This is a genomic window from Pseudomonas abieticivorans, assembly GCF_023509015.1.
GTDB classification, from domain to species: Bacteria; Pseudomonadota; Gammaproteobacteria; order Pseudomonadales; family Pseudomonadaceae; genus Aquipseudomonas; species Aquipseudomonas abieticivorans.
Genome location: NZ_CP094975.1, coordinates 573366 through 804051, shown reverse-complemented (window position 1 = coordinate 804051; position 230686 = coordinate 573366). Strand labels below are relative to the sequence as shown.

General features: G+C 62.9%; 157 protein-coding genes, 6 tRNA genes, 3 rRNA genes, 1 other RNA gene, 6 pseudogenes and 1 riboswitch (2 of these 174 only partly in view). Of the genes and pseudogenes, 101 read left to right on the top strand and 72 right to left on the bottom strand.

What is annotated here, in order from left to right:
- On the bottom strand, positions 1-207 hold the beginning of the coding sequence (gene xdhA / locus L9B60_RS03480) for a xanthine dehydrogenase small subunit (RefSeq protein ID WP_249676276.1). Its footprint begins 1254 nt before the window's first position; the window shows 207 of its 1461 coding nt (coding positions 1-207); its start codon is at positions 205-207; its stop codon lies off the left edge, out of view.
- 306 nt (positions 208-513) lie between these two features.
- Here xdhA and L9B60_RS03475 point away from each other — a divergent pair, with 306 nt between their 5' ends.
- The 9 genes from L9B60_RS03475 (at position 514) to L9B60_RS03435 (ending at position 14052) form a co-directional block, all read left to right on the top strand.
- Positions 514-1173, top strand: coding sequence for a GntR family transcriptional regulator (locus L9B60_RS03475; RefSeq protein WP_249676273.1), 660 nt, complete (start codon positions 514-516; stop codon positions 1171-1173).
- A gap of 1 nt (position 1174) precedes the next feature.
- Positions 1175-4663, top strand: a complete 3489-nt coding sequence (gene smc / locus L9B60_RS03470; protein WP_249676271.1) for a chromosome segregation protein SMC — start codon at positions 1175-1177, stop codon at positions 4661-4663.
- Between the two features lie 203 nt (positions 4664-4866).
- Positions 4867-5727, top strand: a complete 861-nt coding sequence (zipA, locus tag L9B60_RS03465; protein ID WP_249676269.1) for a cell division protein ZipA — start codon at positions 4867-4869, stop codon at positions 5725-5727.
- A 153-nt stretch (positions 5728-5880) separates the two neighbouring features.
- Complete coding sequence (gene ligA, locus L9B60_RS03460; protein ID WP_249676267.1) at positions 5881-8235, top strand: NAD-dependent DNA ligase LigA; 2355 nt, start codon at positions 5881-5883, stop codon at positions 8233-8235.
- 92 nt (positions 8236-8327) lie between these two features.
- On the top strand, positions 8328-10391 hold the full coding sequence (gene treS, locus L9B60_RS03455) for a maltose alpha-D-glucosyltransferase (protein WP_249676265.1): 2064 nt from the start codon (positions 8328-8330) through the stop codon (positions 10389-10391).
- A 44-nt stretch (positions 10392-10435) separates the two neighbouring features.
- Positions 10436-11599, top strand: a complete 1164-nt coding sequence (locus L9B60_RS03450; RefSeq protein ID WP_249676263.1) for a zinc-binding metallopeptidase family protein — start codon at positions 10436-10438, stop codon at positions 11597-11599.
- 445 nt (positions 11600-12044) lie between these two features.
- An RNA gene (gene ffs / locus L9B60_RS03445) (signal recognition particle sRNA small type) lies at positions 12045-12141 on the top strand.
- Positions 12142-12321: 180 nt separating this feature from the next.
- Entirely contained in the window at positions 12322-12738 is a 417-nt protein-coding gene (locus tag L9B60_RS03440; RefSeq protein ID WP_249676261.1) for a hypothetical protein, read from the top strand.
- A 138-nt stretch (positions 12739-12876) separates the two neighbouring features.
- Positions 12877-14052 carry a hypothetical protein gene (locus L9B60_RS03435; protein ID WP_249676259.1) on the top strand — a complete coding sequence of 392 codons (1176 nt, stop codon included), beginning with the start codon at positions 12877-12879 and terminating at the stop codon, positions 14050-14052.
- Between the two features lie 519 nt (positions 14053-14571).
- On the opposite strand, the gene kdoO is transcribed toward L9B60_RS03435, so the two are convergent.
- The gene (gene kdoO, locus L9B60_RS03430) at positions 14572-15447 is read right to left on the bottom strand and encodes a Kdo hydroxylase KdoO (RefSeq protein ID WP_249676258.1); all 876 of its coding nucleotides are present in this window, start codon (positions 15445-15447) and stop codon (positions 14572-14574) included.
- 87 nt (positions 15448-15534) lie between these two features.
- Positions 15535-16290, bottom strand: coding sequence for a substrate-binding periplasmic protein (locus tag L9B60_RS03425; RefSeq protein WP_249676256.1), 756 nt, complete (start codon positions 16288-16290; stop codon positions 15535-15537).
- Between the two features lie 131 nt (positions 16291-16421).
- Here L9B60_RS03425 and dnaX point away from each other — a divergent pair, with 131 nt between their 5' ends.
- From dnaX to recR, 4 genes are all read left to right on the top strand, one after another.
- Positions 16422-18506, top strand: a complete 2085-nt coding sequence (gene dnaX, locus L9B60_RS03420; RefSeq protein WP_249676253.1) for a DNA polymerase III subunit gamma/tau — start codon at positions 16422-16424, stop codon at positions 18504-18506.
- A gap of 73 nt (positions 18507-18579) precedes the next feature.
- On the top strand, positions 18580-18906 hold the full coding sequence (locus L9B60_RS03415; RefSeq protein ID WP_249676251.1) for a YbaB/EbfC family nucleoid-associated protein: 327 nt from the start codon (positions 18580-18582) through the stop codon (positions 18904-18906).
- 191 nt (positions 18907-19097) lie between these two features.
- On the top strand, positions 19098-20132 hold the full coding sequence (curA, locus tag L9B60_RS03410) for an NADPH-dependent curcumin/dihydrocurcumin reductase (protein WP_249676249.1): 1035 nt from the start codon (positions 19098-19100) through the stop codon (positions 20130-20132).
- A 62-nt stretch (positions 20133-20194) separates the two neighbouring features.
- A complete protein-coding gene (gene recR, locus L9B60_RS03405) occupies positions 20195-20797 on the top strand; it encodes a recombination mediator RecR (RefSeq protein ID WP_249676247.1) in 603 nt (200 codons plus the stop codon).
- Positions 20798-20872: 75 nt separating this feature from the next.
- Here the strand turns inward: recR and acnB are convergent, their stop codons facing one another.
- Positions 20873-23482, bottom strand: coding sequence for a bifunctional aconitate hydratase 2/2-methylisocitrate dehydratase (acnB, locus tag L9B60_RS03400; protein WP_249679649.1), 2610 nt, complete (start codon positions 23480-23482; stop codon positions 20873-20875).
- Between the two features lie 398 nt (positions 23483-23880).
- Between acnB and L9B60_RS03395 the strand changes: the two genes are divergently transcribed.
- Positions 23881-24390: a DUF1289 domain-containing protein gene (locus L9B60_RS03395; protein WP_249676245.1), complete on the top strand. Its 510-nt coding sequence runs from the start codon at positions 23881-23883 to the stop codon at positions 24388-24390.
- Positions 24391-24466: 76 nt separating this feature from the next.
- On the opposite strand, the pseudogene uspL reads toward L9B60_RS03395, so the two are convergent.
- Positions 24467-25325 (bottom strand): annotated as a pseudogene (gene uspL / locus L9B60_RS03390) (universal stress protein UspL).
- A 106-nt stretch (positions 25326-25431) separates the two neighbouring features.
- Between uspL and L9B60_RS03385 the strand changes: the two are divergent.
- From L9B60_RS03385 to L9B60_RS03365, 5 genes are all read left to right on the top strand, one after another.
- On the top strand, positions 25432-26034 hold the full coding sequence (locus L9B60_RS03385; protein ID WP_249676243.1) for a MiaE family protein: 603 nt from the start codon (positions 25432-25434) through the stop codon (positions 26032-26034).
- A gap of 147 nt (positions 26035-26181) precedes the next feature.
- Positions 26182-26664, top strand: a complete 483-nt coding sequence (locus L9B60_RS03380; RefSeq protein WP_249676241.1) for a MarR family winged helix-turn-helix transcriptional regulator — start codon at positions 26182-26184, stop codon at positions 26662-26664.
- Positions 26654-28129: an efflux transporter outer membrane subunit gene (locus L9B60_RS03375; RefSeq protein ID WP_249676239.1), complete on the top strand. Its 1476-nt coding sequence runs from the start codon at positions 26654-26656 to the stop codon at positions 28127-28129. Before L9B60_RS03380 ends, L9B60_RS03375 begins: the two co-directional genes overlap by 11 nt.
- Before the next feature lie 15 nt (positions 28130-28144).
- Entirely contained in the window at positions 28145-29356 is a 1212-nt protein-coding gene (locus L9B60_RS03370) for an HlyD family secretion protein (protein WP_249676236.1), read from the top strand.
- 67 nt (positions 29357-29423) lie between these two features.
- Entirely contained in the window at positions 29424-30950 is a 1527-nt protein-coding gene (locus L9B60_RS03365; RefSeq protein ID WP_249676233.1) for a DHA2 family efflux MFS transporter permease subunit, read from the top strand.
- Between the two features lie 63 nt (positions 30951-31013).
- Here L9B60_RS03365 and lpxH read toward each other — a convergent pair whose 3' ends face one another.
- Both lpxH and L9B60_RS03355 read right to left on the bottom strand, forming a co-directional pair.
- Entirely contained in the window at positions 31014-31757 is a 744-nt protein-coding gene (lpxH, locus tag L9B60_RS03360; protein WP_249676229.1) for a UDP-2,3-diacylglucosamine diphosphatase, read from the bottom strand.
- Entirely contained in the window at positions 31754-32257 is a 504-nt protein-coding gene (locus tag L9B60_RS03355; RefSeq protein WP_249676226.1) for a peptidylprolyl isomerase, read from the bottom strand. Before L9B60_RS03355 ends, lpxH begins: the two co-directional genes overlap by 4 nt.
- Before the next feature lie 211 nt (positions 32258-32468).
- Between L9B60_RS03355 and L9B60_RS03350 the strand changes: the two genes are divergently transcribed.
- Positions 32469-34181: a glutamine--tRNA ligase/YqeY domain fusion protein gene (locus L9B60_RS03350; protein ID WP_249676224.1), complete on the top strand. Its 1713-nt coding sequence runs from the start codon at positions 32469-32471 to the stop codon at positions 34179-34181.
- Between the two features lie 9 nt (positions 34182-34190).
- Entirely contained in the window at positions 34191-35573 is a 1383-nt protein-coding gene (gene cysS, locus L9B60_RS03345) for a cysteine--tRNA ligase (RefSeq protein WP_249676221.1), read from the top strand.
- 11 nt (positions 35574-35584) lie between these two features.
- Here cysS and L9B60_RS03340 read toward each other — a convergent pair.
- Together L9B60_RS03340 and folD are read right to left on the bottom strand one after the other, a co-directional pair.
- Positions 35585-36030: pseudogene (locus L9B60_RS03340) on the bottom strand (sigma 54-interacting transcriptional regulator); the annotation flags it as partial.
- Between the two features lie 790 nt (positions 36031-36820).
- On the bottom strand, positions 36821-37675 hold the full coding sequence (gene folD / locus L9B60_RS03335; protein WP_249676218.1) for a bifunctional methylenetetrahydrofolate dehydrogenase/methenyltetrahydrofolate cyclohydrolase FolD: 855 nt from the start codon (positions 37673-37675) through the stop codon (positions 36821-36823).
- A gap of 278 nt (positions 37676-37953) precedes the next feature.
- On the opposite strand from folD, the gene L9B60_RS03330 reads away from it, so the two are divergent.
- From L9B60_RS03330 to L9B60_RS03315, 4 genes are all read left to right on the top strand, one after another.
- Positions 37954-38030 (top strand) — tRNA-Arg (locus L9B60_RS03330).
- 43 nt (positions 38031-38073) lie between these two features.
- A tRNA-His gene (locus tag L9B60_RS03325) sits at positions 38074-38149 on the top strand.
- 56 nt (positions 38150-38205) lie between these two features.
- Positions 38206-38290, top strand: a tRNA-Leu gene (locus L9B60_RS03320).
- A gap of 80 nt (positions 38291-38370) precedes the next feature.
- Positions 38371-38446: transfer RNA gene (locus tag L9B60_RS03315), tRNA-His, on the top strand.
- A gap of 191 nt (positions 38447-38637) precedes the next feature.
- Here L9B60_RS03315 and L9B60_RS03310 read toward each other — a convergent pair.
- Positions 38638-38985, bottom strand: a complete 348-nt coding sequence (locus L9B60_RS03310; RefSeq protein ID WP_249676217.1) for a DUF6388 family protein — start codon at positions 38983-38985, stop codon at positions 38638-38640.
- A gap of 48 nt (positions 38986-39033) precedes the next feature.
- Positions 39034-39933: a lipid A hydroxylase LpxO gene (gene lpxO / locus L9B60_RS03305; protein ID WP_249676214.1), complete on the bottom strand. Its 900-nt coding sequence runs from the start codon at positions 39931-39933 to the stop codon at positions 39034-39036.
- 568 nt (positions 39934-40501) lie between these two features.
- Between lpxO and tig the strand changes: the two genes are divergently transcribed.
- From tig to L9B60_RS03275, 6 genes are all read left to right on the top strand, one after another.
- Positions 40502-41812: a trigger factor gene (tig, locus tag L9B60_RS03300; RefSeq protein ID WP_249676211.1), complete on the top strand. Its 1311-nt coding sequence runs from the start codon at positions 40502-40504 to the stop codon at positions 41810-41812.
- 92 nt (positions 41813-41904) lie between these two features.
- Positions 41905-42540, top strand: coding sequence for an ATP-dependent Clp endopeptidase proteolytic subunit ClpP (gene clpP, locus L9B60_RS03295; protein WP_249676207.1), 636 nt, complete (start codon positions 41905-41907; stop codon positions 42538-42540).
- Between the two features lie 111 nt (positions 42541-42651).
- A complete protein-coding gene (clpX, locus tag L9B60_RS03290; protein ID WP_249676204.1) occupies positions 42652-43935 on the top strand; it encodes an ATP-dependent Clp protease ATP-binding subunit ClpX in 1284 nt (427 codons plus the stop codon).
- A 149-nt stretch (positions 43936-44084) separates the two neighbouring features.
- Positions 44085-46481 (top strand): endopeptidase La, encoded by a 2397-nt coding sequence (gene lon, locus L9B60_RS03285; protein ID WP_249676201.1) that lies wholly within the window; start codon positions 44085-44087, stop codon positions 46479-46481.
- Between the two features lie 145 nt (positions 46482-46626).
- Complete coding sequence (locus L9B60_RS03280) at positions 46627-46899, top strand: HU family DNA-binding protein (RefSeq protein WP_166359462.1); 273 nt, start codon at positions 46627-46629, stop codon at positions 46897-46899.
- A 211-nt stretch (positions 46900-47110) separates the two neighbouring features.
- A complete protein-coding gene (locus tag L9B60_RS03275; RefSeq protein ID WP_249676198.1) occupies positions 47111-48985 on the top strand; it encodes a SurA N-terminal domain-containing protein in 1875 nt (624 codons plus the stop codon).
- Between the two features lie 149 nt (positions 48986-49134).
- Here the strand turns inward: L9B60_RS03275 and fabI are convergent, their stop codons facing one another.
- From fabI to gloB, 8 genes are all read right to left on the bottom strand, one after another.
- Complete coding sequence (fabI, locus tag L9B60_RS03270; RefSeq protein ID WP_249676197.1) at positions 49135-49929, bottom strand: enoyl-ACP reductase FabI; 795 nt, start codon at positions 49927-49929, stop codon at positions 49135-49137.
- 18 nt (positions 49930-49947) lie between these two features.
- On the bottom strand, positions 49948-51558 hold the full coding sequence (locus L9B60_RS03265; RefSeq protein WP_249676195.1) for an ABC transporter ATP-binding protein: 1611 nt from the start codon (positions 51556-51558) through the stop codon (positions 49948-49950).
- Between the two features lies 1 nt (position 51559).
- On the bottom strand, positions 51560-52579 hold the full coding sequence (locus L9B60_RS03260) for an ABC transporter permease (RefSeq protein ID WP_249676191.1): 1020 nt from the start codon (positions 52577-52579) through the stop codon (positions 51560-51562).
- Between the two features lies 1 nt (position 52580).
- A complete protein-coding gene (locus tag L9B60_RS03255) occupies positions 52581-53654 on the bottom strand; it encodes a microcin C ABC transporter permease YejB (protein WP_249676189.1) in 1074 nt (357 codons plus the stop codon).
- Position 53655: 1 nt separating this feature from the next.
- Positions 53656-55506, bottom strand: coding sequence for an extracellular solute-binding protein (locus tag L9B60_RS03250; protein WP_249676186.1), 1851 nt, complete (start codon positions 55504-55506; stop codon positions 53656-53658).
- Positions 55503-57329: an extracellular solute-binding protein gene (locus L9B60_RS03245; RefSeq protein WP_249676184.1), complete on the bottom strand. Its 1827-nt coding sequence runs from the start codon at positions 57327-57329 to the stop codon at positions 55503-55505. The genes L9B60_RS03250 and L9B60_RS03245 overlap by 4 nt, the downstream gene beginning before the upstream one ends.
- A gap of 207 nt (positions 57330-57536) precedes the next feature.
- On the bottom strand, positions 57537-58976 hold the full coding sequence (locus tag L9B60_RS03240; protein WP_249676181.1) for a lytic transglycosylase domain-containing protein: 1440 nt from the start codon (positions 58974-58976) through the stop codon (positions 57537-57539).
- Positions 58977-59075: 99 nt separating this feature from the next.
- Positions 59076-59855, bottom strand: a complete 780-nt coding sequence (gene gloB / locus L9B60_RS03235) for a hydroxyacylglutathione hydrolase (protein ID WP_249676179.1) — start codon at positions 59853-59855, stop codon at positions 59076-59078.
- A gap of 82 nt (positions 59856-59937) precedes the next feature.
- Between gloB and L9B60_RS03230 the strand changes: the two genes are divergently transcribed.
- Both L9B60_RS03230 and rnhA read left to right on the top strand, forming a co-directional pair.
- Complete coding sequence (locus tag L9B60_RS03230) at positions 59938-60696, top strand: class I SAM-dependent methyltransferase (RefSeq protein WP_249676176.1); 759 nt, start codon at positions 59938-59940, stop codon at positions 60694-60696.
- Between the two features lie 16 nt (positions 60697-60712).
- Positions 60713-61162, top strand: coding sequence for a ribonuclease HI (gene rnhA / locus L9B60_RS03225; protein ID WP_249676174.1), 450 nt, complete (start codon positions 60713-60715; stop codon positions 61160-61162).
- 123 nt (positions 61163-61285) lie between these two features.
- On the opposite strand, the gene L9B60_RS03220 is transcribed toward rnhA, so the two are convergent.
- Positions 61286-62437 carry a MalY/PatB family protein gene (locus L9B60_RS03220; RefSeq protein ID WP_249676171.1) on the bottom strand — a complete coding sequence of 384 codons (1152 nt, stop codon included), beginning with the start codon at positions 62435-62437 and terminating at the stop codon, positions 61286-61288.
- A gap of 121 nt (positions 62438-62558) precedes the next feature.
- Here L9B60_RS03220 and dnaQ point away from each other — a divergent pair, with 121 nt between their 5' ends.
- The 3 genes from dnaQ (at position 62559) to L9B60_RS03205 (ending at position 66286) form a co-directional block, all read left to right on the top strand.
- The gene (dnaQ, locus tag L9B60_RS03215; protein ID WP_249676169.1) at positions 62559-63317 is read left to right on the top strand and encodes a DNA polymerase III subunit epsilon; all 759 of its coding nucleotides are present in this window, start codon (positions 62559-62561) and stop codon (positions 63315-63317) included.
- Positions 63318-63455: 138 nt separating this feature from the next.
- Positions 63456-65699: an Orn/Lys/Arg family decarboxylase gene (locus L9B60_RS03210; RefSeq protein WP_249676168.1), complete on the top strand. Its 2244-nt coding sequence runs from the start codon at positions 63456-63458 to the stop codon at positions 65697-65699.
- Between the two features lie 38 nt (positions 65700-65737).
- Positions 65738-66286 (top strand): GNAT family N-acetyltransferase, encoded by a 549-nt coding sequence (locus L9B60_RS03205; RefSeq protein ID WP_249676165.1) that lies wholly within the window; start codon positions 65738-65740, stop codon positions 66284-66286.
- Here the strand turns inward: L9B60_RS03205 and L9B60_RS03200 are convergent.
- The 3 genes from L9B60_RS03200 to ftrA form a co-directional block, all read right to left on the bottom strand.
- A complete protein-coding gene (locus L9B60_RS03200; protein WP_249676161.1) occupies positions 66283-67176 on the bottom strand; it encodes a LysR substrate-binding domain-containing protein in 894 nt (297 codons plus the stop codon). The genes L9B60_RS03205 and L9B60_RS03200 overlap by 4 nt on opposite strands.
- Positions 67177-67281: 105 nt before the next feature.
- Positions 67282-67905 carry a glutathione S-transferase family protein gene (locus L9B60_RS03195; protein WP_249676159.1) on the bottom strand — a complete coding sequence of 208 codons (624 nt, stop codon included), beginning with the start codon at positions 67903-67905 and terminating at the stop codon, positions 67282-67284.
- 15 nt (positions 67906-67920) lie between these two features.
- Positions 67921-68874, bottom strand: coding sequence for a transcriptional regulator FtrA (gene ftrA, locus L9B60_RS03190; protein ID WP_249676157.1), 954 nt, complete (start codon positions 68872-68874; stop codon positions 67921-67923).
- A 92-nt stretch (positions 68875-68966) separates the two neighbouring features.
- On the opposite strand from ftrA, the gene L9B60_RS03185 reads away from it, so the two are divergent.
- Positions 68967-69587: a DJ-1/PfpI family protein gene (locus L9B60_RS03185; RefSeq protein WP_249676155.1), complete on the top strand. Its 621-nt coding sequence runs from the start codon at positions 68967-68969 to the stop codon at positions 69585-69587.
- A 125-nt stretch (positions 69588-69712) separates the two neighbouring features.
- Complete coding sequence (locus L9B60_RS03180) at positions 69713-70243, top strand: EF-hand domain-containing protein (protein ID WP_249676153.1); 531 nt, start codon at positions 69713-69715, stop codon at positions 70241-70243.
- Between the two features lie 86 nt (positions 70244-70329).
- Here L9B60_RS03180 and L9B60_RS03175 read toward each other — a convergent pair whose 3' ends face one another.
- Positions 70330-71265 (bottom strand): class I SAM-dependent methyltransferase, encoded by a 936-nt coding sequence (locus tag L9B60_RS03175; RefSeq protein ID WP_249676152.1) that lies wholly within the window; start codon positions 71263-71265, stop codon positions 70330-70332.
- A 96-nt stretch (positions 71266-71361) separates the two neighbouring features.
- Between L9B60_RS03175 and L9B60_RS03170 the strand changes: the two genes are divergently transcribed.
- Complete coding sequence (locus L9B60_RS03170) at positions 71362-71886, top strand: DUF3833 domain-containing protein (protein ID WP_249676150.1); 525 nt, start codon at positions 71362-71364, stop codon at positions 71884-71886.
- Here L9B60_RS03170 and L9B60_RS03165 read toward each other — a convergent pair.
- Positions 71883-72272 (bottom strand): VOC family protein, encoded by a 390-nt coding sequence (locus L9B60_RS03165; RefSeq protein WP_249676147.1) that lies wholly within the window; start codon positions 72270-72272, stop codon positions 71883-71885. The two genes, L9B60_RS03170 and L9B60_RS03165, sit on opposite strands and share 4 nt — an antisense overlap.
- A 150-nt stretch (positions 72273-72422) precedes the next feature.
- On the opposite strand from L9B60_RS03165, the gene L9B60_RS03160 reads away from it, so the two are divergent.
- Positions 72423-73739, top strand: a complete 1317-nt coding sequence (locus L9B60_RS03160; RefSeq protein WP_249676146.1) for an ATP-binding protein — start codon at positions 72423-72425, stop codon at positions 73737-73739.
- On the opposite strand, the gene L9B60_RS03155 is transcribed toward L9B60_RS03160, so the two are convergent.
- The gene (locus L9B60_RS03155; protein ID WP_249676144.1) at positions 73693-74379 is read right to left on the bottom strand and encodes a class I SAM-dependent methyltransferase; all 687 of its coding nucleotides are present in this window, start codon (positions 74377-74379) and stop codon (positions 73693-73695) included. The genes L9B60_RS03160 and L9B60_RS03155 overlap by 47 nt on opposite strands.
- A gap of 78 nt (positions 74380-74457) precedes the next feature.
- On the opposite strand from L9B60_RS03155, the gene L9B60_RS03150 reads away from it, so the two are divergent.
- The 3 genes from L9B60_RS03150 to L9B60_RS03140 all read left to right on the top strand — a co-directional run bounded on the left by L9B60_RS03150 (position 74458) and on the right by L9B60_RS03140 (position 76962).
- A complete protein-coding gene (locus L9B60_RS03150; protein WP_249676142.1) occupies positions 74458-74922 on the top strand; it encodes an Lrp/AsnC family transcriptional regulator in 465 nt (154 codons plus the stop codon).
- Positions 74923-75130: 208 nt separating this feature from the next.
- Positions 75131-75745: a YitT family protein gene (locus L9B60_RS03145; protein ID WP_249676140.1), complete on the top strand. Its 615-nt coding sequence runs from the start codon at positions 75131-75133 to the stop codon at positions 75743-75745.
- Between the two features lie 23 nt (positions 75746-75768).
- Positions 75769-76962, top strand: coding sequence for an amino acid aminotransferase (locus tag L9B60_RS03140; RefSeq protein WP_249676138.1), 1194 nt, complete (start codon positions 75769-75771; stop codon positions 76960-76962).
- A 6-nt stretch (positions 76963-76968) separates the two neighbouring features.
- Here L9B60_RS03140 and L9B60_RS03135 read toward each other — a convergent pair whose 3' ends face one another.
- From L9B60_RS03135 to L9B60_RS03125, 3 genes are read right to left on the bottom strand one after another with little or no spacing between them, the layout of a single operon-like run.
- On the bottom strand, positions 76969-78414 hold the full coding sequence (locus tag L9B60_RS03135; protein ID WP_249676136.1) for an MFS transporter: 1446 nt from the start codon (positions 78412-78414) through the stop codon (positions 76969-76971).
- A 54-nt stretch (positions 78415-78468) separates the two neighbouring features.
- On the bottom strand, positions 78469-79284 hold the full coding sequence (gene aroE / locus L9B60_RS03130) for a shikimate dehydrogenase (RefSeq protein ID WP_249676133.1): 816 nt from the start codon (positions 79282-79284) through the stop codon (positions 78469-78471).
- A 34-nt stretch (positions 79285-79318) separates the two neighbouring features.
- Positions 79319-80092, bottom strand: a complete 774-nt coding sequence (locus tag L9B60_RS03125) for an SDR family oxidoreductase (protein ID WP_249676132.1) — start codon at positions 80090-80092, stop codon at positions 79319-79321.
- A 124-nt stretch (positions 80093-80216) separates the two neighbouring features.
- Here L9B60_RS03125 and L9B60_RS03120 point away from each other — a divergent pair, with 124 nt between their 5' ends.
- The 6 genes from L9B60_RS03120 (at position 80217) to rrf (ending at position 86806) form a co-directional block, all read left to right on the top strand.
- The gene (locus L9B60_RS03120; RefSeq protein ID WP_249676130.1) at positions 80217-81101 is read left to right on the top strand and encodes a LysR family transcriptional regulator; all 885 of its coding nucleotides are present in this window, start codon (positions 80217-80219) and stop codon (positions 81099-81101) included.
- A gap of 516 nt (positions 81102-81617) precedes the next feature.
- Positions 81618-83154, top strand: a 16S ribosomal RNA gene (locus L9B60_RS03115).
- Positions 83155-83277: 123 nt separating this feature from the next.
- A tRNA-Ile gene (locus L9B60_RS03110) sits at positions 83278-83354 on the top strand.
- 9 nt (positions 83355-83363) lie between these two features.
- A tRNA-Ala gene (locus L9B60_RS03105) sits at positions 83364-83439 on the top strand.
- 220 nt (positions 83440-83659) lie between these two features.
- Positions 83660-86552, top strand: a 23S ribosomal RNA gene (locus L9B60_RS03100).
- 138 nt (positions 86553-86690) lie between these two features.
- Positions 86691-86806 (top strand): 5S ribosomal RNA (gene rrf, locus L9B60_RS03095).
- The 16S, 23S and 5S rRNA genes sit together here with 2 tRNA genes alongside, the layout of an rRNA operon.
- A gap of 142 nt (positions 86807-86948) precedes the next feature.
- Here rrf and L9B60_RS03090 read toward each other — a convergent pair.
- On the bottom strand, positions 86949-88310 hold the full coding sequence (locus tag L9B60_RS03090) for a sensor domain-containing diguanylate cyclase (RefSeq protein WP_249676128.1): 1362 nt from the start codon (positions 88308-88310) through the stop codon (positions 86949-86951).
- 88 nt (positions 88311-88398) lie between these two features.
- A complete protein-coding gene (locus L9B60_RS03085) occupies positions 88399-89328 on the bottom strand; it encodes an AEC family transporter (RefSeq protein ID WP_249676126.1) in 930 nt (309 codons plus the stop codon).
- Between the two features lie 152 nt (positions 89329-89480).
- Here L9B60_RS03085 and L9B60_RS03080 point away from each other — a divergent pair, with 152 nt between their 5' ends.
- The 4 genes and pseudogenes from L9B60_RS03080 to L9B60_RS03065 all read left to right on the top strand — a co-directional run.
- A complete protein-coding gene (locus tag L9B60_RS03080) occupies positions 89481-89987 on the top strand; it encodes a sigma-70 family RNA polymerase sigma factor (protein WP_249676124.1) in 507 nt (168 codons plus the stop codon).
- The gene (locus L9B60_RS03075) at positions 89984-90961 is read left to right on the top strand and encodes a FecR family protein (protein ID WP_249676122.1); all 978 of its coding nucleotides are present in this window, start codon (positions 89984-89986) and stop codon (positions 90959-90961) included. Before L9B60_RS03080 ends, L9B60_RS03075 begins: the two co-directional genes overlap by 4 nt.
- Positions 90962-91101: 140 nt before the next feature.
- On the top strand, positions 91102-93534 hold the full coding sequence (locus L9B60_RS03070) for a TonB-dependent siderophore receptor (protein ID WP_249676121.1): 2433 nt from the start codon (positions 91102-91104) through the stop codon (positions 93532-93534).
- A 62-nt stretch (positions 93535-93596) separates the two neighbouring features.
- Positions 93597-93734: pseudogene (locus tag L9B60_RS03065) on the top strand (NAD-dependent dehydratase); the annotation flags it as partial.
- A gap of 210 nt (positions 93735-93944) precedes the next feature.
- Here L9B60_RS03065 and cobF read toward each other — a convergent pair.
- From cobF to L9B60_RS03045, 4 genes are read right to left on the bottom strand one after another with little or no spacing between them, the layout of a single operon-like run.
- Positions 93945-94712 carry a precorrin-6A synthase (deacetylating) gene (gene cobF / locus L9B60_RS03060; RefSeq protein WP_249676119.1) on the bottom strand — a complete coding sequence of 256 codons (768 nt, stop codon included), beginning with the start codon at positions 94710-94712 and terminating at the stop codon, positions 93945-93947.
- A gap of 17 nt (positions 94713-94729) precedes the next feature.
- Positions 94730-95491, bottom strand: coding sequence for an ABC transporter ATP-binding protein (locus L9B60_RS03055; RefSeq protein ID WP_249676117.1), 762 nt, complete (start codon positions 95489-95491; stop codon positions 94730-94732).
- Positions 95488-96528, bottom strand: a complete 1041-nt coding sequence (locus L9B60_RS03050) for a FecCD family ABC transporter permease (RefSeq protein WP_249676114.1) — start codon at positions 96526-96528, stop codon at positions 95488-95490. Before L9B60_RS03050 ends, L9B60_RS03055 begins: the two co-directional genes overlap by 4 nt.
- Positions 96525-97556, bottom strand: coding sequence for an ABC transporter substrate-binding protein (locus L9B60_RS03045; RefSeq protein ID WP_249676113.1), 1032 nt, complete (start codon positions 97554-97556; stop codon positions 96525-96527). Before L9B60_RS03045 ends, L9B60_RS03050 begins: the two co-directional genes overlap by 4 nt.
- A 42-nt stretch (positions 97557-97598) precedes the next feature.
- Positions 97599-97685, bottom strand: a riboswitch (adenosylcobalamin (AdoCbl) riboswitch).
- Between the two features lie 159 nt (positions 97686-97844).
- Between L9B60_RS03045 and hemB the strand changes: the two genes are divergently transcribed.
- The 3 genes from hemB to L9B60_RS03030 all read left to right on the top strand — a co-directional run bounded on the left by hemB (position 97845) and on the right by L9B60_RS03030 (position 101188).
- Positions 97845-98819, top strand: coding sequence for a porphobilinogen synthase (gene hemB / locus L9B60_RS03040; RefSeq protein ID WP_249676111.1), 975 nt, complete (start codon positions 97845-97847; stop codon positions 98817-98819).
- 821 nt (positions 98820-99640) lie between these two features.
- On the top strand, positions 99641-100189 hold the full coding sequence (locus tag L9B60_RS03035) for a cysteine hydrolase family protein (protein WP_249676108.1): 549 nt from the start codon (positions 99641-99643) through the stop codon (positions 100187-100189).
- A gap of 33 nt (positions 100190-100222) precedes the next feature.
- Positions 100223-101188: a GlxA family transcriptional regulator gene (locus L9B60_RS03030; RefSeq protein WP_249676106.1), complete on the top strand. Its 966-nt coding sequence runs from the start codon at positions 100223-100225 to the stop codon at positions 101186-101188.
- Positions 101189-101205: 17 nt separating this feature from the next.
- Here L9B60_RS03030 and L9B60_RS03025 read toward each other — a convergent pair whose 3' ends face one another.
- Positions 101206-102066 carry a GNAT family N-acetyltransferase gene (locus L9B60_RS03025; protein WP_249676104.1) on the bottom strand — a complete coding sequence of 287 codons (861 nt, stop codon included), beginning with the start codon at positions 102064-102066 and terminating at the stop codon, positions 101206-101208.
- 235 nt (positions 102067-102301) lie between these two features.
- Here L9B60_RS03025 and L9B60_RS03020 point away from each other — a divergent pair, with 235 nt between their 5' ends.
- The 11 genes from L9B60_RS03020 (at position 102302) to argE (ending at position 115491) form a co-directional block, all read left to right on the top strand.
- Positions 102302-103774, top strand: coding sequence for an aldehyde dehydrogenase family protein (locus L9B60_RS03020; protein WP_249676100.1), 1473 nt, complete (start codon positions 102302-102304; stop codon positions 103772-103774).
- Positions 103775-104125: 351 nt separating this feature from the next.
- Complete coding sequence (locus tag L9B60_RS03015) at positions 104126-104797, top strand: haloacid dehalogenase type II (protein WP_249676099.1); 672 nt, start codon at positions 104126-104128, stop codon at positions 104795-104797.
- 47 nt (positions 104798-104844) lie between these two features.
- The gene (locus tag L9B60_RS03010; protein ID WP_249676096.1) at positions 104845-106119 is read left to right on the top strand and encodes an NAD(P)/FAD-dependent oxidoreductase; all 1275 of its coding nucleotides are present in this window, start codon (positions 104845-104847) and stop codon (positions 106117-106119) included.
- Between the two features lie 65 nt (positions 106120-106184).
- Positions 106185-107828 (top strand): ABC transporter substrate-binding protein, encoded by a 1644-nt coding sequence (locus L9B60_RS03005; protein ID WP_249676094.1) that lies wholly within the window; start codon positions 106185-106187, stop codon positions 107826-107828.
- Positions 107829-107858: 30 nt separating this feature from the next.
- Positions 107859-108815 carry an ABC transporter permease gene (locus L9B60_RS03000; protein WP_249676092.1) on the top strand — a complete coding sequence of 319 codons (957 nt, stop codon included), beginning with the start codon at positions 107859-107861 and terminating at the stop codon, positions 108813-108815.
- Positions 108812-109684, top strand: coding sequence for an ABC transporter permease (locus tag L9B60_RS02995; RefSeq protein WP_249676091.1), 873 nt, complete (start codon positions 108812-108814; stop codon positions 109682-109684). The genes L9B60_RS03000 and L9B60_RS02995 overlap by 4 nt, the downstream gene beginning before the upstream one ends.
- Positions 109685-111526, top strand: a complete 1842-nt coding sequence (locus L9B60_RS02990; RefSeq protein WP_249676090.1) for an ABC transporter ATP-binding protein — start codon at positions 109685-109687, stop codon at positions 111524-111526. It begins immediately after the preceding gene.
- Positions 111523-111831, top strand: a complete 309-nt coding sequence (locus tag L9B60_RS02985) for a (2Fe-2S)-binding protein (RefSeq protein WP_249676088.1) — start codon at positions 111523-111525, stop codon at positions 111829-111831. The genes L9B60_RS02990 and L9B60_RS02985 overlap by 4 nt, the downstream gene beginning before the upstream one ends.
- Positions 111813-113189: an FAD/NAD(P)-dependent oxidoreductase gene (locus L9B60_RS02980; protein WP_249676083.1), complete on the top strand. Its 1377-nt coding sequence runs from the start codon at positions 111813-111815 to the stop codon at positions 113187-113189. Before L9B60_RS02985 ends, L9B60_RS02980 begins: the two co-directional genes overlap by 19 nt.
- Positions 113186-114340, top strand: a complete 1155-nt coding sequence (locus L9B60_RS02975) for an NAD(P)/FAD-dependent oxidoreductase (protein ID WP_249676080.1) — start codon at positions 113186-113188, stop codon at positions 114338-114340. Before L9B60_RS02980 ends, L9B60_RS02975 begins: the two co-directional genes overlap by 4 nt.
- The gene (gene argE, locus L9B60_RS02970) at positions 114337-115491 is read left to right on the top strand and encodes an acetylornithine deacetylase (protein ID WP_249676077.1); all 1155 of its coding nucleotides are present in this window, start codon (positions 114337-114339) and stop codon (positions 115489-115491) included. Before L9B60_RS02975 ends, argE begins: the two co-directional genes overlap by 4 nt.
- Before the next feature lie 77 nt (positions 115492-115568).
- Here argE and L9B60_RS02965 read toward each other — a convergent pair whose 3' ends face one another.
- The 3 genes from L9B60_RS02965 to L9B60_RS02955 all read right to left on the bottom strand — a co-directional run bounded on the left by L9B60_RS02965 (position 115569) and on the right by L9B60_RS02955 (position 120299).
- On the bottom strand, positions 115569-115826 hold the full coding sequence (locus tag L9B60_RS02965; protein WP_249676075.1) for a DUF6124 family protein: 258 nt from the start codon (positions 115824-115826) through the stop codon (positions 115569-115571).
- Positions 115827-116448: 622 nt separating this feature from the next.
- Entirely contained in the window at positions 116449-119751 is a 3303-nt protein-coding gene (locus L9B60_RS02960) for a hypothetical protein (RefSeq protein WP_249676073.1), read from the bottom strand.
- Between the two features lie 296 nt (positions 119752-120047).
- Positions 120048-120299, bottom strand: coding sequence for a DUF6124 family protein (locus L9B60_RS02955; RefSeq protein ID WP_249676071.1), 252 nt, complete (start codon positions 120297-120299; stop codon positions 120048-120050).
- 270 nt (positions 120300-120569) lie between these two features.
- Here L9B60_RS02955 and L9B60_RS02950 point away from each other — a divergent pair, with 270 nt between their 5' ends.
- A complete protein-coding gene (locus L9B60_RS02950; RefSeq protein WP_249676068.1) occupies positions 120570-122027 on the top strand; it encodes an NAD-dependent succinate-semialdehyde dehydrogenase in 1458 nt (485 codons plus the stop codon).
- A gap of 23 nt (positions 122028-122050) precedes the next feature.
- Positions 122051-123139, top strand: coding sequence for a tartrate dehydrogenase (locus L9B60_RS02945; RefSeq protein WP_249676065.1), 1089 nt, complete (start codon positions 122051-122053; stop codon positions 123137-123139).
- Here the strand turns inward: L9B60_RS02945 and L9B60_RS02940 are convergent.
- The gene (locus tag L9B60_RS02940; protein WP_249676062.1) at positions 123133-124059 is read right to left on the bottom strand and encodes a 2-hydroxyacid dehydrogenase; all 927 of its coding nucleotides are present in this window, start codon (positions 124057-124059) and stop codon (positions 123133-123135) included. The genes L9B60_RS02945 and L9B60_RS02940 overlap by 7 nt on opposite strands.
- A 220-nt stretch (positions 124060-124279) precedes the next feature.
- Here L9B60_RS02940 and gabT point away from each other — a divergent pair, with 220 nt between their 5' ends.
- The 6 genes from gabT to L9B60_RS02910 all read left to right on the top strand — a co-directional run bounded on the left by gabT (position 124280) and on the right by L9B60_RS02910 (position 130580).
- Entirely contained in the window at positions 124280-125575 is a 1296-nt protein-coding gene (gene gabT, locus L9B60_RS02935; protein WP_249676059.1) for a 4-aminobutyrate--2-oxoglutarate transaminase, read from the top strand.
- Between the two features lie 68 nt (positions 125576-125643).
- Entirely contained in the window at positions 125644-126288 is a 645-nt protein-coding gene (locus L9B60_RS02930; RefSeq protein ID WP_249676056.1) for an HAD family hydrolase, read from the top strand.
- A gap of 46 nt (positions 126289-126334) precedes the next feature.
- On the top strand, positions 126335-126823 hold the full coding sequence (locus L9B60_RS02925; protein WP_249676052.1) for an Lrp/AsnC family transcriptional regulator: 489 nt from the start codon (positions 126335-126337) through the stop codon (positions 126821-126823).
- A gap of 429 nt (positions 126824-127252) precedes the next feature.
- A complete protein-coding gene (locus tag L9B60_RS02920) occupies positions 127253-127888 on the top strand; it encodes a DUF4198 domain-containing protein (RefSeq protein WP_249676049.1) in 636 nt (211 codons plus the stop codon).
- A 97-nt stretch (positions 127889-127985) separates the two neighbouring features.
- A complete protein-coding gene (locus tag L9B60_RS02915; RefSeq protein ID WP_249676046.1) occupies positions 127986-129188 on the top strand; it encodes an acetyltransferase domain-containing protein in 1203 nt (400 codons plus the stop codon).
- A gap of 108 nt (positions 129189-129296) precedes the next feature.
- Complete coding sequence (locus L9B60_RS02910; protein ID WP_249679648.1) at positions 129297-130580, top strand: OprD family porin; 1284 nt, start codon at positions 129297-129299, stop codon at positions 130578-130580.
- Positions 130581-130656: 76 nt separating this feature from the next.
- On the opposite strand, the pseudogene L9B60_RS30630 reads toward L9B60_RS02910, so the two are convergent.
- From L9B60_RS30630 to glsB, 3 genes and pseudogenes are all read right to left on the bottom strand, one after another.
- A pseudogene (locus L9B60_RS30630) lies at positions 130657-131091 on the bottom strand (methyl-accepting chemotaxis protein); the annotation flags it as partial.
- Between the two features lie 120 nt (positions 131092-131211).
- Positions 131212-131883: pseudogene (locus L9B60_RS30625) on the bottom strand (PAS domain-containing protein); the annotation flags it as partial.
- Positions 131884-132063: 180 nt separating this feature from the next.
- A complete protein-coding gene (gene glsB, locus L9B60_RS02900; RefSeq protein ID WP_249676040.1) occupies positions 132064-132972 on the bottom strand; it encodes a glutaminase B in 909 nt (302 codons plus the stop codon).
- A gap of 132 nt (positions 132973-133104) precedes the next feature.
- On the opposite strand from glsB, the gene L9B60_RS02895 reads away from it, so the two are divergent.
- Positions 133105-133680 (top strand): hypothetical protein, encoded by a 576-nt coding sequence (locus tag L9B60_RS02895; protein WP_249676037.1) that lies wholly within the window; start codon positions 133105-133107, stop codon positions 133678-133680.
- A gap of 90 nt (positions 133681-133770) precedes the next feature.
- On the opposite strand, the gene L9B60_RS02890 is transcribed toward L9B60_RS02895, so the two are convergent.
- From L9B60_RS02890 to msrB, 5 genes are all read right to left on the bottom strand, one after another.
- Positions 133771-134085, bottom strand: a complete 315-nt coding sequence (locus L9B60_RS02890) for an RcnB family protein (RefSeq protein ID WP_249676034.1) — start codon at positions 134083-134085, stop codon at positions 133771-133773.
- 150 nt (positions 134086-134235) lie between these two features.
- Complete coding sequence (locus L9B60_RS02885) at positions 134236-135357, bottom strand: D-alanyl-D-alanine carboxypeptidase family protein (protein ID WP_249679647.1); 1122 nt, start codon at positions 135355-135357, stop codon at positions 134236-134238.
- Between the two features lie 158 nt (positions 135358-135515).
- On the bottom strand, positions 135516-136922 hold the full coding sequence (locus L9B60_RS02880) for a sensor histidine kinase (protein WP_249676032.1): 1407 nt from the start codon (positions 136920-136922) through the stop codon (positions 135516-135518).
- Positions 136906-137583 carry a response regulator transcription factor gene (locus L9B60_RS02875; RefSeq protein WP_249676029.1) on the bottom strand — a complete coding sequence of 226 codons (678 nt, stop codon included), beginning with the start codon at positions 137581-137583 and terminating at the stop codon, positions 136906-136908. The genes L9B60_RS02880 and L9B60_RS02875 overlap by 17 nt, the downstream gene beginning before the upstream one ends.
- A gap of 125 nt (positions 137584-137708) precedes the next feature.
- On the bottom strand, positions 137709-138212 hold the full coding sequence (gene msrB / locus L9B60_RS02870) for a peptide-methionine (R)-S-oxide reductase MsrB (protein WP_249676026.1): 504 nt from the start codon (positions 138210-138212) through the stop codon (positions 137709-137711).
- 675 nt (positions 138213-138887) lie between these two features.
- Here msrB and L9B60_RS02865 point away from each other — a divergent pair.
- The 4 genes from L9B60_RS02865 to L9B60_RS02850 all read left to right on the top strand — a co-directional run bounded on the left by L9B60_RS02865 (position 138888) and on the right by L9B60_RS02850 (position 154349).
- Positions 138888-151745, top strand: a complete 12858-nt coding sequence (locus L9B60_RS02865) for a non-ribosomal peptide synthase/polyketide synthase (RefSeq protein ID WP_249676024.1) — start codon at positions 138888-138890, stop codon at positions 151743-151745.
- Positions 151746-151791: 46 nt separating this feature from the next.
- Positions 151792-153189, top strand: coding sequence for an aspartate aminotransferase family protein (locus tag L9B60_RS02860; RefSeq protein ID WP_249676021.1), 1398 nt, complete (start codon positions 151792-151794; stop codon positions 153187-153189).
- 178 nt (positions 153190-153367) lie between these two features.
- Positions 153368-153598: an MbtH family protein gene (locus L9B60_RS02855; RefSeq protein ID WP_249676019.1), complete on the top strand. Its 231-nt coding sequence runs from the start codon at positions 153368-153370 to the stop codon at positions 153596-153598.
- Positions 153599-153608: 10 nt separating this feature from the next.
- Positions 153609-154349 carry a thioesterase II family protein gene (locus L9B60_RS02850; protein WP_249676017.1) on the top strand — a complete coding sequence of 247 codons (741 nt, stop codon included), beginning with the start codon at positions 153609-153611 and terminating at the stop codon, positions 154347-154349.
- A 33-nt stretch (positions 154350-154382) separates the two neighbouring features.
- Here L9B60_RS02850 and L9B60_RS02845 read toward each other — a convergent pair whose 3' ends face one another.
- Positions 154383-155315 (bottom strand): siderophore-interacting protein, encoded by a 933-nt coding sequence (locus L9B60_RS02845; RefSeq protein ID WP_249676014.1) that lies wholly within the window; start codon positions 155313-155315, stop codon positions 154383-154385.
- A 180-nt stretch (positions 155316-155495) separates the two neighbouring features.
- On the opposite strand from L9B60_RS02845, the gene L9B60_RS02840 reads away from it, so the two are divergent.
- The 5 genes from L9B60_RS02840 (at position 155496) to L9B60_RS02820 (ending at position 186569) form a co-directional block, all read left to right on the top strand.
- Positions 155496-167627: a non-ribosomal peptide synthetase gene (locus tag L9B60_RS02840; protein WP_249676013.1), complete on the top strand. Its 12132-nt coding sequence runs from the start codon at positions 155496-155498 to the stop codon at positions 167625-167627.
- The gene (locus L9B60_RS02835; protein ID WP_249676012.1) at positions 167624-170818 is read left to right on the top strand and encodes a non-ribosomal peptide synthetase; all 3195 of its coding nucleotides are present in this window, start codon (positions 167624-167626) and stop codon (positions 170816-170818) included. Before L9B60_RS02840 ends, L9B60_RS02835 begins: the two co-directional genes overlap by 4 nt.
- Before the next feature lie 172 nt (positions 170819-170990).
- Positions 170991-173486 carry a TonB-dependent siderophore receptor gene (locus L9B60_RS02830; protein ID WP_249676011.1) on the top strand — a complete coding sequence of 832 codons (2496 nt, stop codon included), beginning with the start codon at positions 170991-170993 and terminating at the stop codon, positions 173484-173486.
- Positions 173487-173693: 207 nt separating this feature from the next.
- Positions 173694-185546 (top strand): non-ribosomal peptide synthetase, encoded by an 11853-nt coding sequence (locus L9B60_RS02825; protein ID WP_249676008.1) that lies wholly within the window; start codon positions 173694-173696, stop codon positions 185544-185546.
- 63 nt (positions 185547-185609) lie between these two features.
- On the top strand, positions 185610-186569 hold the full coding sequence (locus L9B60_RS02820; protein ID WP_249676006.1) for an alpha/beta hydrolase: 960 nt from the start codon (positions 185610-185612) through the stop codon (positions 186567-186569).
- Positions 186570-186608: 39 nt separating this feature from the next.
- On the opposite strand, the gene L9B60_RS02815 is transcribed toward L9B60_RS02820, so the two are convergent.
- The 6 genes from L9B60_RS02815 to L9B60_RS02790 are packed head-to-tail and all read right to left on the bottom strand — an operon-like array spanning position 186609 to position 194099.
- On the bottom strand, positions 186609-188261 hold the full coding sequence (locus tag L9B60_RS02815) for a cyclic peptide export ABC transporter (RefSeq protein ID WP_249676004.1): 1653 nt from the start codon (positions 188259-188261) through the stop codon (positions 186609-186611).
- Between the two features lie 21 nt (positions 188262-188282).
- Positions 188283-189605: a lysine N(6)-hydroxylase/L-ornithine N(5)-oxygenase family protein gene (locus L9B60_RS02810; protein ID WP_249676001.1), complete on the bottom strand. Its 1323-nt coding sequence runs from the start codon at positions 189603-189605 to the stop codon at positions 188283-188285.
- On the bottom strand, positions 189602-190669 hold the full coding sequence (locus tag L9B60_RS02805; RefSeq protein WP_249675999.1) for a GNAT family N-acetyltransferase: 1068 nt from the start codon (positions 190667-190669) through the stop codon (positions 189602-189604). Before L9B60_RS02805 ends, L9B60_RS02810 begins: the two co-directional genes overlap by 4 nt.
- 58 nt (positions 190670-190727) lie before the next feature.
- Positions 190728-191834, bottom strand: a complete 1107-nt coding sequence (gene ptaA / locus L9B60_RS02800) for a pyoverdine biosynthesis transaminase PtaA (protein WP_249675997.1) — start codon at positions 191832-191834, stop codon at positions 190728-190730.
- Between the two features lie 19 nt (positions 191835-191853).
- A complete protein-coding gene (pvdO, locus tag L9B60_RS02795; RefSeq protein ID WP_249675995.1) occupies positions 191854-192732 on the bottom strand; it encodes a dihydropyoverdine dehydrogenase in 879 nt (292 codons plus the stop codon).
- A complete protein-coding gene (locus tag L9B60_RS02790; protein WP_249675993.1) occupies positions 192729-194099 on the bottom strand; it encodes a dipeptidase in 1371 nt (456 codons plus the stop codon). The genes pvdO and L9B60_RS02790 overlap by 4 nt, the downstream gene beginning before the upstream one ends.
- A gap of 147 nt (positions 194100-194246) precedes the next feature.
- Between L9B60_RS02790 and pvdP the strand changes: the two genes are divergently transcribed.
- Entirely contained in the window at positions 194247-195854 is a 1608-nt protein-coding gene (gene pvdP / locus L9B60_RS02785) for a pyoverdine maturation tyrosinase PvdP (RefSeq protein ID WP_249675992.1), read from the top strand.
- 43 nt (positions 195855-195897) lie between these two features.
- Here the strand turns inward: pvdP and L9B60_RS02780 are convergent, their stop codons facing one another.
- From L9B60_RS02780 to L9B60_RS02760, 5 genes are all read right to left on the bottom strand, one after another.
- Positions 195898-196452, bottom strand: a complete 555-nt coding sequence (locus L9B60_RS02780; protein ID WP_249675989.1) for a PA2404 family protein — start codon at positions 196450-196452, stop codon at positions 195898-195900.
- The gene (locus L9B60_RS02775) at positions 196449-197630 is read right to left on the bottom strand and encodes a PepSY-associated TM helix domain-containing protein (RefSeq protein ID WP_249675987.1); all 1182 of its coding nucleotides are present in this window, start codon (positions 197628-197630) and stop codon (positions 196449-196451) included. The genes L9B60_RS02780 and L9B60_RS02775 overlap by 4 nt, the downstream gene beginning before the upstream one ends.
- 99 nt (positions 197631-197729) lie before the next feature.
- Positions 197730-199142: an efflux transporter outer membrane subunit gene (locus L9B60_RS02770; RefSeq protein WP_249675982.1), complete on the bottom strand. Its 1413-nt coding sequence runs from the start codon at positions 199140-199142 to the stop codon at positions 197730-197732.
- A gap of 2 nt (positions 199143-199144) precedes the next feature.
- On the bottom strand, positions 199145-201112 hold the full coding sequence (locus L9B60_RS02765) for a MacB family efflux pump subunit (RefSeq protein WP_249675980.1): 1968 nt from the start codon (positions 201110-201112) through the stop codon (positions 199145-199147).
- On the bottom strand, positions 201113-202300 hold the full coding sequence (locus L9B60_RS02760) for an efflux RND transporter periplasmic adaptor subunit (protein WP_249675978.1): 1188 nt from the start codon (positions 202298-202300) through the stop codon (positions 201113-201115).
- A gap of 233 nt (positions 202301-202533) precedes the next feature.
- Between L9B60_RS02760 and L9B60_RS02755 the strand changes: the two genes are divergently transcribed.
- Positions 202534-203034 (top strand): sigma-70 family RNA polymerase sigma factor, encoded by a 501-nt coding sequence (locus L9B60_RS02755; RefSeq protein WP_249675975.1) that lies wholly within the window; start codon positions 202534-202536, stop codon positions 203032-203034.
- Positions 203035-203045: 11 nt separating this feature from the next.
- Here the strand turns inward: L9B60_RS02755 and L9B60_RS02750 are convergent, their stop codons facing one another.
- On the bottom strand, positions 203046-204038 hold the full coding sequence (locus L9B60_RS02750; RefSeq protein ID WP_249675973.1) for a FecR family protein: 993 nt from the start codon (positions 204036-204038) through the stop codon (positions 203046-203048).
- 189 nt (positions 204039-204227) lie between these two features.
- Positions 204228-204773, bottom strand: a complete 546-nt coding sequence (locus L9B60_RS02745) for an RNA polymerase factor sigma-70 (protein WP_249675972.1) — start codon at positions 204771-204773, stop codon at positions 204228-204230.
- 353 nt (positions 204774-205126) lie between these two features.
- Between L9B60_RS02745 and pvdQ the strand changes: the two genes are divergently transcribed.
- Positions 205127-207364, top strand: a complete 2238-nt coding sequence (gene pvdQ / locus L9B60_RS02740; protein ID WP_249675970.1) for a bifunctional acylase PvdQ — start codon at positions 205127-205129, stop codon at positions 207362-207364.
- Positions 207365-207409: 45 nt separating this feature from the next.
- On the opposite strand, the gene azu is transcribed toward pvdQ, so the two are convergent.
- The 4 genes from azu to L9B60_RS02720 all read right to left on the bottom strand — a co-directional run bounded on the left by azu (position 207410) and on the right by L9B60_RS02720 (position 211065).
- Positions 207410-207856, bottom strand: coding sequence for an azurin (gene azu, locus L9B60_RS02735; RefSeq protein ID WP_249675968.1), 447 nt, complete (start codon positions 207854-207856; stop codon positions 207410-207412).
- A gap of 206 nt (positions 207857-208062) precedes the next feature.
- Positions 208063-208941 (bottom strand): SMP-30/gluconolactonase/LRE family protein, encoded by an 879-nt coding sequence (locus L9B60_RS02730; RefSeq protein ID WP_249675967.1) that lies wholly within the window; start codon positions 208939-208941, stop codon positions 208063-208065.
- Positions 208942-208956: 15 nt separating this feature from the next.
- Positions 208957-209781 carry an NAD-dependent epimerase/dehydratase family protein gene (locus L9B60_RS02725; protein WP_249675964.1) on the bottom strand — a complete coding sequence of 275 codons (825 nt, stop codon included), beginning with the start codon at positions 209779-209781 and terminating at the stop codon, positions 208957-208959.
- A 21-nt stretch (positions 209782-209802) separates the two neighbouring features.
- Entirely contained in the window at positions 209803-211065 is a 1263-nt protein-coding gene (locus tag L9B60_RS02720; RefSeq protein ID WP_249675963.1) for an OprD family porin, read from the bottom strand.
- 100 nt (positions 211066-211165) lie between these two features.
- Here L9B60_RS02720 and L9B60_RS02715 point away from each other — a divergent pair, with 100 nt between their 5' ends.
- The gene (locus L9B60_RS02715) at positions 211166-212530 is read left to right on the top strand and encodes a flavin monoamine oxidase family protein (RefSeq protein WP_283780556.1); all 1365 of its coding nucleotides are present in this window, start codon (positions 211166-211168) and stop codon (positions 212528-212530) included.
- On the opposite strand, the gene L9B60_RS02710 is transcribed toward L9B60_RS02715, so the two are convergent.
- From L9B60_RS02710 to L9B60_RS02690, 5 genes and pseudogenes are all read right to left on the bottom strand, one after another.
- On the bottom strand, positions 212518-213927 hold the full coding sequence (locus tag L9B60_RS02710; RefSeq protein ID WP_249675957.1) for a DUF2252 domain-containing protein: 1410 nt from the start codon (positions 213925-213927) through the stop codon (positions 212518-212520). The genes L9B60_RS02715 and L9B60_RS02710 overlap by 13 nt on opposite strands.
- Before the next feature lie 85 nt (positions 213928-214012).
- Positions 214013-215382 (bottom strand): annotated as a pseudogene (locus tag L9B60_RS02705) (outer membrane beta-barrel protein).
- An 80-nt stretch (positions 215383-215462) separates the two neighbouring features.
- Positions 215463-217082 carry a bifunctional 3-(3-hydroxy-phenyl)propionate/3-hydroxycinnamic acid hydroxylase MhpA gene (mhpA, locus tag L9B60_RS02700; protein WP_249675954.1) on the bottom strand — a complete coding sequence of 540 codons (1620 nt, stop codon included), beginning with the start codon at positions 217080-217082 and terminating at the stop codon, positions 215463-215465.
- A gap of 99 nt (positions 217083-217181) precedes the next feature.
- Positions 217182-218108 (bottom strand): VOC family protein, encoded by a 927-nt coding sequence (locus tag L9B60_RS02695; protein WP_249675951.1) that lies wholly within the window; start codon positions 218106-218108, stop codon positions 217182-217184.
- 66 nt (positions 218109-218174) lie between these two features.
- On the bottom strand, positions 218175-219008 hold the full coding sequence (locus L9B60_RS02690; RefSeq protein ID WP_249675948.1) for a fumarylacetoacetate hydrolase family protein: 834 nt from the start codon (positions 219006-219008) through the stop codon (positions 218175-218177).
- 168 nt (positions 219009-219176) lie between these two features.
- Between L9B60_RS02690 and L9B60_RS02685 the strand changes: the two genes are divergently transcribed.
- Both L9B60_RS02685 and L9B60_RS02680 read left to right on the top strand, forming a co-directional pair.
- Positions 219177-219893 carry a GntR family transcriptional regulator gene (locus tag L9B60_RS02685; RefSeq protein ID WP_249675945.1) on the top strand — a complete coding sequence of 239 codons (717 nt, stop codon included), beginning with the start codon at positions 219177-219179 and terminating at the stop codon, positions 219891-219893.
- A gap of 9 nt (positions 219894-219902) precedes the next feature.
- Entirely contained in the window at positions 219903-220544 is a 642-nt protein-coding gene (locus L9B60_RS02680) for a TetR/AcrR family transcriptional regulator (protein ID WP_249675942.1), read from the top strand.
- A 24-nt stretch (positions 220545-220568) separates the two neighbouring features.
- Here L9B60_RS02680 and L9B60_RS02675 read toward each other — a convergent pair whose 3' ends face one another.
- Entirely contained in the window at positions 220569-223319 is a 2751-nt protein-coding gene (locus tag L9B60_RS02675) for a beta-glucosidase (RefSeq protein ID WP_249675940.1), read from the bottom strand.
- Positions 223320-223790: 471 nt separating this feature from the next.
- Here L9B60_RS02675 and L9B60_RS02670 point away from each other — a divergent pair, with 471 nt between their 5' ends.
- From L9B60_RS02670 to gspM, 10 genes are all read left to right on the top strand, one after another.
- Complete coding sequence (locus L9B60_RS02670) at positions 223791-224012, top strand: hypothetical protein (protein WP_249675938.1); 222 nt, start codon at positions 223791-223793, stop codon at positions 224010-224012.
- Between the two features lie 72 nt (positions 224013-224084).
- Entirely contained in the window at positions 224085-225803 is a 1719-nt protein-coding gene (gene gspE, locus L9B60_RS02665; protein ID WP_438866056.1) for a type II secretion system ATPase GspE, read from the top strand.
- A gap of 2 nt (positions 225804-225805) precedes the next feature.
- Complete coding sequence (gene gspF / locus L9B60_RS02660) at positions 225806-227008, top strand: type II secretion system inner membrane protein GspF (RefSeq protein ID WP_249675935.1); 1203 nt, start codon at positions 225806-225808, stop codon at positions 227006-227008.
- An 11-nt stretch (positions 227009-227019) separates the two neighbouring features.
- On the top strand, positions 227020-227439 hold the full coding sequence (gene gspG / locus L9B60_RS02655) for a type II secretion system major pseudopilin GspG (RefSeq protein WP_249675933.1): 420 nt from the start codon (positions 227020-227022) through the stop codon (positions 227437-227439).
- Positions 227440-227446: 7 nt separating this feature from the next.
- Positions 227447-227875, top strand: a complete 429-nt coding sequence (locus L9B60_RS02650; protein WP_249675931.1) for a type II secretion system protein — start codon at positions 227447-227449, stop codon at positions 227873-227875.
- Positions 227872-228231, top strand: coding sequence for a prepilin-type N-terminal cleavage/methylation domain-containing protein (locus L9B60_RS02645; protein ID WP_349631961.1), 360 nt, complete (start codon positions 227872-227874; stop codon positions 228229-228231). The genes L9B60_RS02650 and L9B60_RS02645 overlap by 4 nt, the downstream gene beginning before the upstream one ends.
- Positions 228228-228806 (top strand): prepilin-type N-terminal cleavage/methylation domain-containing protein, encoded by a 579-nt coding sequence (locus L9B60_RS02640; protein ID WP_249675929.1) that lies wholly within the window; start codon positions 228228-228230, stop codon positions 228804-228806. Before L9B60_RS02645 ends, L9B60_RS02640 begins: the two co-directional genes overlap by 4 nt.
- Entirely contained in the window at positions 228803-229525 is a 723-nt protein-coding gene (locus L9B60_RS02635) for a type II secretion system protein GspK (RefSeq protein WP_249675927.1), read from the top strand. Before L9B60_RS02640 ends, L9B60_RS02635 begins: the two co-directional genes overlap by 4 nt.
- Positions 229522-230544: a PilN domain-containing protein gene (locus L9B60_RS02630; RefSeq protein ID WP_249675924.1), complete on the top strand. Its 1023-nt coding sequence runs from the start codon at positions 229522-229524 to the stop codon at positions 230542-230544. The genes L9B60_RS02635 and L9B60_RS02630 overlap by 4 nt, the downstream gene beginning before the upstream one ends.
- Positions 230531-230686, top strand: partial view of a type II secretion system protein GspM gene (gene gspM / locus L9B60_RS02625; protein ID WP_249675921.1) — the start only. It continues 447 nt past the right edge of the window; only the first 156 of its 603 coding nucleotides appear in the window; the start codon lies at positions 230531-230533; the stop codon falls past the right edge of the window. Before L9B60_RS02630 ends, gspM begins: the two co-directional genes overlap by 14 nt.

The window sequence follows — 230686 nt, the reverse complement described above, 5'->3', positions numbered from 1 at the left end:
CAGGCTGCGGTAGCGCAGGCTGTCGTGACCGTTTGCATCGGTCTGCAATTCGCCCACCACCACGGTGCAGGCGCCGCAGTCGCCGCTGGCGCAGCCTTCCTTGGTGCCGGGCTTGCCCAGGTGCTCGCGCAGGTACTGCAGCACGGTCAGGTTCGGGTCCAGGGCATGCTCACTGCGCAATTCCCGATTGAGTAGAAACTGGATCACGGAAGGCCTCGCTGACATTTATTATTGTTAACCGACAGTGCTCTGAATTTAGACAGGTCTGACTTTTCGGTCAACCGATTTCTGACTTTAAAGTCAGGAAAAAGAACGTGCGTTATTCTGGTGCGCGTGACGCCCTTTGTAGGAGCGGATTTATCCGCTAAAGGGCCGCCACGGGCCTCCAGAAATGCAACCTGCGGATTTATTTGCTTATTTCATGCCAAAACGCCATGTGCCCCTCTGCGCGGCGCGGGGGCAATTGCGCTACACTGCGCCGCTTGCATAGCCCCAAGATTTCGAAGGACAACCATGACGTTCAAGGCGCCGGACAGCCTCTCCGAGCAAATTGCCCATTACCTCGCCGACCGCATCATCCGCGGCGAGCTCAAACCCGGTGAGCGCATTCAGGAACTGAAGGTCACCCAGTCCCTGAACGTCAGCCGAGGTTCGGTGCGCGAGGCCTTGCTGATCCTTGAACGTCGGCACCTGATCGTCATCCTGCCGCGCCGTGGTGCCCAGGTGACCGTGCTCGACGAGCACAACGTGCAAAGCCTGTGCACCCTGATGAGCGAGATGTACATATTGCTGGGCAACGCCGTGGCCGAACGCTGGAAGGTCCAGGCAGACCTGGCCCCGTTCCTGGTCATCCAGCAACGCCTCAAGGTCAGCCTGCAGCGCCAGGACATCAACGCCTTCGTCGACGACAGCTTCAACGTGATGCGCGCCGCGTTCCCGTTCGCCCATAACCCGTACCTGCAGGAAACCGTGGAAAACCTGCAGCCGGCCATGAGCCGCAACTACTACCTGGCGCTGGAGCTGCGCAAGGCGTCGATGGACGAATACCTGGCGCACTTCGACGAGCTGCTGGCGGCGGTGGTTGCGCGCGACCTGGCGCAAGTGCGCCTGGTACTGACTGCGTACTGCCAGCGCAGCTGCGAGCTGGTCGTCGCGGCCCTGAAGGCGCGCTGACGTGCGGCTCAAGTGCATTAAGCTGGCGGGGTTCAAGTCCTTCGTCGACCCCACCACGGTGAACTTCCCCAGCAACATGGCGGCAGTGGTGGGGCCCAATGGCTGCGGCAAGTCCAACATCATCGACGCCGTGCGCTGGGTGATGGGCGAAAGCTCGGCCAAGAACCTGCGCGGCGAGTCGATGACCGACGTCATCTTCAACGGCTCCACCAGCCGCAAGCCGGTGAGCCAGGCGAGCATCGAACTGGTGTTCGACAACGCCGACAGCACGCTGGTGGGCGAGTACGCCGCCTACGCTGAAATTTCCATCCGCCGCAAGGTGACCCGCGACAGCCAGAACACTTATTACCTGAACGGCACCAAGTGCCGTCGGCGCGACATCACCGATATCTTCCTGGGCACCGGCCTGGGCCCGCGCAGCTACTCGATCATCGAGCAGGGCATGATCAGCAAGTTGATCGAGGCCAAACCCGAGGATTTGCGCAATTTCATCGAAGAGGCGGCAGGCATCTCCAAGTACAAGGAGCGCCGCCGCGAGACCGAGACGCGCATCCGCCGCACCCACGAGAACCTGGAGCGCCTGACCGACTTGCGCGAGGAGCTGGAGCGCCAGCTCGAACGCCTGCACCGCCAAGCCCAGGCTGCCGAGAAATACCAGGAATACAAAGGCGAGGAGCGCCAGCTCAAGGCGCAATTGTCTGCCCTGCGCTGGCAGGCCCTGAATGAGCAGGTGGCCCAGCGCGAAGCGGTCATCGGCAACCAGGAAGTCAGTTTCGAAGCCCTGGTGGCCGACCAGCGCAACGCCGATGCCAGCATCGAGCGCCTGCGTGACGGCCACCATGACCTGTCCGAGCGGTTCAACCTGGTGCAGGGGCGCTTCTATTCGGTGGGTGGCGACATCGCCCGCAACGAGCAAAGCATCCAGCACGGCCAGCAGCGTTTGCGCCAGTTGCAGGAAGACCTGGCCGAAGCCGAGCGCTCGCGCCTGGAAACCGAATCGCACCTGGGGCTGGACCGCACCTTGCTGGCCACCCTGGGCGAAGAGCTGCAAATGCTGGCGCCCGAGCAGGAAATGACCAGCGCCGCCGCCGAAGAAGCCGCCGCCGCCCTGGAAGAATCCGAAAGCACCATGCACGGCTGGCAAGAGCAGTGGGACACCTTTAACCAGCGCTCCGCCGAGCCGCGGCGCCAGGCCGAAGTGCAGCAGTCGCGCATCCAGCAGCTGGAAACCAGCCTGGAGCGCCTGGCCGAGCGCCAACGCCGCCAGGCCGAAGAACTCGCCCTGCTGGCCGCCGACCCGGAAGACGCGGCGATTCTGGAATTGAGCGAGCAACTGGCCGGCAGCGACCTGCTGATCGAAGAGTTGCAGCTTGGCGAAGAACAACTGATCGAAGGCCTGGAGCAGGTGCGCCAGCACCTGCAACAGGCCACCACCGGCCAGCAACAGGCCCAGGGCGAACTGCAGCGGCTCAACGGTCGGCTGGCGTCCCTGGAGGCCTTGCAGCAAGCCGCGCTGGACCCCGGCACCGGCACTGCCCAATGGCTGCGTGACCAGCAGCTGGAACAACGCCCGCGCCTGGCCGAAGGCTTGCGCGTGGAAGCGGGCTGGGAACTGGCGGTAGAAACCGTGCTGGGCGCCGACCTGCAAGCGGTGCTGGTGGACGATTTCAATGGCCTTGACCTGCAAGGCTTCGAGCAAGGCGAACTGCGCCTGCTCAACCCCTCGGCAGACGGCACGCGCATCGCCGGCAGCCTGCTGGACAAGGTCGACAGCCCGGTGGACATGTCGCCGTGGCTGGGGCAGGTCAAGCCAGTGGAAACCCTGGACGCCGCCCTGGCCGGCCGCCACCTGCTGGCCGCCGGCGAAAGCCTGATCAGCCGGGACGGCTACTGGGTGGGCCGGCACTTTTTGCGTGTGAGCCGCGCCAGCGATGCGCAGAGCGGCGTGCTGGCCCGCGCCCTGGAACTGGAAAACCTCAACCTTGAGCGTGATGAGCGCGAAGCCGCGCTGGCCACCCTTGAGGAGCAACTGCAGCACCTGCGCGAGCAGCAACAGCAGCAAGAAGAGCACCGCGAACAGCTGCGCCGCCAGTTGCAGGAAGAGGCCCGCCAGCAGGGCGAGCTCAAGGCCCAGCTGTCGGCGGGCAAGGCCAAGGTCGAGCAACTGACCCTGCGCCGCCGGCGCCTGGACGAAGAGCTGGCCGAACTGGGTGAGCAGCGCGCGCTGGAGCACGAAGAGCTCGGCGAATCGCGCCTGCAACTGCAGGACGCCCTGGACGCCATGGCCATCGACAACGAGCAGCGCGAGCTGCTCATGGCCCAGCGCGACAGCTTGCGCGAGCGCCTGGACCAAGTGCGCCAGGACGCCCGCCAGCATAAAGACCACGCCCACCAACTGGCCGTGCGCCTGGGCTCCTTGCGCGCCCAGCACGATTCCACCCGCCAGGCGCTGGAGCGCCTGGAAATGCAGGCCGAGCGCCTGAGCGAGAAGCGCGAGCAGTTGTCGCTCAACCTTGAAGAGGGCGAGGCGCCGCTGGAAGAGCTGCGCCTCAAGCTTGAAGAGTTGCTGGAACGGCGCATGGCCGTGGACGAGGAAATGCGGCTGGCCAAGGCGGCGCTGGAAGACGCCGACAGCGAGTTGCGCGAGGCGGAAAAGCGCCGCACCCAGGCCGAGCAGCAATCGATGCTGATTCGTGGCCAGTTGGAGCAGCACCGCATGGAGTGGCAAGCCCTGAGCGTGCGCCGCACCGCCTTGCAGGAGCAATTGCACGAAGACGGCTACGACTTGCACGGCGTGCTTGCCACCCTCGATGCCCTGGCCAACGAGAAAGAAGCCGAGGAAGAATTGGAACGCATCAACGCGCGCATTCAGCGCCTGGGTGCGATCAACCTGGCCGCCATCGACGAATATCAGCAGCAGTCCGAGCGCAAGCGTTACCTGGACGCGCAAAATGATGACCTGGTGGAGGCCCTGGACACGCTGGAAAACGTCATCCGCAAGATCGACAAAGAAACGCGAAACCGTTTCAAAGACACCTTTGATCAGATAAATGCCGGAATCCAGGCACTTTTTCCAAAAGTTTTCGGTGGCGGCAGCGCCTACTTGGAACTGACGGGCGAAGATTTACTCGATACAGGGGTAACGATCATGGCGCGACCGCCTGGCAAGAAGAACAGCACCATTCATTTGCTCTCCGGTGGAGAGAAAGCCCTGACCGCCTTGGCCTTGGTTTTTTCCATCTTTCAACTGAATCCGGCGCCGTTCTGCATGCTCGACGAAGTTGACGCGCCACTGGATGACGCTAACGTTGGACGCTACGCACGGCTGGTGAAGGAAATGTCCCAAACGGTTCAATTTATCTACATCACCCACAACAAGATCGCCATGGAAATGGCCGATCAGCTGATGGGGGTGACCATGCACGAGCCTGGTTGTTCACGCCTGGTAGCGGTAGACGTGGAGGAGGCGATGGCAATGGTTGATGCCTGAGGGGGGGTAACTTGCCCAGGCAAAGACAGAATTGACGCAGGCCATTGCGACAGACGGTGTAAAGTTATCTTTGGTCGTGCTAGCTTAATGTCATATTACGTATGCGTGGGTAAAACGCCTGTCAGAACATAGAGTTGGCGCCACGTTTTAAAGGGGTTTAAACCCTTTATTTTTCAGCATTTTTTATAGAGGCACAGGATTAAATGGAAATCGGTCTGCGCGAGTGGCTGATCGTCATCGGCATCATTGTCATTGCCGGTATTCTTTTCGATGGCTGGCGCCGCATGCGCGGCGGCAAGGGAAAATTGAAATTCAGGCTCGACCGCAGCCTGTCCAACCTGCCGGATGAAGAGCCAGGCGCCGAAGTGCTTGGCCCATCGCGGGTGCTGGACGACCACGTGGAGCCCAAGCTTGACGAACACGACTTGCCGTCGATGAGCGCGCCTGCCCGCGAGCCCAAGCGCGGCAAGAAAGACAAGCACGCGGAGCCGAGCAAGGGCGACATGAACCTCAAGCTCGACCTGGACGAGCCGAGCCTGTTCACGGGCCGCGATGACGATTTTGCCGACGACGCCAAGGCACCGTCCTTCAATTCGGCCGGCACCGCAGCGCCCGCCGAAGAGTTGCCACCGGTGGAAGAAGTGTTGGTGATTAGCGTGATCTCGCGCCACGAAGGCGGCTTCAAGGGCCCGGCACTGTTGCAGAACATTTTGGAAAGCGGCCTGCGTTTTGGCGAGATGGACATCTTCCACCGTCACGAAAGCATGGCTGGCAACGGCGAAGTACTGTTCTCCATGGCCAACGCCGTGAAGCCTGGCATTTTCGACCTGGACGACATTGACCACTTCAGCACCCGTGCGGTCAGCTTCTTCCTCGGCCTGCCGGGCCCGCGCCACCCCAAACAGGCGTTCGACATCATGGTGGCGGCGGCGCGCAAGCTGTCCCAGGAGCTCGATGGCGAGCTCAAGGATGACCAGCGCAGCGTACTGACCGCGCAAACCATTGAGCATTACCGCCAGCGTATCGTTGAATTCGAGCGCCGGGCACTGACCCAGAAGCGCTGATCGGCGTCGGCCGGTTCGCCGATCAATCCGCTCCTACTATCGCGAATACCTGTAGGGGCGGATTTATCCGCGAAAAGCTCCCCGCCGACCCACCGGATAAACACAGAAGAGCAGCCCAGGCTGCTCTTTTGCATTGAATAGAGAACACCCGCCATGAATGCCGCCCAACGGATCCTCGAACTTCGCGCCGAACTGGATCTGCACAACTACCGCTATCACGTACTCGACGAGCCGAGCATCCCGGATGCCGAATACGACCGCCTGTTCCGCGAGCTCAAGGCCCTGGAAGCCGAGCACCCGGAGCTGGTGACACCTGACTCGCCCACCCAGCGCGTCGGCAACGTCGCCTTGGGTGCCTTCAGCCAGGTGCGCCATGAAGTGCCAATGCTCAGCCTGGGCAACGCCTTCGAGGAGGCGGACATGCACGAGTTCGATCGCCGCGTCACCGAAGGTCTGGACCTGCCGGTGGGCGATCTGTTCGGCGGCGGCGCCGAGGTGCACTACAGCTGCGAGCCTAAGCTCGACGGCCTGGCCGTGAGTTTGCTGTACCAGGACGGCCAACTGGTGCGCGGCGCTACCCGTGGCGACGGCACCACCGGCGAAGACATCAGCGTCAACGTGCGCACCATCCGCAACATCCCGCTCAAGCTGCACGGCAGCGGCTGGCCTGCCACCCTGGAAGTGCGCGGCGAAGTGTTCATGTCCAAGGCCGGTTTCGAGAAGCTCAACGCCACGCAGATGGAGCAGGGCGCCAAGACCTTCGCCAACCCGCGCAACGCCGCCGCCGGCAGCCTGCGCCAGCTGGACTCGAAAATCACCGCCAGCCGCCCGCTGGAATTTTGCTGCTATGGCCTGGGCCAGGTCTCGGAAAACATCGCCGACACCCACATCGGCAACCTGGAAAAGCTCAAGACCTGGGGCATGCCCATCAGCCGCGAGTTGAAACTGGCGAAGAACATCGGCGAGTGCCTGGATTACTACCACGACATCGGTGCGCGGCGTAATGACCTGCCGTACGAGATCGACGGCGTGGTATTCAAGGTCAACAGCCTGGCTTCCCAGCGTGAGCTGGGCTTTCGCGCGCGTGAGCCGCGCTGGGCCATCGCCCACAAATTCCCGGCCATGGAAGAAATGACCGAGCTGTTGGACGTCGAGTTCCAGGTGGGCCGTACCGGCGCGGTAACGCCCGTGGCGCGCTTGAAGCCGGTCAAGGTGGCGGGCGTGACCGTGGCCAATGCCACCTTGCACAACATGGACGAAGTGGCGCGCCTGGGCCTGATGATCGGCGACTCGGTGATCATCCGCCGCGCCGGTGACGTGATCCCCCAGGTGATGCAAGTGGTGCTCGAACGCCGCCCGGAAAACGCCCGCCCCGTGCACATTCCCGAAAGCTGCCCAGTGTGCGGCTCCCACGTGGAGCGCACCCAGTTGGTCAAGCGCAGCAAGGGCAAGGAAACCGTCAGCGAAGGCGCGGTGTACCGCTGTGTCGGCCGCCTGGCCTGCGGTGCACAGCTCAAGCAGGCGATCATCCACTTCGTTTCACGCCGCGCCATGGACATCGAAGGCCTGGGCGAGAAAAGCGTCGAGCAACTGGTGGACGAAGGCCTGGTGGCATCGCCGGCCGACCTGTACACCTTGAAGTTCGACGACATCGTCGACCTGGAAGGCTTTGCCAAGCTGTCCACCGAAAACCTGCTGCAGGCCATTGCCGACAGCAAGCGCCCCAGCCTGGCACGCTTCATCTATGCTCTGGGCATCCCGGACGTGGGCGAAGAGACGGCCAAGGTGCTGGCGCGCTCCCTGGGCTCGCTTGCACGCATCATGGTGGCCTTGCCCCAGGTGCTCACCTACCTGCCGGATGTCGGCCTGGAAGTGGCGTTCGAGATCCACAGCTTTTTCGAGGATGCGCACAACCGCACCGTGATCCAGCAACTGCTGGAGCGCGGCCTGGACCTGCAAGACCAGGGCGACGTGCACCCCGAATACGCCGCCAGCACCACCCTGGCCGGCATGATCGCCAAGCTGGACATCAGCTCCGTGGGGCCCACGGGCGCCGAGAAGCTGGTGAGCAAGCTCGACAGCCTGGACAAAATTATCGCCGCCGATGGCATCGACCTGCGCCAGGCATTGACTACCAAGCAGGCGGAGGCGGTGCGCGAATACTTCAAGGTGCCCGAGAACGCCGCGCGGGCCAAGGCCGTCGAGCAGCAGCTGAAAGACTTCGGCATGCACTGGGCCTGCGAAAAGAAGCGGGTGGAAGGCTTGCCACTGGCGGGCCAGACATGGGTGCTGACCGGCTCCCTGGAGCGCATGAGCCGCGACATCGCCAAGGACAAGCTCGAAGGGCTGGGGGCGAAAGTGGCCGGTTCCGTGTCGGCCAAGACCTACTGCGTGGTGGCGGGGCCGGGTGCAGGCTCCAAGTTGACCAAGGCCAACGAGCTGGGTTTGAAAGTGCTGGACGAGGACGCGTTCATCGATTTCCTGGCAGGCCACGGCATCCACGCCTGACGCCGCTCCAGGGGCTGTCATGATGTCGATGCAACGAACCCCGTGCCGTGTACTCATAAGGACATGCGAAAAACCACGGGGGATCTTGGCACATGACAACACCGGACAAGGACTACATCCAGTGGCTGGTCGACCAGTCGATGCTCAACGCCGCCAAGCAGCGCGCCAAAACCTACTCCGGCCAGGCGCGGCTCTGGCAGCGGCCCTTCGCCGAAGCTCGCCCTCGGGACGCCACGGCCATTGCCTCGGTGTGGTTCACGGCCTATCCCGCCTCGATCATCACCCGCGAAGGCGGCTCGGTGCTCGAAGCCCTGGGCGATGAAAAGCTCTGGCACGCACTGTCCGAAGTCGGCATCCAGGGCATCCACAACGGCCCGCTGAAACTCTCCGGTGGCCTGCAAGGGCGCAAACGCACGCCCAGCGTGGACGGCAACTTCGACCGCATGAGCTTCGACATCGACCCCTCCTTGGGCAGCGAAGCAGAAATGCTCATGCTCAGCCGGGTCGCCGCGGCGCACAACGCCGTGGTCATCGACGACACCATTCCGTCCCACACGGGCAAGGGCGCGGACTTTCGCTTGGCCGAGATGGCCTACGAGGACTATCCCGGCCTGTATCACATGGTCGAGATCAAGGAAGAAGACTGGCCCCTGTTGCCCGAGGTGCCCAAGGGCCGCGATGCAGTCAACCTGCTGCCTGACACGGTCGACCTGCTCAAGGCCAAGCACTACATCGTGGGTCAACTACAGCGGGTGATCTTCTTCGAGCCCGGCGTCAAGGAAACCGACTGGAGCGTCACCCCAGTGGTGGTCGGCGTCGACGGCAAGGCGCGGCGCTGGGTGTACCTGCACTACTTCAAGGAAGGCCAACCGTCGCTCAATTGGTTGGACCCAACCTTTGCCGCGCAACAGATGATCATCGGCGATGCCCTGCACGCGATCGATATCATGGGCGCGCGCATCCTGCGCCTGGACGCCAACGGTTTTCTGGGCGTGGAGCGCCGTGCCGAAGGCAATGCCTGGTCCGAGAGCCACCCGCTGTCGGTCAACGGCAACCAATTGCTCGGCGGGGCGATCCGCAAGGCCGGGGGCTTCAGTTTCCAGGAGCTCAACCTGACCATCGACGACATCGCCGCCATGTCCAAGGGCGGCGCCGACCTGTCCTACGACTTCATTACCCGCCCGGCCTACCAGCACGCGCTGTTGACCGGTAACACCGAATTCCTGCGGCTGATGCTGCGCCAGGTGCACGCCTTTGGCATCGACCCGGCCTCTCTGATCCATGCCCTGCAAAACCATGACGAGCTGACCCTGGAACTGGTGCACTTCTGGACGTTGCACGCCCACGATAATTACCTGTACATGGGCCAGACCTTCCCCGGCAACATCCTGCGCGAGCACATCCGCGAAGAGATGTACGAGCGCCTGGCCGGCGAGCACGCGCCCTACAACCTGAAGTTCGTGACCAACGGCGTGTCGTGCACCACGGCCAGCATCATCACCGCCGCCTTGGGTATTCGCGACCTGGACGCCATCACCGAGGCCGACGTGCGGCAGATCCAGCACATCCATATTCTGCTGGTGATGTACAACGCCATGCAGCCCGGGGTGTTCGCGCTGTCTGGCTGGGATTTGGTCGGCGCCTTGCCGCTGCCCGCCGAGCAGGTGGCGCACCTGATGCAGGACGGCGACACGCGCTGGATTCATCGCGGCGCCTATGACTTGGTCGACCTGGACCCGACGTGCGAGTTGTCCGCAGGCGGCATGCCGCGGCCGAAGACGCTGTATGGCAGCCTGAGCGAGCAATTGCTGAACCCCGACTCGTTTGCCTCGCAACTGAAGAAGATCCTCGCGGTGCGCCGTGCCTACGATATCGCGGCCAGCCGGCAGATCCTGATTGCGGACGTGCAACACCCAGGCTTGCTGGTGCTGGTGCACGAATTGCCCGCCGGCAAGGGGACGCAAATCACGGCCTTGAACTTCAGTAACACCGCGCTGGTAGAAACCCTGCATCTGCCAGACATCGCGCCGGGGCCAGTGGTGGACATCATCAACGAACGGGTCGAGGGCGACCTGAGCGAGAATGGCGAGTTCACCATCAGCCTGGACCCATATGAGGGCCTGGCGTTGCGGGTCGTCAGCAGCACACCGTTGTAAGCACGCGCAGCCCTTTCAAAACGCAAGGCCACAGGAAGATCGCCATGTTTGAATTTTTCCAGCAGTTGAGCACCCGCATTGCTGCGCCGTTTGTTGGCAACGAAGCGCGCCACAGCAAGGTGTGGCAGTGCCAGTGCGGCCAGTCGGTGTTCTTTCGCAACAGCCAGTGCCTGGCCTGCTCGGCGGCGTTGGGCTACTGGCCGCAGGGCAGCCAGCTGTCGTCACTGCAGGCCGGGCCGCAACAAGGCACCTGGCAACTGGACGCCAACCCCGAGGCGGGGCTGTTTCGCCGCTGCGCCAACCTCGACACGCCGGCGGCCTGCAACTGGCTGCTGGCAGCGGATACGCCTGGCGATTTTTGCGTGTCGTGCAGCCTGAACCGCACCATTCCCGACCTGTCGGTGCCGGAAAACCCCGAGCGTTGGCGCAAGGTCGAGATCGCCAAGCGCCGCCTGGTCGCGCAGTTGCTCAACCTTGGCCTGCCGGTGGTGGCCAAAGTGGAAGACCAGGCCGAGGGGCTGGCCTTCGATTTCATCGGCATCGACCTTGAAGGCAACCTGCCCATGACCGGCCACGCCAATGGCCTGATCACCCTGGACATCAAGGAGGCAGACGATGCGCATCGCGAGCGCATCCGCGTGCAGATGCGCGAACCTTATCGCACGCTGCTGGGCCATTTTCGCCACGAAGTCGGGCATTACTACTGGGATCGCCTGGTGGCCGACAGCCACTGGCTGGGCGAATGCCGCGCGCTGTTCGGCGACGAAAGCCAAAGCTACGCCGACGCCCTGGAGCGCCACTACCAACAGGGCGCCCCGCTGGACTGGCAGCAAACCCACGTCAGCGCCTACGCCACCATGCACCCTTGGGAAGACTGGGCCGAAACCTGGGCCCACTACCTGCACATGATGGACGCCGTGGACACGGCCCTGGGCTTTGGCATGAGCGCCCGGCAAATGGACCTGGACTACCAGCCGTTCCCCCTCACTACCTTGTACGACCCCGAACACGAAAGCGGCCCGGCGTTCCTGGCCTTCGTCAACGCCTGGATCGAACTGGCCGGCATGCTCAATGAGCTGTCACGCAGCATGGGCCAGCCAGACTTTTACCCGTTTGTGCTGCCCCAGGCGGTGATTGCCAAGTTGCACTTTATTCACTTGGTGATTCAGGAGGCGGGGGGCAGGGCGGATGAGGTGTTGCAGGTTTGAGAGGGGGGGCGGACGGACGGGCGATAGGCTTGGCTTGGGATTCAAGTGATGCATATACCGGCCGCCCGCGCGGCCTATTCGCAAGCAAGCTTGCTCCCACATTTTTTGCAACGTACCTATGTCTGTGGGAGCGGCGTTGAGCGCTTTTAAAGGCACAGAAAATTTACTTGCTGTACAGGCAGGCAACGCCTCTCCATCAGAATGCGGCACGTTGCAGCCAATGTGGGAGCAAGCTTGCTTGCGATAGGCCGCTGCGGCCGGTCTCAGCAACCATTGAATCCCAAGCCAAGCCCATCTACGCCACACCCAAATCCCAAGCCAACCCACCCACTCCCAACCCCTTGAACCCCCTCAAATTTTTTTCCTGCAACCAAAGGTTGTATCTTCGCGCCAGACCGGTACAATGGCCCCGCTCGCTGCCAGGCGAGTGTTGTTATGGTGACCCCATCGGTCCCCCCGCAACGATTACCCGTTAACCTGGTCAGAGCCGGAAGGCAGCAGCCACAGCGGGAACATTGTGTGCCGGGGTGTGGCTGGTGGGGTTGCCTCCATTACTGCAGTATTCCTCGTATTGGCTATCTCCACTCTTCACCTCAAGGTGATTCAGAGTGATTTCGTCGTGTCTGGCATTCCCAGACCTTCGATTATCCATTCGCTCGGTTTATCATGCCTCGTTTAGCGGGCCCTCGGCCCAGCGCCCTTCACGAATTACGGAAACCCCCATGGCCTCCGCCAACAAACAGCAAAAACGCGCTACCCGCGCCAAGGCCAAGGCCAAGCAGAACCGTACCCAGCGCAACAGCGCTCCGGTGGAGCTGGACCCGAACGACAGCCGCATCGACTTCGAATCGGTGGACCTTACCGAGCTGTTCAAAAAAATGAGCGATGCCGAAAAAATCAGCCAGAAAGCCCTGTGCGCAGCCTTCCTGGAAGACCCGCTGATGGAGGTGGTGTTCGAGCAGGAGGGCGAGGAGGGCACCATGGATTTCATCCTCGCGGCGTTGATCGAGTACCGTCAGTGGTCCACCGAGGCTGATGAAGCCACGGCGCTGGCGTGGATTGAGTCGCCAGCGTTCCAGGCCGATTACGTGGCGGCCTCCGAAGAGATCGCGGCCCGGGCGCAACAGCAGGCGGACTGAACCGCAGTACCGGCCAGCCGCGTATCTGCGGCTGGCCGTCATGTCAGACGATTCACTCGGCCGTATCAGAAACAGCCTCTATATCCCCCTTCTTTCGTTCTTTACATTCCTACGTCATCACCCTTGGGACGAATTGGAATGATCGAACTGCCAGGCCTTACTCTCGAATTTCTCGACGCGGACCCCGCCACCCAAGCCCTGTGCCTGCGCTACTGGCGTGCTGATGAAGAGGGCCGTTTCGTGGAGAAGATGGTTTCGATCTGCAGTGATGCCGGCCTGACGCAGGCGCAGCTTCGCCAGGTAGTGCGCCAGCATGCTCGCGTGTGGTCCAGAGGGCTCGACTGTTCGCGATGTGTGGCGCCGGTGCAATTCGCTTCCCGGACGGATTTCGTTGCCGGGCATGCGGCGCGCGCCTTTGTGTGTGATACCTGCATGGTGACGGCGCGCAAAGACGCCGACGGGACCAAGCAACGACTGCTGCAGGAGGGCTATGAGCGCGCCATGGCGGCCGCAGATTCGGTAGAGGAGTTGAGCGCGCGTCATTGCCTGTTGCTGCTGGCCTTGTTCAAGTTTGCAGGCTTCGAGCAGCTGACCGCCATACGGGCCTATGCCGGTGCGGGGCGGGAGTTGTTGTCGCCCTCGCGTACCTTCGACCTGGCCTTGATCGATGAACTGTGGAAGGCCGGTGTGATTGCAGTCGGTCCGCAATCACCACTGGAGGCCATCACGCTGCAGCGCGATGGCGGGGCCACGTTCGATTTCGAGCGTGTGCACTGGGCGCCGACGGTGCGCTACGACGCGCCGTTTGCCGGGGTGTACGAGCAGTTGGATGCGCGGGTAAGCGGCGCCACCTTTGCCGAGGGGCACATGGCGGATATCGCCGAGTGTTGCCAGGAGTTGGCGTGCGTGGAATGCCTGGCGTTTCTGGAGGCGGTGCTGGGCGAATACGCCATGGGCTATTCACCGGGCGACAAGACCCGTGCGGTATTGGCCAAAGCGCTGGAGCATTACTCGGTGGCCCAGGTGTGCAATTTTCTCTGGCGTTCGGCCAAGGATGCAGCCGCCTACCAGGTGCGCAGCGGGGTATCGAAAAGCCACGCGGCGCGCACGGTGGTGGGCAGCGTTGAACGCTACATGGAAAAAGCCCAGGCCAACGGCTGGGAGGTGGCGCGCTACCGGCGCAATTACCGGCTGCCGCAATCGATCCTCAGCCGGGTGATTTACAACGGTTTGCTGGCAACTGATGATGGCGGGTTCAGCGAGCTTAACAGCGTGCTGCTGGAGCGCTATCGGACGGCCGGCGCAGGCCTGTAGGGTCGGCGGTCCGGCGCACCGGTTCATCCGCGAAGGCCTCGCCGCAGCTTGTCTGATACAACGCGGCGATCTTTTCGCGGATAAATCCGCTCCTACAGATTAATTGCGTTCCCCTGTAGGAGCGGATTAATCCGCGAAGGCCTCGCCGCAGCTTGTCTGATACAACGCGGCGATCTTTTCGCGGATAAATCCGCTCCTACAGATTAATTGCGTTCCCCTGTAGGAGCGGATTAATCCGCGAAGGCCTCACCGAAGTATGCCTGACACAACGCGGCGATCTTTTCGCGGATAAATCCGCTCCTACAGAGTAATTGCGTTCCCCTGTAGGAGCGGATTAATCCGCGAAGGCCTCGCCGCAGCTTGTCTGATACAACGCGGCGATCTTTTCGCGGATAAATCCGCTCCTACAGATTAATTGCGTTCCCCTGTAGGAGCGGATTAATCCGCGAAGGCCTCGCCGCAGCTTGTCTGATACAACGCGGCGATCTTTTCGCGGATCAACCGGGGCGCCAGCGGGCGTCAAACCAACGCCTGCCCCATCATCCGCTCCAGCACCCGCAGTGGCGCGCGTTCGGCGTGTTGCATGCAGTTCACTGGCAGCAGGAACGTCTGCTCCAAGGCAAACTGCCCGCTGATGGCCGCGTGTGATACCTGATCGGTAAACACCATCCAGGTGGAGCCTGCCGGCAATTCCCACAGCTGCTGGCCGACGCGGGCCTGGTAGGCCAGGTCGCCCTTCATGTGGTCGTGCAGGTGCATCATGTAGTGGTCGTAGCTGCTGCGCGGGCTTTTGGTGATGCCCAGGGCGTTGAGCACCCGGCGGCTGCCCCACACCGGCTTTGGCAGTTTGCCCAGGTACTGTCGCGCCACCTGTTCGAAAGGTTCGCCCAAGCGCCATTTACGCGGCTGGCCGGCTGGGTTGACGTTGCTGAACACCCGCAGGATGCGCTTGCCCTGGGTGGGTGAGGAGGGAAAGTTATCCACATGCAGGCGCGTGTCGTCCTTGCGCCAGGAGGTCTGGCGGCCGGCGATTTCCACCGGGCGGAAGCTGGTGCGCGCTTGCTGTACGCCTTGGGCATACGGCGCAAGTACGTGCCCAACGAGATTTCTCGCCGAGTTGGCGAAGCGCATCATCATCGCCTGCAGTTGGGCGATCTCTGCCTCGCTGGCCTTGCAGCCCTTGAGGGCGCCGGTGGCAGGGGTCAGGCTGATGTTCTTGCTGGCCCCCACGATCTGCGACTCGCACAATTGGCGTTCGCTGTCGCTGAGGGCAAATGGCAAGTTGGGAAACAGCACGACCTGCCCGGCTTCCAGTGCATCCATCACGCTGGCCTGTTGTGCAAGGCTGGCGGGTACGTTCCATGTATCGAGTGAACAACTGATGATCTCAGGCATGGTGCCTGTCTCCGGTGTAACAAATTATTTCATATGATAGTTCGCGGCTGTATCAAGCGTGAATTAAATATTACCGTTATCAAAATTTTAAGGCGGCGGTGGTTCGGTCGCAGACGTGTAATGGGCGATGATCTGGTCGATCTCCCCGCTCATCTTCATCCGCAGCAGGGTGCGTAAAATGCGTTGCACCGGCACCTTGGGGTCGTTGCGCACGTAACAGCCCAGGCGCTGCTCTTCCAGGAAGGCCACGCTGTGCAACTGTTGGCCAGGCGGTTGCTGCTGGTTGAACCAGTTCAGCGAAAACTGGCTGCTGATGGCGTACCGGTAACGACCGGCGCGAAGCTTTTCCAGTACCTGGTATTGGCTGCGGGCATCGTCGCGCAGCAGTTGGCCCTTGTCGAACTGCCCCTGCAACGTGGGGTAGCTGTAGCCCAACACGGCGCCGATGTTCTGCGGGGCCAGCGTAGCGGGGTCGACCGGGGTGGTGTTATCGGCCCTGGCCACCAGGTAGTCGCGCTGGGTGATCAACGGCAGGCTCCAGATGTAATCGCCCGAAAGCCCCGGCAGCCAGGACTGCGCCGCATAGCAGCGCACATCCACGTCACCGCGCTCCATGGCGGCCTGCAAGCGCAGGCGGGCGATGACGTGGAATTCGACGGGCGAGCCGACCTGGCGCGCCAGGCTCTGGATCATGTCATAGAGAATGCCCTGGGTGGGCTGGTTGTCCTCGATGTGCACCAGCGGCATGGTCCAACTGTCGGCGATGGAAAACCGCAGAGGTGCTTCGGCGCCCAGGCCAAGGCCGGGTAACAGGGCTACAGCAGCGCTCAACACTAGGCGCATCGGGCTCTCCGTGCCGGCAAAAGTTTTACAAGGTGCAAGCTTAGCCATAATAGACGCGGGCATCGGATGCAATTTTGCCCCTGCTCCGCTACGATTAGCGGTCTTCCGCTATCTAGTTGCGACGGTTTTCGATGAGTTATCAGGTTCTTGCACGTAAATGGCGCCCCCGCTCGTTCCGCGAAATGGTTGGCCAGACCCATGTGCTCAAGGCTCTGATCAATGCCCTGGACAATCAGCGCCTGCACCATGCCTACCTTTTTACCGGTACCCGGGGGGTGGGCAAGACTACTATCGCGCGCATCATCGCCAAGTGCGTGAACTGCGAAACCGGCATTACCTCCACGCCGTGCGGCGAGTGTTCGGTGTGCCGCGAGATCGACGAGGGCCGTTTTGTCGACCTGATCGAGATCGACGCCGCAAGCCGCACCAAGGTCGAGGACACCCGCGAGCTGCTCGACAACGTGCAGTACGCGCCAAGCCGTGGCCGCTTCAAGGTCTACCTGATCGACGAAGTGCACATGCTCTCGAGCCACTCGTTCAACGCCTTGCTCAAGACCCTGGAAGAGCCACCACCCTACGTCAAGTTCATCCTGGCGACCACTGATCCGCAAAAATTGCCGGCGACCATCCTGTCGCGTTGCTTGCAGTTTTCGCTGAAGAACATGACCCCCGAGCGGGTGGTCGAACACTTGAGCCATGTGCTGGGTGTGGAAAACGTACCGTTCGAAGACGATGCCCTGTGGCTGTTGGGCCGCGCCGCCGATGGCTCGATGCGTGACGCCATGAGCCTGACCGACCAGGCCATCGCCTTTGGCGAGGGCAAGGTGCTGGCGGCCGATGTGCGGGCGATGCTCGGCACCCTGGACCACGGCCAAGTGTATGGCGTGTTGCAGGCGTTGCTGGAAGGCGACGCCCGCGGCTTGCTCGAAGCCGTGCGGCACCTGGCCGAACAAGGCCCGGACTGGAGCGGCGTGCTGGCCGAGATGCTCAACGTATTACACCGCGTGGCAGTGGCCCAGGCCTTGCCGGAAGCGGTGGACAACGGCCAAGGCGACCGTGATCGCGTGCTGGCGGTAGCCCAGGCGCTGCCGGCCGAAGACGTGCAGTTTTATTACCAGATGGGCCTGATCGGCCGTCGCGACCTGCCCTTGGCACCCGACCCGCGTAGCGGATTCGAGATGGTGCTGTTGCGCATGCTGGCGTTCCGCCCTGCGGACACCGGCGAGGCGCCGAGGCAAACTCTAAAGCCCTCGGGGATCAGCCAGGCCACAGCTGACTCCGCCCACACCGTGGCTGGCCCTGCCCAGGCAGTGCCGGTAATCGCCGCACCTGCACCTGCGCCGGTTGTGGCACCTGCACCCGTGATGGCTGAACCTGCCCCGGCTGCCGTTCCCGCGCCTGCGCCAGTGGCCGAGGTGGTCGACTTGCCGTGGAACGAACCTACGCCTGCGCCGGCCATCGAGCTCGTCGTGCCTGAGCAGGCGCCTGAGCCTGAGCCTGAGCCCGACGCCCAGCCCATGCCGGTGGAAGAGCCGGTGCTGGAAACCGTGGCCGAGCAGCCGGCGCTCACGCCGATGCCGACCCCGGTGCCAGATAGCGTGGTGCTGGATGCGCCGCAGCCTGAAGAGGCCGCGCCGAGCGAGTACAGCCCGGCGGGCATGGATCGTGATGACGAGCCGCCGTTGGACGAGGACTATTACGAACCGGATTTGGACACCGGCGCCTACAGCTACCTGGACGAACTGGCCAGCGAAAGCGTGCCCGAGCCGGTGGCGCAGCCTGAGCCCGAACCCGCTTCGCAGCCGGCCACCGGTCTTGCCCTGCAGTGGCTGGAGTTGTTCCCCAAGCTGCCGATCTCCGGCATGACGGGCAGCATCGCCGCCAACTGCAGCCTGATCGCGGTGGATGGCGACCATTGGCTGTTGCACCTGGACCCAGGTCACAGCGCACTGTTCAATGCCACCCAGCAACGCCGGCTGAACGATGCGCTTAACCAATACCACGGGCGTAACCTGAGCCTGACCATCGAGCTGATCCGCCCAGAGCAGGAAACCCCTGCCCAGGCCGCAGGGCGCCGGCGCGTGCAACGCCAGAGCGAGGCCGAGGCGTCGATTCATGCCGATCCGTTCATCCAGCAAATGATGCAACAATTTGGCGCAATCATTCGCGACGATACAATTGAACCTGTCGACGCTTTGGTCAGCCAAAGCACGTAACCTGATAACTGAAGCAACGGGGGCCACCGGGCCCGCGTCGCTACCCGTCCAATCAACCGTTGAGGTGATCCCCATGATGAAAGGTGGCATGGCCGGCCTGATGAAGCAGGCGCAGCAGATGCAAGAGAAAATGGCCAAGGCCCAGGAAGAACTGGCCAATGCCGAAGTCACCGGCCAATCCGGCGGTGGCTTGGTCACGCTGGTGATGACCGGCCGTCACGACGTCAAGCGCGTGACCCTGGACGAAAGCCTGATGCAGGAAGACAAAGACGTGCTGGAAGACCTGATCGCCGCCGCGGTCAACGACGCCGTGCGCAAGATCGAAGCCAACAGCCAGGAAAAAATGGGCAGCATGACCGCCGGCATGCAACTGCCGCCGGGCATGAAGATGCCGTTCTAAGCTGAACGTGCACGATTGAGAAATGCCAGGCCTTGTGCCTGGCATTTTTTTTGGTTGCTCAACCATCAGCCTCATTCTTGTGGAGGCGGCGGTCCGGCGCCCCGGTTCATCCGCGAACCCACGGTCCCACCTGAACGCCCCAGCCCAACTGCTGTCAGCTCTACATAACCCACTGCCCAGGAGCCCCGAGCATGTCCCAGGATCTGACCCTCAACCAGCGCATCGTGCTGGTATCGCGCCCCACTGGCGCGCCCAGCCCTGAAAACTTTCGCCTGGAGCGCGTCGCGCTGCCAGACTTGGAAGAAGGGCAGGTATTGCTGCGCACCCTGTACCTGTCCCTGGACCCCTACATGCGCGGGCGCATGAGTGACGCGCCGTCTTACGCTGCGCCCGTGGAAATCGATGCCGTCATGACCGGCGGCGCCGTCAGCGTCGTCCAGCAAAGCCGCCATCCCAAGTTCCAACAGGGCGACCTGGTAGTGGGCTCCACGGGCTGGCAAAGCCATAGCATCAGCGATGGCGCAGGCCTGATGCCGCTGCCGGCCGGCATTCCCAGCCCGTCGCTGGCGTTGGGTGTGCTGGGCATGCCGGGTATGACCGCCTACATGGGCCTGACCCACATCGGTCAGCCCAAGGCCGGTGAAACCCTGGTGGTGGCCGCAGCCTCCGGTGCCGTGGGCTCGGTAGTGGGGCAGGTGGCCAAGTTGCAGGGCTTGCGCGTGGTAGGCGTGGCCGGTGGCGCCGACAAGTGCCGCTATGTGGTCGACGAGCTGGGTTTCGATGCCTGCATCGACCACAAGGCAGACGACTTTGCCCAGCAGTTGGCCCAGGCCTGCCCCCAAGGTATCGATGTGTATTTCGAGAACGTCGGAGGCAAGGTGTTCGACGCCGTATTGCCCTTGCTCAACCCCAAGGCGAGGATCCCGGTGTGCGGGTTGATCGCCCAGTACAATGCCACGGCGTTGCCCGAAGGCCCCGACCGCTTTTCGCTGCTGCCGCGCACCTTGCTTACCAAGCGCATCCGCATGCAGGGCTTTATCGTGTTCGACGACTACGGCGACCGCCATGCCGAGTTCTTCGCGGCCATGGTGCCGTGGGTGCGTGACGGCAAGATCAAGTTCCGCGAGGACGTGGTCGAGGGCTTGGAAAATGCTCCTGAAGCCTTTATCGGCCTGCTGGAGGGTCGCAACTTCGGCAAGCTGGTGGTCAAGGTCGCCGACGCGTGAATTGACGTCAAACCGGGGCGCGGGTATAAACCGCGTCTCGTTGTCATGTCAGGCTTTTTACCATGAGCTTCAGCCCTCTGATTCGCCAACTGATTGATAGCCTGCGCATCTTGCCTGGCGTCGGTCAGAAAACCGCCCAGCGCATGGCCCTGCAATTGCTGGAGCGTGACCGCAGCGGCGGTTCGCGCCTGGCCTTGGCCCTGAGCCAGGCCATGGACGGCGTGGGCCATTGCCGCCTGTGCCGCACCCTGACCGAAGAAGAACTATGCCCGCAATGCGCCGACCATCGCCGCGACGACACCCTGCTGTGCGTGGTGGAGGGGCCGATGGACGTGTATGCGGTCGAGCAAACCGGCTACCGTGGTCGCTACTTCGTGCTCAAGGGGCACCTGTCGCCACTCGATGGGCTAGGCCCCGAGGCGATCGGCATCCCGCAGTTGATGACGCGTATCGACGAGCAGGGCAGTTTTACCGAAGTGATCCTGGCCACCAACCCTACCGTGGAAGGCGAAGCCACCGCCCACTACATCGCCCAATTGCTGCAGGCCAAGGGCCTGGTGGCCTCGCGCATCGCCCATGGCGTGCCGTTGGGTGGCGAGCTTGAATTGGTGGACGGCGGCACCTTGGCCCATTCGTTTGCCGGGCGTAGGCCGATCACTTTGTAGCGGTCGACCGCAGGTTTTGCGTAGGCAATAAAAAACCCCGTCACCAGGACGGGGTTTTTTTATTGCCGGTCAGCTTTAAGCCTGAACCACCGGAATGTTCGCGTTGGCAGCAGCCTCGCGGAATTCGGCGATCTGGTCGAAGCTCAGGTAGCGGTAAACGTCGGCCGCCATGCTGTCGATGCTGGCAGCGTATTCCATGTACTCTTCCACGGTTGGCAGCTTGCCCAGGATCGAGGCAACGGCGGCCAATTCGGCGGAGGCCAGGAACACGTTGGCGCCATCGCCCAAGCGGTTCGGGAAGTTACGGGTCGAAGTCGACACGACCGTCGAGTTCGGCTCTACCCGTGCCTGGTTACCCATGCACAGCGAGCAGCCCGGCATTTCCATGCGCGCGCCAGCCTTGCCGTAGATGCCGTAGTAGCCTTCCTCGGTCAGTTGGTGGGCGTCCATCTTGGTCGGCGGCGACAGCCACAAACGGGTTGGCAGCTGGCCTTTGACCTTGTCCAGCAGTTTACCGGCAGCGCGGAAGTGACCGATGTTGGTCATGCACGAACCGATGAACACTTCGTCGATCTTCTGGCCTTGAACGCTGGACAGCAGGCGAGCGTCGTCCGGGTCGTTAGGGGCGCAGAGCACTGGCTCCTTGATGTCGGCCAGGTCGATCTCGATCACTTCGGCGTATTCGGCGTCGGCGTCGGCGCTGAGCAGGTCCGGCTTGGCCAGCCACGCTTCCATGGCCTGTGCACGACGTTCCATGGTACGCGCATCGCCGTAGCCTTCGCTGATCATCCAGCGCAGCAGGGTGATGTTCGACGTCAGGTACTCGGCGATGGCTTTTTCCGGCAGCTTGATGGTGCAACCAGCAGCGGAACGCTCGGCGGAGGCGTCGGACAGTTCGAACGCTTGCTCGACGGTCAGGTCGTCCAGGCCTTCGATTTCCAGGATACGACCCGAGAAGGCGTTGATCTTGCCTTTCTTCTCGACGGTCAGCAGGCCGTTCTTGATGCCGTAGTAAGGGATGGCGTGTACCAGGTCACGCAGGGTGATGCCTGGGTTGAGCTTGCCCTTGAAGCGCACCAGTACCGACTCCGGCATGTCCAGTGGCATCACGCCAGTGGCAGCGGCGAAGGCCACCAGGCCGGAACCGGCCGGGAAGGAGATGCCGATCGGGAAGCGGGTGTGCGAGTCACCACCGGTGCCGACAGTGTCCGGCAGCAGCATGCGGTTCAGCCAGCTGTGGATGATGCCGTCGCCTGGGCGCAGCGACACGCCACCACGGGTGCGGATGAAATCCGGCAGGGTGTGGTGGGTGGTCACGTCGATCGGCTTCGGATAGGCCGCGGTGTGGCAGAACGACTGCATCACCAGGTCAGCGGAGAAGCCCAGGCATGCCAGGTCTTTCAGTTCGTCGCGGGTCATGGGGCCGGTGGTGTCTTGCGAACCCACGGTGGTCATTTTTGGTTCGCAGTAGGTGCCAGGGCGCACGCCCTTGTCTACTGGCAGGCCGCAGGCCTTGCCGACCATCTTCTGTGCCAGGGTGTAGCCCTTGCCAGTGTCGACCGGCGCTTCCGGCAGCTTGAACAGGTCGGTTGGGCCCAGGCCCAGCTCGGCGCGCGCTTTTTCGGTCAGGCCACGGCCAACGATCAGCGGGATACGGCCACCAGCGCGGACTTCGTCCAACAACACCGGGGTTTTCATTTCAAAGGTGGTGATGACTTCGTCGGTACCGTGCTTGCAGACTTTGCCAGCGTGCGGGTACAGGTCGATCACGTCGCCCATGTTGATGTTCGACACATCGAATTCGATCGGCAGGGCGCCGGCGTCTTCCATGGTGTTGTAGAAGATCGGGGCGATCTTGGTACCGAAGCAGAAACCACCGGCGCGCTTGTTCGGCACGTAGGGGATGTCGGTACCGAAGAACCACAGTACCGAGTTGGTCGCCGACTTACGCGACGAACCGGTACCCACCACGTCGCCAACGTAGGCGACCGGGAAGCCATCGCCGTACATCTGGGCGATTTGCTTCATTGGGCCGATCTGGCCTTGCACGTCAGGCACGATGCCGTCGCGAGCCATTTTCAGCATGGCCAGGGCGTGCAGCGGGATGTCCGGACGCGACCAGGCGTCTGGGGCCGGGGACAGGTCGTCGGTGTTGGTTTCGCCGGTGACCTTGAACACACGCAGGCTGATCTTGTCGGCCAGGGTAGGGCGCTTCTTGAACCACTCGCCATCGGCCCAGGACTGCAATACGCCTTGGGCGTGCTGGTTGCCGTTCTTGGCTTTTTCGGCGACGTCGTGGAAGGCGTCGAACATCAGCAGGGTGTGCTTGAGTTGCTCGGCGGCAACCGCGGCAAGCTCCGCGCTGTCCAGCAGCTCGATCATGGTGGCGATGTTGTAGCCGCCCTGCATGGTGCCCAGCAGCTCGACGGCACGCTTCTTGTCGATCAGGGGGGAAGTGGCTTCGCCTTTGGCGATGGCCGACAGGAAACCGGCTTTCACGTAGGCCGCTTCGTCCACGCCTGGTGGTATGCGGTTGGTGATCAGGTCGACAAGGACGGCTTCTTCGCCAGCGGGGGGATTCTTCAACAGCTCGACCAAGCCAGCTGTTTGTTCGGCGTTAAGCGGCTGGGGCACGATACCCAGGGCGGCACGCTCTTCGATGTGTTTGCGGTAGGCTTCAAGCACAGTTATTACCCTCATCAGTGGTCCCTGTCCGGGACGCTCATCCAGTAAACTCCCGCTCCCATGCGCTGCGCGGCTTTTTGAGCCGTCTAGCCAGGGTTTCGGAAATTCCTTACAGAAGCTGCTTTCAAAGTTTTACGCCTCCAGAACGGGGAGCTGATGAGGGCTGGCGCCAGGTATTTTTGCCTGAAAATACCTGCGCCAACGCCGTTCTTTCGGATAACTGTGCTCGTGACGCTTTGAAAACAGCTTCTAACGGACATTGGTGCCTAAAAAGGCAGCGTGATTCTACGGTAAAAAAACAAGAAAGGTAAGTTAAGCCCTACTCATTCTGGGGTGACCCTCGTTAGACAAAGGGCTAACATGGCCCCTTGTTTGCCCTTGCAGTGCGTTGAGTAGCCATGTCCAACCAGTCGATCAAAACCCCTTGCGTTGGCCTGTGCTCCACGGTTTACGGGGATCTTGTGTGCCGCGGTTGCAAGCGCTTCCACCACGAGGTGATCAATTGGAACGGCTACGACGAAGACGCAAAAACTGCCGTTTGGTTGCGCCTTGAACAGTTGCTGGTTCAGGTGATGGTGGCCAAGCTTGAAATCTTCGACCCTGGCAAACTGCGCCAGCAGCTGGAACAACGCAAGATTCGCTTCGTGCCGCACCAGTCCGAGTATTGCTGGGCCTATCAGCTGATCGCCCGCGGCGCCCGGGTGATCAACAACCTGGAGGCCTACGGCATGGTACTCCTGCCGGAGTTCAGGGATTGGGAATTGCCCGAATTGCGCGATGCCATTGATCGGGAATTCTTCATCTTGTCAGAGGCGCATTACGAGCGGTATATCGCGCCTTCGTTCCTCAAGACCGCCTTGGACCTTCCCGTAGGCGCGGAGTCGTCCGCCAAGGACACGCCGCGCTAGGCGGGCGATATTACGTCGACCATTTCGCGGATAAATCCGCTCCTGCAGGGTTATCAGGCAAACCGCGGCGTGGTGGCTAACGGGCAAGCTCCGTCAAATGCGCGACGATCTCGTCCGTCTTGAGCACCAGCACATCCCCCTCCAACTTATCCAGCACCACCTCCGCCGTGTTGCCGATCAGTGCTCCGGAAACCCCGGTGCGCGCCACCGTGCCGATCACCGTCACTCACGGCGTTGAGCTTTTGCGCCGTGAACGGGATCAGCACATCCGCCGGCCCCTCGGCAATGTGCAGCCGGTCGTCGCTGATGTCGTACTCGGTCTGGAACGCCAGGCACTGCTCGCGGTAGCGCGCCTCGATGGTTTCCTTGAGCTGGAACACCGGGTCTTTGGCCGACAGCATGGGCGAGGGGTGCGCGGCAATCACGTGCAGTTGGCCCTTGGCCAGGTTGGCGATTTGATAGCCATGATCGACGATGGTCGCGTGCAGGTGGCGGTGTTCGCCGTCACTATTGCCCACGTCCACCGCCGCCAGCACCACGCCGTGGGTCCAGGGGCGCTCGCTTTTCACCATCAGCACCGCGCAGGGGCATTGGCGCAACAGCTTCCAGTCATCGGGGGTCAGCAAGAGCCTTTTCAGGGCGCTGTCGGCAACGTGCTGCTTGATCACCAGCTCGCAGCCTTCGGCCTGCTGCACACCGATAATGGTTTCATGCAGGCTTTCGTGCCAGGCCTGCTCGGCCGACGCGCTGAAGCCGTCGTCATGCAGTTGGCTTTTCAGCAAGCTGAGCAGGGCGCTGTGGTCTTGCTGCTGGTCGCACAGCAGCAGGTGCAAGTGCGCTTGGGTGACGCCGGCGATCAGCTTGGCGCGGGTCAGGGCCTGGCTGTGCGCATGGCCTGGGTCCAGTACCACGAGTATGCTGCGGATGGCTTGCATGGTGTGGCGCTCCTTGGTCGGTTTCACTCAGATCAAGCATAGCGGCTGGCAGTGCGCCGTGACGTCAGTATAATCGCCCGTTTTTGCCCCCCTTCAGGAGTTGAGCATGTTGTCCGAAATCCATGAGTTCCTCGGTTGCAGGACGCCGCAGACGTGGGTGCAAGCGGCGCTTGCCGACCAGGAAACCATGCTCATCGACCACAAGAACTGCGAGTTCAAGGCCGCCAGCACCGCCCTCAGCCTGATCGCCAAGTACTGCACCCACGTTGACCTGATCAACATGATGTCGCGCCTGGCCCGCGAAGAACTGGTGCACCACGAGCAAGTCATGCGCTTGATGAAGCGCCGCAAGATCGAACTGCGCCCGCTGTCGGCCGGGCGCTACGCGTCGGGCCTGCGCAAGGTGGTACGGACCCACGAGCCGGTCAAGCTGGTCGACACGCTGGTGGTCGGTGCCTTCATCGAAGCCCGTAGCTGCGAGCGTTTCGAGGCGCTGGTGCCGCACCTGGACGAAGAGCTGGGCAAGTTCTACACCGGCTTGCTGATGAGCGAGGCGCGGCACTATCAGGGCTACCTGAAGCTGGCCTACCAGTACGGTGATGCAGCCGACATCGCCAAGGTGATCGAAAAGGTGCGCGCCGCCGAAGCCGAGTTGATCGACAGCCCGGACAGCGAGTTCCGCTTCCATAGCGGTGTACCTTCCTTCTAAACACCCCGACTTGAAAAAAATCTGACGGCTGCCCTAAACCTTGGCGGCCTTTTGTCGTCCTAATAATGAGCTACCTAACTATTCGTTTGACATTCGCTGCCTAAGCAGTAACATTATGTTACCTCACTGCCTAGGCAGCTATCTCGAATGAAGCACTTCACCCCGGAAAACTTTCAAAGCTGCACCATCGGCATCCTGCTGGGGCGCGCGAGTTCCCTCAAGGACCGCATCCTGGACACCCATCTGGTGCCGTTCGCGGTGACGTCGGCGCAGTTCAAGGTGTTGATCATCATCCAGCAGTTTGGCGTGGATACGCCTGCCGAGCTGTGCCGCCACTTGTCGCTGGACAGCGGTTCGATGACCAGGATGCTTGATCGCCTTGAGCAAAAAGAGCTGATCGTACGCCGGCGCAGCGAAGGGGATCGGCGGCAGGTGCGGCTGGAATTGACCGAAGATGGCCAGCGCTTGGCCGATCAGTTGCCGCATATCGGCGCCGAGGCGATGAATGAGTTGGTCGGTGTGCTGGACAGCACCGAGTTGGCGGATCTGGAACGAATTTTAACCAAAGTGTTGCTGGCCGCCGGGGACTCCCTGACGCGCCTGCGGGTAGGTGAAAAGAATGAGCAGTAAGTCTTGGCGTAATCGCTTCAGCCTGGTGTTTCTGGCCATGTCCATGGCCGGCTGTGCCAGCTACCACGGCCTGCACACCGATGGCGCTGCCCTGGAGGCCAAGAGCCTGGCGGCCGGCGAGTCGCTCAGTGGCGTGAAATTGTCCCCGGCCGCCTGGCCCAAAGCCGATTGGTGGACCAGCCTGGGCGACCCGCAACTCAACGGCCTGATCCAGGAAGCCCTGCGCGACAGCCCGGACATGCAGATCGCCGCCGCGCGGTCGCACCAGGCAACCGCCGCCGCCTATGCCGCCGACGCCGAGCGCATGCCTACCCTGGATGCCCAGGGCAGCGTCAGCCGTTCGCGCCTGGCCCGTGACCAGGACCCGCTGGGCCAAGGCGACGCCTACGCCACCGTGCGCACCCTGGATGTGGCCTTCAATTACAACTTCGACCTGTGGGGCGGCCAGCGTGCCAACTGGGAGGCCGCGTTGGGCCAGGCCCGTGCCGCCGAGATCGACCGCCAGGCCGCTGCGCTCACCCTGGCCGCCGATGTCGCCCGCGCCTACAGCAATCTGGGCCAGGCGCACATCGAACTGGACCTGGCCAAGGACGACCTCAAGCGCACGCACCAGATGCTCGACCTGGGCCAGCGTCGCCTGAAAGCCGGCATCGACAGCGACTACCAATACCAGCAGACCGAAAGCCTGGCCGACAGCTCGGAAGAGCAGGCCATCAATGCCGAGAAACAAGTCAACAGCGCGAAAATCGCCTTGGCCGTGTTGCTGGGCAAGGGCCCGGACCGTGGCCAGGAAATCGCCCGCCCCAACGTGCTGCAACCCAGCGCCGTGGCCCTGCCGTCCAGCCTGCCCGCCGAATTGCTGGGCCGTCGCCCAGACCTGATTGCCGCACGTTGGCGGGTGGAGGCGGCGAGCAAGGACATCGTCGCCAGCAAGACGCGCTTTTATCCCAACCTGAACTTGAGCGCCTCCGCCGGTGCCGAATCCTTGCTGGGTGATGCGATGTTCGGCTCTGCCAGCCGCTTCTTCAGCGTGGCGCCGACCATTTCCTTGCCGATTTTCGACGGTGGCCGCCTGCGCGCCAACCTCGACGCCCGCGACGCCGACTATGACCTGGCCGTGGCGCAGTACAACAAAAGCCTGGTCAAGGCATTGGGCGACGTGGCTGACACCGTCGACCAGTTGCACGCCATTGGCCGGCAAATCGTCGCCAAGAAACGCGCCGCCGATGTCGCCCAGCAATCCTACGACACCGTGGCGCAGCGGTTTGGCTCAGGCATCGGCAACTACGTCGATGTGCTGACGGTTGAACAGCAATTGCTGCAGGCACAGCGCCAGGTCGCCAGCCTGAATGCCGAACAGATCGACTTGTCGATCCAATTGATGCAGGCGCTGGGTGGCGGTTATCAGGGCGAAAGCGTCGCCCTGGCAGCACCGGCCCCCGCACACGCAACACAGACTGAATAATTCAAGGTAACTGCCATGGCCACTGCCACCCAAAACACTGCTCCAGACCAAGCCCAGGGCTCGGGCGACAACGGCAACCCGCGCAAGCGCAAAGTCATGCTGTTCCTGCTGCTGATCCTCGTCATTCTCGGCGGTGTCGGCGTGTGGGGCTGGTACGAAATGTACGGCCGTTGGAACGAAAGCACCGATGACGCCTACGTGAATGGCAACGTGGTGGAAATCACCCCGCTGATCACCGGCACCGTCACCAGCATTGGCGCCGACGACGGCGACCTGGTGCACGAAGGCCAGGTGCTGCTGGAGTTCGACCCGGCTGATGCCCAGGTCAACCTGCAAAGCGCCGAGGCCAACCTGGCCAAGGCCGTGCGCCAGGTGCGCGGGCTGTACAGCAACGCCGACGCCGCCAAGGCCCAGGTGGCCGCGCGCCAATCCGACGTGCAAAAGGCCCAGGACAACTTCAACCGTCGTCGCAACCTGGCGGCCGGTGGGGCAATTTCCCAGGAAGAGCTGTCCCACGCCCGTGACGACCTGAGCTCGGCGCAAAGCGCCCTGAACAACGCCCAGCAGCAGCTCAAGAGCAGCAGTGCGTTGGTCGATGACACCCAGGTTTCCTCGCACCCCGACGTAATGGCCGCCGCTGCCAACCTGCGCCAGGCTTACCTGGCCAATGCCCGCACCACGCTGATCGCGCCGGTGACCGGCTACGTGGCCAAGCGCACCGTGCAATTGGGCCAGCGTATCCAGCCGGGCACCGCGACCATGGCGGTGATCCCGCTGGATCAGGTATGGATCGACGCCAACTTCAAGGAGACCCAACTGCGTCACGTGCGCATCGGCCAGCCGGTGGACATCACCGTCGACCTGTACGGTGGCGACGTGAAGTACAGCGGCACCATCGACAGCCTGGGTGCCGGTACCGGCAGCGCCTTCGCCCTGCTGCCGGCACAGAACGCCACTGGCAACTGGATCAAGATCGTGCAGCGGGTGCCAGTGCGCATCCATGTGAATGCCGACGAGTTGGCCAAGCACCCGCTGCGCATCGGCCTGTCGACCGTGGTGGACGTGGACCTGCATGACCAGAGCGGCCCGGTGCTGGCGCAACAGCCGCCGCAAAAAGCCTCGTTCAGCACGCAGATCTACGACCGTCAGTTGGGTGAGGCCGATCAGATGATCGCCCGCCTGATCCACGACAACAGCGCAGGCGTAGGCAAGACTGCCCAGCGCTGATTCGCCAATCCACTGACCCTGGCCACGGCCGGCCGGGGTCGGGGCTACGTTTTACAAGGGATTCGCGATGTCCGAAGCATCCTTCAAGCCGCCCAGCCTGCTGCTGACCACCATCGGCCTGTCGCTGGCAACCTTCATGCAAGTGCTCGACACCACTATTGCCAACGTGGCGCTGCCGACGATTTCCGGCAACCTGGGGGTCAGTTCCGAGCAAGGCACCTGGGTGATCACCTCGTTCGCCGTCAGCAACGCCATTGCCTTGCCGCTGACCGGCTGGCTGAGCCGGCGTTTCGGTGAGGTGAAGCTGTTTTTGTGGGCCACCATCCTGTTCGTGCTGGCGTCCTTCCTGTGCGGCATATCGACCTCGATGCCAGAGCTGGTGGGCTTTCGCGTGTTGCAAGGCATGGTGGCCGGCCCGCTGTACCCCATGACCCAAACCTTGTTGATTGCGGTGTACCCCCCGGCGAAACGGGGGATGGCATTGGCGTTGCTGGCGATGGTCACGGTGGTGGCGCCCATTGCCGGGCCCATTCTGGGTGGCTGGATCACCGACAGTTACAGTTGGCCGTGGATCTTTTTCATCAACGTGCCGATTGGTATCTTCGCCTGCCTGGTGGTGCGCTCGCAGATGGCTGAGCGCCCCGTGGTCACCAGCCGACAGCCCATGGACTACATCGGCCTGATCACGCTAATCATCGGCGTAGGGGCCCTGCAGATCGTGCTCGACAAGGGCAATGACCTGGATTGGTTCGAGTCCAATTTCATCGTCATTGGCTCGGTAATCTCGGCCGTTGCGCTGGCGGCGTTCATCATTTGGGAAATGACCGACGAGCACCCGGTGGTTAACCTGCGGCTGTTTGCCTACCGTAACTTTCGGATCGGCACCATTGTGCTGGTGTTGGGCTATGCCGGCTTTTTCGGCATCAACCTGATCCTGCCTCAGTGGCTGCAGACACAGTTGGGCTACACCGCCACTTGGGCGGGGCTGGCCACGGCACCGCTGGGCATCCTGCCGGTGTTGATGTCGCCGTTCGTGGGCCGGTACGCAAACAAGTTCGACCTGCGCATCCTGGCAGGGCTGGCGTTCCTGGCCATTGGCGCGAGTTGCTTCATGCGTGCCGGGTTTACCACCCAGGTGGACTTTTCCCACATCGCGCTGGTGCAATTGTTCATGGGGGTTGGCGTGGCGCTGTTCTTCATGCCGACATTGAGCATTTTGCTGTCGGACCTGCCGCCCTCGCAAATCGCCGACGGCTCGGGCCTGGCGACCTTCTTGCGCACCTTGGGCGGCAGCTTCGCGGCATCGCTCACCACCTGGATCTGGATCCGCAAGGCCAACGAGCACCATGCCTACCTGACGGAAAGCATCACCACGTACGACCCTGCTTCGCGGCACATGATCGAGCAGTTGGGTGGGGCCGGTGGGGCGACCTACAGCCAGTTGGAGCAGATGGTCAACTCCCAGGCCTACATGCTATCGACCATCGACTACTTCAGCCTGATGGGCTTCATGTTCTTGTCGTTGGTGGTGATCGTGTGGTTTGCCAAGCCACCGTTCGCAGCCAAGGCGGGGCCTGCGGCGTCGGGGCATTGAGTTGAGCGTGTGAGGCTGTATTGGCCGCAGCCATGGGCTGCGGCCAATACAGGCAGGCTGGCATCAAGGTGCTGGCAGCCCCGGCGGCACGAAATCGAATGCGCCCAGGGCAAACCCTTGCTCGTCCACCTGCAACGCCCACCCTTGCTTGTCCCAATCACCCAGCACGATCCTTCGCGCCGCGCTGTCACCCACTTGCAGCTTGTGAATGGCCGGGCGATGGGTGTGGCCGTGCACCAAGGTGGTCACGCCATGCTGCTGCATGATGCGCGGCACCTCCTCGGGGGTCACGTCGACGATGTCGTTGGCTTTCATGCGGGTTTGCGCGCGGCTTTCGCTGCGCAATTTGCGTGCGAGCTTTTGCCGGGTACCCAAGGGCAGGTGGCGCAGTATCCACAGGCTGAGCGGGTTGCGCAGGTACTTGCGCAGCTTCATGTAGGCTTCGTCGCGGGTGCACAGGCTGTCGCCGTGCATCAGTAGCACCGGTTCGCCATTGAGTTCGACCACGCTTGGGTCAGGCAGCAAGGTCGCGCCTGCAGCTTTGCAGAATGCCCGGCCAATCAGGAAGTCCCGATTACCGTGCATCAGAAAAATCTGGGTGCCGGTGTCGCTCAATTCGCGCAACGCCTGGCAGATGGAGTGCTGGTAGGGCGTCATGGCGTCGTCGCCAATCCACGCTTCAAAGAAGTCGCCCAGTATGTAAAGAGCGCTCGCCGAGCGCGCGCGCCCGGCGAGTAACTCCAGAAACGCCCGGGTAATGTCCGGGCGTTCTTCCTGCAGGTGCAGATCGGAGATCAGCAGTATCACTCAATGATCTCGGCTTTCTCGATGATCACGTCGTCGGCTGGCACGTCTTGGTGGCCGGCCTTGGAGGTGGTGGAAACGCCCTTGATCTTGTCGACCACGTCGTTGCCTTCGATCACTTCAGCAAACACCGCGTAGCCCCAGCCCTGGGTGGTCTTGGCGGTGTGGTTGAGGAAGGTGTTGTCGGCAACGTTGATGAAAAACTGCGCCGAAGCTGAATGCGGCTCCATGGTGCGGGCCATGGCCACGGTGTACTTGGTGTTGGAGAGGCCGTTGTCAGCTTCGTTCTGGATGCTTGGGCGCTTGTCTTTCTTTTCTTTCATGCCTGGCTCGAAACCGCCGCCCTGGACCATGAAGTTGCTGATCACACGGTGGAACACGGTGTTCTCGTAGTGGCCGGCGTTGACGTATTCGATGAAGTTAGCCACGGTTTTCGGGGCTTTTTCAGCGTTCAGTTGCAGGACGATGTCGCCGAAGTTGGTAGTCAGTTTTACTTTGGACATTTTAGAGTCGCTCTTTTTTAGAGAATTCGGTGGGTCGATATAACCCTGACGCGCAGTTTACAGGTGACGATACGCATTTCACGGCTGTTTTTTTGTCAGCGGCCAGCAAAACCCGGCAGACTGGCCTGTCAGCGCCTTGAGCGCATGGGCTATGATAAGCGCTTTGATTTAGTCGGCCTACCCTGGCCATTGGTACGTTTTCAAGGATCTTATGAGCAAGCCCACTGCCGACACCGCTCCGAACGCCGCCGCCAACAGCAAAGGCGCTCCCGTTGTTCCGACCAACTTCCTGCGGCCGATCCTGCAGGCCGACCTGGATTCGGGCAAGCACAGCAGCATCGTCACCCGGTTTCCACCAGAGCCCAACGGCTACCTGCACATCGGTCACGCCAAGTCGATCTGCGTGAACTTTGGCCTGGCCAAGGAACTGGGCGGTGTCTGCCATCTGCGCTTCGATGACACCAACCCGGCCAAGGAAGACCAGGAATACATCGATGCGATCGAAAGCGACGTCAAGTGGCTGGGCTTCGAGTGGGCCGGCGAGGTGCGCTACGCCTCGCAATATTTCGACCAGTTGCACGCCTGGGCCGTGGACCTGATCAAGGCCGGCAAGGCCTACGTGTGCGACCTGACCCCGGAACAGGCCCGTGAATACCGCGGCAACCTCACCGAGCCTGGCAAGAACAGCCCGTTTCGCGAGCGCTCGGTAGACGAGAGCCTGGACCTGTTCGCCCGCATGAAGGCCGGCGAGTTCAAGGACGGCGAGCGCGTGCTGCGCGCCAAGATCGACATGGCTTCGCCGAACATGAACCTGCGCGACCCGATCCTGTACCGCATCCGCCACGCCCATCACCACCAGACCGGCGACACCTGGTGCATCTACCCCAACTATGACTTCACCCACGGCCAGTCGGACGCGATCGAAGGCATCACCCACTCCATCTGCACCCTGGAGTTCGAAGGCCATCGCCCGCTGTACGAGTGGTTCCTGGACAACCTGCCGGTGCCGAGCAAGCCGCGCCAGTACGAGTTCAGCCGCCTGAACCTGAGCTACACCGTGACCAGCAAGCGCAAGCTCAAGCAACTGGTGGACGAGAAGCACGTGCACGGCTGGGACGACCCGCGCATGTCCACCCTGCAGGGCTTCCGCCGCCGCGGCTACACCGCCGCGTCCATCCGCAACTTCTGCGAGATGATCGGCACCAACCGTTCCGACGGCGTGGTCGACATGGCCATGCTGGAGTTCAGCATCCGTGATGATCTGGACCGCAACGCCCCGCGCGCCATGTGCGTGCTGCGCCCGTTGAAGGTCACCATCACCAACTACCCGGAAAATCAGGTCGAAAACCTGGAACTGCCACGCCACCCCAAGGAAGACATGGGCGTGCGTGCGCTGCCGTTCGCCCGCGAGATCTACATCGACCGCGACGACTTCATGGAAGAGCCGCCAAAAGGCTACAAGCGCCTGGAGCCGGCCGGTGAAGTGCGCCTGCGCGGCAGCTACGTGATCCGCGCCGACGAGGCCATCAAGGACGCCGATGGCAACATCGTCGAACTGCTGTGCTCGTATGACCCCGACACCCTGGGCAAGAACCCCGAGGGCCGCAAGGTCAAGGGCGTGATCCACTGGGTGCCGGCCGCCGCCAGCGTGGAATGCGAAGTGCGCTTGTATGACCGCCTGTTCCGCTCCGCCAGCCCGGAAAAAGCCGAAGAAGGCGCGACCTTCCTGGACAACATCAACCCCGATTCCCTGCAAGTACTCACAGGTTGTCGCGCCGAGCCGTCGTTGGGCCAGGCGCAACCGGAAGACCGTTTCCAGTTCGAACGTGAAGGCTACTTCTGTGCCGACATCAAGGACTCCAAACCCGGTCACCCGGTATTCAACCGTACCGTGACCCTGCGTGATTCGTGGGGCCAGAGCTAAGGAATCGTCGTGCTGAATATTTACAACACGCTCACCAAGAGCAAAGAGGTCTTCAAACCGCTGGATGGCAACAAGGTCAAGATGTACGTGTGCGGCATGACCGTGTACGACTTCTGCCACCTGGGCCACGGGCGCAGCATGGTCGCCTTCGACCTGGTGACTCGCTGGCTGCGCTATAGCGGCTATGACCTGACCTATGTGCGCAACATCACCGACATCGACGACAAGATCATCAACCGCGCGCGGGAAAACGGCGAAAGCTTCGACGCCTTGACCGCCCGCATGATCGAGGCGATGCACGAGGATGAGGCACGCCTGAACATCCTCAAGCCAGACCAGGAGCCGCGTGCCACTGATCATATCCCGGGCATGCTGGCCATGATCCAGACCTTGATCGACAAGGGCTACGCCTACGCGCCGGGCAATGGCGACGTGTATTACCGTGTCGGCAAGTTCGTCGGCTACGGCAAGCTGTCGCGCAAGAAGATCGAAGACCTGCGCATTGGCGCGCGTATCGAGGTGGACGAATCCAAGCAAGACCCCCTGGACTTCGTGCTGTGGAAAGGCGTGAAGCCGGGCGAGCCGAGCTGGCAGTCGCCGTGGGGCGCCGGCCGGCCAGGCTGGCACATCGAGTGCTCGGTGATGTCCACCTGCTGCCTGGGCGAGACCTTCGACATCCATGGCGGCGGCAACGACCTGGAGTTCCCGCACCACGAGAACGAGATCGCCCAGAGCGAGGCGGCCACCGGCAAGCCTTACGCCAACGCCTGGATGCACTGCGGCATGATCCGCATCAATGGCGAGAAGATGTCCAAGTCCTTGAACAACTTCTTCACCATTCGCGACGTGCTGGCCAAGTATCACCCGGAGGTGGTGCGCTACCTGCTGGTGGCCAGCCACTATCGCAGCTCCATCAACTACTCCGAAGACAGCCTGCGCGAGTCCAAGGGTGCCCTGGAGCGCTTCTACCATGCGCTCAGGGGCCTGCCTGCGGTGGCGCCGGCCGGTGGCGAAGACTATGTGCAGCGGTTTACCGCAGCCATGAACGACGACATCGGCACGCCAGAAGCTTGCGCCGTGCTGTTTGACCTGGTGCGCGAGATCAATCGCCTGCGTGAAAGCGATCCTGCGGCTGCCGCTGGTTTGGCTGCTCGTTTGCGCGAGTTGGCGGGCCTTTTGGGGGTGCTGCAACTGGATGCCGACGACTTCCTGCGTGCCGGTGCCGATGGTCGTATCGACGCGGCGCAGGTCGAGGCTTTGATCGAGGCGCGTCTGGCTGCGCGCACCCACAAGGACTGGGCCGAGTCGGATCGCATTCGCGACCAGTTGACGGCGATGGGCGTGGTGTTGGAAGACAGCAAGGGCACCACCACCTGGCGTTTGGCTGACTGATCAGCCAGCGATTACAGGCCGCCTTCGCGCAAGCGCTTGTACACGGTATTGCGGCTCACCCCGAGCCGCTTTGCCAATTGCGAGATATTGCCGTCGGTGGCTTGCAACAACTCGCCCATGTCCACGGCCAGGCCCTCCAGGAACTCCTGCGGCAAATCGCCGACCTCCAATTGGTCGCCATCACACAGCGCCAGGGCCACCTGGATCACGCTGTGCATCTGCCGCACGTTGCCCGGCCAAGGGTGGCGCAGCAGCAGGTCTTGCACCGCAGGGCTGAGCGGTTGCCCGCGCCCAATGGATGGATGCAGCGCTCTTGCAATACCCGCAGCAGGCGGGCCTGGGTAGGCAGCGGCATGTCGCCGATCTCGTCCAGAAACAGGATGCCCTTGTCGGCTTTGCGGATCAGCCCAGGGCTGCCTTTGTGATGGGTGCCAGTGAATGCGCCCTTTTCGTAGCCAAGGGCCCGGCGGCAGTGTTTGCCACGCAGAAATACGTGGACAGGCTCAAAGCCTACGCGCCACTGGAAGCGGCAGGCATGACCTTCTCTGAATCGGGCCCGGTGTCCTCACAAGGCAGTGAGACGGTCAGCTACAACGAGTTGCTCAAGTCTTGGGCGGATGCGCGAAACACCCGAGCCTTTGTAGGCGCGGATTTATCCGCGAAAAGCCCAACGCGTTGAATCAGGCATACCGCGGTGCGGCTTTCGCGGATGAATCCGCTCCTACAGAAACACCCGAGCCCTTGTAGGAGCGGATTTATCCGCGAAAAGCCCAACGCGTTGAATCAGGCATACCGCGGTGCGGCTTTCGCGGATGAATCCGTTCCTACAGAAACACCCGAGCCCTTGTAGGCGCGGATTTATCCGCGAAAGGCCCAACGCGTTGAATCAGGCATACCGCGGTGCGGCTTTCGCGGATGAATCCGCTCCTACAGAAACACCCGATCCCTTGTATCCGCGAAAAGCCCAGCGCGTTGAATCAGGCATACCGCAGTGCGGCTTTCGCGGATGAATCCGCTCCTACAGAAACACCCGAGTCCTTGTAGGAGCGGATTTATCCGCGAAAAGCCCAACGCGTTGAATCAGGCATACCGCGGTGCGGCTTTCGCGGATGAATCCGCTCCTACAGAAACACCCGAGCCTTTGTAGGAGCGGATTTATCCGCGAAAAGCCCAACGCGTTGAATCAGGCATACCGCGGTGCGGCTTTCGCGGATAAATCCGCTCCTACGGGTACCCGGGCGCCGCGCCTAGGCGTGCAGGCTTTCGGCTGCGTACAAGGTGTTTTCCAGCAGGCACGCACGGGTCATCGGGCCCACGCCGCCTGGCACCGGGGTGATCCAGCCGGCGCGGGGCAGGGCGGTTTCGTAGATCACATCGCCCACCAGCTTGCCGTCGGCCTGGCGGTTGATGCCCACGTCAATGACGATGGCGCCTTCCTTGATCCACTCACCCTTGACCAAACCAGGCTTGCCCGCGGCAACCACTACCAGGTCGGCGCGGCCGACGTGGCCAGCCAGGTCCTTGGTAAAGCGGTGGGTGACGGTCACGGTGCAGCCAGCCAGTAGCAGCTCCATGGCCATCGGCCGACCGACGATATTGGAAGCACCCACGACCACCGCGTTCATGCCGTACAAATCCTGGCCGGTGCTTTCCAGCAGGGTCATGATGCCCTTCGGGGTGCACGGGCGCAGCAGCGGGATGCGCTGGGCCAGGCGGCCGACGTTGTAGGGGTGGAAACCGTCCACGTCCTTGTCCGGGCGGATGCGTTCCAGCAATTTGGAGGCGTCCAGATGCTCGGGCAAAGGCAGTTGCAGCAGGATGCCGTCGATGTTCGCATCGTCGTTCAGGCGATCGATCAGGTCGGTAAGGGCTTGCTGGGTGGTGTCGGCGGGCAGATCGTAGGCCTGGGACAGAAAGCCCACTTCTTCACAGTCTTTGCGCTTGTGCGAGACATAGACCTGGGAGGCAGGATCGCTGCCCACCAGGATCACCGCCAGGCCAGGAGTACGCAGGCCTTGCTGGTGGCGCTCGGCGACACGTTGGGCGATCTGCTGGCGCAGGTTGGCGGCGATCGCCTTGCCGTCGATAAGTTGTGCAGTCATGACGCGTGATTAACCATCGAGAAGGAAGAAAATGTGCGCGCATTCTCGCATGCCCCAGCCCGAGGGCAAAGGCGCTTGGTCCGGCAATTGTGCTAACCCCTTAAATAAAATGAGTTTTTTGGAGAAAGGTGTTGACGACTTTACCGGCCGTCTATAACATTCGTCGCACTTGTCGGGCAGAGCCTAGCACTGGTTAAGAAAGTCAGGCAGAGTTAGAGATTAACTCGGCGTGACCCAAGCTTGAAATTTGTAATCGTCACCGAATGCAGATTATATAAGCGCCCGTAGCTCAGCTGGATAGAGCATCCGCCTTCTAAGCGGATGGTCGCAGGTTCGAGTCCTGCCGGGTGCGCCATTTCAGGCAGCTGCGGCACAAGTAAAGCAACAAGCGCAATATGGTGGGCGTAGCTCAGTTGGTAGAGCACAGGATTGTGACTCCTGTTGTCGTGGGTTCGATCCCCATCGTCCACCCCATATTTCGACCGAGGCGCCTGATGAACAATCTGGCGCCTTTGTTTTAAAAGCTGCACGCGGATGTGGTGGAATTGGTAGACACACTGGATTTAGGTTCCAGCGCCGAAAGGTGTGAGAGTTCGAGTCTCTCCGTCCGCACCAGGTAATACGTTCAAGCCTCGGGCTTGAGCAGGAAAAGAGGCCGCCCAGCGCGGCTTTTTTTATCGCAACATCGCACTATGGTGGGCGTAGCTCAGTTGGTAGAGCACAGGATTGTGACTCCTGTTGTCGTGGGTTCGATCCCCATCGTCCACCCCATATTTGCAGCATCGAAAAAAGCCGCCTCGTGCGGCTTTTTTTGTGCCTGTGGTTCAAGGGTGTGGTGAGCGTATTGTGGGTGGGCCCAGGCGCTGCCCTTGCTACCGCTAAGCGTCTATCATCGCCGCAAATCTGGCCTGCGATAGCCCCGTCGCTTCTCTGTTGCAAAGAGCGAATGGGCGGGCATGGCTTCAGTCCTCAATGCCATAGAGATCGCAATACTCCCCCCAACTCAGCCCTGCCATCTGCGCCACTTCCTTGTGCACCTCAAGCCGCTGGGCCTGGAAATCGGCGGGCGTGGCGCTGGTCAATTGCAGGGTCAACTCCCAGGCGAAAAACCCCCGCGCTTCGGCCTCCTGCTCAAAGGCTTCGTGCAGGCGTTCGTCGCGGTATTGTTTGGCGGTCATGCCGGCGGCCTGGGCAGCCAGGGGGTTCAGATGGTCGAGTGTTTCGCGCAGTTCAGGGCGTTCACTGAGAAAGAGGTCCAGCGCCTGTTGGTGGCGTGGGTCTGGCTCGGAAGTTTCCAGGTGCTTGGGCATTAAAGTGCAGTTCCTCGGGCATTGGCAGTCAATGCCCTCAGGGTAGCGCTAAATCCAGATGAAAATCACCACCACCAAGGCCACCAGTGCCCATTGCTCCAGGTAGTAGCGCGTGCGGTGGGTCTTTTTCAGGGTCTTGCCGCGCAGGCGAATCTTGTACAGCTTGCCGAAGGCCTTGTTCAGCCCGCCGGTGGCGTCTTCCTCGGAATTGGGCGCTGCCGCGGCGGCCATCACCTTGCTGCTGAACCATTGGTTGAAGCGGCTGGCCCAGCGGTACTTGAGTGGGCGTTCGATGTCGCAGAACAGGATGATACGGTTCTGATCGGTGGTGTTTTCGGCATAGTGGATATAGGTCTCGTCGAACATCACCGCTTCGCCGTCGCGCCAATGGTAGGGCTCGCCGTCCACGTTGAGGTAGCAGCCGGGATCGTTGGGGGTGTCCAGGCCCAGGTGGTAGCGGTACGAGCCGGCATAGGGGTCGCGGTGGCGCACCAGCCTGGAGCCTGGCGGCAGCTCGGCGAACATCGCCGCTTTCACCGAACCGATCTGCGCCAGCAACTCAGTGGTGCGTGGGCACAGCTTCGTGGCCGAGGGGTGATGGTCGCCGTACCACTTGAGGTAGAAGCGCTTCCAGCCACTTTTGAAGAACGAATTGAAGCCCACGTCGTTGTAGTCATCCGAGCGCTTGATCGCGCCTTGACGTAGCAGGGCCCGGGCTTCTTCGCGAATCTCCTGCCAATGCGCCTGCAGGGGCGCAAGTTCTGGGAATGCCTCGGTGCGCAGGTAGGGCTGGTTGGGCAGGCGGGAGGACAGGTAGAGGAAAGTGTTGACGGGTGCCAGGAAGGTGGAGTGATCGCTCAGTTGGCGAGTCAACTTGTGGCGTACGCGGCCGCGCCGGTGGATGAACGCGACACAGCAAATGAAGGCGGCGACGATAATGGCTTTCATAGTGATCGGTAAAAATGGCAGTGATAAAAGTATTTCAGATTGATGCGTGAAGGGGCCAGCCCTGGCGATGCCGTAAAACGGCCAAAAAAAATGACCAGCCCCGCGATGGGAAAAAGCGGGGTGATGGTCAATAAGGGTGTCTGGGACGTCACTGTCCCGACACAAGGGATAGTAGCAAACTGGAATGTTCGCTAGCTAGCTAAGCAAGTGAAAGGTTGTATTACTGTTTGCGTAACAATGACTTGCGTCACTCACGCGAAAAAATAGCCTGGCGGCGGGGATTTTCTTTCCTTATATACAGCCTTGGCCTTCAATAGCCGGGTTTCAAGACCTTTGACGCCAACGCCCGGACCTCCGTCGGTCAGTTGGAAGTATTTCCACATGTGCCGAATTCCGTGGCCTGCAGCCCGAAATCAGGGCTTTTCGCCGGGCTTTTGCCGCGCAATTGCCGTCACTTGCACCTGGCTGGCTTGCACAGGGTGACTTCTTGTGTTCGACCCACTAGAATGCTTGCCCTTGATCTGGGGTCGGAAATGGCCGGCTAACGTCTGTGCAACGAGGAAAATCCATGCAAGTTTCTGTTGAAAACACTTCCGCTCTCGAGCGCCGCATGACCATCGGCGTGCCTGCCGAGCGCATCGAAACCGAAGTCAACAAGCGTCTGCAACAGACTGCCCGTCGCGCTAAGGTTCCAGGCTTCCGTCCTGGTAAAGTGCCTATGAGCGTGATCCGTCAGCGTTACGAAGATTCCGCTCGTCAGGAAGCCCTGGGCGACCTGATCCAGGCGACTTTCTACGAAGCCGTTGTCGAGCAGAAGCTGAACCCGGCCGGTGCGCCGGCCGTCGAGCCTAAAACGTTCGAAAAAGGCAAGGACCTGGAATACGTCGCTACTTTCGAAGTGTTCCCGGAGTTTGCCGTCGCAGGTTTCGAAGACATCGCCGTTGAGCGCCTGAGCGCTGAAGTGGCTGATGCTGACCTGGACAACATGCTGGAAATCCTGCGCAAGCAGAACATTCGTTTCGAGGCCGTTGAGCGTGCTGCTGAAAACGAAGACCAACTGAACATCGATTTCGTCGGCAAGATCGACGGCGAAGTGTTTGCCGGTGGTTCGGCCCAGGGCACCCAACTGGTGCTGGGTTCCGGCCGCATGATCCCGGGCTTCGAAGACGGGCTGGTCGGCGCAAAAGCCGGTGAAGAGCGCGTGCTGAGCCTGACTTTCCCGGCTGATTACCAGAACCTGGACCTGGCCGGCAAGGTTGCCGAGTTCACCGTGACCGTCAACAGCGTATCGGCGCCTGCGCTGCCAGAACTGAACGAAACCTTCTTCGCTCAGTTCGGCATCAAGGAAACCGGTCTGGAAGGCTTCCGCACCGAAGTTCGCAAGAACATGGACCGCGAACTGCGCCAGGCGATCAAATCCAAGATCAAGAACCAGGTCATGGACGGTCTGCTGGCCACCAACCCGATTGAAGTGCCTAAAGCCCTTCTGTCCAACGAAGTGGATCGCCTGCGCGTTCAAGCGGTTCAGCAGTTTGGTGGCAACATCAAGCCTGACCAACTGCCGGCCGAGCTGTTCGAAGAGCAAGCCAAGCGCCGCGTCGTGCTGGGCCTGATCGTTGCCGAAGTGGTCAAGTCCAACGACCTGAAGCCAGACGAAGCCCGCGTTCGCGAGCTGATCCAGGAAATGGCCTCGGCCTACCAGGAACCTGAGCAGGTTGTGGCTTGGTACTACAAAAACGACCAGCAGCTGAACGAAGTCCGTTCGGTTGTGCTGGAAGAGCAAGTTGTGGATACTGTTCTGCAGAAGGCTAAGGTGACCGATAAAGCGGTCTCTTACGAAGAAGCAGTCAAGCCGGCTGAAGCAGCACAAGCCGACTGATCGCTCCACTCGTTTGAAAATACACCCATAAGCCAGCCTCGCGCTGGCTTATGCGTATTCAAGACATGACTATTTGGGAGTAACTGCAGAGCATGTTCCGTAATTCGTATATTCAGCAGAACTCTGAAATCCAGGCCGCTGGCGGCTTGGTCCCGATGGTTGTCGAGCAATCTGCTCGTGGCGAGCGCGCCTATGACATCTACTCGCGCCTTCTCAAGGAACGAGTGATCTTTCTGGTAGGTCCGGTAGAGGACTACATGGCCAACCTGATCTGTGCGCAGTTGCTGTTCCTTGAAGCGGAAAACCCGGACAAGGACATCCATCTCTACATCAACTCCCCGGGCGGTTCGGTAACGGCTGGCATGTCGATCTACGACACCATGCAGTTCATCAAGCCGAACGTATCGACCACCTGTATCGGCCAGGCGTGCAGCATGGGTGCTTTCCTGCTGACCGCGGGTGCTGAGGGCAAGCGTTACTGCCTGCCGAACTCACGCGTGATGATTCACCAGCCATTGGGCGGTTTCCAGGGCCAGGCGTCGGACATCGAAATCCATGCCAAGGAAATCCTCTTCATTCGTGAGCGTCTCAACACGCTGATGGCCAAGCATAGCGGGCACACCCTGGAAGAGATCGAGCGCGACACCAACCGCGATAACTTCATGAGCGCAGAAGCCGCGCGTGAATACGGGTTGATCGACGCAGTGATCGAAAAGCGCCCCGCATAATATAAGCAGCTCAAAATAGGCTTGGTCGGCAGTTCCGACCACGGTGGGCTTGAAAAAGCCCTCAATAGCCTTCATCTTGTGTTGCAAGCCTATCGGATTTGGATCGAACGAATGACTGACACCCGCAACGGCGAGGACAACGGCAAATTGCTCTATTGCTCCTTCTGTGGCAAAAGCCAGCATGAAGTGCGCAAATTGATTGCCGGCCCCTCGGTCTTTATCTGCGACGAATGCGTCGACCTGTGCAACGACATCATCCGTGAGGAGGTGCAGGAAGCTCAGGCCGAGAGCAGCGCGCATAAATTGCCTTCGCCTAAAGAAATCAGCGGCATCCTGGACCAGTACGTCATCGGTCAGGAGCGCGCGAAAAAGGTTTTGGCCGTAGCGGTGTACAACCACTACAAGCGCCTGAACCAACGTGACAAGAAGAACGACGACGTCGAACTCGGCAAGAGCAACATCCTGCTGATCGGCCCGACGGGCTCGGGCAAGACGCTGCTCGCGGAAACGCTGGCACGCCTGCTCAATGTTCCCTTCACCATCGCTGACGCCACCACGCTGACAGAAGCGGGTTATGTCGGTGAAGATGTCGAGAACATCATTCAGAAATTGCTGCAAAAGTGCGATTACGACGTGGAAAAGGCCCAGATGGGCATTGTCTACATCGACGAAATCGACAAGATCTCGCGCAAATCCGACAACCCGTCCATCACCCGTGACGTTTCGGGCGAGGGCGTGCAGCAGGCACTGTTGAAGTTGATCGAGGGCACCGTGGCCTCGGTACCGCCGCAAGGTGGTCGCAAGCATCCTCAGCAGGAGTTCCTGCAGGTAGACACCCGTAACATCCTGTTTATCTGTGGTGGTGCGTTCTCGGGGCTTGAAAAGGTCATCCAGAACCGTTCCACGCGCGGCGGCATCGGCTTCAACGCCGAAGTTCGCAGCAAGGAAGAAGGCAAGAAGGTCGGTGAATCCCTGCGTGAAGTCGAACCGGACGACCTGGTCAAGTTTGGCCTGATCCCCGAGTTCGTCGGCCGTCTGCCAGTACTGGCTACGCTGGACGAGCTCGACGAGGCTGCGCTGATGCAGATCCTCACCGAGCCCAAGAACGCCTTGACCAAGCAATACGCCAAGCTGTTCGAAATGGAAGGCGTGGACCTGGAGTTCCGCAGCGATGCACTCAAGTCGGTCGCCAAGCGCGCCCTTGAGCGCAAGACCGGTGCCCGTGGCCTGCGTTCCATCCTCGAAGGTGTACTGCTCGACACCATGTATGAAATTCCGTCGCAAACGGATGTCAGCAAGGTGGTCATCGATGAGAGCGTCATCGAAGGCACGTCCAAGCCGCTGTTGATCTACGAAAACAGCGAGCCGCCTGCCAAGGCTGCGCCAGACGCATAAGTCGCTTTGCGGCTTGATTGAATGAAGGGGCCTTCGGGCCCCTTTGCTTTTCATGTCGCAGAGCTTGTTTTTTTGTGGGGCTGCCCCCACATTGAACGCAAGCTCAATTCCATCTGTTCACGGCCCGGTGCCGTTGTAGAGGCGAAATCATGAAGACAACCATCGAATTGCCTCTCTTGCCATTGCGTGATGTCGTTGTGTATCCGCACATGGTTATCCCGCTGTTCGTGGGGCGCGAGAAGTCTATCGAAGCCCTCGAGGCCGCGATGACGGGCGAAAAGCAGATTCTGCTGCTGGCCCAGAAGAACCCTGCCGACGATGATCCAGGCGAAGACGCCCTGTATCGCGTGGGTACCGTTGCAACCGTATTGCAATTGCTCAAGTTGCCCGATGGCACCGTCAAGGTGCTGGTCGAAGGTGAACAGCGCGGTACGGTCGAGCGCTTCATCGAAGTCGACGGCCATTGCCGTGCCGAAGTGCAACTGATCGACGAAGTCGACGCGCCGGACCGTGAGTCCGAAGTGTTTGTGCGCAGCCTGCTGGCACAGTTCGAGCAATACGTGCAGTTGGGCAAGAAAGTACCCGCCGAAGTCCTGTCCTCACTCAACAGCATCGATGAGCCTGGCCGTCTGGTAGACACCATGGCCGCGCACATGGCGCTGAAGATCGAGCAGAAACAGGAAATTCTCGAAATCATCGACCTGTCCGCACGGGTCGAGCACGTGTTGGCCCTGCTGGACGCCGAGATCGACCTGCTGCAGGTCGAGAAGCGCATTCGCGGCCGCGTGAAAAAACAAATGGAGCGCAGCCAGCGCGAGTACTACCTGAATGAGCAGATGAAGGCCATTCAGAAAGAGCTCGGCGACAGCGACGAAGGCCATAACGAAGTCGAAGAGCTGAAAAAGCGCATCGACGCCGCTGGCCTGCCCAAGGACGCGTTGGCCAAGGCCACTGCCGAGCTGAACAAGCTCAAGCAGATGTCGCCGATGTCGGCGGAAGCGACCGTGGTGCGTTCCTACATCGATTGGCTGGTGCAAGTGCCGTGGAAGGCCCAGAGCAAGGTGCGCCTGGACCTGGCCCGTGCCGAAGACATCCTGGACGCCGACCACTACGGCCTGGAAGAGGTCAAGGAGCGCATCCTTGAGTACCTCGCCGTGCAAAAGCGCGTGAAAAAGATTCGCGGCCCCGTGCTGTGCCTGGTGGGCCCGCCGGGTGTGGGTAAAACCTCCCTGGCCGAGTCCATCGCCCACGCCACCAACCGCAAGTTCGTGCGCATGGCCTTGGGCGGCGTGCGTGACGAGGCTGAAATTCGTGGCCACCGCCGGACTTACATCGGTTCGATGCCGGGAAGATTGATTCAAAAGATGACAAAGGTGGGTGTTCGCAACCCGCTGTTCCTGCTCGATGAAATCGACAAGATGGGCAGCGACATGCGTGGCGACCCGGCTTCGGCGTTGCTGGAGGTGCTCGACCCCGAGCAGAACCACAACTTCAACGATCACTACCTGGAAGTCGACTACGACCTGTCCGATGTGATGTTCCTCTGCACCTCCAACTCCATGAACATTCCGCCGGCATTGCTGGACCGGATGGAGGTGATCCGCCTGCCGGGTTACACCGAGGACGAGAAGATCAACATCGCGACCAAGTACCTGTCGCCCAAGCAGATCGCGGCCAATGGCCTGAAAAAAGGCGAGTTGGCCGTTGAAGTCTCGGCCATTCGCGACATTATCCGCTATTACACCCGCGAAGCCGGTGTGCGGGGCCTGGAGCGCCAGATCGCCAAGGTGTGCCGCAAGGTGGTCAAGGAGCATGCCCGCGACAAGCATTTCTCGGTGACCGTGAATTCCGACTCCCTGGAGCACTTCCTGGGCGTGCGTAAGTTCCGCTACGGCCTGGCCGAGCAGCAGGACCAGATCGGCCAGGTTACGGGCCTTGCCTGGACCCAGGTGGGTGGCGAACTGCTGACCATCGAAGCGGCCGTGGTACCGGGCAAGGGCCAGTTGATCAAGACTGGCTCCCTGGGCGATGTGATGGTCGAATCCATCACCGCTGCGCTGACTGTTGTGCGCAGCCGCGCCAAGAGCCTGGGCATCCCGCTGGACTTCCACGAGAAGCGCGACACGCATATCCATATGCCCGAGGGCGCCACGCCCAAGGACGGTCCGAGCGCTGGCGTGGGCATGTGCACCGCGCTGGTGTCGGCCTTGACGCAGATCCCGGTACGGGCGGATGTCGCCATGACCGGCGAGATCACCCTGCGTGGTCAGGTGCTGGCGATTGGCGGCCTGAAGGAGAAATTACTGGCGGCCCACCGCGGTGGAATCAAGACAGTGATCATTCCGGAAGAGAACGTGCGTGATTTGAAGGAGATTCCTGACAATATTAAGCAGGATCTTCAGATTAAACCGGTTAAATGGATTGACGAAGTCCTGCAAATTGCGCTGCAATACGCCCCGGAGCCCTTGCCCGATGTGGCTCCCGAGATTGTTGCCAAGGACGAAAAACGCGACACCGATTCGAAGGAAAGAATCAGCACGCATTAGTAAGATTTGGCCGGGGGGCTTGTCTTGACAGTTTTTTAGAGCCCTTGTTATAAAGCGGCACTTATTGTGTCACTTGCCTCCCGGCGCTGGATTCGTTTCACACATACTTAGAAACAAACTCAAAATAGATATAAGGGGACTTAGAGTGAACAAGTCGGAACTGATTGATGCTATCGCTGCATCTGCTGATATCCCGAAGGCCGTTGCTGGTCGCGCGCTGGACGCAGTTATCGAATCCGTCACTGGCGCTCTGAAGGCCGGCGACTCCGTTGTACTGGTTGGTTTTGGTACGTTCTCTGTGACCGATCGCCCAGCTCGCGTTGGCCGTAACCCACAGACTGGCAAGACGCTGGAAATCGCAGCGGCCAAAAAACCTGGCTTCAAAGCCGGTAAAGCACTGAAAGAAGCTGTAAACTAAGTTTCTTTCGGGCCTTTGCCCGCCCAGACCGGGGTCGTTCCCGGGCTGGCAGCGGAGCGGCAGTTCAGTCGGCCACACAAGGTCGATCGGTACGCCAGGGTTCGCTCCGCCAGTTACGAGAAAGGCGCATCCCCGGATGCGCCTTTCTTCTATCCGGATTTTACCCACTCTCCGCGGTTGCTTAATCAGTACAACCGTTTCTGGGGGAAGCATGCTGCAGAATATCAGGGACAATTCACAGGGCTGGATTGCCAAGACCATCATCGGTGTCATCGTGGCCTTGATGGCACTGACCGGCTTCGATGCCATTTTCAGAGCCACCAGCCATTCGCAGGATGCTGCGAAGGTCAATGGTGACGAGATTACCCAGACCGAACTGGGCCAGGCCGTTGAAATGCAACGTCGCCAGCTGATGCAACAGCTGGGCAAGGATTTCGATCCGGCGATGCTCGACGAGAAAATGCTGCGCGAGTCGGCGCTCAAGGGCTTGATCGACCGCAAGCTGCTGTTGCAAGGGGCAGGGGACGCCAAGTTCTCCTTCTCTGAGGCGGCACTCGACCAACTGATTCTGGTAACCCCGGAATTCCAGGTAGACGGCAAGTTCAGTGCCGATCGCTTTGACGCGGTCATTCGCCAGATGGGCTACAGCCGCCTGCAGTTCCGCCAGATGCTGGCCCAGGAAATGCTGATCGGCCAACTGCGCGCCGGCGTGGCGGGCAGCAGCTTCGTCACCGACGCCCAGGTGCAGGCGTTCGCCCGCCTGGAAAAACAGACCCGTGACTTCGCCGCGCTGACCTACAAGGCCGACCCGTCGGCTGCCAAGGTGACCGATGACGAAATCAAGGCGCACTACGACGAGCACGCCAAGGAATTCCTGACCCCCGACCAGGTGGTGATCGATTACCTGGAGCTCAAGAAGTCGTCGTTCTTCGACAAGGTCACCGTCAAGGACGAAGACCTGCAGGCGGCGTACCAGAAAGAAATCGCCAACCTGGCCGAACAGCGCCGTGCCTCGCACATCCTCATCGAAGTCAACGCCAAGATGACCGACGCGCAGGCCAAGGCCAAGATCGACGAGGTGCAGGCACGCCTGGCCAAGGGTGAAGACTTCGCCAAGCTGGCTAAAGAGTTCTCGCAGGATCCAGGCTCGGCCAACAACGGCGGCGACCTGGGTTATGCCGGCACCGGCGTCTACGACCCAGCATTCGAAAAGGCCCTGTTTGCCCTGAACAAGGACCAGGTTTCGGCCCCGGTGCGTAGCCAGTTCGGCTGGCACCTGATCAAGCTGACCGGTATCGAGGCGCCGCAGGTGCCGACGTTCGCCAGCCTGAAAGACAAGCTGATCCGCGAAGCCAAGACTGCTCAGGTCGAGCAGATGTACGTGGATGCGGCCAAGAAGCTGGAAGACTCGGCTTTCGAATCCTCGGACCTGGCCCAACCGGCCCAGGACCTGGGTTTGAAAGTGCAGACCTCCAAGCCGTTCGGCCGTGATGGCGCTGCCGATGGCATCCTCGCCAACCGTGCGGTGGTGCAGGCAGCGTTCAGCACTGAAGTGATGGATGAAGGCGCCAACAGTTCGGCCATCGAGCTGGACCCGGAAACCACCGTGGTGGTGCGCGTCAAGCAGCACAACAAGCCTGAGCAGTTGCCACTGGAAGCCGTTGCCGCGCCGATCAAGGCGCAGCTGGCCAAGGAGCACGCAGCTGCAGCCGCCAAGGCCCGTGGCGAAGCCCTGATCGCCGGCCTGCGCGACGGCAAGGTGCCGTTGGCTGCAACCCAGGACGGTCAAGCCTGGAAGGTCTCTGAAGCGGTCGCACGCGGCCAGGACGGTATCGACCCGGTGGTGCTGCAAGCGCTGTTCCGCATGCCCAAGCCGCAAGGCAAGGACAAGCCGAACTACGCCAGCGTCAGCCTGGCCGATGGCAGCTTCGTGGTACTGCGCCTGAACGGCGTAAACGAAGCGGCTGCGGCCACCGACGAAGAGAAAGTGCAATATCGCCGCTTCCTCGCGTCGCGCTCTGGCCAGGAAGACTTTGCCGCCTACCGCAAGCTGCTGGAAAGCAAGGCCGACATCAAGCGCTACTAAGCCTTGATCACGCCTGTAGGAGCGGATTTATCCGCGAAAGGCCGCCGCGCTGTCACTGATGTACTGCGGCGTGTTATTCGCGGATAAATCCGCACCTACAGGCAAAAAAAACGCCGCTCAATGAGCGGCGTTTTTTTATGCCATCGAAATTACTCTTCGATGTTGCCCATGGCCGTGGTGTTGAAGCCACCGTCCACGTACATGATCTCGCCGCTGATGCCCGATGCCAGGTCCGAGCACAGGAACGCGCCGGCGTTGCCGACTTCGTCGATGGTCACGTTGCGACGCAGTGGGGTCTGGGCTTCGTTGGCTGCCAGCATCTTGCGGAAGTTCTTGATGCCCGATGCTGCCAGGGTGCGGATCGGGCCTGCCGATACGCAGTTGACACGGGTGCCGTCCGGGCCCAGGGAGCCGGCCAGGTAGCGAACGCCGGCTTCCAGGGAAGCCTTGGCCATGCCCATCACGTTGTAGTTGGGCATGGTGCGTTCGGCGCCCAGGTACGACAGGGTCAGCAGGCTGCCATTGCGGCCTTTCATCATTTCGCGGCCAGCCTTGGCCAGGGCCACGAAGCTGTAGGCACTGATGTCGTGGGCGATGCGGAAACCGTCACGGGTGGTGGCTTCGGTGAAGTCGCCGTCCAGTTGATCGCCCGGGGCGAAGCCCACGGAGTGCACGATGCAGTCCAGGCCGTCCCACTTTTTGCTCAGTTGTTCGAAGACCTTGGCGATTTCTTCATCGCTGGCCACGTCGCAAGGGAAGCACAGGTCCGCATTGGAGCCCCAGCCTGCCGCGAACTCTTCGACACGACCCTTGAGCTTGTCGTTCTGATAAGTGAAGGCAAGTTCAGCACCCTCGCGATGCATGGCGGCAGCGATGCCGGATGCGATGGACAGTTTGCTGGCGACACCGACGATCAGTACGCGCTTACCGGCGAGAAAACCCATGTGTTGTTCCTCTTCAGGTTAATCGACAACTGTTGGAGCCAGGAAAGCGGCTTCCAGCAGCTGTTGTGTATAGGGGTGTTGCGGTGCGGCGAAGACCGTCGACGCCGCACCTTGTTCAACCACCTGGCCTTGCTTGATCACCATCAATTGGTGGCTCAAGGCTTTGACTACCGCCAGGTCATGGCTGATAAACAAATAAGTCAGGTTGTACTTGCGTTGCAGGGAGCGTAATAGCTCCACCACCTGGCGTTGCACCGTCCGGTCGAGCGCCGAAGTGGGCTCGTCCAAAAGGATCAACGCAGGCTTGAGCACCAGGGCCCGGGCAATGGCGATACGCTGCCGTTGCCCGCCAGAGAACTCGTGAGGGTAGCGGTGCCGGCTGTCCGGATCCAGGCCTACCTCCTTGAGCGCATCGATGATGGCCTGTTGCTGTTCTTCTTGCGTGCCGATCTGGTGAATCCGCAAGCCCTCGCCGACGATCTGGCTCACGCTCATGCGCGGGCTCAGGCTGCCGAAGGGGTCCTGGAAGACCACCTGCATTTGCCGACGCAACGGGCGTACCTGTTGCCGCGTCAGGCAGTCTAGCGGTTTTCCCTGCAAGCGTATGGCGCCGCGGCTACCAATCAGCCGCAGGATGGCCAGGCCCAAGGTGGACTTTCCCGATCCACTCTCGCCAACAATGCCCAGGGTTTGGCCCTGGGGCAGGCTGAAGTTGATCCCGTCCACCGCTTTCACATGATCGACCGTGCGTCGCAGCAAGCCCTTTTTGATCGGGAACCAGACTTTCAGGTCTTCGACCTCCAGCATTGGCGGGCCGACAATGGTGTCGGCGGGCCGGCCGCTGGGCTCGGCTGCAAGCAGCTCCCGGGTGTAAGGGTGTTGCGGCGCGCGAAACAATTCTGCACACGTTGCCTGTTCGACGATGCAACCGCGCTGCATGACACATACGCGATGCGCAATTCTTCGCACCAGGTTCAAATCGTGGCTGATCAACAGTAATGACATGCCCAGGCGGGCCTGCAGGTCCTTGAGCAATTCGAGGATTTTAAGCTGCACGGTGACGTCCAGCGCCGTGGTCGGCTCGTCGGCGATCAGCAGTTCCGGCTCGTTGGCCAGGGCCATGGCGATCATCACGCGTTGGCGCTGCCCGCCCGAAAGCTCGTGGGGCAGGGCCTTGAGGCGCTTGCGTGGCTCGGGGATGCCGACCAGTGCCAGCAACTCCAGGGTGCGGTCGGTGGCCGCCTTGCCGGTCAGCCCCTTGTGCAGGGCCAGCACCTCGTTGATCTGCTTTTCGATGTTATGCAGCGGGTTGAGCGAGGTCATCGGCTCCTGGAAAATCATCGCGATGCGGTTGCCACGGATCTGCTGCAGCTTTTTTTCGGGCAGGTGCAGCATGTCCTGGCCGGCATAGCGGATGCTGCCGCTGGGGTGTTCGGCCAGCGGGTAGGGCAGCAGGCGCAGGATGGAGTGCGCGGTAACGGATTTGCCCGAACCACTTTCGCCCACCAGGGCCAGGGTTTCGCCGCGGCGGATGTCGAAACTCACACCCTCCACCACGCGCTGGCGTTGCGTGCCATTGACGAACTCGACGGCCAGGTCGCGAATCTCGATCAGGTTGTCCTGGTTCATCTTATTTCCTCGGGTCGAACGCATCGCGAGCGGACTCGCCGATAAACACCAGCAAACTCAGCATCAATGCCAGCACGGCGAAAGCGCTGATGCCAAGCCAAGGCGCCTGCAGGTTGGATTTGCCCTGGGATACCAGCTCACCCAGCGACGGCGAGCCGGCGGGCAGGCCGAAGCCCAGGAAGTCCAGCGCGGTGAGGGTACCGATCGCGCCCGTGAGGATGAAGGGCATGAAGGTCATGGTCGAGACCATGGCGTTGGGCAGGATGTGGCGGAACATGATCGCGCCGTCTTCCATGCCCAGGGCACGGGCGGCGCGCACGTATTCCAGGTTGCGCCCACGCAGGAACTCGGCGCGCACCACGTCCACCAGGCTCATCCAGGAGAACAACAGCATAATGCCCAGCAGCCACCAGAAGTTGGGTTGCACGAAGCTGGCCAGGATGATCAGCAGGTACAGCACCGGCAACCCCGACCACACCTCCAGGAAGCGTTGGCCTACCAGGTCGACCCAGCCGCCATAGAAGCCCTGCAAGGCGCCGGCGATCACCCCGATGATCGAGCTGAGCACGGTCAGGGTCAGCGCGAACAGCACGGAAATCCGGAAGCCGTAGATCACCCTCGCCAGCACGTCGCGGCCCTGGTCATCGGTGCCCAGCCAGTTCTGCGCCGAAGGCGGCGCGGGGGCGGGTACTTTCAGGTCGTAGTTGATGCTCTGGTAGCTGAACGGGATGGGCGCCCAGATCGTCAGGCCATCCTTCTCGGCCAGCAGTTTCTGGATATAGGGGCTCTTGTAATTGGCCTCTAGCGGGAACTCGCCACCGAAGGTGGTTTCCGCGTAGCGCTTGAGCGCCGGGAAGTACCATTCACCGTCGTAGCGCACCGCCAGCGGCTTGTCGTTGGCGATCAGCTCGGCACCCAGGCTCAGCCCGAACAGCACCAGGAACAGCCACAGCGACCACCAGCCGCGCTTGTTGGCCTTGAAGCGGGCAAAGCGACGGCGGTTGATGGGGGATAGGGTCATCTCAATGCTCCCTGCTTTCAAAGTCGATCCGTGGGTCGACCAGGCTGTAGGTCAAGTCGCTGATGAGTTTCACCAGCAGGCCCAGCAAGGTGAAGATGAACAGCGTGCCGAACACCACCGGGTAGTCGCGGTTGATTGCCGCCTCGAAACTCATCAGGCCCAGGCCGTCGAGGGAAAAAATCACCTCGACCAGCAAGGAACCGGTGAAGAAGATACCGATGAAGGCAGACGGGAAGCCGGCGATCACCAGCAGCATCGCGTTACGGAACACATGGCCGTACAGCACCTTGTGGTTGCTCAAGCCCTTGGCCTTGGCGGTGACCACGTACTGCTTGCCAATCTCGTCCAGAAAGCTGTTTTTGGTGAGGAAGGTCATGGTGGCGAAGTTGCCGATCACCAAGGCGGTGACGGGCAACGCCAGGTGCCAGAAGTAGTCCAGCAACTTGCCGCCGAAGGTCAACTCCTCGAAGTTGCTGGAGGTGAGCCCGCGCAGCGGGAACCAGTTCAGGTAGCTGCCGCCGGCGAATACCACGATCAGCAAAATGGCGAACAGGAACGCCGGGATGGCATAGCCGACGATGATCGCCGAACTGGTCCACACATCGAAATGGCTGCCGTGGCGCGTGGCCTTGGCGATGCCCAGCGGGATCGATACCAGGTACATGATCAGGGTGCTCCACAGCCCGAGCGAGATCGACACCGGCATTTTTTCCAGGATAAGGTCCGTGACCTTGGCATCGCGGAAAAAACTGTCGCCGAAGTCGAAGTGGGCGTAGTTCTTGATCATGATCCACAGGCGCTCGGGTGCCGACTTGTCGAAGCCGTACATCTTCTCGATTTCCTGCACCAGGGCCGGGTCCAGGCCCTGTGCGCCACGGTAGCTGGAGCCGGCCACCGACACCTCGGCACCGCCACCGGCGATGCGGCTGGTGGCGCCCTCGAAACCTTCGAGCTTGGCGATCATTTGCTCCACCGGGCCTCCGGGGGCGGCCTGGATGATCAGGAAATTGATCACCAGGATGCCGAACAGCGTCGGAACAATCAGCAATAGCCGCCTGAATATATACGCCAGCATGTTATTGCTCCGGGCTCGAAGGGGCGGCGTCCGGCGCGACGACCGGGATGGCCGGCTTGGCGTCGGGCTTGACCCACCAGGTGGCGGTGCCGACGTCGTAGCGCGGCGACACGGCGGGGTGGCCGATGTGGTCCCAGTACGCCACGCGCCAGGTCTTGATGTGCCAGTTGGGCACCAGGAAGTAGCTGTTGAGCAGCACCCGGTCCAGCGCATGGGTGTGTGTGACCAGGTTTTTACGCGTGTCGGCGTTGATCAGGCTTTCGGTCAGGCTGTCGATGGCCGGGTCTTTCAGGCCCATCAGGTTCAGGCTGCCGGCGCGGTCGGCGCTGGCCGACTCCCAGTACTCGCGTTGCTCGTTACCCGGCGAATCGGTTTGCGGGAAGCTGGCGATCATCATGTCGAAGTCCCGCGAACGGCGGCGGGTGATGTACTGCGAGGTGTCGACGCGGCGGATCACCAGTTCGATGCCCAGGTCCGCCAGGTTGCGCTTGTAGGGCAACAGCACGCGCTCGAACTCGGCCTGGGCCAGCAGGAACTCGATGCTCACCGGTTTGCCGGTGGTGTCGACCATGCGATCGTTGACCACGTGCCAGCCGGCGTCTTGCAACAGTTGGTAGGCGCGACGCTGCTGGTCGCGGATCATGCCGCTGGCGTCGGTGACCGGGTTTTTGAACGGGGTGGTGAACACCGCGTCCGGGATTTGCCCGCGCAGCGGTTCCAGCAATTTCAGCTCATCGGCGCTGGGCAGGCCGCTGGCGGCCAGTTCCGAGTTCTCGAAGAAGCTGTCGGTGCGCGTGTAGGCGCCGTTGAACAGTTGCTTGTTGGTCCACTCGAAGTCCAGCAACAGGCCCAGTGCTTCACGCACGCGCACGTCCTGGAACATCGGCCGGCGCAGGTTGAACACAAAGCCCTGCATGCCAGTGGGGTTGCCGTTGGGCAGCTCTTCGCGCACCAGGCGTTTTTCCCGCACGGCGGGGGTGTCGTAGGCGGTGGCCCAGTTTTTCGCGCTCATTTCCAACCAGTAGTCGAACTGGCCGGCTTTGAGTGCTTCGAGTGCCACCGTGTTGTCGCGGTAGTACTCGCTGGTCATGTAGTCGAAGTTGTAGAAACCGCGGTTGACCGGCAGGTCCTTGCCCCAGTAGTCCTTTACCCGCTCATAGCGGATGGAGCGCCCGGCCTTCACCGAAGCCACCTTGTAGGGGCCACTGCCCAGCGGGATTTCCAGGTTACCCTTGGTGAAATCGCGGCTGGCCCACCAGTGTTTGGGCAATACCGGCAACTGCCCGAGGATCAGCGGCAGCTCGCGGTTTTCGCCGTTCTTGAACTTGAACAGCACGGTCAACGGGTTCTCGGCGACCGCCTCGGCGACGCCCGCGTAGTAGGTGCGGTACAGCGGCGAGCCATCTTTCATCAGGGTGTTGAAGGTGAACACCACGTCTTCGGCACGGATCGGGTGGCCGTCATGGAAGCGCGCTTCGGGGCGCAGGTAAAAGCGCACCCAGGTATTGTCCGGGGCCTTTTCGATGCTGCGTGCCACCAAGCCGTATTCGGTCAGCGGCTCGTCCAGGCTCTGGCGCGCGAGCGTGTCGTAGATCAGGCCGATGTCATCGGCGGGCACGCCCTTGCTGATGAAGGGGCTGAGGCTGTCGAAGCCACCAAACCCGGCCTGGCGGAAGGTCCCGCCCTTGGGGGCGTCGACGTTGACGTAATCGAAATGCTTGAAGTTTTCCGGGTACTTGGGCGCTTCGTTGTACAGGGTCACGGCGTGTTGTCCAGCCGCGTGGGCGACACAGGCCAATCCTGACAGCAAAAGGCCGCAAGCCTGCATTAGCAGGGCGTGCCTGGGCATCATGGGTGTTTCTCCAGGGGCTTGAGCCACCAGGCGCTCAGGCCCAGCGAATAGGGCGGCGTGGTGACGAAGGCGAACCGGTTGCGGTACGCCAGGCGGTGATAGTCCAGGTACCAGTTGGGGATCATGTAGTACTGCGACAGCAGCACGCGGTCCAATGCCCGTGCGGCAGCCACCTGCTGGTCGCGGGTTTGCGCGGCCAGCAGGTCTTCCAACAGGTGGTCGACCAAGGGGTTGGCGACGCCTGCGTAGTTTTTGCTGCCCTTGACCTTGGCTTGGCTGGAATGAAAGTACTGCCACTGCTCAAGGCCCGGGCTCAATGTCTGGTTGAGCGTCATCAGAATCATGTCGAAATCGAACTGGTCCAGCCGTTGTTTGTACTGGGCCCGGTCGACCGTGCGCAAGTGCGCATCGATACCAATGTTTTCAAGGTTCTCTACATAGGGCTGCAGGATGCGCTCCAGGTTGGGGTTCACCAGCAGCAGTTCCACGCGCATCGGCCGACCATTCTTGTCCTGCAGCCGTTGGCCATTGAAGGTCCAGCCGGCATCGGCCAATAGGCCCAGGGCCTTGCGCAGGGTTTCACGGGGGATGCCATTGCCGTCGGTACTGGGCACGCTGAACGGCTCGGTGAACAGCGTGGCCGGCAGTTGATCGCGATAGGGCGACAACAGTAGCCACTCCTGGCCCACTGGCAGGCCGCTGGCGGCGAACTCGCTGTTGGGGTAATAACTGGTGGCCCGCTTGTAGGCGCTGTTGAACAGCGCCTTGTTGGTCCATTCGAAATCCAGCAGCAGGCCCAGGGCCTGGCGCACCCGAATGTCGCTCAAGGCCGCGCGGCGGGTGTTCATGAACAGGCCCTGGGTTTGGGTCGGGATCTTGTGCTTGATCTCGGCCTTGATCACCTCGCCCCGGCGCACCGCCGGGTAGTTGTAGCCGTTGTCCCAGTTCTTGGCCTGGTGCTCGATATAGAGGTCGAACTCGCCGGCCTTGAACGCTTCGAAGGCAACGTCCGCGTCGCGGTAGAACTCCACCTCCACGCGGTCATAGTTGTACTTGCCACGGTTGACCGGCAGGTCCTTGCCCCACCAGTCCTTGACCCGCTCGAACACCAGCCGCCGGCCCGGTTGCACCTGGGTGATCCGGTAAGGGCCGCTGCCCACCGGGGGCTCGAAGGTGGTGGCCTGGAAGTCGCGGCCTTTCCAGTAATGGCGCGACAGCACCGGCAGTTCGCCCAGGCGCAGGATCAACAACGGGTTGCCGCTGCGCTTGAACACGAAACGCACGCGGTGGGCGTTGAGCACGTCCACCCGTTGCACTTCCTGCAGGTTGGTGCGGTACAGCGGGTGGCCCTGCTTGAGCAGCAGGTGGTAAGAAAATGCCACGTCGCTGGCGGTAATGGGCTGGCCATCATTGAACCGCGCTTCGGGGCGCAGGTTGAACACCACCCAGCTGCGGTCTTCGCTGTATTCCACCGATTGGGCAATCAGGCCATAGCTGGAGGTGGCTTCATCGCCGGAAGGGTCGTACAGCCCGGTACCGGACATCAACGTTTCGTTCAGCTCGTTCACGCCGTATTGCAGGAAGTTGGGCGTGGTAACCGGGCTTGAACCTTTGAAGGTGTAGGGGTTGAGCGTGTCGAAGGTGCCAAACGCCATGATCCGCACGGTGCCGCCTTTCGGGGCATCGGGGTTGACCCAATCGAAATGGGTAAAGGTCGCCGGGTACTTGAGGGTGCCGAACTGGGCGTAACCATGACTTTGCGTAATGGTCGCGCTCGCAGAAAAGCTCAAGGCCAGGCCGATGGCAAGGAGGAGGGGACGCATCAAGTCAGAGATCCGATCCAGGCGGCTTTTTGGGCTTTATTACCGGTACAGTAACAGTTTGTTCCAACCGGTAAAAGGCCGGCAGCGGCGGCCACTCTGTAGGAGCGGATCGATCTGCGAAGGCCGCGATGCAGTATGCCTGATGCACCGCGGCGGCCTATTCGCGGATAAATCCGCCCCTACGGGATATCGCGGTCTGGGGAGCGACTAGCGGTCGACGTAAACGGTCAGCGTTTGCCCAGGCTTGAGTGCGTGCGCGCTGCGCGGGTTCCAGCGCTTGAGGTGGCCCACTTCAACGTTAAAACGCTGCGCCACGGCATACAGCGAATCGCCCTTGCGCACCTTGTAGCGGGTGGCGGTTTGCTTGTTGGCTGCCAGGCGCTGGCTGCCTTTGCTGGCCAAGGTGGTGGTCTTGCGGGTGTTGTCCTGCATCACCAAGGTCTGGCCGACTTTCAAGCGCTGGCCCGAGAGCTTGTTCCAGCGTTGCAGGTCCTTGACGTTGACCTTGTTGGCCTTGGCGATCAACGACAGGTTGTCACCGGACTTCACGCGATAGCTGCGTTGGCGGGCGGGGGAGCCGACCGGGCCTTCGAACACCGGCACCTTGGGCTTGAGGCTCAGCAGCTCCTCGGGGTTCATCTTCGACAGGCTGGCGGTCAGCAATTGCGCCTTGGCGGTCGGCAGCAACAAATGCTGCGGTGCCTGTACGATCATGCGTTTCTTGAAGGCTGGGTTGAGCTGGAACAGCTCGTCTTCGTCGATATTGACCAGCGCCGCGACGCGCGACAGGTCCATCGGCTGGTTGACCTCGACCACTTCGAAATACGGCTGGTTGGCGATGGGGCTCAGGTTCACGCCATAGGCTTCCGGTGCCATGACCAGTTGCGACAGGGCCAGCAACTTGGGCACGTAGTCACGGGTTTCCTGGGGCAGTGGCAGGTTCCAGTAGTCGGTGGGCAGGCCGAGTTTTTCGTTGCGCTCGATGGCCCGGCTGACCGTGCCTTCGCCCGCGTTATAGGCCGCCAGGGCCAGCAGCCAGTCGCCGTTGAACATGTCGTGCAAGCGCGACAGGTAGTCCAGCGCCGCGGTGGTGGAGGCGGTCACGTCGCGACGGCCGTCGTAGACGTTGGTCTGGCGCAGGTTGAAGTAGCGCCCGGTCGAGGGGATGAACTGCCACAGGCCCACGGCATCGCTGCGCGAATAGGCCATGGGGTTGTAGGCGCTTTCAATCACCGGCAGCAACGCGAGCTCAAGCGGCATGTTGCGCTCTTCGAGCCGCTCGACGATGTAGTGCATGTACAGGCTGCCGCGGTCGCTGGCGTTCTCGAGAAACGAGGGGTTGCTGACGAACCATAGCCGTTGCTGTTCGACGCGCGGGTTGACGCCCACGCCATCTTGCAGCTGGAAGCCCTGGCGCATGCGTTCCCAGACATCCTGGGGCGCTTGCTGCTGGGCTTTCTGGCTGGTGATGAAAATCGGTTTTTGCTTGATCCGAGCGTTGAGGTTGTGTGCGCGAGCGCTCTCGGTATCGGGGATCTGGCTCGAGGTCTGGCAACCCACCAGGAGTACGGGCAAGGTCAGCGCGATGGCCTGGGCCAACCGCGTCAATGCGTCTGAAGTGAAGGTCTTTCGAGTAGTTGACGACATTGGCTGGGAGGGTGATCCGGGCAAAAATGTCGGGCGATTCTAGAAAGCGCCCTCCCAATGGTCAACCTCTCAGAATTTTTCGAACCAAGCAGATTCTCTTTAGAACGTATCTTTCCAAGCGCGCAGGCTAGCAAAAACAGCAACTTCAGAGACATTGGACCGTCCGGTCCGTTCGTCCATTTTTTTTGTAACAGTGTCTTCTCCAGCGCGTAAGAATGGGTTGGTGAGGCGTTCAAGGGCCAAATTGGAGGGTAACGTGCTGCGATTTTCGGCGCGCAAACGGGTGACGTCGGCAAAGCGCCGGGCGATGTCGTCATTCTCAGGTTCCACGGCCACGGCGAAGCGCAGATTGCTCAAGGTGTACTCGTGGGTGCAGTACACCAGGGTGGCGTCCGGCAGCGCGGCCAGGCGTTGCAGCGAATGGTGCATCTGCGCAGGCGTGCCCTCGAACAGGCGCCCGCAACCGGCGGCGAACAAGGTGTCGCCGCAAAACAACAGCGGCGGGCTGGCGTCACCGTGGTAATAGGCGATATGGCCCAAGGTGTGGCCCGGCACGGCGAATACATCAAACGCCAACCCCAGCACCTCGATGCGCTGGTTGTCGGCCAACGCTACGTCACGGGCCGGAATGTTCTCGTTGGCCGGGCCGTACACGGTGGCCCCGGTGGCCTGCTTGAGTTCGGCCACGCCGCCCACGTGGTCGTGGTGGTGATGGGTGACCAGAATATCGCTCAGTTGCCAGCCCGGGTGCGCCGCCAACCACGCCAGCACCGGCGCCGCGTCACCTGGATCGACCACCGCGCAGCGTTTGCTTGCAGTGTCTTGTAACAACCATAGGTAGTTATCGGTGAAGGCCGGCAGTGCGTCGATCTGTATCATGGCTCGATTCGCTTAGCATTGAATAATGGTGCATCTTAGGGCCTGTAGGGGCTTTTGGTGAACCTCTCGATGGGAGACGGCAATGACCGACAAAGCATTTGCTCAGGCTGACCCTGAGTGGCTGGAGCTGATCAGCCTGGCGCGGGACTGGTTTGCCGGGCCTTTGGGTCAGCTGTTGCTGCAAGAAGAACAAAAATTGTTGGAAGATGAGCTGGGGCGTTTTTTTGGCGGCTACCTGGTGCATTACGGCCCCAGCGCCGATACACCGCCCCAGGCCCCGCAGGTGCAGCGCAACGTACGCCTGGGCGCGCCGTTGCCGGGCGTCGAAATCGTCTGCGAAGAGCAGGCCTGGCCCCTGAGCGAGCACGCCGCCGACGTGGTAGTGCTGCAGCACGGCCTGGATTTCAGCCTGTCGCCCCACAGCCTGCTGCGCGAGGCCGCCAGTGCGGTGCGCCCCGGTGGCCATTTGTTGATCGTTGGCATAAATCCCTGGAGCGCCTGGGGCTTGCGCCGGGTGTTTGCCCACGATGCCTTGCGCAAGGCACGCTGTTTTTCCGCCTCCCGGGTGGGCGACTGGCTCAACCTGCTGGGCTTCGCGCTGGAGAAACGCCGCTTCGGGTGCTATCGTCCGCCGCTTGCCTCCCCAGGCTGGCAGGCGCGTCTGGCCGGCTGGGAGCGCATGGCTGGCGGCTGGCAAAGTGCTGGCGGCGGCTTTTATATATTGGTAGCGCGCAAATTGGTGGTGGGGCTGCGGCCTCTGCAAAAGGCCCGGCGCGAACCGATGGGCAAACTGATTCCGCTGCCGATGGCCAAGGTCAATCGACGCAACAGCGAACCCTGACACTGATGGATGAGTAATGAGCGATAGCGTTGAAATCTTTACCGACGGCGCCTGCAAGGGCAACCCGGGTGTCGGCGGCTGGGGCGCCTTGCTGGTGTGCAAGGGCGTCGAAAAGGAACTGTGGGGCGGCGAGCGCGAAACCACCAATAACCGCATGGAGTTGATGGCCGCCATTCGCGGGTTGGAAGAACTCAAGCGTTCCTGCGACGTGCTGCTGGTGACCGACTCCGAATACGTGATGAAAGGCATCAACGAGTGGATGGTCAACTGGAAAAAGCGCGGCTGGAAAACCGCCGCCAAGCAGCCGGTCAAAAACGCCGACCTATGGCAATTGCTCGATGAGCAGGTCAACCGCCACACCGTCAAATGGAAGTGGGTGCGCGGGCATACCGGCCACGACGGCAACGAGCGAGCCGACCAGTTGGCCAACCGCGGCGTCGACGAGATCCGCGCGGCCAAGCGCTAGATCAGTCGCAGCCTTCGCGGATAACCCCACCCCCCTGTAGGTGCGGATTCATCCGCGAAGGCCGTAACGCGGTGCAGCAGGTAAACTGCAGCGATCTTTTCGCGGAGGCTACAGGCGAATCGGTCAGCGCCCTTGCAAGGCCTTTTCCATTCTCACCAAACCTTCCTCCAGCAACGCCCGCGGGCAGCCGAAGTTCAGGCGCACGAACTGCTTGGCGGCGTGATCATCAAAATCCGGCCCCGCGCTCAAGCCCACCTTGGCCTCGTCCAAAAAGAACCGATACGGGTCTTGCAGGCCCAACTGCGAGCAATCCAGCCACGCCAGGTAAGTGCCCTGGGGCAAGGTCATGCTCACGCCCGGCAGGCGGGTGGCGACAAAGTCCGCCAGGTAATCGCGGTTGGCCTGCAGGTAATCAATCACCTGGGCCAGCCACTCGGCACTGCCTTGGTAAGCCGCCTGGGTGGCCACCAGGCCAAACGGGCTGACGCTGTCCACCAGGCCCAACCGGGCCGTGTTGAAACGATGGCGCAGGGCCGCGTTTTGCACCACGGCGAACGCGGTCTTCACCCCGGCGATGTTATAGGCCTTGGTTGCCGACATCAGGGTGATGGTGCGCTGGGCAATGTCGTCGCTCAAGCTGGCCATGGGGATGTGCGTGCGCCCATCAAACAGAATCTTGGCGTGGATTTCGTCACTGATGATCAGCGCGTCATTGGCCACGCAGGCATCGCCGATAGCCTGCAATTCAGCGCGCTCGAACACCTTGCCCAGCGGGTTGTGCGGGTTGCTCAAAATCAGCGCTGCGGCCTGGCCCAGCGCCTCGTTCAGCGCCGCGATATCGGTGGGGTATTCACCCTTGGCATCCACCTTGAACGGCAACTCGATACGCGGCATGTTCCAGTGGCCTGGTGCATTGAGCAGGGGCCGATAGTTGGGCGTTTGCACCGCTACGCCACTGCCCGCCGGCAACAGGCCGTTGAGGGCCATGTTCACGCCGCCTTCCACGCCGGGTAAAAACACCAGGTCCTCAGGCTTGATGCGCCAGGCATATTGCTGCCACAACTCGGCCACCAACGTTTCGCGCAGTTCGTCCTGGGCCACGCTGTAGCCCAGCAGCGGGTGCTCCAGGCGTTGCTGCAGCGCGCGAATGATGTTCGGCGCCACGGCAAAATCCATGTCGGCCACCCACATCGGCAGCACGTCGGCGGGGTAGCGGCTCCATTTGGTGCTGGCGGTGGCGTGGCGGTCGATGACCGTGTCCAGGTTGATCGTCATGGGGGGCTTTCTCCAGGTAAACGGCAATGGGCGGATAATAGGCGCCATCGCCAGCCCGTGGCGAGGACTGTGCTAAAGTACGCGGCTGTTTCCGCCTGTTGATTTGTGAGAGTGCTTGCCCATGGCCACGAGATTCGTCGTCCTCGATACCGAAACCACCGGTATGCCGGTTACCGATGGTCACCGCATCATCGAGATCGGTTGTGTCGAGCTCATTGGCCGGCGCCTGACCGGGCGTAACTTTCACGTGTACCTGCAACCGGATCGCAGCAGCGATGAAGGCGCGATCGGCGTGCACGGCATCACCGACCAGTTCCTGGAAGGCAAGCCGCGCTTTGCTGAAGTTGCCGACGAGTTCTTCGACTTTATCGAAGGCGCGCAGCTGATCATCCACAACGCGGCGTTCGACGTTGGCTTCATCAACAACGAATTCGCGCTGATGGGCCAGGCGCACCGTGCCGATATCACCCAGCATTGCTCGGTGCTCGACACCCTGATGATGGCGCGCGAACGCCACCCAGGCCAGCGCAACAGCCTGGACGCCCTGTGCAAGCGTTATGGCGTCGACAACTCCGGCCGTGACTTGCACGGCGCCTTGCTCGACTCCGAGATCCTGGCAGACGTTTACCTGGCGATGACCGGCGGCCAGACCAGCCTGTCGCTGGCTGGCAATTCCAGTGACGGCGCCGGCGAAGGCTCGGCCAACCAGGGCAGCGAAATCCGCCGCCTGCCCGCCGACCGGCCGCGCAGCATCGTGATCCGCGCCACCGACGATGAGTTGGCCGAGCACGCCGGGCGTCTGGAGATCATTGCCAAGGCCGCAGGCGCCCCGGCGCTGTGGGCGCAGTTGCTGGAAGCGGAAAACGCAGCGGCAAACTGATGGCACCGGCCCGGCGAATTGTCCTCGTGCGACTTTTTGTTACAACGCTTGGCCCCATTGCCTTACGTCATCGCCCGCAAGCTTCTACCCTGAGGGAACAGGCCGATCAGGTCTGCCGCCTCAGGATGGCTGCTACCCATGTACAAAGACCTGAAGTTCCCGGTACTGATCGTTCACCGTGACATCAAGGCCGACACCGTGGCAGGCGAGCGCGTGCGCGGTATTGCCCGCGAGCTTGAGCAGGAAGGCTTCAGCATCCTGCCGGCGGTGGACAACGCCGAGGCGCGGCTAGTGGCGGCCACCCATCACGGCTTGGCGTGCATGCTGATTGCCGCCGAAGGGGCCGGCGAGAATACCCATCTACTGCAAAACATGGTGGTGCTGATCCGCCTGGCGCGGGTGCGCGCGCCGCAGCTGCCGATCTTTGCGCTGGGCGAGCAGGTGACCCTGGAAAACGCCCCGGCCGATGCCATGAGCGAACTCAACCACCTGCGCGGCATCCTCTACCTGTTCGAAGACACCGTGCCGTTCCTCGCCCGGCAGGTAGCGCGGGCGGCGCGCAATTACCTGGACGGCCTGCTGCCGCCGTTTTTCAAGGCGCTGGTGCAACACACCGCGCAGTCCAATTATTCCTGGCACACGCCGGGGCATGGCGGGGGCGTGGCCTACCGCAAAAGCCCGGTGGGCCAGGCGTTTCATCAGTTCTTTGGGGAAAACACCCTGCGCTCCGACCTGTCGGTGTCGGTACCGGAACTGGGCTCATTGCTCGACCACACCGGCCCCCTGGCAGACGCCGAGGCGCGGGCGGCGCGCAACTTCGGTGCCGATCACACGTTCTTTGTCATCAATGGCACCTCCACGGCCAACAAGATCGTCTGGCACGCCATGGTCGCCCGGGGTGACCTGGTGCTGGTGGACCGCAACTGCCACAAGTCGGTGCTCCACGCGATCATCATGACCGGCGCCATCCCGTTGTACCTGTACCCCGAGCGCAATGAACTGGGGATCATCGGCCCGATCCCCCTGAGTGAATTCAGCCGTGAGTCGATCCAGGCCAAGATCGATGCCAGCCCGTTGACCCAGGGCCGCCCACCGAAGGTCAAACTGGCGGTGGTTACCAACTCTACCTACGACGGCTTGTGCTACAACGCCGAGCTGATCAAGCGCACCTTGGGCGACAGCGTCCAGGTGCTGCATTTCGACGAGGCCTGGTACGCCTATGCCGCCTTTCACGAGTTCTTCGCCGGGCGCTACGGCATGGGCACTTCACGCAGCGAAACCAGCCCGCTGGTGTTCACCACCCACTCGACCCACAAGCTGTTGGCCGCCTTCAGCCAGGCGTCGATGATCCATGTGCAGGACGGCGGGCAGCGGCAACTGGACCGCGATCGTTTCAACGAAGCGTTCATGATGCACATCTCCACCTCGCCGCAATACAGCATTATCGCCTCGCTGGACGTGGCCTCGGCGATGATGGAGGGCCCGGCCGGGCGCTCGCTGTTGCAAGAGATGTTCGACGAGGCGCTGAGCTTTCGCCGCGCCCTGGCCAAGCTGCGCCAGAACATCGCCGCCGATGACTGGTGGTTCAGTATCTGGCAGCCGCCGCAGGTGGAGGGTATCGAGCGCGTGGCCACCGAGGACTGGTTGCTTTCGCCCAATGCCGATTGGCACGGCTTTGGCGACCTGGCCGATGACTACGTGTTGCTCGACCCGATCAAGGTCACTTTGGTGATGCCGGGGCTGACCGCCGGCGGCGCCTTGAGCGAGAAGGGCATCCCTGCGGCGGTGGTCAGCAAGTTCCTCTGGGAGCGCGGGCTGGTGGTGGAAAAGACCGGGCTGTATTCCTTCCTGGTGTTGTTTTCCATGGGCATCACCAAAGGCAAGTGGAGCACCCTTTTGACCGAGTTGCTGGAGTTCAAGCGCAGTTACGACGCCAACGTCGAGTTGCTCGATTGCCTGCCCTGCGTGGCCCGCCTGGACCTGACCCGCTACCGCGGCATGGGCCTGCGCGATCTGTGCGACCAGTTGCATGGCTGCTATCGCAGCAATGCCACGGCCAAGCACCTCAAGCGCATGTACACGGTGTTGCCGCAGGTGGTCATGTCGCCCGCCGATGCCTACGACAAGCTGGTGCGCGGCGAAGTCGAGGCAGTGCCGATCGACGAACTGCCCGGGCGCATCGCTGCCGTCATGCTGGTGCCGTACCCGCCGGGCATCCCCTTGATCATGCCCGGTGAGCAGTTCAGCGAGGCCACGCGCTCGATCATCGATTACCTGGCGTTCGCCCGCGCCTTCGACACGGGCTTCCCAGGCTTCGTCGCCGACGTCCATGGCCTGCAACATGAATGTGGCCCCTACACGGTCGATTGCATCACACTATGAATGTCTTTCCTTTTAGCCGCCCCCGGGACCGAGAAGTCATGAGTACGGTCAACCCCGCCCTGGCGGTCCGCGTGGCGGACGAGGGTTTTGAAGCCTACGTGCTGGGCTGTGAGTTCGGCTTTCGGGTCGAGGCTTATGGCCAGCCGCAAATCGGCAAGAAGGTCGCGCAGTGGGCGCTTGCCCCAGTGTCGCCATACCGCAAGTGCTACGGGATCGACCCCGAAGAGTTTCGCAGTTACCGCAATGCACCAGACAGCGCGGTGTTCATGGCGTACCTGGGCGAGCGAGCGGTGGGCCACGTGGTGGTCAGCACCAACTGGAACGGCCTGGCCCATGTTGACGAACTGGCGGTGGACGCCTCGGCGCGCCGCAGTGGGGTGGCGCGGGCGCTGCTCGACGTGGTGCGCTTCTGGGCGCAGAAAAAAAGCCTGCCAGGCATCATGCTCGAAACCCAGAACAACAACCTGGCGGCGTGCCGACTGTACGAACGCTACGGCTTCGAACTGGGGGGCATCGACCACCTGCGTTACCGTGGCATCGACCCGGAAACGGCCGAGGTGGCGGTGTTCTGGTACTTGTTTTTCTAACCGGCCAACAGGCTCTGGGCCTTTTGGGTGACGATCTCCAGCAGCGCCTTCAGCGCGGGAGACGGTTCGCTGCCCAGTGCGGTCAATGCGTACAGCGTCACGGGCACGGCGGGTGAAATCGGGCACACGTCCAGCCCCGCAAGCCGCGCCCCGATGGCGGTGAAGGGGTCGACGATGGCCAGGCCTTCGCCGGCTTCGACCATGCTGCGCATCATCTGATAGGTTTGCACCCGCGTCTGGATATGTGGGGCAGGGTGCAGGGCTTCAAGTTTCTTTTCCAGCAGGCGGCTCAGCGGGTCCTGGCCTTCCAGCCCGACCATGGTTTGCCCGGCCAACTCGTGCAGGCCGATGTACTTGTGCTTGGGCGCCAACCAGCCCTTGGGGGCCAGCAGTTGCAACTTGCCGTCGGCCAGGGCCGTGCAGGCAAGTTTGGGGTGTCGGGGGTCATGCAGGCTCAGGCCCAACTCGCACTCACCCAACAACAGGCTGCGCACGATTTCGCTGGTGTGCTGATGGAACAGGGTGCAGGGCGTTTCCTGGTAGCGCTTGCGCAAGGCCGCGATGCTTTGCGGCAGCAGGTGCTGGGCCAGGGTAGGGGTGCAGACCACTCGCAAGGTGGGTTCGCGATGCAGGCGCAGGTTACCCGCCAGCCGCGCGATCTGCTCCAGTGGCAGTTGCAACTGATTGAAGGCGGCCTCGAGCTCCAGCGCTTCGCGGGTCGGCTGCAGGCGCCCGCGCACCTTGGCGAACAGCAACAGGCCGGATTGTTGCTCGGCGTCTTGCAGGATTTCCCCCAGGGTAGCCGGTGCCAATTGCAACAGGTCGGCGGCCGCGCCCAGGCTGCCGGTTTGCAACAGGGCCTGGATCACTTCGATGTGGCGTAGTCGCATGGGTGATTCCGCATCCCTTTTATCGAGAGTAAAGCTTCGCGGATACATCCGCCCCTACAAGCAAATGTAGGCGCGGATTTTTCCGCGAAAAGAGCCGCGCAATGCTCAAGGCAACCCGTTGCGCCCATGGGTGGTAAACCCCGCCCGCTGGCTCAACCGCTCGTAATACGCCCGCACCGCCGGCAATTGGGCATGCTCCAGCGGTGTCTCGAACCAGCGGTTCACCGACAGCCCGATGGGTATGTCGGCCAGGCTAAAGTCGGCACCGGCCACATAGGCACCGGTCTTGGCCAACTGGCTGTCGAGGATGGTCATGTACTTCGTCCACTCCTTGCCGCCAGCGGCCAGTGCCTCGGCGTCCTGGTGCAGGGGGGAATGGCGTACCAGGGACATGAACGGGTAACTCCAGGCACGGTTCAAGTCCGAGGCCTGCCAGTCGGTCCACTGATCGATGCGTGCCCGGGTACGGGGCTCGCGGCTGTACAGGTGTTCGCCGCCAAAGCAGTTGGCCAGGTAGCGAATGATGGCGTTCGATTCCCACAATATGAAATCACCGTCTTTGATCACCGGCACCATCGCATTGGGGTTCAATGCGAGAAATTCCGGCGTGTCGGTGGCCTTGAAGCCATTGCCCCAATCCTGGCGCTCAAAAGGGATGTGCAACTCCGCGCAGGCCCACAGTACCTTACGCACGTTGATCGATGACGCTCTCCCGAAAATCTGCAGCATGCGAACTCCCTGGCCTCAGGCCCTGACAAACTGTTTGCGGTAAGCGTTTGGACTCAAGCCGACCCGCTGGCGGAAGTGCCGCCTGAAAGACTCGTGCGAACCAAAACCGGCTGCCTCGACCACGTGGCTGAGCGGCAGCTGCGCTTGTTCCAGCAACTCCCGGGCATAGGCCACGCGTTCCCCCAGCAACCATTCATAGGGTGTCATACCCGTGCCGTCGATGAAACAGCGATGCAAAGTGCGCGTGCTCATGGCCGCGCGTTGCGCCATGGCGTCGAGGGTCAGGGCCAGGTGCAGGTGGCTGCGTACCCAGTCCATCAAGGCTGAGACAGGCCCCTCGCTTGCGCTGACCAACTGGCGATGGGCGTACTGTGCCTGGCCGCCGTCCCGGTGCGGGGGGATCACCAGGCGCTGCGCCACCCGATTGGCGACCAGGGCACCGTGGTCGCGGCGCACCAGGTGCAGCATCATGTCCAGGCCCGATGCGGAGCCGGCGGCGGTGATGATCTGGCCCTGATCCACGTACAAGGCGTTGGCTTGCACCGTGATGCGAGGGTAGCGCGCGGCCAGGCGCTCGGTATGGCGCCAGTGGGTGGTGGCCTGCAACCCGTCGAGTAATCCGGCCGCCGCCAGCACGAAGGCCCCAGCGCAAATCGAGCACAGGCGCGCCCCGCGAGCATGGGCGGCTTGCAATTGCTCGATCAGTTTTTGCGGCACCGGCGCCTCGATGTCACGCCAGCCAGGGATGATGATCGTGTCAGCGGTTTCAAGGGTTGCGCTGCCAGGGGTGGGCAGCAGGGTGATGCCACCCAGGGCCGTGATCGGCCCTTCGTCCACCGCCACGCTGGCGAACTCATACCAGTGCACCCCCAGTTCTGGCCGCTTGAGGGCGAACACCTCCGCCGCGCATCCGAATTCGAAGGTGCACAGTTGATCGTAGAGCAGTGCCACCACCTGATGATTTTTCATTGGCGTGATCTTACCGCATGTTGGCATTCCTGCCAGTGGTGGTTGGGTGTGGGGCTGATTAATCTGCAGGCACCCCAGACAGGAGCCACGCCATGACCTTGAATATCGGAATCTACGTCTACGACGACGTTGAAGTGCTCGACTTCGCCGGGCCCTATGAGGTGTTTACCACCGCAGCCCGGGTGCATGCGCGTAGCCATAGTGGTGCGCCGCTGTTCACGGTGGTCACCGTGGGGCGCACCTTGGCGCCCGTACGGGCGAGGGCGGGGTTGAAGGTGGAGGCGGATTTCGCCATCGATCGGCATCCCCCCCTGGACCTGCTGGTGGTGCCGGGGGGCGTGGTGACTGCAGAACTTTGCAAGCCGGACGTGATCCAGTGGCTCGGCCGGCAGATCCACCCCTCAAGGTTGGTGGCCTCGGTGTGCACCGGTGCCTTTATGCTGGCACAGACAGGAAAACTGGATGGCCTGAGCGTGACCACCCACTGGGAAGACCTCGATGAGTTGCGTGAGATGTTTCCCAAACTGCAGGTGCTCGGTGGTCGCCGCTGGGTGGACCAAGGCGCACTGCTGACCAGCGCCGGGATCAGCGCCGGCATCGACATGAGCCTGCACTTGGTGGAGCGGTTGCACAGCCGCGCCTTGGCCGAGCGCACGGCCCGGCAGTTGGAGTTTGATTGGGTAGGGAATCAGTCAGGCATCGATAGTGTGTAAGTAAGTTTGATATTTATTATTTAAGTTATGGCGTGGCGTGTGCGTATTTTCAAGTATTGCGGTATGGCGGAGGGTTAACTAATTTTAGAGGGGGTGGTTGATAAATATTTGAGTGAGGTGATGTGATGAGCAAAGATATTCTGGCGGACAAAGCTGATACAATATTTACACGCACGGATGCCGCTGTTAAAGGCTACGTGACTGAAGATGATTTCATTGCTGTCGCTAAAAAAAATCTTGAGAAATATAAGGAGGCACCCGACTCATCGAAGGCTGTGGCATTGATCGAAAGTTTCAAGAGCCTTTGGCGAGCGTACCTGTCAAATCTGGCTACGCCTCAGGCGACGAAGTTGTCACGTGAGGAATTTCGGGCTTCATTTAAAAAGCATAAACAAAATAAAGTCTTTGATAAGGTCCTTGTTCCATTGTATCGAAACCTTTTCGATGTTATCGATACTGATGGTGATGGTCAGTTGAGTGTTCATGAGTTTTCCGTTTTGACCGCTGTCAACTTGGCTCAAGCAAAGCAGGCGTTCAAGGAAATAGATGTCGATGGCGACGGTCATATTTCACGCGAAGAGTACTTGAGCGCATTCAAAGCCTTCTGTGAAAGTTCAGAACCAACAAGTACGGGCAATTTGTTATTCAAAGGCTAGCGGCACAGTGGCACCGGGCGTGGTTTACAACGAGCTATCGAGTATCGGCAATTCACTCAGCTGCCGCTATGCGAAAGCTCGTCAAACTATCGCGTAAACACCAGCGCCTTCAACCCACCCTCAGGATCGATGTCGGCAAACTCCGGCGGGTTGGCCAGGCGCTCCTTGAAGGTCAGCTCAGGTGCGGCCGCGGCAACGCCCTCGATCAAAAAGTGGGGGCCAATCGCTGGATCATTCACGCATGCCAGCACGGTACCGTGCTCGGTCAACAGTTCCGGCAGGCGGCTGAGTACGCGCTGGTAGTCCTTGGTCAGTACGAAGCTGCCTTTCTGAAATGACGGCGGGTCGATGATGACCAGGTCGTAAGGACCGGTTTTTTTGACCTTGCCCCACGACTTGAACAGTTCGTGACCCAGAAAGGTTACCCGGTCCAACTCGTGATGGTTCAGGCGGTGGTTGTCACGGCCACGGCTCAGTGCGGCACGGGCCATGTCCAGGTTGACCACGTGCTCGGCGCCGCCGGCAATGGCGGCCACCGAAAACCCGCACGTGTAGGAAAACAGGTTGAGCACCCGCTTGCCTGCCGCGTTGTCGCGCACCCAGTCGCGGCCGTAGCGCATGTCCAAAAACAACCCGGTGTTTTGCTTGCGACCGAAATCGACGAGGTAACGCAGGCCGCCCTCGACGATTTCGCGATCCTCCACCGCCACCCCGGCGATCAGCTCGGTGGTGCTTTCCAGCAAGTACCGGTGCTGCAACAGCAGGCTTTGACCACCCGCAGTGTGCCAGGTGGCCGACTCGGCCAGGTTCAGCAGCAAGGTCTTGAGCCCTGCCAGGTGCTCGGTTTGCGGCTCTTTGAACAGCGATACCAGCAATACGCCCTGCATCCAGTCCACGGTCACTTGCTCCAGGCCCGGCCAGCGGCGGCCACGGCCGTGGAACAGGCGGCGGGTTTCGGCGGGGGCGGGGCTCAAGGCGGCGGTCAGGTGGTGTTCAAGTGTGGCAAGGGCGTCTGGGTTCATGGCTCTGGGTCAATTTTTTCAAGGGTGCATTTTAACCGAACGAGCCGCCATGGCCACAGGTCTAGAGTTACAAGCACGCCCCCTTGGAGTTCGACCATGTTCAAGCGTCTATTGCTATTGATGTGTCTGTGCCTGGCCAGTTGCAGTTCGGTTGACGTGCAGCAGTACCGCACGCAGCAGCCGACCTTGGATGTTCGCCAGTTTTTCACCGGCCACCTGGAAGCCTGGGGCATCTTCCAAAAGCGCTCCGGGGAGGTGGTCAAGCGCTTTCATGTCGTGATGCAGGGGCGCAGCGAGGGTGAGAACTTGATCCTGCACGAGGACTTCACCTACAGCGATGGCACCCGACAGACCCGTGAATGGACCTTGCGCCCCGACGGCCCGAACCGTTGGCGCGGCACCGCAGGCGATGTGGTGGGCGAGGCACTGGGCGAAACCGCTGGCAACACCCTGCATTGGCGCTACGTGTTGAGCTTGCCGGTGGACGGCAAGGTGCACGACGTGACGCTGGACGACTGGATGTACCAACTGGACGATCACACCATGGCCAATCGTTCGTACATGAGCAAGTTCGGCGTCGAGGTGGGGCAGATCTCGCTGTTTTTCCGCAAGCTGCCTTAAACGGGTTCGCGCAGTTGCAGCACGTTACCTTCCGGGTCGTAACCATCGCAGGCCCGGAAGTAGGGGCCTTGCCATTCGCAGTCCGGGCCATCCAGCGCGCCGCCCAAACGTGGCGCGTCGGCCCGCGCCTGGCTCAGGCTGGCGACCGGGTACACCAGCTTGGTCGGCACGTTGGCGCGGCGCTGGGGCGGCAGGGTGATCTGCACGCTAGCGGCGACTTCGGCTGGCAAGGCGTGCAGCACCAACTGAAAATCGTCACCGTCCAGCAGGATCAAGTCGTCCTGACGCAACATCAGGTGCATCGACAGCAGTTGCTCATAGAATGTCGCCATACGTGGCAGGTCTTTGGCGAACAGCACGGCGCCGTGTTTGAGTGGTTCGGGCATGGTCAGCCTATAGGTATGTAAGCGGTTGTCAGAGTGTAGCGCGCGCTCGTGGCGCATTGATGGCATCGATCAGTGGCGAGTCACTCGGTTCTGTGCTCTGATTCGCGCCATAGGCTTTCCTGTCGATTGCTCAGTACGGTTGAATTCCCGATGGCCCATACCAAGGTTCCGCTGCCGCCCGAAGAAGCGTTGCGCATTGAAGCGCTCGAGCACCTGCAGATCCTCGATACCCTGCCCGAAACCTCGTTCGACGACATTGTCGAACTGGCCACGACATTGTGTGGCACGCCCATTGCGTTGGTATCTCTGGTAGACAGCGAGCGGCAATGGTTCAAGGCCTGCGTGGGCCTGGACGTGCGCCAAACCCCGCGCGACCAGGCCTTCTGTGCCCACGCCATCCTGGTGCCCGAGGCATTGCTGATGGTGGAGGATGCCACCCTTGATCCGCGCTTCAATGCCAACCCGTTGGTGCTGGGCGCCCCCTTTATTCGGTTCTATGCCGGCGCGCCGGTTTTGGCGGCCAATGGGCAGGCCTTGGGCACGGTCTGTGTGATCGACACCGTGCCGCGCAGCCTCACCGCAAGCCAGGCCAACGGCCTGCAGGCGTTGGCCCGGCAGGCCTCGGCGTTGCTGCAATTACGCACCTTGAGCCTTGCCCGCGAGCAACAGGCCCGTGACCTGTCGCGCAAGGTGATCGAGGCGCTGGGCGATAACGAACAGGCGCACTCGGCGCTCAGGCATAACCAACGGGTCGCGGCGGTCGGCCAGTTGACCAGCGGCATCATTCACGACTTCAACAACCTGTTGCAGACCCTCACCGCCACCTTGCAACTGCTGCAACTGCGCGCCGAGCGTCCTGGTGAGGTGGGCAAGTTGACCGGCATCGGTTTGCAGGCCGTGGCCCACGGCGCCAAGCTGATCGCGCAACTGCTGGCCTATTCGCGCAAGGGTGGGGTGGAGCTTGAGCCAGTGTCGGTGTGCGAGCGCATCGAGGCTAACCGCGAGGTGCTCAAACGGGTGTTGGGCTCGTCGATCTCGCTGCACTTCGACCTGGCCTGGGCACCCTGCCAGGTTCTGTGTGACGGTACGCAACTGGAAGCGGCGCTGCTGAACATGCTGGTCAATTCCCGTGACGCCATCGATGGGGCTGGGCGTATCCACATCGCGACCCGGCTGAGCGACGTGGCGGGCGATGCGCAGTTGGCGGATGGTCGCTACTTGGTGTTGAGCGTGACCGACAGCGGCGCTGGCATGTCGGCGACGGTGCTGGCACAGGTATTCGAGCCGTTTTTTACCACCAAGGCGGCGGGCAAGGGCACCGGGCTTGGTTTGTCCCAGGTTTATGGTTTTGCATTGAAGGCCGACGGTACGGCGCGGGTACGCAGTGAGCCGGGCAATGGCACCGAAGTGGCATTGTGGCTCAGGACCTTGCCGCTCGCGCCTGAAGGATCAACGAGGCAGGCTTGAGGCTGAGCGGGTGCACAGGCTCTTGAATCAAGACCTCGTCCAAGCCGCTGGCGTAAAGCAACTTGACCCAGCTCTCCAGGGTTCTGAAGTACCAAGGCGGTGGGTCGCTGAAGTCGGTATTGAAGCCGGCCCATGAGCCCGATCGCCACCCATCGCGGTAGGGCGCCTCGCCGCAGGCCATCAAAGGGTGCAGGGTTTGCACCAGCAGGTGGCCTTGCCGGGTCAACAGGCTGGCAAGCGCCGGCAGCAGCGTGGTGACCGAATCCTCGCCCAGCAGCGAGAAGTTGCACACCACGCAATCCACTTGCCCGCTCAGCGCACCTTGGGCGATGTGCTCATAGGTGGCAACCTGGTAGTCGCCGGGGCCCGCGGCCCGTGCGGCTTGGACCAGCGCCGGCACGGCATCCACGCCCAGGGTTTTGACGCCTTGGGCGCATAAGGCGCGGGTCAGCCAGCCTTCGCCGCAGCCCAGGTCCAGGGCGGTGGCGGGGCGCAGGGCGAGCACGGCTTCAAGCACCGCCTGGTCGGTGACCAGGCGCCGGCTTTCGATCTCGCCACCGCGCACGGCGCCAACCCAAGCGATTGCGTTGTGCTGCCAGGATTCGAGAATGTGGGCGTCAGACAAATCTTCGTCGTTCATACCCCAAGCTTAGTGCCTGTTGGCCGTGCTCTGGTAGTCTGTGGGCCTGAAAACGCGAAGCGCCTGACGGGAACACGGATGAAAATGCCTGAGATCGACGATTTTGACTTGAAGATTCTGACCTTGTTGCAGGCCAACGGCCGCCTCACCAACCAGGAGCTCAGCGACTTGGTCGGGCTATCTGCTTCACAGTGTTCACGTCGACGCATTGCGCTTGAAAACGCCCAATTGATCCTCGGTTATCACGCGCGCCTGGCGCCTCAGGCGATGAACGTGGAGATGGTGGCCATGATCGAGGTTCGCCTGGTCAGCCATGGCGTCGAGCACGCCGAGCGTTTCCAGCGCATCGTGGTGGAGGAAAGCGCAATCATCGACGCCTACAAGACCACCGGCGATGCCGACTACACCTTGAAAACCGCGGTGGCCGATCTGGCCAGCCTCAACCAGTTGATGGGCCGGCTGTTTGCCAGCAATTGCATCGGCCACATCAAGACGGCGGTGGTGCTTGAGCGGATCAAGGAAAACAGCGTGCTGACGCATTGATCAAGCGCCTCCAACAGCCTGCACCGTTGCGAGGCATGAAAAGGGCGTTGCGCGCACGGATGGCGCCAAGAGCGGGTGCATTAAGAGTGATATGTGCACATGTGCTGCTTGTGGTGCGCAACCTTGCTTGAATTGGTACGATATATGCTCAGTGTGTGCATGTAACTGCATGCGCATGCCGCTGATCCAACCCCTTTTCGAGTTCCGCATGACCACCCTGACTACCCGAGCCAACACCCGCCACTCCGCGCTTGAAGATATCCTTGCGCTGTTGATCGGCACCTTGCTGGTCGCCTTCGGCCTGTTGTTCCTGCGCCAGGCCGGCATCATGACCGGAGGTACCGCCGGTATCGCGCTGTTGATTCACTATGCCTACGACTTGCCGTTCGGCGCCGTGTTCTTTGCGCTCAACCTGCCGTTCTATTGGCTGGCGTGGCGCCGCATGGGCTGGCGCTTTTGCGTGAAAACCTTTTGCGCAGTCGGCCTGGTATCATTTTTCTCGGATTACCAGGGCTTGCTGATCAACGTCCAGAGCATTCAACCCTTCTACGCCGCGTTAATCGGTTGCGTCATTCTGGGTGTAGGATTTATTGTCCTGTTCCGCCATCAGGCCAGCCTGGGCGGCATCAATATCCTGGCGCTGTTCATCCAGGAAAAATTCGGGATCAAGGCCGGCTGGTTGCAGATGGGCGTCGACATCGTCATCTTGTTGACTTCGTTGAGCCTCATGACGCTGCCCTTGTTGATCGCCTCGGTGTTGGGCGCCGTGGTGCTGAACCTGATCATCGCCTTGAACCACCGTTCCGACCGTTACTCGGCCTGAATCACCCTATGGAGTATGTGCAAGTGTTCGAACAAGTAGAGTCGTATGCCGGTGACCCTATCCTGTCGCTGATGGAAACCTTCCAAAAGGACCCACGTGCAGACAAGGTGAACCTCAGCATCGGTCTGTACTACGACGGTGCCGGTATCATCCCGCGCCTTGCCACCGCCGTCGAAGCCGAGCGGCAGTTGCTCGCCGGCGACCAGGGCCCTTGCGTGTACTTGCCAATGGAAGGCTTGCAGGCTTACCGCCAAGGCATTCAGGAACTGCTGTTCGGCGCAGATCACCCCGTGGTGCGCGAAGGTCGCGTGGCCACCATCCAGACCGTGGGCGGTTCGGGCGCGTTGAAAGTCGGTGCCGATTTCCTCAAGCGCTATTTCCCGGATTCGCAGGTATGGGTCAGCGATCCGACCTGGGAAAACCACCTGGCACTGTTCGGTGGGGCGGGCTTCAAGGTCAACAGCTACCCGTACTTCGAGTCGGCCAAGCGCGGCGTCAACTTCGAGGGCATGCTTGCCACCCTCAATACCCTGCCCAAGCACAGCATCGTGCTGCTGCACCCCTGCTGCCACAACCCGACGGGCGCGGACCTGAACAACGCTCAGTGGGACCAGGTGGTCGCCGTTGCCAAGCAACGTGAGCTGATCCCGTTCCTGGACATTGCCTATCAGGGTTTCGGTGATGGCATGCAGGAAGATGCCTATGCGATTCGTGCCATGGCCGACGCGGGCGTGACATTTATCGTCAGCAACTCGTTCTCCAAGATTTTCTCGCTGTACGCCGAGCGCGTCGGCGGCTTGTCGGTGGTGTGCAGCGATGCCGCGACCGCCGAGCGTATCCTGGGCCAGCTAAAGGCAACCGTGCGCCGTAACTACTCCAGCCCACCCAAGCATGGCGCCACGGTCGTGGCCCGGGTGTTGGGCGAGCCGGGCCTCAAGGCCCAGTGGTTGGCGGAAGTCGAAGCGATGCGCGTGCGGATCCTGGACATGCGCCAGCAGCTGGTGGCGGTATTGAAAGAAACCGCGCCAGCGCGCAGCTTCGATCATTTCCTGCAGCAAAAAGGCATGTTCAGCTACACCGGCTTCAGCGTCGACCAGGTCACGCGCCTGCGCGAAGAATTCGGGGTGTACCTGATCAACAGTGGGCGCATGTGCATGGCGGGCTTGAACCAGGGCAACCTGCAACAGGTAGCCCTGGCGTTCGCGAAAGTCAGCTAAGCCAGTTCAGGCGTGCCGGCCCAGCTTCATCGCTTGGGCGGCAGGCGCCTGGTTGCGCAGGGCCTTGGCCACTTCCGCTGCATCACGCGGTTCATCAAGGTCCCGGTTCAAGGTTTCCGGGGTTTTGAACGTGGTGTACACGGTGGCCACGGTCAGCAGCGCCAGGTAACAGGCAATCGGCAACCAGGCACCCAGGCCCGGATGTGCTTGCCCTTCATGCAGTACCACGGTGTAGGCAATGATGCCGGCACCAATCATTGGCGCAATGCCACCGGCAATCACTGCCGACAATTCCCGCGCGATCGACACGCCCATATAGCGATGACGCGAGCCGAACAGCTCGGGCATCAGCGCAGCTTGCGTGCCGAACATGCCCCAGGTACCAATCCCCAGTGCCACGCTGATCGCGATGATACTGGCTACCACGTTGCCCTGGCTCAGGGTCCACCACACCGGGAAGGCCAGTGCCAGTTGCAGCAGGGCGAAGCTGCGATACACCTTGACCCGACCGTAGCGGTCGCTCAGTTTGCCGGCAATCGGCACGGTGATGGCGCCGACGCAGGCTGCGCAAATCAGCGTCATTACCCCCACCGGGCCTTGCAGGCCGACCACGCCGACGATGTAGCTGACGGCCAGTGCCTGGTAGATCGAGGAGCCGCCGTTTTCGGCCAGGCGCAGGCCAATGCCGATCAACAGGGTGGGTTTGGAATGCTTGAGCGCACTTTTGAGTGGGTTCTGGCACTCCTGTTTCAGGGCCTTGAGGCGGATGAAGGTGGGCGACTCTTTTAGCTTGAGGCGCATGTACAAGCCCAGGGCCACGATCACCACGCTGATGAAGAACGGCACGCGCCACAACCAGGTCTCGGTGACGTGCTCATTGCCGCTGACCACGAAGAAGTACACCAGCGCCGCCAGGATAGTGCCCAGTTGAATGCCCAGGAAGGGCAGGGCGGCATAGAACCCGCGCCGGCCCTTGGGTGCGTATTCGGTCATCATTACCGCGGCACCGGCCTGTTCGGCGCCCGCGCCCAGGCCTTGCAGCAGGCGCAACACCACCAGCAGCACCGGCGCCAGGTAACCTGCCGTGGCAAAGGTGGGCAGCGCGCCGATCAGGGTGCTGGAAATGCCCATCAACAGTACCGTGGACGACAGCACGAACTTGCGCCCGATCCTGTCGCCGATCATGCCGAACAGCACACCGCCCAGGGGGCGGACGGCAAAGCCTAGGAAGTAGGTGCCGAAACTGGCGATCAGGCTCATGGTGCGGGTCTGTTCGGGAAAGAACAGCGGCCCGAAAATCAGCGCCGATGCCAGGGTGTACAGGGCAAAGTCGTAGTACTCCAGGGCGCTGCCCAGGGAGCAGGCCCAGGCGGCGCGGTGCAAGTCCTTGCGGACCACGGCCTCGTCGCGGGTGTCGTGGTGATCGGGTGACGCCGAGTGTGCAGGGTTCATCTCGTGACCTCCAGGCGCCTTGAGTGGCGTCTTGTTATTGTTGCGTGAGCGTTTTTAGATATTGAGTCGTTGGATCTCGTCGAGCATGGCCTGTTCCATCACATCGATGGGCGCGTCATGGCCGGTGTACAGTTCAATCTGCCGGCACGCCTGGTGCACCAGCATCCGCGTGCCCGCCACCGTCACGCAACCCAGGCTCTGGGCCTGGCGCAAAAGGGCAGTGCGCACGGGAATGAACGCCACGTCCATGACAATCAGGTGTGCGGCGAGCTTGCCGTCCAGCGGGTTGGCTTCGGCTTGGCGAAAACCGACCGAGGTGGCATTGATCACGATGTCGAAATCGTTGGCTTGAAACGCTTCGACTGTACCACTGAAACCGGTACCAAATTCAGTCGCCAGCTGTTCACCGCGCTCGGCACTGCGATTGAACACTGTGATCAGGGCGCCTTGCTGTTTGCAGCCAAATACCACGGCGCGCGCGGCACCACCGGCACCCAGCACGGCCACGCGTTTGCCTTTGAGCGGGGTCACTTCCTGCAGCGCGCGCACGGCACCCAGGTAGTCGGTGTTGTAGCCGGTGAGTACGCCGTCGACGTTATTGATGGTATTGACCGCGCCGATGGTCTGGGCCGAAGGGTCAATCGCATCCAGGTGCGCCATGACCGCAGTCTTGTAGGGCATCGAGACGTTCATGCCGCGTACGCCCAGGGTGCGGATGGCCGCGACGGCGCCTGCGGGGTCTTCGACGCCGAAACACACAAAGGTGTAGTCCAGGCCCAGTGCCGCATAGGCGGCGTTGTGAATCTTGGCGCTAAGGGAAAACGGCTGGCCCATGATCGAGCCGCACAGGGTAGGTAGGGATGTAGGCATCGTGACCTCTTCTATATAGGAGCATTCGCGGTAGCTAGACAACGCTGGTCAAGCCGCCATCGACGTAAAGGGTTTGGCCGTTGATGAAGTCGGCAGCACTGGAGGCCAGGAACACGGCAGCGCCGCACAGTTCTTCCACTTTGCCCCAGCGCCCGGCCGGGGTGCGGTTGCACAGCCAATTAGAGAACTCTGGGTCGTCGACCAGGGCCTGGTTCAATTCGGTCTGGAAGTACCCCGGGGCCAGGCAGTTGACCTGCAGGCCATGTTTGGCCCAGTCGGCGCACATGCCGCGGGTCAGCATGCGCACGGCGCCTTTACTGGCGGCGTAGGGCGCAATGGAGGGGCGGGCCAATTCGCTTTGCACCGAGCCGATATTGATGATCTTGCCGTGCTTGCGCCCGATCATGTGTTTGGCCACCGCCTGGGAGGTGTGAAATACACCGTCCAGGTTGGTGCGCATTAGTTCGTGCCAGTGTTCGTGGGAAAAGGATTCCAGCGGTGCCCGACGTTGCAGGCCGGCGTTGTTGATCAGGATGTCGATGGCGCCGAGGCGCTGTTCCAGGGCGTCGATCGCGTTGGCGGTCTGTTCGCCGTTGCTGACATCGAATACGCAACTGTCGGCGTCTATGCCTTCATCGCGCAATTGTGCGCCTACGCCTTGAGCGCGCATGGCATCGCGGCCATTGATCACCACCGCGGCGCCTGCTGCGGCAAGGCCCCGGGCCAACGCCAGGCCGATGCCGCGTACCGATCCTGTGATCAATGCGCGTCGCCCGTCAAGGCGGAAGGGGTTGTGGGCCTGGCTCATGCCGGTCTCCTTTGTCAGTTCTTATGGGAGCACTTCACTCCGTATCCTTTTAGGGCGCCAATCGTATATGGTGATCTGGTGATCATGTTCGGTGATCACCAGTCGCATCAGAGGAGGTGTTTGCATGGAGCTCAAGCATTTGCGCGCGTTCGTTACCTTGACCGAGGAGCTGCACTTCGGTCGGGCTGCGGCGCGCCTGCACATCGTCCAGCCGGCCTTGAGTGCGCAGATCCGCGTGCTGGAAGAGCATGTCGGTGCACTGCTGTTCGAGCGGGACCGGCATAAAGTGGTGCTGACCGAGGAGGGCGGCCTGTTGTTGCCTGAGGCGTTGGCCACGCTGCACCAAGCCGAGCGAGCCAGGGAAGTGGTGCAGCGCTCGGCGTCTGGTGCCGTCGGAGTGTTGCGCATCGCCTTCGTTTCCTCGGTATTGTCCCGGTTGCTGCCTGGCCTGCTGCGCGCCATGAGCGAACGCTTGCCAGGTATCGACCTGGAGCTCAAGGACATGCCAACCCCGCTGCAGGTGCGGGCGTTGCAAGACAATTCCCTGGATTTCGGCCTGGTGCGCCTGCCCCTGGCCCATGCTGGCGTGAACACCCGTTGGCTATTCGAGGAGCAACTGGTGGTAGCGCTGGCGGCGGATGACCCGCTGTGCAGTCAGCGCCAGGTGCAGCCTAGCGATCTGGCGGAGCGAGCAGTGCTGGTGCTGGCCCGCAAATTCGCCCCCGGCCTATATGACCAGATGCTGGTGGCCTTTCATAAGCGCAAGGTGACCTTGCAGATCGCCAGGGAGCTGGGGGAATTCACCACCATGTTGGCGTTGGTGGCGGCCGGCTGGGGGCTGGGGGTGCTGCCTGCGGGAGCCGCTTCGGCACTGCCGCCCGGGGTGGTCACGCGGCCGTTGGCCTTGAACATGGCCGGTACCGGCATTGGCATCGCCTGGACAGCGCTGGACAGCCCACGCAAACGCGCCTTTATAGAGGTGCTGGATGGGCTGTATCCACCTTCCTGATAGATAGTTTGAATTAGGGGTTGACGGGTGCGTGGATCTGTCTATAATTCGCCCCACTTCCGGCGCAGACGAAACGGAAAACTTCTTTAGAAACAAAGAGTTAACCGAAGTAGGCAGTGAGGAAGCCGCTCTTGTAACCGAGAGCATGTTGTAGATCGGAAGCGGTGAAAAAAGGTGGTTGACAGCGGATTGAAACGCTGTAGAATTCGCCTCCCGCAACGAGAGATCGAAGCGAGCCAAGTGTTTGAAGTTCTTAGAGAATCTCTGAAAACTTCGTAAAATAAACGCTTGACAGGCTCTGAGGAAAGCGTAGAATGCGCGCCTCGGTTGAGACGAAAGAATCAACCAACCGCTCTTTAACAACTGAATCAAGCAATTCGTGTGGGTGCTTGTGACTCAGACTGATAGTCAAAAAGATTATCAGCATCACAAGTTACCTCCGCGAGAAATCAAAGATGTAACCAACGATTGCTGAGCCAAGTTTATAAGGTTTTCTCAAAACCTAATTGCAGTATTGAACTGAAGAGTTTGATCATGGCTCAGATTGAACGCTGGCGGCAGGCCTAACACATGCAAGTCGAGCGGATGACAGGAGCTTGCTCCTGAATTCAGCGGCGGACGGGTGAGTAATGCCTAGGAATCTGCCTGGTAGTGGGGGACAACGTTTCGAAAGGAACGCTAATACCGCATACGTCCTACGGGAGAAAGCAGGGGACCTTCGGGCCTTGCGCTATCAGATGAGCCTAGGTCGGATTAGCTAGTTGGTGAGGTAATGGCTCACCAAGGCGACGATCCGTAACTGGTCTGAGAGGATGATCAGTCACACTGGAACTGAGACACGGTCCAGACTCCTACGGGAGGCAGCAGTGGGGAATATTGGACAATGGGCGAAAGCCTGATCCAGCCATGCCGCGTGTGTGAAGAAGGTCTTCGGATTGTAAAGCACTTTAAGGTGGGAGGAAGGGCATTAACCTAATACGTTAGTGTTTTGACGTTACCGCCAGAATAAGCACCGGCTAACTCTGTGCCAGCAGCCGCGGTAATACAGAGGGTGCAAGCGTTAATCGGAATTACTGGGCGTAAAGCGCGCGTAGGTGGTTTGTTAAGTTGAATGTGAAATCCCCGGGCTCAACCTGGGAACTGCATCCAAAACTGGCAAGCTAGAGTATGGTAGAGGGTAGTGGAATTTCCTGTGTAGCGGTGAAATGCGTAGATATAGGAAGGAACACCAGTGGCGAAGGCGACTACCTGGACTGATACTGACACTGAGGTGCGAAAGCGTGGGGAGCAAACAGGATTAGATACCCTGGTAGTCCACGCCGTAAACGATGTCAACTAGCCGTTGGGAGCCTTGAGCTCTTAGTGGCGCAGCTAACGCATTAAGTTGACCGCCTGGGGAGTACGGCCGCAAGGTTAAAACTCAAATGAATTGACGGGGGCCCGCACAAGCGGTGGAGCATGTGGTTTAATTCGAAGCAACGCGAAGAACCTTACCAGGCCTTGACATCCAATGAACTTTCCAGAGATGGATTGGTGCCTTCGGGAACATTGAGACAGGTGCTGCATGGCTGTCGTCAGCTCGTGTCGTGAGATGTTGGGTTAAGTCCCGTAACGAGCGCAACCCTTGTCCTTAGTTACCAGCACGTTATGGTGGGCACTCTAAGGAGACTGCCGGTGACAAACCGGAGGAAGGTGGGGATGACGTCAAGTCATCATGGCCCTTACGGCCTGGGCTACACACGTGCTACAATGGTCGGTACAGAGGGTCGCCAAGCCGCGAGGCGGAGCTAATCTCACAAAACCGATCGTAGTCCGGATCGCAGTCTGCAACTCGACTGCGTGAAGTCGGAATCGCTAGTAATCGCGAATCAGAATGTCGCGGTGAATACGTTCCCGGGCCTTGTACACACCGCCCGTCACACCATGGGAGTGGGTTGCACCAGAAGTAGCTAGTCTAACCTTCGGGAGGACGGTTACCACGGTGTGATTCATGACTGGGGTGAAGTCGTAACAAGGTAGCCGTAGGGGAACCTGCGGCTGGATCACCTCCTTAATCGACGACATCAGCTGTATCATGAGCTCCCACACGAATTGCTTGATTCATTGAAGAAGACGATAGAAGCAGCTTTAAGCTCCAAGCTGATAGCTCAACGCTAACAGTTACGCGCTCGAAATTGGGTCTGTAGCTCAGTTGGTTAGAGCGCACCCCTGATAAGGGTGAGGTCGGCAGTTCGAATCTGCCCAGACCCACCAATTTTGTATGGGGCCATAGCTCAGCTGGGAGAGCGCCTGCCTTGCACGCAGGAGGTCAACGGTTCGATCCCGTTTGGCTCCACCATAAACTGCTTCTGAAAGCTTAGAAATGAGTATTCCGTTGAGAATATTGATTTCTAGTCTTTTGATTAGATCGTTCTTTAAAAATTTGGGTATGTGATAGAAAGATAGACTGGATAGCACTTTCACTGGTGTTTATTCAGGCTAAGGTAAAATTTGTGAGTAATTACAAGTTTTCGGCGAATGTCGTCTTCATAGTATAACCAGATTGCTTGGGGTTATATGGTCAAGTGAAGAAGCGCATACGGTGGATGCCTTGGCAGTCAGAGGCGATGAAAGACGTGGTAGCCTGCGAAAAGCTTCGGGGAGTCGGCAAACAGACTGTGATCCGGAGATGTCTGAATGGGGGAACCCAGCCATCATAAGATGGTTATCTTAAGCTGAATACATAGGCTTAAGAGGCGAACCAGGGGAACTGAAACATCTAAGTACCCTGAGGAAAAGAAATCAACCGAGATTCCCTTAGTAGTGGCGAGCGAACGGGGACCAGCCCTTAAGTGGCTTTGAGATTAGCGGAACGCTCTGGAAAGTGCGGCCATAGTGGGTGATAGCCCTGTACGCGAAAATCTCTTAGTCATGAAATCGAGTAGGACGGAGCACGAGAAACTTTGTCTGAATATGGGGGGACCATCCTCCAAGGCTAAATACTACTGACTGACCGATAGTGAACTAGTACCGTGAGGGAAAGGCGAAAAGAACCCCGGAGAGGGGAGTGAAATAGATCCTGAAACCGTATGCGTACAAGCAGTGGGAGCAGACTTTGTTCTGTGACTGCGTACCTTTTGTATAATGGGTCAGCGACTTATATTCAGTGGCGAGCTTAACCGAATAGGGGAGGCGTAGCGAAAGCGAGTGTTAATAGCGCGTTTAGTCGCTGGGTATAGACCCGAAACCGGGCGATCTATCCATGGGCAGGTTGAAGGTTGGGTAACACTAACTGGAGGACCGAACCGACTACCGTTGAAAAGTTAGCGGATGACCTGTGGATCGGAGTGAAAGGCTAATCAAGCTCGGAGATAGCTGGTTCTCCTCGAAAGCTATTTAGGTAGCGCCTCATGTATCACTGTAGGGGGTAGAGCACTGTTTCGGCTAGGGGGTCATCCCGACTTACCAAACCGATGCAAACTCCGAATACCTACAAGTGCCGAGCATGGGAGACACACGGCGGGTGCTAACGTCCGTCGTGAAAAGGGAAACAACCCAGACCGTCAGCTAAGGTCCCAAAGTTATGGTTAAGTGGGAAACGATGTGGGAAGGCTTAGACAGCTAGGAGGTTGGCTTAGAAGCAGCCACCCTTTAAAGAAAGCGTAATAGCTCACTAGTCGAGTCGGCCTGCGCGGAAGATGTAACGGGGCTCAAACCATACACCGAAGCTACGGGTATCATCTTAGGATGATGCGGTAGAGGAGCGTTCTGTAAGCCTGTGAAGGTGAGTTGAGAAGCTTGCTGGAGGTATCAGAAGTGCGAATGCTGACATGAGTAACGACAATGGGTGTGAAAAACACCCACGCCGAAAGACCAAGGTTTCCTGCGCAACGTTAATCGACGCAGGGTTAGTCGGTCCCTAAGGCGAGGCTGAAAAGCGTAGTCGATGGAAAACAGGTTAATATTCCTGTACTTCTGGTTATTGCGATGGAGGGACGGAGAAGGCTAGGCCAGCTTGGCGTTGGTTGTCCAAGTTTAAGGTGGTAGGCTGGAATCTTAGGTAAATCCGGGATTCTAAGGCCGAGAGCTGATGACGAGTTGCCATTAGGCGACGAAGTGGTTGATGCCATGCTTCCAAGAAAAGCTTCTAAGCTTCAGGTAACCAGGAACCGTACCCCAAACCGACACAGGTGGTTGGGTAGAGAATACCAAGGCGCTTGAGAGAACTCGGGTGAAGGAACTAGGCAAAATGGCACCGTAACTTCGGGAGAAGGTGCGCCGGTGAGGGTGAAGGACTTGCTCCGTAAGCTCATGCCGGTCGAAGATACCAGGCCGCTGCGACTGTTTATTAAAAACACAGCACTCTGCAAACACGAAAGTGGACGTATAGGGTGTGACGCCTGCCCGGTGCCGGAAGGTTAATTGATGGGGTTAGCTAACGCGAAGCTCTTGATCGAAGCCCCGGTAAACGGCGGCCGTAACTATAACGGTCCTAAGGTAGCGAAATTCCTTGTCGGGTAAGTTCCGACCTGCACGAATGGCGTAACGATGGCGGCGCTGTCTCCACCCGAGACTCAGTGAAATTGAAATCGCTGTGAAGATGCAGTGTATCCGCGGCTAGACGGAAAGACCCCGTGAACCTTTACTATAGCTTTGCACTGGACTTTGAATTTGCTTGTGTAGGATAGGTGGGAGGCTTTGAAGCGTGGACGCCAGTTCGCGTGGAGCCAACCTTGAAATACCACCCTGGCAACTTTGAGGTTCTAACTCAGGTCCGTTATCCGGATCGAGGACAGTGTATGGTGGGTAGTTTGACTGGGGCGGTCTCCTCCTAAAGAGTAACGGAGGAGTACGAAGGTGCGCTCAGACCGGTCGGAAATCGGTCGTAGAGTATAAAGGCAAAAGCGCGCTTGACTGCGAGACAGACACGTCGAGCAGGTACGAAAGTAGGTCTTAGTGATCCGGTGGTTCTGTATGGAAGGGCCATCGCTCAACGGATAAAAGGTACTCCGGGGATAACAGGCTGATACCGCCCAAGAGTTCATATCGACGGCGGTGTTTGGCACCTCGATGTCGGCTCATCACATCCTGGGGCTGAAGCCGGTCCCAAGGGTATGGCTGTTCGCCATTTAAAGTGGTACGCGAGCTGGGTTTAGAACGTCGTGAGACAGTTCGGTCCCTATCTGCCGTGGACGTTTGAGATTTGAGAGGGGCTGCTCCTAGTACGAGAGGACCGGAGTGGACGAACCTCTGGTGTTCCGGTTGTCACGCCAGTGGCATTGCCGGGTAGCTATGTTCGGGAAAGATAACCGCTGAAAGCATCTAAGCGGGAAACTTGCCTCAAGATGAGATCTCACTGGAACCTTGAGTTCCCTAAAGGGCCGTCGAAGACTACGACGTTGATAGGTTGGGTGTGTAAGCGCTGTGAGGCGTTGAGCTAACCAATACTAATTGCCCGTGAGGCTTGACCATATAACACCCAAGCAATTTGAGTCGAAACGACCAGATTGCGGTGTTGTGAAGACGCATTATCCGAAAATTTGTAACTCACAAAACATCACATACCCGATTCGCTGGAGTGCCCGCAATGGCATCCTGGCTACAGAATTTCTTGACGACCATAGAGCATTGGAACCACCTGATCCCATCCCGAACTCAGTAGTGAAACGATGCATCGCCGATGGTAGTGTGGGGTTTCCCCATGTGAGAGTAGGTCATCGTCAAGATTAAATTCCGAAACCCCCATCTGCTAACGCAGGTGGGGGTTTTGTCTTTTCTGGTCTGGTGGATGTGCGGTGGCCTTTTCGCGGATGAATCCGCTCCTACAAGAGCGGATTCATCCGCGAACCCGCCACCTCGGTCCCCAGCTCACACGCAAAACGCTTCTATTCGATCCCGGCCATTCTCCTTGGCCCGATACAACGCCTGGTCACTGCGCGACAACGCCAGGTCCGGGCTGCTGTCAGTCGCGCCCATGACGCTGACACCGATGCTCAAGGTCAGCGGGATAACCTGCCCCGCCTCGGTGAACGGCGTCGCCAGCAAGGCTGCCTGCAGCCGCTCTGCGAAGGCTAGGGCGTCCAGCACGTGGGCACCGCTCAAGACCACGGCAAATTCCTCGCCACCCATGCGCCCGGCGATATCGCTGTGGCGCAACTGGGTTTTCAGCACGGCGGCGAAGTGCTTCAGCGCACGGTCACCCACCGCATGCCCCCACCGGTCGTTTACGCGCTTGAAATGATCCAGGTCGCACATCAGCACGGCGCACATGCGCCCACGGCTGTGCTGGATATGCTGCAACTGCGTATCGATTTGCTGCATGAAATGCCGCCGGTTAGGCAACTGGGTCAGGAAGTCGATGGTGGCGAACTCCTGCAGTTCGGCTTCGATACGCTTGCGCTCGGTGATGTCGGTGATAAACCCGTGCCATTGGGTGCTGCCGTCAGTCAGGCGCTGCGGGCGCGCATCGCCTTGGCGCCAGCGCAGGCCCTGGCGTGGCAGTATCACCCGATACTCCACGTGCCAGGGTGACTGGCAACGGGCCGAATGCAGCAGCGATGCCTGGTATAGCGCCAGGTCATCGGGGTGGATGCGCTGCTCGATCAGCCGCGCGCACTCGGCCACCTGCTGCGCGGTCACTTCGTAGATGTCCTCGACCCCGGCGCTGGCGTAGGAGAAGAACGCCTGGCCGTCCAACGGCAGGCGATACTGGAACACTAGCCCCGGCACTTCGTTGGTCAGGTTGGTGACCAGGTCCAACGTCTGCTGCAGGCGCCCGGACAGCGCGCGCAGGGTGGTGATGTCGGTGGTGGTGCCAACCATGCGCAGCGCCTGGCCATCGGCGTCACGGGCAATGACCTTGCCCCGGCTGCAGATCCATTTGTAGCTGCCGTCCTTGCAGCGGATACGGTGCTCCACCTCGTAGGTGTCGGTGCGCTGCTCGAAGTGCGCGCGGATGGTGGCCTGCACGTAGTCGCGGTCATCGGGGTGCAGGCGGTCGTAGGCATCTTCGATGCGGTTGGACAATTCGTCCTCGGCATAGCCGATGATGGCCTTCCAGCCCGCCGAATAATGGATTTCGTTGGTGAGGAAATTGCGGTCCCAGATCCCGGTCCCGCTGCCGGCGATGGCCAGTGCCAGGCGTCGCTCGTTATCGCGCAAGGCCTGCAGGTCGTCCAAAAGGCGCGTCGGCATCGGGTACTCGTCATCGGTGTCTAGGCAAATCTGCATGCAGGGGTCCCCCGGGTGTGGCAGCGGGCATTCTATAACGACATCCCCCGGTTGCCACCCAGCCACCAGTGTGCAAGCGGATCAATGGTCAGCCGTTGATGTACCACAGGCACAGCGACAGGGTGGCCAGCGAGCCAATCGTGGAAATCAGAATAGTGCTCGATACCACCGAGGCTTCGCGCTTGTAGTACTCGGCCAGCATGAATGGCCCAGTGCCGGTGGGTAGGGCGCTGAGTAACAACGCCGAATTGGCCCATAACGGCGGCAAAGGGAACAGGCGGAATACCAACAGCCAAGTCAGCAACGGGTGCAGCACCAGCTTGATCAGCACCAACAGCGTAGTGCCTGTACGCGGGCCCTGTTGCTTGGCGGCCAAAAACAGCCCCAGGGAAATCAGCGCGCAGGGTGTGGTGGCCGCGCCCAGCAACCCGAGGAACTTCGCCAGCGCGCCCGGCAACGGGGCGCCTCCCCAGGCCCACAAGGCGCCCAGTACGGGCGACACCACCAGCGGGTTCTTCGCCAGTGCCAGCAGTACCTTGAGCACGATGCGGTGTACCCGGGCCTCGGCTTGCAGGCCGATCTCGATGCACACCAGCGCCAACCCGAACAGCACGCACACCACCAGCAACGAAGCGATCAACGCCGGTTCCAGGCCATTGTTGCCCAGCACCATCACGCACAACGGAATGCCGATGTAGCCGGTATTGGCATACGAGGCACTCAACGCATCAATGCTCGCGTCGGCAAAATGCCCGGCCTTGCGCCAGCGCAGCAACAGCGTCAACACAAACATCGCCAGGGTGCTGCCGGTGAACGCCAGCACAAAGCCGGGATGCCAGATCTGCTCCCAGGTTGCCGTGGCCGTCGCGGTAAACAGTAACGCCGGCAGGCAGAGCCACACCACCATGCGGTTGATTTCGGAGGCAGCGGTGGGCCCCAGGCGGTTGGTGCGCCGGCACAGGTAGCCCACCAGGATCAAGGCAAAGATTGGCAACAGCACATTCAATACAGACGACATCGGCCCCAAACCCCCACACCAGACAAGTCGGCAAGGGTAATGGCTAAATCGTTAGCTTCCAACCTTTCTAACCCCATTAACGTGAATATTGCCAACCGGGGCCTTGCCCGATGATAATGAGATGAATTACCAAATGTATCTGGTTATCGACCGTGCCCCACGACACCAAAGCCTTAGTAGCCAGCCTTTACAACGATAACCATCGCTGGTTGCGCGCCTGGTTGTATCGACGCCTGCAGTGCCCCGAGGATGCCGCAGACCTGACCCAGGACACCTTTCTAAGGGCCTTGGGTTCCAGGCAACTGGTCGAACTTCAAGAGCCACGCGCCTTCCTGGGTACCGTTGCCAAGCGCCTGCTGTGTAATTTGTGGCGGCGACGGCGGCTAGAGCGCGATTACCTGGCGCAACTGGCGCTGATACCCGACTGCTTCGCACCGTCCGAAGAGGACCTGGCGCTGGTACGCGAGGCCATCGACGCCATCGACCGGTTGCTCGACGGTTTGCCAGCCCGGGTGCGCCAAGCATTCGTGCTGCATCGCCTGCAAGGCCTGTCGCAACCGAGCATCGCGCAACAACTGGGGGTGTCGCTGGCCACCGTGGAGCGCGACCTGCGCCGCGCGTTCATTCATTGCCTGGTTGTGGCGGAGCAAGACGCATGAGCGCCCCGCGTGTAGACGAACTCACGCTGCAAGCCATCGACTGGCTGTTGCGCCTGGAGGCAAAAGATCCACATCACCTGCAGGCCTTCAACCAATGGCTGGCCAGCAGCGAGGCCCATCGCCAGGCCTGGCAACGGGTAACCGGCCTGTTGCAACAGCCGATGGCCGACTTGCAGGCGGTTGAAGCGCGCAGCCCCGGGCAATTGAACGCCGCCCGCCAGGCCCTCAACGCTCCCCGTTCAGCGCAGCGGCGCGCGTTGCTCGGTGGTGGCTTGGCGGCCGTCTTGCTGGGCGTCACCGGGGGCGCGTTGGTGGAGCGCGTCACCCCGCTCAGCGGCCTGCTGGCCGACCTGAGCACTGCCACCGGTGAGCGTAAGACGGTCGAACTGCCTGATGGCAGCCGCCTTAGCCTGAACGCACGCAGCGCAGTGGATATCCGTTTCAACGGCCAGCGCCGCGAAGTGCGGCTGCTGCAGGGCGAGGTGCAAGTGGACGTCGCGCCAGACCCGCAGCGCCCGTTCATCATCGCCACCGAGCAAGGCGAGGTGCGGGCTTTGGGTACCCGCTTTTTGGTACGCCAGGACGATGGTGGCAGCCTGGCCTCGGTGCAGCAACACAGCGTCCAACTCACCACCCGCAACGGTCAGCAGCGGCGCATCGAAACGGGCGAAGCGGTGTGGTTCTCGGCCGAGGCGATTCGGCCGTTGCCCAATTCGGTGGCCACCCAGGCCGACTGGCGCGACGGGCGCATCGACATCCGCGACGAGCCGTTGGGGCAGTTGATCGAGGCGCTGCGGCCCTATTGCACGGGAATACTGCGCGTCAGCCCGGCGGCGGCGCGCCTGCGCGTGTACGGCGTGTACCCCCTGGACGATAGCGCCCGTACCCTGCAATCACTGGCCGATACCTTTCCCATCAGCGTGCGCAGGTACGGCCCCTGGCTCACCCTGATCGACACGACCACGCCGCCGTAGGAGCGGATTCATCCGCCAACCAGACGCCACGGTCAACCTGATGCACCCAGGTGAAGAAAAACAGCCGATCGATGAGGGGATTGCCCACCCTCGCGGGTCATGGTCAGGGAAAGCCAACCTACAACGAGCCCGATCCTTTTATGCCGCACTTGATGATTCGTCCCGGTCTGCTGGCCCTCGCCGTGAGCATGACCACCCTGATGCCGCTTGCCCACGCCGACAGCGCTGCCGATACCCGCACTGCCACCCAGGCCTTCGACCTGCCGGCCGCGGCCCTGGGCGATAGCCTGAGCCGCATCGCCCGGCAAACCGGGCGCATCCTCTCGGTGCCACCGGCGCTGCTGCAGGGCAAGCGTGCCGCCGCCGTGCAGGGTGAATTCAGCCCCGAGCAAGCCGCGCGCCAAGCGCTGGCCGGGAGCGGATTGGGCCTCACCACCACCCCGGGTGGCACCTGGAGCCTGTACCCCTTGCCCGAAGGCGCAGCCCTGGACATCGGCCCGATCAACGTCGACGGGCAAACCACCGAAGACGCCTACGGCCCGGTGAAAGGCTACGTGGCCACCCGCAGCGCCACGGCCAGCAAGACCGACACGCCGATCACCGAGATCCCGCAGACGGTCAACGTGGTCACCGCCGACCAGATCAAGGACCAGGGCGCGCGCAACCTGACCCAGGCCCTGCGCTACACCCCCGGCGTCAACGTCAACGGCTTCACCGACCGCAACACCATCGCCGACGAAATCACCAGCCGCGGCTTTGCGCCTACCCTGCTGTACCTTGACGGCGCGTACCTGCCGTACGCCGGCAGCCTGGGCGGCGCGCCGCAGATCGACCCCTACACCCTGGAGCGCATCGAAGTACTCAAGGGCCCGGCCTCGGTGCTGTACGGGCAAAATCAGCCCGGCGGCATGATCAACCTGGTGTCCAAGCGCCCGACCCAGGTGGCGCAGCACCAGGTGAAATTCGGCGTCGGCAGTTTCGACCGGGTCAACGGTGCCTTTGATTTCAGCGGCCCCATCGACGAGGCGGCCACCTTGAGCTACCGGCTGGTGGGCGTGGCCAACGACGGCGGCGAGCAGATCAAGCACGCCGGTGACTCACGCACCCTGTTGGCCCCCAGCCTGACCTGGGCGCCCACCGACGCCACTGCGCTGACGGTGTATGCGCAAATCCAGCGCGACAAGGCCACCCCCGACTACCAGTCGTTGCCCAAGATCGGCTCGCTATACAGCAACAGCGAGGGCCACCGCATTAACCGCGACGCATTCCTTGGCGACTCCAGCTGGAACGACTACACCCGCGACCAGCAGGTGTTCGGCTACGACTTGGTACATGCCTTCAACGACAGCGTCAAATACCGCCAGACCGCGCGCTACATCGACGTCAACGACCGTTATCGCGGTTTCTACCTGACCTCGTTCGTGATCAACGCCGATGGCACCACCGACGACACCCGCGCCAAGCGCAACAAGGTCGACTGGCGCCAGCACAACACCGCCTACACCTTCGATAACAACCTTGAGTTCAAATTCAACACCGGTGCCTTGGAGCACACCGTGCTGACGGGCGCCGACTACCGCAACTTCACCCGTCGCTACCAGGGCTACAACCTGTACAACTCGGAAATCATCGAGCTGTACAACCCCACCAACTACCGCACCAGTGGCGTGCCAACCCTCACCACCAAGTGGAACAATTTCGTCGAGCAAAAGGGCCTGTACCTGCAGGACCAGATCCGCTTCAACCAGTTCGTGCTGACCCTGGGCGGCCGCGAAGACTGGGCCGAGGTGGACAACAAGGACCAGTTGGCCGTCACCGAAGATAAGCAAAAAGACAAGAAATTCACCAAGCGCATCGGCCTGACCTACCTCACCGATTTCGGCCTGGCGCCGTATGTCAGCTACGCCGAATCCTTCCTGCCCACGGTCGGTAGCGCGGCACCGCAACGCGGCGGCGGTGCGTTCAAGCCGGTGGAAGGCGAGCAGTATGAACTGGGCGTGAAATATCAGCCCAACAGCACCACGTTGCTGACAGCGGCGGTGTACCAGATCAAGCAGAAAAACGTGCTGACCGGCGATGTGGAATACCCCGAGTATCAAGCCCAGGTGGGTGAAGTGCGTTCGCGGGGTATCGAACTGGAAGCCAAAAGCAGTATCGGTAACGTCGACTTGCTGGCATCGCTGGGCTATTTGGACTCGTTCTACACCAAGTCCACGTACGGTGATCAGGGCAACCGCAACGAGCAGCAGGCCCCTTGGTCGGCCGGGGCTTGGGTCGCCTATCACCTGACCGAAGGTGCGCTCGCCGGCCTGACCCCGGCCGTGGGCGCACGCTATACCGGGCGCGGCTATGGCGACTCCAGCAACACCTTCAAAACCCCGGCCTTCGTGGTGTATGACGCCACCCTGAACTACGACCTGGCCTTCCTGGACCCGGCCTTCAAGGGCTTGCAGGCCAGCCTGAACGTGCAGAACCTGTTCGACCGCACGTACGTCTCGTCCTGCAACTACAACTTCGGCTGCTACTACGGCCAGGAGCGCACGGCGTCGCTGCAGATGAGCTACGACTGGTAACTGGCGCCCACCTAGCCCTTTCCCGAAGGGGGAGGGCTACGGCTTAGGCTCTGTACGAAATCGCTGACTTGGGCCGGCCGATCGAAGTGGTCACCGACATGACCAAAAGCCGCCAGCTGGGTTTTCTGGATTACCAGGCCAGCGACGAAGCGTTCTTCAAGGTGTTCGAGCAGTTGCGCGCGCAGCGCCTGATCCCATAAAAGGAGACCGCCGCATCCCGCCTGTAGGAGCGGATTCATCCGCGAAGCAAACGCCGCGGTGCACCTGCTAAACCGTGATGATCTTTTCGCGGATAAATCCGCTCCTACTGGCTTACCCCCTGTAGGAGCGGATTCATCCGCGAAGCAAACGCTGCGGTGCACCTGGTAAACCGTGATGATCTTTTCGCGGATAAATCCGCTCCTACTGGCTTACCCACCTGTAGGCGCGGCGCGCAACAGGTAAGTATCCATGATCCATCCATGCCGCAACCGCGCCGCTTCACGCACCTGGCGGATCTGCTCACCCACCTCCGCCAGCTTGCCGGCAATCAACAGCTCGTCCGGCGTGCCCACGTACGCCCCCCAGTAAATATCCAGATCCTGCGCGGCATAGCGCAGGTAGGTGTCCTGCGCATCCAACATCACCACCACGGTATCCGCCTGGCTCGGGTAACCCTGGGCCAAACGCCTGCCCGTGGTGATCTGCAGCGACTCGCCAATGCGGTTCAACGGCACCTGGTGCGCCGCCGCCAGGGCCTGCACGCTGGTGATGCCCGGGATCACCACCACCTCGAACGCCAAGCGGCCTTGGGCCTTGATCGCCTGCAAGATACGCAAGGTGCTGTCGTACAGCGCCGGGTCGCCCCACACCAGGAACGCACCGCACTCATCCTCATGCATCTGGCTGTCGATCAAACGCTCGAACAGCGCCTGCTTGTCGCCGTTCAATGCCGCGACACTGGCCGCGTACGCGTCATCGTCGCGCAGGCGTTCCGGGCTCTGGGCTTGCACGATGCGGTAGTTGTCGTGGTGGACATACTGGCGGCACAACTCGCGACGCAAGTCGCCCAGCGCGTGTTTGACCGGGCCCTTGTCCAGCAGGAAAAACACCTGGGCGCGGTTCATCGCATTCACCGCCTGGATCGTCAGGTGCTCCGGGTGGCCGGCACCGATGCCGATGATCAGGATGGTTTTCATGCACACCTCCAAAGACGCTACAGCAGATACTGCACATGGGGCCGGCCGGTATGGGGCGACAACTGGACCTGGGCGCGCACCCCATATACCTGATCGATCATGGCCGGCGTGATCACCTCGACCGGCGTGCCACGGGCCACCACGCGGCCGGCTTGCAGCACCAGCAGGCTGTCGCAGAACAGCGCCGCCAGGTTCAGGTCATGGATCGCCATCACACAGGTCAACGGCAACCCACGAATCAATTTCAACACATCAAGCTGATGCTGGATGTCCAGGTGGTTGGTCGGCTCATCCAGCAACAACTCGCTGGGGCACTGGGCCAGTGCGCGGGCGATCTGCACGCGCTGGCGTTCGCCACCGGACAAGGTGCGCCAATAGCGCGAGGCGCGTTCGCCCAGTCCGGTTTGCGCCAAGGCCTGCGCGACGATGCGGTCGTCCTCCAGGTTCCAAGGGCTCAGCGCGCCACGGTGGGGCGTGCGGCCCAGGCGCACGATGTCCTGCACGGTGATATCGACCTCGGTGCCGGCGTGCTGTTCCACCAGTGCCACCTTGCGCGCCAGGTCGCGGCGGCGCCAGTCGCGCAGGGGGCGATTGGCCAGGGTGACGGTGCCGGTATCCGGCGTGCCCAGGCCTGCCAGCAACCGCAGCAGCGATGACTTGCCCGAGCCATTGGGGCCGATCAGGCCCAGGGTGCCATGGGCTGGGACCGTCACGCTCACGCCATCCAGGATCAGTTGGCCACCGGCCGTCCAGCCGACATCGTGGGCCACCAGGCTCATGGGTGATGCCTGCGGCGGTACAGCAAAAAGGCAAAGGCCGGGGCACCGACCAGGGCCGTGACCACGCCAATGGGCAGCACCTGGCCGGGCACGATCAGCCGCGAGGCGATGTCGGCCAACACCATGAAGTGTGCGCCGATCAGCACTGAGGCCAGCAGCAGGCGCACGTGCCCGGGGCCCACCAGAAAGCGCGCCATGTGTGGCACCACCAGGCCGACAAAGCCCACCGCACCGACCACGCTGACGATGCTCGCGGTGATCAACGCGGTCACCCCAAACAGCAGCAGGCGCACCGGCGCCACGGCCACGCCGAGCGTGCGCGCAGCGTCTTCGCCGAACACGAATGCATCCAGCGCCCGGGCAAACAGCAGGCACACCAGCAAGCCTGCGGCCACCACTGCAGCCAGCAGGTACACGTCTGGCCAGCGCACGCCGCCCAAGCTGCCCAGTAGCCAGAACATTACGCTGCGGGCCTGCTCGGCGTTGGCCGACGTCGAGACGATCCAGGCGGTGAGGGCGTTGAACAGTTGTGAGCCGGCCACCCCAGCCAGGATCACCTGGGTCGGCCCACCCCGTATGCCCGCCGCCAGCAGCAACACCAAGGTGCAGGCCAGCGCCGCGCCCAGGAAGGCCCCCAGCGAGATACCGATCAGGCCGCCGCCCAGCCCCAACAGCATCACCAGCACGGCGCCGGTGGATGCGCCGGCACTCACGCCCAGCACGTAGGGCTCGGCCAGGGCGTTGCGCAGCAAAGCCTGCAGTACTGCGCCGCACACCGCCAGGCCCGCGCCACAGCAGGCGGCGGCCAGGGCGCGGCTCAGGCGGTACTCCCAGATGATCCCCTGCTGGATACGCGGCAGCGGGTAGTCGCCCAGGCCCAGGCCATTGAGCAACGCCTTGATCGTCACGCCGAGGGGGATGGTCATTTCGCCCAGCGACACGGCCAAGGCGATCGACAGGCTTAGCGTCAGCAGTGCCAGCACGGCCAGCAGCCAGCGCCAGGCGCGGGCGTTTTCTGCGGCGAAGCGTGAAATCACTGCGCTTTCCCGAACGTGCCCAGGCCGATGGCGATGTGTTCAATGGCATCGACCACGCTCATGGACGGGTTCAGTGACTGCGCGTCCACCACGATGATGTGGTTGTCGCGCACCGCTTTGAGCTCGCGGGTCACCGGGTCGCTACGCAGGAACGCCAGCTTTTTCTCGACATCGTCGGCGGGGTACAGGCGCCGGTCCATGCGCGCCACCACGATCACATCGGGGTTGCGCGCAGCGATGGTTTCCCAGCTCACGCCAGGCCATTCTTCGTCGCTGTCGATGATGTTGTGCAGGCCCAGCACCTGGTTGATGTAGCCAGGCGCGCCATTCTTGCCGGCCACCCATGGGTCGCCCTCCAGCCGCGTGCTGGAGAACCAATACATCACCGACAACGGCGCGTGCGGCTGGGCGTTGGCGGTCTTGACGGCTTGCGCGACGCGTTGGCGCAATTGCCCGACCAGGGCATCGCCGGCAGCCTTCACGTCGAAGATCTGCGCCAGCTCATGGATTTCCTGTTCCACCAGGCCCAGGGAATACAACTGGCTGCGGCTACCGTCGGCGTTGGAGGTGGCCGTCAGGCCCTTGCCCTGGCAGTCGCTGGGCGACACGTAGGAGGGGATGCCCAAGGCATCGAGCTGCTCTGGCGTGGCCACTTCGCCCTGTGGGCCGACGTGGTAGGTGTACTGGGCCAGCACGATGTCGGGGGCGGCCTTGGCCACCGCTTCAAAGCTTGGCGCATTGCTGGCCAGGCGCGGCACCGTGGCGCCTGCGGCCTGCAACGCGGGCGGCAGCGGCCCGAACCACACGCCGGTGCCCACCATGCGCGGCGCCAGGCCCAGCGACAACAGCAACTCGGTGCTGGCCTGGCCCAGGGTGACGGCGCGTTGCGGCTTGGCCTGGATGACCACCTCGCGGCCGCAGTTCTGCACCGTCAGCGGGTAGTGGGTGGCCGCCTGGCTTTCGCTCAGGGGCAGGATAACGGCGAGGGTGCAAAACAACAGGCGAATGCAATGACGGCGGATCAACATGCAGCGGCTCCCGGGATGGCGCGTCCGTAAGGGGGGAAGGGGGCCTGCCGCAAGGTCTGGCTTTCGCCGTAAAACGACGAACACAGTGGCGCGACCGCGCCGGATTCCAACCGGCTTCCTGCAACAGGCATGTATTAAATACGGGGCATACGATACGCGAAAAGCCTACGGGCTTCGCCCCCTTGGCCGAACTATTGTTGCGCCCCCTGCAACAACCTGTTGGGCGATCAAGGCTGGCCTGGCGGCCCATCAAGGCATAAGCTGCGCCTATTTGATCGGAGGCCCCTGATGCCCAGCCAATTCCCCAGCGTTCGCCCACGTCGCCTGCGCCGCTCCGAAAGCCTGCGCGGCTTGTTCCAGGAAACCGAATTCACCCTCAACGATCTGGTGCTGCCGATTTTCGTCGAAGAAGAAATCGACGACTTCGTGCCCATCACCAGCATGCCGGGCGTGATGCGTATCCCTGAGTCCAAACTGGCCAGTGAAATCGAACGCTACGCCCGCGCCGGCATCAAGTCGGTGATGACCTTTGGCGTGTCCCACCACCTGGACGACACTGGCAGCGACACCTGGAACGAAAACGGCCTGGTGTCACGCATGGCGCGTATTTGTAAAGACGCCGTGCCCGAGATGGTGGTCATGGCCGACACCTGCTTCTGCGAATACACCAGCCACGGCCACTGCGGCGTGCTGCACGGCCACGACGTGGACAACGACGCCACCTTGGTCAACCTGGGCAAGCAGGCGGTCGCGGCGGCCCGTGCCGGTGCCGACTTCATCTCGCCGTCGGCGGCGATGGATGGCCAGGTCGGCGCCATTCGCAGCGCGCTCGATGCCGCAGGCTTTATCGATACCTCGATCATGGCCTATTCGACCAAGTTCGCCTCGGCGCTCTACGGCCCGTTCCGCGAAGCCGGCGGCAGCGCGCTGAAGGGCAACCGCAAAAGCTACCAGATGAACCCGATGAACCGCCGCGAAGCGGTGCGCGAATCGCTGCTGGACGAGCAGGAAGGCGCCGACGTGATCATGGTCAAGCCGGCGGGCGCCTACCTGGACATCATCCGCGACATCCGCGAAGCCTCGCGCCTGCCGCTGGCCGCCTACCAGGTGAGCGGCGAATACGCGATGATCAAATTCGCCGCCCAGGTAGACGCCATCGACGAGGCCCGCGTAGTGCGCGAAAGCCTGGGCTCGATCAAGCGTGCCGGCGCCGACCTGATCTTCACCTACTTCGCCATGGACCTGGCGCGCGACGGGATCTGATTGCAGTAGAAGCGGCGGCTCGACGCCCCGATTCATCCGCGAAAGGATCGCCACGGTGGTCCAGGCAGACCGCGTCGTGTGCTTCGCGGATAAATCCGCTCCTACAGGGGGATGCGGTCGTCTGTAGGAGCGGATTCATCCGCGAAAAGAACGCCACGGTGGTTCAGACAGACCGCGTCGTGTGCTTCACGGATAAATCCGCTCCTACAGGGGGATGCGGTCGTCTGTAGGAGCGGATTCATCCGCGAAAAGTACGCCACGGTGGTTCAGACAGACCGCGTCGTGTGCTTCGCGGATAAATCCGCTCCTACAGGGGTATGCGGTCGTCTGTAGGAGCGGATTCATCCGCGAAAAGTACGCCACGGTGGTTCAGACAGACCGCGTCGTGTGCTTCGCGGATAAATCCGCTCCTACAGGGGTATGCGGTCGTCTGTAGGAGCGGATTCATCCGCGAAAAGTACGCCACGGTGGTTCAGACAGACCGCGTCGTGTGCTTCGCGGATAAATCCGCTCCTACAGGGGTATGCGGTCGTCTGTAGGAGCGGATTCATCCGCGAAAAGTACGCCACGGTGGTTCAGACAGACCGCGTCGTGTGCTTCGCGGATAAGTCCGCTCCTACAGGGGTATGCGGTCGTCTGTAGGAGCGGATTCATCCGCGAAAAGACCGCCACGGTGGTTCAGGCTGACCTCTTTAGGTGTTTCGCAGATCGATGACGCACATGTCAATTTAGCCCCGCCTATTGTCGTTCTGGCCAATCCTCAAGCGCGTTGCCCGGGTGGATACTTAATCCACCCCAACGTACCCCCCGAGGACCACGCCATGAGCAAGCAAGCCCTGATCATCGTCGACCTGCAAAACGACTATTTCCCCGCCGGCAAATGGCCGCTGGTCGGCATTGAAGTGGCGGCCGCCAATGCGGCCCGCGTGCTGCAGGCCACCCGCCAGGCCGGTGACCTGGTGGTGCACGTGCGCCATGAATTCACCGCGCCCGATGCGCCGTTTTTCGTCGCAGGTTCCGAAGGCGCGAACATCCACCCCAGCGTCCTGAACCAGGGTGCAGAACCGGTGGTGCTCAAGCACTTCGTCAATTCGTTCCGCGAAACCGAATTGCAGGCGCTGTTGGACCATCACCAAATCGACGAGTTGGTCATCGTCGGCGCCATGAGCCACATGTGCGTGGACGGCATCACCCGCGCCGCGGCCGACCTGAGCTACAAAGTCACCGTGGTGCACGACGCGTGTGCTACCCGGGACCTTGAGTTCAATGGCCTGACCGTGCCAGCAGCCCACGTGCACGCCGCGTTCATGTCGGCGCTGGGCTTTGCCTACGCCACGGTGGTCAGCACCGACACCTTGCTCGCGGGGTGATAGGCTGAACACCTTCACTTCAGGAAATCGCCCATGACTGCCCACCGCCGGGTCGCCGAAATCGGCCTGCTGGTTTACCCCGGTGCCCAGATGGCGGCGGTGCATGGCCTGACCGACTTGTTCGGCGTGGCCAACCGCATTGCCGTCGAACTGGCCAGCGAGCAATTGCCCGTGCTGCGGGTCAGCCATTGGCAAGTAGGCGACACGCCGGTACGCATCTACGACAGCCTGGCCGGCGAGGGCGGGCATCTGTTTGCCGTGCTGCTGCCGCCGTCTCTGGGCGATGAACTGCAAGCCGGCGATGCCGCCTCCATCAGCCGCTGGCTACGCGAGCGCCACGCCGAAGGCAGCGCCTTGGGTTCGGTGTGCCTGGGCGCCTTCCTGCTGGCGCAAACCGGCCTGCTGGACGGGCGTCGCGCGACTACCCACTGGACCCAGGTGGAGCGCCTGCAGCAGCGTTTTCCCTTGGTCCAGGTGGAGGGTGACAAGCCGCTGATCGACGACGGCGACCTGATCACCAGCGCTGGCCTCATGGCCTGGGCCGACGTGGGCCTGCGCCTGATCGACCGCCTGTTGGGGCCGGGGATCGCCCGCCGCACCGCGCGCTTCATGATGATAGAACACAGCGACAGTGCGCAGGACTACGGCAGCCATTTCGCGCCAATCCTCGATCATGGCGACGCGGCGGTGTTGAAGGTGCAGCATTGGTTGCAAGCCAACGGCGCGGTCGACGTGTCGCTCAAGGCCATGGCCGCTTGTGCGTTGCTGGAAGAGCGGACCTTGCTGCGCCGCTTTCGCGCGGCCACCGGTTTGAAGCCCACCGAGTATTGCCAGCACGTGCGGGTGGGCAAGGCGCGGGAGTTGCTGGAGTTCACCAATGGCACGGTCGACAGTATTGCCTGGGCGGTGGGCTACCAGGATGCGGGAGCATTCCGGGCCACGTTCAAGAAAGTCACGGGGTTGGCGCCCAGTGAGTACCGGGCGCGGTTTGGGGTATAGCGGCGGGGCCCGCGGCCCTACCCGATCGCCTGCGTCACCAGCGCAAACTGCAACACGCCATCACGCGATTGCGGTGCCGGCCCGCGGGCCATCTGCGCCACTTTGTCCACCTGCTTTAGCCCCAGGGTTTCCAGCCAAGGCCCCAGCTCGGTCACGGCCGGCACATCGATGCGCACGAAAGTCTCCGGCGCTGCCGCCAGCAATGCTTGAATCAAATGCTGTGCCTGCAACCCCGTTTGCGCCACCACTGGCCCGATCGAGCGGCCACGGCCAAACGGGCGCAGCAAGCCGAAACCCACCAGCGCGCCGTCCTTGACGATACCCACGGCCGCCTCTTGAATAGCCATCAATTCGCCCAGCACCGCCTCGCGGTCCAGCCCGCTGGCCGCATTGGCCAGCGCCAGCATGGCCGTCTGGTCGCTGGCGCTCAGCACCTGTACGTGCTCGCCTGCGGGCAGGGCCGGCAGCGATTGCAGCACCGCGGTGCCTTGGTGCTGGCAGATGAAGCCGAATTCTTCAAAACCCTGGCTCTTGTACAACGGCGTACCGGCGATGGTCGCGTTGAGGATGGCAGTGCGCGGCTGTGCCACGTCCAGCACCTTGTCCATCAGCCGCCGGCCCAGGCCCTGGCCTTGATAGGCGTCGTCGACGATCACCAGGCCAATGGTCGCGTAATCGCCTTGCGGGCAGGCAAAGGCGCTGCCGATCACCCGGCCAGCGTCCTCCAGCACCCAGCCTTCGCTCAGGCGCTGCATCATGGCCCAGTCTTCCAGCCGGTGTGGCCATTTCAGCGCCACGGATAACGCATGGGCGGGGGCTACGTCGTCGGCGGTCATGGGGCGCAGTTGGATGGAAGCGGCGAGGGCAGGGGCGGGCATGGCGTATCTCCTGGCAAACAAACAGTGGCGGATGTGCCTTGTATCCCACCAACCACGCCTGCGAACAACCCCCCGAAAGCGATTCGGCAGAATCCATACGCGGCCACGGCATCATCCGAAGTAACTGCTTAAAAGCCATGAAAGGTCGGCAGCAAATGCTTGGGGTTTTTTTCTACGATGGACGGCATCGGCAGTCACCCAAATGGCCGCCCCGGTTTCCTTGCAGGAGTGCTTGATGAACAGCTTCGATCCCAACAGTGTCAACGTGCGTTGCGCGCATTTCATCGGTGGCGAGTACCGCGACAGTTCGGGCCGGATCGATGTCTCGCGGCCCTCCGACGGCCAGGCTTATGCCGAGCTGCCCCTGGCCGATGCCGACACCGTCGACGAAGTGGTGAGCAATGCCCATCAAGCTTTCGTCAGCAGCGATTGGGCCAGCCGCCCGCCCCGTGAGCGGGCGCGCGTGATGCGTCGCTGGGCCGACCTGATCGAGGCCGATGCGCAGATCCTGGCGCCGCTGGAAGCGGTGGGTTCCACCCGCCCGGTCAAGGACGTGGTGGGCTGGGACATCCCCTATGTCGCCGAAGGCATCCGCTTTTTCGCAGAGCTGGCCGACAAGCACGGCGGCCAGGTGGCGGCCACCCAGACTGACCGCCTGGGCATGCAGATCGCCGAACCCTACGGCGTGATCGGCGCCATCGCACCGTGGAACTTCCCCCTCAGCATGGGCCACTGGAAGGTCGCCCCGGCCCTGGCGGCAGGAAATGCCGTGGTGCTTAAGCCCTCGGAGATGACCCCGTTCTCCAGCCTGCGCTTTGCCGAGCTTGCCGTGCAGGCCGGTTTGCCGGCCGGCATGTTCAACGTGGTGCAGGGCGATGGCCGCACCACCGGGGACGCGATCTGCCGGCACCCGCGCATCGGCAAGGTGACCTTCACCGGCTCCACCGCCACCGGCGCCAGCATCATGTCCACCTGCGCCCTCACCGGGCCTAAGCCGGTGACTTTGGAATTGGGCGGCAAAAGCCCGCAAATCGTCTTCGCCGACGTGCCGGACATCGAGCGCACCGCCCATACCGTGGCCCTGGCCATCACCGGCAACGCCGGGCAGGTATGCGTGAGCGGTTCGCGGTTGATTATTCAGCGCTCGATCCTGGAACCCTTCGTGGCCTACCTCAAGCGCTATTTCGAAGCCCTGCGCCCCGGCCCCACCTGGACAGCAGAAAGCACTCTGCCACCGATCATTTCCCGCCTGCAGGCCCAGCGTATCGATGGCATCGTGCAGCGCAGCGTGCAGGCCGGTGCCGAAGTCATTACCGGTGGCCAGCTGTTCGAGGGCCTGGGCGGCGCTTATTACCAGCCCACCTTGCTGGCCGGCGTGAATAGCCAAAACCCCGCGGTGCTGGAAGAAGTGTTCGGCCCGGTGCTGACCATCCAGTGTTTCGATGACGAAGCCGAGGCCCTGGCCCTGGCCGCCCACGACACCTATGGCCTGGCCGCCGGCGTGCACACTGCCGACCTGAACCGCGCGTTGCGCATGGTTCGCGGCCTTGAAGTGGGCACCGTGTGGGTCAACCGTTACGGGCGCAGCAACGACAACATCATCCCCACCGGCGGCTACAAACGCTCCGGCATCGGCAAGGACCTGGGGCGCGAAGCCTTTGAAGCGAACCTGCGCTTCAAGAGCGTTTTGATCGACATCGCCCACTAAGCTGAAACGCTTCATCCCACACGGGCGCCCGAGCAATCTGGCGCCCGTTTTGCATTCTGGGGCTCAAGGCAGATTATGCTGTGACCAGGCCCCCAATACCCCCTGTAAGCCCCGTTAAAGGGCTAAAACAGCGCACCAATTGGGGCCTTGCCCAGGCCTGGCGCAGCCCGCACTCTCTGCTGAAGCGGCCCCTCAAAACGGCTTTTTGTGTTTTCCAGCCAGCGCTTTAAACGCCATCTGCTGATTTCACAGTGGTGTAATGAAGCTGTTGCGCAGTGGTGGGTTGAGCCACCGCAGGACTGATTCAGGGTCTGCGCGCCCCGACTTTCAACGAACTTTCAGGACGGCACCATGAGCTTTCTTCGCCCTAAATTCATTACCTTCGACTGCTACGGCACCCTGACCAACTTCCACATGGGCACCATGACCCGCGAGCTGTTCGCCGACCGCGTGCCGGCCGAGCGCATGGACCAGTTCGTCAAGGACTTCTCCAGCTACCGCCTGGACCAAGTGATGGGCGACTGGCAGCCGTACGACGTGATTCTGAAAAATGCCCTGGAGCGTACCTGCAAGCGCTGGAACGTGCTGTTCAAGGAAGAAGAAGCGCGCCTGTACTACGACGCCGTACCGACCTGGGGCCCACACGCCGACGTGACTGCGGGCCTTGCCAAGATCGCCGACAAAATCCCCCTGGTGATTTTCTCCAACGCCAGCGACTCGCAGATCATGTCCAACGTCGACAAACTGGGCGTGCCGTTCCACAAAGTGTTCACCGCCGACCAGGCCAAGGTCTACAAACCACGCCTGGCCGCGTTCGAGTTCATGCTCGACAACTTGGGTTGCGGCCCCGAAGACCTGCTGCACGTGTCTTCCAGCTTCCGTTACGACCTGTTCTCGGCCCACGACATGGGCATCAAGAACAAGGCTTTCGTCGCCCGTGGCCACGAGCCGGCCGCCAACGCCAGCTACCAGTACAACACCATCAGCGACATCGGCGGCCTGCCAGGCCTGGTCGGTCTCTGACCGTCACCCCCCAAAAAACGCGGCCCGACATCGGCACGGAGTACAACATGAGCAGTGAATCCTACTGGCTGGACACCGCGCCCGCCTTCCATGGCGGCCAGGCAGGCCCCGTGGAAGGGCAGGTCGACGTCGCCATCGTCGGTGGCGGTTTCACCGGCCTGTCGGCGGCGCGCGCGCTGGCCATGAAGGGCGCGCGCGTGGCGGTACTCGAAGCCGGCCGGGTGATCGGCGAGGCGTCGGGCCGCAATGGCGGGCAATGCAACACCGGGGTTGCCCAGGATTATGCCGCGTTGTCGGCCAAGCTCGGGCCGCAACAGGCGCGAGCGTTTTACCAGGCCTACGAAAGCGCCGTGGCCAGTGTCGCCGACATCGTCCACAGCGAAGGCATCGCTTGCGACTACAGCCGCAACGGCAAGCTCAAGTTGGCCGCCAAGCCCCAGCATTACGAGGGCCTGGCCAAGACTTATGAACTGATCCGCCGCGAAGTGGACACCGATGTTGAACTGCTGGACGCCACGCAAGTGCGCCGCGAAATCGACTCCGACCAGTTTCACGGTGGCCTGTTGCAACGCAACGGCGTGCAAATGCACGTGGGGCGTTTCGGCGTGGGCCTGGCCGAAGCCGCCGCCAAGCACGGCGCGCTGATTTATGAAAACGCCGCGGTTGGCAAATGGCAGGCCAAGGCCGGCGGTTATCAAGTGCAGACCGCCCGTGGCACGTTGCAGGCCAAGCAGGTATTACTGGCCTCCGGTGCCTCGCAGGTGGGCGACCTGAACTGGTACCGCCGCCGCATGGCACCGGTGGGCAGCTTCATCATCGTCACCCAGGTGCTCCCGGCCGACGTGCTGGCGCGCTTGCTGCCGGCCCAGCGGTCGTATGTGACCAGCCGCCTGATCGGCAATTATTTCCGCGTGACCCCAGACAACCGCCTGCTGTTCGGCGGCCGGGCGCGCTTTGCCATGTCCAACCTGCGTTCCGACGCCAAGAGCGGTCGCATCCTGCAGGCCGGCATGGCGCAGATGTTCCCGCAACTGGCCGACGTCAAGGTCGATTACTGCTGGGGCGGGCTGGTGGACATGACCGCCGACCGCCTGCCGCGTGCCGGGCAGCACGACGGCATTTTCCACTCCATGGGCTACAGCGGCCACGGCGTGCAGATGTCGGTGCACATGGGCCGGGTGATGGCCGATGTGCTGGATGGCAATAGCGCCGCCAACCCCTGGCGCGAATTGGATTGGCCAGCGATTCCCGGGCACTTCGGCAAGCCCTGGTTCCTGCCGTTGGTGGGCGCTTATTACAAGCTTCAAGACCACTTGCACTAGTTTCAAGCACTCCGCGGCCAACCGCGGGCCCTTCGTGTAACCCGATTATCGACAGGTAGAAAGACATGACAGACAAGAAAGTCGAGTCTCAACTGGTCACAGGCCAGGACAGCATGCGCATTTTCGAAGGCTTGAACCGTGGCATGTCGCGCCGCGATGCGTTGCGCATGCTGGGCGTGGCCGGGGTAATGGCCAGCGGTGTCGGTGGGTTGCTGGGCGGGGCAGGGTCGGTGTTTGCCGCCGACAGCGAAAACAGCGCGGCCACCGTGGGCAAGCGCGGCGGCAAGATCCGCGTGGCGGGCATGTCCTCGTCCACCGCCGACACCCTGGACCCGGCTAAAGGCGCGTTGTCGACCGACTACGCTCGCCAGTTCATGTTCTACAACGGCTTGACCCGCTTCGACTCGCACCTGGTGCCGCAACTGGAGCTGGCCGAAAAAATCGACCACACCGACGCCAGCCTGTGGATCATCACCCTGCGCAGTGGCATCACCTTCCACAACGGCAAGTCGCTGACCGCCGACGACGTGGTGTTCTCCCTGACCCGGCACAAGGACCCGGCCACCGGCTCCAAGGTCATGCCGCTGATGGAGCAGTTCGCCGAGATCAAGGCCACCGGCCCCCTGGAAGTGCAGATCAAGTTGACCGCGCCTAACGCCGAGCTGCCGTCGATCCTGGCCGTCTCGCACCTGCTGATCGTGCCCAAGGACACCACCGACTTCAACCTGGGCATCGGCACCGGCCCATTCACCGTCAAGGAATTCCGCCCAGGCGTGCGCTCGGTGGCCGCGCGCAACGCCAACTACTGGAAGCCGGGCCTGCCGTACCTGGACGAGATCGAGTTCATCGCCATTTCCGACGAGCCGTCGCGGGTCAACGCGCTGCTGTCGGGCGACGTGCACATGATCAACGAGGTCAACCCGCGCTCCACCACCCGTATCGCGGCCAGTGCCGGGCACAAGGTGGTCGACGCGCCGTCGGGCAACTACACCGACATGATCTTGCGCCAGGACCAGATGCCCACCCAGAACGCCGATTTCAGCCAGGCGATGAAGTACCTGCTGGACCGCGAACAAGTCAAATCCGCCGTGTTCCGCGGCTACGCGGTGGTGGGCAACGACCAGCCGATCGCGCCAGGCTCGCGTTATTTCAACGCCGACCTGCCGCAAACCCCGTACGACCCGGACAAGGCGCGCTTCCTGCTGAAAAAGGCCGGCATGGCCGACGTGAAAATGCCGATCGTCGCCTCGCCAGCCGCCACAGGTTCGGTCGACATCGCCGTGCTGCTGCAACAGTCGGCCAAGCAGGCCGGGCTCAACCTCACGGTCAACCGCCTGCCGCCCGATGGCTACTGGTCCAACCACTGGATGAAACACCCCATCAGCTTCGGCAACATCAACCCGCGCCCGAATGCCGACATCATCTTCTCGCAGTTTTTCCAGTCCAGCGCCCCGTGGAACGAATCGGGCTGGAAGAACGAGCAGTTCGACCAACTGCTGATGCTGGCCCGTGGCGAGACGGACGACGCCAAACGGAGCAAGATGTATGCAGACATGCAAACCCTGGTGCACGACCACTGCGGCATCGGTATCCCGGTGTTCATCAGCAACATCGATGGCGTCGATGCGCGCATCAAGGGCTACGGCACCAACCCGCTGGGCGGCTTCATGGGCTACATGTTCTCCGAACAGGTCTGGCTGGACGCGTGATCGATCGGCTCGTTTTGCAGGAGAAGTACCATGCATAACACCATGTTCTGGTTGATCGTACGTCGCTTCGGCGCTGGCGTGCTGACGCTGCTGATCGTGTCGATGGTGGTGTTCGCCATCACTGCCGTATTGCCCGGGGACGCTGCGCAACAGGCCCTGGGCCAGTTCGCAACGCCCGAGCAGGTGGCGGCCCTGCGCATCAAACTGGGCCTGGACCAGCCAGGCGTGGTGCGCTACCTGCACTGGCTGGGCGGGCTGGTCACCGGCCACCTCGGTGAGTCGGTGTCCAACGCCATGCCGGTCACCGAGCTGATGGCCGGGCGCTTGCCCAACACCCTGATGCTGGCGGCTGTCACGGCGCTGGTGTCGGTGCCGGTGGCGCTGACCCTGGGCATCGTCTCGGCCATGCGCCGCGGCGGGCGCCTGGACAGCGTGCTGAGCTTTTTCACCCTGACCCTGGTGGCCGTGCCGGAGTTTCTGGTAGCCACCCTGGCGGTGCTGATTTTCGCGGTCAAGCTGGGCTGGCTGTCGGCGCTGTCGTTTGCCAGCGACGTGCACACCCCGCTCGAGTTCCTGCGTGCCTATGCCTTGCCGGTGATGACCCTGTGCTGCGTGATCGTGGCCCAGATGGCGCGCATGACCCGCGCCGCGGTGATCGACCAGCTCGACAGCCCCTATGTCGAAATGGCCCGCCTCAAAGGCGCAAGCCCGGTGCGCATCGTGTTGCGCCATGCCTTGCCCAACGCCATCGGCCCCATCGTCAACGCCGTGGCCCTGAGCCTGTCGTACCTGCTGGGGGGCGTGGTGATCGTCGAAACCATTTTCAACTACCCCGGCATCGCTAGCCTGATGGTGGACGCGGTGACCAACCGCGACATGGCCTTGGTACAAGCCTGCACCATGTTGTTTTGCGCCGCTTACCTGGCGCTGGTGCTGGTGGCCGATGTTTGCGCGATCCTTTCCAACCCGAGGCTGAGACAGCGATGAACAAAGTCATTGGCAACGCCGCGCCCCTGGCCACTGCAAAGCCGTTCAAACCTCGCCGCCGCCTGTCGGTGCTGGGGGTGTTCGGCGCCACGATGTGCGTGTTCTGGCTGCTGATTGCCGTGTTCGGCCAGTGGCTGGCGCCCCACGGCGTGGGCGAAGTGATCAGCGACAACATTTTTGACAGCCTGGGCTCGGCGTTCCCGCTGGGCACCGACTACCTGGGCCGCGACATGCTCAGCCGGGTGCTGGTGGGCGCACGCTTCACCGTGGGCCTGGCGCTGATCGCGGCCATCCTGTCGAGCACCGTGGGCTGTTCCCTGGCGCTGCTGTCGGTGGTCTCGCCGCGTTGGCTGGACGACATCATCAGCCGCATCATGGATGCCCTGATCTCGATCCCCAGCAAGATGCTCGCGCTGGTGGTGGTCTCGGCCTTCGGCGCCTCGGTGCCGCTGCTGATCGCCACCGCCGTGCTCAGTTACGCGCCGGGTTCCTACCGTATCTCGCGCAGCCTGGCCACCAACATCGAGGCGCTGGAATACGTGCAGGTCGCCCGTACCCGGGGTGAGCCGCGCTGGTACATCGCCTGCGTGGAAATCCTGCCCAACATGCTTAACCCGGTGCTCACCGACCTGGGCCTGCGCTTTGGTTTCATCGTGCTGCTGCTCAGTGGCATGAGTTTCCTGGGCCTGGGCATCCAGCCGCCGGACGCCGACCTGGGCTCCCTGGTGCGCGAAAACATCGGCGGCCTGAGCCAGGGGGCGCCTGCGCTGGTGATCCCGGCGCTGGCCATCGGCTCCATGACCGTGGGCATCAACCTGCTGATCGACAGCATTTCGTCACGGCGCCAGCGCCGCGCAGGAGGGCACTAGATGAGCCACCTTATTCAAGTCAAAGACCTGCGGGTCAACGCCTACGGCGACAGCGGCGAAATCGAGATCGTCAAGGGCGTGAGCTTCAACCTGGAACGCGGCGAAGTGCTGGCGCTGATCGGTGAGTCAGGCTCGGGCAAGACCACCATCGCCCTGTCGCTGCTGGGCTACGCCCGGCGCGGCTGCCGCATTGCCGGCGGCCAGGTGAAGGTGGGCGATGTCGACCTGCTGACCCTGGAAGAAAGCGAGCTGCAAAAGCTGCGCGGCAACCGCGTGTCGTACATCGCGCAAAGCGCCGCGGCGGCGTTCAACCCGGCGCACAAGCTGATGGACCAGGTGCTGGAAGGCGCCCTGATCCACGGTATTGGCAACCGCAAGCAGTTGCAGGAAAAAGCCATCGGGCTGTTCCGCGACCTGGCCCTGCCAGACCCGGAGCACATCGGTGACCGCTACCCGCACCAAGTGTCGGGTGGCCAGCTGCAACGCATCATGGCGGCCATGGCGCTGATCAGCGACCCGCTGCTGGTGGTACTCGACGAGCCGACCACGGCGCTCGACGTCACCACCCAGATCGAAGTGCTGCGTGCCTTCAAGCGGGTGGTGCGCGAACGCGGCGCCACGGCGGTGTATGTCAGCCATGACCTGGCGGTGGTGGCGCAAATGGCCGACCAGATCATCGTGCTCAATGGCGGGCAAATCCTGGAAGACAACGGCACCGCCAACCTGCTCAAAAGCCCCAACCACGAATACACCCGCAGCCTGCTGCAAGCTGCGCGCCCGGCGGCGAAAATCCGCGTCGAGGAGGTGGCGCGCAGCGAGGCGCCGCTGCTGAGCATCAAGGGCATGGTTGCCGGCTACGGGCCCAAGGCCCTGGACGGCCTGCCGTTGATCCGCGTGCTGGAAGACATCGACCTGACCGTGCACCGCGGCCAGGCGGTGGGCATCATCGGCGAATCAGGCTCGGGCAAGTCGACCCTGGCCCGGGTGGTCGCAGGCTTGCTGCAACCGGCCCGCGGCGCGCTGGAGTTCGATGGCCAGCCGCTGTCCGGCAGCCTTTCGGGGCGCACGCCCGACCAGTTCCGCCGTATCCAGATGGTGTTCCAGAATGCCGACACCGCGCTCAACCCGATGCACAGCGTGGCCAACATCATCGGCCGGCCATTGCGCGCCTACCACAACCTCAAGGGCGCCGCGCAGCGCGAGCGGATCGACGAGTTGCTGGACCTGGTCAAGCTGCCGCGCAGCATGGCCGAGCGCCGCCCGGGCGAGCTGTCCGGCGGGCAAAAACAACGCATCAACCTGGCCCGGGCCCTGGCCGCCAAGCCCGACCTGATCCTGTGCGACGAGGTCACCTCGGCGCTGGACACCGTAGTGGGCGCGGCCATCCTGGAGCTGCTGGCCGAACTGCGCCGCGAGCTGGGCGTATCGTACCTGTTCATCAGCCACGATATTTCCACGGTGCGTGCGCTGTGCGACGACGTGGCGGTGATGTACAGCGGCCATATCGTCGAGGGTGGCAGCCGCCAGGCCCTGGCCCAGGCACCGTTCCACCCCTACACCAACCTGCTGATCAACTCGGTGCCCCAGCTGCGCCAGGGTTGGCTGGAAGCCAGCGCCGGGGCCTGCAAGTTGCCGCCGATCACCGCGCCCACCGCCAACCAGCGCGAGCTGTGCACCTTCCTCAACCGCTGCCCGTTGCGCGTGGAGGGGCTGTGCAACCACACCGCGCCCAGCCGTCGCCTGATCGATGGCGGCAGTGAAATCCTCTGCCACCTCGACAGCCCGCAACTGCTCGCTGCCCAGCCGGCCATTGTCTTGCCCAGCCAGGGAGCCTACGCATGAGTGCCCGTTTCGTCCGCCTCGCCGAGCAAGAGCGGCCTACCGTGAGCCTGATCGTCGACGGCAAGCCCGTGCAGGCGCTGCAAGGCGACACCTTGATGGTTGCATTGCTGACCAGCGGCGACAGCCTGCGCGGTTCGGAATTCGACCCCGGCCGGCGCGCCGGCTTCTGCCTGATGGGCGCCTGCCAGGACTGCTGGGTGTGGACCCGCGGCGGCGAACGCCTGCGCGCCTGTTCCCAGGATGTGCGCGAAGGCCTGGACATCCTCACCACGCAACCGGAGGCGCAATGGCCACTGCACGGGTAACCATCATCGGCGCGGGCCCGGCTGGCATTCGCTGCGCCCAAACCCTGCTGGCCGCCGGTATTCGCCCCACCCTGGTGGACGAAGGGCGGCGCGACGGCGGGCAGATCTACCGGCGCCAGCCCGAGGGCTTCACGCGTGACTACGCCAAGCTCTATGGCAGCGAGGCGGGCAAGGCGCGGGCGCTGCATGAAACCTTTGACCGGCTGAGCGGGCAGTTGGACTACCGCCCCGATACGCTGGTGTGGAACCTCTATGACCAGCAACTGAGCTGCGTCAGCCAGGGCCGCCACAGCGCGCTGGATTACGACCACCTGATCCTCTGCACCGGCGCCACCGACCGCCTGTTGCCGGTCAAGGGCTGGCAACTGGCAGGCACCTACAGCCTGGGCGGCTCGCAAATCGCCCTCAAGGCCCAGGCCGTGTCCATCGGCGCCAACGTCGTGTTCATGGGCACCGGGCCGTTGCTTTACCTGGTCGCCAGCCAGTACCACAAGGCCGGCGCCAAGGTGGCGGCGGTGCTCGACACCTCGCCGTTGTACAAACGAATCGTCGCCACCCCAAAGCTGCTGGCGCGCCCCGGCGTGCTGGCCACCGGCATGGGTTTGTTGGCCGGCCTTTACCGCGCCGGCATCTCGGTGCACCTGGGCGTGGAGCCGTTGCAGATTCTAGGGGATGAAAAAACCGGCGTCAGTGGCGTGAAAGTGCGCACCAGCAAGGGGCAGGAGTTGCAGCTCGATTGCGATGCCGTGGCGCTGGGGTATCACCTGCGCCCGGAAACCCAACTGGCGGATCTGGCCGGCTGTGCGTTTGCCTTCGACAGCGCCTCCAGCCAATGGCTGCTGGACACCGACGGTGATGGCCGCACCTCCTTGGCCAACGTGTATGCCGCCGGTGACGGCGCGCGCATTCGCGGCGCCGATGCAGCCGAAGCGGCAGGGCGCCTGGCCGCGCTGGCGCTGATCGAAGACCTGGGCTTGCCGTTCGACGGCGCCCTGCAGGCCGAACAGCGCAAGACCCTGGCGCAGATGGACACCTTCCGCCTGGGCCTGACCCAGGCCTTCCCGTGGCCGGCGCAAAACATGCGAAACCTGCCGGACGAAGCCATCGTCTGCCGCTGCGAAATGATCAGTGCCGGCGAGTTGCGTGGCGTGGTGCGCGAGAAGGGCGCCTGCGAAGTCAACCGCGCCAAAGCCTTCAGCCGGGTCGGCATGGGCCGTTGCCAGGGCCGCTACTGCTCCCAGGCCGGTGCCGAAATCATCGCCGCCGCGGCCGGCGTGCCGGTGCAAGCGGTCGGCCGCCAGCGTGGCCAGGCCCCGGTCAAACCCCTGACCCTGCAACTGCTGGAGAGTGAATCATGAGTGCGCTGCAAGCGGATGTGGTGATCGTGGGCGGTGGCTTCATGGGCGCGGCGGCTGCGTTCTTCCTGCGCCAGCGCGGCCGCTCGGTGATCCTCCTGGAGCGCGACCAGATCGGCCAGTACGCCAGCGGCGTGAACTTCGGCAACGTGCGCCGCCAAGGCCGCTACCTGTGCCAGTTGGAACTGGCCAACCGCTCGTTCAACCTGTGGAAGCGCCTGCCGCAACTGATCGACGACGACCTGGAGTTCTTGCCCAGCGGCCACATGCGCGTGTGCTACGACCCGGCGCATATCGCCGACCTTGAAGCCTACGCCAAGGCGCCCGAGGCCAGCGAGCTGGACTTGGAGGTGCTGACGGGCAAGGCTTTGCACGCGCGCTTCCCGTTCCTGGGCCCGGAGGTCACGGGCGGCTCCTTTGCGCCTCACGATGGCCACGCCAACCCGCGCCTGGCCGCCCCGGCGTTTGCCCGCGCGGCGATTCGCGCCGGGGCCACGGTGCATGAAAAAACCGAAGTACGCGAGGTACAGAAGGTCGGCGGTGACTTTCACATCACCACCGTGGACGGGCGCACCTTCAAGGCGCCCAAGCTGCTGATCACTGCGGGCGCCTGGGGCGACAAGCTCTCGGCGCAGTTTGGCGAGCCGGTGCCACTGGACAAGAACGGCCCGCAAATGGCCGTGACGGAACCGGTGCCCTATGCGCTTAAAACCGTGATCGGGGTGTACACCAAAATCCCGGAAGAGGTGATCTACTTCCGCCAGATCGCCCGGGGCAACATCGTCATCGGTGGCGGTTACCGCACCAAACCGAACATGGACACCCGCCGCGCCCACGTCGAACCGCGCAGCATCCTCAACCAGATCAGCCAGATGCGCCGGCTGATCCCCGGCATCGCGCCGCTGAACATCATCCGCGTATGGAGCGGCATCGAAAGCTACACGCCCGACTCGTTGCCCATCATGGGCCCCAGCAGCCAGGTCGACGGCCTGTACTACGCCTTTGGCTTCTGCGGTGCGGGCTTCCAGCTGGGCCCGGGGGTGGGCGACGTGATGGCCGAGCTGATCAGCACCGGCAGCACCACCACGCGCATCCACGACTTTGACATCGGCCGCTTTGCCGCCGCCAACGCCCTACGCAGTGAGGCCTCATGAGCAGCCGCAGCCTGGACATCCTCAAACGCCTGATCGGCTTCGACACCACCTCGGCCAAGTCCAACCTTGAGCTGATCCACTATGTGCAGCAGCTTCTGCTGAGCAAAGGCATCGACTGCACCCTGGTGCACGACGACAGCGCCGGCAAGGCCAACCTGTTCGCCAGCGTCGGGCCCAAGGAGGTGCCCGGCGTGCTGCTGTCCGGGCACACCGACGTGGTGCCGGTGGCAGGGCAAGCCTGGACCCAAACACCGTTCGAGGCCACGGTCAGCGACGGCAAGCTCTACGGGCGCGGCAGCTGCGACATGAAGGGCTTTATCGCCGTGGCCATCGACGCCATGCTCATCGCCGCCGAACAACCGCTCAAGCGCCCACTGCAACTGGCCCTGAGCTATGACGAAGAAATCGGCTGCGTGGGCGTGCGCCGCCTGCTGGACGTGCTGCACCTGGCGCCCCAGCGGCCGTTCCTGTGCATCGTCGGCGAACCTACCAACATGCAATTGGCCCTGGGCCACAAGGGCAAGGCTTCGTACCGCGCCCTATGCCACGGCCAAGAGGCGCATTCCTCGCTGGCGCCCCTGGCGGCCAACGCCATTCACCTGGCCACCGATTTCATCGCCAGCCTGCGCACCACGCAACACCAGCTGCGCGAACAAGGCGCCCAGGACGCGGCCTACGACATCCCTTACAGCACCGTGCACGTGGGCCGCATCGACGGCGGCAAGGCGCTGAACATCGTGCCCAACCTGTGCACCCTGGAATTCGAAATCCGCCACCTGCCGGCGGACGATCCCGAGGCGATGCTGGCGCACCTGGCCGAACAGGCCGAAGCCATCGCCCGCGAGGCGAAAAAAGTCTCTGGCGTGGCCGCCATCCAGATCCAAACCATCAACGCCTACCCAGGCCTGGACACCTCACCCACCGTAGAGGCCGTGCGCTGGCTATCGGCCTTCGCAGCGCCGGGCACCGAGCAGGTCAAGGTGGCGTTTGGCACCGAAGGCGGTTTGTTCGCCCAACGCTTGAACGTACCGGTAGTGGTGTGCGGCCCGGGCTCCATCGAGCAGGCGCACAAGCCGGACGAGTTTGTCGAGTTGAGCCAGCTCCAGGCCTGCGAGCGATTTCTGCACGGGTTGGTGGGGGCATTACTGTAGGAGCGGATTCCTCCGCGAAAAGCACGCCGCGGTTTACCTGAGAGACCGCGGCGTGCTTTTCGCGGATAAATCCACTCCTACACAGAGCCCCCCAATAACGCATCCACCAATGCCTTCGCACCATCGATGTGATGCACCGTCGACCACACCAACCCGCGGTCAGGGTTAGGCGTGTCGCACAGCTCAAAGGCCGATGCATGGGCGCATTTGAGCAAGTGCGACAAATGAGTCAGGGCATCCTCCAGGCTGATGCCGGGGTTCACGCTGAAGTAGGGTTGCTGCTGCGAATCGCACAGGCCAAAGGGCAGGGCGGTGGTTTCGCTGATGTCGCTCATGGTCAAAATCCTTATCGATAAATCCAGAATGCGTGGTACCCACATACACCTGTGGGAGCAGAGCTTGCTCGCGAGAGGCCTAACAGCCGAACACTCAATTAGACCTCATACCAGCCTTATATTTGCGGCCTCGTAGCTGCAGCCTTCGGCGGCCCTGTGTACGGGTGGGTAACGATGGGAAGGATCTTGGGCGGATCGGGGGTCGGCTTGACCATGCTGAAGCTCCTGGATTGGCGGCGCCATCACCGTTCGCTACTAAACGAGGGGGTGGCGGCTGTGACGACAGGTTAGTAGACCGGGAATCCAGGAACCCAGCGCACACGAGGTGCCCTGTGCACAGCCGCCATAACAGTTTTTACGGGGCGTGAATGTCCCGCAAACGTCCTGGCGCTTGAGCGTCTGAATTTTCCCAGGCTACTAAACCTGGCCGCTGAGGTGCAGCGGCGAAGGGAGATTAGCCTTGAGGAAAGAACAGTGCAATAGCTGATTTTTTTGACTGTAGGGGGTTATCACAGAGGTTGTCGGATGATTCGCGTGTTTCTTGGCTTGCGGCTACACGTGAATTTAAGCATGTCGAGTCCGAAATTAATCGGGCGTCGACATGCTTGTTCTTTGAATTTATTTAGTATTCAACTGTTATGTTATCCATGTAGACGGGGGTGCCAGCGTAGCTGGCTATATGGAAGCTTATAATTCTTTGCATTCCGTGTCCTGATAATTCTACCCAGCCTGTACCGTTCCAGGGGATGCTTTTGTAATTGCCCTCTAGAGAACGAATACTTATATAGTTGTTGGCTGAAATCCCAGCTTTAAAATGGGTTACTGGATCCTTAAAGTCTACATTAAAGAAAGATAGGATGCTGGGACTTATTGCTTTTAATGCTTTTCCTGTGATGAATGGTGATAAGTTTTCGGGTGCGTTGCTCTCTATGCTTGTTTCTACTGATACAGGATTAGCTCTCACGGTCAATAACCCAAGATCAGTATCTTGCCTTATAATTCTAGGCTCTTCGTCTTCAAAATCCTGCTGCGTCGGATAAGAAGGCCGCCCCGCCTTCCCCAACTCAAACGGCACCGGCCGCGAAGTGTTCTTCATCGCCTCAGCCGTCAACCGCACATTATAAGCAACGCTCACCCGCTCATCGGTACTCAAGTCCGATATACGCTTGGGTATCAGGAAGTTCAGCGGAGCCACAGCGGCCACTTCTTGCTCGGCGGTGGTATAAAAATCATTATCGCTAGCCGTCCAGTCCACGCTGATCTTTTGCCCTGGCGCCATGCCGCTGAAAGTTGGCACTGTCACAGTCACACCCGCTGTCGGAACAAGCTCGGGGTCCAACCGCCCATCCACTTCGTTTTCCACAGTGGGTGCAATCAGTTCAAGTTCAACTTGCAGCAGTTCTACATCACCTTGAGGAAACATAATCGCTTCTCCTTCACTCAAACCGTTATCAAAACCTACACTCATCGTCACCACCAGCGATGACCCATTCTGCAACCGCAACAACCACGCCCTAGGCAGCGCCCGGCGCAACCCCGCGCTCAGTTCCGCCGCCGTCACCGCCTTGCCCACATACAGCGCCTCGGTCCAGGGCTCGTTGCGGTCATCGGTGCCCGACACTCTCATCCACACCGTTTGCCCTTCGGCAATCCGCGGCCAAGGCGGCACCACCACCACGCCATCGCCGGCGAAGTGGTTCAGGTCCAACCGCCCAGCCGTCAATGGCTCGAACAGCGGCGTGGGCAGTACGCCTGCCGGCATCTGCAGCACCGGCAAGTCGATGGGTAACGAGGTGCCCACCAGCGTCAAATCGGGGAACACCCCTCGGTAGATCGTGTAGTTCACGACAGCGGTCTTGCCCATGCTGCGGGTAACGATCAAGTCCGGCACCGGTACCTGAGCCGCGCCGGCAGTGGCGAGTACCCAGGGCACCACCTGGTCGACCCCCTGCAACAGCCACGTCACGGCCACGGTGTCGCCGGCCAGGATTCGGGCGTCGTTGATCAGCACGGTGGCGGTATTGGGTTCATTCGCCGTGCCCGGCTTGATCGGGTTCAACACCGTGACCGTGCTGCCGGTAGCATCCTGTACCGTGGGCAATGGCCAAGGCTGCCCGCCGCTTAGGCGGATGGCCAGGGTGAGGGCGGTTGAGGTACCCACCAGCAAACCGTTGCGGTGCACTTCGTAGTCAAGGGCCACCAGGCCATCGAGGTTGCCGTCCAGGTAAGGGGTTTTGCCCAGTTGGGCACTCAGGGTGCCCGGGTAGGGGAGTTGGCTGCTGTAGTCCACGCCACCACTGCCGGTGCTGTTGAGCACGATGATGTCGCCGGGCTGGAAGAACGCGTTGTCGGCGATGTTCACGGTGATGAAGTTACCCACCTGCCCCAGGTCCAGGTCGCCGCCAGGGAAGAAGGGGTCGGTGGTAGGCGCGGGCAGGTTGTTGATGATGCCGCCCACGGTCAGTGCCAGGGTAGGCGAGGTGTAGCTTTGGCCGCCCGCCTGGATGCGGTAGCTCACTTGCAGCTTGCCGCCCCTGAGTACGTTTGCGAATTCCTTGTCGAAAAACACACTGACATCGCGGCCCACCTGGGCCTCGCGTTCGATGGTCACGGTTTCTTGCCGGTAGTAGCCACTGCCGGCGGCCGTTTCGCCGTCCCAGAACACGCTGACGGTTTGCGGGAAACCCATGAAGCTCCAGGCCTGGATGATCACTTCCTGCGAGCTGCCAACGATGCGGTCCGGGTCCAGCACCCCGCCCACGGCACCCACCACGATGGGCAATGCCAACTCGGCCAGGGTGCCTTCGACGGTGAGGGTGCGGATGTCTGAGCGGCGCAGTACCGGCAAGGGGTTGCCGGGTTCGATGACCTCGGCTTCGTAGTACAACTGCGCGATCGTGCCCACCAGGCGCGCGGCGTCGGCGTTGCTCAGGGTGACCGAAACCGGTGAATAGCGATCGGTTACCGTTCTGAAAAACTCGACTTCCACGGGCGGGCCAAAGATCGGTTGGCCGGTCCATGCCAGCCTGAACGTGGTGCCCACCTCAAAATGCGGGTACACCAACACCAGCACGCTGACATCGGCCCCGTTCAAGGTATCGATGTTCAGCACGTCCCCTGGCGCCTGGTCCACCACCGGTGGCGGAAAGGCCCCAGGGCGCACCACGTTGACCCTGCGCTCAAGGCTGAACAGCGACCAGTTGTTGACCGTGTCGCGGATGTCATAGCGCACCACCAGGTTGCTGCCCGGGTTGTCGGCGATCACATCGGCGGGCACCTGGATGTACAGCTTGAGGCTGGGCGTTGCGGCTTCAGTGGCGCTGACGGTTTTGCTGAGCTGCACGCCAGACCAGTGCAGGGTGATGACGTCGCCTTCACTGATGTACAGGTAGCGCGGTATTTCAACGGTCAGGGCGGTGCTGGCGTCCGGGTTGCTCGGGATGCCCTCGGGTGGTGTCAGGTTTTCGTTGATATAGGGGGTGGCCGGTTCCGGGTCCGGGTTGCCGGGCACCGTGCGCTTGGCGCGTATCGACAGCGGGTGCGAACCTGCCGGGTTACCGCTGACGCGGATCACGTGGTAGTGCACCTCCCACTGGCCGTCGGGGATGTTGCCGGGGGACGGTGCCACGTGCACGGGCACCACTTCACTGCTGAGGTGCTCCGGGCCAATCTCCAGTTCGCCGACTGCCAGCGGGTTATCGCCCCAGTACATCTGGATCAGGTCGCCGACGCTGCGGTTCAGGTAGCTGTACACCAGCACGATCACCGGCTGAAGCGGGTCGAACAGTTCGGCGCGGTTGAGCCCGCCATGCTCGATCGACGTGATCCAGGGCGCGGCGAGGGTGGCTGGCAAGTCGTGGTAAAGCTCGGCGGGGTGGGTAATGCGCCGGTGTTGGTCACGCAGTGTCTTGGCGAAAGAGTTCATGGGAAGACGCCTTGGTCTTTGGGGAAACCTTGATGCTAGGCGTTTTTTTTTACCGGGGTAACTGTCAGAAATACCAGTTTTTAAATATTCAAATAGCGTTGGTTTGAAAGTTTTAGTTCGATTCTATCGTGTAAAAACGACAGGTAATTTGGTCGATGTGTACGTTGGTTTTCGGCAATGCTCCAGGCACGGTGGCCGGGTTTGTCGATCTCCGTGTAGGAGCGGATTTATCCGCGAAAAGATCACCGCGCACGGCCTGATGCACCGCGTTGTGTGCTTCGCGGATAAATCCGCTCCTACACAGAGCCCCCCAACAACGCATCCACCAATGCCTTCGCACCATCGATGTGATGCACCGTCGACCACACCAACCCGCGGTCAGGGTTAGGCGTGTCGCACAGCTCAAAGGCCGATGCATGGGCGCATTTGAGCAAGTGCGACAAATGAGTCAGGGCATCCTCCAGGCTGATGCCGGGGTTCACGCTGAAGTAGGGTTGCTGCTGCGAATTGCACAGGCCAAAGGGCAGGGCGCAAGGAGTGCTTGTCACGGTGTCCGGGCGTGCCTGGGAAAGCCGCAATTCAGACCGTAGGAGCGGATTCATCCGCGAAAAGCACGCCGCGGTTTACCTGAGAGACCGCGGCGTGCTTTTCGCGGATGAATCCGCTCCTACACGGGGGGCTGGCGAGGATTGCAGCGCAGCAGACCCTGCTGCGGACCGTCAAATTCCAGCATCCCCCACCGTACCACCGCAATCTTCAGCATCCTCCCCGCCAGCACCTTTTTACACTGGTCCTTATCGTCAAACAGGACCTTCCCCATGCTCAAGCACCGCCTCAAAGACCCCAGCCTGCTGGTCGAACGCGCCTATGTTGGCGGCCAGTGGATCGACGCCGATGACGGCGCCACCCTGGAGGTCATCGACCCGGCCACCGGCACCTGTATTGCCCGCGTGCCCGCGCTGCAGGGCAACGAAACCCGCCGCGCCATCGAGTTGGCCGAAGCCGCCTGGCCTGCCTGGCGCGAGCGCCCGGCGGCGCAGCGGGCGTTGTTGCTGGAGGCCTGGTACCAGGCCATCCTGGATAACCTTGACGACCTGGCGCTGATCATGACCCTGGAGCAGGGCAAGCCGCTCGGCGAATCCCAGGGCGAGATCCGTTACGGCGCCAGCTTCGTCAAATGGTTTGCCGAAGAGGCCCGGCGTATTTACGGCGATACCATCCCCGCACCCAGCGGTGATCGCCGCCTGCTGACCCTCAAGCAACCGGTCGGCGTGTGCGCGGCCATCACCCCGTGGAATTTCCCCAACGCGATGATCACCCGCAAGTGCGCCCCGGCGCTGGCGGCGGGCTGCACCATCCTGGTCAAGCCCTCGGACCTCACGCCGCTGTCGGCCTTGGCCCTGGCGGTGCTGGCCGAGCGCGTGGGCATTCCGGCCGGGGTGTTCAACGTGCTCACCGGCATGCCCCAAGGCATTGGCGGCGAGCTGACCGGCAACCCGGCGGTGCGCAAGATCTCTTTCACCGGTTCCACCGCCGTGGGCCGTTTGCTGATGCGCCAGAGCGCCGAGCACATCAAGCGTTTGAGCCTGGAGCTGGGCGGCAACGCGCCGTTTATTGTGTTCGACGACGCCGATCTGGAACAGGCCGTGGCCGGCCTGATGCTGAGCAAATTCCGCAACGCCGGGCAGACCTGCGTGTGCGCCAATCGCATCCTGGTGCAAGACGGCATTTATGAGCGTTTCGCCGCCCGCCTGCTGGAGGAGGTGGCCAAGCTGAAGGTCGGCAATGGCCTGGAAAACGGCGTCACCCTGGGCCCGCTGATCAACGGCGCGGCGGTCAGGAAAGTCGCCCTGCATATAGACGATGCGCTCGGCAAAGGCGCCCGTATCCTGTGTGGCGGTGCACCGCAAGGCAGCGATCAGTTCGTGGAGCCCACGGTATTGGCCGATGCCAACACCGACATGCTCTGTGCCCATGAAGAAACCTTCGGCCCGCTGGTGCCGTTGATCCGTTTCAGCGACGAAGCCCAGGCCCTGGCCATCGCCAATGCCACGCCCTACGGCTTGGCCGCCTATTATTTCACCCAGAACCTGCAGCGCTCGTGGCGCGTGGGCGAGGCATTGGACTTTGGCATGGTGGCCTTGAACACCGGGGTTATTTCCATGGAAGTGGCGCCGTTTGGCGGGGTCAAACAGTCGGGCCTGGGCCGTGAAGGTTCGCGCTACGGCCTGGACGAATACCTGGAGATCAAGGCGTTCCACATCGGCGGCCTTTGACCCATTCTTGCAGTGAGGACGACATGAGCAAAACCTACAAAATCGCCGCCATCGCCGGTGACGGCATCGGCCAGGAAGTACTGCCCGAAGGCCTGCGCGTGCTGGAACAGGCTGCCCGCAAATGGGACCTGGCGCTGAGCATCGACACCTTTGAATGGGCCAGCTGCGATTACTACCTGGAACACGGGCAGATGATGCCCGACGACTGGTTCGAACAGCTGAAGGGTTACGACGCGATCTTTTTCGGCGCCGTCGGCTGGCCCGACAAAGTGCCTGACCACATCTCGCTGTGGGGCTCGCTGCTGAAATTTCGCCGCGACTTCGACCAGTACGTGAACATCCGCCCGGTGCGCCTGTTCCCCGGCGTGCCGTGCCCGCTGGCCGGGCGCAAGCCGGGTGACATCGACTTCGTGGTGATCCGCGAGAACACCGAGGGCGAGTACTCCTCGGTGGGCGGCAAGATGTTCGAAGGCACCGAGCACGAGTTCGTGCTGCAGGAGTCGGTGTTCACCCGCCGTGGCGTGGACCGTATCCTCAAATACGCCTTCGAACTGGCCCAGACCCGACCGCGCAAACACGTGACCTCGGCCACCAAGTCCAACGGTATTTCCATCAGCATGCCGTATTGGGACGAGCGCACGGCAGCGATGGCGGCCAATTACCCGGGCGTGACCTGGGACAAGCAGCACATCGACATCCTGTGCGCGCGTTTCGTGCTGCAGCCCGACCGCTTCGACGTGGTGGTGGCCTCCAACCTGTTCGGCGACATCCTCTCTGACCTGGGCCCGGCCTGCGCCGGCACCATCGGTATCGCGCCGTCGGCCAACCTCGACCCGCAGCGGCGCTTCCCGTCGCTGTTCGAGCCGGTGCACGGCTCGGCGCCGGATATCTTCGGGCGTAACATCGCCAACCCGATCGCCATGATCTGGTCGGGTGCCTTGATGCTCGATTTCCTGGGCAATGGCGATCATGCCTACCGCGCCGCTCACGATGGCATCCTGCAAGCCATCGAGCAGGTGATCGCCACCGGCCCACGCACGCCGGACCTGGGCGGCGAAGGCTCGACCCAGGACGTTGGCCAAGCCATCGCCGACGCGCTGAAGGCTCAATAACCGCTTTGGCGGTCGATCTGCCCGAGCAGTGTTTCACCGCGTTGGTGGCGCCGGATATTCTCCAGCAACACGGTGAAGGCACTCTCCGGCTGGGTCATGGCGGCAATGTGCGGTGTCAGCAGAATCTGTGGGTGGTGCCAGAATGGATGTTCACCCTTCGCCGGTTCCTCCTGCAGCACATCCAGCACGGCGCCACTGAGCTGGCCGCTGTCCAGTGCCTCCAGCAGGTCCGGTTCCACCAGATGCCCGCCACGACCCATGTTGATCAAAGCGGCGCCGCGAGGCAGCTGCGCGAACACCTCGTGGGCAAGGATGCCTTGGGTCTGCTCAGTCAACGGTAGCAAGCAGATCAGGATATCGCACTGGGCCAGGAAGGCCGGCAGTTGGTCTTGCCCATGGAAGCTGCGCACCCCCGCCAACCCATGGGCACTGCGCGCCCAGCCAGACAGCTGAAAGCCGAACGGCTTGAGGCTTTCCAGGATGGCGCAGCCCTGTTGCCCCAACCCCATGATCCCCACGCGGCGCTGGCTTGCCGGCGTCAGTGCGTGGGCCTGCCAGGTGCCGGTTTGTTGCTGCTGGCGGTAGCGCAGCATGTCGCGGTGCAGGCTGAGCACGGCAAAGCTTGCGTACTCGCACATGCCTTGGGTGATGCCGGGGTCGAGCATGCGCGCCACCGGTAGGTGGGCAGGCAGGCTCGGCAGATTCAACTGGTCTACGCCTGCGGAAATGGCGAACAGGGCCTTGAGGTTGGGCAGCAGGGTGGCCAGGTCGTCGGGCGCCTGCCAGGCGGCCAGGTACTGGATGTCGGCGGGGTTGCCGATGTCGGGCCACTGGCGGAACTCGATGTCGGGGGCGTGCAGGGCGAACATCTGTTGCCAGAGCTGGCCGCGTTGGGGGTCGGCTTTGTAGAGCAGGGCCATGGGGGTCTCCTGGTGTATAGGTGGTGTCTGCGGCCAGGGCTCACACCGGTCTCAATATTGTCGCCCACCCCCACCAAGCGATTCTGCCGTTTGCATCCCGCAAAACAGTCGATCCGCATAAACCCGCCAGCAAGTTCGGCTAAGTCGGCTTCGCGCATTCCGTACTCTGGGATGCATCGAAATCACGACCCGCTCACCGGGTGTCACAGTGGAGAACCGCATGAACAGCAAGGTCAACGAAACCCCTCGGTTAATGCAGCAGCGCGAGCAGTTCGTGCCCCGTGGCGTGCTCACCGCGCACCCGCTGGTGATCGATCGGGCCCTGGGCTCGGAGCTGTGGGACGTGGATGGCAAGCGCTACCTGGATTTTGTCGGTGGCATCGGCGTGCTCAATATCGGGCATAGCCACCCCAAGGTGATCGCGGCGGTGCAGGCGCAGTTGCACAAGGTTTCCCACGCCTGCTTCCAGGTGGTGGCCTACGAACCCTACATCGAACTGGCCAAGCGCCTCAGCCAATTGGTCGGCGGTAGCCAGCCGCACAAAGCCGCACTGTTTACCTCCGGTGCCGAGGCAGTGGAAAACGCCATCAAGATCGCCCGCGGCCACACTAACCGCCCCGGCGTGATCGCCTTTCGCGGTGGCTTCCATGGCCGCACCCTGCTCGGTTGCAGCCTGACCGGCATGAGCCAGCCGTACAAGCAGAATTTCGGCCCCTTTGCCCCGGAAATCTTCCACACCGCTTACCCCAACCCGTACCGCGGCGTGAGCAGCGATGACGCCCTGGCCGCCCTGCGCGAAGTGTTCGCCACCCAGATCGCCCCCGACCGCGTGGCCGCGATCATCGTCGAGCCGGTGCAAGGTGACGGCGGCTTCCTCAGCGCGCCGCCGGAATTCTTGCAGGCCCTGCGCCAGATCACCAGCGAGCACGGCATCGTGCTGATCCTCGACGAGATCCAGGCCGGCTTCGGTCGTACCGGCACCTGGTTCGGCTTCCAGCACGCCGGCATCACCCCGGACCTGGTCACCGTGGCCAAGAGCCTGGCCGGCGGCCTGCCCTTGTCGGCAGTGGTGGGGCGCAGCGAGATCATGGATGCACCGACCCCCGGCGGCCTGGGCGGCACCTACGGCGGCAACGCCTTGGCCTGCGCCGCGGCCCTGGCGGTGATCGATGCCTTTGAAGAAGAGCAATTGCTTGAGCGCAGCCAACAGTTGGGCGAGCAACTGCGCCAAGGCCTGTTGCAGTTGCAGGCACGCCATTCGCGCATCGGCGACGTGCGCGGCACCGGCTTCATGCTGGCCATGGAAATGGTCAAGGACGATGCGGCCGCAAGCCCCGATGCCGACTTGGCCCAGCGCGTCATCGACGAGGCGCGCAATGGCGGCCTGCTGGTGATCAAGTGCGGCGTGTATCGCAACGTGGTGCGTTTTTTGGCGCCGCTCACCAGTACGCCGGCCCAGGTCGACGAAGCCCTTTCGATTCTCGACGCCGCTTTGGCACGGGTCTTGATTGCCTGACCCACGACGCCGCGGCCCGGGCCATTTGCGCGCCGGGCCGGGCGGTTCATCATGGAGAGAAGGCCTGCATGCGCCTGACTGATTATCGTGCTTTGCTGGTCGACTGCGACGGTGTGCTGATCGACAGCGACAGTGGTGTATGGGCAGCCCTGCAAGGGTTGTTGGAGGGCAGCGCTGCCGTGCCTGCCAGGGCCTCGGTCCTGGCGCTTTATCATGAGGCCCTGGCGGCGCTGTACCCGCGTTTCGACGAGCTGGGTTTCACCGGACTGCTGTGCTTTGCCCACCGCAAGCTGGCCGAAGGTTTCAACGTGCGGGTCAGTTGGGAGGAGAGCCTGAGCTTTGCTCGCTCGGTGCAGGGCTGGCCGCTGTTCGAGGATGCGCCGGGCGCCTTGTTGTACCTGCGCAAATTCTATCGGCTGGTGGTGTTATGCGATCGCGACGCGCAGGATAGGGAAGGGCTGTGCGAACGGCTGGGCCTGGCCAGCGAGGAGTTGCTGGCGCCCGGCGCCGTCAATGCCTGGCTGGATGAGCAGCAAATACCCCAGGGCCAGGCCCTGTCGATCAGCGTCAGGGTGCCAGCCGATGGGTTGCCCCAGGGCTCGTGCCTGTTGCGCCGGGGTCGCAAGCACGCGCCGCAAGAATGCCCGGCCGAGGTCTGCATCAACAGTTTGGCCGACCTTGTTTTTCAGCATCAGCTATCTTTACGTTGCTGATTTTGTTAGAAATCCTCAGGTAAATCGCGAATTCGAGGGTCGTTCAATGGAAGGCATGGTCAAACTGGATCGGATTGATATCAATATCCTGGTCGAACTGCAAAAAGACGGCCGCATGACCAACGTCAGCCTCGCCGACGCTGTCGGCCTGTCGGCCAGCCCCTGCCTGCAACGGGTCAAGCGCCTGGAGTCGGCGGGCTACATCTCCAGCTACAAGGCCCACATCAACCTGGCGAAGATCACCGACTCGGTCACCATCTTCACCGAGGTCACCCTCAGCGATCACAAGCGCGAAGACTTCGCCAAATTCGAAGCCAACATCCGCCAGGTCGACGAGGTACTGGAGTGCCACCTGATCAGTGGTGGCTACGACTACCTGGTGCGCTTCATGACCCGCAGCATCCAGCATTACCAGGAAGTGATCGAGAGCATCATCGACAAGAACATCGGCATCGCCAAGTACTTCAGCTACATCGTCATCAAGTCGCCGGTGATGAAAGAGGTGGTGCCGCTGCGCAAGCTGTTGCGTCACTGATCCCTTGTTCCTGGCCCTGCACCGCAACGGTTCATGGGCTGCACCCGCCCCTCGCACTGCGCCAGCCTGGCGCAGGCCGCATAAAGCCTCTGTTTGCTCGCGCAAAACCCTATTTTTCGCCGTTGCCGATCCGTATTACAGAGCAGATTCGATTTAAGCGAATGCTGTAATGCCCGTGACTTCAAACTTTCATTGATCTTCCCAGTGTGTTCCTGCGCGTGTCGTGTGTCTGCGCGAGTGCATCGGGGTGGGTGAGGTTTGAAGGACTAAAACGAGATCAAGGAGCGCTTTATGAATCGAACAGTCACGTGTTGGGTAATGGCCGCGACTGCACTATTGGCCAGCGGCTTAGTGCAAGCACATCAAATATGGTTTGAAACTTCGGCGGCGGCGGGCACCGTGTTGTATTACGGTGAATACGAAAAAAACATGTTGGAAGTCACCCCCGGTGGCCTGGACCGCTTTCAGGGTTTGCAGGCTCGGCTGGGCGCCGAGCCGCTCGTACTGACCTTGCAACGGGACCACTATGTGCTGGCCCGCCAGCCGGCGGCAGGTGATGAACTGGTGGCGATGGACCCGGCCTACCCGTTGTTCGAAGTGGCCCACAAGGGTAGCAAGGTCAAGGCCTGGTGGGTGCCGGCAACACGCTGGGCGGGGCGCCTTCAGGCAGTCAAGCCCTTGCCAGGCCTGGACCTGGTGCCCACCGGCGTGGTGCAGGGTGACATGGCTGAGTTCCAGGTGACGTTTGATCAAGCGCCGTTGGCCGGGCAGGCAGTTGTACTGGCCAGCGCCTCGGGCAAGACCTTCGACGGGGTGACCGACGTTCACGGCAAGGTACGGTTTGCGTTGCCATGGCAGGGTACCTACGTGCTGGGCAGCGAACACACGGTCGAGCAGTCGGGGGTGCGTCAATCGGCTTCAAGCAGCGCTGAGCCGTATGCGTTGAAGCGTTTTAATTCAACACTTTCGTTTAATCAAACGGTGGGTGCGCCGGCACTTTCGCGGGCGTCATCGCAACTTCCCGCTTCAGAAGTGGCGCGTCTGGCAAAGCAGTCAGCTCAATAAAATCAGCAAATTTGTTTCAATATGTTACATAACTATGTTTCAAGATGTTTCTTAACTTCCTGCCCTTATTGGTTCATTACTTTGTGAGTACTCGAACATGACTCCATCAGGATTGGCGAGCCAGCCAGGCGTTATTGCGCCCTCGCTGGCCACTTCAGCGGTAAAAGCCAACACCCGCATGCTGGCCATCGACGCGCTGCGCGGCTTGGTCATGCTGTTCATGCTGGTCGACCACGTGCGCGAAACCTTCTTGCTGCACCGCCAGGTCAGCGACCCGATCGATGCGCTGACGGTCACCCCGGACCTGTTCTTCACCCGTTTGCTCAGTACCCTGTGTGCACCCGTGTTCATTCTGCTGACCGGGTTGTCGGCGTGGCTCTACAGCCAGAAGCACAGCAAGGCCCAAACCTCGGTGTTCCTGCTCAAGCGCGGGCTGTTCCTGGTGCTGCTGGAAATCACCTTCGTGTGTTTTGCCTGGAACGCCGAGTTCCCGCCCAAAACCTTGTGGTTGCAGGTGATCTGGTGCATCGGCATCTGCATGATCGTGCTGGCCGGCCTGCTGCACTTCAAGCGCAGCTGGCTGATTGCCCTGGGCCTGGTCATCATCGCCGGGCACAACCTGTTCGATGGCATCGTGCTGACCGCCGATTCGCCGTTCTTCGTGCCGTGGTCGATCCTGCACCAGCGCTCGTTCATCGACCTGACTGAGTTCACCCGGGCGCGCACCACTTACCCGGTGCTGCCGTGGATCGGCGTGATCCTGCTGGGCTGGGCCATGGGCCCGTGGTTCGCCAAAGACGTTGCCCCCGCCGAGCGTATCTCGCGGTTGTTCAAGGTGGGTGCGGGGCTGCTGGTGGCGTTCGTGTTCATCCGCTACCTCAACGTGTACGGCGAAAAGCCCTGGGTACAGACGGGTGATGCCCTGCGCACGTTCATGAGCTTCATGAGCGCGAAGAAATACCCGCCGTCGTTGATGTTCCTGATGCCCACTATCGGCCTGGGCCTGATCCTGCTGGCGCTATTTGAAAAACTGCAAGACAGCCGCGTGGCTGCGACGCTGGCGATCTACGGCGGCGCCCCGATGTTTTTCTACCTGCTGCACCTCTATGTGCTCAAGGGCATGTACTTGCTGGCCATGGCCGCCTGGGGCGCCAACCAGGGGGCCTACTACGGTTTCGACGGCTTGGGCGGGATCTGGCTGTGGAGCGTGTTGCTGTGCGCCGCGCTGTTCTTCCCCACGCGCTGGTTTGCCGAGCTCAAGCAGCGTCGTCGCGACATCACCTGGCTCAAGTACCTCTGACAGGCTGCCTTGTCCCCGACCGGCTCTGGGGCAGGGCGCCGCACTAGGAAACCACACGTGAAAAAACTCAGCTTGGTATTGACCCTTGGCAGCCACTCGCTGCTGGCCATGGCCGGTGAACAAGACAAGGCCGAAGGTTTTGCTGCCGGCAGCCAGTGGAGCCTGCTCAACCGCACCGTGTACGACCGTCGCGATTACCACAACGGCGCCGTCAGCAATGGCGCGCGCAACGCTTACAAACCTCGCGCCCAGCGCAGTGACCTGGCCGAAGAGTGGGCTTATGGCCTGATGGCCGACTTTGTCTCGGGCTACACCACCGGCGTGGTCGGTTTCGGCGCCGATGCCCATGCCTATATGGGCCGCCAGTTGGACAGTGGCGGTGGGCGCGCCGGCAAGGCGCGGCTGATCGGCATCGACAACGATGGCCACCCAAAGGATGAGTTCAGCCGCGGCGGGGCGCTGGTCAAGATGCGTGTCTCGTCCACTGAGTTGCGCTACGGCGAGCAGCGGGTCAAAACCCCGGTGTTCGGTTCATCCGACAGCCGCCTGCTGCCAGAAACCGCCACCGGTTGGTTGCTGACCAGCCGCGAACTGCCAGCCACGGTGTTTTACGGCGGGCATTTCAACGAAAGCACCGACCGCAACGCCAGCAGCCACGACCAGGGCTTCGTGGTCAATTACTCCAACGGTAAGCAAGGCGACAGCTTCGACCTGGCAGGGGTGCGTTACACCGGCGTGCCGGGCCTGAGCGCCAGCCTGTTCAGCGCATTGTATGAAGACACCTGGCGCCAGCAGTACGTGGGCGCGGCCTACACCTGGGCGTTGGACAAGCGCGAAGCCCTGAGCCTGGACCTGAACCTGTACCGTACCGATGATACGGGCAAGGCCTTGTCGGGCAGCATCGACAACACCTCATGGAGCCTGCTGGGCACCTACCGTTACCTGGACCACAGCCTGACCCTGGGTTACCAGAAAATCGACGGCAACACCCCGTACGACTACGTGACCCGCGGTGCGATCTACCTGGGCAACGCCGTGGCGCTATCGGACTTCAACGCGCCCCATGAGGCTTCGTGGCAGGCTCGCTACGACCTGGACATGGCCGGCTTCGATATCCCCGGCCTGACCTTCAGCGCCCTGTACGTGCGCGGCCGCGGTATCGACGGCAGCCACGCCGACCCGCAGGGCGGCTACGCCTGGCTGGGGTATGGCAAGGACGGCAAACACTGGGAGCGCGACCTGCAGGCCAAGTACGTGGTGCAGTCAGGCCCGGCAAAAAACCTGAGCGTGACCCTCAGGCACGCGGTGCACCGGGGCAATGTGGCGCAGGCGGAATTGGATGCCGATCAACTGCGCTTGGCGGTTGAGTACCCGTTGGGGGGGAGGTTCTAAGGTTGCGGCGCTGCTTGCCCTCACCCCAGCCCTTTGCCGGAGGGAGAGGTCAGGGGTGAGGGCAAGCAGCCCCCAATCAATGACTCAACTGGCTGGCAAACTGCTCCACCGCGCTCACCACCCGCTTGGCCTCATCCTGAATTTCGATGATCACCGCCCCCGCTTCCCCGGCCAAGGCCAGCCCCTGGTCGGCCTGGCGCTTACCACTGTCCATCAACCCCACCGCCTGGCTGGCCAGTTGCTGGTTTTCCTTGACCACGTTGGTGATCTCTTCGGTGGCCTGGCTGGTACGTGAGGCCAGTTGCCGGACTTCATCGGCGACCACGGCAAACCCACGACCCTGCTCGCCAGCGCGCGCTGCTTCGATGGCCGCGTTCAGCGCCAACAGGTTGGTCTGTTCGGCAATGCCGCTGATGGTCTTGATGATGCTGCCGATCAACTGCGACTGCTTGTCCAGTGCCTCAATACCGGCCACGGCCTGTTGCATGCCGCCGGCCAGCTCACGCATTACCTGGACTGTCTGCTGTACCACGGCCGCGCCTTTTTGCGCGGTGCTGTCGGTTTGCTGCGAAGTGCTGTAGGCAATGTTGGCCGCATCGGCCACGGCCAGGTCACGGTTGACCTGCTCGGTGATCACGGTGGCAAACTTCACCACCTTGTAGAGCTTGTCATGGGCGTCCATTACCGGGTTGTAAGAGGCCTCCAGCCACACCACGTGCCCGTGGCGGTCGACGCGCTTGAAGCGGTCGGCAATGAACTCGCCACGGCGCAGGCGGTTCCAGAAATCCTGGTACGCCTGGGAGTTGTAGGTGTCCGGTTCGCAGAACATCCGGTGGTGCTTGCCGCGCACTTGCTCCAGGGTGTAGCCGGTGGCCTGCAGGAAGCGCTCGTTGGCGGCAAGGATCTCGCCGTCCAGGCTGAATTCGATCACGGCCGTGGAACGCAACAAGGCCTTGATCAGGCTTTCATGCTCACGAGAGCTTTCGATGGTGCGGGTCAGGTCGTCGGCGTACAGCGAGAAGCGCATCAAGCGCCCGTCGCTGGACTTGACCGGGTGCAGGATCGCCCGCAGCCACGCCTCCTGCCCATCGCCCCGGCTCACGCGCACGGTGCCACTGAAATGCTCGCCGCGCGCCAGGGCGGCCTTCAAGCGTTGAAAGGGCTCCAGGTTTTTCGCATGATCGGGCGCCAGTTCCAGGAACGCGCGCCCCGACAAGTTTTCGCTGCGGTATTTCATCTCCCGCTCGAACAGGCTGTTCACCGACTCGATACGCCCTTGCGGGTCCAGGTAGATGGCCAGCATCTCATCATCCAAGCCTTGGGCAATCTGCTCGGCAGACGACAGTTTTTCGCGAAGTACCGACAACTCTTGCTTCAGATGCTTGTTGAACATGGCGCTGTTCCAGGGGACCGGGGGTTCGATAGCTCAATGCATCGGCTGGCGATTTGCCTTCTTGAATGAATACTCAGGAGCAGGGCAGGTTTAAAACACCGACCACCCAATCCGCTGGCTCAACAACTCCAACGCCGCCATCCCCGCCAGCGAATTACCGGCCGCATTAAGCTCCGGCGACCACACGCACACCGTGAACTGCCCCGGCACTACCGCGACGATACCGCCGCCCACGCCGCTCTTGCCGGGCAGGCCGACGCGGTAGGCGAAGTTGCCGGCTTCGTCGTACAAACCGCTGGTGGCCATGATCGAGTTCACTTGCTGGGTTTGCCGGCGGGTGAGGATCTGTTCGCCGCTGTGTTTGCAGAAGCCGTCGTTGGCCAGGAAGCAGAAGGCCCGGGCCAGGTCCAGGCAGTTCATTTGCAACGCGCAGTGGCTGAAGTAGTTGCGCAGCACGGCTTCGACTTCATTGTGGAAGTTGCCGAACGACTGCATCAGGTAGGCCATGGCGGCGTTGCGCGCGCGGTGCTGGTATTCGGACTCGGCGACGCGGCTCTCCACCAGCACGTGAGGGTTGCCGGACAGGCGCCGCACGAAGTCACGCATCGACAGCGCAGGGGCGGCAAAGCGCGACTGGTTGATGTCGCAGATCACCAGGGCACCGGCATTGATGAACGGGTTGCGCGGGCGGCCGCGCTCGAACTCCAGTTGCACCAGCGAGTTGAATGGCTGCCCGGACGGCTCGTGGCCCAGGCGCTCCCAGATGGCTTCACCGGAATGCCCGATGGCCTGCACCAGGCTGAACACCTTGGAAATGCTCTGTACTGAAAACGGCGTGTGGGCATCGCCTGCGCAATGGTAGGCGCCGTCATTGCCATACACCGCGATCCCCAGTTGCTGCGCCGGTACGTCGGCCAGCGCGGGGATGTAGTCGGCCACTTTGCCTTGGCCGATCAAAGGGCGAACTTCGTCGAGAATCTCATTCAACAGCGCTTGCATGCGTAGGGCTCGTTCTCTGGGTGACGGATAGCTAGACGCCGCTGCTTCGTCGCGCATCACAGTGTACTGGCACTGGCCTTGCAATCACCCCCTGTGGTCATCAAGACCAAACGCGTCAACGTGGAGGTGATTATGTTCGCAAAACAACTTTTACTGACCGTGGCGATGGGGGCGGTGTTGTCTGCCTCCATTGTATTGATTCCTGCAGGTGTACCGGGCGCATCCAGTGCCTACGCCAAGGACGGCAGTGGCAGTGGCGGGCATGGAGGCAGCGGTGGTAGTGGCGGGAGCGGCGGCGGGGGAGGCAGTGGCAGCGGAGGCGGCGGGCACGGAGGTGGCGGTAGCAGTGGTGGTGGCGGAGCCGGTAGCGGCTCAGGCGGTGGTGGTGGCAATGGCGGTGGCGGCAGTGGCGGCGGTGGTAGCCACGGTGGCGGTGCCAGCAGCGGCCATGGCGGCGACCACGCCGGTGACCACGCGGCAGGCCATGATGCCGGGCATCAAGGCAACCATGCCGAGGCCGGTGATGACCACGGCAACCATGCGCAAGCCGGCGACGATCATGGTGTGCACGCCAATGGCGAGGTGGGCGACGATCATGGCGTGCATGCCAATGGCGAGGTGGGCGATGACCACGGCGTGCATGCTGCCGGACAGATCGGAGACGATCGCGGCAATCATGCGGAACCGGGAGATGACAGCCGCACTTAGGCTTTTACACCCAGCGCTGATCAAGCGTGAACCCCGCACTAACGGGGCATATCCCCCACCAAAGCCGGGGCATATGCCCCACTTTGCCGGCTATTTTTTTACTGGCACGATATCGATCACCACGCTATTGACCACCGACACCATCACGTATTTATCGTTGATGTGGACCCATTCGGCTTGGGCCTTGGGCGCGGGCAGGCCGGCCTTTTTCCAATCCTTGTCTTGCATCACGACGTCCGGCCGGCGGAAGTGATCGGGCAGTTTGTCGCCCTTCTTGAAGCTGCCGCTGTCCGATTCCGGGATCTGCACGCTTTGCGCGGCGTTGTCCTCGGCGTAGGCAGCCAGGCTGGCGCCACTCAGGCAACCGAGCAGAGCAGTGCAGGCAATGAGTGATTTGATCTTCATCGTAAAGCTCCTGGGTTTCTGATGGTCTGTGGGTGTGACCCCAAGGTGGCCCCAAGTGTTCCGCGAATTGTCGATGCCGTTGTGGCAGCATGGCTTGCCAGCGATGGCGTGTTCAAGGGCCCTATCGCTGGCAAGGCAGGCTCCCACCCATTACCCGCCGAACAGGTTGTGGAAAAACATCCGCACATCATCGAACAGGCGGGTGAAAAGGCCGCCTTCCTTGCCATCTTCCAGCGCCACCAACGGGCGGCTGGCGATTTTCTGGTCGCCGTCGTACAGGTCATAGGTGCCCACCACGCTGCCGGCGGCAATCGGCGCCTGCAATGGGCTGTTGAACGTGGCGCGCGGTTGCACGTTGCGGTTGCTCTTGCGTGGCAATGTCAGGGTCAAGTTGTCGAGCAGGCCGACTGCCAGGGTGTCTTTGGCCCCTTTCCACAACGGGGCATTGGCCAGCACCTTGCCGCCTTGCTCGTAGGTGTGGGTTTCGAAGAAGCGGAAGCCGTAGGTCAACAGCTTTTGCGAGTCTTCGGAGCGGTTTTCGATGCTGTTGGACCCGAACACCGTGGCAATCAGGCGCTGGTGGTCACGCAACGCCGAGGACACCATGCAATAGCCTGCCGCTTCCGTGTGGCCGGTTTTCAGGCCATCCACGGTGGGGTCGCGCCACAGCAGCAGGTTGCGGTTGGGCTGGCGAATGTTGTTCCAGGTGAAGTACTTGTTGGCATACAGCGGGTAGTAGCCGGCTTCATCATGGATGATCGCCCGGGCCAGCAGCGCCATGTCGTGGGCCGAAGAATAGTGATCGTCCACGGGCAGGCCGGTGGGGTTCATGAAGTGGCTGTTGGCAAGGCCCAGCTTTTGCGCCATGGCGTTCATCATCTGGGCGAAGGCGTCTTCGCTGCCGGCGATGTGCTCGGCCAAGGCTACTGCCGAGTCGTTGCCCGAGTCGATGATGATGCCATGCAGCAAGTCGTCGACGCTGACCCGGCTGTGCTCGGCCAGGAACATCCGCGAGCCGCCGGTGGACCAGGCGTTGGAGCTCACGTCGACCATGTCGGTGGGCTTCAGGCGCCCGGCCTGGATATCGCGGGTGGCGATGTACACGGTCATAAGCTTGGTCAGGCTGGCCGGTGGCAGGCGCTCGTCGGGGTCTTGGCTGCTGATGATCGCGCCGCTGTCGGCGTCCATCAGTACCCAGGCCTTGGCGCTGAGTTGCGGGGCCTGGGGCACCATCACGCTGGCGGTATTGACGGTGGGCGTCAAGGTCGGCATGGGTGTGGCCCAGGCGGTTGCCGTCGAGGCTGCGGCAATCAGGAAGGTGAGGCGCAAAATCGGGTGTTTCACTGGCAGCAGGCCTTGGGTCAGCAAAAAGGTTCGCCACGTTAGGCGAGGGCCAACAGCCGCTCAAATGAAGGCAGATTAAATTTTATTTAATCAATGACTTGGTGATTTTTCATGCCGGCAGTGGGCAAGGGGCACAGGATGCACACCCGAGTGCCTGGGCCCTGCACGCGGCCACGAATCTGCAGGGTAAAACCGTGCAGGCGCACCACCGCCGCCACCAGTGACAGGCCCAGGCCGTGGCCCGGCTCCTGGCGCGTGGTATCGCCGCGGTACAGCCTGCGGGTGACGTTGTCGCGCTCCGCCTCCGGGATGCCGGGGCCGCTGTCGATGATTTCGATGCCCAGGCCGCCTTCGCTCCGAACCCCGCGCATCAGGATCGCACCGCCTGGCGGGGTGAACTTGATCGCGTTGTCCAACAGGTTCACCAGGGCTTCGAACAACAGCGCCACGTCGCCGTTCAACAGCGGCAGGGGCGCCGGCAACTCCAGGCTCAAGGTTTGCTCGCGCTCCTGGGCCAACGGCTCGTAGAACTCATGGGCCTGGTGCAGCAGCAGTGCCGGGTCGAACGCCTGGAAGGCCGAACGCCGGCGCGTGTCTTCCAGTTCCGAGATACGCAGCAGGCCCTGGAACCGCGCCATGATCGACTCGCTTTCCTCCAGGGCCAGGTTCACGGTCACGGCGTGGGCCTCGTCGATGGGCAGTTGCTGCAACTGGTTAAGGTGCGCGCGCAGGCGGGTCAGCGGCGTGCGCAGGTCATGGGCGATGCCGTCGCACACGCCCTTGACGTCATGCATCAACTGCTCGATATGGCCGAGCATGATATTCACCGCATTGGCCAGCATGTCCAACTCGTCACGGCGGTTGGACAGCGGCAGGCGTTCGCCCAGGTTGCCCGAGACAATGCTTTCGGTGCAACGCTGCAAGCGCTTGACCCGCCGCAGCGGTTGCCGGCGCATCAGCCGCCAGCCGATCAGCCCGGGGATCAGCGTGAGTGAAAGGCCCCAGAACAACGCCTGCTCAATGATCCCGCCCACCGCGGAAATGGAGCCGCCGTCGCGGGCCAGGATCAGGATGCGCCCGTCCGGGCGGTGTTGCAGCAATACATGGCTGCTGCGCGTGTGCTCGCTGGGGGTACGGATGCGCAGGCCGCGCTCAAGGTAATGCACCCGGCCGTCGTCCGGCAGGCTGGCGCGTAGCTTGAGCAGGTCGCCGGCGACGTGGGTGCCATCGGCATCGAACAGGCCATAGGCGTCGATGCCCGGTATGGAATAGGCCTCGCTGCTGGCCAGTTCGCTTTCCAGGTGTGCGTCGTCGACCTTGCGGTAGTAGTGGGCGCGCTGCATCAGCGTGCGGTCGGCCACCGTGCCCAGGTAACGCGAGATTTCGCAGTACAGCACGCCGGTGAACACTGCGCCCCAGGCCACGAAAAACAGGGCGTAAAGGCCGATCAAGCGGCTGTTGGACGAGCGCCAGTGTTCAGATCGTTTCGACAAGCACGTACCCTGAACCGCGCACGGTTTGTATGAACGGCGAGGCCTGGCCTTCGATTTTCTTGCGCAGGCGGCCGATGTGCACGTCAATGATGTTGGTGCCGGGGTCGAAGTGGTAGCCCCATACCTCTTGGAACAGCATGGTGCGGGTGACCAGTTGGCCGGCGTTGCGCATGAAATAGGTGAGCAGCTTGAATTCGGTGGGCAACAGGCTGATGGGCTCGCCTTCGCGGGTCAGGCGGTGCTCGATCAGGTCCAGCTTCAGGTCGCCGTAGCTCAAGTGGTGGCCCTGGCTGTCGGCACCTGGGCGGCGCAGCAGCACTTCCAGGCGGGCGATCATCTCCACCGTGGAAAAGGGTTTGGTCAGGTAGTCGTCGCCACCTGCACGCAGGCCGCGCACCCGCTCGTCCACGTCCGACAGGGCACTGATCATCAACACTGGGGTCTGGATGCCCAGGCTGCGCAGGGTGCTGACGATGGTCAGGCCGTCGAAGTCGGGCAGCATGCGGTCAAGGGTAATGGCGTCGTGGCCGCCGGCAATCGCCAGGGCCAGGCCATCACGGCCATTGGCCGCCCACTGCACGGCAAACCCATGGCCAGTCAGTTCGGCCATGATGGCCTGGGCGGTGACTTCGTCATCTTCGATGACCAGCGCGCGACTCATGATGTACTCCGGGGCGGCTTGCGAAAGGTCCTCGCGTGAACCTGATGGAGTGGGCAGCGTAGGGATTGCGCGGCGGGCGGTAAATTAAATATTTATTTAAGCGTCAAGCAATCTCGCATGAGGCCTCAGGCACTGCCTTGGGCAAAGGTCATCGCCAACCCGTTCATGCAATAGCGCAACCCGGTCGGCGCCGGGCCATCGTCGAACACATGCCCCAGGTGCCCGCCGCAGCGATGGCAATGCACTTCGTCGCGGCTCATGCCGAACGAGGTGTCCTTGCTGGTGACCACGGCACCCGCCAATGGCGCGTAAAAGCTGGGCCAACCGGTGTGGCTTTCGAACTTGGTGCTGGAAGAAAACAGCGGCAACTGGCAACCGGCGCAGGCGAAACGGCCGCTGCGATGCTCGCTGTTCAAGGGGCTGCTGTAGGGGCGCTCGGTGCCCGCGTCGCGCAAGATGTCGTACTGGTCGGGCGACAGCAGGCCGTGCCACTCGGCATCGGTGTGGCTGACCTCGAATGTTTCAGCGTTGGGGGTGGCCTTGGGCGTGGCGGCCAGCACGCGCCAGCCCATGGCAGCGGTGGCCGCCAGGGCAGCGCCTTGGAGCAGGAAGCGGCGTCTGGATTGCATGGCGTGTCTCCGGGTTGCGCGGTGGTCGGGCCAGTGTCGGTGGGCGCGCGTCGCGAAGTCCTCACGTAAAGTTAAATTTATTGTGATGTTTTTGGGGGGGGGATTGGGGGGGATTGGGGGGGATTGGGGGGGGCGCAGATGTGCTTGGCTTGAGATTCAATCATGGCCACTACCGGCCGCCCGCGCGGCCTATTCGCAAGCAAGCTTGCTCCCACATTGGTTGCACCGTGCCGCATTCTGATGGAGAGGCGTTGTTCGCCTCGCTGTGAAGCAGTCAACCCCGCTCCCATAGACATTGGTATGTTGCAGCAAATGTGGGAGCAAGCTTGCTTGCGAATAGGCCGCGCGGGCGGCCGGTCTGTGCCTCACTTGAGTCTTGAGCCAAGCGCATTCTGATGGAGAGGCGTTGTTCGCCTCGCTGTGAAGCAGTCAACCCCGCTCCCATAGACATTGGTATGTTGCAGCAAATGTGGGAGCAAGCTTGCTTGCGAATAGGCCGCGCGGGCGGCCGGTCTGTGCCTCACTTGATTCTCAAGCCCCCCCACCCCCACCCAAACCTCAACCCACCCCCGCCTAATTTTCCCCCAGCCTCACCCGTCTTCGATCCTATGAAAAAGCGGTTATCCCTTCCCCGATAGCCGACTCCCCAGCATGGAAACGAGGACACATACAGCGATGGCCACTTCCTTCGAGCGCCCGATCTCCCTGGCTCACGCGTTGATGCGCCAGGCCAACACGCGGGCGGATGAGCCGGCCCTGCGGTTTCTGGATGGCCAGAGCGCCGAGGGCATCGTGTTGACCTACGGTCAATTGGATGCGCGGGCACGGGTCATTGCCCAGGCGATGCTGCAGCGCGCGAGCGCTGGCGACCGGGCATTGTTGCTGTTGCCCAGCGGCCCCGACTACGTGGCGGCGTTCTTCGGTTGCCTGTATGCCGGCGTGATCGCGGTACCGGCCTACCCGCCGGAGTCCATGCGCCCGCAGCACCTGGAGCGACTGCTGTCGATCATCAAGGATGCCGAGCCCAGCGTGATTTTGACCACGGCACCATTGCTGCCCACCTTGCGCGACAGCGCCGAGGTGACGATGCCCGGCCTACTGGCGGTCGATGAACTGGGCGAGCCGGCCAGCGCCTGGCACACCCATGGGCCTGCGCCTCACGACATCGCCTTTTTGCAGTACACCTCCGGCTCCACCGCAACGCCCAAGGGCGTGCAGGTGAGCCACGCCAACCTGGAAGCCAACGCCTGGCTGATCCGCCAAGGCTATGCCATCGGCGAGAACGACGTGATCGTCAGTTGGCTGCCGCTGTACCACGACATGGGCCTGATCGGCGGCCTGTTGCAGGGCATCTACAGCGGCGTGAGCGTGGTGCTGATGTCGCCGCAGTATTTCCTCGAGCGGCCATTGCGTTGGCTGGACGCGATCAGCCGGTTTGGTGGCACCATCAGCGGCGGCCCCGACTTCGCCTATCGCCTGTGCTGCGAGCGCATTGCCGAGGGCAAACTGGCGGGCCTGGACCTGAGCCACTGGCGCGTGGCGTTTTCCGGCTCCGAGCTGATCCGCCAAGACAGCCTCCAGGATTTTGCCCAGCGCTTTGCCGGTTGCGGCTTCAAGGCCACTGCGTACCTGGCCAGCTACGGCCTGGCCGAGGCCACGCTGTTCGTCACTGGCAGCCGCCCAGGGCAGGGCATCGACGCCCTAGCACTTGACGCCGACCAACTGGCCCGCGATCACGTCGGCGCAGGCCAGGGCGCTCTGCTGATGAGCTGTGGTTGGCCGCAACCCGAACACCCGCTGATGATCATCGATACCACCACAGGCGAACCGTTGGGCGAGGACCGTGTCGGCGAAATTTGCAGCAGCGGGCCCAGTGTTGCCCATGGCTATTGGCGCAACCCCGAGGCCAGCGCCAAGGCTTTTATCCAGCGCGACGGCCAGGCCTGGCTGCGTACCGGTGACCTGGGCTTCATGCATCAGGGCCAACTCTATGTCAGCGGCCGCCTCAAGGACATGCTGATCATTCGCGGGCAAAACCTTTACCCGCAAGACATCGAGCGCACCGTGGAAACCCACGTCGGCGCCGTGCGCAAGGGCCGCGTGGCGGTATTCGCGTTGCAGCACGAAGGGCTGGAAGCCTTTGGCGTGGCCGCCGAAGTGGGCCGCCGTGCGCAAAACCAGCAACCGCTGGCCGAGCTGATCGAGCTGATACGTGCGAGCATCGCCGAGGTGCACCGCGAATCGCCGGTGGTGGTGGCGTTGATCGGGCCGGGTAGCTTGCCCAAGACCTCCAGCGGCAAGTTGCAGCGCTCGGCCTGTGCCGCGCAATGGCGCGAGGGCCGCCTGCCGTGCGTGGCGCAATGGCGCTCGGGCGCAGTGGCCGCAAGCCCGCTGGCCACTCTACAAGAAGCGCCATCGGCATTGATTGCCCGCCTGTGGTGCGAGCACCTGAAGGTTGACGCCGTGCAACCGCACGCCAGCTTCTTCAGCCAGGGCGGCAACTCCATCCAGGCCATCCAGATGATTGCCCAACTGCGCGATGAACTGGGCATCGACCTGCAACTGCGCACCTTGTACGAAGCGCAGGATTTAGAGGCTTTCACTGACGCAGTGGCGGCACTGGATGCACCGACGGCACAGGTCGAACTGCGCCGCGACCAACCCCTGGCCCAGACTTCGGCGCAAAGCCGCCTGTGGTTTCTCTGGCAGTTGAACCCACACAGCCCGGCCTACAACGTGCCCGGCGGCCTGCGCCTGCGCGGCGAATTGGATCAACCGGCCTTGACCCGCGCTTTCCAGGCCTTGGTGGAGCGCCACGAAGCCCTGCGCACGCGGTTCTATCAACAGGACGGCCTGGGCTACCAGACGATCGATGCCGCGCTCAATTGCCCGCTTCAGTTTGACGACGTCAGCGGCGAGCAGGCCGAGCCGCGCGCCAAGGCGCTCCAGGAGCAGGAGGCCCAAACCCCGTTCGACCTGGAAAACGGTCCACTGCTGCGCGTGCGCCTGATACGCTTGGGCGAGCAAGACCACCTGTTGTTGGTGACCGTGCACCACATCATCGCCGATGGCTGGTCGTTCGCGATTCTGATCGATGAATTCGCCCGCCTGTACGCCGACGAAGGCGTCGCCTTGGCGCCGCTGGCCATGAGCAACGCCGACTACCTGGCCTGGCTGCAACAGGACCTGGCCGCCAGCGACCAGGCCCCGGCGCTGGCCTACTGGCGCGCCACCCTGGCCGGTGAGCGCGAGCCGCTGGCGCTGCCACTGGATTATCCGCGCAGCCCGCAGCCATCGCCCGCCCAGCGTCTGAGCCTGAACCTGGATTCGGCCCTGTGCCAGCGCCTGCAAGCACTCGGCAACGCCCAAGGCGCCAGTACCTTCATGCTGTTGCTGGCCGCGTTCCAGGTGCTGCTGCATCGTTACACGGGGCAAAACGACATCCGCGTCGGCGTGCCCAGCGCCAACCGCCAGCACTTGGCAAGCCACGGCTTGCTGGGCTTTTTCATCAATACCCAAGTGCTGCGCAGCCAGGTCGATGGCCGCCAGGGGTTCGACGCCTTTGTGCAAACCGTGCGCACCGGCGTGTTGCAGGCCCAGGCCCACCAGGGCATCGACTACGAGCAGGTGAGTGCCGCGCTGGGCGATGCCGCAGGTTTCGAGGTGATGTTCAACCACCTGCAACGCGACACCGGTGCCCTGCGTCGCCTGCCGGGGCTGTTCGCCGAAGAGTTGCCTTGGCACAGCCGCGAAGCCAAGTGCGACCTGCAACTGCACAGCGAGCAGGACGAAAAGGGCCGCATCCGCCTGTCGTTCGATTACGCCGTTGAGCTGTTCGACGCCGCGACGGTCGAGCGCCTGGCCGGGCATTTTGTCCACCTGCTGAACCAGCTGTGCGCGCAGCCGAGCCAGGCCGTGGGCGAGCTGGCGCTGCTGAGCGAAGCACATACCCTGACGTTGCAGCAGTGGGGTCAGAACCCGCAGCCGGCGCCGACCTGGCTGCTGCCCCAGCGTATTCATCACCAGGCCCAGGCCAGCGCCGGGCAAACCGCCCTGGTGTGCGGCGAGCACACCCTAAGCCACGGCGAGCTGGAGCGCCAGGCCAACCACTTGGCTCAGCGCCTGCGTGCCCAGGGTATCGGCCCGGAGGTGCGCGTGGGCGTGCTGGCCGAGCGTTCGGTGCAACTGATGGTGGCATTGGTGGCTATCGTCAAGGCCGGCGGCGTGTACGTGCCACTGGACCCGGACTTCCCGCGCGAACGCTTGGCCTACATGATCCAGGACAGCGCCATTGCCCTGCTGATCGGCCAGCAACAGGTGCTGGACAGCTTCGGCGTGGGCGCAAGCCTGGCCACCCTGGCCCTGGACGATGTGGCCCAGGGCCCGGGTGCCGATGCGCCGCCGGCGCTGGAGCTGCATCCGGACAACCTGGCCTATGTGATCTACACCTCCGGCTCCACCGGGCAACCCAAGGGCGTGGGCGTGAGCCACGGCGCCTTGGCCGAGCGCCTGCAATGGATGCTGGGCGAATACGCCATCGACGGCCGCGACGTGTTGCTGCAAAAAGCCTCGCTGAGTTTTGACGTGTCGATCTGGGAGTGCTTGCTGCCATTGATCGCCGGCAGCCGCCTGGTACTGGCCGGGCCGGGTGACCATCGTGACCCCCGGCGGTTGGTGGCGCTGGTGCGCGAGCACGGCGTGAGCGTGCTGCATTTCGTGCCGCCGCTGCTGCAATTGTTTGTTGAAGAACCGCTGGCAGAACAGTGCCACAGCCTGCGCTTATTGTTCTGCGGCGGTGAAACGCTGCCCGCCGAGCTGTGCCGCCGGGTGCACGAACGCCTGCCGGGCGTGGCCCTGCACAACCGCTACGGCCCGACCGAAAGCGCGATCAACGTCACCCATTGGCACTGTACCGGTGAGCCGGGGGCGCGCGTTTCCATCGGTCGGCCGCTGAGCAACGTGACCGTGGAGGTCCGCGAGGGCGACTGGCAGCTCGCACCGCTCGGGGCCCGTGGCGAACTGCTGCTGGGCGGCAGCGGCCTGGCCCGTGGCTACCTCGGCCAGCCGGGCTTGACCGCCAGCCGTTTTCTGCCCGCCGAGGGCGGTGGCCGGCTGTACCGCAGTGGCGACTTGGCGCGCTGGCGCAATGACGGCGCCCTGGAGTACCTCGGGCGCCTGGACGAACAGGTCAAGCTGCGCGGCGTGCGCATCGAACTGGAAGAAATCCGTAACTGCCTGCTGCAACAACCTGGCGTACTGCAAGCGGCGGTGATCCTGGGGCAGGGCGCCGGTGGCGGGCAGTTGCTGGCGTATCTGGTGGTGGAAGGCGAGGAGGCGCCGGCGGCCCTGGCCACGCGCATTCGCACGGCCCTGCAACTGGCCTTGCCCGAGCCGATGGTGCCGGCGCACATCCTGCGCTTGGCGGCATTGCCACTGGGCCCGGCTGGCAAGCTGGACCGCCGCGCACTGCCACAACCGGAGATGGCCGAGCGTGGCTACCGGGCACCGCGTGATAAGGTCGAGCAGGGCCTGGCCGCGATCTGGGCGCAGGTGCTGGAGTTGCCTCGCGTGGGCCTGGACGACGACTTCTTCGAGCTGGGCGGCCATTCGTTGCTGGCCACCCGTATTGTGTCCCGCGCCCGTCAGGCGTTTGCCGTGGAGTTGCCGCTGCGCAGCCTGTTCGAGTCGCGCAGGCTGGTGGATTTCGCCGCCTGGGTAGCCCGGGCCCAGGCCGACGGCCACACCGACAGCCAGGGCGCGATTACCCTGGTCGACCGCAACCAGCGCGTGGCGCTGTCCTATTCCCAGCAGCGCATGTGGTTCCTCTGGCAGCTGGATCCGCAGAGCCCGGCGTACAACGTCGGCGGCATGGCGCGCCTGCGCGGCGTGCTGGACGTGGAGTGCTTCGAGCGGGCCTTGCAGGCCTTGATTCATCGCCATGAAAGCCTGCGCACCACCTTCCCGTCACAGGACGGCAAGGCCTGGCAACAGGTATCGCAGCAGTCCGACGTGGTCATGCAGTGCCTGGACCTGTCCAAGCAGAGCCCGGCGCAGTGCCAGGCGCGCATCGAACAACTGGCCGAGCAGCAGGCCCACGCGCCGTTCGACCTGGAGCACGGCCCGCTGCTGCGGGTGTGCCTGGTCAAGAGCGGTGAGCGTGAGCACCACTTGCTGATCACCCTGCACCACATCGTCACCGAAGGCTGGGCCATGGACATCTTCGCCCGTGAACTGGGCGCGTTGTACGAAGCCTTTGTCGACGAGCGCGAGTCCCCCCTGGCGCCGCTGCCGGTGCAATACCTGGACTACAGCGCCTGGCACCGCCAGTGGTTGGAAAGCGGCGAAATGCAGCGCCAGCTCGACTACTGGCGCGGGCAACTGGGTGGTGAGCAACCGCTGCTGGCGCTGCCCAGCGACCGCCCACGCCCGGCCGTGCAAAGCCACCAGGGCGAGCTGCATCGATTCGAGCTGGATGAAGCCTTGGCCGCCCAGGTCAACCGCTTCAACGGCGAACGCGGCCTGACCCTGTTCATGACCATGACCGCTGCCCTGGCCGTGCTGCTGTACCGCTACAGCGGTCAGGACGACCTGCGCATTGGCGTGCCACTGGCCAACCGCATCCGCCCGGAAAGCGAAGGCCTGATCGGTGCCTTCCTCAATACCCAGGTGCTGCGCATCCGCCCCAATGGGCAGATGCGCGTGAGCGAACTGCTGGCGCAGGTGCGCCAGGTGGCGATCGATGGCCAGTCCCATCAGGACGTACCGTTCGATCACTTGGTCGAAACCCTGCAACCGCAACGCAGTGCCGGCTGGAACCCATTGTTCCAGGTAATGTGCAACGTGCAGCGCTGGGAGTTCCAGCAGCAGCGGCAACTGGCCGGTGGCCTGCAGGTGGACTACCTGGTCAACGATGCCAAGGCGACCAAGTTCGACCTGAACCTGGAAGTCACCGACTTCGACGCCCAACTGCGTTGCTGCCTGACCTACAGCACCGACCTGTTCGACGCCGAGCGCATCGCCGCCATGGCCGAGCACTGGCAGCAGCTGTTGCGCGCCATGCTGGCAGACCCCGAGGCCTGTTTGAGCGAGCTGCCGCTGTTGAGCCTGGCCGAGCGCCAGGCGCTGATCGAGGCCGGCCGTGGCCAGGCCGCCCCCGCGCAGCCGCAAACCGTTCACGCACTGTTCCAGCGCCAGGCCCAGGCCACGCCCCAAGGCCGCGCCGTGACCTGTGCCGGGCAGTCGCTGACCTATGCCCAGCTCAACGCCCAGGCCAACCGCCTGGCGCACCGAATGATCGAAATGGGCGTGGGCCCGGAAGTGCGGGTGGGTCTGGCGCTGCGCCGTTCGGTGGATATGGTGGTGGGCCTGCTGGCCGTGCTCAAGGCCGGTGGCGCCTACGTGCCGCTGGACCCCGAATACCCCCACGAGCGCTTGCGCTACATGATCCAGGACAGCGGCGTCAGCGTGCTGCTGGGCCATCAAGCACTGTTCGCCCAAGGCACCGTGCCCGCCGGCGTACAGGCGTGGAGCCTGGAACAGGACGCGGCCGCGCTGGTCAATTACCCAGACAGCGACCCGGCTGCGCGCAGCCAGGCGCAGCACCTGGCCTACATGATCTACACCTCAGGCTCCACCGGCCTGCCCAAGGGCGTGACCGTAGCGCACGGCCCGCTGGCCATGCACTGCCAGGCCGTGGGCGAGCTGTTCGGTACCACGCCGGCCGACTGTGAATTGCATTTCTACTCGATTAATTTCGACGCCGCCAGCGAGCGCCTGCTGGTGCCGCTGCTGTTTGGTGCCCAGGTGGTGTTGCGCGAGCAAGGGCAGTGGGACGCCGAGGCGATCTGCGGGCTGATCCGCGAGCAGCGGATCAACGTGCTCGGTTTTACCCCCAGCTACGGCGGCCAGTTGGCCCAGTGGCTGCGCAGCCACGACCAGCAACTGCCGGTGCGCCTGTGCATCACCGGTGGCGAGGCGCTGACACCGGAACACCTGCATGCCCTGGATGCAGCCTTTACCCCGCACACGGTATTCAACGCCTACGGCCCCACCGAAACCGTGGTCATGCCGCTGGCCTGCGCCGTGCCACACACCTTGGCCCGTGATGCGCTGAACGTACCCATCGGCGCCGTGGTGGGGGCGCGCCAGCTGTACGTACTGGACGCGGACCTGGCGCAATTGCCCGCAGGCGCCGTGGGCGAGCTGTACATCGGCGGCTACGGCCTGGCCCGTGGGTACCACGGCCGTGCGGGGCTCAGTGCCGAACGCTTTGTCGCGGATCCCTTCGGCCACGATGGCGGGCGGCTGTACCGCACCGGCGACCTGGTGCGGCAGAACGCCGACGGTTTGTTCGAATACCTGGGCCGTATCGATCACCAGGTCAAGGTGCGGGGTTTCCGCATCGAGCTGGGCGAAATCGAAGCACGCCTGCTGGCCCATCAGCAGGTGCGTGAAGCCGTGGTGGTGGCCCTGGACGGCCCGAGCGGCAAGCAACTGGTGGCGTACCTGTTGGCTGAAAATCAGCTGCCGGAAAGCACGCTGCGCGAGCAGCTCAAGGCCCACCTGCACGCCGGCCTGCCGGAGCACATGGTGCCGGCGCATTTAGTCTTGCTCGAACAATTCCCCTTGACCGCCAACGGCAAGCTCGACCGCCGGGCGTTACCGGCCCCGGAACCTGGCGCGTTGCAAGAGGCCTACCAGGCCCCCACCAACCCCATCGAGCAAGGCCTGGCCGATGTCTGGCAAGGCGTATTGGGCGTGGCGCAGGTGGGCATCGACGACAACTTCTTTGCCTTGGGCGGCGACTCCATACTGTCGATCCAGGTGGTCAGCCGCGCCCGCCAGGCCGGCATCCATTTCAGTGCCAAAGACCTGTTCCAGCACCAGAGCGTGCGTACCCTGGCGGCAGCCGCGCAACTGACCGAGCGGCACAGCATCGACCAGGGCCCGGTGACGGGTGCCAGCGCGCTGACGCCGATCCAGCACTGGTTCTTCGAACAGGACCTGCCTGCGCCGCAGCACTGGAACCAGTCGCTGCTGCTGGGCGCCGAGCAGGCCTTGCAGGCCGACCTGCTGGAGCAAGCCTTGCAGGCATTGGTCGCCCATCACGATGCCTTGCGCCTGAGCTTTGACCAGGGGGCTAGATACCTTCCGGTGGGCGCCAGCCAAACCCTGCTGTGGGTGCGCAGCGCAAATACCGAGGCCGAGCGCCTGGCGCTGTTCGAGCAAGCCCAGCAAAGCCTGGACCTGACCCACGGCCCGCTGTTGCGTGCCGTGCTGGTGCCCGGCACGCCGGATCGGTTGTTGCTGGTGATCCATCACCTGGCTGTGGACGGTGTGTCCTGGCGCGTGCTGCTGGAAGACCTGCACAGCCTTTATCGCCAGCTCGAACAGGGCCAGCCGACCACGCTGCCGGCCAAGACCAGCGCGGTGCGCGACTGGGCCGAGCGGCTGCAGGCCTATGCCGGCAGTGAATCACTGCGCGAAGAACTGGGCTGGTGGCAGGCGCAGTTGCACGGCGCCCAAGGTGACTTGCCCTGCGATTTCAGCGCTGCCCCCAACCTTGAGCGCGATGCGCGCAGCATCAGCCTGAGCCTGGGCGCCGAGGCCACCCGCCAATTGCTGCAACAGGCGCCCCAGGCCTATCGCGCGCGGGTCGAAGACCTACTGCTCACCGCCCTGGCGCATACCCTGTGTGCCTGGACCGGGCAGGCCTCGGCGCTGGTGCAACTGGAAGGCCACGGCCGCGAAGAGTTGTTCGACGACCTGGACCTGAGCCGCAGCGTGGGGTGGTTTACCAGTGCCTATCCCTTGCACCTGACCCCGGCCGAGCACCTGGCCGACAGCCTGAAGGCGATCAAGGAGCAATTGCGCGGCGTGCCGCACAAGGGCCTGGGCCATGGCGTGCTCAGTTACCTGGCCGACGACGGCCACCGCGCCGCCATGGCGGCACTGCCGCATGCGCGCATCACCTTCAACTACCTGGGCCAGTTCGACCAGGGCTTTGCCGAGGGTGCCTGGTTGCGTCCACTGGCGGAGCAGGGCGGTGCCCAGCACGCCGCCGATGCCGCGCTGCCTAACTGGCTCAGCGTGGACGGCCAGGTGTACGGCGGCGAGCTGACCTTACGCTGGACCTTCAGCGCAAAACGCTTCAAGGCCGCCACCATCGAGCGCCTGGCCCAGGACTACCAGGGCACCTTGCAGGCCCTGATCGAGCACTGCCTGCAACCGGCCAGCGGCGGCATCACGCCGTCGGACTTCCCCCTGGCGCGGCTTGAACAGGCGCAACTGGACGCCCTGCCGCTGGCATTTAGCGCCATTGACGACGTGTACCCGCTGACCCCGATGCAGGAGGGCCTGCTGCTGCACACCCTGCTGGAGCCGGGCACCGGCATCTACTTCATGCAAGACCGCTACAGCATCGACAGCGCCCTGGACGTGCCGCGTTTCGAGCGCGCCTGGCGTGCCGTGGTGGCCCGCCACGAAGCCCTGCGCGCGTCGTTCTGCTGGAGTGCCGGCGAGCAGATGCTGCAGATCATTCACCGGGGCGACGGCGACGGCGTGGAGTTCCTGGACTGGAGCGCGCTGCCGCCCGAGCAGCACGAAGAACGCCTGCAAGCGTTGCTGGAAACCGAGCGCCTGGCCGGCTTCAACCTGCTGGAGCGGCCACCGCTGCACCTGCGCCTGATTCGCCTGGCGCCCGAGCAACACTGGTTCATCATGAGCAACCACCACATCCTCATCGATGCCTGGTGCCGGTCGATCATGATGGGCGACTTTTTGGCGATCTATAAGGCGCTGGAACAGGGCACGCAGGCCAAGCTGGCGACCCCGCCACGCTACCGCGAGTTCATTGCCTGGTTGCATCACCAGGGCCTGGAGGCCTCGCAACACTACTGGCGCCAGGCGCTGGCCGGGTTTGCCCGTCCCACCTTCATCCCCAGCGACCGGCCGATCTTGCACGACAACGGCGGCATGCAGGTGGGTGACGTGCACAGCCGCCTGCGCCCTGAGCAGGGCGCGCGGTTGCGCGAACTGGCCCAAGCTCATCAGTTGACCCTCAACACGTTTGCCCAGGCGGCCTGGGCCTTGGTGCTGCGCCGCTACAGCGGTGAGCGTGACGTGCTGTTCGGCGTGACCGTGGCCGGCCGCCCGGCCAGCCTGCCGCAGATGCAACACTGCGTGGGGCTGTTCATCAACAGCATCCCGCTGCGGGTGTCGCTGCCAGACGTGGGGCACACCACCAGCGTGCGCCAGTGGTTGCAGCAGTTGTTCGAAGGCAACCTGGAACTGCGCGAGCACGAGCATTTGCCGCTGGTCAGCATCCAGGAATGCAGCGAACTGCCTAAGGGCCAGCCGCTGTTCGACAGCCTGTTCGTGTTCGAAAACGCCCCGGTGGACGCCACCGTGCTGGAAGGCGCCGAGGGCTTGAACGCCCGCTCCGGTTCCGGCCGCACCCACACCAACTACCCGCTTACCGTGGTCTGCTACCCAGGCGACGACCTGGGCCTGCACCTGTCTTACGACAAACGCTTCTTTGACCACGCCACCATCGAGCGCTTGCTGGGTGACTTCCAACGCCTGCTGCTGGCCTTGGCCGACGGCTTCGAGCAACCGGTCAACGCTTTGCCGTTGTTGGCAGAAGAGGAGCGCCAGTTCCTGCTGGAAGATTGCAACCGCAGCGCTCGCGAGTACCCCTTGCAGCAGGGCTATGTGCCGCTGTTCGAAGCGCGGGTAGCCGCCCACCCAGAGCGCGTCGCCGCTGCCTGCCAGGGCGAGCAATGGCGCTATGGCGAGCTCGACCAGCGTGCCAATCGCCTGGCCCATGCCTTGCTGGCCGCCGGCGTGCAGCCCGATCAACCGGTGGCCCTGCTGGCCGAGCGTGGCCTGCCGCTGTTGGGCATGATCGTCGGCAGCCTCAAGGCGGGCGCCGGCTACGTGCCGTTGGACCCGGCCCACCCGCAACAACGCCTGGCCACCATCCTGCAGGCCAGTGCAACGCCGGTGTTGGTGTGCAGCGCCGCTTGCCGCGAGCAGGCCACCCACTTGCTGCAAGAGTTGGGCTGTGGCACAGGCAAGCCTGAGCTGCTGGTGTGGGATGACGTACAACAGGGCGCAGGACCAGGCACGGCCCCCGGCATCCGCGTGACTGGCCAGCACCTGGCCTACGTGATCTACACCTCCGGCTCCACCGGCGTGCCCAAGGGCGTGGCAGTGCAGCAGGCCGGCATGCTCAATAACCAGCTGAGCAAGGTACCGTACCTAGCCTTGGACGAACACAGCGTGATCGCCCAGACCGCTTCGCAAAGCTTCGATATCTCGGTGTGGCAATTCCTCGCCGCAGCCTTGTGCGGGGCGCGGGTCGAGATCGTTCCCGACGCCATCGCCCATGACCCGGCCGCCTTGCTGCGCCATGTAAGCGACACCGGCATCACAGTGCTGGAAAGCGTGCCGTCACTGATCCAAGGCTTGTTGGCCGAGGCCACCGCGCCGTTGGCGAGCTTGCGTTGGCTGTTGCCCACCGGCGAAGCCATGCCCCCTGCGTTGGCCCGTCAATGGCTGCAGCGTTACCCGCATATCACGTTGGTGAACGCCTACGGGCCGGCCGAATGCTCCGACGACGTGGCGTTGTTCCCGGTCGACGAAACCGCCACCACTGGCAGCTACCTGCCGATCGGCACGCCCACCGACAACAACCGGCTGTACCTGCTGGGCGATGACCTGCAACCGGTGCCGTTGCTGGCCGATGCCGAACTATTTATCGCCGGCACCGGTGTCGGGCGCGGTTACCTGGGCGACCCGGCCCGCACGGCGGCGAGCTACTTGCCCAACCCCCTGGGCGCTGCCGGTGAGCGTCTGTACCGCAGCGGCGATCTGGCGCGGCGCCGTGGCGATGGCGTGCTGGAGTACGTGGGCCGGGTCGATCACCAGGTCAAGATCCGTGGCTACCGCATCGAGCTGGGCGAGATCGAAGCGCGCCTGCGCGAATGGCCGCAGGTGCGTGACGCCGCCGTGGCCGCGCAGAACGCCGCCGCCGGCCAATACCTGGTGGGTTACGTGGTCAGTGACACGCCTGCGGACTTCGAGGCGATCAAGCGTCACCTGGGCCAAACCTTGCCCGAGTACATGGTGCCGCGCCACTGGCAGGCACTGGCGCAATTGCCCCTCAACGCCAACGGCAAGCTGGACCGCAAGGCCCTGCCGGCCCTGGAATTTAGCGCCGCGCAGCAGTACCAGGCGCCAAGCAGCGAACTGGAAACCACCCTGGCGCGCATCTGGAGCGAGGTGCTGGGCGTGGAGCGCGTGGGCGTCACCGACAACTTCTTCGACCTGGGCGGCCATTCGCTGTTGGCCACCCAGATCGCCTCGCGGGTGCAGCACGCGCTGCAGCGCAGCGTGCCCCTGCGGGCGATGTTCGAGTGCAGCACAGTGCAGGCACTGGCCGCACACATCGAAGGCCTGGGCGGCAGCGCCCTCACCGAACAAAAGGCCAGCCGGCTGGACGACCTGATGGCGCAGTTGGAGGCCTTGTAATGAACTTCCAAACCCTCGGCTTTATCTCTTTTCAAGGAGCACGATGATGAGCACTGTGTTGGCCGAAAACCCAAGCATCCGCCACGACGAAGACAAGGACTACCAGTTCGAGGACAACCCGATCCTGGCCCGGCAAAAGTTGCAGGAGTCCAACGCACGCAGCTACCCGCGGCGCATTCCCCTGGCGCTCAAGCGCGGCCGCGGCATCCATGTCGAAGACGTCGAAGGGCGGGTGTTCATCGACTGCCTGGCCGGGGCTGGCACCCTGGCGCTGGGTCACAACCACAAGGTGGTGATCGATGCGATCCGCCAGGTGCTCGACGACGAACTGCCGCTGCACACCCTGGACCTGAGCACCCCGGTCAAGGACCGTTTCGTGCAAGACCTGTTCGCCGTGCTGCCACCGGCGTTCGCCAAACAGGCCAAGATCCAATTCACCGGCCCCACCGGCACCGATGCGGTGGAGGCGGCGCTCAAACTGGTGCGTACCGCCACCGGGCGCAGTACCGTGCTGGCCTTCCAGGGCGGCTACCACGGCATGAGCCAGGGCGCGCTGAGCTTGATGGGCAACCTCAAGGCCAAGACCCCACTGGGTTCGCTGCTGAGCCAGGGCGTGCAGTTCATGCCATTCCCTTACGACTATCGTTGCCCATTCGGCCTGGGCGGCGAGATGGGCGTGGAGGTCAACCTGCGCTACCTGGACAACCTGCTCAATGACCCGGAAAGCGGCGTGCAGCCCCCGGCTGCGGTCATTCTGGAAGTGGTGCAGGGCGAGGGCGGGGTGATCCCGGCCGCCGACACCTGGTTGCGCGGCGTACGGGAAATCACCGCCCGCGCCGGCGTGGCGCTGATCATCGATGAAATCCAGACCGGCTTTGGCCGCACCGGCAAACTGTTCGCCTTCGAACACGCCAGCATCGTGCCCGATGTGGTGGTGCTGTCCAAAGCCATCGGCGGCAGCCTGCCGCTGGCGGTGATGGTGTACCGCGACTGGCTCGACACCTGGCAACCAGGTGCCCACGCCGGCACCTTCCGTGGCAACCAGATGGCCATGGCCGCAGGCTCGGCGGTGATCCGCTACATCGAGTCCGAAAACCTGGTGCAACACGCGGCCACCGTGGGCCAGCGCCTGCGCGAACACCTGCTGGGCCTGCAACGGTGTCACCGGCAGATGGGCGACGTGCGCGGCCGCGGGTTGATGCTGGGCGTCGAAGTGGTCGACCCCAACGGCCAGCCCGACGTGCTCGGCCACCCACCGGCCGACCCGGTATTGGCCAGCCGCATCCAGCGCGAATGCCTCAAGCGCGGCTTGATCATCGAGCTGGGCGGGCGCCACAGCAGCGTGGTGCGCTTCCTGCCGCCGTTGATCATCACCGCCGGGCAGATCGACGAAGTGGCGGGGATTTTCGGGCGGGCGTTGCAGGCGGCACTCACCCACGCCTGAGGCGTTTTGTAGAAGGATTCATCCGCGAAGGCCGCACCACGCTATGCCTGGCACAACGCGGTGGGCTTTTCGCGGATAAACCGGGACGCCGGACCGCTGCTCCTAAAGGGCGCTGCGCGGTTAATTTTCTACCCCGTCGTTCGTCTTGATAAAAACCCTTACCACACGGAGAAACACCATGACCTCGGTATTCGATCGCGAAGACATCCTGTTCCAGGTAGTGATCAACCACGAAGAGCAATACTCCATCTGGCCCGACTACAAGGCCGTACCCAACGGCTGGCGCACCGTGGGCAAGAGCGGCTTCAAGAAGGAGTGTCTGGCCTACATCGAAGAAGTCTGGACCGACATGCGCCCCCTGAGCCTGCGCCAGCACATGGACAACACCGCCGCGCAAGCGAACCACTGAGGCCCTGGCCATGGCGAACGTGCAATTGTTCTGCCTGCCCTATTCGGGCGCCAGCGCCATGGTCTACAGCCGCTGGCGGCGCGCAGTGCCTGATTGGCTGAGCGTGCTGCCGGTGGAATTGCCTGGCCGTGGTGCGCGCATGGGTGAGGCCCTGCAAACCGACATGCACGCCTTGGCGCGGCAACTGGCCAGGGAGGTGCTGCCGAAAATCAATGGGCCTTACGCGCTGTTCGGGCATAGCCTGGGCGGCTTGCTGGCCTTTGAAATGGCCCATGCCTTGCGCGAGGCGGGGGCGCCGGAACCGGTGGCGTTGATTGCCAGCGGCACGGCAGCACCCACGCGGCGTGAAGACTACGATCGGGATTTTGCCGAGCCGAAAACCGATGACCAGCTCAAGCACGACCTGCGTGCGCTGCAAGGCACGCCGCCCGAGGTGCTGGATAACCAGGAGTTGATGGAACTGACCTTGCCCATCCTGCGCGCCGATTTCTTGCTGTGCGGGCGTTACCAGTACCGTGCGCGGGCGCCGTTGGGTTGCCCGATCCGGGTATTGGGCGGCGCCGATGACAAGGCCACCCAGCAACAGTTGATCGACTGGCAGTTGGAAGGCGAGGCTGGCTTTTCGCTGGACATGCTGCCAGGGGGGCATTTCTTCATCCATGAACACCAGGCCAAGGTGTTGCGCATTCTCAAGGGCAACCTTGAGCGCGATGTGCGCCGTGAGCAACGTGCCCTGCGCGTGGTGGCTTGAGCGCCTGCGGCCTGTTGCAGGCCGCAGGCAGGCTTAACCCAGTACCCGCCCATGACGCCAATACCCCATCAAGGTCAACGCGCGCCGATCAAGCCCGCGCTCACTGATAAAGTGGCGACGAATGCTCATCACCGTGGCCGACTCGCCGGCCACCCAGGCGTAGAACCGGTTGTCTTGAGGCGTTGCCAGTTCCCAGACTAATTGCGTGTCGATGTCGATGTCGTTCAGCGGCGCGCTCGTTTGCGCCTCGGGTTGGGGCAAGGTGGCCCACTCGCGCGCGGCCTTGAGCATGCCTTCGCCCTGCTGCAAACCCAAGGCATCGCGTGCCAGCCAGTTCACCTGGAACCCTTCGGGCAGGTTGAGCGGCTGTCGATCGCTGTCCAGTGGCACTTCGATAAATGCTTGCACGTTGGGCGCGGGGGACGCCTGCGCCAGCGCTTCCAGAATGCCGACGACCGCTGGCAGCGCGGTTTCATCGCCAATCAGCACAACGTGGCGAATGCCTGCCGGTGGCTGCCATTCGTAGCCTCCAGGATCGTCGGCGTGGTCGCGGCAGGGGGCGACCATCTGCAAGCGATCGCCAGGTTGGGCGTGGGTGGCCCAGCGCGAAGCTGGCCCGGTGTCGCCGTGCAGCACAAATTCGACGTCCACCTCCAAAGCATCGCAGCGCAAGGCGCGAATGGTGTAGGTGCGCATGGGCGGGCGGTGTTCGGCGGGCAGGGCGCGCAGCGTCTGATGCCAGTTGCGCTCGTGGGGCAACTGCGCAGGCACGCCGTCGGCCGATGGAAACAGCAGCTTTATCCGTTGGTCTGGGGCCACGGTGCGCATGGCTTGCAATTGGGGGCCGGTAAACACCAGGCGCACCAGTGAGGGGCTGACGGCAATGCGCCGCTTGAGCTGCACATCGAAGATTCGGTAGCTGGGGGGCTTGGCAGGTGGGGGCTGCGTGGTGGGAGAGGTAAGCATCGCGGGGGCCGCCTTTTAATGAGGGGATACCAGGCAAACGATTGGTCGGCGCTGCAATTTACTGCGCCGGCCAGCGATGAAGCTTCTCGCCCACCCGGGCTAAATCAGCCCCTCGCTGTTTCGTTCTTGTGGGATGACTGGGCCCTGTGGTCCCGCTTCCTATCGTTAAGGACGCATCGCATGAATGCCGAAGACTCGTTGAAACTCGCTCGCCGCTTTATCGAACTGCCGCCTGAAAAACGCCGTGTGTTCCTGGCCGCGCTGCAGCAAGAAGGTGTCGATTTTGCCGTGTTTCCGATCCCTGCCAACGTCGTGGGCAGTGACCGCGACGGCCTGTCCTATGCCCAGCGGCGCATGGCGTTCCTCTGGCAACTGGACCCTGCGGGTGCCGCCTATAACTTGCCCATGGCCGTGCGCCTGAACGGTGCTCTGGATGGCGATGCCTTGCAGGCTGCGTTCGACCAGTTGGTGGCGCGCCATGAAAGCCTGCGCACCCGCCTGCGGTTGGACGGCGAGCAGTGGTTGCAAGAAGTGCTGGCGTCCCAGGCGGTCCCCATCGTGCAGCATGACCTGAGCGCTCAGGCCGATGCCGAGCGCGAGGCGCAGGTCATGGCCCTGGCCACGGCAGAGGCCCAGGCCCCCTTCGATCTGCAGCAGGGGCCGTTGCTGCGCGTGCAGCTGTTCAAGTTGCAGGCGCAGGAGCACGTGCTGTTGCTTACCTTGCACCACATCGTTGCCGATGGCTGGTCGCTGAATGTGCTGATCGACGAGTTCGTCCGCCTTTACGATGCCGCCTGCAACGGGGCCCAAGCCGAGTTGGCGGCCTTGCCCATCCAGTATCGCGACTACGCCCTGTGGCAGCGCAGCTGGCTGGAAGCCGGCGAGCAAGCGCGGCAATTGGCCTATTGGAGTAACCAGTTGGGCGATGACCATACCCCGCTTGAGCTACCCCTCGACCGACCGCGAAGCCAAACTCAAAGCTTGCGGGGTGCCAGGGTTGAAGTGCAGGTGGCCCCGGCCTTGGCCGAGCAACTGAGCGCATTGGCCAAGGCCCACGGCGCGACCTTGTTCATGGTGTTGTTGGCGTCTTTCAAGTTGCTGCTGCAACGCTACAGCGGCCAGCGCGCGATCCGGGTCGGGGTACCGGTGGCCAACCGTCATCGCGCCGAGGTGGAAGGCCTGATCGGCTGTTTCATCAATACCCAGGTGCTGCACACCGAGATCGACCCGTTGATCGACGTGAGCGAGTTGCTGCGCCGGGTCAAGCACACCGCCTTGGGCGCCCAGGCGCACCAGGACCTGCCGTTCGAACGGCTGGTCGAAGCGCTGGAGCTGGACCGCAGCGCCGGTCACAACCCGCTGTTCCAGGTATTGTTCAACCACCAGGCCAGCATCGCCGATGCCGGGCAGATCCGCCTGGGCAGCGGCCTGACCCTGGAAAAGCTCGCCTTGGACAAGCACAGCGCGCGCTTGGACCTGGCCCTGGACACCTATGAAAGCGGCGGGCGCCTGCACGCGGTCTTCACCTATGCGCTGGACCTGTTCGACCGGCCGACCATCGACGCGCTCGGCCAGCACTGGCTGCAATTGCTGGAGGGGCTGGTGTCGGTGGCCCACGGCCCGGTGGCCGAGCTGGCGCTGGAGCAGCCAGTGCCAGCCCGCGTGCCGACGGCGCCGGACAACGCTTGTATCCACCACTTGATCGAAACCGCCGCAGCGGGCAATGCCCACCAGATCGCGGCCGTCAGTGCTGGCGACCAGATCAGCTACGAACGATTGGAGGTGCGCGCCAACGGGCTGGCCCAAGCCTTGCTCGATGCCGGCGTGCAGCGCGACGAGCGCGTGGGCGTGGTAGCCGACCGTTCGATCGAGATGCTGGTGGGCATCGTGGCGGTGTTGAAGGCCGGCGCCGCTTACCTGCCCCTTGATCCCGACCAGCCCCAGGCGCGGCTAGAGTTCATGCTCGCCGACAGCCAGGTCAAGCGCGTGCTGGGGCGGGCCGGGCAACTGCGCTTGCCAGCGGGCACCGCATGGGTGGACCTGGACGGCGACCACCGCGAGGCGGCTGCGCCCCGGGTGCCGGTTAGTGCCGACAACCTGGCCTACGTGATTTACACCTCGGGCACCACCGGTACGCCAAAGGGGGTTGCGATCAGCCACGGGGCGCTGGTCAATTACGTACGCGGCGTGTCCACGCGCATCGACGTGAACGCTTTGCAGACCCTGGCGATGGTCACCACGCCGGCGGCCGACCTGGGCCACACGGTGTTCTACGGTGCCCTGTGCGCCGGCAAAACCCTGCACATGCTGGCCAAGGACGTGGTGCTCGATGCCGAGGCGTTCGCCGGCTACTTGCGCCAGCATGCCATCGATGCATTGAAGATCGTGCCCTCGCACCTGCAGGCAATGCTGGCAGCCGGCGCCGATGCGTTGCCTCGCCGCTGCCTGATCGTGGGCGGTGAAGCCTGCACGCCCGCGCTGCTGGAGCGCTTAGCCACGTTGGCTCCCGGCCTGCGCGTGATCAACCACTACGGGCCCACCGAAACCACCGTGGGTGTGCTCACCCATGCCTTGCAGCGCCAGCCCGTGCTGGGCCGTGCACTGGACAATATTCATGCCTGCGTGCTGGACACCTGCCTGCAGCCGGTGCCGGGTTGCGCCCGAGGCGAACTGTACCTCGCAGGCGCGGGCCTGGCGCGCGGCTACCTGGGGCGCCCGGGGCTGACGGCCGAACGCTTCGTGCCGGATCCCTCGGGCCAGGGCACGCGCATGTACCGCAGTGGCGACTGGGTGCGGCACAACCGCGACGGTCAACTGCTGTTTGCCGGGCGCATGGACGGCCAGGTCAAAATCCGTGGCCATCGCGTCGAATTGGCGGAAATCGACAGCCACCTGCGGCAATTACCCGGTGTCGACAACGTCGTGGTCCGCCTGGTGGGCACGGACGACAACCGACAGTTGGCGGCCTATGTGGTGCCGGAGGGCTGGACGCCGGATGAAGATGCCCAACGGCGCTTCAGCGATGGCCTGCGTGCCGCGCTCAAACACGCGTTGCCCGACCACTTGGTGCCGCAGTACCTGGTCGTGTTGCAGCACTTGCCCGTCACCGCCAACGGCAAGGTCGATGGCAAGGCGTTGCCCCAGCCGTCTGCCACCCAGGCCGAGTACCGGGCCCCCGTTACGCCGCTGCAGGTAAAGGTCGCGGCCATTTGGGCTGACGTGCTGCACGCGGGGCAAGTGGGCCTGGACGATAACTTCTTCGCCTTGGGTGGGCATTCATTGCTGGCCACCCAGGTGGTATCGCGCATCCGCCAACAGTTGAAATTGGAGGTGGCCCTGCGCCTGCTATTCGACAGCCCCGATTTGCAGGCTTTCACCCAGGCGTTGCAAGGCCTGGAGCAGGCCCAGGGGGGTGATATCGAACCTGTGGACCGCCACCAGCCACTGCCGGTTTCCCATGCGCAATATCGCCAGTGGATGTTTTGGAAGCTCAACCCCCACAGCACTGCTTACAACACGCCGTTGGCGGTCAAGCTGCAAGGCCAGCTGGACAAGGCGGCCTTGCAGGCAGCATTCGATGCCCTGGTGGCGCGGCATGAGTCACTGCGCACGGTATTCGATGAACAGGACGGACAGCCTTGGCAGCGGGTGTTGCCGGCCGCGTCGCTGATCATTGACGAGCAGGACCTTGGCGCCAGTACCCCTGGCGAAACCGGCCAGCGACTGGACGCGCTGTTCAGTAGCCCCTTTGACCTGGCGCAAGGGCCGCTGATGCGCGTCAGCCTGTTCAAGACCGGCACCGACGAGCACCTGTTGGCCGTGCTGTTGCACCACATCGTCTCCGACGGCTGGTCGATGAGCGTGATGGTCCGCGAGTTGGCGGCCAGTTACAACCACCACGCCCAGGGGCAGGCACAGCAGCGCCCCGCACTGGCGGTGCAGTACGCCGACTACGCCGCATGGCAGCGCCAGCGCCTGGCCGGCGGCGAGTTGCAAGCCCAACTGGCGTTCTGGAAAACGCAGCTTGAGGATGATTTTTCGGTGCTCGAGCTGCCCGCCGATCGCTTGCGCCCCTCGGTGCAAAGCTACCGGGGCGCCCGCATCGACATTCGCTTGCCGGCCGAACTCACCGCCAACCTGCGGCGCCTGGCAGTGGGCGCCAATGCCACGCTGTTCCACGTATTCCTGGCCTCTTTTGCACTGCTGCTGTCGCGCTACAGTGGCCGCGAAACGCTGAACATCGGCATCCCGGTCACTAACCGCAACCGCCTGGAGCTGGAGGGGCTGATCGGCTTTTTCGTCAACACCGTCGTCGCCAGGGTGGCGGTGGCCCCGGCGCAAACCTTCGGCCAATTGCTGGCCGCGGTCAAGGAAACCACCCTGCAGGCCCAAGCCCACAAAGACATCCCCTTTGACGTGCTGGTGGAGGCGCTCAAGCCCGAGCGCGGGTTGGGGCACAACCCGCTGTTCCAGGTGATGTTCAACCACTTGCTGGACTTCGGCGAGCGGGTGTCGGCCGACAGTGTGCAGGGGCTGCATGTAGAGGAAGTGAATTGGCTGGAGCAGACCACGCAGTTCGACCTGTCGCTGGACACCCTGGAACGTTCCGATGGCGTGATGGCCTCATTCAGCTACGCCTCGGACCTGTTCGACGCCGAGCGCATACAGCGCCTGGCCGGGCACTGGCTGACGCTATTGGGCAGCTTGACGCAATCGAGCACGGCGGTGGCCGAACTGCCGTTGCTCGATGCCGGGCAAACTCGGCAACTGGCAAAGGTTTGGAACCCGCTACCCGAAAGCGTTGAAAACGCCCCCTGCGCCCTGCAGATGATCGAACAACAGGCCCAGCGGCAGCCTGAGGCGACCGCCCTGGTGCTGGATGATCAGTGCATGAGCTACGGCGAACTGAACCGCCGGGCCAACCGCCTGGCGCATCGATTGCGCGAAAGCGGCGTGGGGCCTGACGTGCGCGTGGGCATCGCGGTGCAGCGCAGCCTGGAGCTGATCGTCGGTTTGCTGGGCATCCTCAAGGCGGGCGGGGCCTACGTTCCGCTGGACCCGGCCTACCCGCAGGACCGCCTGACCCACATGCTGCACGACAGCGGGATCAGCCTGCTGTTGACCCAGCCCCACTTAGTCGCGCGTCTGCCCAAGCTCGAAGGTGTGCGTCACCTTTTGCTGGCAACCGCGGGCGATGAATTGGCCCACTACAGCGACGCCAACCCAACGCCGGTGACGGTGCCTGCCAACCTGGCCTACGTGATCTACACCTCCGGCTCCACCGGCAAACCCAAGGGCGTGGCCATCGCCCTCGGCGAGCTGTCGGCGTTCTGCCAAGTGGCCGCGCAGTACTCGCGGCTGTCTGCCCGCGACAAGGTATTGCAGTTCGCCACGGTCAGCTTCGATGGCTTCGTCGAGCAACTGTTCCCAGCGCTGTGCCAGGGGGCGCAGGTGGTGATGCGCGGCGAGCAACTGTGGGACATTGAAACGCTGACCGACACTATCATCAGCCACGGCGTGACCGTGGCCGACCTGCCGACGGCGTACTGGCGGCTGTTCGCCGCGCACCTACGCGGGGCCACCTCGTGCGGGGTGCTGCGCCAGGTGCACGTGGGCGGCGAAGCCATGCCGCCGGAAGGCCTGAACGACTGGTTTGCCTCGTGCCTAAAAGACGTGCGCCTGCTCAATACTTACGGGCCAACCGAGGCCACGGTGGTGTCCACGGTATTGGACTGCTCATCGATACCCCTTGCGCAGATCCCCAAGGCCAGCGTGCCTATCGGCAAGGCCATTGGCGGGCGGGCCACCTACCTGTGCGACAGCGGTTTCGCCCTGGCCCCGGTGGGCTTGGTGAGCGAACTGTTGATCGGCGGCAGCGGTTGCCTGGCGCGGGGCTATTTCAACCGCCCGGCGCTGACCGCCGAGCGCTTCATCCCCGACCCATTCGACGGCAGTGCAACCGGCGGTGGCCGTTTGTACCGCACCGGCGACCTGGCGCGTTACACCGCTGACGGAGTACTCGAATACAGCGGGCGCATCGACCACCAGGTCAAGGTGCGCGGTTTTCGGGTGGAGCTGGGTGAAATCGAGGCCAGGCTGCTGGCACACGGCCTGGTGCGCGAGGCCGTGGTGTTGGCGCAGCCGACGCCCAACGGGATGCAATTGGTGGGCTACGTGGTGCCGGCCGATGCCACTGTCATGCACAGCCCCCAGGCGCAGTTCGACCTGCGCGACAGCCTGCGCACCGCGCTCAAAGGCAGCCTGGCGGAGCACATGGTACCGGCGTTCCTGTTGTTTTTGGCCAGGCTGCCCCTTTCGCCCAACGGCAAGCTGGACCGCCGGGCCTTGCCCTTGGCCGATGCCAGCCAACTGCAACAGGCGTATGAAGCACCGCGCGGTGCGCTTGAGCAACAGGTCGCGGCCATTTGGGCCCAGGTGCTGAAGCTGGACCGGGTAGGGCGTACCGATCATTTCTTCGAGCTGGGCGGCCACTCGCTGCTGGCCACCCAAATGATTTCCCGCGTTCGCCACGCCCTGGACCTGGACCTGCCCTTGCGCTGCGTGTTCGAGGCACCGCGGCTGGCCGATTTCGTCGAGCTGGCCGGGCAAGGCCAGCGCAACACCGCAGGCGCCATCGAACCGGTGGCGCGTGATAAGCCCTTGGCGCTCTCCTATGGCCAGCAGCGTCATTGGTTCCTTTGGCAGTTGGACCCCACCAGCGCGGCCTACCATGTGCCCGCAGTGCTGCACCTCAAGGGCGCGCTGGACGTCGCGGCCCTGCAGCTCAGTTTTAACGCACTGGTGGCCCGTCACGAACCATTGCGTACCACCTTTTATCAGGATGGCGATCAAACGCTTCAGGTGATCCATGCCAACCTGCCTTGCGAGCTGGCCGTGGACGCCTTGCAGGCCTTGCCGTTGCCTGAGGTCCAGGCACGGGTCGAGGCCGAAATCCAACGGCCATTCGATCTGGAACACGGGCCGCTTTTGCGTGTGCGGTTAATGCAACTGGCCGATGACGAGTACGTGCTGGTCCTGACCCAGCACCACATCGTGTCCGATGGCTGGTCGATACCCATCATGGTCGATGAACTGGTCGAGCTGTACGAGGGCCATCGCCAAGGCCGGCCGGTAACGCTGCCCGCCCTGGCGATGCAGTACGCGGACTATGCGCAGTGGCAGCGCCGCTGGATGGAAGCCGGTGAGCGCGAACGCCAACTGGCCTACTGGCAAGCGCAACTGGGGGGCGAGCAGCCGGTGTTGTTGCTGCCCACCGACCGTGCGCGCCCGACAGTGCAAAGCCATGCCGGTGCTCGCCACTCCCTGGTGCTGGATACCGAACTGATGCACGGGCTCGTGGCCCTGGCCAAACAGCACGACGTGACGTTGTTCATGGTGCTGCTGGCCAGCCTGCAAACCTTGCTGGCGCGCTACAGTGGCCAGCCCGACATCCGCGTGGGGGTGCCGATTGCCAACCGCACCCAAATGGCCACCGAGCGGCTGATCGGTTTCTTCGTCAATACGCAGGTGATGAAGGCCGAGTTCGACCCGCACACCACCTTCGCGACCTTGTTGCAGCAGGTCAAGCAGGCGGCCCTGGGGGCGCAGATGCACCAGGACTTGCCGTTCGAGCAGTTGGTGGAGGCCTTGCAGCCCGAGCGCAGCCAAAGCCACAGCCCGTTGTTCCAGGTAATGTTCAACCACCAGGCCCAAGGCCTGGGGGCACACCGTGATCTGCCGGGGCTGGCGGTGCAGGATTGGCCACGGGTGCAACGCACGTCGCAGTTTGACCTGACGCTGGACACCGTGCAGGCCGATGACCGCCTGTGGGCGGCGTTCACCTACGCCACCGACCTGTTCGATGCCACCACCATCGAGCGCCTGTGCCAGCATTGGGTGCAGGTGCTCGAAGGCGTGGTCCGCGAACCGCAACGGCCGATTGCGCAAATACCGCTGCTGGGCAGTGACGAGCAGCAGATCATTGCCGCGTGGAACCCGCAGCCTGCCGTTTACCCGCAGGGCCAATGCCTGCACCAATTGATCGAGCAACAGGTGCACCGCGCCCCGCACGCCACGGCCCTGACGTTTGGCACCGAGCAGTTGAGCTACGCGGCGCTCAACCGCCGTGCCAACCGCCTGGCGCACAAGCTGCGCGAAGTGGGGGTGGGCCCGGACGTGCTGGTCGGCCTTGCCGTGGAGCGCAGCCTGGAGATGGTGGTGGGTGTGCTGGCGATTCTCAAGGCTGGCGGCGCGTACCTGCCCCTGGACCCGCAATACCCGCGCGAGCGCCTGGCTTACATGCTGCAGGACAGCGGCGTGGCCCTGCTGCTGACCCAAGCCCATTTGCAGCCGCAGTTGCCGGTAACCCCCGCAGTTCAATGCCTGGCAGTGGGCGAAGGGGAGGGCGCCTGGTCGGGCTACAGCGATGCCAACCCGCAGGGCGGTGCGGTGGCGCAAAACCTTGCCTACGTGATCTATACCTCAGGCTCCACCGGCAAGCCCAAGGGCACCTTGCTTGCCCATCACAACGTGGTGCGGCTGTTCCAGGCCACGCAAACGGACTTTGGCTTCAGCGCCCGGGATGTCTGGACGGTGTTCCACTCCTATGCCTTCGACTTTTCGGTCTGGGAGCTGTTTGGCGCTTTGCTGCACGGCGCCCGCGCGGTGATCGTGGCCAAGGACGTGGCGCGCTCGGCCGACGACTTCCACGACCTGCTGGTGCGTGAGAAAGTGACCGTGCTCAACCAGACGCCCTCGGCGTTCAAGCCATTGATCCCGGTCGCCTGCGCCGCGGCCAAGGCGGGCCAGGTGCTGGCCCTGCGGCATGTGGTGTTCGGCGGCGAAGCCCTGGACGTGGCCAGCCTGGCGCCCTGGTTCAACCAGTTCGGCGACCATGCCCCACGGCTGATCAACATGTACGGCATTACCGAAACCACCGTGCATGTGACGTTCCGCCCGGTCAGCCGCGAAGACCTGCGTCGCTCGATCACCAGCCCATTGGGCGCGGTGATCCCTGACCTGTCATGGTACTTGTTGGACAGTGAGTTCGAGCTGAGCCTGCCCGGCTGCCACGGCGAGCTTCACGTGGGCCAGGCTGGCCTTGCCCGCGGTTATTTCAACCGTCCGGGGCTGACTGCCGAGCGTTTTGTGCCCGACCCGTTCGACACCCGCGAGCAAGGTGGCGGCCGGCTTTACCGCACCGGCGACCTGGCGCGCTGCCGCAACGACGGGGTGATCGAGTACAGCGGGCGTATCGACCACCAGGTGAAAGTGCGCGGCTTTCGCATCGAACTGGGTGAAATCGAGGCGCGCCTGCTGGAGCAACCCGCCGTGCGCGAAGCCGCCGTGCTGGCGCAGGAAGGCCCTGGCGGTGTGCAATTGGTTGGCTACGTGGTGCCGGCTGACCCTGCCGTGGTGCACACCCCACAGGCCCAGGCGGCTGTTCGCGACAGCGTGCGCACCGCGCTCAAGGCAACGTTGGCTGATTACATGGTGCCGGCCCATCTGCTGTTCGTGGCCGGGCTGCCCTTGACCGCCAATGGCAAGCTGGACCGCAAGGCGTTGCCGCAGCCTGAGGCTGGCCTGCCATTGCAGGCTTATGTCGCGCCGCACGCAGGGCTTGAGCAGCAGGTGGCGGCTATCTGGGCCCAGGTGTTGAAGGTTGAACGCGTGGGCCGGCACGACGACTTCTTCGAGCTGGGCGGGCACTCCTTGCTGGCCACGCAGGTGGTCGCGCGGGTACGCCAACAGGTCGCCCCGGGGTTGAAGCTGCGCGACCTGTTCGACCAGCCTTGCCTGGCCGACTTTGTTGCGCGGTTGGCGATGCATCGGCAGCCAGCGGCCGGCCACCACGTGGTATTGCGTGCCCATGCAGGCAATACCCACGCGCCGCTGGCGCTGGTGCAACGCAGGCTGTGGGTGGTCGAACAACTGGCGCCCGGCAGCGCCGCCTACGGCATGCCCATGGCCCTGCGCCTGCGGGGCGAATTGTCGATCGACCTGTTACACGCCAGCTTGCAAGCATTGGTAGCTCGCCACGAAGTGCTGCGCACCACCTACGGCCAGGACGATGAAGGCGAGCCGATTGCCTGGATCGCCCCGCACTTGGCCCTGGACCTGCCCTACGAGGACCTGTCCGGCCTCGGCCGCGCTGAGCAGGAGGCGCGGGTGGCTGCACAGGCCCTGGCCAACGAGGCGCATCCCTTCGTGCTGGAGCAGGCGCCGTTGCTGCGTATGCAGGTGGTGCGCCTGGGGCCGTTGGAGCACGTGCTGTTCTACTCCATGCACCACATCATCTCCGACGGCTGGTCCATGGCGGTGTTGGCCAACGAGCTGGTCGAGGTATACGGGCGGCTGCGCGCCGGCAATCAGGCGCCACTGCCCGCGTTGCCGTTGCAGTACTCCGACTTTGCACTGTGGCAACAGGAGTTGGAGCGCGCCGGGGTGTTGCAGCAACAGGCGCAGTACTGGAAAGGCACCTTGGGCGGCTATTGCGGGCACTTGCCACTGCCCATTCTCAGACCTCGGCCCGCGCAACCGTCCCACGCCGGCGGTTGCGTTTCGTTCACCTTGCCTGCCGGGGTCACCCAGGCGCTGGTGGGCATGGCGACCCACCATCAAGTCACGCTCTATACCGTCATGCTGGCGGCGTTCCAGGCCTTTTTGCACCGGCTCACCGGCAGCCATGACGTGGTGGTGGGCGTCGACTATGCCGGCCGCCAGCAAGCCCAGCTCGAGGGCCTGATCGGGTTCTTCGTCAACGTGCTGCCGCTGCGCTCGCGGTCGGTACCGGGTGACACCTTCGCCACGTTCCTGGCGCAGGGCCGCGACCACCTGCTCGATGCCATCGAGCACCAGGATCTGCCGCTCGACATGATCGTGGAGGCTAGCCAGGTGCCGAGGCACAAAGGCATCAGCCCGTTGGTGCAGGTGCTGTTCGTGATGAACAACGTGCCGGTGGCCAGTACCGGCATCCAGGGCTTGAGCGTGGAACCACTGCCAAGCCTGTCGCAACAATCGAAATTCGACATGGCCCTGTTCATTGAACAGGCGCCGCACGCCGAACTGAGTGGCCAATGGCAATTCGCTTCGGCGCTGTTCGACCAGGCCCAGATCCAGGGGTTCGTGGAGGGCTGGGTGGCCCTACTCGAACAGATCTTATGTGACCAGAACGTGAGGTTGGAAGACATGAACATGCCGATGCAATACACCCAGGCGCCTACGCCTGCAGCAACCGCGCCGGGCGGCAAGGCCAACAAGCTGGACAAATTCCTGAAGAAGGCCCAGGCCCGTCCCGCGGGAGAGGCGCCGCGCGCCACCCGCGAATCGCTGCTGGTGCCCACCCAGGATTTCCCGCTGCTGCTGGAACCCACCGACCCAGGCCTGGACGTGGTCGGCTGGATTGAAAACAACCGCCCTTACATCGAGGAAAAGCTGGCACGCCATGGCGGCATCTTGTTCCGCGGCTTCGCGGTGGCCGACAGCCAGGCGTTCGAAGCGTTTGCCGAGGCCGTGCAACCTGGCCTGTATGGCAACTACGGCGACCTGCCGAAGAAGGAGGGCGGGCAGAACACCTACCGCTCCACGCCATACCCTGAGAAGAAGATGATCCTGTTCCACAACGAAAGTGCGCACCAGGACAGCTGGCCGAGAAAGCAGCTGTTCTATTGCGAGCAGCCTTCACAGGTGGGCGGGGCGACCCCGGTGGTCGACTGCCGGCAGATGTACCACAAGCTACCGGCGGCGTTGCGCGAGACGTTCGAGCGCAAGGGCCTGCTATACGTGCGCACCTTTACCGGCAAGCTCGACGTGCCGTGGCAGCACTTTTTCAAGACCGACAACCGCGCCGATGTCGAGGCGCGCTGCCAGGCGGCTGGTATTCAATTGCGCTGGCTGGCCGACGACGAACTGCAGATCCGCACCCCGTGCCCGGCCATCATTACCCATCCGCTGACCGGTGCCCGTTCGTTCTTCAATCAGGTGCAATTGCACCATACCTATTGCCTGGATGCCGATGTGCGCGAGGACTTGCTGGCGTTGTTTGGCATCGAGCGCATGCCACGGAATGTGTACTACGGCGACGGCTCGCCCATCGAGGATGAGGTGATGCAGTTGATCGGCGAGCTGTACGAGGAATGTGCGGTGCGGTTCGACTGGCGCAAGGGCGACGTGATTTTGCTGGACAACATGTTGATTGCCCATGCCCGCGACCCCTACGAGGGCCCACGCAAAATTGTCGTGGCCATGGGCGACATGGTCGAACGCGCGAGCCTGGCCGTGGTGAGCGAGCCAGCTGAGGAGGTCGACGCATGAGCGAGCTAATGGTCGATAACGTTGCACTGTGCCCGCAACAGCAGGTCATGCTGCAGGCCTTGACTGGCGCGCGCACCTTTGGCGAAGCCACCGGCGAACGGGTCCTGGATATTCGCGGCAGCCTGGACCTGGCGCGCCTGCAACGGGCGCTGGCGGCATTGCCGGGGCTGCACCCGGTGCTGAGCGCGCGTTTGCGCCAGGTCGCCGGGTTCCATGGCTTGCGTTTATGCCCGGACGCCGAGGCAACGCCCGTACCGCTGGAGGCTGAAGCGGCCGTGCTCACGCCCTCGGCGGCGCAGCAACGGCTTGAGGCATGGCGGCAGCGGCCTTTTTCCATGGTGCACGGGCCATGGGCCGGCGCGCTGTTGTCGACACTGGGTGAGGGGCATTGGCGCCTGACGCTGGCCGTTGCCAATGGCCTGGTCGACGGCCCTAGCCTGGCGCTGCTGGCCGATAGCCTGGCCACGCTGTATCAGGTGCCCGACAGCCAGCCGGCAGAAGATGCGCCACGTTTCGAGCAGTACCTGGAGTGGCGCGCCGAAACCGCCCTCGACGAGGATGCCCCAGAGGCCGACCGGTACTGGCGCAACCACCTGCAAGGTGATCAGGCGGCCAGCGCAACGCTGCCCTACCGACTGGGCGAGGCCCAAGGCCTGCGTGCCGAACGGGTGCGGATACCGTTGGCGCCTGCCCTGCAGGACGAACTTGCGCGCAAGGCCGCGGTGCTTGCGATGGCACCGGCTCAGGTGTTGCAGGCTGCGTGGTGGGCGCTATTGAGCCGGGTCAGCGGGCAATCGGCGTTACTCGGCACCTGGCACCACGACAGCCGGGAAGATTACGACTACTTCGCGCCGTGCGCGGGTGTGCTGGAAAAGGCCTTGCCGGTGAACCTGCGCGTGGATGAAGCGCAACCGTTTGACGCCTGGGCGACCGAATTCAGCGCGGTACTAGCGCAACACGTGGTGTGGCAAGAGTACTGGCCGGCACCGCTTGGCGGCGCGCGGCCGGCGTTTGCGTTCGCCACGCTGCGCGATGCGGCTGGCACGCCGGCGGGTTGGCACATCGATCAAACGCCGCAGTTGCAGGGCAGCGAGTTGCTGTTGCAGGTGCACATGGCGGCAAACGGTACTTGCCAGGCACTGTTGCTGGATTTCCTCCCCGGCTGCTACTGCGCGGCCAGTGCCGAGCGTTTGCTGGAGCAATACGTTGCCCTGTTGCAACACGTGCTCAGCCAACCGGGCACTACGATCGGCCAATTGAACCTGGTGGGCGAAGCCGAACAGGCCCGCGTGCTGGCGCTCAACCCGGTGGCCCCCAACGAGCCTGCGCAACTGCTGACCCAACGCCTGCAACAGTGGTTGGCGCAAACGCCGGGCGTCGCCGCCATCGTCTGTGCTGAACAGCGCCTGAGCTACGGGCAACTGGCCCAGCGGGCGCAGGCGCTGGCCGCGCATTTGGCCGAGCAGGGCATCCAGCCGGGCATGGTGGTGGCCATCGCGCTGCCGCGTTGCAACGATTTGCTGGTGTCGATTCTGGCAACCTGGTGGCTGGGCGCGACCTACCTGCCATTGGACCCTCAATGGCCGGTGGCGCGGCAGTTGCAGGTCGCTGCCCAGGCGGGGGTGACCACGATTGTCGGCCAATTGGCGAACGCGCACGAGCTGCTGGCTAGCGGCCTGAAGGTGCTCGACCCTGGACTTGTCGGCAGCGATGCGGCTGGCACGTACCCGGCCGCCTATCCGTTGCAGGGGCATGAAGCCGCCTACGTCCTGTTCACGTCCGGTTCCACCGGCGTACCCAAGGGCGTGGTCATCGAGCACCGCCACTTGGCCAACTACCTGGCCGGCGCCAGCCAAGCCCTGGGGCTTGAGAGCTGTGCGCAGTTTGGCTTCACCTCGGGCGTGGCCGCCGACCTTGGCAACACCACGCTGTTTGGCGCCTTGTACAACGGCGCCTGCCTGCAGGTGGCCGATGAAGAAACGATGCGCGTGCCCGAGCGCTTTGCGGCCTACCTGGCCGAGTCCAATATCGACTGTCTGAAGATTGTGCCTTCGCACCTGGCCGCCTTGCTGGAAGCCGAGCACCCACGGCTGCCGGCCACGCTGATCCTGGGGGGCGAGCCGCCGGCGCCCAGCCTTATCCAGCGGATTTTTCAGGTGCGTGCCGATTGCCGGCTGTTCAACCATTACGGGCCCACCGAGGCCACCGTTGGCGTGATGGTGCAAGCCCTCACGCCTGCGGCGGCACAGCAGCCGGTGATCCCCTTGGGGCAGGTGCTGGCGGGCAACCAGGTTTACGTGCTGGACGCGCAACAACGCTTGCTGCCCGTGGGCGTACTGGGCGAGTTGTACATTGGTGGGCTGCAAGTGTGCCGTGGCTACCTGCAGCCAGCCACTGAGCATCAGGTATTCGTCGACCACCCGTTTGCCCCTGGGCAGCGCCTGTATCGCACCGGTGACCTGGCACGCTACCGCGCAGACGGCACTCTGACCTTGCATGGCCGCAAGGACCAACAGGTCAAACTCAATGGTTTTCGGGTGGAGTTAGGTGAGCTTGAGGCCGAGCTATTGCGCCTGCCTATGGTCAGGGAGGTCGTGGTGATTGCCGTGCCGGCCGATGAGGGCCAAAGCGGCTTGCAACCTGCCGCGTTCGTCGTGGTGCAGGCTGGGGAGGCAGAGCCGATCCAGCGAATTCGCCTTGAGCTGGCCGAGCGCCTACCGACGGCCCTGCTGCCTCGGCGTATCCAGCTCGTTGCGCAACTGCCGCGCCTGGCCAATGGCAAGGTCGATCGCCGGGCACTGGGCTTACTAGGTCCGGTGGCAGAGGACGCGCCCTGCGACCCGCCGCGCAATGCCTTCGAAGAACTGCTGGCCAAGCGCATGGCCCGCCTGCTCGGTAAAGAGGTGCTGGGTATCCACCAGGACTTCTTCGTGGCCGGCGGGCATTCGCTGCTGGCCATCAAGCTGGTCGCCGGCATTCGCAAGGTGCTGCGCTGCGACATCAGCCCGGCCGTCATCTTTGACAACCCCACGGTAGCGGGGTTGGCACAGGCCTTGGGCGAGCTACCTGGGGCCGATGCACAAAAACTGGAAGCCACCGCCCGGGCCTATCTGCAGCTGGAAGCCCTGCCACCTGAACAGCGTGCGCAATTGGAGGAAAAAGCACGGCGCCTGCGCGAATTCCAAGGTTGAGCCGTGAATTATCGCGCCTGCAAATAAGATTTATTCCGGTTTATGTCTGCGTATACGTCTCATCTACGCCTTTTAACGCTGGCGTAGGTGGCGACGTAGATCGCAGGAGGGCAGGCTCAGCCTGCCCCCACCACGCCAACCATATTCAAACCATTAATAACAGGGCAGCACAATGAGATCTGGGGATCGGCAAGGGCATCGCAAGAAGACTTCACTGCACAAGGGCGCAGGCATCATTTGCCTATCGGCAGCGTTGCTGTCGTTAGGCAATACGGCGTTTGCAAAACCTGTGAAGGTTGATATTCCCAAGCAGCCGCTGGACAGCGCCCTGCGCGAGTTCGGCCAGCAGACCGGCTTGCAGGTGATTTACTCTGCCGACCTGATCCGCAATGCCCAGTCTTCCAGAGTCTCCGGCAACCTTGAGTCCGAAACGGCCCTGCAGTTACTGCTCGACGGTACGGGCTACAGCTTCCGCATCGAGAACGGCACGGTCATCCTCGAGGCGGCGGCGGCCGTCGACACCGGCATCACGCTGCAGTCCACGGCCATCACCAGCCAGGGCATGGGCGAGATGACCGAGAACAGCGGCTCCTACACCACCGGTGCCGTGAGCGTTGGCTCCAAGACCCCAACCAGCCTGCGTGACACCCCGCAGTCGGTGTCGGTATTGACCAGCCAATTGCTTGAAGACCGCAGTGTCACCAGCTTGCAGGACGCGCTCAAGTACGCGCCGGGCGTGACGGTGCAAAAAACCACCAGTGATACCTACGAGTTCTATTCGCGTGGGTTCAACATCGACAGTATCCAGATCGACGGCGCCGCGCCGATGGCACTGTCGTCCGTGGCCACCAGCTTCTATTCGCGCCGGTTGTACAACCTGGTTGAGTTCGACCACGTCGAAGTACTGCGCGGCTCGGGCGCCCTGTTCGGTGGTGTGGGTGACCCAGGCGGCGTGATCAACCTGGTACGAAAGCGCCCCCTGTCCGATTTCCAATTGAAGTTCGAGGCGGCGGCTGGCTCCTGGGACAACTATCGCTCGCAGGTTGACCTGACCGGGCCGTTGACCGACAGCGGCAACGTGCGCGGCCGCTTGGTGACGGCCTATACCGACCGCCAATACTTCACCGACAAACTGGCCACACAGAAGCCGACCGTTTACGGTGTGGTGGAAGTCGACTTGACCCCCCAGACCATGCTGACCTTGGGCGGCATGTATGAAAGCACCCACTCCAACTCTTCGCTGGGGCTGCCGCGCTACACCACCGGCGCCGATATCGGCCTGCCACGTCACACCAACCTGGGCCAGAACTGGTCCTACATGGACAATATCTCGCAAGAGATTTTCACCAAGGTCGACCACTACTTTGATAACGACTGGAAACTGAACGTTTCCTACACCAATACCCGTGACTCCGGCAGGGCGCTGGCAGCCGTGTCCGGTAACGCGGTGAACCCCGTGACCCTGGCCGGGCCGGTCTGGCGCGCCAGCTATAACGTGTACTCCACCGAGCAAGACCTGGTGGACAGCAACCTCTCTGGCAAATTCGAAGCCTTTGGCCGCGAGCATGAGTTTGTGCTGGGTGGCGACTACCAGCGCGTGACCAGCCGCTGGCAGGGCTCTGGGGTATTCACCGGTACCGGCGTGCCGATCGACGTATTCGACCCCGGCTACTGGAAACCTACCTCGATCTCCCTGGCAACCCCGCGCGACTACAGCCCCAACACCCAAGAGCAGTACGGTATGTACACCCGGCTGTCGCTGCAACTGGCCGACCCCTTCAAGTTCATCCTGGGTGGGCGCCTGGCGCGTTATCACTTCGAGCAAACCTACACCAACGCCGGGGTAGTGCAGAGCGACATCGACATGCGCGAGCCGACGCGGTTCGTGCCGTACTTTGGGGCCATCTACGACCTTGATGAGCAGTGGTCGCTGTATGGCAGCTACTCGAAAATCTTCAAACCCCAGCAAAGCTACCTCAAAGGGCCGATCGGCAGTAACGATGTGCTTGATCCGCTGGTGGGCAATACTTCCGAAGTCGGTATCAAGGGCGAGTTGTTCGATGGCCGCCTGAACACCAGCCTGGGCGTGTTCTACACCAAGCGTAAAAATGGCGCGGTGCAAGACACCAATTACCCGCAGGCATCGGTGCTATACGGCGGCAGCTGCTGCTACGTCAACCAGGGCGAGGTCGTCAGCAAGGGCTTCGAGTTGCAAGCCTCGGGCGAGATCATGAAAGACTGGATGCTGATGTCCAGCTATGTGTACAACTACAACAAGAACGAGTCCGACAGCACGGCCTTGAGCACTATTACCCCCAAACACCAGTTCAAGGTGTGGACCACCTACCAACTGCCGGGCGTGCTGCAGGACTGGACCGTGGGCGGTGGTGTCGACCTGCAGAGCGCCACCTACGTCAGCGGTACCACCTCGCAGGTCGATGGCAACGGTACCGTGGTGCAAACCAATATCCCCTTCGACTACAAGCAAAGCGGTTATGCGGTGTGGGATGCCTTGCTGAAATATCGCGTGGATGACCATTGGACCGTGTCGCTCAATGCCAACAACCTGTTCGATAAAACCTATTATCAGACTGTGTCCAGCGCCGCCAACGGCAACTTCTATGGCGACCCTCGCAACTACATGCTGACCCTGCGCGGCGAGTTCTGACCAAGGCGTTGCCCCGCGTGGCAATGCACTACCTGCAGGAGCGGTTTGCACCGCTCCTGCAGTCACGTCGCGGCCTATCGCGGCGGCTCTGCCCACTCGCCAGCCCCCGGCGAGTCGCCTGCCCAGGGCGTCTAAATTTCCCGCCTGGCCTTTCGTTTCTTGGTGAAGTTCCCATTCCTTCGCCACTCGAGACGAGGCAGATTACCGATGTCTTCCACCCCCCTGACTGACAATGATTTATTGGCGCTGTTGCTGGCAGACGACAAGGACGATCCAACGATCATTCGCAGCCTGGGGCGGCCATTGACGTGTCAGGCTTCGTTCGCCCAACAACGCCTTTGGGTGTTGCAACAGATTGACCCTGCCAGTTGCGCCTACAACCTGGCGCGGGCACTGCACCTTAAGGGCGATTTGCAGGCCCAGGCTTTACAGGCCGCGCTGGGTAAGGTGATCGACCGGCACGAGATCCTGCGCACGGCGTTCAAGGAGGTTGACGGCAAGCCCGTCCAATCGGTCGTCGCCGATGCGCAACCTGCCTTGCACTGTGAAGACCTGAGCGAGGTTCCCGAGCATCAGCGCCAAGCTCGATTGGCGCAACGTCTACGGCAAGAGTCGCAGCACGCCTTTGACTTGAGCCAGGCACCGCTGCTGCGGTGCGTGCTGTTTCGCCTGGGCGCGGATGAGCATGTGTTGTTCCTGAACATGCACCACATCGTTTCCGATGCCTGGTCCAACCCCATTCTGCTGCGCGACCTGATGAGCGCCTACGCCCAGGCCCTGACAGGCGATACGAGCGAGTTGGCGCCCTTACCGGTGCAGTACGCCGACTACGCGCACTGGCAGCGCCATATCTACCCCGATAGCCCCGACTATGCGCGTGCGCAGGCCTACTGGCAGGATTACTTGCGCGGTGACATCGCGCCCCTGGCACTGCCGACGGACCACCCCGGCGTGGCGGGAAGCGGGCAGGCGGCCTTTCATCGCGTTTCGCTGCCACCGGCATTGGTTGCGCAGTTGCATGAGCAATGCACGGCGTTGGGCCTTACCCCCTTTGCCTTCGTGCTGGGGGCCTGGCAATTGCTACTGGCGCGCTACAGTGGCCAGCCGGACTTTTGCATCGGGGTGCCCAATGCGGCGCGCAACCGCGGGCAAATACAGGAACTGGTCGGCTACTTCGTCAACACCCAGCTCTATCGCGTCCAAGTGGACGGGGCTCAGTCTGGCCTTGAGTTTTTACATGCCCTGCGGCGGCACTCGCTGGCGATGCTGGAACATGCCGATTGGCCTATCGAGTTGCTCGACCAACAAAGCCATGGCGCCGCGGGCAACACGCAGTTCCACACGGTGTTCAACTGGCGCGTGGACGGCGATGAGGCGTCGGCGCTGCGCCTGGGTGACCTGGCCGTCGAGTTTTTACCGACCGGTGCGCAGCAGGCAAAGTTTGCCCTGTCCCTTGACGTAGACTACGCGCCACAGGCCATTGATGCGGTGCTGGAATACGACTCGGCACAGTTCGCTGCCCCGACCGTTGCGCGGCTGAGCGGGCACTGGCTCAACCTGTTGGCCAGCCTGGTGCAGGCGCCACGGCAATGCCTGGCAGACCTGACGATGCTCAGCCCGCAAGACCAGCACCAGGCCATTGCCCAGTGGAACCCCGCCAGCACCCGCCATGCCAGCGAGTCATGCCTTCACCAACTGATCGAGGCGCAGGCCGCCAAGGCGCCTGGGGCCGTGGCCTTGATCGTTGGCCAGCAGCGCATGACTTACCAGGCCCTCAACCAGCACGCCAACCGCCTGGCCCGCAAATTGCGCGAACGCGGCGTAGGGCCGGAGGTGCGGGTGGGGCTGGCGGTGGAACGCGGCCTGGAGATGGTGGTGGGGCTGCTGGCGATTCTCAAGGCCGGTGGCGCCTATGTGCCGCTAGACCCTGAGTACCCGCAAGAGCGCCTGGCCTACATGCTGGAGGACAGCGGTATTACCTTGATCCTGACCCAGGCTGGCGTACGACAATTGCTACCACAGGCCGAAGGTGTTCAAAGCGTTGACATTGACCTTGAGCAAGGCCTCGAGGGCTACGCCAGCTCCGACTTGCCCAGCGTGACCCGCCCCGACAACCTGGCTTACGTGATCTATACCTCCGGTTCTACCGGCAAACCCAAGGGCACCCTGTTGCCCCATCAGAATGTCATCCGCCTGTTCCAGGCAACCCAAGGCCAGTTCCAGTTCGACGAGAGCGACGTGTGGAGCGTGTTTCACTCCTACGCCTTCGACTTCTCTGTGTGGGAGTTGTTTGGCGCACTGCTGCATGGGGGCAGCGCAGTGATCGTGCCCCGGGATGTGGCGCGCTCGCCAGAGGAGTTCCATGCCTTGCTGGTGCGCGAGCGGGTAACCGTATTGAACCAGACGCCCTCGGCGTTCAACCCACTGATCCCGATCGCCTGTGATCCGGGCAAGGCGCAGCAAGCCCTGGCCTTGCGCTACGTGATCTTCGGTGGTGAGGCCCTGGTCGTTGGCAACCTGGCACCGTGGTTCGAACGCTTTGGCGATCGGCAGCCGCAATTGATCAACATGTACGGCATCACCGAAACCACGGTTCACGTGACCTTCAGGGCCTTGAGCGAGGCTGACCTGGCGCAGCCGGCCGTGAGCCCCATTGGCGAGGTGATCACGGACCTGTCCTGGTACCTGGTGGACGGCGACTTCAACGTTGTCGCCCCGGGTTGCCAGGGCGAATTGCACGTTGGCCGAGCCGGCCTTGCACGGGGCTACCACCAGCGCCCGGCCTTGACGGCGGAGCGCTTCATTCCCGACCCCTTCGACACCAGTGAGCAGGGTGGTGGCCGCCTGTACCGCACCGGTGACCTGGCGCGTTACCGCACCGATGGCGTGATCGACTACCTGGGGCGTATCGACCACCAGGTGAAGATCCGAGGCTTTCGCATCGAGCTGGGCGAGATCGAGGTCAAGCTGCAGGCCCATGAGGCAATCGGCAAAGCGGTGGTGATCGATGTCGACGGGCCGGCTGGCAAGCAATTGGTCGCGTACCTGCTGGCCCATCCCGAACAGGCGGTCGACTCCGTGCAACAGGATGTCCTGCGCGGCAGCCTGCGCGAGCATTTGCGGGCGCAACTGCCGGACTATATGGTGCCGGCGCACCTGATGTTCGTCGATGCCTTGCCGCTGACGGCCAATGGCAAGCTGGACCGCAAGGTGCTGCCCCAACCCGTGGTCGGCTTGCAGGCAGGCTACGTGGCGCCGCAAGGTGAATGGGAGTTGCGCATCGCGGCAATCTGGGCTCAGGTGTTGAACGTGGAGCAGGTCGGGCGTCACGACCATTTCTTTGAGTTGGGTGGCCATTCGCTACTGGCCACCCAAGTGGTGTCCCGCGTGCGCGAGGCGCTCGACATAGAGCTTGCGTTGCGCACGTTGTTCGAAACCCCGGTGCTGGCCGATTTCGCGGCCTTGGCCGGGCAGGGCCGGGCTGACAACGCGCCGGCTTTGGAGCCCGTCGATCGCGGGCAACCGCTGGCGCTTTCGTACGCCCAGCACCGGCAATGGTTCTTGTGGCAATTGGAGCCGGATAACGCCGCCTACAACATCCCGGCGGCACTCCGGCTGCAAGGCCAGTTGAACATTGCCGCGCTGGGCAAGAGCTTCGAAGCCTTGATCGCCCGCCATGAAACCTTGCGCACCACGTTCCAGGTCGAGCAAGGGCGGGCGGTGCAGGTTATCCATGCACCCACCGCCTTTACCGTGCACGCCGAGCCGCTCGAAGCCGGCGAAGGCCACCTGGAGACCCGCCTAAAGGGGCTGATCGAAGCCGAGACCCAGCGGCCGTTCGACCTGGAGCAGGGCCCGTTGTTGCGGGTGAAGTTGTTGCGCCTGGCGGTCGATGACCATGTATTGATCCTGACCTTGCACCACATCGTCACCGATGGTTGGTCGATGCCTATTCTGGTAGACGAACTGGAGCAGGTTTACACCGCCCTGTGCGGCGGCCAAGTGGCGCAATTGCCGCCCCTGGCGGTGCAGTACGCGGACTATGCGGTGTGGCAGCGCCAGTGGATGGAGGCCGGCGAGCAGCAGCGACAGTTGGCCTACTGGACCGCGCAGTTGGGGGGCGAGCAGCCGGTGCTGGAACTGCCCACCGACTACCCGCGGCCTGCCGTGCAAAGCTTTGCCGGTGCCCACCTTGCCATCGAGCTGGACAGCACGCTGGCCCATGGGCTCAAGCGCCTGGCCAAGCAGCACGACGTGACGGTATTCATGGTGCTGCTGGCCAGCTTCCAGGCATTGTTGCAGCGCTACACCGGGCAACGCGATATCCGTATCGGCGTGCCCATCGCCAACCGCAATCGGGCACAGGTCGAGGGTTTGATCGGCTTCTTCGTCAACACCCAGGTGCTCAAGGCCGAGTTCGATCCACAAACCACCTTCAGCCAGTTGCTGCAACAGGTCAGGGAGACGGCCCTGGCGGCCCAGGCGCATCAGGACTTGCCGTTCGAGCAATTGGTCGAGGCCCTGCAGCCTGAGCGCAGCTTGAGCCACAGCCCGTTGTTCCAGGTGATGTTCAACCACCAGACCGAGACAAGGGGAGGGCGCCACGCATTGCCGGGCCTGACCGTCCAGAACCTATCCTGGGACCGCCAGACCGCGCAGTTCGACCTGACCTTGAACACCTTCGAGCATGAGCAGGGCCTGGGGGCCTCGCTCAGCTACGCAACGGCCTTGTTCGACCCACAGACTATTCAGGCCCTGGCCAACAATTGGCGGGCGCTGCTGGCCGGTATCGTACGCGAGCCCCGGCAAGGGGTTACCCAGTTGCCTCTGCTCAGTGCACAAGAGCATGCGCGCCTCGTCCAGCATTGGAACCCAGCGCCCACCTGTCATGCGCCGCAGGGGTGCGTACACCAACTGATCGAGGCGCAGGCTGCGCGTACGCCACAGGCCATTGCCGTGACGTACAACGAGCAGCACCTGACTTACGAGCAGCTTAACCGGCGCGCCAATCAGTTGGCCCGCCAACTGCGAGAGCGGGGGGTAGGCCCGGATGTACTGGTGGGCATCGCGGTGGAGCGCAGCCTGGAGATGGTGGTGGGCTTGCTGGGCATACTGAAGGCCGGTGGCGCCTACGTGCCGCTGGATCCGCAATACCCCCGGGACCGCCTGGCATACATGATCCAGGACAGTGGCATCGAACTGTTGCTGACTCAGCCTCATGTGCTTTCACAGTTGCCCCTGCCGTCGTCGGTGCACAGCCTGTTGCTTGAGGAGGCCGGCCAGGGGCTGGAGGGCCACGGCGCAGAAAACCTGGACAACCTGACCCGGCCCGAGCACCTGGCCTATGTGATTTATACCTCGGGGTCCACTGGCAAGCCCAAGGGCACGTTGTTGCCCCACCACAACGTGATGCGCCTGTTTCAAGCAACGCAAGGCTGGTTCCAGTTCGGCGCGCAGGACGTATGGAGCGTGTTCCACTCCTACGCGTTCGACTTCTCGGTATGGGAGCTGTTTGGTGCGTTGTTGCATGGGGCGAGGGCGGTGATCGTACCGCAGGATGTGGCGCGCTCGCCCGAGGACTTCCATGCCCTGTTGGTTCGCCAGCAGGTCACGGTTCTCAACCAGACGCCGTCGGCGTTCAGGCAACTGATCCCCATCGCATGCCAGCCCGACAACGCCCAGGGCACCCTGGCGCTGCGCTATGTGGTATTCGGCGGTGAAGCGCTGGATATCGCCAGCCTGAAGCCCTGGTTCGAGCGGTTTGGCGATCGCCAACCACAATTGGTCAACATGTACGGCATTACCGAAACCACGGTGCACGTCACCTATCGCCCGCTGAGCCTGAACGACCTGCAACGCGAGGGTGTCAGCCCGATTGGCAAGGTCATCCCCGATCTGTCCTGGTACCTGTTGGACGCCAGCTTCAACCTGGCGATTGCCGGCAGCCATGCCGAGCTGCATGTCGGCCAGGCCGGGCTTGCCCGCGGCTACCACCGGCGCCCGGCCCTGACCGCCGAGCGTTTTGTCCCTGACCCCTTTGACCGCAGTGCCCAGGGCGGCGGGCGCCTCTACCGTACCGGTGACCTGGCACGCTATCGCGCCCAAGGCGCGATCGAATATGTCGGGCGCATCGATCACCAGGTGAAAATTCGCGGCTTTCGCATCGAACTGGGCGAGATCGAAGCTCGGCTGCAAGAGCAATCGGTGGTCAGCGAGGCCGTGGTGCTGGACGTCGATGGGCCGAGCGGCAAGCAGTTGGTGGCGTACCTGATCATCCACGGGCAGTGCCCTTCGGATGCCGCGCAGCAGAGCGAGTTGCGCCAAGGTATTCGCGAACATTTGCAGGCTAGCCTGCCCGACTACATGGTGCCGGCGCATCTGGTGTTCGTGGCCGCGTGGCCGCTGACGGCTAACGGCAAACTGGACCGCAAAGCCTTGCCCGCCCCAGACTCGGCGATCCTGCGCCAAGCCTACGTGGCGCCCAGGACGGCGTTGGAGCAGCGCATCGCGGCGATCTGGGCGGATGTACTCAAGCTCGATGACGTGGGCCTGACCGACAACTTCTTCGAACTGGGCGGCGATTCGATCATCTCGATTCAGGTGGTCAGCCGGGCGCGGCAGGCGGGTATACGCTTCACGCCCAAGGAGCTGTTCCAGCACCAGACCGTGCAAGGCCTGGCATCGGTGGCCAAGCAGGGGGAACTGGGCGGCTTGCAAATCGACCAGGGGCCGGTGGCCGGGCAGGCGTTGCTGTTACCTATTCATCAATATTTCTTCGACGAGCCCAACCCACAGCGCCACCACTTCAACCAGGCGTTGTTGCTCAAGCCGGGCCAGGCCTTGCAGGCGCAGCCACTTGAGCAGGCGTTGCAAGCCTTGATCAGCCATCACGACGCCCTGCGCCTGAGTTTCGCGCAGCCATCGGGCGAGCGCTGGGTGGGCCGATATCGCTCGCTGGCCGAGCAACGGCAGGCGTGGCAGCAACGGCCGTTTTTCGAGTGCGTGGCGGTGGCCGATACGCCAGCGCTGGAGGCCCTGTGCGAAGAGGCCCAGCGCAGCCTAGACCTGGAGCACGGGCCGTTGCTGCGTGCCGTGTTCGCCACCTTGCCCGATGGCAGCCAGCGGCTGTTGCTGGCCATTCACCACTTGGTGGTGGACGGGGTGTCGTGGCGTATTTTACTGGAGGACCTGCAAACGGCGTATGGCCAACTGCAGGCCGGGCAAGCCGTCCGCCTACCGGCCAAGACCAGCTCCACCCAAGCCTGGGCTGAACACTTGCAGGCGTATGCCAACAGCCCCAAGCTGCGCCAGGAGTTGCCTTACTGGCAGGGCCTGTTGACGGGGGGCGATGCGCGACTGCCGTGCGACAACCCTCAAGGTTCGCTGCACGGGGCGCACGTCGCGGTGGCCCACACCCGGTTGGGCGCCCACGACACTCGAGCGCTTTTGCAACAGGCTCCGGCGGCTTATCGCACGCAGGTCAACGACCTGTTGCTGACTGCACTGGCCCGAGTCATTGCCCGTTGGACAGGGCACGACCAGGTGTTGGTGCAACTGGAGGGCCATGGCCGCGAAGACCTGTTCGACAGCATCGACCTGACCCGTACCGTGGGTTGGTTCACCAGTGTGTTCCCGGTCAAGCTCAGCCCGGCGCCAACCCTGGCAAACTCGATCAAGCAGATCAAGGAACAACTGCGCGGCATCCCGGACAAGGGCATCGGTTTCGGCGCGTTGCGCTACCTGGCCGATGCACCGTCCAGGGAGCTGCTGGCAGCGTTGCCCGTGCCGCGGATCACCTTCAACTACCTGGGGCAGTTCGATGGCAGTTTTGCCGAGCAGGGTGGTGGCGATCAAGCACCGGGGTTCCTCGCGCCAGCGTCGGAAAGCTCGGGTGCCAGCCAGAGCAGCGAGGCGCCCTTGGCCAACTGGCTGTCGATCAACGGCCGGGTCTACGGAGGCGAACTGAGCCTGGGCTGGAGCTTTAGCCGCGAGATGTTCAAGCCAGAGACGGTGCAGCGCCTGGCAGACGAATTTGCCGCAGAGCTCAAGGCGCTGATCGAGCATTGCGCAAGCAACGAAGCGTGCGGCATTACCCCCTCGGACGTCCCGCTGGCAGGGCTTGACCAAGCCCAGTTGGACAGCCTGCCGGTGCCGGCGGCGCAGATCGAGGACATCTATCCGCTGTCGCCCATGCAGCAGGGCATACTGTTCCATGCCGCCGAAGACGACCAGGCAGACCTGTATATCAACCAGACCAGTGTGCCGGTCACGGGGCTGGATGCCCATCGCTTCATCGATGCCTGGAAGCAGGTGGTCAAGCAGCATGCGATTCTGCGTACCAGTTTTCACACCCAGGCGCCCTTGGGCGAGCCCGTGCAGTTGGTGCAGCGTGCGGCCGAGCTGGACATCCGCTTGCTCGACTGGTCGGGCCGAACCGCGTCCGACGAAGAACTGGCGCACCTGGTGCTGGAGGATCGTCGGCGCGGCTTTGACCTGGCCCAGGCGCCGCTGATGCGCTTGACTCTGGTACTGCTGGCGGGCCGGCAGCACCTGATCTGGACCAGCCACCACCTACTGATGGACGGTTGGAGTGCCTCGCGGCTGATCGGCGACGTGCTGGCGTGCTACTCGGGGTCGGCGATCGAGCCGCAAACCTGCCGCTATCGCGATTACATCGATTGGCTGCAGCGCCAGGACAGCGGCGCCGCCGAGGCCTTCTGGCGTTCCAAGCTGACCCTGGACGGTGGCGCCACGTTGCTGGCCAACGTACTGCCTGGCCCTGAGGAAAACCTGACGGGCCACGCGGCCCTTTATCTGAAATGGGACGAGGTGCAAACCCAAGGCCTGCAGGACTGCGCCCAACGCCTGCGGGTAACCCCCAACACCCTGATCCAAGCGGTTTGGTTGCTGCTGTTGCAACGCTACACCGGGCAAGACAGTGTGTGCTTCGGCGCCACCGTGGCCGGGCGCCCGGCGGATGTCATCGGCGCCGACAAGCTGCTTGGGTTGTTCATCAATACCATCCCAATCATCCAGAGCCCGGCTGCCCAGGCCAGCGTGGCCCAATGGCTGCAAACGCTGCAAACCTACAACTTGGAAGCACGCGATTTCGAGCACACCTCGCTGGCCGATATACAACGCTGGAGCGGTCGCAGCGGCTTGCCGCTGTTTGACAGCATCATCGTGTTCGAAAACTACCCGATCGATGACCGGCTTGCGCAGGGCGTTGGCGGCGAACTGAGTTTTGGCCGCGTCGAAACCCGCGATGTGACCAACTACGCCATGGACCTGGCCGTCAACCTGGGCAGAACCCTGAGCGTGGAGTTCCTTTATTTGCGCAACCGCTTCAGTGAAGGGGTGGTGGCGCAGATCATCGAGTCGTTTGAAACCCTGTTAAGCGCCATCCTGGACAATCCCCAGGCGTGCCTTGGCAACCTGCCGATGGTCGGGCAGGCCTTGGCGCAGGGGGGCGTAGCGACGCCGACAAGGGTGTCGGTCGCCGAGCTTATCGCCACGCAAGCCCGGCAATCGGCCCAGGCGATTGCCGTGACGTGCGCCGGGCAGCGCTTGAGCTACGCGGCACTTGAGGCGCGTGCCAACTGCTTGGCGCAGGCCTTGTTGGCGCGCGGCATTGGCCCGGAAAGCCGCGTGGGCGTGGCCCTGGAGCGCTCGGTGGAGACCATCGTGGCCTTCTACGCGGTGCTCAAGGCGGGAGCTGCCTATGTACCGCTGGACATCGATTACCCGCGCGAGCGCTTGGAATGGATCATCCGCGATTCTGGCATGACCCTGCTGCTAACCCATTCGGCGATCAGTGACCGTCTGCCGGGCACGGCCCATTCCCCGCGCCTGGAACTGGACCGCCTGGACCTTGCCGGTTACCCGGCAGGCGCCGTTCAAGTGCCGGTACTCGCGCAGAACCTGGCCTACATGATCTACACCTCCGGCTCCACCGGCCAACCCAAAGGGGTTGCCGTGAGCCACGGGCCTTTGAGCATGCACTGCCAGGCGATCGTGGAGCGTTATGGCATGGGTGGGCAAACCCGTGAGTTGCTGTTCATGTCGTTTGCCTTCGACGGTGCCCAGGAGCGGTGGTTGTCCACCCTGTTGGCCGGTGGCCAGGTGGTGATGCGCGACAGCCAATTGTGGACGGCCGAGCAAACGCTACAGGCATTGCATGAGCATGCCATCACCATCGCCTGCTTCCCGCCGGCCTATTTGCAGCAGTTGGCGGAATACGCCGCTACCCTGGACACCCCACCGCCGCCGGTACACACCTATTGCTTTGGCGGCGACGCGGTGGCCCAGGCCACCTTCGAACTGGTGAAGACCCACTTGAAGCCGCAGTACTTGACCAATGGTTACGGCCCGACCGAAACCGTGGTAACCCCGCTGTTGTGGAAAGTCGACGGCACGGGCGATTGTGGCGGGCCCATCGCGCCGATCGGCAGCGCGGTGGGCGCACGTGAGCTGTATGTGCTGGATGCTCACCTCAACCGGCTACCCGACGGCGTTGCCGGTGAGCTATACATCGGCGGCGAGGGCCTGGCCCGTGGATATCACCAGCGGCCCGGCCTGAGCGCCGAACGCTTCGTGGCAAGCCCCTTTGCCGAGGGTGGCCGGCTGTACCGCAGCGGTGACCTGGTGCGTCGTCGCGCCGACGGCGTGTACGACTATCTGGGGCGTCTGGACCAGCAAGTGAAAATTCGCGGTTTCCGCATTGAACTGGGTGAAATCGAAGCGCAATTGCGCGGCCAGGACAACGTGCGAGAGGCCGTGGTCGTGGTGATGGGGAACGCCGATGACAAGCGCCTGATTGGCTACGTCACCACCCAGTTTGCCAGCCCCGACACCCCCGAGGCCCTGCGCGAGGCATTGCGTGCCCGCCTGCCTGACTACATGGTGCCCACGCAGGTGGTGGTGCTTAAAGCGCTGCCACTTAACCCCAACGGCAAATTGGACCGCAAAGCCCTGCCAGACCCCGACTTCAACGAGCCGCTCGCGTGTTACGTGGCACCGCGCAACCTGTTCGAGGAGCAGTTGGCACAGATCTGGGCCGATGTGCTGGGCGTGGAGCGGGTGGGCGTCACGGATAACTTCTTTGAGCGCGGTGGGGATTCTTTGCGCAGCCTGCGGGTGGTTTCCCGGGTCAGAAGCCTTCAACGCGAAGGCTTCGAACTCAAGCTGCGCGACCTGATGAGCCGCCCGACCATTGCCGAACTTTCCGGCTACAGCGAGACGCCCGCGGGCACCCTGGACCCTCTGTTGCTGCTCAACCGCAAAGTGGCAGGCGCAACCCCGCTGTTTTGCCTGCATGCCGGTTTCGGCACGGTGTTCGACTACGAGCCGTTGGCCCGCCTGCTCGACGGCGAGCGAAGCGTTTATGGGGTGCAGTGCCGCATGCTGCTGGACCCTGCCTGGCAGGACGAATCGTTGCCGGCCATGGCTATTGACTATGCCCAGTACATTCGTCAGAAGCAGCCCTTTGGCCCTTACCGTTTGCTGGGGTGGTCATTGGGCGGCGTACTGGCCGTGCTGGTGGCCAGGGAGCTTGAGCAACAGGGGCAATCGGTCGAGTTCATCTCGCTGGTGGACAGCTACATTCCAGGCCAGGCTGCGCCGCAGGCCCAGGCGTTCGACTGGCGGCAAGAATTGCCGGGGTTCATTGACGTGATGGGCGCCGATGCCAGCGTCGTCCGGTTGCCCTCGGCGCTCGATGGGCCGAACGTTCCATCGCTTGCGCAACTGACGGCCTATTTTGCCACGCTGCCAGCGACCGCAATGGGGTTTGATGCCGAAGACCTGGCCCAGGCGTTTATCGTTGGCCTGCGCTTGCGCACCTTGTCATTGCAGGCGTTGCAGGTGCCACGCCTGCAGGCAACGGTAGCGTTCTGGTGGGCCTGCGCAACGAAGAACCCAGTGCTGGAAGGGTTTGAAAAGCAAGCGGCTGGCCACTGCACCAGTACCTGCGTGGACACCGACCACTACCGCATTCTCAAGCATCCGCAATTCTTGCAGGACGTCGGCCGCCGCCTGGCAGACAGCCTGTTGGTTCAATAACGCGTTCAAGTAAACGCAAAGCCAGTTGCTATTGGACTGGCTTTTTTTTCGGGGAAATTTGATATGTCGTTGCACCCTGATCTGGCTGCATTCCTGGAATTGGTCGAGTTTGGCCGAGCGACCGGGAAAATTTTGCCCATGCATGAACTGAGTGTCGAACAGGCCCGTCGGGAGTTCGAGCTCAGCGCTCAGGTACTGGATCCCGACCCTCCGCAGAACATCACGGTCACGCCGTTGCAGGTTCCGACCCGCGATGGTGCGCGGCTGCCGGCCAGGCTCTATCGCGCGCCCCGGAGTGCCCTGGAGGGCTGCCCGGTGATCCTCTATTTTCACGGTGGCGGTTACGTGGTGGGCAGCCTGGACTCCCATGACAGGGTGTGCCGCCGCCTGGCCCTGGCAACCGGCCATGCAGTGCTGGCGCCGGCCTATCGGCTGGCGCCCGAGTATCGCTTCCCAACGGCGTTGCACGACGCCCAGGACAGCGCCGATTACTTGATGGCGCAGGCCGGGGCCTTGGGCTTGGCCGCTGACCGCATCGTGCTGGCCGGGGACAGTGCCGGGGCCACCCTGGCGACTTTGCTGGCGCTAGCCGCCGCACAACCACACCCACCGTCTGCCTTCAAACCCGTGGCGCAGTTGTTGTTCTACCCGGTAGCGGACGCCTCGGTGCGTTACGGTTCGGCCCAGGCGTTTGGCGAGGGCTACCTGCTGGAGAGTGAAACCATGGATTGGTTCTACCGGCACTATCTGGAGCGCGAGGAGCAGAAGCACGATTGGCGGGTATCGCCACTGTTGTCCAAGCCGGCAGGGGCGTTGGCGCCCGCCTATGTCAGCGTGGCGCAGTACGACCCGCTGCACGATGAAGGCCTGGCCTATGCGCAATGTTTGCAGCGTGGCGGTACGGCGGTCGAGTTGCGGGTTGAGCAAGGCTTGACCCACGACTTTTTACGGATGTCCGGGGTGATCGACGGGGTCGATGGCTTGTATCGCGCGGTCGCCCAGTGGTTGCAGCGCCAAGTATGAAAGTAACGCCAGCAGCGCAAGGCTGCTGGCGCCTGGGGCTCAGGCCAGGCAGGGCTCGCTGACGAGCACCTGGCCGGCCTCCATGCGCACCAACTGGTCGGCGGCATCGAAGTAGCGGTCGTCATGGCTGATGACGATGATCGTCTTGCCCAGTTTTTTAAGCTCTGGCAGCAACTCGGTATAGAACACGCGCCGGAAGGTCGGGTCCTGGTCGGCTGCCCACTCATCGAACACCAACACCGGGCGTTCTTCCAGCCATGCATTGATCAGTGCCAGGCGCTTGCGTTGCCCGGTGGACAGGTCGGTGGTGGTGAACACGCCGTCGCGGATACTGACCTTGTGGGCTATCTCCAGGCGCTTGAGGTAGGTTTCGGCACTTTCGGGCACGTGTTGCGAACCCATGGCGGGGTCGTCGAACAGGTAGTAATCGGCGAAGATCGTGGTGAAGAGTTGGCGATAGTCATCCCGGTTCTGCGCATTGATGGCCTGGTCGTCGATGCGTATCTCGCCCTGTTGCGGTGCATACAGCCCTAGCAGCAGCTTGATCAGGGTGGTCTTGCCACAACCGTTCTCGCCGACGATGAATACGATGTCGCCCTGGTTGATCCGCAGGTTCACCGGGCCCAGTACAAATGGCGCACTGCCTTGCACGGGCGGGAACGCGTAGCGCACCTCGCGCAGCTCCAGGGCCTGCAGGGTCGTCAGTTGGCTCTTGCGGTCTTCGAGCAGCAGGTGTGGCTCGGGCGAGGAAAACTGTTCGGACAGCTCGGCGATCCGGCGGAAGGCGATCTGCGCGCGGCTGACGATAGGCAGCGTGCCCACCAGGTGTTCCAGCGGCCCTTTCATGTACAGCAGCACCAGCACGAAGCCACTCATCACCGAAGCGTCTGCGGCAGGCCACAGGGATTGCAACACCAAGGCCAGGCCTATCACCACAAAAAACAGCATGGAACCGAATGTCTTGGCGACGACGAAGGTGTTGATCGAGCGAATTTGGGTGTCGCGAATGCGGTCGGCGGTGCCTTGGATATGGCGGCTGAACATGCGCTGGCGACGTGGCCGGTGGATGCGCAGTTCCTTGGCGCCGCCGGCGATAGCGTTGTAGTGCTTTTGCAGTTCGTCCTCGGCCTCCCGTGCGGCCAGGAAACCCTTGATGCCCTTGGCCCGGGCGAGGTACTGGGCGCCGGTGCCCAGGGCGATGGCCACCAGCATCAGCAGGAACATCGGCCACGACAGCATGGCCAGGTAGCCCAGGCAACCCAGGGTTACGGTCAGCGAAATGGCCAGGGGCGCGAAGGCAAAGGCAAAGTCACTGATGGTATCCACGTCATGGGTCAGTACCGGGATCAGCCGATGGCTGCGGTAGCGTTCGATCTGCTCGATGGGCGCCGACAATACCTTTTCACCCAGCTCTTTGCGCAATGCCGCGATGATGTATTGGCCGACTCGGTTGGTGCCGATGTCGGACAGGATCGAGCTGGCCAACGCCACCACGCACAGCCCGGCAAACAGCCAGACCACGCCCTGGCCCAGGCCGGCCTGGGCGTGCAGCGAGCGATTGATGGTGGCCAGCAGGATGGTAATGCTCAAGCCACCGATCACGCCCAAAAGAATGGAGCTCATCACGGTGTACTTGAACGGGCGCAGCAGGACGAACAACTCCCGCAGCGCGCTTTTAGGTTGCTGTGACATGGTGCGTTCCTTGTTTCGGCATCAGGCGCTGGCGAGGGCGCAGACCTTGGTTTCACGGTGGCTGTCGGTGAGGTTCAAGGCCTGGTACAGCGTGCGGCCGATCTCTTCGCTGCGCATCGGCAGCACCGACAGCAGCGTGTCACTGAGCCCATGGGTGGCCTCGCAGAAGCCTTGCAGGAACACCGGCGCCTGCAGTTCGGCCGAGGCCAGGGCGCGGTAGTTACGGTCTACCTCCAGGCCCTGCAGGTAGGGTGCCAGCGGTGCCAGCAGGTTCTGGTGGCTGCGGCGCTCGTAGCCGGTGGCCAGGATGATCGCGTCGTAGCGGTGGGTCAGCTGCTGTTGGGTGGCCAGGTCGCGCAGGGTCAGTTCGATGCCGTGTTCGGTGGCCACGGCGGCCTCCACTTGCTGGCGACACAGCACGGCATGGCGCGGTTGGCGGGTGATCTTCTGGCGGTAGAGCATGCCGTAGATGCGTTCGATCAGGTTGGGGTCTACCACCGAGTAGTTGGTGTTGTGGTACTCGCGGATCAGTTTTTCGCGGTCTGCCGGCACCTGTTGGAACACGAGGTCGGTGTAGTCGGGGGCGAAGATTTCGTTGACGAAAGGGCTGTCGTCGGCAGGCTTGAGGGCAGAGCTGCGCAGGATCATCTCGACCTTGACCGACGGGAAAGTGTCGTTCAGGTCGATGAAGGCTTCGGCGGCGCTTTGCCCGGAGCCGATGATGGCGATGCGCATCGGCTTGCCTTGGGTGCAGGCCAGGGTTTTCATGGCGCTGAGGTAGCGCGAGTGGTGGAACACCCGGCCATCGCCCTTGAGCGCGGTGAAGATGTCGGGAATGCGTGGGGTGCCGCCGGTGCTGATCACCACCGAGCGGGTTCGCCGCACGCGCTCCTGGCCTTGCGGGCTGCGGGAAACCAGTTTTAGGTGGTGGATGGCGCCGTTGCTCAGCTCGGGCTCGATGCGCACGGCCTCTTCGCCATAGAACGCCTGGTCGGTAAACTGCCCGGCGACCCAGCCCAGGTAGTCGTTGTACTCCAGGCGCGAGGGGTAAAACGTGCCCAGGTTAATGAAGTCCACCAGGCGCCCGTGCTGTTTGAGGTAGTTGACGAAGCTGTAGGGGCTGGTGGGGTTGCGCAGCGACACCAGGTCCTTGAGGAAGGAGATCTGCAGTTCGCTTTGCGACGACAGCGTGTCGCCGTGCCAGCGGTAGTGCTCCTGCTTGTCCAGGAAGATTGCGTTCAGGGCCTTGCCGCTGTCTTGCGCAAGCTCTTGCAGGGCAATGGCCAGGGCAAGGTTGGAGGGGCCGAAACCCACGCCGATGACATCATGCAGATTCGTGTTCATGTCGCTGACTCCTGGAAAGTTGGGTTGCCCAAGGGCTGATAGAGGCGGTCGGAAAAAAAGCGTTCGCGCGTCAGCATCACCAGCAAGGCGCGCTTGTGTGGAAAGTCGAAGTGCTTGAGCTTGGCAAAGCCTGAACGGTCGAAGTTGGCGATCTGGCGCTGGTTGTCGTGGCGCGGTTCGCAGACGATGCGCTGGGTGCGGGCGTCGTCCAGGAACAGGTAATGGCACATCGAGGAGAACCAGGCGGTGTAGAAGGCCTGGCCACGGAACGCTTCTTCCCCGACCAGCAGGTGCAGGCCGCGGTCGTAGTCCTGGGCGTCGTAGAAAGGCGCGATGCGGTCTTCCTTGGCCCAGTACACCTCGAAGTAACCGAAGGCCTGGCCATCGAAACGACCGATCAGCGGCAGCACGTGGGGGGCGGCCAGCTGTTTTTGCAGGTAGGCGTTATGCTGCGCCAGGCTGCCTTGCTCTTCCCAGAAGTGCGCCACGCGGGGGGTATTCATCCAGCGGTTGAAGTGGGCCAGGTCACGGTCGGCGTCGGCCAGCTCGAACGTCAGGGTTTGCCCCACCCAAGGCACGAACCTTCGGTACACCACGCTCGATTGCGCGGCAGAGCGCGCGGGGTGGCGCTTGCCGTCGGTCACTTGGTACTGCTGTGCGGGCGGGGCAAAAGATGTTTTTGGCAACCACGGCTCGGGCGCCTGCCACAGTGCCTGGGCGGTGCAGCGGTAAAGCTGCGGGCCCGCCGGGTTGAGCAGGCCGCTGGCCACCAGGCTGGCCAGGGCTGGCGAAGGCTTGGCGCTGAAGGTGAGCGTCTGAAGGCCTGGGTAGTGGCTGAATGCACCCTCACAGGCGGCCAGCAGCGCGTGTTGCTCGGTGCAGGCCTCCACCGGGTGAATGGCTCCCAGCAGCGTGTCCGGTTGGCTGCCCGGCTGCAACGTCAGTTCCAGCAAGGCGTTGCCTGCTTCGGTCACTACAAGGGTGTGCGGCGTGAGCGATACCTGGAATTGGCGCTGGGGTGCGAGGCTGGCCAGGGCCGGTATCAGGCGGGTTCGATCATTCATCTCTGCCTTTCCGTGGTGCTGGGAATGTAGAGTTGAAACGAAGGAGGGACGCCGGGATTTAGCCGTGCATCACCTGCATGAATGCCTCCAGGAATGCCTGCATCTGCAAAGGCGTGCCCACGGTCACGCGCATCCAGTCGGGCCAGGCGTCGAACACGCGCCCCACCTGCACTTTGCGTTGCGCCAGGGCCTGTATGACCGGCTCGGCCGGGCGCCCCAAGGCCACCATGAAGCAGTTGGCCTGGGCGTCGGTGCAGCGGTAGCCAGCCTTGCGCAAGCGCTCGGTGGTGTCGTGCAGAATGCGCCGGTTGGTGGCTTTGCGCTCGGCCACAAGGTCTGCCTGCTCAAGGCTGGCGATGCCGCCCAGGGCTGCGGCCACCGAGACGAAGTTGTAGCCGTTGAGGCGTTGCAGGTCTTTGAGCAGGGCGGGTTTGGCGATGGCAAAGCCCAGCCGCGCGCCGGCCATGCCGTAGAGCTTGGAAAACGTGCGCAGCACCATTACGTCGTCGTGCCGCACCGCCAGGTCCAGGCAATGCGGGGCATCGCTGAAGTGAATGTAGGCTTCGTCGATGATCGCCAGGCACCCGCCAGGCTTGTGGGTAACCAGGTGTTCGATGTCGGCGCGTGGGGTCAGGGTGCCGGTCGGGTTGTTGGGGTTGCACAAGTACATCACCCCGGCCTGGGCGTCGGCCGCCAGCATGGCGCGTACGTCGTGGGCGTGATGCGCGTCGAGCGCTACCTCATGTACGGCGGCCCCCAGGGCGCCGGCACCGTTGGCCACCGAATCGTAGGTGGGGGCGGCGGTGACCACGCCGCGTTGGCCGGCATAGCGCGCCAGCCCGTATTGCAACGGTGATCGCGAGCCACAAAAAACCGCCACGTGGTCGCTGGGCACCTGGTTCTGCCGGGCAAATAGCTCGATCAGGCGCACCTGTTGTTCGTAGTAATAACGGCCACTTTGCCGGGCGCCCAGTTCCAGGGCCTTGACCGCCGAGGTAGTGGGGCCATAGGAGCTTTCGTTGTAGTCCAGGCGGATGATGTCATCGCCAAAGATGGGGTCTACGCCGTTAGGCGCGGCGGCCTGCGCGGCCCAGGCGGGTAGGGCGGGGGCGATGCCGGCCAGGGTGGCGGCGGTGACGAAGCTGCGTCGGCTGAAAGCGGTCATGGTGGTTCTCCGTGAGGGTTCAGTCCTTGTCGGTACCGTTGAGGTTGCGGGCCACGCGAAAGCTCAACCAATCGCCTCGCACGGCCGGTTCACGCTCGTTGCGGTTGCCGGAGCGCGAGAAAATCGCCGGCTCGATGTAGTCGTTGCCACGGATCTGCCGGTGGGTGCAGGTGCCGCCGGTGGTCCAGGCGCTGCCGTCGGTGGGCGCGCCCACGTAGTCGGTGTGCCAGCAGTCGGCCAGCCATTCGTAGACGTTGCCGTGCATGTCGTACACGCCAAAGGCGTTGGGCGGGAAGCTGCCCACTGGGGCGGTGTAGGTGTAGCCGTCCTTGGGGCCGTAGCCGTTGGCGTGCTGGGTGATCGAGTACTCGCCCTCTTTGTCGAAGGGGAACGGGAACGGCCCGGTGGAACCGGCGCGGGCGGCGTATTCACGTTCCGATTCGCTGAGCATGCGGTACGGCTGGCCGGTTTTTTTCGCCAGCCAGTCGATGTAGCCGTGCACCTCGTCCCAGTTCATGCACACCGCCGGTTGGCGCGGGCCTTGCGGGTAGCTGGGCTTGCCGTTCTGGCACTGGCGGCCGGGGCGCCGGTCGCCGTCGGGCAGCACCGTATGGGTTTGCTTGGCATAGCGCTGCCATTGCTCGGCGGTGATGTGGAAGCGGCTGATGGCGAAGGGGTGTTCGAAGGTTACGGTGTGCAGTGGGCCTTCGTCGTCCTGCTTGCCCACTTCGTCATCGGGCGTGCCCATCACGAAACTGCCGGCGGGCAGCACCACCATTTCCGGGCAGTCTTTCTTGCAGTCGCTGAACACTTTGCCGGGGGTGGTCGGGTCGGCGGCCAAGGCGTCGAATGACAGCGAGAGGTAGCCTAAGGCAAGCAGTGAGGTCAAGCGTTTCATGGTTGTCCTTTCGGGGTTTGGGAGGGGGCCGGCTTGGCGGCCTGTTGGGCGGCTTCCCACACGCGCAGGAAATTGCCGCCCCAGAGCTTGGCGATGTCTTCGTCGGAGTAGCCGCGCACCATCAGCTCAGCGGTGACGTTGCGGTTCTGGCCCACGTTCTGCCAGCCGATCAGGCCGCCGCCGTCGTTGAAGTCCGAGCTGATGCCGACGTGGTCGATGCCGATTTTTTTCACGGTGTAGTCGATGGAGTCGACGTAATCGGCCAGGGTGGCTTCGGGCTCTTCACGCAGGATGTCGTAGAAGGGGGTCAGGAATTCGCCGAATTTTTTCTCGGACCAGATTGAGAACACCGGGTCAGTGGTGGTGCCCATCTGGGTTTGGTTTTGCACGTCGGGCAGGTTGTAGCGGGCGCGCAGCGCGTTCATTTTCTCGATGGTGGGCCGTGAGAACGGCTTGAGGTATTTGGAGTAGGCGACGATGTTGACCAGGCCGTTGGTGGCCTTGATGTTGGCCAGATCCGCGTCGCTGAGGTTGCGGCGGATGTCCATCATGCCCTGCACGCCGGTGTGCGAGGCCATGACCGGAGCGCGGCTCAGGTGGGTGACTTGGGTCAGTGCCTGGCTGGACATTTGCGATACGTCGATCAGCACGCCCAGGTCGTTGAGTTTGGCCACGGCGCGGCGGCCAAGGTCCGAAAGGCCCCCCAGTGGGTCTACCGAGTCACCGAGGAAGGGCAACGGCCGGGCCGAGTCGACCCAACTGTTGTTGCCCACGTAGCCTGGGCCGAACACCCGCATGCCGCGTGCGGCCCACAGGTCGAGTTTGTCGACATCGTCGCCCAGGGGGGCGGCGTTGAGCATGCTGATCACGATGGCGAATTTGCCTTCGCTGGCCAGGCGGCGAAAGTCGGCGGGGGTGTAGGCGATGCCGGCCTGATCGGGGAAGTCCTTGGCGATGCTGGTGATGATGCGGTAACGCACTTCCAGTTCGTTGGCCATGGCCGCGTCGAAGCCGGCCGTGGGGCGGTGCGGCCAGTGAGGGCCGCTCCAGAATTCGGGCCACGACCAGATGGCAATCGATGCGCCCTTCAAGCGGCCTTTGCCGGCCTTGACCAGGTCGAATTGGGTAGGGCCGTCGCGGTTGGGTTCGCGGCCTTCGCTGCCATAGTTCAAGGGCACATCCAGGTGTGCATCCAAAGCCAGGATGCGCTCTTGCAGTGCGTTGGCACGTTGTTCGATATCGCGGCTGTAGGGGTGTGCTTCGCGGTACACCCAGTACCACCACGCCGTTGCGGCGACGATCAGTAGCAGAACCAGGAGGGCCAGTGCATATGGCCACTTGCGCGATAAAGGAGGCTGTTTCGTCATTGCGTTATTCGACCCGCTGTACGACGGCCCCATGCCGTTCGAACCTGTTGGGTGAAACGAGCTGGGTTCAAGAGAATTTACAAACGCTCTAAATCGCCCCCGCAACCGTTCGTTTTTGCAGCAGTAGTCACGTCATGAGTACAGTGGATGAAGGTGTCACGTCGAAAGATCCTGGGTGGCCTGGTGGCCGCAGGTGTAGCGTTGCCGACCGGGTATTACGCTTGGCAAAAATGGGAACAGGCACAGCAGGCGGAACTGAACAGCGATGAACCTGCGGTGCCGGTCGACGACCTGCCCAATGCCTTGCTGGGTGAGCGCCTGGTCGGGATCTGGGATTGGCGCCTGGTAGACGACCACCCGGCATTGGCTGAATTGGCCCGGCCACTGGAGTTACTGCTTGATGTGGGGCAGGGCGCACGCGCCGTGCGCGGCTACTTGGGCCTGCCACCCTATGCTGACAATGGCCTGCAGGTGTATGGGACGCTGGCGGCCGAGCATTTGCCCAACCTGCGCTGGAAGATGGTGGCGCCCAATGGGCAAGCTTACGATTGCGAAGCCGTGCTGGATGAGATCTGGGGCGTGTGGAGTGAGGGTGGCGGCGGGGCAACCCTCAGTGGTCGAGTCTGCGTGGCCGGTACCCAACCGGGCTACTCCGGGCCACAGGCGCGGTTTGTGGCCAGCCGTCGGCCGTTTGTTCAGGCGCGCGAGCGCCTGCCTTATGTCGCGGCTCTGCACGAGGACCTGATCTCGCCACAGCGGCGTTACTACCACCAGCTGTGGCATGCCACCCGCGACCGTTGGCACCGCATCGACGAGTCGCGCAAGCAGATGGTCAGGGCGTTGGGCTGGCAAGCCGGGCCCTTGGGAAACGAGCGCAATGCGCGAGGCCATGATCGCCACCGCAATGGCTCCGGCGAAGACTTTCTGTTCATGCACCGGCACATGCTGCACGGGGTGCGTAAAGTCCAGGACTTGCGCTCTTGGCCGTGCATGCCGGCACCACGGCCGTTTATTGGCCAGGGTGTGCAAGCCTTCGCCGACTATGTCGAAAACCGCAGCGGCTATAGCGTGCCGCCCAGTTGGCAGGTGAGTGGTGATGCCAGCTTTAGCCAATGGCTGTACTACGTCAAAAGTAACGCGGGCCTGTACGCCAACTTCCAGTTATGGGAAGCCCAACTGCACGACCCGCAATACCTCAGCACCTTGTGCCTGGGTGAGCTGGGCTCGCGTATTGAACTGGGCATCCACGACTGGCTGCACATGCGCTGGGCGGCCTTGGCGCGTGACCCGGATTCGGGGTACCCCATGCTGTACGCGCGGCGCAATTACGATTTTGCCGAGCGCTGGTTTGGCGAAGGCAATGACTTTCTCGGTGACCCGTTTTCGTCCCACGTGAACCCGGTGTTCTGGGCGTTTCATGGCTGGATCGACGACCGTCTCAACGACTGGTACCTGGCCCACCAGCAGGCGCACCCCGGTGAAGTGAAGCCGCGCATGGTCAATGGCATTCCCTGGTTTGCGCCGGGGCGTTGGGTGTGCGTGGCCGAGCCGTGGCTGGGGCCTTCGCGCGAAGGTTGCGGCGCGTGGGGGCTGGGCAATGGCGGGGGCGGCAAGCTCGACATCGAGACGATGAAGCTGGCGTTGCAGGTGATTTTCAGCCCCGAGCAGGAAGCCGACAAACTGGCCGGCCGGGTACCGCGCAGGCCCTGGTATGGCCGGCACCTGGCGGCAGGTCCGCGGCGCGATGGCTTGTAGGCGCTGCGGTCTGCCTGATGAACGGCGTCGGCATTTTCGCGGATCAATCCGCTCCTACAGATGTGCGCGGCATCATCCGCTCCAGCCATGCGGCGGTGGCCGGCGCGGCCTGGCGCAAGGGCAGGTGGGCCGAATGCACGCTGCCATCCCAGCCTTCCATGGTGATCCACAAGTCGTCATCGGCCTTGGCGGTGTCCGGGATCGGCACTTCGGCCGTTTGGCCATAAGGCGAGCCTGCCAGGGCAACTCCGGCGTCCAACAGGCTAGCGGGCTCGCCCACGCGCAGGAACGTGGCCTTGATCGGCTCGATACACGCGCTGCACAGTGCTGCCTTGAAGGTGGTCAGGTAGCCCTCGTCACCTTCGAACTCCGGCGGCAAGTTGCGAAAGTCTGCCAGGGTCAGTGACCAGGGCCCTACCTGCACCTCACCGACCAGGTGTTTGCCCAAGCCGCTTTCGCCACGGAAAAACGCCACGTCCTTGAAGTACTGCGGCATGAAGCCCAGTGGCACCAGTATCAGCAAGGCGTTCAGGTGGAACCGCCACTTCAGCCAGGCGCGGCGCAGGGGCGAGGGGGGGGCTGCGTGGGTCTGGCTCATGGCTGGGCCTGCTCGGTAGTGGCTAGGTGGGCCAGGGCGGCCTTGGGTTTGCGCTTGAGGGCGGCGACGGAGGCCATGGCCGTGCGTTTGGTCCAGATCAGCAGGCCGCTGAACACCATCAGGGTGAGTACCAGGCCGAAGAAGAACCAGATCAACTTGATCCAGAGGCCACCGAAGTCGCCGGTGTGCAACGGGCGCATTGATTCGGTGACCAGGTCCAGTGTCGGCAAGTCGCCGATCAGTTCGGTGGCCATCACTTGGCCGGTGTAGGGGTTCATCTCGGCGGTCTGGAAGATCAGCGGGTAGCCGCTGCGGCCGCCCACGGTGAGCACGTCGTAAGCGTTGCCGGGCAGGTCGATGAAGGTGGCTTCAAGGGTCGGTACGCGCGTTTTCATCGCCTGGATGGCCTGCTCGATGGGCACGCGCTGCACGGCATCGGCGGGCAGACCGTGGGGCACGGCGTCACGGGCGAGGATCGTCGGCTCGTGGTGGGCGGAGATTTCGATATGGTTGTCATGCAGCACCGCCTCGATCAAAAACCAGGTGCCGGTGATCGAGATGACTGCGATGAACCAGATCGACCAGACCCCGCTGAGCCGGTGCAGGTCGCCCCAGAAGATTCGTGCGCCATGGCGCAGCCGCGGCGCCTTGAAAAAGCCCTTCCAGAAGCGCTTGTACACCACCAGCCCCGTGACCAATGACGCCAGCATCGGCAACCCGAGGAAGGACACCAGGTACCAGCCCCAGGAGTAGCCATTGGTAAAGGGGATCAGCCACCAGCCATGCAATGCGCGGGTGAACTGGCGGAAGTCGAACGTCGCGCTTTGGCCCTGGATGTGGCCGGTGTAGGGGTTCACGTACAGGCGCGTGGTGCTGCCATCGGGCTTGCCGATGTTGACGTTGAGGGCGAAGTGGTCTTCATCCGGGCGGCTGACCGAGCGGATGTACACGTCGGGGCGTTGCTGGCGAACGGTGGCCAGCACCTCGTCAAAGTCCAGCAGCCGGGCATCGGCCGAGGGTTTGCTGGCGCGCACTTCCGGTTGCGCCAGCCAGATGATTTCCTGGCTGACCACCGCCAGGGTGCCGGTGAAGCACACGATCAGCACGAACACCCAAATGGGCAGGGCGAGCCAGCTGTGGACCAGGAACCAGAGCTTGGCGCGGGATTTTTTAGACATGAGCGCATACTTTCAAAAGTGGATTGGCCTCACGGCACCTACTCTTTGAAAGACGAACCAGAAGCCAAAAACCCGCAAACCACTTTGAAAGCAGATGTTTCAGCGCTGGCTGATGACCGCTCCCGGGGTGTTCCAGCCGCCGCCCAAGGCTTTGTACAAGGCCACGCTGGCCTGCAGGCGCTCTTTGCGCAGTTGCACCCGCTCGGCCTGTGCGGTGAATAAACTGCGTTGGGCTTCCAGCACGCTGAGCAGGTCTTCGGCACCTGCCCGGTAGCGGCTCTCGGCCAGGTCGAAAGCACGCTGCGCCTGAGCCAGTTCTTCGCTTTGCCAACGGGCCTGGCGGTCAAGACCGTCGACGCTGTTCAAGGCTTTTTCCACTTCGCTGAAACTGGTGAGCAAAATGCCCCGGTAATTTTCCAGTAGCTCGTCCTGGCGGGCGATGGCTTTGTCACGCCCGGCGCGCAGCGAGCCGTTGTTGAAGATGGGCGCGGTCAACCCGGCGCCGAGGTTCAAGACCGGGTTGCGCAGCAGGTCGACGGCTTGCGAGTCGCCGGTGGCCAGGCTTGCGGTCAGGCTCAGTTTAGGGAACAGCGCGGCGCGGGCCACGCTGACGTCGGCTTGGGCCGCAGCCAGGCGTGCCTCGGCGCCGGCGATGTCGGGGCGGCGGGTGAGCAGTTGGCTGGGGATGCCGGCGTCGATGCGCGGGCCGGCCAATTGGTCGAAGGGCTGATCGGCCAACGTGAGGTTTTGCACCGGCTGGCCCAGCAGGGTGGCCAGGGTGATCCGCGCATCCCGGGCCTGTTGCTGGAACAACGGCACCTGGCGTTGCTGGCCGGCCACCAGGCTTTGTTGTTGGGCCAGCTCCAGGGCGGTGGCCGAGCCTGCCTGGTAGCGGCTGCGCACCACGCCGAGGATCTTGTCGGCGTTGGCCAGGTTGAGTTCGGCGATGCGTGCCTGTTCACTGGCGGCCAGGGCGCCCAGGTAGCTGTCGGCCACACTGCCCAACAGGCTCAGCTCCAGGGTGTCGCGATCTAGGCTGGTGGCTTGCAGGCTGTAGCGCGCACTGTCGCGGGCGGCGGCATTGCCACCCCAGAAGTCCACTTCGTAGCTGGCGGTCAGGGCCGTGTCGAAGTAATGGTAGGTGCGCTGGCTGCTGGAGGTGTCCTGCTCGCTGTAGCCTTGGCCCCGGAGCAGGCGCTGGCGATAGGCGTCGGCGCTGGCGTTGAGGCTGGGCAGCAGGCTGGCACCGGCGATGCGCACGTCGGCCCGGGCCTGGCGCACCCGGGCCATGGCGGCCTTGAGGTCGTAGCTGCCCAGGCGCGCCTGTTCGATCAGGCGTGCCAGTTGCGGGCTGTTGAAGCTGTTCCACCATTGAACGTACTGGGCGCTACCGGTGGCAGGGGTTTGCCAGGCAGCCGGCGGCACGATGTCGCTGCCCAGCGGGACAGGGGTGTGGCTGCAGGCGCCGAGCAGTGCCAGCAGCGGGATGAGGGCATAGGGTGCTTTAGTCATGATTATTCACTGGTTAGCGCGGCGACGGGGTCGAGGGCTGCGGCCTTGCGGGCCGGCATGAAACCGAAGATCACCCCGGTGGCGACCGAGCAGGCAAAGGCGCCGACAATCGCCAGGGCTGAAAACGCCACGGCGACCTTGGCCAGGTTCAGCGCAACGCCAATCAACAGCGCCAGGCCCACGCCCATCAGGCCGCCGACCAGCGACAGCACCACCGCTTCGGTGAGGAACTGGCGCAAAATGTCGCGCTGGCGCGCCCCGGTGGCGATCCGGATGCCGATCTCGCGGGTGCGTTCGCGGACGGTCATCAGCATCACGTTCATCACCCCAATGCCGCCCACCAGCAGAGAGATGGCGGCGATGGCGCCGAGCATCAACGACAGCCCGTTACGGGTGTGCGCCTCGGCCTGGATCATCGCCGCGCTGTTATCGATCTCGAAGTCATGCACGCCGTTGTGCAGTTGCAGCATCAGGTTGCGGATCGCCTGTTCGGCCTCATGCACCAGGGTGCTGTCGGCGGCGCCGATAATCACATACTCCGGGAATTCGGTACCAGACAGGCGAATGCGTGCCGCCGAATAAGGGATGGCGATGCGCAGGTCGTTTTTCTGGTTGGCGCCGCTGGAGCCTTTGCTGGCCAGCACGCCGATGACCTGGAAGGGCACGTTTTCTACCAGGATGTATTGGCCGATGGGGTCTTGGCCGTCGGCAAACAGTTTTTTACGTACCTCTGAGCCGATCACGGCAACGGCCGCGCCGGTGGCCATGTCGGTGTCATTGAAAAAACTGCCCTCGGTGACGGGCCAGTTCAGCAACGTCGGGAACACCGGGCTGTAGCCACCGATGGTGGAGGCCATGTCGCGGTTGCCGTAGCGCACCTGGGCCTTGAGGGTAATGGCGGCCATGATGGTCTTGACCTGCGGCAGTTGCGCCAAGGCCTGCACTTCACTGAGGCGGATATCGCCCGGCGGCGCCCTGGGGCTGGGGGGCGCGCCGTTGAGGTAGATGATATTGGAGCCGAAGGCGCCCATCTGGGCCATCACTTGGCGCTTGCTGCCTTCGCCCACGGCCAGCATCACCACCACCGAGGCCACGCCGATAATGATCCCCAGCAGCGTCAGGCCGGTGCGCATGCGGTTGGCCCACATCACCCGCCAGGCCGCTTGCAGCGCATCACGGGTTTCGCCCAGCCAAGGACTGTGTTCCTGATTAGCCAGGCCCAGGCGCTGGCGCAGTTCGTCGGCGTGCAAGGCGCCCGGGCGGGGCGCCGGCGCTGGTTGGCCGGCGGCGCTGTCGCTGATCACCTCGCCATCGCGCACCTCGATAATGCGCTGGGCGCGCGCCGCCACGTCGCGATCGTGGGTGATCAAGATCACCACGTGCCCTTGCTGGGCTAACTCGTCGAGCAGGCTCATCACCTCGGTGCCGCTGTGGCTGTCCAGGGCGCCAGTGGGCTCGTCGGCCAGGATGATATGGCCGCCGTTCATCAGCGCACGGGCGATGGAGACGCGTTGCTGCTGGCCGCCGGAAAGCTGGCGGGGCCGGTTGCCGGTCCGTTCGCCCAGGCCCAGGCGTTGCAGCAGGGCGCGGGCGCGTTCAGCCCGGGCCGAAGCTTGGGTGCCGGCGTAGATGGCCGGCATCTCCACGTTCTCCTGGGCCGAGGCCGAGGGGATCAAGTGGTAGCCCTGGAACACGAAGCCGAACGCTTCGCGGCGCAACCAGGCCAATTCGTCATCGTTGAGCTCGGCGACATCCAAGCCGGCGAAGCGGTAATACCCGGCGCTGGGGCGGTCCAGGCAGCCGAGGATGTTCATCAGGGTCGACTTGCCGGAGCCTGAGGCACCGACGATGGCGATGAACTCACCGGCATGGATGGCCAGGTCGATGCCGCGCAATACATCGACCTGCGGGCTATCGCCGCCACCGTAGGATTTGCGGATGCCGCACAGTTCAATCAGGGGCGTATTCATTCAACCCCCGTTGCCGGCAGGGCTGATCAGCAACTTGTCGCCTTCGCGCAGCCCTTCCAGAATCTGGGTGCGCAGGCGATCGCTAAGCCCCGTGCGCACCTGGCGTTGCTGCACCTCACCATTGTCGGCCAGTACCCGGGCCGTTTGCTGGCCGTCTGCATTGGCCTGGCCTTGCAGCGCAGCGATGGGGGCGGTGAGGACGTCGTGGGCACTGCCGGCCACGAAAAACACTTGGGCGGTCATGTCGGCCATCAAAGCATTGTCATCGTTGTCCACGTCCAGCAATACCGTGTACAGCACCACGCGGCCGGTGCCGCTGCCCCCGCTACCGCTACCGCCGGCGGCAACCGGGCTGCCACCGCCCTGGCTGATCTGGTCCAGGGGCTTGGGCGGGATGGGCAGGATCTGCCGCACGGTGCTGGTCCAACGCCTGCCGCCGCCGCTCAATGTGGTGAAGTAGGCCTGCATGTCGGCCTTGACCTGGCCGATGTCGGCTTCCGATACCTCGGCCCACACGGTCATCGGCGACAGTTTGGCGATGCGCAGGATCAGCGGCGTGCGTTGCTGGGCGTTGAGGGTCTGGCCCTGGCGGGCGTCCACCGCAACCACCGTGCCGCTGATGGGCGCGTATATACGCGTGTAGCCCAGTTCAGCTTCGGCGCTGCGCAGGCTGGCCTGGGCCTGGAGGATCTGCGCCTGGTACATGTCGATGCGCGCCTGGGTGGTCTGTACCTTGGCCTGGGCGGTTTGCACGTCTTCTTCACGGGTGGCACCGTCGACCGCCATGCGCTGCTGGCGGCGCAGTTGCTGTTGGGCCAGCAGGTGTTCGGCGCGCTGCTCCTTGACCTGGGCCTTGAGCGTCTCGATGGCGTAGCGTTCGGCGTCCAGTTGCGCCTGTTGGGTGGAAGGGTCGATCTCCACTAACAGCTGGCCTTGCTTGACGGTGTCGCCCACCTCCACGTGCAACGTGCGGATTTGCCCCGAGGCCTGGGCGCCAACGTCCACGTACTGGCGCGGTTGCAGGGTGCCGAGCGCGGTGACGCTGGACTCAATGGTGCCGCGCGTCACCCGCACGAAGGGTTGTTGGCTGGCGTCGGTGGGCATCAATTGCCAGGCAGCCCATGCGGCCACGGGTAACAGGCACAACACAATGGTTACAGCACGGCGGGTAAGGCTTCTAGAAGTCATGCAGGGTTCCGGCCAGTAAGGGGGCCGCTGCCAACAGGCGACAGCGTGGGAAACTGCCGATAAGACGAGGGGCAAGTGGCGGAATTTAGGGGCGCGACGCAGCGCATTGCCAGCGAATATGTAACCGTCTATTTAAAGTTTATGAGAATTATTATAATTTAGCGCCGCGTCAGTGCTATTAATTGGCCTGCATGCGCGTTCACTCCCATCGAACTACTAGGAAAGCGCTCTCGATGTCATCCACAGGTGTCCTGCTCGAGCACTATTACCGAGAGCTGGTGGGGTACCTCAGTGCGCGCATCGGTAGCCGGCATGCTGCCGAAGACATCGCGCATGATGCCTACGTGCGGGTGCTGGAGCGGCGCGACCAGGCGCACATCAGCCAGCCGCGGGCGTTTCTTTACCGCACCGCGATGAACCTGGTGATTGATGACCATCGACGGGGCGCCATACGCCGAGCCGAGTCACTGGACGTACTGGAAACCGACGAACGTTTTTTCGTGGCGCCAGACCATGCCCCATCGGTGCACGACGAGCGTCTGGATTTGCTGGTGCGGGCATTGGATGAGCTGGGTGACGCGTGCCGCCAAAGTTTCCTGCTACGCAAGCTCGAAGGCCTGTCGCACCCGGAAATAGCGGAGCGCTTGAATATTTCCAAGCCCATGGTCGAAAAACACATCGTCAATGCCATGAAGCATTGCCGCCTGCGCATGCGCCAGTGGGCCGAATCCTGATCGCGTAGAGCCTATTTGACGTAGCGCGGCTTGCTGCTGATCACCGTTTCACCCTCGTCATTGCGGCTCAGGTAAACCGGCAACACCTTGGGCAGGGCCTGAACCAGGCCGCTGATATTGCGGGTGTTGTAGATCCCGCCGATGCGCAGTTGGTTCGTGGCGCGGTCGCCCAGGTGTATGGGCTTGTCCAGGTAGCGGTTGATCTGCGGCAGCGCCTCGCTCAACGGGATGTCATCCAGGATCAGTTTCCCATCCCGCCAGGCCAGTACCTCGTTGGCTGACGCGGCGCTGACGTCGGGTACCAGGCTGCGTGCGTCATAGCGGGCTTGCATACCCGGTGACAGATACGCCAGTTGGTCAGGCTGGTTGCGGTTGCCCATGACCTGTACTGAGCCCTGGGTCAGGGTCACCACGACCTGATCCTCGTAGGTCCATACGTTGAAGTGCGTGCCCGTCACGCGCACCTGGCCCTTGCCGGCGTTCACCAGGAACGGATGGCTGGCATCGTGCTGTACCTCGAAATAGGCTTCGCCCTTGCCCAGGGTCACGCTGCGCCGGTCTTTGAAATTGGCGAACGACAACTGGCTGCCCAGGTTCATCTGCACGTGGGAGCCGTCGGCCAGGGTGATGTCGCGCACGCTTGAGCCACTTTCGAAACGCTGGTAGCTGTCGGGGATCAGGTTGAGCTGCCAACCCAGCAGCCCGGCCAGCGGTAACGCCAGTACCAATGCAGCGGCAGCCATCAGGGGGCGCTTGTAGGTACGACGTGGCGCAGGCGCGGGTGCGATGTGCGCGGGGGCGTCGGCGGGCAGGAATTCGCTGATGGTCCAGATTTCCAGCATGGCGTCGTACTCGCGCTGGTGCGCCGGGTCGCTGCTCAGCCAACGGTGGAGCTGATCGCGCTCTTGCTCGGTGAAGTCAGGCTCATTGACACGCATGCACCAGTTGGCCGCCTCATCGCTTACGCGGTCATTGGATGGATCTGAAGCAGGGGGGCTGAGCATGGCGGTCTACCGGCTGGCTGATCTGTACTCTCGAAACACTCGGCCCTGTTATAGCGACCCGAACAATAATTATACAGTTAAAGCCTGCTCAGCATAGCGGCAGATTGCCACGAGCCTATGGCCGCGCACGTGCTTTTGGGTGGGGCGGGGGAGGGTCGATGTCCACCCGGGTGGACATCCTACGAAAGCTCAGGCGTTCTGAGTGGTTGCCACGAAGTTTTTGCAGTGCACCAAGGCGTCGCGAATCATGAAGTTCACCAGGGTCGGTGATACGCCTAATTCGGCGGCAATGTCTTTCTGCGGTTTGCCGTGCACGCGGTACATCACGAATGCATAGCGGGTGCGCTCGGGCAGTTGTGCCAATGCGCGATCCACCTTGCCCAGCGTCTGACGGTCCACATTGATCGACTCCGGATTGGACACCTGGGGCGCCGCGTTCAGGTTCTGCTCGTCGCTGACGAAGTAACGCTGCTCCATCGATTGCTTGCGGTAATGGTCGATGGCCAGGTTGCGCACAATGCGGAACACATAGTTGAGCCGGGCGTTGAAGGGCAGCGTGTCGGCCTTCATGCCGGAAACCCTGAGGTACGCATCCTGAACCACGTCTTCGGCGCGGCTATGGCAGCCGGTGATCCGCGCCGCGGTCTTGATCAGGCCCGGGCGGTTGGTAATCAGCGTTTGCAGCAGTGAAGGGAATCCATTGAGCGAGAGGTCTGTGGTGCCTGAATCCTGCATGGTGGTACCTGCGCGGGCAAGGTTGACAGAAAAGTGTGTCCTTACGTAACGGCGACGACATTAGGGTTGTTGCTTATCATTGTCAAATGAGAATTTGTTCTATCTATAATTTTTTTGCGCTGCTCTTTGGTGCGTTTTGCGCTGTCGTGGGGCAGGAAAAGGCGCAATGGCGGGGTACGGCCCGTGTATGAATGGTCGTTTTTGAGTGCGGGAAAAATCTTCGCGTTCGTATCGCAGCAGGCTAAATTTGCGCGCGCTCCACGCGTCTTCTGATCAGCCATTCTCAGGGTCGCCATCTAGGAGCGTCTGTGCATTCGTATTTCCTGCAACCATTAGCGTGGGCCGTTTTTTGTGTGGCCGCAGGCTCGGCCCATGCCGCCGAATTGGCCCCCCGGGCCAGCATCAGTTGGTCTTCACTGGGCGTGCCCCATGTGCAGGCCAGCGATGATGCGGGCCTGGGCTACGGCATCGGCTACGCCTATGCGCGGGACAACCTGTGCCTGCTGGCCGATGAAGTCCTGACGGTCAACGGGCAGCGCTCGCAAGTGCTTGGCCGCGTTGGGCATTCTTCGGTGGGGCTGGACAACCTGACCTCGGATATTTTCTTCAAGTGGCTCAACAGTGACGAGCAGGTGCAAGCCTTCTGGCGCGCGCAGCCGCCGGGGATGCAGCAACGCATCGGCGGGTATGTGGCGGGGTTCAACCGTTACCTGGCGCAAACCCCGGCCAGCCAGCAGCCCGAACTGTGCCGCAACGCCGGTTGGTTGCGGCCTTTGGTGGCTGAAGATGTGGTGCGCCTGACGCGGCGTTTGCTGGTGGAAGGCGGCATCGGCCGTTTCACCAAGGCCCTGGTGGGCGCAACCCCACCCGCGGCGGCGCCGACTGCCGCTGCAGCCCCTGCCAGCGCAGCCCAATCGCTGGCGCAGTTGCAGGCCTTTGCCCAGACCCGCGGCAGTAATGCCATTGCGGTGGGCGGCGCGCGCAGCGAAAACGGCAAGGGCCTCTTGCTGGCCAACCCGCACTTCCCCTGGACCGGTGGCCTGCGCTTTTACCAGATGCACCTGACCGTGCCGGGGCAATTGGACGTGATGGGCGCCGCCTTGCCGGGCCTGCCGCTGGTGAACATCGGTTTCAATCAGCACCTGGCCTGGACCCACACGGTGGATCAGTCGGCGCATTTCACCCTGCACCATTTGCAACTGGACCCCCAGGACGCCAAGCGCTACGTGGTGGACGGGCGCAGCGAGCCCTTGCGCACGCGCCATATCGAGGTGCGTGTGCGCGAGGCCGACGGCACATTGACCCCGGTCAGCCATGAGGTATACGAGTCGCGCTTTGGCCCGCTGGTGGTGCTGCCGGGCTTGATGCCTTGGGACGCCAAGCAAGCCTATGCCCTGCAAGACGCTAACCTGGGCAACGATCGCATTTTGGCGCAATGGGACGCCATGAACCGCGCGCGCAACGTCAGCGAGTTGCAGCAGGCAGTCGCCGCGCACCAGGGTATTCCGTGGGTCAACACCCTGGCGGTGGATGACAGCGGCAAGGCCTTGTACATGAACGCCTCGGTAGTGCCCAACATTCCCTTGGCGCAACTGGCCCAGTGCGCTGACCCGGCCTTGGTCAAGGCGGGCTTGCCGGGGCTGGATGGCAGCCGCTCGGCGTGCAACTGGCAGCCGGACGAAGGCGCCCGGCAGGCCGGTATCGTTGCGGCCAAGCACTTGCCGCAATTGCAGCGTGACGATGTGCTGCAGAACTCCAACGACAGCGCCTGGTTGACCCAGCCGGCTGCGCCGCTCACGGGTTTCTCGCCCTTGATCAGCCGCAGCGACCGGCCATTGGGCCTGCGTGCACGCTTTGCCCTGAGCCAGTTGCAGCAGTGGGGCAGCAAGCCGATTACGCCGGCGTTTCTGGCAGGCCTTGTGACCGGCAATCATGTGTATATGGCGGACCTGGTATTGGATGACGTGCTCGCCTTCTGTAAAGCCCAGGCAGACAAGGCCGTGCAACCGGCCTGTACGGCATTGAGCGGCTGGGATCGGCAGGCGCAAGTCGACAGTGGCCTGGCGCCGCTGTACTTCCAGTTGGCCGTGGCGGCGCTGCAAGCCGGCGGCGACAGTTGGCGCGTGCCGTTTTCCGCCAAGGATGCGCTGCATACGCCCAGCGGCATTGCCTGGGACCGCCCGGAGGTTGCCCAGCGCCTGCACAAGGCCTTGGCCGATGCCAGTGCGCGTCTCGCCAACCTTGAGCCGGGCACCCGCTGGGGCCAGTTGCAAACCGTGCGCCGTGGCGCGGACCGAATCGCCATTCCCGGTGGTGACGGTAAGCTGGGTATCTACAACGCGATTACCACCCAGCATGATGGCGTACGCCTGGCTGTCGACGGTGGCAGCAGCTACATCCAATTGGTGCGCTTCGACGACCACGGGCCGGTGGCCCAGGGGTTGTTGGCCATGTCGCAGTCCAGCGACCCGGCCTCCAAACACTTCAAGGATCAGACCCTGTTGTTCTCGGCGCAGCAATGGCGCCCACTGCCCTTCACGCCCGAGCAGATCAAGGCAGACGGCGAGGGTGAAGTACTGCAGCTGAAGTAAAGCAAGGAGGGCGGTGAGCATAGGGCTCACCGCCTTTTTCCGCGATCAGCCGCCGAAGGTCAGCGCGCCTTTCATCATGGTGGCGTGGAACGGGAAGGAGCAGAAGAATTGGTAGGCAACACCGGCCTGCAACTTCGAGGTATCGAAGGTGACCGAATCTTTGTTGCCCAGCTCAATCAGGTGAGTATGCGCCAGCACGCGGCTGTCGCCCGGCTGCACATAGTCATTGGCCTCACCGGCCTTGGCGCCGTCATCGATCACGCCTTTCATGTCGTCCTTCTTGGCCAATACCCAGTTATGCCCCATCACGTTCTTGGGCAGGGTGCTGGCTTGCAGGTTGACGGTGAAGGTCTTGCAACTGGCGGGCACGTTGATGGTTTTCAGGTCGTAGGTCATCTGGTCGGTGCCATGGATGTCGACCGAGCAGGGTTCGGCAGACCAGGCAGCGCCAGACAGGGCGAGGGCGGCGAGGGTAATGGCTAAGCGCAGCATAGGGGTTCTCTGTTAGGGATTGGCCTTATGCAAGACGAAGCGTGCGGGGGTGGGTTTAGGAAGTTTCATGTTGGGGAGGGGTAGGGCTTGGCTTGGGATTCAAGTGCTGCTGAGACCGGCCGCCCGCGCGGCCGGTCTCAGCGACACTTGAGTCTTGAGTCAAGCCGCGCGCACAGCCGGTAACGGCCATGATTGAATCTCAAACCTCACCCCTGCCACTGCGACTCCACCACCCCCCTGACCCCAACATCAATCGCAAACACCCCCCCCGCCAACGGCTGATCGCTCACATCCCCGCCCGGCCGAATCGAGGTCACGTACAGGGTGTCCAACTCACGCCCACCAAACGCGCACATCGCGGGCTTTTTCACCGGCACGGCCACGGAGCGGTCCAACTTGCCTTCGGGCGTGAAGCGGTGGATCAAGCCGGCGTCGTTGCCGCAGATCCAATAGCAACCGTCGCTGTCCATTGCTGCGCCATCGGGGCGGCCGGGGTACGCGTTCATGTCCACGAACAGGCGGCGGTTGTGGGGCGTGCCGCTGGCAGTGTCGTAGTCAAATGCCCAGATGCGTTGCACGCTGGGGTGCGAGTCGGACAGGTACATCGTCGCCCCGTCCGGGCTGAACGCCAGGCCATTGGGGGTGGTGAAGCCTGCGAACTGCTCGCTCAGGTGGCCGCCGCTGTAGCGATACAGGACGCCTGCGTCGCGGTTTTGCGCCATGTCCATGACCATGGTACCGGCCCAGAAGCGACCTTGGCGGTCGCAGCGGCCGTCGTTGAAGCGCATGCCCGGCAGGGCATGCTCCACGCGGCTGAGCAGGGTGCTGGTGACACTGCCATCGGCGTTCAACACCAGTTGGTAGACGCCGTCCTCCATGCCGGCGATCCAGTTGCCGTGCGGATTGCGGGCGATGCAGGCGGGCATTTGCGCGGTGGCCCAAGCACTGTGTTGCTGGTTCAGCGTGTCCCAGCGATGCAGGGCCTTGCCGGGGATGTCCACCCAATACAGCGCTTGTTCGCTGGGGACCCACACCGGGCTTTCGCCGGTGCCGTTTTGTGCGTCGAGGATCAGTTCAGCAGTCATGCATGCTCCCTGCAATCAGTCGCCAAAAGGCCCGGAGGCCACGAAAGCGCCGCCCTGGTAAACCATCGAAGGGTCATCGGCGGGCACGGCGGGTTGCGCCTCGACCTTGGCTCGGAACGGCTCGGAGCTGTCGGCCGGGTGGTAGCCCAGGTGTGCGGCGTAGCGGTTGTCCCACCAAGTGGTGGTGTTGTTGGAGGCGCCGTAGACGATGGTATGACCCACGTCAGGGGTGAACAGCGCTTTTTCGATCAGTTGCGTCAGGTCGCCAAAGCTCAGCCACGAGGCCAGCATGCGACGGTTTTGCGGCTCCGGGAACGAGGAGCCGATGCGGATGCTCACGGTCTCGATGCCGTAGCGATCGAAGTAGAAGGAGGCCATGTCCTCGCCATAAGACTTGGACAAACCGTAGTAGCTGTCAGGCCGGCGCGGTGCCTGGGCATCGATGCGCTGGTCCTGTTTGTAAAAGCCGATCACGTGGTTGGAGCTGGCGAATATCACCCGCTTGACGCCGTGGCGCCGCGCCGCTTCATAGATGTGGAACACGCCACTGATGTTGGCGCCCAGGATTTCCTCGAAAGGCCGTTCCACCGACACGCCGCCAAAGTGCACGATCGCATCTACGCCTTCGACCAGGTGATGCACGGCCTGCTTGTCGGAGAGGTCGCACACTTGGACTTCTTCGCGCTCAGAGGTGGCCGGGGCAATGTCAGCGATGTCCGACAGCCGAATGACCTTGGCACACGGCTGCAGGCTTTCGCGCAGGACCTTGCCCAGGCCGCCGGCGGCGCCGGTCAATAGCAGACGGTTGAACGGTTTGATATCGCTTGCGGTGCTGGTCATGCTGCATTACCCCTGACTGATTTAGAGCAACGTGATCGGGTAGCTGACGAAGATCCGATTCTCGTTGAATTCGCTGGTGCTGAAATCGCGGCGCATGGTGGAGTTGCGCCACCGCAGGTTCAGGTCCTTGAACGTGCCGCTCTGGAAGGTATAGGCCAGTTCCGATTCGCGGCCCCATTCCTTGCCATCGGTGATGGCCCCGGTGTGCACGTTGTCGCCGCTGATGTAACGGTTCATCAGGGTCAGGCCGGGCACGCCCAAGGCAACGAAGTTGTAGTCGTAGCGTACCTGCCAGGAGCGTTCCTGGGCATTGTCGTAGCTGGAGTTGTAGCTATCGTTGGCCAGGGTGCCGCCGCTGGTGCCGTTGACGCGCATCCAGGCGCTGTCGCCGGTGAGTTTTTGCAGGCCGACGAAGAGCGTGCCACCGCCGTACTTGGCTGACAGCATGGCCGAGTAGGTTTTGTTGTCCAGCTCGCCCGCCAGGGCGCTGCCGTCTTCGCTGCCGTGGAAGTAGCCCAGGTTGGCGCCCAGGGTCCAGGCACCGACCGGCTGGGAGTGCAGCAACTGCACGTATTGCTGGTGGTAGATGTCTTCGAGCTGGTCGGTCCACACGCCCACCAGGGTGTGCTTGTCGTTGAAGGTGTATTCACCCCCGGCAAAGTTGAAACGGTCGGACAGGAAGGCCGCTTTGCCGTTCATCGACATGTCGCTCATGCTGCCGTCGTTGCGCGGGCTGTTCTGGCGGAACTGGCCACCGTACAAGGTCAGGCCGCTGATTTCCTGCGAGGTGACCTGGCCGCCCTGGAAGGTTTGCGGCAGCGAACGGCCGTCGTCCGAACGCAGGATCGGCAGCACCGGCATCCACTCGCCGATTTTAAGCTCGGTCTTGGAGATCTTGGCTTTGGCCGCGACGCCCAGGCGGCCGAAGTTGTCGGCCGGATCGCCGTTGCTGTCCAGCGGCAGCAACTGGGTGCCGCCGGTGCCGCCACCGCCGTCGAGTTTCTGCGAGAAGGTGCCCAGTACGTCCACGCCAAAGCCAACCAGGCCTTGGGTGTAGCCAGACTTGGCGTCGAGGATGAAGTTTTGCGTCCACTCGGCCTGGGTGTTCTGCGGCGCGGCATCGTTGGTGAAATCGCGGTTGAAATAAGCGTTGCGCAGGGTCAACGTGGCCTTGGTGTCGTCGATGAAGCCTGCGGCTTTGGCCTGCAAGGGCATCAGTACCGCCAAGCTGCTGGCGCCGAGGAGAAACAAAGAGCACGAACGAATAGAGGTCGATTGGGTCATGATGCGCCTTTATTATTTTTATTGAGTCATATGTTGTCGTACAACTTCGCGGATTATCGACACCGTTCTGGGGGTTGTCAATGGGGTTTTTGGGGGGAGGTTGGCCCTCGCCGATGTTTACCTGAAGGATCAAGCCATGAAGTTCAATGCTGACGTCATCATCATCGGGGCCGGTTTCGCCGGTGTGACCGCTGGCCGGGAACTGAGCAGCAAAGGCCACGACGTGCTGATCCTGGAGGCACGTGGCCGCCTCGGCGGTCGTACGTGGTACCGCGACAGCGTGCTCGGGCGCCCGCTGGAAATGGGTGGCACCTGGGTGCATTGGACGCAGCCCCACGTGTGGGCCGAAATCGTGCGCTATGGCCTGGCGCTGGTGGCAAGCCCGGTGCCGGTGCAGGCGCTGTGGGCAGAGTCGGGGCAGGTACGGCACATGGCGCCCCAGGCGCTGTTTGGTGAACTGGACGCGGGCCTGTCGCTGATGGATACCCAGGCCCGCGCGCTGTTCCCCAACCCCCACGACATCGACGTGAACACCCAGGTGACGCCGGCCCTGGAAGCACGCAGCGTTGGCCAGGCAATCGCCGAGCTGGGCTTGCCGGCACAGCAGCAACGCATGCTGCAGAGCATGATGGCGCTGAACTTCAATGGCGACCCGGCGCAAGGCGCTTACACCCAGTACCTGCGCTGGTCGGCATTGTGCGGTGGCCACTGGGAACTGTTGTTCGAGGCTTGCGCCACCCATAAGTTGGCCGGTGGCACGGGCAATTTGATCGAGTCGATCCAGGCTGACTCACGGGCGCGCGTACAATTAAACAGCGTGGTAGAGCAGGTACTGGAAAAGGCCGACGGGGTACAGGTGCGCACCGCAGATGGCCAGCGTTTGAATGCCCGCCAGGTGATCATCGCCGCGCCCCTCAATACCTTGGGCAGCATTGCCTTCAGCCCGGCCTTGAGCCCTGGGCTGATGCAGGTCAGCCAGCAGCGCCACGCCGCGCAGGGCATCAAGGTGTGGATCAAGGTCAAAGGGCACGTCGACACCCTGGCGGCGATGGCCAACCATGACGCGCCGCTGAATTTCATGCAGGTGGAATACACCTGCGGCGACGACACCCTGCTGGTCGCGTTTGGCCCGCGGGCGCAGGCCTTGGACCCGAGCGACCGCGCCTCGGTGGAGCAGGTGGTACGCCAATGGTTGCCCCAGGCCGAGGTCTTGGCTGTCGATGCCCATGACTGGAGCGGCGACCCCTTTGCCTTGGGTACCTGGCCCATGTTACGGCCCGGCCAGTGGCCGATCGTCGACGCCGCGGCTCGTACGGCGTCCGCCCATGCCCGGCTGCACCTGTGCGGCAGTGACTTTGCCCAAGGCTGGGCCGGCTTCATCGATGGCGCCATCGAGAGCGGCACGCGGGTCGGTGGCCGGGTGGCGCGCCAATTGAGCCTTGAGGCCAAGCATCAAGGCAAATGATCGGCGGCAAAATCCGCCTCCGATCGCGCCTGCAGCCGCCCTTGCCGGCAGGCCTTCTGGAAGCGTTCGAAGTCGCGTTCGTTATGGTCGGCATAGGCCTGGGCGTATTTGAGCAAGGCCTCGCTCAGCGCATCGCTTTTGCCGATGTAGCCACTGATGGGCCCGGCAAGGCCCGAGGCTTTGGCATGGGTGCGGGCCAGGGCACGGCCGCAGATGCGGGCGTAGGCGTTGAAGGTGGTGGCGTCGAAGTTCTCCAGTTCCGCCGACACCTTCATGTCTCGCAGTTGGCGCACATAAAAGTGCCGCCCGGTAGGGCCGGTGGTCCAGCCCAGGAACAAATCGCTGGCCGACTGCATCAGGCGCTGGCCCTCCACCACGCGCCGGCCTTGGTGACGCACCTTGGACTTGCTGCCTACATAAGCCGCCAACACCGAGCGCCGCGCTTCCTTGAATTGCAGGAACAGCGGCTTTTGCTGATCATCGGTGAGCAGCGCCACCAGGCAGCGGGTGCCGACGCTGCCCACGCCCACCACCTTGAACGCCATGTCTTGCACCTTGAAACGCGACAGCACCTCGCGCCGGTCGGCCTGCAAGGTCATGCGATAGTCCTTCATGAAGGTGTTGTACAGCGGGTGCCAGTTATTGAGCTTCATCCAGTCGTCGCTGGCGTCCAGCAACGAGGTGTTCTTGTGCAGGTGGAAGATCTCCGGCAGGTCGTCGCGGATCAGCAGGCGGCCTTGCCGGTCACGCTCGGTGATCTTGGGCAGCAGTTGCGCATGGGTGCGCCTCTGGGCTTTATCGATGGCTTTTTCGACGTGCTCAAACGTGCTTTTGGCTTCGGCCTGCTCCAGCAGGTCTTGATAAGTGATTGCGTCGTACCATACGTCCAAGGCGCCTTCTTCGGCGCAGCGGGCCATGGTTTTCTGGTAGGAGCGCACCACGTCCAGGCACACGCTTTCTTCCACGCCCTTGCCGTGGCGCAGGTCGCGGGCGGCGATCAGAAAGCTGGCCACCAAGCGCTTGAGGTCCCACTCCCAGGGCCCAGGGTGGGCCTCGTCGAAGTCGTTCACGCTGAACAGCAGGTTGCGCTCCGGTGTGGCGAAACCGCCAAAGTTCATCAGGTGGCAATCACCGCAAATCGGCAAGCTCAGCCCCATGTTCTGCGTGCCAGCCAGGTCGTGGGCCTGCAACAGCGCGCTGCCGCGGTAGAAGGTGAAGGGCGAGACCAGCATGCGCCCGTAGCGCAGTTGCACCAGGGACTTGACCCGGCCCTTGCTCGAGGCCTCGATCAAGGGCAGCGGGTCGCGGTCGATGTCGCCGGGCCCGGCCTGGCTGCTGCGCGGGCATTGCTGGCGGGCGTCTTTACCACGTTGCAGGCGATCTTTGAGGCTGGTCATGGTGGCCGCTTGTTGGGGGGGGAAGCACAAAGCTTAGCGGATTATCCAGAATCGCCAGCCCCCCTGGCCGTGTCTGCGCGCGCCCTTAAAAGTAGATCAGCGCTTCGACCAGCGCCGTCAATTGCGTGGTGTCACGGCCATTGCCGAACGGCTTGTCGCCGCGCTGTCCGTCGAACCAATCGTAGCGCAGCTCCGGGCGCAGCGAGACGTTGCGGTTCAGGTCGTAGCGAAAGCCTGTGGTCAGGGCGTTGAAGCGGCCGCTGGCGGTGGTCACGGGCAACAACACGAAGCCGTCGGGGTCGGCGAAGTGCTCGCCACGCACCGAGAACGACAGGTCGGGACGCGCCTGATAGGTGAGCACCGCATTGGCTCCCCACCAGTGCGCGCCATCAAAGCCTGGGCCGTTGATGATGTCGACGGTGTCGGCCTGGCCATCGCCCGCCTGGCGCCCATACACCAGCTCGGCGCCCATGGACCAGCGCTGGTCGAACTGGTGCCAGCCGTTGAGCGAGTGCTGTTGTTTGAGTTGGCCGTGGGGCGAGACCAGGCGCGAGACGGGCGCCTGGACGTCGCCGAAGTCGCGGTTCTGCTCGTTGCCCACCATGAACTCGTAGTCCACCCAAGTGCGCATGTCGGGGGTGCGCCAGCGGATCGCGCCGATCAGCGAGTGGCTGTCGTTGTTATCCTGTAGGTTGTTCCAACCCTGCACCAGCCCGGCCTCGACGCCGAGGATGCCATGCGCAGTGTTCATCAGCCGCGTGCCCACTTGCACGCCTGCCACCGTGCCGGGCTCGGTGACGAAGGCGTAGGTCTTGCTGGCAAAGGGGTTGCGCGCGGCGCGCAGGTTGGGCGGTATTTCATAGCCCATGGCCGGCCCGAACAGCCCGGCCATTACGTTGAGCCCCGTGCCGTAGGGCAGGTAGGCAAGTGCGGCGAGGTTGGGCAGGGCCAGGAATTTCTGCTTGTCGCGCTGGGCCTTGGCCGGGTCGTTGTCACCGGGTTGGTTGACGTGCCAGTGGGTGTCCCAGCCGAACGTGCGGCCAAACTGGGCGTTTCGACCATAGAACGTTTCGAAGGTAAAGCCGAACGAGGCGTCTTGCGGTTGCGGGCCGGGCAAGGGGGTGACGCGGGGGTCATGTCCGAGACCAGCGGTTTGTCGATGAACAGGTGCAGCGACCCCAGCTCCAGGCCTTCGTCCGACATTCCGTTGAGGGGCAGGTTGCTCAAGCCGTGCTCGCGTTCTTGATGGGTGGAGCGGTTGTTGCGGCTGTAGGCCATGTCGATCAGGCCCGAGACGGTGATGCCGTAGTCTGCTTGCAGGGTGTTGCCGAGCACCTCGCGAAACAGCGAGCCCTCCCCGGGCAGAGGCGGCGCCTGCTCGGCCCGTGCGGGGCCATTGGCGATCGCGAGGGCGGACAGCACCGCACCCAGGGTTTTCACCTTGATGTTGGACATGTATTCACTCTTGTTTTTATTAGTGTGTGAGCAGCGGTGTGGCACGCCCCGGCGCCGAGGCCGGGACAGTGGAGCGTGAGTCAGTCGCTGCAGGCCAGCGGCGCATGGCGGGTGCCGTTGTGCGCGGGGGTGAGTGGGTGCAACTGGCGCAGAAGATCTGCCAGCAGAGTCGGCAGTTCGCCCAGTTGCGTCACGGCACCGAACAGGTAGAAGTCGGGGCGCACCAACATCGCCGTGACCCCGGCGGCGCGCATGAATGCATGGTATTTGCCCGATACATCCACGTACTCGCCAGCGACGGTGGGCGGGCTTAGGTGCACCACGCGCAGGTCGACTGGCCCCAGGGCACTGGCAAGGTCGGGGTGCGGATCAGCATCGCCGATGACCACCAGGTGAAAGCCCCGGCCAAATAGCTCGTCGTAACGCGACACTCGGCCTTGGAATTCGATGTTGCCGTGCACGCCCAGGGTGCCGGCAAGGCCGATCGGCTGGCCGTTGTCTTTTTTATGAACCAGCCCGTCGCACAGGCCGGGGAAGGGCGCCAGCGGCGGCACGTCACCGCTCAGGAACGCGGTGTCGCGGGCGGCTGCCTCGGCAAGGTCGGATACACACACCACCTTGCCCATGGCCATCGAGGCGTCGATCACCGCGCGGATCTGCGGTTTGCGTTCGGCGGTGTAGCTGTCCAGCAGGTGCGCGTCGCAGCTGCCGTCGAGCACCTGTTGCAAGCGCCACGACAGGTTCCAGGCGTCACGAATCCCTGAGCACATGCCTTGGCCCATGAACGGCGGCATCAGGTGTGCGGCATCGCCGGCCAGCAATACGCGGCCCTGGTGCCAGTGCTCGGCGATGCGCGATCGGAACTGGTACACCGCGTGACGCACCAGGGTCGCAGTGTGCGGGGTGACCCATGGCGACAGCAGCTCCCAAACCTTGTCGCTGGCTTGCAGGTCTTCGAGGGTTTCGTGAGGCAGGCGCATGAACTCCCAGCGACGGTAACCGGGGCCGCCCGGCACCATGGTGGTAGGGCGTGCCGGGTTGCACCATTGGCCGATGTCGGGCACGTCCAATACCACGCCCGGCTTGGGCTGCAGGTCGACCACCAACCAGTCCTCCGCGAAGCCCAGGTCGTGCCATTGAATACCAAGGCTGCGGCGTACAAAGCTGTTCGCACCGTCGGCACCGATCACGTAGCGGGCCTGGACCTCGCAGGTTTGTTCGCCCTGATCCATGCCTGCGGCGTCGCGCACCGAACGTTGCAGCTTCAGGGTGCAGTGCTCGGCGTGCTCGAAGAGTTCGACCGCTTCCCACCCCTGGTGGACCTCGACTGTGGGCAGGCGCTTGGCCTTGGCGTCGAGGATCGCTTCCAGCGCCGGCTGGTTGAACAGGTAGCCGAAAGGGCCGTCGCTGACGGACTCGGCCGACCAGTCGATTTCTACCAGCACTTTCCAGTCGGCGTTGAACCACTGGTAGCAGGCGCTGGGCTGGGAGATCTGCTCCAGGTCCTGGTTCAGGCCCATCATGCGGAAAATACGGTGGATCTCGTGATCATGGAACACGGCGCGGGGCAGGGGGTACAGCGATTGCCAGCGGTCGTACACCGCCACGCGCAAGCCCATCTTGCCCAATAGAATGGCCAAGGTCTGGCCGACGGGGCCATAGCCGACAATCGCGACGTCAACTTTTTTTGCAGCGTTCATATTCGGTATCCAGGCAAGCAAAGATAAAGGCGCAGGCAAGCCGGGGCCGTTGCGCGCGCAGGGCGGGCACGGTCGAGGGGCGTCCGGCGGGTTGGCGCGCTAGGGGATGGGCGGCGTGGCGCTGGCTTCGGTGTTGAAGATGAAGTTCTCGGGCACATCGGGGCCCCAGAGGTACAGCGAGTTTTCCGGGTTGAAATCACCGGTGGGCCAGACAGTGCCCTTGGCGATGAAGTCCATCTCGGCGGAGTATTCGCAAAACGAACCCCAAGGGTCTTGCACGTAATGGAAGTAATTGGAGCCCAACGCGTGGCGCCCGGTACCCCAGCCTTTGCCGTAGCCAGCCTTGGCCATTTGCGCGGCGCCAACGCCGACTTCATCAATACTCGCCACTTCCCAGGCCGCGTGGTGCCAACCCTTGGCCGAACTTTTGGCGAAGGCCACCAGATGGTGATCGCAGCCGTGAGGGGCATGCAGGAAGGCGATGATGTCCTGGGATTTATCAGACAGCCTCAGGCCAATCGCACGCTGGTAGAAATCGATGGAGGCGGGCACCTCAGGGCTGAAAAACAGCACGTGGGACAGGCGCGTTGGCTGGATACGAGGCAGTTGGTCGCGGGTGCCCACGCCGCGCACAGGGGCGGTGTCGCTGATGGACGCGTGGGTGACCTTGCCGTTGGGCATGGTCTTGTCGCCCACCTTGATTTGCAGCAGGTTGCCGTGCGGGTCGCGAAACCAGAAACCCACGCCATCGCCGGTTTCAAAGCGCGCGCCCTGGTGTTCGACTTGCTGGCGCAGGGCATCGTAGTCCTGGGCGTAGCAATTGAAACTGAGGTAGGCCAGTGACTTTTGCTCGCCGGGCAAGATCCTCGCCCAGACCCGGCCGTCGGCGGCGCGCAAGGTCAGGTGTTGCCCGCTGGCCTCCACCTCCAGGCCAAAGCTTGCAAAGAAGTGCTGTGCCTGGGGCAGGGACGGCACGTACAGCGCATAGTGATCGATCGAATGCACGCCACGGTGTTCGCAGGTCATGATCGCCTCCATTTATTGTTTTCTAGACGAAGCCCCTTGGAGAGGAGCTTCGCGCGTGGGCCTGCTTCAGGCTTCGTCGACGACCGGGTTGGACAGGGTGCCGATGCCTTCGATGGACACCTGCACCACATCGCCTGCCTTCAAAAATGCTGGGGGCGTCATGCCGAAACCGACGCCGGCCGGGGTGCCGCTGACGATCACATCGCCGGCGCTCAGGGTCACCGCCTCACTCAAGGTGGAAATGATGGTGGCGACGTCAAAGAGCATGTCGCTGGTGTTGACCGACTGCACCACTTTACCGTTCACGCGGGTTTCCAGCAGCAAGCCCTTGCCGCCTTCGGGCAGTTCGTCGGCGGTGACCAGGTCCGGGCCGAAGGCGCCGGTGTCATCGAAGTTCTTGCCCACGGTCCATTGCGGCGACTTGAACTGGTACTCGCGCACCGAACCTTCGTTGAACAGCGCATAGCCGGCCACGTGCGACAACGCGTCGGCCTTGCTGATGTGGCGGCCACCGCTCTTGAGCACCACGGCCATTTCGCCTTCGTAGTCCAGGGTGTCGGAGATGCGCGGGCGCACCAGCGGCTGGTTGTGGCCGATCAAGCTTGAATTGAAGCGCGGAAACAGCGTGGGGTAGTCCGGCTGGGCGTAGGGCGATTCCTTGGTGTGGTCGGCGTAGTTCAAGCCCACGCAAATGATCTTGCCCGGTTGCTGCAACAGCGGCAGGTAATCGTGCTCGCCGACCTGTACCAACGGGCCCTCGGCACTTGCACCGTAAGTGCTCAAGTCGACACCACGCTTGAGCAGTGACTCCAGGGATTCTTGCCCCAGTACCCGAACGCCTTCGGCGGTGCGTACCCCCAGGGTGGCAGTGCCCTGGTACAGAAAATTTACATAACGCATGGTCAAGCCTCTTGTTGTGGTCTCGGGCCAGGCGGTCGTGGCGCCTCCCGATGACGTCAAGGTAATCCGCAAAATAATATAACGTCAACGATAAAATATATTTTATTGGTTTTTTCGATATTCGGCCGTTTTGTGTAGTATTGGCTCAGCACAACAGGACCTTTACCCGTGACTCAGCATCAAGCTTGGCTTCCTGAAGCCGAACCGACCGAAAAGCGCACCATGGCGTCCCAGCTGGAAATGCTCGTGCGCCAAGACATCATCAACGGTCGGCTGAAACCGGGCACCAAGCTGCGGCTCAAAGAGTTGGCGCTGTCTTACGACGCCGGCGTCATCCCGTTGCGCGAGGCGCTGTCGCGGCTGGCGGCCACCGGGTTTGTTTCCTCGGCCGAGCAGAAGGGCTTCAGCGTGGGCCGTATTTCGGCCGACGAAATACGCGACATCACCGCCACACGGCTACACATCGAGACCCAGGCGCTGGCCGAGTCCATCCGCCTGGGCGATGTGGAGTGGGAAAGCCGGCTGATTGCCGCGCACCATCGGCTGGACCGCCTGCCCGTGGTCGAAGGCCCGGAGCGCCTGCTCAAGCCTGAGTGGGAAGCGGCCCACGACGCGTTCCACAGTGCACTGATCGCGGCCTGCCAATCGCCCTGGTTGCTGCGCTTTGCCGAGACCCTGCGTGACCAGACCGCACGCTATCGGGTGCTGTCGATGCACTACGCCGAAAGCATTCGGCGCGATGTGCCGGGCGAACATCGGCAAATGCTCCATGCTGCGTTGAACAAGGATGTAGAACGCGCCTGCCAACTGCTGCGCGACCACTACGAGACCACCACCCAGGCGGTGCTCAACCACGAATTGTTGAGTACCCCCCAGAAAAAGTGACTGTGATTGATGAGTGAACCCAACGCCACCACGGCCCCCCGCCAACGCCGGGCCCCCAAGGGCGAAAAGCGCCGCGAAGAGTTGCTCGATGCGGCGTTGCAGCTGTTCTCTCTGGAAGGCTACACCGGCGCCTCGATGGCCCGGATTGGCGATATCGTCGGTATCTCGGTGGCCGGGGTGCTGCACCATTTTCCCAACAAGATTGCCCTGCTGATGGCCGTGCTGGACCGCCGCGACGCGGTCAGCCAGAAAATCGCCGACGAGGTGCGCGCCGAGAAAACCCTTTCAGGGCTATTGGGCAGCCTGCGCGCGATCAACCGCTCCAATGCCACGGCACCGGGAGTGATCCGCGCCTTCAGCATCCTCAACGCTGAGAGCCTAGTGGAAGGCCACCCCGCCTGGGCGTGGTTCCAGGCGCGTTACCACGGCATCCATGGGCGAATGGTGGCGCAGTTGCAAGAGTTGGTGGAGCTGGGCGAAGTCCGCCCGGACGTGGACCTGAGCAACGTGGTGCGCGAGTGCCTGGCGATGATGGATGGGTTGCAGCTGCAGTGGCTGCGGTTTCCCGAGCAGGTGGATCTGGTGGGGGTGTTCGATGGGTACGTGGCGCATCTGGACGCCTCGATAAGGAAGGTCCCCGTGCAGGGCTGAGGCACCTGCACGGGTAAGCTTAGGTCAGTTGGCGCTCCCTTGGGCCGAAGAGGTCGAGGTGTCGTAATCGCCACTGTCGCTGCTGTCGGCCTCATCGCTGCTGGTCTGGTCGTACAGGCCACCGGTCTTGAGCGGCGGCAAGGTGACCTGGGTCGATTTCAGCGCCGAGCGCGGCAACGGGTTGCTGGTGGTGGTCGACAGTTCCTGGCGGAATGGGTTGACCAGCTTGGCATGCAGGCGGATGTCGGCAGACGAGGCGCCCAGCGACAGGTCGAAGGTGTCGGCGTCGACCACCCACTGCTTGCTGGCCACGTCGTAGTAGGCCAGCGAGCGATCGTTCAGCTCGATGGTCACGCGCTTGCTTTCACCCGGCTTCAAGAAGACCTTCTTGTAGCCCTTGAGCTCTTTGAGCGCACGTTCCACTTTCGGGTGTTGCTGGCCGACGTACAGTTCGGCCACTTCGGCACCGGCGCGCTTGCCGGTGTTGGTCAGGTCGAACGAGACCTTGATCGGCGTGTTGCCCACCGCGGCGCCCGGGGTGACCTTGATGTTGCTGTAGCCGAAGGTGGTGTACGACAGGCCGAAACCGAATGGGTAGAGCGGCTTGGTGCCCTTTTTCTCGTAACCGCGATAACCCATCAGCAGGTCATCCTTGTAGCTGATTTCCTTGAGCGACAGGTTGTTGTCGTAGTTGGGGAAGGTCGCGTACAGCGGGTTGTCCTCGATGTTGCGCTCGATGCTGATCGGCAGCTTGGCCGAGGGGTTGACCTTGCCAAACAGGATTTCACCCAGCGCCTGGCCACCGTTCTGGCCGGGGTAGAAGGCGTGCAGCGCGGCCGAGACCTGGTCGACCCAGTCAGCCATTTTCAAGCCAGTGCCGCCGTGCATGGCGACCACGGTGTTGGGGTTGACCTTGGCGATGCTCTGGATCAGCTCGCTCTGGTACTCGGGCAAGTCGAAGCTGTGGTCGAAGCCTTCGCCTTCGTATTCGTTGCTGTTGCCCACGGCCACCACCACCGCGTCGTAGCCGGACAAATCCTTGGGCGCGGCCAGTGAAGCCCAGCTCATTTGCACGCCAACCATGCCGCCCATGGTGGAGATGTAGCCGTCGCGGCGCGAGTATTCCAACTTGATGTCGTAGGCCTTGCCTGCCTCGAGCTTGATTTTGCCGGACTGCGGAATGGTCGGCGGGATGCTGTTGGTGGGCAGGTGCTCGCCGTCGCCGTTGTTGATGATTTCCTGGCCATTGACCCACAGGCGCACGGCACCGTCGGCGCGTACTTTGAACACCTGGTCGCCGCTGGTGGTGGGGGTGACCTGGCCGGTCCAGCGAACGGACGTGTTGGCGGTGTCGCCATTGGTGGGCAGGTCGGTGTCGCTGGACCAGTCCATGTCGACATGGGTGTCGGTGCGGGTGGCCGCCGGGTCACCGGACCAATTGGCATTGGTGAAAAACTCGGCCTTCAGGCCCTTGGTGCTGTTGCCGGCCGTGTCGGTGCTGGTCCAGGCCGAGGTGGTCGGGTCCAGGGACAGGCCGTCGATGAAGTCGACCTTGGCGTTCGGCGCGGTTTGCGCGATGCCCGACAGTTCGCTGATGTACTGCGTGGCTTCGACGTTGGCACTGCCGAAACCGGTGGGCGGTGCGTACTTGGCCAGATCGCCGACAACTGCGATTTTCTTGACCTTTTTCGCGTCCAGCGGCAGCAGTTCGTGTTCGTTTTTCAGCAGCACGATGCCTTCGCGGGCCACGTTCAGCGCGGTTTTGTTGCTGGTGGCGCTGTTCATGTTGTGCACGGTGGACGGCGTCTTGCTGTCGAACTTGTACAGGTAGATCGCCCGCAGAATACGGCGCACCTTGTCGTCGATGGTGGCGGCACTGAGCTCGCCGCTGTCCATGAACGGCTTGAGGATGGTGCTGTTCATCTGGTAGCCCATCATGTCCAGGTCGGTGCCGGCCTGGGCTGCGGCCAGGCCGCTGACGACGGCGTTGTAGTCGCTTTGCAGGAAGCCCTTGTAACCCCATTCCTTCTTCAGGATTTCGGTGATCAGGTGCTTGTTCTCACAGGCGTACTCACCGTTCACCTTCTGGAACGAGCACATCATCATTGCCACCTTGCCGTTCTTGGAGGCGGACTCGAAGGTGGGCAGGGTCATCTCGCGCAGCACGCGCTCGCTGATGGTCTCGTTGAGGATGAAGCGGTTGGTTTCCTGGTCGTTGGCCGCATAGTGCTTGGCCTCGGCCCACACGCCGCGCGCCTGGATGCCGTTGATCACCGCAGGGCCCAGGCTTGCGCCCAGGAACGGGTCTTCACCGGACAGGTACTCGAACGCGCGGCCGCCGTAAGGGGTGCGGTAGAGGTTCATGCCCGGGCCGGTGATGAACTGGTAGCCACCGGTTGCGGTGTCGTAGCCCAGGGCGCGACCGAAGTCCAGGGCGCGGCGCGGGTTCCAGGTGGCGGCGATGTTCGGCCCGCTCGGGTAAACCACGCCCTGGTCGTTGCCTTCGCTGGTGTAGCGCACGCCGGCGCCACCGTCGGCACCATGGATTTGCGGGATGCCGTACTGGGTCAGCGGCTTGACGTCCCAGCCACCGGTGCCACCGATGTAGGCCAGTTTTTCTTCCTGGGTCATCTTGGCCAGGGTTTTTTCCGCGGCCTTGTCGGCGCGCTGTTCACGGGCTTCCTGCTGCGTGGCATCGGCGGCGTGCACCTGGGAAACGGCCAGGGCCAACAAGGCCAGCGCCGAGTGCGCGCCAAGGTTTTTGCGTGTGTTCATGTAGTGCTCCAACAGGTCAATAATTCCATGCTCAGCCATGGCGGCCTATCGATGGCTCGCCACTTTCTTCAGACAAAAGCGTGCCCGTGCCCAAACTTTAAAGTTTCAGTAAAGGCAAGATGATGGCCACGGTTTTAATCAAGTTAGTTAACTTGAGTGTTCTTTCTGTCTATATAAGAGGTGCCATTATTACGCTATCGTTTGTAGCCGAAATGACTCCGATAGCCCTTTAAATTAAGACAATTGTTGTCAGAATTTGTCAATCGAAAGGTGTTTTTCTACGTTTTTTGGGTTTTTGTGTCCAAATGTGTGAACCTTCGCTAAACCTACTGGTCTGTTGGTTTAGCGATTAAATGGCTATCACTGCCGTTCGTAAGTTTAATTGGATGAGCGCTTGAAGGACGGGCGTCGACAGAACTAATCTGCCGGCGCTTTTTAATGTGTGTACTTTTTTAGTTGGAGTGAATTGCTATGAAACTGTCCCTGATCGGTGCCTGCGCCGCCCTGACCTTAAGCTTTGCTGGCGCCACCTTCGCAGCCGATTCCGCTGACGCTGCCGCCGCCACCTCCGGCGCCTCGAACGCCACCGTGATGACCCAGAGCCACGACGCCAAGGCGCAGAAGAAACACAAGAACGAATCGCAGAAGGGCGGTCGCCCGATCAACCAGGCGGCGAAGAAAAGCGCCGACTGATCCAGCCGTACTTGCCAGGGCTTGCCTTGCGAGCCCTGACACCCAGCCCCTTCGATATTCAGATAGATGCCCATGCCCCCCTCCCACGTCGACGCCCTGAACCTGGTGATCCCACCCAGCGAACAGCTCTGCCAATGGCTGATGACGCACTCGGGCCTCAAGCCCATTGACCTGGAACGCGCCCGCCGCCTGCAGGCCGAATCCGAAGACGATGAACTGCTCGGTTTGCTCACGCGCCTGGGCCTGGTCTCGGAACTGGAAGTGGCCCGGGCCTGGTCGGCGTTGTTGCAGGCACCATTGTTACTGGCTGAAGACGCGCCTGGGGAGCTTGAGCGTTTGCCGCCCCTCACCGAACGTTTCATGCGCCACTATCGCGTGGTGCCGTTGTGCTGGGACGAGCAAGGTGTGCAGTTGCTGGCGGCCAACCCGGCCAACGATTACCCGTTCCAGGCCGTGGCCCATGCCTGCGCTGCGCCGGTGTTCCTGGTCATTGGCCCCGGCAATGAAGTGGACAGCCTGATCGAGCGCTTTTATGGCCAGGGCCGTTCGGCCATGGGCTCGCTGATCGAGACGCTGGACGACGACGCAGGCTCTTTGGAAGACATCGAGCACCTCAAGGACTTGGCCTCGGAGGCGCCGGTGATCCGCCTGGTCAACCTGATCATGCAGCGCGCCGTCGAACAGCGCGCCTCGGACATCCATATCGAACCCTTCGAAAGCCAGCTCAAGGTGCGCTACCGCATCGATGGCGTGCTGCACGAGGCCGAGGCGCCGCCGTCCAGTTCGTCTGCCGCGGTGATCAGCCGGGTCAAGATCATGGCACGCCTGGACATCGCCGAGCGCCGCCTGCCCCAGGACGGGCGGATCATGCTGCGCATCCAGGGCAAGGAACTGGACCTGCGGGTGTCCACGGTGCCGACCAGCTTTGGCGAGTCGGTGGTGATGCGCCTGCTCGACCGCCAGACCGTGCGGTTCGACTTCCAGAGTCTGGGCTTTGACGGCGAGCGCCTGGACGGGTTTCTCGATGTGCTGGAGAACCCCCACGGTATTTTGCTGGTGACCGGCCCGACCGGCTCCGGCAAGACCACCACCCTTTATACGGCGTTGTCGCGGCTCAACACCGCCGAGCGCAAGATCATCACCGTGGAAGACCCGGTGGAGTACCAACTGGAAGGTATCAACCAGATCCAGGTAAAACCCGCCATCGGCCTGGACTTTGCCGGCGCCTTGCGCTCCATTGTGCGCCAAGACCCGGACGTGATCATGATCGGCGAGATGCGCGACCTGGAAACCTGCCGCATCGCCATCCAGTCCTCGCTCACCGGCCACCTGGTGCTCTCGACCCTGCACACCAACAGCGCGGCAGCGAGTATCACCCGCCTGCTGGACATGGGCGTGGAAAGCTACCTGATCGCCTCTACCGTCAAGGGTATCCTCGCCCAACGCCTGGTGCGCAGGCTTGACCCACATACCCGCATGGCCTTTGAAGCGCCGGCCGAGCTGATCGCCGAGCATGGCCTGGAGCGCTTCACCGAGCAGCGCCCGATTCTTTTATATAAGCCGTGCAGCGAAGCGGCGGGCGGCGGCTATTTCGGCCGCAGCGCCATCACCGAGTTGCTGGTGATGAACGAAGAACTGCGCAGCCTGCTGATGCGCCAGGCCGACGCTAGCACCCTGGAGCAGGCCGCCCGCCGTGGCGGCTTGCGCACCTTGTATGAAGAAGGCCTACGCCAGGCCGTGGCCGGTATCACCTCGCTGGAAGAGGTGCTGCGCGTGACGCGCGGCGAATAACCATGGCCCATTTCAAGTACCGCGCCCTGGACAGTGAGGGTGCCACGCAACAAGGCAGCCTGGAAGCCGCCGACCAGAATGGCGCCGTGGCCTTGTTGCAAAAGCGTGGCTGGCTGCTGCTGGACATCAGCGCCACCAGCGGCCCCGGCCTGCGCCAGGCGCTGAACCGTGGCGCGCTGGGGGGGGCTGCGCTGGTCAGTTTTACCCAGCAACTGGCCACCTTGTTGGGCGCCGGCCAGCCGCTGGAACGCTCGTTGGGCATCTTGCTCAAGCAAACCCACGAGCCCAAGGCCCGCGCACTGGTGGAGCGCATTCGCGAGCAGGTCAAGGCCGGCAAGCCGTTGTCCCAGGCGCTGGAAGAGGAGGGCGGGCAGTTCTCCACGCTGTACATCAGCATGGTGCGCGCGGGCGAGGCGGGCGGCGCGTTGGAGAACACCCTGCGCCAATTGTCCGACTACCTGGAGCGCAGCCAGGTGCTGCGTGGCGAAGTGATCAATGCGCTGATCTACCCGATTTTCCTGGTGGTGGGGGTGCTCGGCTCGTTGGCCTTGCTGCTGGCCTACGTGGTGCCGCAGTTCGTGCCGATCTTTCGCGACCTGGGCGTGCCGATCCCGCTGATCACCCAAGTGATTCTGGGCCTGGGCGAGTTCCTCAGCGCTTGGGGCCTGATGGTGCTGGCCGGCTTGATCGCGCTGGTCTGGGGCACGGCGCTGGCCCTGCGTGACCCGCAACGTCGGCAACGGCACGACCGGCGCATCTTGGCTATCAAGGTGATTGGCCCGTTGCTGCAACGTATTGAAGCCGCCCGGCTGGCACGCACCCTGGGCACGCTGTTGAGCAATGGCGTGGCGTTGTTGCAGGCGCTGTTGATCGTACGCCAGGTGTGCGGCAACCGTGCTTTGCGCGCCCAGGTGCTGCAGGCCACCGACTGGGTCAAGGGTGGCGGCACCTTGGCCAGCGCCTTTGGTGAACAACCGCTGCTGCCTGACCTTGCCATCCAGATGATCGAAGTGGGTGAGCAGGCCGGCGAACTGGACCAAATGCTGCTCAAGGTCGCCGACGTGTTCGACGTCGAGGCCAAGCGCGGCATCGACCGCATGCTCGCAGCCCTGGTCCCCACCCTCACGGTGGTCATGGCGGTGATGGTTGCCGTGATCATGCTCGCCATCATGCTGCCGCTGATGAGCCTCACCAGTAACATTTAAGGAACGTTGTGATGAAAAGCCTCAAGTCTGCCCGCCGCCAAGGCGGTTTTACCCTGCTGGAAATGCTCGCGGTGATCGTGCTGCTGGGCATCGTCGCCACCATCGTAGTACGCCAGGTGGGCGGTAACGTCGACAAGGGCAAGTACGGCGCCGGCAAGGCGCAACTGGCAAGCCTGAGCATGAAAGTCGAAAGCTACGCGCTGGACCTGGGCTCGCCACCGGCCAACCTCAACCAACTGGTGGTCAAGCCGGCCAATGCCGCAGGCTGGGCCGGGCCCTATGCCAAGCCCTCGGATCTGAAAGACCCGTTCGGCCATGCCTTCGGCTACCGCTACCCCGGCGAGCACGGCAGCTTTGACCTGATCTTCTACGGCCAGGATGGCCAGGCCGGTGGCGAAGGCTACAAGGCCGACATCGGCAACTGGGAGTAAGCGCTGCATGCGTTCGCAACGCGGCTTCACCCTGCTGGAGATGCTGGTGGTGATCGTGCTGATCGGCATTGCCGCCGGGATTGTCGGCTTCGGCCTGCAACACGGGCTGCACGCGGCCAGCGAGCGCAAGGCAGTGGTGCAAGTGGTGCAAGCGCTTCGGGCGGCGCGGGTGCAGGCAATCGTCACCGGGCAACCGGCGCGCACCCGCTTCGACCTGGCCCAGCGGCGCTTTCAGGCGCCAGGCAAGGCGGTGCAACAGTGGCCGGCGGACATGAGGGTGCAACTGCACACGGCGGCCGAGTTGGGCCCGGCGTTCGAGTTTTACCCCGATGGCGGCGCCAGTGGCGGGCACTTGTTCTTGACCACGGGGGCCCAGCGTTGGCGGGTCGACGTGGCCTGGTTGACCGGTACCGTGCAGTTGCGTGACTTGAAGTGAGGGCGCAACAGGGCTTTACCTTGCTGGAGATGCTGGCGGCGCTGGCGATCCTGGCGCTGTGCAGCACGGTGTTGCTGGTGGCGTTCGGGCAGGCGGCGCGCGCGTTGCAGCAGGTTGAGCGCAGTGACCGGCTGAGCCTGGCGGCGCGCTCGGTACTCGATGAGCAGGGCGATGGCCCGTTGACGCCCGGGCGCAGCGAAGGCCAATGGGCTGCTGGCATTCACTGGCAGTTGGATGTACGGCCGCTGCACCGCCTGGCCGGAGGCGCCCGTTTGTTGCGCCTGGATTTGACCGTCAGCGAAGCGCACCGGCTGGCGCATTTCAGCACCTTGCGCGTACTGGGGGCGGCGCGATGAAGCGCCAGCAGGGTTTTACCCTGCTGGAAATCCTTGTGGTACTGAGCCTGTTGGCAGTGCTGTTGATGCTGGTGGGCGGCGCCATCGTCGGCGCCAGCCGCGCCGTGGCCAAGGCTGAGCGCTACACCGTGCGGCTGGACGAAATGCGCGCCACGCAGAATTTCTTGCGCCGCGCGATCGGCCAGGCACTGCCGTTGGATTTCCCCCGGCCGGGCAGTGGCCAGCGGGTGGTGTTCCTGGGCTCTGCCCAGGCGCTGAGTTTTATCGCGCCGATGTCCAGCTCCCTGGGCGGCGGCTTGCAATTGCATCAGGTAATGCTGCATGGCCGGCAGTTGCAAGTCAGCTTCGCCGGGGGCGAGCCGCAGGTGTTGTTGCATCAGGTGCGCGACCTGCAATTGGCCTATCGCGGCTACACGCCTACCGGGCAAGGCACCGGTTGGGTCAGTGCCTGGCCTTGGCCGGCGCGTTTGCCCCAGGCGGTGCGCATCGAGGCGCAGGTGGACGGCGCGGTGCCCTGGGTGACGCAAAGCGTGAGCTTGCGCCTGGATTTGTCCAGCGCACCGGGGGCGCCATGAAGCATCAACGGGGCGTGGCGTTGTTGCTGGTGCTGTGGGTGCTGGCGCTGTTGAGCGTTTTACTGGCGGGCCTGGCCGGCTGGGTGCAATTGGAGAACCGCCAGGCGCTGTGGCAACGCCAGCACACCCAGGCGCTGATGGCTGCTGAAGCGGGGCTGAGCCTGGCGGTGATGGGGCTTAGCGACCCGGCGCAGCGGCGCCAATGGGTGGCCGATGGCCGGGTGCAGGGCTTGAGTTTTGATACCGCGCAGTTGCGCGTCAGTGTGCGCAGCGAGCGCGGCAAGCTGGACCTCAACGCCGCCAGTGCCGATGACTTCGGCCGCCTGCTGCAAGGTTGCGGTGCGCCCAAGGCCCTGGCGCAAGCCTTGGGCCAGGCGCTGGACCAGCGCCGGGGCAACGGCCAGGCGCCGTTGCGCATGGTCGAGGAGGTGCGCCAATTGCCCGGCCTGTCACAACCGCTGTACCGCTGCGTAGAACCCCAAGTGACGCTATGGAGTGGCCTTGAGCGGCCCGACCCCGGTTTTGCAACGCGGTTGTTGAAACGGCTGTTGAGCTTGCCCAACGCCACGGCCATGGGTGCAGACCCGGGCCAGATTGTAAGTGTGCGCAGCGTCGCGACCTTGCCTAACGGCGCTGGCGCGACGCTGCGCGTCACCCTGTTATTGAACCCATCGACGGAGGGTGCGCGGCCTTATCGGGTCTTGCACTGGCAAGAATGAAAGCATCACTGAACACTCACCTGGCGCCGCTGCTGGCCCGCTGGCGTGGCAGCCCGGCGCAACGGGCCTGGCAGCTTTGGCTTGAGCAATTGCAGGCGATGTTGCCCGCGCGTTTTCGCATGGGCAGCGGCCAGGCCGTGCACCTGTTGCACTGGCCATTGGCTGCAGCGCCAGTGCCTGCCAGTGACACTGCGGTGGTGCTGCTGTTGCCACGCAGCAGCGTGTTGGTGCAGCGTTTGCGCCTGCCCCTGGCCGCGGCGAAAAACCTCGACGGCGTGCTCGGTTTCGAGTTGGACAAGTACACGCCCTACCGCAGCGAGCAGTTGTATTTCTGTACGCGGGTGGAGGGCAAGTCGGCCACCGGCATGCGGGTGTTGCTGGTGGCGATACTGCGCGAGTCGCTGCAGGCCATGCTCGCGGATTGCCAAGCACAGGGCGTGACCTTGCAAGGCATCGATGTAGCCGATGGCAACGGCGGGCGCCTGGGTGTCGAGCTGATGCCCGACGCGTTGCGCACCGTCAAATCCAGCACCCAGGGCCGCTTGAACCGAAGCCTTGCCCTGGCCTGCGCGGTGCTGACAGTCGCCTGCATGGTGTTGTGGTTGAACCACCGCCAAGCGTTGTTGGCACAGATGCAAAGCCAGGTGCAGGCCCAGCGCCAACAGGTCGCGCAACTGCAGCAACTGCGCCAGGCCCTGGCCAACAGCCGTGGCGCGGCCAACTACCTGATCCAGCGCAAGGTCGCCCAGCCCACCGTGGCCGCGGTGCTCAATGACCTGACCCACTGCCTGCCCGCGGACACTTGGGTCGAGCAACTGGAAATCAATGACGCAGGCCAGGTGTCGTTCTCCGGGCAAAGCGCCAAGGCCAGCGCCCTGATCGGTAATCTCAAAGCTTGCCAGAGCCTGGACAACCCGCAATTCCAAGGCGTGATCCAGCCTGACAGCGAGACCGGCAAGGATCGTTTTTCCCTGCGTGCACGTTTGCATCGGGAGGCCGCCGACCATGCGCAGCCTTGAACCCCGCGAGCGCCGTGGCGCCGCCCTGATCGTCTTGGCCCTGGTGCTGGCGGCGCTGTATTGGCTGCTGGTGGACAGTTGGTTTGCCGGCCCCTTGCGCGATATCGATGCGCAGATGGACACGGCCCGCGAGCAGCAGCGA

Excerpts from the sequence above, each read along its gene's own strand:
- L9B60_RS03475 (WP_249676273.1), top strand. The coding sequence starts at position 514 with ATGACGTTCAAGGCGCCGGACAGCCTCTCCGAGCAAATTGCCCATTAC.
- zipA (WP_249676269.1), top strand. The coding sequence starts at position 4,867 with ATGGAAATCGGTCTGCGCGAGTGGCTGATCGTCATCGGCATCATTGTC.
- ligA (WP_249676267.1), top strand. The coding sequence starts at position 5,881 with ATGAATGCCGCCCAACGGATCCTCGAACTTCGCGCCGAACTGGATCTG.
- treS (WP_249676265.1), top strand. The coding sequence starts at position 8,328 with ATGACAACACCGGACAAGGACTACATCCAGTGGCTGGTCGACCAGTCG.
- L9B60_RS03450 (WP_249676263.1), top strand. The coding sequence starts at position 10,436 with ATGTTTGAATTTTTCCAGCAGTTGAGCACCCGCATTGCTGCGCCGTTT.
- L9B60_RS03440 (WP_249676261.1), top strand. The coding sequence starts at position 12,322 with ATGGCCTCCGCCAACAAACAGCAAAAACGCGCTACCCGCGCCAAGGCC.
- L9B60_RS03435 (WP_249676259.1), top strand. The coding sequence starts at position 12,877 with ATGATCGAACTGCCAGGCCTTACTCTCGAATTTCTCGACGCGGACCCC.
- kdoO (WP_249676258.1), bottom strand. The coding sequence starts at position 15,447 with ATGCCTGAGATCATCAGTTGTTCACTCGATACATGGAACGTACCCGCC.
- L9B60_RS03425 (WP_249676256.1), bottom strand. The coding sequence starts at position 16,290 with ATGCGCCTAGTGTTGAGCGCTGCTGTAGCCCTGTTACCCGGCCTTGGC.
- dnaX (WP_249676253.1), top strand. The coding sequence starts at position 16,422 with ATGAGTTATCAGGTTCTTGCACGTAAATGGCGCCCCCGCTCGTTCCGC.
- L9B60_RS03415 (WP_249676251.1), top strand. The coding sequence starts at position 18,580 with ATGATGAAAGGTGGCATGGCCGGCCTGATGAAGCAGGCGCAGCAGATG.
- curA (WP_249676249.1), top strand. The coding sequence starts at position 19,098 with ATGTCCCAGGATCTGACCCTCAACCAGCGCATCGTGCTGGTATCGCGC.
- recR (WP_249676247.1), top strand. The coding sequence starts at position 20,195 with ATGAGCTTCAGCCCTCTGATTCGCCAACTGATTGATAGCCTGCGCATC.
- L9B60_RS03395 (WP_249676245.1), top strand. The coding sequence starts at position 23,881 with ATGTCCAACCAGTCGATCAAAACCCCTTGCGTTGGCCTGTGCTCCACG.
- L9B60_RS03385 (WP_249676243.1), top strand. The coding sequence starts at position 25,432 with ATGTTGTCCGAAATCCATGAGTTCCTCGGTTGCAGGACGCCGCAGACG.
- L9B60_RS03380 (WP_249676241.1), top strand. The coding sequence starts at position 26,182 with ATGAAGCACTTCACCCCGGAAAACTTTCAAAGCTGCACCATCGGCATC.
- L9B60_RS03375 (WP_249676239.1), top strand. The coding sequence starts at position 26,654 with ATGAGCAGTAAGTCTTGGCGTAATCGCTTCAGCCTGGTGTTTCTGGCC.
- L9B60_RS03370 (WP_249676236.1), top strand. The coding sequence starts at position 28,145 with ATGGCCACTGCCACCCAAAACACTGCTCCAGACCAAGCCCAGGGCTCG.
- L9B60_RS03365 (WP_249676233.1), top strand. The coding sequence starts at position 29,424 with ATGTCCGAAGCATCCTTCAAGCCGCCCAGCCTGCTGCTGACCACCATC.
- L9B60_RS03355 (WP_249676226.1), bottom strand. The coding sequence starts at position 32,257 with ATGTCCAAAGTAAAACTGACTACCAACTTCGGCGACATCGTCCTGCAA.
- L9B60_RS03350 (WP_249676224.1), top strand. The coding sequence starts at position 32,469 with ATGAGCAAGCCCACTGCCGACACCGCTCCGAACGCCGCCGCCAACAGC.
- folD (WP_249676218.1), bottom strand. The coding sequence starts at position 37,675 with ATGACTGCACAACTTATCGACGGCAAGGCGATCGCCGCCAACCTGCGC.
- L9B60_RS03310 (WP_249676217.1), bottom strand. The coding sequence starts at position 38,985 with ATGCCCAAGCACCTGGAAACTTCCGAGCCAGACCCACGCCACCAACAG.
- lpxO (WP_249676214.1), bottom strand. The coding sequence starts at position 39,933 with ATGAAAGCCATTATCGTCGCCGCCTTCATTTGCTGTGTCGCGTTCATC.
- tig (WP_249676211.1), top strand. The coding sequence starts at position 40,502 with ATGCAAGTTTCTGTTGAAAACACTTCCGCTCTCGAGCGCCGCATGACC.
- clpP (WP_249676207.1), top strand. The coding sequence starts at position 41,905 with ATGTTCCGTAATTCGTATATTCAGCAGAACTCTGAAATCCAGGCCGCT.
- clpX (WP_249676204.1), top strand. The coding sequence starts at position 42,652 with ATGACTGACACCCGCAACGGCGAGGACAACGGCAAATTGCTCTATTGC.
- lon (WP_249676201.1), top strand. The coding sequence starts at position 44,085 with ATGAAGACAACCATCGAATTGCCTCTCTTGCCATTGCGTGATGTCGTT.
- L9B60_RS03275 (WP_249676198.1), top strand. The coding sequence starts at position 47,111 with ATGCTGCAGAATATCAGGGACAATTCACAGGGCTGGATTGCCAAGACC.
- fabI (WP_249676197.1), bottom strand. The coding sequence starts at position 49,929 with ATGGGTTTTCTCGCCGGTAAGCGCGTACTGATCGTCGGTGTCGCCAGC.
- L9B60_RS03265 (WP_249676195.1), bottom strand. The coding sequence starts at position 51,558 with ATGAACCAGGACAACCTGATCGAGATTCGCGACCTGGCCGTCGAGTTC.
- L9B60_RS03260 (WP_249676191.1), bottom strand. The coding sequence starts at position 52,579 with ATGACCCTATCCCCCATCAACCGCCGTCGCTTTGCCCGCTTCAAGGCC.
- L9B60_RS03255 (WP_249676189.1), bottom strand. The coding sequence starts at position 53,654 with ATGCTGGCGTATATATTCAGGCGGCTATTGCTGATTGTTCCGACGCTG.
- L9B60_RS03250 (WP_249676186.1), bottom strand. The coding sequence starts at position 55,506 with ATGATGCCCAGGCACGCCCTGCTAATGCAGGCTTGCGGCCTTTTGCTG.
- L9B60_RS03245 (WP_249676184.1), bottom strand. The coding sequence starts at position 57,329 with ATGCGTCCCCTCCTCCTTGCCATCGGCCTGGCCTTGAGCTTTTCTGCG.
- L9B60_RS03240 (WP_249676181.1), bottom strand. The coding sequence starts at position 58,976 with ATGTCGTCAACTACTCGAAAGACCTTCACTTCAGACGCATTGACGCGG.
- gloB (WP_249676179.1), bottom strand. The coding sequence starts at position 59,855 with ATGATACAGATCGACGCACTGCCGGCCTTCACCGATAACTACCTATGG.
- L9B60_RS03230 (WP_249676176.1), top strand. The coding sequence starts at position 59,938 with ATGACCGACAAAGCATTTGCTCAGGCTGACCCTGAGTGGCTGGAGCTG.
- rnhA (WP_249676174.1), top strand. The coding sequence starts at position 60,713 with ATGAGCGATAGCGTTGAAATCTTTACCGACGGCGCCTGCAAGGGCAAC.
- L9B60_RS03220 (WP_249676171.1), bottom strand. The coding sequence starts at position 62,437 with ATGACGATCAACCTGGACACGGTCATCGACCGCCACGCCACCGCCAGC.
- dnaQ (WP_249676169.1), top strand. The coding sequence starts at position 62,559 with ATGGCCACGAGATTCGTCGTCCTCGATACCGAAACCACCGGTATGCCG.
- L9B60_RS03210 (WP_249676168.1), top strand. The coding sequence starts at position 63,456 with ATGTACAAAGACCTGAAGTTCCCGGTACTGATCGTTCACCGTGACATC.
- L9B60_RS03205 (WP_249676165.1), top strand. The coding sequence starts at position 65,738 with ATGAGTACGGTCAACCCCGCCCTGGCGGTCCGCGTGGCGGACGAGGGT.
- L9B60_RS03200 (WP_249676161.1), bottom strand. The coding sequence starts at position 67,176 with ATGCGACTACGCCACATCGAAGTGATCCAGGCCCTGTTGCAAACCGGC.
- L9B60_RS03195 (WP_249676159.1), bottom strand. The coding sequence starts at position 67,905 with ATGCTGCAGATTTTCGGGAGAGCGTCATCGATCAACGTGCGTAAGGTA.
- ftrA (WP_249676157.1), bottom strand. The coding sequence starts at position 68,874 with ATGAAAAATCATCAGGTGGTGGCACTGCTCTACGATCAACTGTGCACC.
- L9B60_RS03185 (WP_249676155.1), top strand. The coding sequence starts at position 68,967 with ATGACCTTGAATATCGGAATCTACGTCTACGACGACGTTGAAGTGCTC.
- L9B60_RS03180 (WP_249676153.1), top strand. The coding sequence starts at position 69,713 with ATGAGCAAAGATATTCTGGCGGACAAAGCTGATACAATATTTACACGC.
- L9B60_RS03175 (WP_249676152.1), bottom strand. The coding sequence starts at position 71,265 with ATGAACCCAGACGCCCTTGCCACACTTGAACACCACCTGACCGCCGCC.
- L9B60_RS03170 (WP_249676150.1), top strand. The coding sequence starts at position 71,362 with ATGTTCAAGCGTCTATTGCTATTGATGTGTCTGTGCCTGGCCAGTTGC.
- L9B60_RS03165 (WP_249676147.1), bottom strand. The coding sequence starts at position 72,272 with ATGCCCGAACCACTCAAACACGGCGCCGTGCTGTTCGCCAAAGACCTG.
- L9B60_RS03160 (WP_249676146.1), top strand. The coding sequence starts at position 72,423 with ATGGCCCATACCAAGGTTCCGCTGCCGCCCGAAGAAGCGTTGCGCATT.
- L9B60_RS03155 (WP_249676144.1), bottom strand. The coding sequence starts at position 74,379 with ATGAACGACGAAGATTTGTCTGACGCCCACATTCTCGAATCCTGGCAG.
- L9B60_RS03150 (WP_249676142.1), top strand. The coding sequence starts at position 74,458 with ATGAAAATGCCTGAGATCGACGATTTTGACTTGAAGATTCTGACCTTG.
- L9B60_RS03145 (WP_249676140.1), top strand. The coding sequence starts at position 75,131 with ATGACCACCCTGACTACCCGAGCCAACACCCGCCACTCCGCGCTTGAA.
- L9B60_RS03135 (WP_249676136.1), bottom strand. The coding sequence starts at position 78,414 with ATGAACCCTGCACACTCGGCGTCACCCGATCACCACGACACCCGCGAC.
- aroE (WP_249676133.1), bottom strand. The coding sequence starts at position 79,284 with ATGCCTACATCCCTACCTACCCTGTGCGGCTCGATCATGGGCCAGCCG.
- L9B60_RS03125 (WP_249676132.1), bottom strand. The coding sequence starts at position 80,092 with ATGAGCCAGGCCCACAACCCCTTCCGCCTTGACGGGCGACGCGCATTG.
- L9B60_RS03120 (WP_249676130.1), top strand. The coding sequence starts at position 80,217 with ATGGAGCTCAAGCATTTGCGCGCGTTCGTTACCTTGACCGAGGAGCTG.
- L9B60_RS03090 (WP_249676128.1), bottom strand. The coding sequence starts at position 88,310 with ATGCAGATTTGCCTAGACACCGATGACGAGTACCCGATGCCGACGCGC.
- L9B60_RS03085 (WP_249676126.1), bottom strand. The coding sequence starts at position 89,328 with ATGTCGTCTGTATTGAATGTGCTGTTGCCAATCTTTGCCTTGATCCTG.
- L9B60_RS03075 (WP_249676122.1), top strand. The coding sequence starts at position 89,984 with ATGAGCGCCCCGCGTGTAGACGAACTCACGCTGCAAGCCATCGACTGG.
- L9B60_RS03070 (WP_249676121.1), top strand. The coding sequence starts at position 91,102 with ATGCCGCACTTGATGATTCGTCCCGGTCTGCTGGCCCTCGCCGTGAGC.
- cobF (WP_249676119.1), bottom strand. The coding sequence starts at position 94,712 with ATGAAAACCATCCTGATCATCGGCATCGGTGCCGGCCACCCGGAGCAC.
- L9B60_RS03055 (WP_249676117.1), bottom strand. The coding sequence starts at position 95,491 with ATGAGCCTGGTGGCCCACGATGTCGGCTGGACGGCCGGTGGCCAACTG.
- L9B60_RS03045 (WP_249676113.1), bottom strand. The coding sequence starts at position 97,556 with ATGTTGATCCGCCGTCATTGCATTCGCCTGTTGTTTTGCACCCTCGCC.
- hemB (WP_249676111.1), top strand. The coding sequence starts at position 97,845 with ATGCCCAGCCAATTCCCCAGCGTTCGCCCACGTCGCCTGCGCCGCTCC.
- L9B60_RS03035 (WP_249676108.1), top strand. The coding sequence starts at position 99,641 with ATGAGCAAGCAAGCCCTGATCATCGTCGACCTGCAAAACGACTATTTC.
- L9B60_RS03030 (WP_249676106.1), top strand. The coding sequence starts at position 100,223 with ATGACTGCCCACCGCCGGGTCGCCGAAATCGGCCTGCTGGTTTACCCC.
- L9B60_RS03025 (WP_249676104.1), bottom strand. The coding sequence starts at position 102,066 with ATGCCCGCCCCTGCCCTCGCCGCTTCCATCCAACTGCGCCCCATGACC.
- L9B60_RS03020 (WP_249676100.1), top strand. The coding sequence starts at position 102,302 with ATGAACAGCTTCGATCCCAACAGTGTCAACGTGCGTTGCGCGCATTTC.
- L9B60_RS03015 (WP_249676099.1), top strand. The coding sequence starts at position 104,126 with ATGAGCTTTCTTCGCCCTAAATTCATTACCTTCGACTGCTACGGCACC.
- L9B60_RS03010 (WP_249676096.1), top strand. The coding sequence starts at position 104,845 with ATGAGCAGTGAATCCTACTGGCTGGACACCGCGCCCGCCTTCCATGGC.
- L9B60_RS03005 (WP_249676094.1), top strand. The coding sequence starts at position 106,185 with ATGACAGACAAGAAAGTCGAGTCTCAACTGGTCACAGGCCAGGACAGC.
- L9B60_RS03000 (WP_249676092.1), top strand. The coding sequence starts at position 107,859 with ATGCATAACACCATGTTCTGGTTGATCGTACGTCGCTTCGGCGCTGGC.
- L9B60_RS02995 (WP_249676091.1), top strand. The coding sequence starts at position 108,812 with ATGAACAAAGTCATTGGCAACGCCGCGCCCCTGGCCACTGCAAAGCCG.
- L9B60_RS02990 (WP_249676090.1), top strand. The coding sequence starts at position 109,685 with ATGAGCCACCTTATTCAAGTCAAAGACCTGCGGGTCAACGCCTACGGC.
- L9B60_RS02985 (WP_249676088.1), top strand. The coding sequence starts at position 111,523 with ATGAGTGCCCGTTTCGTCCGCCTCGCCGAGCAAGAGCGGCCTACCGTG.
- L9B60_RS02980 (WP_249676083.1), top strand. The coding sequence starts at position 111,813 with ATGGCCACTGCACGGGTAACCATCATCGGCGCGGGCCCGGCTGGCATT.
- L9B60_RS02975 (WP_249676080.1), top strand. The coding sequence starts at position 113,186 with ATGAGTGCGCTGCAAGCGGATGTGGTGATCGTGGGCGGTGGCTTCATG.
- argE (WP_249676077.1), top strand. The coding sequence starts at position 114,337 with ATGAGCAGCCGCAGCCTGGACATCCTCAAACGCCTGATCGGCTTCGAC.
- L9B60_RS02965 (WP_249676075.1), bottom strand. The coding sequence starts at position 115,826 with ATGAGCGACATCAGCGAAACCACCGCCCTGCCCTTTGGCCTGTGCGAT.
- L9B60_RS02960 (WP_249676073.1), bottom strand. The coding sequence starts at position 119,751 with ATGAACTCTTTCGCCAAGACACTGCGTGACCAACACCGGCGCATTACC.
- L9B60_RS02950 (WP_249676068.1), top strand. The coding sequence starts at position 120,570 with ATGCTCAAGCACCGCCTCAAAGACCCCAGCCTGCTGGTCGAACGCGCC.
- L9B60_RS02945 (WP_249676065.1), top strand. The coding sequence starts at position 122,051 with ATGAGCAAAACCTACAAAATCGCCGCCATCGCCGGTGACGGCATCGGC.
- L9B60_RS02940 (WP_249676062.1), bottom strand. The coding sequence starts at position 124,059 with ATGGCCCTGCTCTACAAAGCCGACCCCCAACGCGGCCAGCTCTGGCAA.
- gabT (WP_249676059.1), top strand. The coding sequence starts at position 124,280 with ATGAACAGCAAGGTCAACGAAACCCCTCGGTTAATGCAGCAGCGCGAG.
- L9B60_RS02930 (WP_249676056.1), top strand. The coding sequence starts at position 125,644 with ATGCGCCTGACTGATTATCGTGCTTTGCTGGTCGACTGCGACGGTGTG.
- L9B60_RS02925 (WP_249676052.1), top strand. The coding sequence starts at position 126,335 with ATGGAAGGCATGGTCAAACTGGATCGGATTGATATCAATATCCTGGTC.
- L9B60_RS02920 (WP_249676049.1), top strand. The coding sequence starts at position 127,253 with ATGTTGGAAGTCACCCCCGGTGGCCTGGACCGCTTTCAGGGTTTGCAG.
- L9B60_RS02915 (WP_249676046.1), top strand. The coding sequence starts at position 127,986 with ATGACTCCATCAGGATTGGCGAGCCAGCCAGGCGTTATTGCGCCCTCG.
- L9B60_RS02910 (WP_249679648.1), top strand. The coding sequence starts at position 129,297 with ATGGCCGGTGAACAAGACAAGGCCGAAGGTTTTGCTGCCGGCAGCCAG.
- glsB (WP_249676040.1), bottom strand. The coding sequence starts at position 132,972 with ATGCAAGCGCTGTTGAATGAGATTCTCGACGAAGTTCGCCCTTTGATC.
- L9B60_RS02895 (WP_249676037.1), top strand. The coding sequence starts at position 133,105 with ATGTTCGCAAAACAACTTTTACTGACCGTGGCGATGGGGGCGGTGTTG.
- L9B60_RS02890 (WP_249676034.1), bottom strand. The coding sequence starts at position 134,085 with ATGAAGATCAAATCACTCATTGCCTGCACTGCTCTGCTCGGTTGCCTG.
- L9B60_RS02885 (WP_249679647.1), bottom strand. The coding sequence starts at position 135,357 with ATGCCGACCTTGACGCCCACCGTCAATACCGCCAGCGTGATGGTGCCC.
- L9B60_RS02875 (WP_249676029.1), bottom strand. The coding sequence starts at position 137,583 with ATGAGTCGCGCGCTGGTCATCGAAGATGACGAAGTCACCGCCCAGGCC.
- msrB (WP_249676026.1), bottom strand. The coding sequence starts at position 138,212 with ATGCAATCCAGACGCCGCTTCCTGCTCCAAGGCGCTGCCCTGGCGGCC.
- L9B60_RS02865 (WP_249676024.1), top strand. The coding sequence starts at position 138,888 with ATGGCCACTTCCTTCGAGCGCCCGATCTCCCTGGCTCACGCGTTGATG.
- L9B60_RS02860 (WP_249676021.1), top strand. The coding sequence starts at position 151,792 with ATGAGCACTGTGTTGGCCGAAAACCCAAGCATCCGCCACGACGAAGAC.
- L9B60_RS02855 (WP_249676019.1), top strand. The coding sequence starts at position 153,368 with ATGACCTCGGTATTCGATCGCGAAGACATCCTGTTCCAGGTAGTGATC.
- L9B60_RS02850 (WP_249676017.1), top strand. The coding sequence starts at position 153,609 with ATGGCGAACGTGCAATTGTTCTGCCTGCCCTATTCGGGCGCCAGCGCC.
- L9B60_RS02845 (WP_249676014.1), bottom strand. The coding sequence starts at position 155,315 with ATGCTTACCTCTCCCACCACGCAGCCCCCACCTGCCAAGCCCCCCAGC.
- L9B60_RS02840 (WP_249676013.1), top strand. The coding sequence starts at position 155,496 with ATGAATGCCGAAGACTCGTTGAAACTCGCTCGCCGCTTTATCGAACTG.
- L9B60_RS02835 (WP_249676012.1), top strand. The coding sequence starts at position 167,624 with ATGAGCGAGCTAATGGTCGATAACGTTGCACTGTGCCCGCAACAGCAG.
- L9B60_RS02830 (WP_249676011.1), top strand. The coding sequence starts at position 170,991 with ATGAGATCTGGGGATCGGCAAGGGCATCGCAAGAAGACTTCACTGCAC.
- L9B60_RS02825 (WP_249676008.1), top strand. The coding sequence starts at position 173,694 with ATGTCTTCCACCCCCCTGACTGACAATGATTTATTGGCGCTGTTGCTG.
- L9B60_RS02820 (WP_249676006.1), top strand. The coding sequence starts at position 185,610 with ATGTCGTTGCACCCTGATCTGGCTGCATTCCTGGAATTGGTCGAGTTT.
- L9B60_RS02815 (WP_249676004.1), bottom strand. The coding sequence starts at position 188,261 with ATGTCACAGCAACCTAAAAGCGCGCTGCGGGAGTTGTTCGTCCTGCTG.
- L9B60_RS02810 (WP_249676001.1), bottom strand. The coding sequence starts at position 189,605 with ATGAACACGAATCTGCATGATGTCATCGGCGTGGGTTTCGGCCCCTCC.
- L9B60_RS02805 (WP_249675999.1), bottom strand. The coding sequence starts at position 190,669 with ATGAATGATCGAACCCGCCTGATACCGGCCCTGGCCAGCCTCGCACCC.
- ptaA (WP_249675997.1), bottom strand. The coding sequence starts at position 191,834 with ATGACCGCTTTCAGCCGACGCAGCTTCGTCACCGCCGCCACCCTGGCC.
- pvdO (WP_249675995.1), bottom strand. The coding sequence starts at position 192,732 with ATGAAACGCTTGACCTCACTGCTTGCCTTAGGCTACCTCTCGCTGTCA.
- L9B60_RS02790 (WP_249675993.1), bottom strand. The coding sequence starts at position 194,099 with ATGACGAAACAGCCTCCTTTATCGCGCAAGTGGCCATATGCACTGGCC.
- pvdP (WP_249675992.1), top strand. The coding sequence starts at position 194,247 with ATGAAGGTGTCACGTCGAAAGATCCTGGGTGGCCTGGTGGCCGCAGGT.
- L9B60_RS02780 (WP_249675989.1), bottom strand. The coding sequence starts at position 196,452 with ATGAGCCAGACCCACGCAGCCCCCCCCTCGCCCCTGCGCCGCGCCTGG.
- L9B60_RS02775 (WP_249675987.1), bottom strand. The coding sequence starts at position 197,630 with ATGTCTAAAAAATCCCGCGCCAAGCTCTGGTTCCTGGTCCACAGCTGG.
- L9B60_RS02770 (WP_249675982.1), bottom strand. The coding sequence starts at position 199,142 with ATGACTAAAGCACCCTATGCCCTCATCCCGCTGCTGGCACTGCTCGGC.
- L9B60_RS02765 (WP_249675980.1), bottom strand. The coding sequence starts at position 201,112 with ATGAATACGCCCCTGATTGAACTGTGCGGCATCCGCAAATCCTACGGT.
- L9B60_RS02760 (WP_249675978.1), bottom strand. The coding sequence starts at position 202,300 with ATGACTTCTAGAAGCCTTACCCGCCGTGCTGTAACCATTGTGTTGTGC.
- L9B60_RS02755 (WP_249675975.1), top strand. The coding sequence starts at position 202,534 with ATGTCATCCACAGGTGTCCTGCTCGAGCACTATTACCGAGAGCTGGTG.
- L9B60_RS02750 (WP_249675973.1), bottom strand. The coding sequence starts at position 204,038 with ATGCTCAGCCCCCCTGCTTCAGATCCATCCAATGACCGCGTAAGCGAT.
- L9B60_RS02745 (WP_249675972.1), bottom strand. The coding sequence starts at position 204,773 with ATGCAGGATTCAGGCACCACAGACCTCTCGCTCAATGGATTCCCTTCA.
- azu (WP_249675968.1), bottom strand. The coding sequence starts at position 207,856 with ATGCTGCGCTTAGCCATTACCCTCGCCGCCCTCGCCCTGTCTGGCGCT.
- L9B60_RS02730 (WP_249675967.1), bottom strand. The coding sequence starts at position 208,941 with ATGACTGCTGAACTGATCCTCGACGCACAAAACGGCACCGGCGAAAGC.
- L9B60_RS02725 (WP_249675964.1), bottom strand. The coding sequence starts at position 209,781 with ATGACCAGCACCGCAAGCGATATCAAACCGTTCAACCGTCTGCTATTG.
- L9B60_RS02720 (WP_249675963.1), bottom strand. The coding sequence starts at position 211,065 with ATGACCCAATCGACCTCTATTCGTTCGTGCTCTTTGTTTCTCCTCGGC.
- L9B60_RS02710 (WP_249675957.1), bottom strand. The coding sequence starts at position 213,927 with ATGACCAGCCTCAAAGATCGCCTGCAACGTGGTAAAGACGCCCGCCAG.
- mhpA (WP_249675954.1), bottom strand. The coding sequence starts at position 217,082 with ATGAACGCTGCAAAAAAAGTTGACGTCGCGATTGTCGGCTATGGCCCC.
- L9B60_RS02695 (WP_249675951.1), bottom strand. The coding sequence starts at position 218,108 with ATGACCTGCGAACACCGTGGCGTGCATTCGATCGATCACTATGCGCTG.
- L9B60_RS02690 (WP_249675948.1), bottom strand. The coding sequence starts at position 219,008 with ATGCGTTATGTAAATTTTCTGTACCAGGGCACTGCCACCCTGGGGGTA.
- L9B60_RS02680 (WP_249675942.1), top strand. The coding sequence starts at position 219,903 with ATGAGTGAACCCAACGCCACCACGGCCCCCCGCCAACGCCGGGCCCCC.
- L9B60_RS02675 (WP_249675940.1), bottom strand. The coding sequence starts at position 223,319 with ATGAACACACGCAAAAACCTTGGCGCGCACTCGGCGCTGGCCTTGTTG.
- L9B60_RS02670 (WP_249675938.1), top strand. The coding sequence starts at position 223,791 with ATGAAACTGTCCCTGATCGGTGCCTGCGCCGCCCTGACCTTAAGCTTT.
- gspE (WP_438866056.1), top strand. The coding sequence starts at position 224,085 with ATGCCCCCCTCCCACGTCGACGCCCTGAACCTGGTGATCCCACCCAGC.
- gspF (WP_249675935.1), top strand. The coding sequence starts at position 225,806 with ATGGCCCATTTCAAGTACCGCGCCCTGGACAGTGAGGGTGCCACGCAA.
- gspG (WP_249675933.1), top strand. The coding sequence starts at position 227,020 with ATGAAAAGCCTCAAGTCTGCCCGCCGCCAAGGCGGTTTTACCCTGCTG.
- L9B60_RS02650 (WP_249675931.1), top strand. The coding sequence starts at position 227,447 with ATGCGTTCGCAACGCGGCTTCACCCTGCTGGAGATGCTGGTGGTGATC.
- L9B60_RS02640 (WP_249675929.1), top strand. The coding sequence starts at position 228,228 with ATGAAGCGCCAGCAGGGTTTTACCCTGCTGGAAATCCTTGTGGTACTG.
- L9B60_RS02635 (WP_249675927.1), top strand. The coding sequence starts at position 228,803 with ATGAAGCATCAACGGGGCGTGGCGTTGTTGCTGGTGCTGTGGGTGCTG.
- L9B60_RS02630 (WP_249675924.1), top strand. The coding sequence starts at position 229,522 with ATGAAAGCATCACTGAACACTCACCTGGCGCCGCTGCTGGCCCGCTGG.